Genomic DNA, 230686 nt, shown 5'->3' with positions numbered 1-230686 from the left:
GTGTTTCTCGCTCATGTGCACCGCGCAGCATCTGACGGCGACGACAAGGCATTGCGCGAGGTTGCCGAACTCGCCAGCGCCTTCGTGCCATCAAGGGAACGTCAGCTGGAGACCACCACGCAAGGCAAGGCCTTCATCGAGATCGCGCGCAACGCCTGGTCGCATGAGGCTATGGAGCGGCTGATCGCGATCTGCGACAGCCCGATCGTCTATCCCGTTGCCGTCGGACTTGTGAGCGCCGCCCATGGTGTACCGCTGTCGGCAACCATGCATGGTTTTTTCCACGCGGTGGTCTCGAACTGGATTTCCGCTGGCGCGCGGCTGGTGCCGCTCGGTCAGACCGACAGCCAGCGCGTACTTGCAGCGCTGGAGCCCGTCGTCGTGACCACAGGCCATCGCGCCATGGCGGCATCCCTCGACGACCTTGGCGGCGCGACATTCCGCTCTGACATCGCCAGCATGCGTCACGAGACGCAATATACGCGGCTGTTCAGGTCATGATGGCTCCAGCTCAAATCACACACCAGACCCCTCATGGTCGCCTGAACGCAATCGCGTTCAGGCTGGAGGAGCGAGCCGTTTGGCGCGCGTCTCGAACCATGAGTTGCTTGGCGCATCCTTCGAGACGCGGCGAAGCCGCCGCTCCTCAGGATGAGGGCCGTCGCTTCATCCTCAACCGAAAGCACCCCTGACATGTCCAGTTTTCACGGTCCGCTCCGCGTCGGCATTGGCGGTCCCGTCGGCTCCGGCAAGACCGCGCTGATGGATCTGTTGTGCAAGACCATGCGCGAGCGCTACGACATCGCGGCGATCACCAATGACATCTACACGAAGTGGGATGCCGAATATCTGGTGCGCTCGGGCTCGTTGACGGCGGATCGCATTGCTGGCGTCGAAACTGGCGGCTGTCCGCATACGGCGATCCGCGAGGACGCCTCGATGAACCTCGCCGCCGTTGCCGACATGCGCGTCAAGTTTCCCGATCTCGACATGGTGCTGATCGAGTCCGGCGGCGACAACCTCGCGGCGACCTTCTCGCCGGAACTGGCCGATATCACCATCTATGTCATCGACGTTGCGGCCGGCGACAAGATCCCCTCCAAGGGGGGGCCGGGTATCACGCGCTCCGACCTGCTGGTGATCAACAAGATCGATCTGGCGCCCTATGTCGGGGCTTCGCTGGAAAAGATGGATGTGGATGCCAGGCGGATGCGCGGTACCCGGCCGTTTGTGATGACGAATATGAAGACCCAGGACGGTCTGGACCGGATTATCTCATTCATTGAGAGCAAGGGTGGCCTCAAGGCCAAGGCAGTCGCCTGAGACTTGTGAATAAGGCCTCTGCCGTAGTTCTCACGAGCGGGCTTCAACTTGAGGCGTTCATATTGGGTTGGCTATAACGACGGGCTGGTCGATGCCCGTCGGCCAATGTGTCGTGTGATATTGCGTTAAGCCTGTTTTTCAAGATTTGTCCGGTCCGGAAATAATTTCCATCGGGCTGGAACCAAATTGTTCCGGCATGATTGGCATACTCCTGAGCCGCTGACCCGGCAGCAACGTCCTAATTTCCCGAGTATCCGTGTGGTCCGGCTTGGTTTCATCATCGCATTACTGGCACTGGTCGGAGCTCTGCTCTCCGGCCTTGCGGCCTATCGCGTGCATGACCAGGAGCTGGCGATCGAGAATATCGCGCTGGGCCGGGCCGTGGATATCCATGCCAGCCTGGTGCAGGAGCGTTTGACCGAGCGCGAATTGCTGGCGCGCGTCGCAGCCGGGCTGTTTCGTGCGCCGACGGTCATGAAGGCCAATATGCTGCAGCCGCTGCGGGCCTCGATCTACGCCTTCAAGACCGATTTCGCGATTGCCGCCTGGATCGCTCGCCTGCAGCCGAACGAATTCGCGGCCGCCAGCGCGGAGCTGGCCAGTGCCGGCTACCGCAATCCTACGATCCGCAGCTACAACGACGATCGCCTCGATGCCAAGGCGCTTGGGCAGCCGCTCGACGTGCTGATGGATGTGGAGCCGCGCAACTCCGTCACCGAAGGCTTTGCCGGTCGCGCCCTGAATTTCTCTCCCGTCACAGGGCCAACGCTGGTGCGCGCCGTGAACGAGGGCAAGCCGGTCGCCTCCAGCCCCACGCCGCTACAGCAGCCCGATGGACCACTGGGATTGGTACTGGTGACGCCAGTTGTGCCCGAAGGCGATCCCGCGCCGGCCGGCTTCGTGTCGTTCTCCTATGAACTTGGACCGTTGATGCTGGCCAATGACGAGATGTCATTGTTCTCGGTGGCGTTGAAAGATCCGCGCGTCGCTGATGGCGAAATCGTCGCCGACGACGATGGCAGGGTAACGGCGCGCCCGCTGGTGGCGAATGGTCCTGCGCTGGCAGTCCTGCGCACGGTTTCGTTCGGCGGGCGTGACTGGTCGCTGGGCTATTATCCGAAGGTCAATACCGAGCTGCGCGCGCAGCGCACCGCGATCATTGTCGGCGGGTTCGGCCTCGCGCTGACGGCCATTGTTTGCGGGCTGTTTGGCTATGTCTCCTACGCCAATCTGCGGCTGCGGCGCGAGGTGGAGATCCGCATCGGCTTCGAACGTCGCCTGACCGCCGTCATCGACGAGCTCAATCATCGCGTGAAGAACATCCTGGCGGTGATCCAGTCCATCGTGACACGCACGCTGCGCCACGGCTCCGATGTGGACAACGCGCGCGATCTCCTGATCGGCCGTATTCACGCAATGTCGAATGTTGTGTCGCTGCTGAGCGAGAGCCAGTGGCAGGGCGTGCAGCTTAAGGGCCTGTTCGAGGCGCGAGCGATCCCGCATGCCGACCGTATCGCACTGGAAGGTCCGGATATCATTGTCAGCGCGCGCGCCGCGCAGAGCCTGTCGCTGCTGTTCTTTGAACTGGCCTCGCATTCCGACGAGGGCCTGTCGCTGGTGGGCAAGCATCCGCATATCGTTGCGCATTGGGAGATCACGGGCAGTGAGCCGGATGGGCTGTTCAACTTCCGCTGGGAAGAGTTCAACACCAGCGAAGCAACGCGGCGGCCGGACAGCGATTTCGGTCTGGTGCTGCTCGATCGCGTGGCGCCGGAAGCGCTGGGTGGTACGGCGAAGCGCTACTTCACCGACGTGTCCTACGTCTATGAACTGACGGCACCCGTCGAAACGGTAATCGACATGACCGAGCGCGACCGGACAGAAGCGCTGGCGAAGCCGATCAGATAATCGACCCCAACAAAAAAGCCGGCGTTTCCGCCGGCTTTCGTATTCGTTGTATCCGCTGCGCCTGTTAGTGCGCAGCTTCCAGAGCGGCAGCTTCCGCCTTGGCGATGGTGCCCTTGACCGCGGTCTGCACCTTTTCAAAGGCGCGGACTTCGATCTGACGGACACGCTCGCGCGAGACGCCGAACTCCGAGGCGAGATCTTCCAGCGTCATCGGTTCATCGGCGAGGCGACGGGCCTCGAAGATGCGCCGTTCGCGCGGGTTGAGGACACCGATGGCGCCGTTCAGCGCCTGACGGCGATGATCGAACTCCTCGTGTTCCGCCATGATGGTTTCCTGATTGGGCGAGTTATCGACCAACCAGTCCTGCCATTCGCCGGCTTCGCCGTCGTCACGGATCGGTGCGTTGAGCGACGCGTCGCCACCGAGGCGGCGGTTCATGTCGATCACGTCCTGTTCCGTCACGCCGAGACGCGTGGCGATCAGCTTCACCTGGTCGGGGCGAAGATCGCCTTCGTCCAGGGCGGAAATCTTGCTCTTCGCCTTACGCAGGTTGAAGAACAGCTTTTTCTGGTTCGCGGTGGTGCCCATCTTCACGAGCGACCACGAACGCAGGATGTACTCTTGAATCGAGGCCTTGATCCACCACATGGCGTAGGTGGCCAGGCGGAAGCCTTTCTCCGGCTCGAAGCGTTTCACAGCCTGCATCAGACCGACGTTGCCTTCCGAGACAACTTCGGAGATCGGCAGACCGTAGCCGCGATAGCCCATGGCGATCTTGGCGACGAGTCGCAGATGGCTGGTCACAAGGTGATGTGCCGCGTCGCGATCGTCGTGCTCGCGCCAACGCTTGGCAAACATATATTCCTGCTGAGGTTCCAACATCGGAAACTTGCGGATCTCGGCGAGGTAATGCGAGAGGCCGGATTCTCCATTGAGAACCGGAAGGGTAGCTGTACGGGCCATTATGATGCCCTCCAGTGGTTCAGACCCCCGATAGCGGCGGGCCAGGCAGCGAGCGCTTTGTTAAAGCCGCCCTGGCTGCGATGTTCCGCGTCTCATTTGACGCAGGTGCAACATACACCCTACTACAAGCGTATTGAAAGTGAATTCCCTGTCACGTTCCCGTGGGGCCAATATAAGCGTTTGGAAAGGCTTACTTTTTTATATGCATCTGCGTCATTCTGGCACGGCCATATGGGCCCGTAAAACCGCCAGATCGTGAGGAAGCTCGCTGGTCCACTCCAGAATCTCGCCCGTGCGAGGGTGCTCCAGCGCCAGCAAATAGGCGTGAAGCGCCTGCCGGTCGAGCGCTTCCAGCGCCGCGCGGCTCTTCACGCCCAGCGACGACGCCTTGGTCTTGAAATGCGAGCCATAGACCGAATCCCCCATCAGCGGATGCTGGATATGCGCCAGATGCACGCGGATCTGGTGCGTCCGCCCGGTCTCGAGCTGGCAGGCCAAGAGGGTCGCGATCGGCTTGCCGTGGCGATCCGGGAATTCCTGCAGCACTTCCCAATGGGTGACGGCATCGCGGCCACCTTCGCGGACCGCCATTTTTTCGCGGGCATAGGGGTGCCGGTCGATCGGCGCTTCCACCGTGCCGCGCGGCCGGTTTGGGATACCCCAGGCAAAGGCCATATAGCCGCGCCGCATCTCGTTGGTGCGGCCATGATCGGCGAATTGTGTGGTGAGCGACGCATGCGCGGCGTCGTTCTTGGCGACCACCATCAATCCGGTGGTGTCCTTGTCCAGCCGGTGCACGATGCCCGGCCGCTTGACGCCGCCGATCCCCGACAAAGACGCGCCGCAATGGGCGATCAGCGCATTCACCAGCGTGCCGGTTTCATGGCCGGCGGCGGGATGCACGACAAGGCCCTTGGGCTTGTTGATGACGATGATGTCCTCGTCCTCGAACACGATATCGAGGGCGATATCCTCGCCTTCGGGCTCCGGCGCGATGGCGGGCGGCACGTCGATTGTGATCGTATCGCCGGCAGCGACATGATAAGCGGGGTCGCGCACGGGGGTGGGGTCTTGCGAAGACCGGGTGATCGTCACCTGGCCGGCGAGGATCAGCGCCTTCAGCCGCGACCGCGACAAAGCCGGGCTGCGCACGGCGAGCACGCGATCGAGCCGGGTCGAGCCTTCGTCGCCCTGCACCGTGACATCCAGCCGTTGATCGTTCATTCCGTAAAGCCTTACCTGGACAGAAGCGTGTTGCTTCGAGAGCCGTGAATTAAGAGACGAGTGTTTGCATGACCCAGCCCGCCGCCGATAGCGCGCCCGAACCGACCCTTGAACAGGCCGCCATGATCGCGCGCGTCCGCCGCATGATGCTGATCGCGGGCCTGACCACCGCCTTGGGCGTCGGCGCGCTGCTCGTCGTGATCGGCTACCGCCTTTTCCGCACGGATGGAAGCACTGTCACGTCCACGACGACCGCGACCCTGCCAAAAGGCGCCAAAATCCTCTCCACGGGGGTAGCCGGCGACCGGATCGTGCTGACGCTGGACGTCGGCGGCAGCACCGAAATCCGCACTTTCGATGCCAAGAGCCTGAAACCCGCCGGAACGTTGAAATTCGCCAGCGAGCCCTGAGGTTCGCCAAAACGAACCCAAGGGTTCGCCTGCGAACCATAACCATATAAGTGGGCGAGGGGGCGGCAGCATCTTGCAGCCACCGCCATTCCCGGCTATCCCCTCCCGCGCACGCTCCGTTCGTCTAACGGTTAGGACATGGCCCTCTCAAGGCTAAAATAAGGGTTCGATTCCCTTACGGAGCGCCAATGATTTCAATCGCTTACGTGCCTATCATAAATTCTGTCGAATATTCGCCAAATAAGCGTGGTGACGCTTGGGCGGACGTCGGCGATCGGATCTATGCTCCTGTCGCGTTGGTAGCCGCGAACGCATAGAGTCTGCGTGCCGAATTCACACGTTGTGGGTCAGGCCTTCCGGATAACTTCATTCAGGAGTCGTGCATCGCTCGGCATCCTCGCGCCAAAGCGCCACCGCTGGCTCTCCGCCGGTGCTCCTCGACAACGCCCCACTTTTCAACATGCGGTGTTTCAGCGACATCGTGATCGGGTCGGCATCCCGTTTCCAACGTCGCATCATGTTAGGCGCTACAGTCCTTGACAGCGAGCGCCAAGTTCAAAGAAACCGGAGTGCTTCAGCTATTCATATTTTGCGCGTGTATAGCGCGGGCTTGGCAACGGAAGGCGGCTTCTTAAACGGCTGCATCTTTAGTTTTCCAGCCCCAGATTCGCCGGATACTCGAAGGCGAAGAACTACTGCCGCCCGCCATTGCGGGCACCATCAAGAAAGCAGTCGATAACGATAAGAAGCCCTTACAGGCGACCATCATCGTCGGCCTGCTCCAAGCCCTCCAGGGCGACGACAAGTGGGGCAAGCTTCTGTGGGAGTGGGGATACGGCAAGGTGCCGGACAACGTGGTGGTCGGCGGAGATTCCGAGAAGCAAGTCGAGCATACATTTACACTGAGGCTCTACAACAGCCAGCTACGCCCGGCCTAAGTTCTAGATATCTGGCGTGAGAGCTGCTTTCTGTTGGTCAACTGCATAAGAAACTGCATTTTTCTATCCAATCATTGGGCGTGCAGCCGGCTGTATAAGAAAGAAACAAGAAGATATCCGAAGCGCGAACTGTATAAGAAATACGCATTTCTTATACAGTCCGCCGGCTGACTTCGAATGGCAGCTTCCGGGCGCAAAGAAATCATTGGTGTCAGTGCAAAACTCCTCGTCGTTTTCTGCCATTGTTCGCGATAAAACCCTGCGTCACTTCTTAAAGTCTTCATGGCAGGCTATGACTCTTGAGAGGGGGCTTCGTCACACTACCGATGTGTCTAGCCTTGTTTTGAATATTTCTGGCATGGAGCAGCACTTGTGATGGCGCGAGGCGTTTCTCAGATCAATCCCCGATTGTCGATACTACGCAGTCATCCATTTTTCATTGATCTCGACGCCAAGGCATTAGATCAACTATGCCAGTATGCGAGCTTCCGAAAGTTCAAACGCGGGGCGACCGTCTTTGTGAGAGGAGATCCCGGCAATAGTCTCTTCGTCGTGGTGAGCGGCGCTGTCAAGATGAGCGTCGCCTCATCTGAGGGACGCAGCGCTATCCTTAATCTTGTGACGAAAGGTGAGATATTCGGGGAGATCGCCTTGCTCGATGGGCTTTCGCGAACGGCCGATGCGATCGCTCACACCAATTGCGAGCTTATTGTGATCGATCGGCGCGACTTCTTTCCATTTATCGAATCCCAACCGGCGCTGGCCGTGAAGTTCATTCACTTGCTTTGCGCCCGTCTGCGTTGGACAAGTGAGCAAGTCGAGCATGTCATTTTACAGGATCTACCTGCGCGGCTGGCGAACCTGCTGATCGGCTTGGCCGCGAAACACGAGCCTGCTGACGTCGGTCGTCCGTTTCTCGTGACTCAACAAGAGATCGGCGAGATGGTCGGAGTGACCAGAGAAAGCATCAACAAGCAACTTCGTGCCTGGTCCTTGAAAGGGTGGATCCGTCTTGAGCCGGGCAGTATCGCCGTCCTTAAGCCGAAGGCGCTAGCGGCTGTTGCCGAAGCCGAGCCCGCGACCCTCGATGAGCCGGGGAGCCCGCTCAAGGTGTGATGTGGTTCACATGACTTCGCTGGTGCTTGGTCCATTAGTGGCCGGGTATCAGGAGGTATTCGGCATGGCATCCGTCGACGAATTGGAGCAAACCTATCGCCGCATTTACCGACGCCTCACGCTCGGGGTGTTTATCCTCTACGGCATCGTTGTAGTGTTGGCTGTCACGGTGCTGCTCGGCAACCCGATAAAAAGCTTCTAGACGCCGGACAGGTGGGAGCCCCCATCCCGAAGGGCGGCTCGTCTGCGTGTGGCGACAGTGAGCTCGCTAACGCGAAGGGTTGGTTCCCCCTAAAGGTGAGGCGCGCCCGCTATGGGCTCGATAGATCCGAGAAATCGTATGGGATGACGTTCACGCAGCGGACGGGCTGATTCAGCACGTGTTCGGCGGCCAGGGCAAAATCATCCGTGTGAACCGCTTCGATCTCCGCTGCGCAGGCTTCATTGGAGACAAAGACGTAGAGGACGTCCTCATCCATTCCTCCGACTTTCATACCCAGGCACAAGCGGTCGTAAACACGCGGCCCCAGCAGACTGTTGAGCATGGCTTCGATGGCAAGTTGTTGTGTTGTCGTTGGTCGCATTTGGCCTCCATAAGGCTACTATGCGAATGAATGGACGGCTGTCTGTGATCTAGTTCACTGACGCGGGGAAATGCGGCAGCTAACGTGTCGGCCATGATGGCGCTGGCCAGCGGCTGGTTGTTGCGGCTTGCAAATCTGACAACAATCCTAGTTTTGGCGAGCTATCTTCGATGGAATATAGATAGTTCTACAACTACAAACGCTCTTGTTCTAATGCTGAGCACTCCAACCCGAGCCGAATAGGCGCACCGATGCATGGGATTCGCGAGACCAAGGATCTGGTGCTGCCGGCAGACGGCCAGGATCAACATTCATTGAAACTATTCCGGGATCAGGTGGTCGGCGACGATACGCCGGATCAGTCGGCAACCGGCACATCCGGCTCGAAGCTGACTGATCCCAATGGACTCGATCCAGGCGGCGCCAGCGCTGTGGATCGCTTCGGACGACGCCTGCGTATGTGGGGCGAGCTCGTCAAATATCGGCTGTCCTGCCACGTGCTCTCCCATCTTCGGTTGTTCAAGGCGGTCTTCGCGGTGCTGCGCGTCGTGCGGCCCATCGCGATCGTCGGCAACGTCCTTGTGGCGACAAAGGCCAGCGATGTACGCGAGGTGCTCGAACGCTTCGACGACTTTGAACTGGGCGACACCATCGAGCCCGGAATGCCCTGGGGACCGTTTCTGATGACGGTCGATGGGCGAGAGCAGCATGCCCGCGAGAGGGAAATGCTGCAGAGCGTGGTCGAGAAGACTGATGCCCGGCTCATCCGGACGATCGCTTCCGAAAATTGCCAGTCCTGCATCGAGGCATTGAAGGACTCGGGCCAGATCGACGTTGTCGCCGATCTGGCGGAGCCGGTGATGGTTGCCGTCCTGGCCGAATACTTTGGCGTCCCTCCACTGAATGGAGACCGGCAGCGGATGGCAGGCGTCATGCGGAATCTGGCCGGCATCATTATGGTCAACCCGCCAGTTGGTTCGCTTCCGTGGAGCCGGTCTCGCGCCGATATCGCAGATCTGACCTGTCAACTGACGCAGCAGCTTGGATCCGGCGGCCCCACAACTGCCGCTGCATCGCACCCATCCATTCCCGCTCACAGCCTGCTGGCACGATTGCAGCGCCGCCATGGTCAGTCGGGCAATCCTGCCTGGTTCGATGAAGAGTGGATTCGCTGCTATCTGACCGGGCTGGTCGCGACAGGTGGAGCCACTATCATCCGCGGTGTCACCCATGCCGTGGATCAACTGCTGGAGCAGACCGGGGCGCTGCCGCATGCCCAGGAGCTGTCCGCCGCACTCGAGCGTGCGATCCACCACGATCAGACATCGATCACTGCTGATGCGCCGAATGGCCAGCTCGCAGCGGCGCGGGAGGCGTTACGTGGCTGCATCTATGAAGCCATGCGGTTTCGTCCGATGCTGCCTTTGCTGGTGCGAACATGCCCGCGTGATACGATCATCGCCAACGGCACCCCGCGGGCCCGGCGGGTGCCTGCCGGGACGCTTGTCTTGGCACCGCCGCTGGCGGCCATGTTCGATTCCGAAGCATTTCCAGACCCGCTCACATTTCGCGATCGTCCCATCGAGAGTTACTTTCATTTCGGTTTCGGGCCGCGCCACTGTTTCGGCAAATACATTGCTGACGTGGTCATGCTGGAGATCGTCCGCGCGCTGATGCGCCTGCCGGGTCTGGCGCGCGCGCCCGGACAGGGCGGTCAGGTCGGCTATGACGGGCCAGCACCTTGCTCGCTGCGCGTGACGTTCAATGCGAATGGATCGGAGCCCGTCCATTGAATCCGAATTTCACAACGATCATCACGCCGATCGAACCGTCCAAAGTTGAATGGTGCAGGGGCTATCTTCGCGACAATGCCGACCCGCAGTTTGGCGGTGAGGCAGCGTTTCTTGAGTGCCGCCCATTGTTTCCATTCGACAAGATTGCAGGTCTGCATTTTTGTAGTTTTGTCATCCTGGACGCTGCCGACGGGGGCGGGCCTTGTCTCGTATTCGAGGCAACGTTCGATGGCCCGAGAGCGGGTTTTCTGGATGAGCTGTTAAAGTATGCACCAATTGGTTTCGACGAGGTCTACCGCCGGTGTGTCGGCTATCCCTTGTCAGGAACAACGACCCCAAATCTGGTCCGGGAGTATTGGGAGCGCCATGACGTCGGTGCGAATACGTTCTTTAGTGGCAGTCCCGGCCGCACGGTGGTGCAGGTCAAAGGCGAGAACAGCGTTCGGAAGGGAATCGTGTCGTTTCTTTCGGCGCGATTTCTCGTTGATGCGATCTTGCCCGGTCGCCCGGCGGGGTTGCTCGATCTCGTGACACGAGAGTGCATTCGCGGCAGTGCCGACAATCGCTGGGCAGAGCAGCCGGCGCAATTGCCATGGCAGATGACGCTTCGAACCCAGATCGCCGTTGCGGCTGGTATCGTCGTTGCACTGCTGGCATGCGCTCTGGGCGCACTCGTGTGCTGGGCTTTGGGCTATCGACCATCAGCGCTCTACGCGGTGTTGCCGCTATGGCTTGAGACGGTCGGTCACGCAACGCAGCATCTCGATACAAAGGTATCGGCATTGCCGTGGGTCTCACAGCTCACCGAAGTCATACAGCCGGCAACGCTGACCGGCTTGATGCTATTGAGCGTGATGTGGCTGGTGGTCCGGGCGGCAGAACTTCTTCTCCGAAGTGCGAGCAAAAATACCCGCGACCAGCATCTGTTCTGGCGCTTTCCGCTGCAATTGGCGGTCGTTACACGATACGCGCTGCTCGGTGTGCTCATCGGTGTTGTCACGCTCGCGGTCATCTCCGGCGTTGACAGATCACCGACATGGGCCGGGATATTGGTGGATGGTCCGGGTGGGATCCTGATGTCGCTGGGTGCGGTGCTGGTGGTCATGTTCCAGCTTGTCTGTATTGGGGGGCTGTTGCTCGTCGGCCGGTATTGCACGACATCGCTGCAGTTGATGGTCGAGCTTCAGCCTCTCAGCAAGACGCGCGAGAATCTGCGGCGTATGGCATTGGATGTCATCCAGTTCGCCATGTTCCTTCTGGTCTCGGTCGGCGTCCTGCTCGTTGCAGCGCTGCTGCCGGAAACGGTCATCAGCAACGTGGCTGGAATGGCCAGATCGCTCACTTACGGCTGGCTTCTGATGGTTCTGTTGGGATGGAGCGGCGTGATGGCCGGCTATCTCGTCGGACTGCTGGCTCTGTGCGTGGTTGGGGCACTCGAGTATCGCGACAGGACGACGTTTGAACATCCCGCAGGTCTTTTGATCCGGGCTCGCGACAACGCGCGCAAATATGCGCGCGAGGAAGCCGGAATTAACCGGTACCAGAATCATCTGGCCAGCATCACCTGTGTAAAGCCGGGTGTCCTTCGATACTGGATCCTTCGACTGGTCCTGTTCGCCGTCAATGTTCTCGCGAAATTCTGGTTCAACAAGGGTGAGCTTGGCGGCATCCCAACCATCCTCTCGGCGCGCTGGGTGCTGATCGATGGTGGCCGGCGTCTGCTATTTCTCGACAATTTCGGCGGTGCCTGGGAGAGCTACCTCAACGAGTTCATCGATCTGGCCGCCGTGAAGGGGCTGAATGCGATCTGGACCAATACGTTCGTGAACGCGGCAGGGAAACGCTACGGTTTTCCGCCCACGCGTTTTCTGTTCTGGCAAGGCGCGCAGGATGCGAGGCCGTTCAAGGCCTATGTGCGGCAGAGCCAAGTGGAAACCATCGTCTGGTACGGCGCCTATCCTATGCTCGGTGTTGTCGGCATCAATGCGAACACCGATACCAGACAAGATCTGTTCGCTCCGTTGAGTTCGCCGGCTATCGATCGATTCCTCCAACGTCTTTGAAAAACCATGAACACGGAAAAAATCGAATGGCATGATGTGCAGGGGCTGCTGTTAAGCGGCTATCCGCAATTGCCGTACTCCGCCTATGTGGCCTGGCACTTTCTTCCAGGCCAGCGGGATGCTGCCAAGCGCTGGCTGCGCGATCTGGCCGAGCGATTGATGCGCGCGGACAGGATTGAGGGGGAAGATGACGGCGCGACGGATCTGCAGTTACCGCCGACGAACATCCGGGCACTTAAGGCCATGCGTGTTGGCGATCGGACGGCGATCAATCTGGCCATCACTGCCAGCGGCCTCCAGGAGCTAGATCTCGACGAGCATCAGCTGTCGGACTTCTCCGTGGAATTTCTCGAAGGCATGGCGCCGAAGCCGACGTCTGGCAGACGGATGCCCCGACGCTCCGGCCTTCTCGGCGACGCGGGAGAAAGCTCACCGTGCCGATGGGAGTGGGGTGGATGGGGCCCGTCCGCCGAGGTGCACGGCATGCTGTTGCTTTATGCATCCGAAGAACATGTGTTGCAGGCCCTAGTCCAGGCGGAGCAGCGCGCGATGAACGGCGTTGCTGACGTTGTTGTGACTGGTGACCAAGGCAACGGCCGGCCCGTCATCGTCCATGGCCGCCTCTATGACGATGCCAAGGAGCATTTCGGCTTCGTCGACGGCATCTCGCAGCCGATCATCGAGGGGTCGCCCCTGGCTATCCGAAGCGAGGAAAACGCCAAGAACGAGAAAAAAGCCAAGTCTTGTCACACCCCCGCGGACAGTGGCGAAAGAGACAAGGTCCTGAGCGCAAAAGACCGCCGCATCTCCCTGGTCAAGCCAGGCGAATTTGTGCTCGGCTATCGCAATGAACGTCGGGAGCGCATCAGCAGCCAATCCGTGAAGCCCGGCTCCAATCTGCGCGATCTGCTGCGTAACGGAACCTACCTGGTGTTCCGGCAACTGGAGCAGGACGTGGACGCCTTCGAGAAATTTGTTGCCAGCATCGCTACCCGAATGCATGGCAAAGCCGATGTCGAGGCGACAGAGGAGGTTGCGGCACGGCTGATCGGTCGGTACCGCAACGGTGCGCCGCTGGTGCGTGCCGGCGCCGATTCACCGTCGGCACCCGAACGCAATGATTTTCTTTACGCCTACGAAGACGAGTCAGGGATGGCCTGTCCGATTGGCGCGCATATTCGCCGTGCCAATCCGCGCGATGCCATTGGCTCCGACCCGGATGTCGCACTGAAGCTGTCCAAGATGCATCGCATTATCAGGCGCGGCCGGCCGTATGGAGCCAGGCGCGGCGAGCAGGACGAGACAACCGGCAAGGGTTCTCGGCGCGGGACGGCGTTCATCGCGTTGAACGCCGATATCGCTGGCCAGTTCGAGATGATCCAGCATTCGTGGCTGAACAATCCTCAGTTCGGAGGACTGCCCGTCGGGACCGATCCGATTAGCCATGTTGCCCATGACGGAGATGAACTCGTCATTCAGCAGAGACCGTTCAATCTCCATATCGAAAAATCTCGCCCCTTTGTCACGGTGCGCGGTGGGGCGTACTTTTTCCTGCCGGGTATCAATGCCATCCGCGCCCTGGCCGATTGAGCTCGCAGCCAGGGTCTGATTCAGGCAACCAAGGTGGCAAGCGCATCGTTGCAGAGCGTCGTGTAAGGCTGCATGGAGCACCGTTCGGCGAGACCGAGCGCTTCGCGATAGTATCGTTCTGCGGTGGTCGTGTTGCTCGTATCGAGAATATGGGCAATGTCGCCCAGAAGCTTCTTGGCGTAGACTTGCTGTGGCAATTCTCCGCGCTCTTCCGCCAGTGCTAGCGCTCTTTCAGCTACGGCTTTGGCCTCCTTGCTGCGGCCGGCGGCAAGGAAAGCACGACCTTGAGCGATGAACAGAAAGCGCCAGCCGAATGCGTGTTCAGCGAGCGGAATATCCAGCTTTTCAGGCACTGCGAGGATGTTGAGCGCGGCTTCGACATCGCCCAATGCGAGATAGGCTTCGCCCATCCGGGACGCGAAGACCGGGTACATCTGTTTCATCTCAAGATCGAGGCATGTCTGCCAGCTCTCATTCAGCAGCGCGAGCGCTTCGACAGGGCGCCCTTGCGCGATCCGGAGCCGACCAAAAACATGATTAATGTTGGCGCGGGAATACGAGTGGTTCGCCGCCGCCGCCAACAGCGTTGCCTCTTTTGCAAGAGCCTCTGCGCGAGAGAAGTCACCGAGATCAATCAGTGAATCGGCCATGAAAGTCCGAAGCATCACGCTGGGAAGCGCGGCCCATCCAGCGCGCTTCTCGTCGATCTCCGGTGTTTCGATCGCGAGACATTTTTCGTGATACGCAAGCGATTGCGTGAAGTCGCCGGTTTCATGGTGGATGATGCCCACATTGTGGAGAGCGGCAAAGGTTAGGACGGGTTGGCCGATCTTCTCTGCGATCGACCGTGCCGTTTGGGCAGCGGTCATGGCTTCGACGTGATAGCCAAGTCTCCAGAGTGCGACTGTCAACTGACAATTCACCGCCGCAATCCGCCATGGTTCCCGGGATTCTTCGGCCAGCCGGCGCGCCTCGCGCAAGACGTCGGCAATCCGTTGATGCATGCCGATTGGTTCGAGCGCCGTAATTACCGTCAGATGCAGATCTATTTCAGAGATGGTTTTCTTCGACGACGGCGGCCAATGCGCCAGCGTTTCGCGACCACGCTCGTAAATGGCGATCGCATCCTGATTGGCGCCACGCTTGATTGCTCGACGGCAGCTCCGCAACTGATACGGAACCGCCTTTTGCCATAGCTCAGCGAGAAACGCGTGGTCGGCAAGTCGGTCGATATGTTCGTCGAGACGGTCGGCGAATCGAAGCTCGATAATTTCGATCGCCTTGGCGTGGAGATAGCGACGGACGCTGAGTAGCATCATGCCGTAGGCCACTTCTCTCGTGAGCTCATGTTTGAACGAATATTCGACCGTGCCGGAGGTCGTGGCCTTTCTGAGAAAATCCCCCGACTCGAGCGCCAGAAGACGAGGAGCCAGTTCGTCGGGATCAGTTCCAACCATGCCGGACAGCAGGATCAATGAGATGTCTTTGCCGATCACGGCGGACATTTGCAAAAGCGATTTCGTCGCTTGATCGAGTAGGTCGATACGCGATGCCAGAACGGAATGAATGGTCTCGGGGATTTTGATATTAGACGATCCATCGCTGACTTTGTAGCGGCCCGGATCGCCGACTAGCACCTTCGTATCTTTGAGTGCCTGGGCCAGTTCCTCCACGAAGAGTGGATTGCCTTGCGCTTTCGCGAGGACACGTCGTCTGATGTAGCCCAGACTTCCGTCATCGCCCAACAGCGATACAAGCAGTTGATCACCGTCCGGTTCGCTGAGCGGCGCGATGTCCAGGCGTTCAACCGCTCGGCCGGACCAGATGCGTTCAGGGCGTTGCGTGACGACCACGAGGACCCGGGCGTTATCGAGCATCCCCATGATGCTGTTCAGAATGAGCTGGGTTTCGGCATCGACCCAGTGGATGTCCTCGATCAGGATGAGCAAGGGCGTCAACCGTTCCTGCGAGAAGACGAGCGTCTTCATGGCGTCGATGACCTTGTTGCGTCTTTCGGATGGCTCAAGCTTTTTCCAGTCTTCGTCCTCGCTGTTGAGATCCAGGAGCGAGAGGATGGCCGGAAGATGTGGGGGCAGATTTGGATCGAGGCGGGCAACACGGGTGCTGGTCCGGCTGGCAGCTGAGGCGGGGCTATCCTCGGCGCGTACGCCGAAGAGCTCACGTATCAACGTGCTGACGGGATAGTAGCTGGAGTTCGCGCGTTGAGAAGCGCAGGTCGTCTGCAGGACGAGCCATTCTTCTGGAACGCTGGCGATGAACTCATGGACCAGACGCGATTTGCCGATCCCGGCAGGGCCGACAATGGTCACCGCGCGTCCGTGTCCCGCAGCGGCGTTATCCAGCAGTTTCTTGAGGAAATCTAATTCTGTCCGACGTCCGATCAGCGGACTGAGGCCGCCGGATGAGCGAGCCTGCCAGCGGGTGCGCGGCCGCATCGACACCAGTTCATAGGTCTCCACCGGCTCGGCGACCCCTTTGGCTTGTTCGGGCCCGAGCTGCAATGCGCTGATGAAGCCCTTCGCGAGTTGGAAGGTGTCGGACGACAATTTGATCGAGCCAGGGGAGGCAAGCGCTTCCATTCGGGCGGCGAGGTGAACCGTTTTTCCAACGGCGTCATAGTTCATCGCCAGATTGTTGCCGATCGAATGAATGATGACCTGTCCGGAATTCAGGCCAATTCTGATACTGATCGAGCGTTGATGCAGACGATTGAATTCGATGATCGCATTTCTCGCAGCCAGTGCTGCACGGCAGGCCTGGACGGCGTGGTCTTCGCTCGCAATGGGGGCGCCGAAGAGCGCCATAATGCCGTCACCGCGCGTCTGATTGACCAACCCATCGTGCTCATGCACGGCGTCCATCAGCCGCTTGAGCACTGGGCCAATAACTTCCAGCGCTTCTTCTGGGTCCAACTGGTCGATGAGTTCGGTCGACCGCTGGATGTCGGCAAACAGGACGGTGACACGTTTGCGCTCGCCCAGCATGGATGTGCCGGACCGCATGATACGCTCAGCGAGTTCTGGCGGGATTTGCGATTGCAGGAATGAGAGTGCATGAACGCCAAGCGCAGTTGGAGCAGCCCTTGGCCGCCCGCAGCCACCGCAAAAGCGTGCATCCAATTGCATCGTGAACCCGCAATACGCGCATTGGTTCTCGGAATCGTCCAATAGGTTGTGCCCTTCTTTGGATGCCACCTTTCACCCTTTGCGGCGGAGCAAGCAATCTATCCAATTGCGCGATCATGGCAATGTCGGGAGCTATGTCTCAGGCCAGGGTGAGCGTGGTGTGATCTGGAAAGCATCGGCCAGTTGCGCCTAATACCAAATCGGACGGTTCGCGCGATCCGGATGGGGACAGCGCAATGGGCGCGTCATGCTGAAAGCGTCGACGAACATATGAGTGACAGCAATTGGCGCAAAGCGGACGCCCCACAGCGACGGCTCACAGGGATGCAAAATCCGGAGGGGCGATCTCGCCGGTCCGATGGCAGGCGATGAAGTGTTCCTCGGCCTCGACCTGAAGGATCGGCAATTCGTCACGGCACCGCTCCACCACGAACGGGCAGCGCTGCGCGAAGCGGCAGCCGGGCGGTGGATCCACCGGACTCGGTGGATCGCCCTTGACCAGATAGTCCTTCTTCAGCCGGTCGCGCAGCGGGCCGGGCGGTGCGGCGGCTGATATCAGCGACCAGCTATAGGGATGCAAGGGTGCCGAGAAGAACACCTGCGCCGGCGCCTGTTCGACGATGCGTCCGAGATACATCACCGCAATCTCGTCGCAGAAATGCTGGATCACGCCGAGATCGTGCGAGATGAAGATATAGGTCAGGCCGCGCTCGCGCTGTAGCTTCTTCAGCAGGTTCAGGATCTGCGCCTGGATGGCGACGTCGAGTGCCGACACCGCTTCGTCGCAGACGATCAGGTCGGGTTCTGGCGCCATCGCACGTGCAATGCACAGACGCTGGCGCTGGCCGCCGGAAAACTGATGCGGAAACAGATCAGCCGCCTGCGGCGGCAGGCCGACTTCCTCCAGAAGCTGTTTGACCCGGACCTCGCGCTCGCGTGGCGAGCCGATGCCGAGCAGGTCGAGCGGTTCGCGGATCAGATCGCCCGCGCGGCGCCGCGGATCCAGTGCCGAGAACGGATCCTGGAACACGATCTGGAATTTGCTGCGCGCCAGCCGCAGTTTCTCGCCGCGGAAGTCTGCGATGTTCTCGCCGCCGAACACGATCTGGCCGGAGGTCATCGGGATCAGCCGCATCACCGCCTGCGCAGTGGTCGATTTGCCGGAGCCGCTTTCGCCGACGATGCCGAAGGTGGTGCCGCGGCGGACGCGAAAACTCACGCCGTCGACCGCGTGGACCTTCGAGGGTGGACCGAACATGCCGCGGCGTCCGGCCGGGAAGTGCACCACGAGATCGTTGACGTCGAGCAGGACGTCTGCGGGCGCAGATATATTCAAGCCATCGCTCACGGTGTGATCTCCTGATGACGCCAGCACGATACGGCGGCACCGGCATCGATGCGATCGAACGGCGGCTGCGGCTGTGCGCGACAGATCGCGCCGGCAAAGGCACAGCGCGGCAGGAAAGCGCAGTCCGGCCCGCGTGCGCCGAGCGGCGGCACCATACCTGGGATTTCATCGAGCTCGGCCGAGGCATGGTTGCTCATGCGGCCGAGCTGCAGATGCGGCACGCAGGCCATCAGCCCGCGCGTATAGGGATGCCGCGCACGGGCGATGATCTCGTGTGCGGCGCCCTGTTCGATGCAGCGGCCGGCATAGAGCACGGCGACATCGTCGGCGAGTTCGGCGACGGCGCCGAGATCATGGGTGATCAGCACGATGGCCGTATCGGTGTCGTCCTGCAATTCGCTGAGCAGGTCGAAGATCTGCGCCTGCACGGTGACGTCGAGCGCGGTGGTCGGCTCGTCTGCGATCAGAAGCTTCGGCTTGCAGGCCAGCGCCATGGCGATCATCACACGTTGCCGCATGCCGCCGGACAATTGATGCGGATAGGCATCGACGCGTTTGTCAGCCGCGGGGATCTGCACCGCCTTGAGAAACTGTATCGCTTGCGCATGGGCATCGCGGCGGCTCAGTCCGCGGTGCTGACGCAGCACCTCGCCGATCTGGTCACCGACCGTGTAGAGCGGGTTGAGCGCCGTCATCGGCTCCTGGAAGATCATCGACATCTTGTCGCCGCGCAGGCTGGGCAACTCCTTGGGTGATGCCGATAAAACCTCGACGCCATCCAGCAGAATGCTGCCGGAGGTGACGCGAAAGTCTTCGGGCAATAGCTGCATTATCGCGAGCGCGGTCATGCTTTTGCCGCAGCCGGACTCGCCGACCAGCGCCATGGTCTTGCCTTGCGCGACGTCGAATGACAGATGCTCAAGCACCGGCACCATGCCCTTGGTGCCGTTCATCGAGACACTGAGATCCTTGACGGAGAGAACGGGGGGCATTGCTCAGCCTCGCTTCCGCAGGCGCGGATTGATGGCATCATTGACGCCGTCGCCGATCAGGCTGATGGCGAGCACCGCGATGAAGATCGCCGCACCCGGAAACGCCACGGTCCACCAAGCATTGAGCACATAATTGCGGTTCTGCCCAAGCATCAGGCCCCAGCTCATGGTGTTGGGATCGCCGAGGCCGAGGAAGCTCAATCCGCCCTCGAACAAGATGGCCACGCCGATCGCGAGCGTCGCCGAGACGATGATCGGCGGCAGTGCATTCGGCAACACGACGCGCAGGATGAGGTGACCATTGCCAGCGCCGGCGGCGCGCGATGCCTTGACGAAATCGAGATTGCGCAAGCGCAGGAACTCCGCGCGGGTCAGGCGCGCGGCAGACGGCCAGCTCACCACGCCAATCGCGATGGTCACGGTGGTCAGCGTCTGCCCGAACAGAGTGACCAGCACCATGGCGAACAGCAGCGGCGGCAGGATCTGGAAGAACTCGGTGATCTTGGTCAGTGCCGTGTCGATGGGGCCGCCGAAGAAGCCGGCCAGCGAACCGATGGTGACGCCGATCACGATGGTGATGATCGCTGCCACGCCGCCGACAGTCAGCGTGGCACGGCCGCCCTGCAGCAGCCCCGCCAGGATATCGCGGCCGAGATAGTCGGTGCCGAGCCAGGTGTCCGCATCCGGCGGCGTGAAGGGCGCGCCGGCAATGTCGAGCGGATCGACGCCATAGATCGACGGCCCGAACAAGGTGGCGAGCATCAGAAACAGCAGCACAACCGCGCCGACGACGCCCGCCGGGCTGCGGGCAAACTGGCGCAGCGCGGCCATCGTGGGCGACGCCGCGGCGCTCACGGGCAGCGCGGTCCTATCGGGCTTGATGGCGGTGGATTCTATTGTGGTCATCGGGCCCCCGAACGGATGCGCGGATCGACCAGGCGATAGACCAGATCGGTGATGATATTGGCGGCCATGACCAAGACTGCCGAGAAGAACAGCACGGCGAGCAGGGTCGGATAATCTCGGCGCAGAATGGATTCGAACACCAGCCGTCCCATGCCGGGCCAGCTGAACACCGTCTCGACCAGCACGGCGCCCGCGAACAGATGGCCGAATTGCAGCCCGGCGACAGTGACAATCGGGATCAGCGTGTTGCGCAGCGCATGTTTGCCGATCACGATAAATTCTGGCAGGCCCTTGGCGCGGGCGGTGCGCACGTAGTCAGCCGTCAGCGCATCGATCATGTTGACACGGGCGAGCCGGCTATATTGCGCGATGAAGACGAGTGCGAGCGTGGTCGCGGGCAGCACGAGATGCTGCAATATATCCACGACATGCGCGAAGCCGACCTTGGGCCGCGCGACGTCGGTCATGCCCGACACCGGCAGGATCGGCCACACCGATCCGAACAGCAGCAGCAACATCAGCCCGGTCCAGAACACCGGCGCGGCATAGCCCGCAAGCGAGATGATGGTGACGCCCTGGCTGAACAGCCCGTTCGGCTTGCGGGCGCTGACGACGCCGAGCAGCGTGCCGATCACCACCGAGATCGCTAGCGCCGACAGCACCAGATACAGCGTCGCCGGAATGCGCTGGGCGATCAGGCCGGTCACGGGGGCATTGAAATAATAGGAATAGCCGAAGTCGCCGGTGGCGACGCTGCCGAGATAGGTGAAGAGCTGTTCGAGCAGGCTCTTGTCGAGGCCGTATTTGACCCGCAGTGCAGCGATGACGTCGGCCGACGCACCGCCCATCTCGCCCGCGATCACTAGAGCGGGATCGCCGGGCGCAGCATGGATCAGGCAGAAATTGAGGACCAGCACGGCGATAAGGAGGCCAACTGCATTGGCCACCTGACGCAGAATGTGAAGAGCGAGGTTCATGGTGCTGGACCGTCAGAGTGAGCCGAAGACCATCAGGTCTTTGGCGGCACTTCCCAATAAAGCTCGTCGAGCGGCGACATCATGCCCCAGATCGACGTCGGCAGACCGCCGAGGCCCTTGCTGAAGGCGTTGCGATACGGCGCTCCGTTGATGAAATAGATCGGCACGTCGTTAACGACGATCTTCTGGAATTCCGAATACAATGCCTTGCGCTTCTCGGGCGACGTCTCCTGCGCGCCTGCGGCGAGCAGTTCGTCGACCTTCGGGTTGCTGTATTGCTGGGTGTTCGACCAGATGATGCCCTTGCGGATGTTGCTCGAAAGGTACGTGCGGTTGACGCCGATCACCGGATCGCCCCAGTTGAACACGTTGTCCATCGTCAAGTCGTAGTCGAAATTCGAAATACGCTGCGCCCAGGTAGGGAAGTCCGGCGCGGCACGGACTTCCAGATTGATGCCGACGCGCTTGAGCTGCGAGCGCAGATATTCGGCGACATTGCGCTGCTGTTCCTCGTCACCGGGGATGTAGTCGATGGTGAGGCTCATGCGCGTGCCGTCGGCAGCCTTCGGATAGCCGGCGTCGTCGAGTAGCTTCGCCGACTTCGCGAGATCGAGCTTGTACATCTCGACGCCGGGCTCCAGCAGCAGCGATCCCGGGGCGATCGGGCTGGTGGCGGTCTTCGCCTTGCCGCCCATTAGCTTGCCGGTGATGAATTCGCGGTTGGCGGCAAAGGCGATCGCTTGGCGCACGCGCACGTCATCGAGCGGCTTCTTCTTGGTGTTGAAGGCGAGCCAGTTGATCGGGCCGACGCCGGCAAAGCCCTTGTCGGTGATGGTGACGTTCGGCATCTTCTCGATGCGCTCGATGTCGCGAGTGTTTGAGACGAACGGCAGCACGTTGACGTCGCCGCGCTCAAGCGAGACCACAGCGGCATTGGAATCCGATACCAGCTTGACGACGATCTTGTCGAGCTTGGGCTTGCCGGTGATGAAGAACTTGTCGAACTTCTCCAGCGTGTAATATTCGCCCTGCTTGTATTCGGTGAGGCGATAGGGGCCTGAGCCGACCGGCTTCAGATTGGCGGGATGCGCCTTGATGTCCTGGCCGTCGCCATAGACGTGTTTCGGCAGGATCGGCATCAGTGCAGGCGACATCGCCAAAAGCAGCGCCGGGTGCGGATGCTTCAGGCGGATGATAGCGGTGAGCGGGTCGGGCGTATCGACCTTATCGACGGCGGCCAGCATGCTCTGAAATGGATGGTTCGCCTTGATGGTCATGATCGAAAAGGCGACGTCCTCGGACGTGACCAGCTTGCCATCGTGGAACAGGGCATTGTCGACCAGCTTTAGCGTCACCGAGAGGCCGTCCGGCGCGACCTCCCATGACTTTGCGAGATAAGGCTGCGGATTCCAGTTGTCGTCATAGCGCAGCGGACTAGCGAAGATTTGCGTCGACGGCATCGCGGTGGCGAGGCCGGATTGCACGGCGCCGTTGAAGTGGCGCGGCACCTGCGTGGAGGCGATCACCAGCGTGCCGCCGTCGGCGGCGAGCGCCGGCTTGATGCTCGGCGCGATGGCGGTTGCGACGAGGGCAAGGCCCAGAGCGCAGGTCAGAAGAGACGCTTTCAGCGAACGGGGTCGTCGTGACCAGATCGAAGACATCTTGTCGGTCCTTCTCTCAGAGGGTGAATGCAGCGTGCCGACGGTTGAGGTCCGCCGTTGTCGGGTGTGTTTGTGAAACCTGGATCAGCGCGCCATCGAGAATGGCATCAAGCGCGCCGGCATCGGGCAGGGCGTCGGTGCCGACGCCGACCAGCATGATGTCGTTTTGAGCCGTCATATCGGCGGGAGCAGGTGTCAGCGCCCAGTCTTGCCCGACCATCTGCAGCAGCGCTGGCGACGCATCACCGGCGATCCGGCATGGTCCTTTGAGGCGCAAAAGCTGCGGCGGCAATGCGGCTAGTGCTGCTGTAAGCTGGCCACGATCGAACGTGCCGCTGCGCCGATACGACCATCGGCGGAATGCGCTTTCATGATCGGCGCGGTCGTCCACCGCGGTTGCGGCGAAGCGCGATGTCGCCTTGACCTCGCCGTCCGGCAGGACCGGCAGCGTATGTTCTGTCGTCTCGATGATCTGGATGTCCGGACGCAGCGCCGCGACCGTGGCACGGGCCGCATCGACGGCGGTGCGGTTTAGCAGGTCTACCTTGTTGAGCAGCACGAGACTGCAGCGATCGAACTGGCCGCGCACGGTGTCGCCGACGCGACTGTCGATCAGCAGTTTTGAAATGCGGGATGCATCCGCGAGCACGATCACGGCATTCAGGCGCAGGCTCGGCTCCACCAGTGCGATCTCGGCGATGCGCCAGGGATCACCGACGCCCGACGCTTCGATGATGATGTGATCGAACGGGATTGTGTCGTCGAGAATCCGGCCCAGCGTATCCAGAAAGCCGCCGCCGATGCTGCAGCAGACGCAGCCATTGGTCAGCGTCATGGTGGTGCCGTCGTGCTGCGCGATCAGGCCGGCATCGATATTCACGGCACCGAAGTCGTTGACCAGAACGGCATAGCGGGCGGAGCCGGTGCGAAGGAGGTGATTGAGATAGGTCGTCTTGCCAGCGCCGAGAAAGCCGCCGACCACCGTCACGGGAATTTTCGCTGATGACGCTGCCGTCATGCCCGTGGCGCCTCCCGCACGTGGCCGCCGACCACGGTGCCCCAGATGGCAATATCCTTGAGCTTCTCCGGCGCGACTTCAAACGGATCTTCATCAAGTACCGCGAAGTCCGCATATTTGCCGGCCTCGATGCTGCCGACGATGTGATCGAGCTTCAGCGTATAGGCGGCGTTGATCGTGATCGCGGCAAGCGCCTGTTCGACGGTCAGCGCTTCGGTCTCCTTGCCGAGCACACGTCCGCTCGACGACACGCGGTTGACGGCACACCAGGCGGTGAACAGCGGGCTCAGCGGCGTCACCGGGGCGTCGGAATGGATTGCGAAGGGAACGCCGACGCGCAGCGCGGTACCGGTGGCGTCGAGTCTGTTGGCGCGTTCCGGACCCATGGTCAGCTCGTAATGCGAGTCACCCCAGTAATAGACGTGATTGGAAAACAAGTTGACACACATGCCGAGCGATTTCATGCGCTTGAACTGCGCAGCATCCGCCATCTGGCAATGCTGCAGCGTATGGCGGTGATCGGGCCGCGGCTTTGCGATCTGCGCGGCCTCGACGGCATCGAGCGCCACTTCGGTAGCTTCGTCGCCATTGGTGTGGATGTGCAGCTGGATGCCCGCATTGTGGTAAGCTGCGACGATGGACGGCAGTTCTTCTGGCGCGATGTACCACAACCCGTTGGGCGCGCCGTTGTGATAGCCCGGCCAGCGCAGCCGCGCGGTAAAGCCCTGAATCGAGCCGTCGACCACCAGCTTGACGATGCCGTAGTGAAGCTTGTCGTTGTTCGACGCCTTCAGTGTCTTGATCTTCTCGACGCCCTGTTCCGGGCTGTGCGACACCGAGGCCATGGCCGGGACCAGGCGCACCGAGAAATCATCGCGCCGACTTGCGGCGCGATAGACCTCGATGGTCAGGTCAGCAAGATCGTTGTGCAGGTCGGTGATGGTAGTCACGCCCTGAATGCACGACGATGCCGCGTAGCGGTTGACGTCATCGGCTGTGAGATTGCCAGACAGTGGATTGGTGCCGAGCACGCGGAACACGCGAAACCGAGCGGCAATGCCCTGGACTTCGCCGGATGGTTCGCCGTCCTTGCCCATCACCACGCCGGAAATATTGGTGGTGCGATCGAGCTCGGCGCGCTGCAGCACGATAGTGTTGACGTTGCTGATGTGGAACGATGCATGCACGACCATGATCGGCCGCGTGGTCGATACGCGGTCGAGATCCTGCCGCGTCAGGGACACGCTGCCGATATGCAGGGGATCGAAGCCCCAGGCGAAGAGCGGTGCCTCGGCATCGGTCATCGCTGCCTCGGCTTCCTGCAGCCGCGCGATGATGGCATCGATATCCGGCAGGCCCTGGACGAGTTTGCCTTCGGGCGAGCGGCGGTCGAAGGCGCCGACATAAGGCAGCGACCACATCATGCCTTCCATGATGTGGCTGTGGCCTTCAACGAAGCCGGGCAGCAGCACCTTGTCCTTGAAACGGTCGTCGACCTTGGCGCCGCTGGTATCGACGATCTCGTCGAAGCTGCCGACTGCGACGATCCGGCCGTTCTGCACTGCGACATGCGTGGCGGATGGGCGTGACGGGTTCATGGTCACGATCTTGCGGGCCGAAAAAACAATCGTATCCTGGCTCAATGGACCACCCTCAAAATTCCGTCATCGAAGCGTGAGGCCTCGCATCGCTCCGAGCCAGCGCCAGATCGGATGCACGAATGGGGCCAGTCCCGCGGTGCCGACGGTCCACCTTGGCGCGGCTTTTGCTTAGTGTCCTGTTAGGCCCGAAGACGGGTGCGGCTTTGGTTTCGGGATGAGTGTGGAGGGCGCGATGGGTAATCCCGGAGGTTCAGTGAAAGCCGCCCGTGCAGACGGGCGTCCTGCAGCGTCTGGCATTGGGGATGCGCTGTTCTGGGGATCGCTGTTCCAGGGGCTGGACCGGCGCGGTCCCTTCCTGCAGCTCCAGATCCGCCAGTTGATCTGTACCGCCATCGAAGAAGGCCGTCTGGCGCTTGGTGTGCGCATGCCCTCGAGCCGCGAACTGGCCACACTGCTCGAAGTGTCGCGTAATACCGTCGTGATTGCCTACGAGCAGCTGGTCGACCAGAATTTCCTCATTTCGCGCGAACGCAGCGGCTTCTTCGTGGCCGGCCTCCCCAAGCATCTCGGCACCCAGCGCGACGACCGCGCGGCGCCCGACGAGGCCGGCGCCGCGCGCTGGGCCGGGCGCTTCGCAGTGCGGCCGTCGGCCAACCGGAACATCGTCAAGCCGCTCAACTGGCAGGACTATCCGTATCCCTTCATCTTCGGGCAGTTCGATCCAAGCCTGTTTCCGACCAATGACTGGCGCGAAAGTGCGCGCGCCGCACTTAGCGTGCCCGAGATCAACAACTGGGCCCGCGATCTGATCGACGAGGACGATCCGGCGCTGATCGAGCAGCTCCGGCTGCAGGTGTTGCCGCGTCGCGGCGTTCGCGCGCGGCCCGACGAGATCATGATGACCATCGGCGCCCAGCATGCGCTGTATCTGATCGCCCGATTGTTCGTGAAGCAGGGCACCCGGGTCGGCATGGAAGATCCCGGCTATCCCGACGCCCGCAACATTTTCGGTATGCAGACCGACAATATCGTGCCGCTCGCAATCGACGGCGAGGGCATGGTGCCCGATACGAACTTCGAGAGCTGCGATCTCGCTTACGTCACCGCAGGTCATCAATGCCCGACCACGGTGGCGATGCCCGAGCAGCGCCGTCTCGACGTACTGCGCAAGGCTCAGGAGCGCGACATCATCCTGATCGAGGACGATTATGAGAGCGAGCTGATCTCGGAGGGGCCGGCACTGCCGCCGCTAATGAGCCTCGATCGCAACGACCGCGTGCTTTATGTCGGCAGCCTGTCTAAGGCGCTCGCGCCCGGCCTACGGCTCGGCTATGTCGCCGCACCAGCGCCGGTGATCCGTGAATTGCGCGCGCTGCGGCGCCTAATGCTGCGGCATCCACCGCTCAACAACCAGCGCGTTGCGGCGCTGTTCATCGGCCTTGGCCATTACCGCTCGCATCTGCAGCGCGTCTCACGCGTGCTACTGGAGCGCGCACGCATTCTCGATCAGTTGCTGCCCAAGCATCTCACCGGTTGCGATTTCGTGCGCGGCGTCGGCAGCACCAGCTATTGGGTGACATGTCCGGCGGCCTGCGATGCCACCGAACTTGCCACGGCCGCGTTGGCAGAAGGCGTGGTGATCGAGCCGGGCGACGTATTCTCGATGACGAAAGGTACCCATGCCAATTGCTTCCGGCTTGGCTTCTCGTCGATCCGCAATGACCGGATCGAACCGGGCATTGAACGTCTCGGTCGCATCATCGCACGCATGAGCTGACGCGGCTCAGGTCAGCTCGCTCACGCCCTTGACGGCGCTGACGAGGGCAATCGCGCCGAGGCTGATGATCGAGACTTGGCGATGCATCGCGTCGTTGCCGCGCCGGAATGCGATTTCGCCGAGTCTGGTGCCGAGCCACATCACCGGCAGGCCGAGCAAGGACAGGCCGATGGTGTAGACGTTCAGCAGGCCCACGCTGACGAAAGTGATCGTTGCCGTGATCGAGGTCATCAGGAAGAACACCATCAGCGACGCACGCGTTGCCAAGCGTGGCAGCGGAACCGACATATAGTAAGCGACCACCGGCGGTCCGGGCATCGCGGCTAGCCCGTTGAACAGACCGGAGAAGAAACCGGTGATCGACGTCACCGGGCGTGGCGGGATGGCGGGCAACGCGAAGCCGCGGCCCAGCGCGAACACCGCCAGTAGAGTGATCGAACTGATCACCAACCGCGAGATTGGCGCCGGGATTTCGGTCAGGATCAGGGTTCCCAGCGGCGATCCGATCAGCGCGCCGATCATCAGCCAGCGCAGCGAGGGCCAGTCGCAGCTCTGTGATGCCTTGCGGAAATCGAGCAGGCTGCCGGCAAGCTGCAATCCGATCGCCACCGGAACGGCCTCGGTCGGCGCCATGAACAGGCCGAGCAGCGGCACAGCGGCAAGGGCAAAACCAAAGCCGGTAAAGCCGCGCAGCACCGCGGCGACGAAAATCGAGGCAATCGACATCAAAACCAGTTTTGGCGTCAGCGCCGCACCGAGATCGCCGATCGCGATCGTCAGGTCATGCATGTCACGTGGGTCCGTCGCTCCGTCATGCCGCCACCATGGCAACATCCGCCAACCCGGGGAGGGCCAGCGTGTCTCAATCTTTGGGCCAGATCGCCGGCGCGAACCGTTCCGCTCTGGACGGGTGCTTCGCCGCAACTGGCCCTAATCGGGTGGCCTGGCCACTGGCAGTTTCACCACCATGGCTGGCACGCGGTGCCACCGTTGCTGAAATGATCGAAAGAGCTTTGCAATGTCCGAGCAGCAAACCCAGCGCCACCAGCTTCTCGTCACACTATTCGAGGCGTTCAACCGTCACGACGCCGACGGCGTCATGGCCTGCATGACCGATGACGTGGTGTTCGATACTGCCGTCGGTTCGGAACTGTACGGCAACCGCATCACCGGCACCGCCGATGTCAAGGAGGCCTTCGAGAAGGTCTGGGGCGGTATGCCGGATGTGAGCTGGACCTGTACATCGCACACCGTGTTCGGCGACCGCGGCCTATCTGAATGGATTTTCCGCGGTACAGCAGCCAACGGCACGCGGATCGAGGCCGAGGGGTGCGATCTCTTCACGTTCAAGGGCGACAAGCTCTCGCGCAAGAGCGCATTCCGTAAGGACCGCCCGCCGCTACCGGCTCAGTCTTGATCGCACCGTGATAGAGGCCGCGCCGATGTCGATTGCTCCCTACGATCAGCACTACGATCCCCTGGTGTCCCCCGGTCCCGGCACCCACCGCGACTACGCCCCGACTTATTGGGCCGCCACGGCAGGAACACCGCCGGACGATGATGGCCCGATCTCGGGCGACGTCGATGCCGACGTCGCGATCGTCGGCTCGGGCTATACCGGGCTCGCTTGTGCGATTTTTCTGGCACGCGAATTCGGCATCAAGGCCGTGGTGCTGGAAGCCAATCGCGTCGCCTGGGGCTGCAGCACACGCAATGGCGGGCAGGGCCAGAACGCGTCGGGTCGGCTGTCGCGTTCGCAGTGGATCGCGCGCTGGGGCCGCGATGTGGCGCTGCGGCTGCACGCGGAAATCCAGGACGGCTTCGAGACCTTCGAGGATCTGATCAAGACCGGAAATATCGATTGTGAACCGCAGCGCGGCGGCCACCTCTATCTCGCGCATCGCCAGCGGATGTTCGAGAAGATCGCAGCCGAGTCGAAAGTCCAGAACGAGGTGTTCGGCTACAAGACATGCGTGCTGTCCGCCGAGGACGTACGCCGCGACTATGTGAACGAGGCAGAATGTGTTGGCGCTGTACATGAGCCGCTGGGCACTGGCGTCCATCCTGCCAAACTCGCTTTCGGCTATCTGCGCATGGCGCGCGAACTCGGCTCCAAGGTGCATCCCGGCAGTCCGGTGCTGGAGATCACGACGCGCAATGGTGTGCATCATCTGCGCACGCCCAGCGGCACCGTGCGCGCCCGCGCGGTTGGCATCGCCACCGGCGCCTATACGTCGCTCGGCCTGACGTCGATGCTGCGTGGCCGCTGCATGCCGATTATGTCCAACTCGATTGTGACGCGGCCGCTTACCGAAGCAGAGCTGGAGGCGACCGGCTTCAAGACCACCGAAGTCATCACCGACACCCGCACGCTGCGCTTCTATTATCGCCGGCTGCCCGACAACCGTGTGCAAATCGGTAGCCGCAGCGCCATCACCGGCGCGGACGCTGCAAATCCGCGGCATCTGCAGCTCCTGATCGACGGGCTGCACCGCAAGTTCCCGGCGCTCAAGGGAATCGAGATCGACTATTCCTGGTGGGGCTGGGTCGATGTCAGCCACGACATGATGCCGCGTATCTTCCGGCCCGATCCTTCGCAAACTCTGTTCTATGCGCTTGGCTACGGTGGCAATGGCGTGTCTTATTCGGCGCAGGCCGGCCGTCGCATGGCCGAGATGATCGCAGGCAAGAACTTCAAGGGGCAGGACCTACCGATCTTCACCTCGCCGCTGCCGACGCATCCGTTCTCGCCGTTCCGCCGTATCGGGCAACGCATGCTTTACAAGCTCTACCAATCGCGCGACGAAGCCGCGTAGGTCTTTCTAGCGGTCGCCCAGACGTTGATTGTGAGCTCATAGATCACGGGGCACGCAGAAACAATCGATGTCCGCTGTTGGCGCAAAGCGGCCGCCTCGGTCATCGATGCATAATTTGTTTGAGGAATGCACGGGTTCGATCCTGTTTTGGATCAGAGAAGAAATCGGCCGGCGCGCCGTCCTCGATGATCCGGCCGGCGTCCATGAACACCACGCGGTCGGCGACCGTGCGCGCGAATCCCATCTCGTGGGTAACGCAGACCATGGTCATCCCTTCGCGGGCGAGGCCGACCATGACGTCGAGCACCTCCTGGATCATTTCTGGATCTAGCGCCGAGGTAGGCTCGTCGAACAGCATGATCTGCGGCTTCATGCACAGCGCTCGCGCGATGGCGACGCGCTGCTGCTGGCCGCCGGAGAGCTGGCTCGGATACTTATCGGCCTGTTCGGAGATCCGTACGCGCTCAAGAAAATAGCGCGCAACTTCGTCGGCCTCCTGCCTCGTTGCGCCGCGGATCTTGCGTGGCGCGATGGTGAGGTTCTGTAGCACGGTCAGATGTGGAAACAGGTTGAACTGCTGGAATACCATGCCGACATCGCGGCGGACCACGTCGACATTGCGCGTCGAGTGATCCAGCTCGACGCCATTGACCATGATGCGGCCGTCGCGATGTTCTTCCAACCGGTTAATGCAACGGATCATGGTCGACTTGCCGGACCCCGAAGGCCCGCAGATCACGACGCGCTCGCCGCGCGCCACCGTGAAGTCGATGCCCTTAAGCACCTGGACGTCGCCATACCATTTGGTGACGCCGGACATCTGGATGATCGGCGCGGATGTATCCGCAGGCGCTTGCTCCATGGTGCTCTCCGAAACGTTGCTCATGACGCCATCCAGCCGCCATCGACGAGAATGTTTTCGCCCGTCATGAAAGTTGCCTCGTCTGAGGCCAGAAACAGCGCTGCATTGGCGACGTCGTCGGGACGGCCCAGCCGCGGCATCGGCGTGCGGCTGGTGGAGTAGTCCATCCAGCGCGGCTCCGCGGCGCGGCCTGGTTTGCCGGTGACGATCTTGCCGGGCGCGACTGCATTGCAGATGATGTGATCCTTCGCGTAGTCCGCCGCGATCTGCCGCGTCATGTAGACGACCCCGGATTTGGAGGTGCCATAGGCGATGTCTTCCGGGCAGGCGATCATGCCGTGTTGCGAGGAGATGTTGACGAGGCGGCCGCGGGCCTCGTTGCGGATATCCTGCGTCAGCATCTGGTTGACGGCGGCGCGGGACATCAGGAATACGCCGGTAAGGTTGACCGCCAGCGTCCTGTCCCATTCGGCGAGGCTGGTGTCGGTCAGACGTTTGCCGGTGCCGATGGCGGCGTCGTTGACGAGCACGTCGAGGCGGCCGTAGCGCGCAACGGTCTGTTGGACGGCGCGGACGGTGTCGTCCTCCGAGGCGACGTCGATCTGGATGAAATCGACCTCATAACCGTCTGCACGCAGCAGCTCCAATGTCGGAGTGCCGCCTTCGCGCACGTCCATGGTGAGATCCGCGAGCATGAGCTTCGCGCCCTCGGCAGCAAACCGGCGGGCGATGGCGCGGCCGATGCCCGAGGAGGCGCCGGTGATCAGAACCGACTTTCCAGCCAGACGTTTGCTCATGCGGGTTCTCCTGCCTGCGGCAACCAGCCGAGATAGTCGCGCGCCGCATCTTCCAGATGAAATTGAGGCGTGAAGCTGGCGTCTGCGGCCAGCCGCGCAATGTTCAGCGGCGCACGGTCCTTCGGCAGGCCGTAGATCACGTTGCCCTCCGCCTCGATCTCCGCCATCCGCCAGCGGAATCCGGGCATGTGCGTCGCGATGATCTCGCACCATTGTGGCAGATCGGACAGCACACCGCCGCTGACGTGATAGGTGTGGTGCTTCAGCGCGTCGGAGGCGCTCACCCTCGCGACGCCGAGGGCAGCGTCACGGGAATAGATCCAATCGCCGGCCATGCTGCGCGGGAGAATCGCTTCACGGCCGTCGAAGGCCATACGGAGCACCTGATAATGCGGGCTCAGCGCATCGCGGACACCGGTCTGCAACTCCCATGGGCCAAAGACCGGCCCGAGCCGAATCACGCGTACATCGAGCTTGTGGAGGTCGGCGATCCGCAGCGCCGCCTGTTCCGATGCAAGCTTTGTGATGCCGTAGAGCGCGGCTGGCGCCGGCGGCGACAAATCCTCCTCGAACAGGCCCGACGCGGCCGGTTGCGAGAAGCCGTACACTGCGACGGAACTGAGCACGGTGACGCGCTTGATGGCGGGTCGCAATGTTACGCGTTCGAGCAGATTGACGGTGCCGCCGATATTGACGTCGACGATCTGGCGCGCAGCGTCATGCTCGCGCTGGGCATTCGGCGTCATCGCGGCGGTGTGGATCACGCGGTCGATGCCGGCCGTGTTCAACGCGCGGTCGACGTCGTCGGCGCTTGTGACATCGCCGGTGACCAGCGTAGCGCCGGCAAGCTCGGTGCGCATCAGTATGTTGTGGCCGGGGGCTGAGAGGTCGAACAAGATAACGGTCTCGCCGTCGGCGATCAGGCGTTCGGCGAGCGCGAGCCCGATGAAACCGCTGCCGCCGGTGATCAGTGTGGCCATGTCAGCGGGCTTTCAGTGCTTGCCGTTCCAGCCGCGCCACCCAGCGCGCGAACGGATACAGGATGACGAAGAAGATTACCGCGGCCGCCATCAGCGGCGTCGGGTTGTAGGTTTGCTCCTGGGCGACGCGGGCTGAGCGCAGCAGTTCAGGCAGCGCGACCAAGGCGGCAATTGGTGTCGCCTTGACGAGTTCTAGCGAATTGCTGGCGAGCGGCGCCAGCACGTTGCGGATCGCCTGCGGCAGCACGATGGAGAACACCACATGCAGCGGCTTGAAACCGAGCGCCCGGGCAGCCTCGGTCTGGCCGTGGGGCACGGACAGGATGCCGGCGCGGAAGATCTCGCCATAGTAGCCGGAATTGTTGAGAACGATGGCCAGCACCGCCGCGGTGAAGCTGCCGAGCGTCAGGCCGAGAAACGGCATGCCGTAGAAGATCAGGATCAGCAATACCACCACGGGAAACGATCTGAACAGGTCGATATAAATCAGCAGCGCGATATTCACCCAGCGGTTCTTGAAGCTGTACAGCACGGCGATGGCGAGGCCGGCGAGAATGCCGAGCGGCAGCGCCACCACCGCGAGCCAGACTGTATAGAGCAGCCCCTGCAGCAGCAGCGGATAGACCCGCAACAGCGACTCCCAGTTGGCGAAATTGTCCAGGAAATCCTGCATGCGATCCGCTCAACGCCCCGTGCTGTAGCGATATTCGATCCACCGGCTGGCGATCACCAGCGGCAGGAAGAAGGTGAGGTAGAACGCCGCGGCTAGCGTCAGCGGTGAGGGATTGGCGACCAGCGCCATCACGCTCTGCGCCTGTCCTAGCGTTTCCGGGAGCGATACGGCGGTGCCGAGCGCAGTACCCTTGCTGATGGAGATGGCGCGGTTGGTCAGAAGCGGAATCGCGAGGCGAACGGCCTGCGGCAGGATGATCGTGATCAGCGTCCGTAGCCGGCTGAAGCCGAGCGCGCTCGCGGCATCCCATTGCCCGCGCGGCAGTGCCATGATCGCGGACCAGAAGATCTCGGTAGAAAAGGCCGACAGCACCATGCCGAGCGCCAGCACAGTGGTTGCGAAGGGGGACAGCGTCGGGCCCAGATAAGGCAGGCCAAAATAGATGAAGACGATCACGACGAGCTGCGGCAGCGTGCGCAGCACGTCGACATAAGCGGTGATGATGAAATTGACGGGGCGCAGGTTGGCGCAGCGCAGCAGTGCCAGCGACAGGCCGAACAGCGTGCCGCAGAAAATAATCAAAAGCGATACGATGACCGTCGTGCGAAAGCCCGCGAGCACCTGGGGGAAGGCGCCCGCGATGACTTCTGCATTGAAGTAGTATTCGACTATCCGCTCCATCGGGTGTCCATCAACCGCGGTCGGACCGGCTCGGGCCGGTCCGGTGTTCGCAGCTATCTTGTCAGAGCAAGCGTGCTACTTGCACGCCGGAACGTGCGAGGTGGGCTCGAAACCCTTGAAGCCGGGAGGACCATAGCCGAAATACACAGTGTCGATGGCCGAGCCGGCATCGGGCGTTGCGCCATACCATTTCTCGTGCAGCTTGCGCAGGCGGCCGTCCAACTTCATGCATTCGATGACTGCCTCGACCTTGTTGCGATACTCAGTATCTTCCAGGCGGAATGCATAGGCGAAGTTTCGCCCGTTGAAGTCCTTGAAACCGACCTTGATCGCCTTGTTCTGGCTGGCGGCATAGACGGTCGTCGGGATCTCATTTAGCGCTGTGAAGGCGCGGCGCGTCAGCACGGCCTGTACCGTGTCGGGGAATACATCGTAGCGCTGCACTTCGAAGCCGTATTTCTCGGCATTGGTGGTGGCCCAGGTATCCGAGATGGTGCCGCGGTTGACGGCGACGGCCTTGCCCTTGAGATCCTCGAAGCCCTTCATCTCGTCGGCGGCGCGGACGATGAAGCCGTTGCCGGTGGAGAATAGCGGCTCGGTATAGAGCATGCGCTCGGAGCGTTCGGCAGTGAGGTTGAGCGGGTTGACGAGGAATTCGGCGCGCTTGGCGAACAGCGCCGCGAATAGGCCGGAGAAATTGATGTCGACGATCTCGACCTTCGGGCGGCCGAGATCTTTACCGATCTCGTTGATCAGGTCCGCACCGAAACCCTCGGGGCCGTTGGGGCCGCGCACCATCCATGGCGCGACGCCGAAGTCGGACGCGACCACCATCGGTTTGTCGGAGGGATGATCGGCTTCCTGCGCGCTGGCGCCGCCGGCGAATGCCGCAGTCGACAGCATCAGCGCGAACATCCAATGCGTGGGTTTCAGTTTCATGGGAACGTCCTTTCGGGTGCGGATGTGGTGGAGATCAGGGCGTGGGGGGATGAGTGGCCTGCCAGTGACGGGCGATGTCGCCGCGCCGGCAGACCCAGGTGTTGTCGTGCTTGGCGACGTGATCGAGGAAGCGCTGCAGGCCGGCGGCGCGGCCGGGATGGCCGATCAGGCGGGTGTGCAGTCCGACCGACATCATCTTCGGCGCGGTGGCGCCTTCCGCGTAGAGCATGTCGAAGGCGTCGCGCAGATAGACGAAGAAATCATCCGCCGTTGCCATCGCGCCGCGGCTGAACTTTGCGTCGTTGTTGGCAAGGCCGTAAGGCACGACGAGATGCGGCTTGCCGAGCACACGTGTCCAGTACGGCAATTCGTCATTATAAGCGTCGGAGTCGTAGAGGAAACCGCCTTCCTCGACCACGAGGCGCCGCGTGTTCACGCTCGGCCCATAGCGACAATACCAGCCGAGCGGACGCTCGCCGGTGGTGCGCGTGAGGCTCTCGACGGTCTTGCGTATGCGCTCGCGTTCGTCGGCCTCGGACAGCAACGGATGCCGCTCCCAGCGCCAGCCATGGGCGCAGACGTCGTAGCCATATTCCTGAATGGCGGCGCAGGCCTCGTTGTTGCGTTCCAACGCCAGCGCGCAGCCCATGACGGTGGCGATCATGCCGCGCTCGGACAGAAGGCGCAGCACGCGCCAGAAGCCTATGCGGCTGCCATATTCGAACATCGACTCGGCGGCGAGGTCGCGGCCCTCGAAGCCGCCACCGCCACCTTCGGTCAGGGCTGCTTCGGTGACGCCGTCGCCATCGGCGAACGACGGCTCGGAGCCTTCTTCGTAGTTGATGCAGAAGTTGAGTGCGATTCTTGCTGCGCCCGGCCATTGCGGATGCGGCGGGGTGCGGCCGTAGCCGACGAAGTCGCGGGTGAGGTGATCATCATGCGGCATCATTGCGATCCCTATGCGCTCGGCGGCATCACGGCGCGAATGTCGCCAGCGATATCGACGAACACGTCGTCGTCCTGCCGGCCGGTCATGCCCATGGCGACGGCAAATTCCATGGCCGCGCCGAGAACGGTCATGGGATGATGCCAGACATTGCGGGCGAAGGTGATGCTTTGATGCGCTCCGGCGATGAAGCACCGCAGGGTGGCCACATCAGGCAGGCCATCCGGGCCGGCATTGCACACGATCGCCAGGTATTGGCTGCTGCCGAGCGGGATGAAAGTCTGGGCGGAGAACGGATGACGCTCCAGCGTCGTGATTGGCAGGGGCAGACTGCCGAGCCTGGCGGCGCTGCTGATCCAGAAGGAAAAGGTGGCGGCGTCCTCGGTGCGATCGTCCGATGTCGGAAGATAGCGCCGGCGCACGTCGATCGGTCGCTCAGCTACATCGCCGAAGGCGGCAAAGGCGGCCGGGGACAGCGATTCGGCCGCGACGGTGTGGGAAGCAATGTGGTTTGGCGTCATTCAGGCGGGACATCTGGTTGGTCGGCGTTGCGGAGCGGCTTGATATTCCACTGGTATACCAGTGAACCGCCCATGCTGATTTCAGTCAAGCTGCGAAGCCCGGGAAGCTGCGTCAAATTTGGACGGAGTCCGACAAAATTGCGGGCAGCTGCAGAATTTTCGGACATGCACCCGCAGGGATTCTGCCTGATCTCGACCTAACCGTGAGGCTCGGGCAGGAAGATCCCGAACCGTTCGAGCAATCCCTGCCGCACATTAGTGAGATGCAGGATCATCGCCTGACGGGCTGCGGCAGCATCACGATCGATGATGGCATCGATAATCGCCAGATGCTCGCGGGTGGCGGGCAGCAGCCGGCCAGGCTGGCGCTCTACATTGCACATCCGGATCTTTTGCCGGATTTCTCCAATCAGCTTCTCAAGCGAGCGATTGCCGCAATGCCGCGCGATCTGGTCATGAATTTCATCGTCGAGGGTCCAGTGAGCCGTCCCGGACACTGTCGACGCAGCAATGATCTTCTCCAGCGCAGCCCTGATCGGTGCAAGGATATCCAGCGCGATGCGGGTCGCCGCAATGAACGTCGCTTCGCTCTCCAGCACCATGCGAAGATGGACCAATTCGAGCAATTCCGCCATCTCGATTGTGCGGACCACCACAGTGCCGTTGGACAATTGCTCGAGCCTGCCTTCGCCCAGCAACCGGCTGATGCCAGCCCGCAGCGGTGTCCGCGAGACTTTCAGCCGCAGTGCAAGCCGGCGCTCTTCGATCACCTCGCCGGGCTGCAGCTGTCGCGACTCGATCAGGTTGTGCAGCTTCAAATAGGTTGCGTCTGTTATGCTGCCATTGGTCCGTGCCGGGCGTTTGCTGGTTGATTTCTTTGCTTTGTTGACAGAAGGCACGGACGTTGCTTTCGACGATTGGATAGAAATGCCGCCATATCGGTAGACGTACGGTACGTTCTCGCCGCTGGCCGAGCCGAAGCTCTGGATGAGCCATCCATTCTCAATTGGTGTCACCTTTTATGCAAGACTTCGCGAAATTCCGCTGTCTTTGGATCTCCACATGACCGCTTCTGGCGCAAAGCCGCACTCTCCACGACATGGTCGACCATCCACTTCTATTCCGGAACCAGCTCTCAGTTTCTTGCGGGTTTGCCGCCGCCACTTGCGGATATATCACGTCCGATGGAGTTGACGTTGCTCCCGCGCCGCGACAAGACCTCATCGCTGTGTCCATCGACGACATAAGGTCGTTTATTGAATGCATCCCCACGGGCTGAACCAGAGAATATCGCTCGATACAATTCATGTGGCACCCCTACGCTACAGTATCCCGCGACACAGGTGCGCCGTAAGATAATTTGGATCCCTCCGGCATAGACAATTGCGATCCCGCTGAGAATTGTGTCGATTAGGCCGATATGATTTGCACAAGAGCAAACGCTGCATTCTGCCATCAATCACAGGCGCAATCATCGACGGTCGCTTATGAATCCGGGACGCCGGTGGTTTAAATAATTTTACAGACCCAGCCCGAATCTTCCTGCGCACGTCTACCTATCGACAATTTATCGATATGAAATGCCTGCATCGGACGACGCGTGGCTACGTAACGCGTTGCGCAGGGGCGAGGCAGATTATGGGTGGCGAGACAATACCGCGAGGCTTGTTGTTCGAGCCAGAATACGATTATCGCAGAAATTGCATCAGTTTTGAGTTCTGGAATTGTGGGAAGAGGCAGTCGGCTATCGTAAAGGTCGAGTCGCAGCTGCCTCCAGATATTGCTGTGAGGTTATTCAAGATCGCTTGGCCAAAGCTCTGGCTCAGTGCTGCTTGCACGAAACCGATCGATGGCGTCGTAGAGCTGGATTTCAAGCTGTAACGAAGCCTCTCGGCAGATGCGCTTGAGGCGGTGAGCTTATCGTCAGACCTAAGATCAGCGGACCGGACTCGTCCCATCGCTATCAGATGCAATTGCGTTATCGCGTGCCTGGCGACCGGTGGATGTCGCGGTCCATAAATGGTCGAGTACGAGTGAGCCCGCGTCCTCATCAAATTCCTGTTCATGTGGTGGTGGCAAGGGAGTCGCCTGCAACAGAGCGCGGGCGAACAGATCGGAAGCTTCCTCCCCGCCGACGAAATGCCGCCGCCTACGGGAATTTCGATCTTCGCATTCCAGCCTGGAGCCGGGCCGACTACTTCCGTCGCCAGGAGCTGAAGTTGACCTGGTGTCAGAAAGTGCGAGCTGCTCAAAGTTCCAATCCCGACGCTAAGTTCAACGCAGTCTCAACTGAAGAAATCTGCTGTATCTGGTGTCACATGAGGCGGGCGATGAATCGTGGCGACGTGGGGAGTATCCAGGGCTGAAGGTGAAGTGAAGCGGCCAGACAATACATCTTCGCCACCGCAATAGGCTGTCAGCACCATCAGACATAGTGCGGTAAAGGCCATGAGAAGAAGTAGAAACTCCGGACTCATCGTTTCTGACTCATCAGTGCGTATTTGGCCAATCGACGCTCGCAGAGATCTCAACGTAATCGCAATGGTCGCGCATGGGCGACCATATCGGTGGCCCTCAATCAAAATCTCGCAGGCACTTTATAAGTAGAACGTTGGCGCAAAAGTTATTGCTCAACGAAAATTCAGATTTGACGGCTGTCAACTCGCAACGGGTGATGTTGCCTATCCTGCCAATAAGGTCATCTGCACACCGGACGGTATCCGATGTGTGAAATCAGACGATGGCGACCAAAGGACAGGAGAGAATAATGAAGGTGGTGATCCTTGCAGGCGGCTATGGCACGCGCCTCAGCGAGCATACGTCGGTCGTTCCCAAGCCTTTGGTCGAAATCGGCGGACGTCCAATACTCTGGCACATCATGAAGCTCTACTCGCATCATGGTCTGAACGAATTTGTGATCTGCTGCGGCTACAAAGGCTCGGTGATCAAGGATTACTTTCTGAACTATCTGCCGCACCAGGGTGATCTCACCGTCGACCTGCAGCGTAACGACGTCGAGATCCATCGCAATGCAAGCGAGCCATGGAAGGTCACTCTCGTCGATACCGGCGAGAAGACCATGACAGGCGGGCGATTGAAGCGCGTGAAGGACTATATCGGAAACTCGACGTTCTGTCTCACCTACGGCGATGGCGTGAGCGACGTGAATGTGCAGGAGCTTGTCAAGTTCCACCACGAGCAAGGAGCGCTCGCGACGGTAACAGCCGTTCAGCAGCCCGGCCGCTTCGGTGCGATTAATTTGTCGTCAGAGCGTCCGCGTGCGGCCCGCTTCCGGGAAAAGGATGCGCGAGACGGGCAGGTGATCAACGGAGGTTTTTTTGTCGTCGAGCCTGAAGCACTCGACGTGATCGAGGGTGACAGCACGAGCTGGGAGAACGAGCCGTTGGCTCAGCTCATCGATCGAGATCAGCTCGCGGTCTATCGGCATCACGGCTACTGGCAAAATATGGACACTCTGCGCGACAAGGCCGTCCTGCAGGAGTTGTGGGATACAGGAAACCCACCGTGGTGTGTCTGGGATCAGAAGTCCACGGGTCCGAGGTCCAATATTTCGCGTATGTCTGATCCGGCATTTGCCGGTCAGACTGTTAAGTGAGGGCGAAATTATGCGTGTGTTATATACAGGAGCTGATGGCTATATTGGCGCAGTACTTGGGCCAAAGCTTCTCAGCAGCGGTCATGACGCAGTTGGCATCGACACAGGCCTTTATCGCCGGGGCTGGTTGTTTGATGATGGCTGCACACGGCCAATGGTCATTTCGAAGGACACGCGCCAACTAACGACGACTGATCTTACCGGAATTGATGCGGTCGTGCACCTTGCCGAGCTGTCGAACGATCCTCTCGGCGAGAATGACCCTGGCATGACCATGGAGATCAATCACGAAGGCTCGGTCGCCTTCGCAAAGAAATGTAAGGATGCCGGCGTTCAACGATTTGTCTACGCGTCGTCATGCAGCATCTATGGCGCCTCCGGCGATGAGCTGAAGACCGAGACGTCATTGGTCGATCCGCGCACTGCTTATGCCAAATGCAAAGTTCTGGTTGAGCGCGACGTAAGGGCAATGGCCGACTCGCGCTTCACGCCGGTGTTTCTTCGCAACGCCACGGCATTCGGCGCTTCGCCGCGGCAACGTTTTGACCTGGTCTTGAACAACTTGTCCGGCTTCGCGTACACCTCTGGAACAGTGCGTGTGATGAGTGATGGGTCGCCTTTACGACCGTTGGTGCATATCGATGATATTTGCCAAGCGATTGTGTGCGCATTGGAAGCGCCCCGCGAAGCGGTGTGGGGCGAGGCCTTCAATGTCGGCGACGAGACGCAGAACTATGCGGTCCGCGACATTGCGAATATCGTCAATGAGACATTCGCCGGCTCCGTACTGACCTTTGGGCCTGCTGGAGCAGACGATCGTAGTTATCGCGTTTCATTCGCAAAGATAAAAGAGCATCTGCCAAGCTTTTGTTGCAAATGGGATGCGCGATTGGGAGCGCTGCAGCTAAAGAGCGTCTTTGAGCGCATTCAGCTTGACGAGAAAGTTTTCAATGCGGCGCCCTTTACGCGATTGGCTGAACTCCGGCATCTGCGGGATACAGAGCAATTGGATCCGCGGCTTCGTTGGACGCCAATGAAGGACATGTTCCCTGCAGTCGCGGCGGAATGACTGCCAACTAACCGCGACGTTTCCGCGCAGTCTGCATGTGCGCACCCTCGTGCCGAGTAGAATAAAGGTATTGCAATCCAGCCGAGTGCGCGATTGTCGATATTGCGAGCGCATAATTTATGCGCGTGTACCCAGATTCATACGGGTCGTCGAAAAGTTCCATTTGATTCAATGAGTTGACAAGGGGGCGTTCGTAGGTATTCTTGTTGCATTGCAGAATACTAAATTGAGCGGCGGTAGAGGGCGCCCGAAGCAGAATTATCACCGCATAAAATTGGATTACGTATACCAGGGGTTGGTGTCGTGTCAGTAATCTTAGTGGTCGACCAGCACAGCGTCTATCGAGCCGGCCTCAAGGACGTTGTTGAGGCAAGACTTCCACACTCCAGAGTAATCGAGGCGTCTCGCCTCGAGGTTTTCGAAACGGATGATTGTTTCGACTTGATCCTGATGGATCGAGCAAGCCTCAACGACCTTTCGCTTGAGGTGCTCGCGCAGGTTTATGAGCGAAGACCTGCAACGCGCGTTGCAATCATGTCGACGTCAAATACCCGCGCCGACGTATTTGGTTGCCTCTCGGCTGGGTTTCACGGATTTGTTTACAAGCTGCAATCCGACGAAGAGTTGCTGACGGCTATCAGCGATCTGCTCACTGGACGCATCTATGTTCCACGATGGCTCGCAGATGGCGATCATGGCAGCGTTGGCAGTCAGCGTACGATGACGGTCGATGTCGACAAACTTCGTTTGACGCGTCGCCAGCATGACGTGCTGCCGTTGCTGGCGCAGGGAATGTCGAACAAAGAGATCGCACGTGAGCTGAGCATCGCCGAGGGCACGAGCAAAATTCATACAGCTGCACTTCTTCGGGCGCTTGGCGCTCGCAATAGAACCGAGGCGGCGTTCATGGCCGCAAAGATTGTTGGACCGAAAGAACGTACTGCTAGCCGCGCTTCCAGCACTCGTTTCATGATCGAGGGGATGGGTATGAATGGCGGCCGATCACGCATGAGATTTCCGGCATAGAGCTGGCTGTCGTTGATCCTGGGTAACCTGGAGTTATCCCAGCGCTGGCGACTTGCTCGGCGTAGGGTCATACAGCAACGCGCCGCGCCAGATTGTGACCGCCCCAAACGTGATGATCATAGCGGTCCCCGCGCCATAAAGCCCCATGAGCGGAAGACAGAGCGACTGGGCGACGATCAGCCCAGTAACCGATGCGAGATTGGTGAGCGTCATAACGCCATCTCGGCGAGCCGTAAACAACGCCATGGCTCCAAAATCTGCCACGTTGCGCACTGCCATTCCCGCCATGATAAGCCAGAATGCCAACAGGAAGTTTCCGATAGCCGGTTGCTTCAAGTAGGGCAAGACGAGATAGAACGCCAATCCGGTCGCTGCACCCAATGCGATTGTCGAGAGCAACGTCGTGCCTAGAAACGGCATCATCAGCTTCTGGTGTTCTGAATCGCCGCCATGATGGTGTGCCTTGATCAATATGGGGCGCTGTATCTGCAGGACGGCAATGCTCACGAAGGTGCTTACGGCATTTGCGGCCGACCAATAGAGGAAGTAAATGCCGGTCAGCTCCAGCCCGAGGAAAAACGAAACCAGATAGCGATCGATATATTGGCTTGCAACAAAACCGAGATCGCTCAGGTAAATGACGAAACCTTTCCTGATCGTGGAGAAAATTCGTGGTGGGTCGATCGCCGCCAGCGAGGTTGCTGTCCACGGCCACAGTCTGGTTGTCCAGAAGAACAGAGCCAAAGCCACGATACTGCCGGCGAGCCAGAAGCACAGCAACGCGGTCATGGATCTGAGTTCCGGATACCAGATGGCCAGTGGGGTATAGACCAAGACCCAGAGGGCCCCGCGAATGAAGGCGCTTATGTTGGCCAGAAGGGGCTTTTGCAAATTTGATAGTAATTGGAAAACGTCGTTGCCGAAGTGCTCTAGCAGCGTAATCGAGATGACCAGCGACCATATGCTCGATCCGTTCAGAAAGTGCGTGACCGGAAAGGAAATCGTCAGCGCCAGGGCGTAAACGATGGTGACAAAGGACCAGTAGTGCCGCAGCAGGTCGACCAATTCAGCGAGCGTCAGCGTAACTGCATCCCGCACGATGAGATGGACCATGCCCATCCCGACTAGGCTCGGTCCCACCGCGACAACGCCGGCGCAGAGTCCAAAGACCCCTAACGATGAAAGATCGAGATAGCGGCCAACAAAGATGGCGAGCCCGAACTTGCATGCCAAGATGGTTACCCGCATCCCGAGGATAGCGACTGAGGTGGCAAGAAGCCCCGTTCTGACCAATGGCATGCGCTCTTTCGATTGGTGAAAGGGCTTCACTCGCAAGCGATATGCCGCTTCACCCGATCACGTCTCTGGATGACCTTGAAAAGCAGCGTGAGCCACTCGATGGGGCCATCTGTGAAGTCCGCATTCAATCAAAAAAGGTCAGTGCATAATTGACGGTCGTCACAGAATTCGAAGATGACATCGATACGTGAATCGCGCATATTCCGTGCGTGATAGTAAATACGTAGAATGCTGCGCTCGGCGGCAATACGCCAATATTATAGGCGCTATCATAACCAAAAATGTGCGCCAGCTAAGCGCAGAATAGTTTTCCTGACATTCGGTCTAGACCATCAGGCCGAGTTGGAACCATAGAAAACTTAGCGCACGAGCCTGAATTTTCTTAAAGTTGTCTGCATGCCACCTTCAACGCACGCTTTAACGTTGAGGGTTGGACCAATGCCGCTAGACATGGTTTCCCTAAAGCCGTCCTGCACACGCGCGCCGATTGGCCTTACTGTGCTGCCCAGCAAGATAATGCTGGATCGTACTCCCACTCCGACGATTGTTCCGCGGGGCAGAGCCCTGTTCTGGGAGGGAGAGCAACAAAACCAGAAGATCGAAATCATCGAAGGCGTCGTGCGGGCAGTGCGTCTGCTCCCCGACGGCAACCGGCAAATCCTTGCCTTTTATTGGCCAGGCGATGTTGTCATGCCCACCCAGCAGGCGTGCCAAGAATTCACAGCTGAAGCAGTTACCGACTGCCGAGTCATTCGCACCACCGTTGCCCGCGTTTGTCATCAGGGCGAGCCATGCGGGACTCATCAAGTTCTGTCGGAAACACTCTCTCTTGTACTGACGATGAGCCAGCGAACCTGCGTCGCCCGGATTGCGTGGCTTCTGCTTCGCATTCAACCTCATTTGCGCGAGGACCCGAAGCGTCCCAAAGCGCTTCGGCTGCAACTATCTCGGGCCGATATCGCCGATCATGTCGGAACATCAATTGAGACTGTCTGTCGGGCACTCGCTGATTTCAAAGCGAAAGAGCTAATTGATCTGCCAAGCCGGAAGACCATTCGCTTCATCAATCAAAATGGGTTGATGAAGGTCGCAAGCGCAAGGGCGCAGAGATAGCGGATAGTGTGGTGAAGCTCTCGAGATTTGGTAGGAGCAGATTCAATGGATCCGGTGGGCGATCGAAAGGCGGCGGCGAGACTGGAGCGACCGCACGGTCAGCACGAGTTCGGCGTACCGTCCTCCTTGTCGGTGATTTCCCCGCTCGTAGCGGCGCTTGACCTGATATGGATTGTAATTCTGTCGGTCGCGACGGGCATCATTTATGATGCTACCGCTGTCGCTGGCTATAGCAGCGCGGAAAACAACCTGGGCTCGGGAATGGCTGTCGGCATTCTGTATTCCGCTATTGCTCATGTTTCGAAGCTGTATCAAGCGTCCAATCTGCTGCGAGGCCGGTGGCAGGTTGGCAGATCCGCACTGACATGGTTGGCCGTGTTTGCGTCTCTCGCGGCTCTCGTTTTCTTGCTCAAGAGCGGCTCGACCTTCTCTCGTGGCTGGGTTTTGCTTTTCTTTGTAAGCGGCCTCGTTGTTTCTTCCGTGTTGAGATTCATCGTCGCGGAACTCTGTTCCTATGTCATCCGCTCGAAGCTTATTCGGCCGAACCGGATCGTTTTGGTCGGTCTAGAGGAGGAGCTCATCGGTAACGCAATGCTGAGTAACCTCGAGTTATATGGCTACTCTGTTTGCAAAATCGTATCGCTTCCAATGGGGCCCAGCCAATTGCTCGATCCTGCCATCCTCAAGGAACGCATGCGCGAGCTCGTTCGCTATGTCCGCCAAACCGGGGTGGACGAGGTCGTGATCGCAATGCCCTGGGCATTTCTCGATGCGGTCGGGCAAGTCGAAAGCGAGCTGCGTGTTCTCCCGATTCCAATCAAACTCGTTTCTGATCAAAGGACAGCTCGCCTGCTGGATCGACCGCTATTCGATTTTGGCCCGACAAAGGCCCTGCAACTGCAGCGTGCGCCCCTGAGTGCCATGCAGCGGACAATGAAACGATCCATGGACCAGCTGTTGGCCGCATCGGGACTCATTGTCCTGCTGCCAATGTTTGCGATTATCAGCATCGCAATACGCCTGGAGTCGCCGGGCCGGTCGTTATTTCTGCAGCAGCGGGCAGGCTTCAATGGAAAGCCGTTCAAGATCTATAAGTTCAGGACGATGAACACGCGAGACGACGGACCGGTCATTGTTCAGGCCAAGAGGAATGATCATCGTATTACGCGGCTGGGAGCGCTGTTGCGAAAGCTCAGCATTGATGAGATACCGCAGCTAATCAACGTACTTCGCGGGGAAATGTCGCTCGTGGGGCCTCGGCCGCATGCATTGGCACACGATTCTGAATACGATCAGCTCATTGCAACCTATGCCATGCGGCACAAGATCAAGCCAGGAATCACGGGCTGGGCTCAGGTCAATGGATTCCGAGGCGAAACCCCAGAGATCGGCATGATGAAGAAGAGGGTCGAAAGTGACCTGTGGTATATCGAATCGTGGTCGATCTGGCTGGACCTTCGCATCCTGGTCTTGACGGTCTTTCGGGTGCTGAAGACTGACAACGTTTATTGATGTGTTGGCGAAGCATGTTGCACGGGCGGCAGTGAAACGTCAAAACGCCTGCTGACGGCCAGTTCGGAGAAGACGCAAGTTTTACTTGCCGGCCGCGTCGCTGGGAGGTCGGGCGCCTTAGTACTGAAGCGAGTTTGCGGGCGCCCCCGTCATTTGATGAGCGCTGCTGTGTGAGCCGCATTGGGCGTAAGCGCGATTGTCATTGCGCTATCAGGGCAAAGTCTCGTTCAGCTATAGGGCGTCAACGCGCTTCTGTGCACAAGGTCACCACGGATACTGTGGCTGGGATGATCCAATTGGAGACATTGCGCTGCTGAAAAGCCGCGACGAAGGAATATCGATCTCCTACCACCAACTACCATCTAAATCTGTCGAATCACGCAGAAATCTGCCATTTTCATGTTTTAAGGTGTCTACGTGATGTGGACTGTCGATGTATGTGATACGCCGCCAGCGCGGCCGGGTTGTCCATCCACGATGTCTTTGCTCCCCTTAAGCGGATCTGCAAACTATGTCTTTGATACAGCACATCTTCGCACTTTGGCTTATCGCGCATTTGGCGTGGGCGGCACTTGTGTTGCAGAGGGAGTTGCAGAGGTCGCGGACGACCTTCTGTGGAATCGGTGGTGGCGCGGGCGAAAATGTCTCGAACGCCTCACGGGGCAATCTGTAAGTTTCGACTTTATCCTATCGTGGATTCAGCACAACGTGAGTTGCGCCGATTTCCGGCTGCAGTGTTGGAGGCTCGTGGTTTGCGTCGGGGTCTAAGCAGAGTCTTGGTGATCTGAGCGCCAGTCGGCGCGGTCGTCCCGCTGCTTGTTCTATCGCCATATCGATTGAACACGGGGCGGACGGGTCGGCCGATCAGATATGTGTCAATGCCGTCCTCGAGCGCTTTGCGATACACGTGGAGCGCTTGATCAACCGCATCGATCGTTTGATCGATATCGTCTTCGGAATGGGAATAGCTCGTCACCAGCGAAGGCGCGATAATTCCGTGGCGGCAAAGTTCTTGCAAGAACAAGGTGCGGTATGGCTGCGACGGTATCCCGTCTCCATCGCAGCAACTGTATACGAGATTGGACGGGCGCCCGGCCAGCTTGAATAACTGGCTCAAGCCATGGCGTGCCGCTGCGGCATCCACGCCGGCTTTCAATCGATCGCCTTGACGTTCCAATGTCTCAATCACGGCTTCTTCACGATAGACTTTCATCACAGCGAGCGCGGCAGCAAGTGCATGCGTTTCAGCGCCATGTGTCGTGGACAGCAAAAAGACGCGTTCTTTGTCGTGATCGCGGCCACCCTGCATCATAATCTCGCGCTTGCCCGCCAGCGCCGAAATGGCAAAGCCATTTCCAAGGGCCTTGCCGAAAGTGCTCAAATCCGGCGTTACCTTGTAGAAATTCTGCGCCGTACGCGTCGGCCATCGAAATCCCGTGATCATCTCATCGAGGATCAGAAGCGTTCCGTTGCTCGTGCAGAGCTGGCGAATTCCCTCCAAGAAGCCTTCGGTTGGCGCAACATCCTTTTCGGCCTCTAGAATGATGGCGGCAATCCTGCCCGGATAGAGCGCAAACAGCACTGCCACCGATGTCAGATCATTGTAGCGGAACGTCAATGTGAGGTCTTTTGTCTCTTCAGGAATGCCGGCGGGCATCTGCGACGTGCCGATCGCCCAGTCATCATAGGAGTAGAACGGATGGTCGGAGCAGAGCGCAACAATGTCCCGTCCTGTGTAAGCTCGCGCGAGGCGGATTGCAGCCGTGGTCGCCGTAGATCCGTCCTTGGTGAATTTTACCATCTCGGCGCCTGGAATGACCTCCAGCAGGCTTTCCGCGCATTCGACTTCGAGTGGCGACGGTCGGGTAAAATTCGACCCATGTTGTAACTCAGCCGCCGCAGCTTCAATAACGGGGGGGAAGGCATGCCCCAACCCGACGGAGCGAAGCCCCATGCCATATTCGATGAATTCCGTCCCCTCGGTGTCCCACACGTGGCAGCCTAGTCCTTTGGCAATGAAGGCTGGCGCGGAAACTGGGAACTGGTCGTCGCCCTTCGCATAAGTGTGGGCTCCGCCGGGGATTGCTGCGTGTGCTCGGATCCGCAATTGCTCGCGAACGGACGCGTCAGTGGATGAAACTCCATTCTCAAAAATGCAGTCGGGCATGACGGTAACCTCTATCGACGCGACAATACAAAAGTATCCAATGATAATTTGTCGCAGCCAGATCGAGGAGGAAACTTGCGCGTCGTCAAGTCCGAACACGTTTTCGACGAAATTAACGAGCGATCGCTGATGGGTCATAGCGAGCACGACGCTGTATAAGACCCGCTTAAGCTGGTCTGGAAGGGGGGCGCTGCGGAGACCGGCCGATGTTCACGTTGCGGCGTTGGGCGCGCGACCATGATGGTCTTCGACTATTGAGCATTGTCATGTTCAGGCGAGTTGAGAGAGTTAGCATCTATACTGCTCACGACGATCAGATGTGGATGACGCATATGGATAAGCTGAACTCACAAAATATCTTGGCTGACACCGTGATCTCGAAGGGCGAGCGCCGGAGGCTCGATTGGCCAACGGCCGTTGTCTTGCTGGCAACCGGGGCAACCATCGCCTGGATCTATGTACTGGGCAGGGCATGCGTTACGGCTATCCAATTTGCTATCTTATAGGACAGCTAGTCATCCGCGTGTTTGCACCACCAAGCGGAGCTCTCGACGCGCATAGCTGTCGTGTGCCGTTCCAAGTGGGTATGAAACTATCTTATTCGCAGGCCTAAATGATCCTTACTGAGACAGATCTGGCAGGCGCTTTCGTCATTGACGTCCAGCGACACGAGGATAGACGTGGATACTTCTCGCGTGTGTTCTGTGTTGAAGAGCTCTCCGCTCCTGGGCTGGAAACCTCGATCCGGCAAGCGAACCTGAGTTATAACTGCAAGGCAGGAACGCTAAGAGGACTGCATTTCCAATATCCGCCGTACGCAGAAGAGAAATATGTTCGCTGTGTCAGGGGCGCCGTTTTGGATGTCATCGTGGATCTTCGTCCTGAATCCAATACCTACTTGAGGCATGTTTCCGTCGAACTTTCCGCCGAAAACGGTCGCGGGCTTTATATTCCGAAGCGGTTCGCGCACGGTTTCATCACCCTGGCTGATGATACCGAACTTCTTTACTTCATGAGCACGTCTCACATGGCCGGCGGCGAGGGAGGCATCGGATATCAGGATCCGGTCCTCGGCATCAGCTGGCCGTCTGTTTCGGTAATCTCCGAGCGGGATGAGGCCTGGGCGCCTCTCAAAGGCCGCGAAGCGGAAATGCGGGCGCGTATGTCTACGCCTGCGAGCAGCGAATTGGCGCACAGTCTCATTCCGATGGCCGACTAACATCGAGCGAACGATTGCCGCAAGGCGCCGCGCCAATCCGCAATCCTATCCGTCAAATAAAGTAGTTGTGATAACTTGACAGAGGTCAAGTGAACGGGTGCGCAGACAAATACGGTTCCGGTACGAGATAACGCGAACGCGCATCAGGAGCGTACCCATGTTGAATCAAGAAGTCGCTGTGCAGTCCTTCAATTCGGCGGCGACACCGTCGTCGCATTCGGATGAAACATGTAGCTGCAGATTCTGTAGTGCTCCTCTGGAGAACGTGTTTCTCGACCTTGGGATGTCTCCTCTCGCAAATTCCTATCTGAAGAAGGATGACAATGGAGAAAAGGAGAAATTTTTCCCGCTGAAGGCCTATGTATGTAGCGAGTGCTTTCTTGTTCAGTTGGAAGAGTGGGAAAGCCCGGAGAACATCTTCGGCGATTACGCGTATTTCTCGTCATACAGCGAATCATGGCTTCAGCATGCCAAGAAGTATGTCGACAACGTAATAACTCGCTTTGGCCTCGGTCCAGATACGAGCGTCGTCGAGATCGCAAGCAATGATGGATATCTCCTGCAGTACTTTGTCGAGCATGAGATCCCGGTCCTCGGAATCGAGCCGGCGCAGAATGTTGCCGCGGTCGCCAGAGCGCGCGGTATTCCCACGCGCGTCGATTTTTTCGGTGAGCGGTCAGCCAAGACGCTTCGCCGCGAGGGGCTGCGTGCCAATCTTCTGATTGGAAACAACGTGCTGGCGCATGTGCCAAACCTGAACGATTTTGTCGGCGGGATCAGCATTCTCCTCGATGATCGTGGCGTGGCAACAATGGAATTCCCGCACCTCATGCGGCTTTTTGACGAGTGCCAGATTGATACGATTTATCATGAGCACTTTTCCTACTTCTCGTTTCTGACCGTTGAGAAGATCTTCGCATCCCACAGTATGACGTTGTTCGATGTTGAAGAGCTGTCGACCCACGGCGGTTCGCTTCGGATCTATGCACAGCACACTGGTCGCGGCCGTCATGCGATGTCGAGCCGGGTGTCAGCGTTGCGAGAAAAAGAGATCGCTGCGGGGTTCGCCAATCTGGAGCATTATCAGGCCTTCGAGGAGCGCGCCCTGGAGACGAAGCGGAAGCTGATCGAATTTCTGGAAACAGCAAAGCGTGAAGGTAAACGGGTCGTCGGATATGGAGCGCCGGCCAAGGGAAACACTCTGCTGAATTACTGCGGTGTCAGCCCCGACCTCATCGAGTACACGGTCGATAGGAACCCACATAAGCAGGGGCATTTATTGCCCGGAACGCACATCCCAATCTATGAGCCGGAAAGGATAGGTGTGACAAAGCCGGACTATATCCTGATCCTGCCTTGGAATCTGCAACAGGAAATCATCAGCCAGCTGTCATTTTCCCGCAGTTGGGGAGCAAAATTTATTGTTCCTATTCCGGAGCCCGTTGTCATCGCGTGACGATCAAAGCATCAGAATAGAGAGTGGAATGAGAGCAGGCGATGCATGATATTGTTCGGAAGGTGGTGTCGGGTCGACTCGAGAGGGGCGCTGCGACGACGGAGTTGTCGGCCGATCGCAGTGGCCAGGCCATGCATGACTTCATTGCAGATCTCTATCCGATATGCAGGAGCATTACCGGCGAGGGGGTTCGCGAAACCCTTCGTCATATTCAGAAGTATGTTCCGCTTACGACTTGCGAGGTGCCGTCGGGTTTAAAAGTTTTTGACTGGACGGTGCCATCTGAGTGGAACATCCGCGATGCTTACATCAAGAACAGCGCGGGAGAGCGCATCGTAGATTTCCGTGCGTGCAATCTTCATGTGGTTAGTTACAGCGTGCCTGTTCATGTGCGCCTTAATCTTGAAGAACTGAAGAAGCACCTCTTTTCAGATCCAGACCATCCGGACGTCATTCCGTATCGCACATCGTATTATCACGCCGCCTGGGGATTTTGCGTCACACATACACAGTTGTTGGCGCTCAAAGAAGACGAGTACGAGATTTGTATCGACTCGATGCTTGAACCCGGGCATCTGACATATGGCGACTTGCGGCTGCTGGGAAGTTCATCAGAAGAAGTCCTCATATCCTGCCACCTGTGTCATCCGTCTCTTTGTAATGACAATCTGTCCGGAATTTCCGTGGCGACAGCACTCGCCCAGTATTTGCGCAACATGGATCTACGCTACTCTTATCGATTTGTGTTTATCCCAGGCACGATCGGATCAATCACTTGGTTGGCGTTGAATCAGGCGCATCTCAGCCGGATCAAGCATGGCTTCGTTTTGACGTGTGTGGGCGACGCTGGGAGCCCGACATACAAATTAAGCCGCCAAGGCAATGCCGAAATCGATCGTGCGTGGACCTATGTATTGAAGCAAGGTGGCGAGCCCCACACAATTCAGCCTTTCTCACCATTTGGCTATGACGAGCGACAATACTGCTCGCCTGGCATCAATCTCCCGGTCGGCTCGTTCATGAGGACGCCGCACGGGAAATTCCCTGAGTACCACACATCGGCCGACAATCTGTCATTCGTGAAACCAGCGGCTCTGCGCGATTCATTGGACAGGGCAGTCGCGGCGATCGATGTGATTGAGAATAATCGAAAATATACCAATCAGAAGCCGATGTGTGAGCCGAAGCTCGGTGACTATGGTCTTTACAGCACCATTGGCGGGCGTTCTGCTGGTGAGTACCAGTTGGCGTTGCTATGGATTCTGAATATGTCGGACGGTGCAACCTCTCTGCTCGATATCGCCGAACGCTCAAGCCTGCCCTGGGGGACCCTCAAGGAGGCGGCTTCTGCATTGCAGTCCGCCGGCCTGGTGCGCTGAAGGGGGGCAGCGTCTGCCGCGCACAAGCGAGTTAGCGCGGCATATGCTGGTTCCGAGCGGTGGAGAGTACGGCGGTCGTAATTAAATCATCGTGCTACCGCTCGCGCAGACTTTCTTGTTTGTAGCGCAGCAGCGGGGACATGATGTAGCTGATAATCCGACGTGATCCGATGTTGATCTCAGCAGTGACAGCCATGCCGGCCGAAAGATCAACGGTTCTATTTTCTACATCCATCTGTTTGCGATCCACCGAGATGCGTGCGGAATATACGAGCTCCTGACCGGCTGGTTCGCTGCTGGCAGTGTCTGTAGCAGGTGAAGAATCGACGCCTCGGGCAGGCGGCTTGTTGCGGGTGATGGCATCCTTCGAGATACTCAGAATCTTGCCGCTCAGAAGGCCGTAGCGCGTGAAATTGAACGTATCGACCTTGATAGCCACGTCTTGGCCTGGTTCAACAAACCCGATGTCCCTGTTGGAAATATTGGCTTCGATTTCCAGGCGGCTGTCCTCCGGGACAATCAGCATGAGCGTTTGGGCAGGAGTGGCGACCCCGCCAACAGTGTGAACGGCCAGTTGCTGGACGGTACCGTCGATAGGAGCCGTCAAGGTCTGTAGCGCGGTGCGGCGCTCCGCCTTGATGACGTCCTGCGTGAGCCCCGCGACCTTCTGTTCCGCCTTGGCCAATTCCTCGAAGAGCGACCTTTCATATTCTGCGACGGCCTTTGTTCGCATTTCGACTAACACCGCAATTGCAGCCTCCGCTTCGCTATGGCGGCTGTCCTGTACGGTCAGCTCCTGGCGTTGGGTAACCAAGTCCTGCAATTCGGTGAGATAATTGATCTTCGAGCCCAGGCCCTTCTGAAACAGCTGCTCCCGGATTTCGACCCTTTGCTGCAAGGGATTCAAGACGGCGCGTAATTTCTCGCTCAATGCCTTGGAAGTCGCTCGTTCGGCCTCCTTTTGCGCGATCTGGCCATTGATGGTTGCGAGTTTGGCAGCTTGCTCGGCTGTCTGGCTGATAAGAAAGCGCCGGTGCATCTCAACGAGGGCCAAGGGCGCATGGTCCGGCGGGGCAAAGGCAGTCAGGGGATTCAGCGCTTTATTCAAAGCCGCCTTCAGCCGTGCCACGTCAAGCTCCGACCCAAGGAGGTCACTTTTGAGGTGGCCAAGTTCTGCGGTGCTCATCGTGGCATCGAACGCGATCAATGGATCGCCGCTCCGCACGGCCTGGCCGTCCGTGACGCTGATCGCTCGAATGACGCCGGCTTCGAGAGGCTGGATTGATTTCGTGCGTCCGCTCGGGACGAATTTCCCCGGTGCGGTGGCCACAATATCGACGGTGCCGAATGTTGCCCAGATGAGCGCAAATGTGAAGATGGAAGCAATAGTATACGCAACCGCGCGCCCGATTGGAGACGGAGGGGTTTCCACGATTTCGAGGGCAGCGGGCAGGAATGCCAATTCATGAACTTGAGACGCCTGATCCCTTGGCTTCAGGTTGGCCACAGCGCTACCGAATTTTCGAGCTTGACTGGACACTGCGGCGGCGCCCCGTCGTGCAGTGACCAGAACCGCGACCTGGCCCGGGGGGCTATGCGACGTGGCCTGGTCGAGCCGGCGTGGCTTCTGGAGGATTCGTGTCAGCAGTTTGCGAATCCTCAGTGTCGATGCGGATACTGGAGATAACCTTTGGATCAGAAGGAGGCGTCCGTCCCAGAGTGAGGTGAATTGTGCCTCACTCAGAACGCTTGGACGAGATGCACCAGCATGGAGAACGACGACCTTCTCGCCGGCGACGCTACCGACAATCGAGAAACTGCCATTGCGAAGAGGAATGATGCCCGGCAGTGCATATTTGGGAAGGTCAATCCACCTTGTCTCGATACATCGTGCGGACAGCTCGGCCTTCCGTGCGTAAGCTAGGATGCTTGCAACATCGACGGGACCGTTGTTGCTGATGCTACGCAGCAGGGCAACGTCGACCTCCAATCCGGCCAGGCGTAACAGCATCTCCAGGGCAAAGAAGCCAGGATCGTCGCTACTGTGCAAGGATGTGGTCTCAAGTACGGTCAAACTGCGTCTCTCGTTCTTGGGAAAATTCGAATCCCGAGTAAGAATAATCTGGCAATGCATCGAGACAGGGATCAAGCCGGGTCATGAAACCCCGCCTGCAAACGATAAAGCTTGGCATAGCGCCCGCCGGCTTTTATGAGCTCCTGATGGGTACCGTCCTCGACCAGCCGTCCATTCTCGATCGTAATGATGCGATCGGCCATGCGGAGGGCGGAAAGGCGATGAGCAATAATGAATACTGTACGCCCCTTGGCGATCTGCGCCATATTCTTTTGGACAATCCGTTCGCTTTCGTAGTCGAGCGCGCTTGTAGCCTCATCGAAGATTAGAATACGGGGATCAGTTATGAGCGCGCGCGCGATGGCGACGCGTTGGCGCTGGCCGCCCGACAATGTGTTGCCCCGCTCGCCGACGACAGTATCGTAGCCTTCCGGAAGCTCGATGATAAAGTCATGGGCGCCCGCGAGAGCGGCAGCTTCGACAACTTTTCCGGCAGGTGTCGCTGGATCAACCAAAGCGATGTTTTCGCGAATGGAAGCGTTAAGCAGAACGCTATCCTGCAGGACAACGCCAATCTGCCGACGAAGCCAACTTGGATCGACCTGTGCGATGTCGACGCCGTCGACCAGCACCCGGCCCGTTTCGGGGACATAGAGGCGCTGAACCAGTTTTGCGAGCGTGCTCTTGCCCGACCCGGATGGGCCAACCACTCCAATGACCTGTCCAGCAGGACAATAGATGTTGATGTTGTGGAGGATTTCCGGTCCATCGATGCGATAACGGAACGTTACATGTTCAAAGCGGACGTCCCCTCTGATGGCCGCAAGCGACATCCGACTGGGCATATAGGCTGGCTCCGGAGCGGTATTCAGGATGTCACCAAGCCGGGCAACCGAGAGGCGTGTTTGCTGAAAGTCCTGCCAGAGTTGGGCCAGTCTGAGAATTGGTGCGTTGACACGGCCCGCGAGTAGATTGAATGCCACCAGTTCGCCAACGGTCAGGTCACCACTGATGACCAGTTTGGCGCCAAAGTATAGAATCAGCGCACTCACGATTTTGCTAATGAACTGAATGAACTGGCTGGTGAAATTGCCCAGACTGAGGACGCGAAAGCTGGCAGACACATAGGCTGCCAGCTGCTCCTCCCAGCGCCGCTGCATCTGGGGCTCGACCGCCATTGCCTTCAACGTTTCGATGGCAGTGACACTTTCGACCAGAAATGCCTGGTTCTCGGCGCCGCGCCTGAATTTTTCATCGAGCCGGTACTGGAATAGCGGCGTCGCAACCGCAGAGATGACGACATAAATGGGAAACGCGGCGACGACGATCCAGGTGAGTAGGGGCGAATAGACAAACAGAACGCCAATGAAGATGATCGTGAAGAACAGGTCGATGGCAACGGTCAAAGACGAACTGGTGAGAAAATTCCGGATGTTCTCCAGCTCACGGACGCGCGCCACGGAGTCGCCGACGCGCCGGGTCTGGAAATAGCCGATCGGAAGCGCCAGTAGATGTCGGAACAACCGGGCGCCAAGCTCTACGTCGATGCGGTTGGTGGTGTGAGACAGGAGATAGGTCCGAAGAATCGAAAGGACGGTCTCGAACAAAGCGATGGCAATCAGGCCAATCGCGAGCACGTCGAGGGTGCTCATACTGCGATGAACAAGAACCTTATCGACCACAACCTGGAAAAAGAGCGGAGAGACCAGCGCAAATAGCTGGAGAAAGAACGAAGCAAGGAGAACTTCGCTCAACAGCCAGCGGTACTTGTAGATTGCCGCGATGAACCAGGTGAGGTCGAACCGCCGAGCCAGATCTGAAAGGGTTGCCCGTCTCGTCATCAAGAGAAGAGGGCCGTCCCATACGGTTGTCAGCTCGGATGGCGTCATCATTGTCGGCTGCGATCGACCCGGCTGTAGGACAATGACCCTCTCGGGCTCGACCTTGCCGAGCAGGAGGAACTGACCGTCCTTGAGAAGCGCCAGGGCCGGCATTGGCACCTTGGACAGCCGCACCCAACTGCTGCGCACAATGCGCGCCTTTAGGCCGAGATCCTTGGCGCAACGGAGCATCTCAGCCACGCCGATGAGCTTGTGACCGAACTGATGTCGAATGCGCTCCGGGTCAATGCTCAGCCCCTGAAATCTGAGCATCATGACGAGAGCTATAAGACCGCCGTCAGGCTTTGCTGCTGTTGGCTCGAGGTGCTCTTCCATTGGTCCCCTCGCGCCGCGCGGCACCTGTGCTGCTACCATGTCGCGCTCGAGCCGCAGTAATGATCCGATCCAATTCTGGCGCCGAAATAGAGGAGAAGTTCAGGCAGATGTCGTTGAGAGAGACTCTATTGCGCTGCGCTAAGCGGAGTTGACGCCCGTCAATATCACTGTCGTACCTACGCATACGCTTCGTTCATGGGTCGTTTGAGAGACGTCTGAGAGATGGCTTCAACCCATAAAGACGAGGTCATTACGCATGCCCGCCAGTAGCGCGTTCCGCAACGAGAACATCGTGATGCTAAGGCCGTCGCAGGCCGAACGTAGCGCGGACGGAGGCACCGATATTCAACGGCCGACACTGAGTTGCGCTGCGGATCAGGTCGAAAAGATCCTTGTCGCGAATAAATTCTTCTTCCGGAATGGCGGCTCAGAGGCCGTTATGTTCGACGAAATGGACTGGATGAAGGGGCGCGGCATCGACGTCATGGAGTTCTCCATGCGCGACAGTCGCAATCGCCCGTCGAAATACGAATCTTACTTCGTTTCCGAGAAGAGCTACAAGGCGGGGTCGAGAAGCAGCAAAATAAAAGCGGCGATCTCCTTCGTTCGGTCTCAGGAAGCCGTAAGTAATATTTCCGCGCTCATACGCGACGAGAATCCCAACCTTTTACATTGCCACAACATCTACCATCAGCTGACGCCGTCGATCATCAATGCCGCTGCGCGGCTTCATACGCCAGTCGTCCTGACGCTGCACGACTACAAGCCGGTTTGCCCGGTCTACACGCAACTGTCGAATGGCGCAGTCTGCACAGACTGCACCAGCGGACGTTTCGAATCGATTTTGCGTAAACGATGTGCGGACGGGTCGCTGGGGCGAAGTGCGTTACTTTGGGCGGAAGCGCGCTATCACGCGGTGGCGCAAAGTTATCAACGTGTTAGTCAATTCATCGCGCCCAGTCGATTCATGCGTGACGCCGTCGCACGCCGGTTTGGAGACGCGAAAGTCACGCATATTCCCAATGGTATCGACGCCTCTGCGATCCAGGTATCTCGTGAAGATGGCGGCTATGTCCTCTATCTCGGGCGACTTTCGTCGGAAAAAGGTGTGGCCACCCTGCTGAAAGCACATGCTGCAGACAGTGCCATTTGGCGGCTTGTGGTGGCCGGGACCGGGCCTCTGTTATCTGAGCTCCGGACGCAATTTCCAGACGCCGAGTTCAAGGGACATCTGGCTGGTGCAGATCTGACGAGTGTCATTCGCGGAGCCGCCGTCGTTGTGGTGCCTTCGGAGTGGCACGAAAACAGCCCGCTCTCGATCCTGGAGGCGATGGCGCACGGAAAAAACCGTTCTTGCATCGCGAATTGGTGGAATTCCCGAGTTGGTCAGAGACGGATTGACCGGGCTGCTGTTTGCCTCGAAGGACGTTCACGACCTATCGAGCAAAATTCGACTGCTGCTCGCGGACCGTGACCTCCGTGGGCGACTTGGTGCTGAGGCCAGGAAGGTCGTCGAAGCCGAATACTCGCTTCAAACCCATGGGGCGGCGCTGCTCGCGCTCTACCAAAGCGTCGTGAATCCCCTGAAGGAACAGAACAGAGTCGGAGTATAAAATGGATCTCACTATCATTTCGACGTTCCGCTGCAATTCCAAGTGCCAGATGTGCTATATTTGGCAGAACCCGACCGATCCGCGGGAAGAGATATCACTCGAGACACTGTCGAAACTGCCACCTGGCTTCGACAACCTCAATGTGTCGGGTGGCGAGCCAACACTTCGCAAAGATCTCGCCGAGATCGCGGACCTGCTTTATCCGAAAGCGCGGGTCCTCGAGATTTCGTCGAATGGCCTGCATCCCGAACGCCTGGTTCCAATCATCAAGAAGTATCCGAACATCAAGGTTCGGTTCTCCGTCGAAGGTGACCAAGTAACCAGCGATACGATCCGGGGCGAGAAGGGCGGCTATGCCACGAAGGTCGCCGGGCTCCGGATGCTGAAGGAGGCGGGCGGCACGGATCTTGGCTTTGCGATGGTGATCCAGGACGAGAATGTCGATCAGCTGGTCGATGTCTACGAATTCGCCCGCAAGGAAGGCTACGAACTCGCAACCTCGACGCTGCATAACGCTTGGCAATTCTACAAGAACGACAACTATTTCTATGATCGGCGCAGTGTCGCGCGCAAGGTCGAGGGGCTCGTCGAGGCGCTGTTGAAAAGCAACAAGCCGAAGAACTGGTTCCGCGCCTATCTGAATCTCGGTTTGATCGAGAAGATTCTCGGTCACGACAGGCTCATTCCCTGCAGCGCCGGAAAGGATTTTGCGTTCATCGATCCGTGGTCGGATGTCTGGGCTTGCAACGTCCGGTCCGATCTTCCGATGGGAAATCTTGCAAAGCAGTCGTGGGATGAGATCGCCAACAGCGACACCGCCCGGAAAACGCTCGGCAAGGTCGCTGGATGCGCACAGAACTGCTGGATGGTGACCACCGCACGGACAGCGATGCGATCCCGGATCGTGCCGCAACTGCCAAAGCAGGAGCCATTGATGTGGGTTCTGAAAAACAAAGCCAAGGTGTCGATGGGCAAGAAGATCTGCTTCGACAGCTATATCGACTATTCGGATGCGCGGCCGTCGCCGCATGTCGAGCGACCGTCATTCCTGGACAAGACCGTCAAGGCCAAGCTGGTCAAGGGGCGCATAACAACTGACCAACATTACCCACTGAAGTCATTCATCAACAACTAAGAGCGGGGAGTGGCGTCATGGGTAAGGGAGAGGTCTACACGTTCGGGTTTCGTGGCTTCCCGGACGTTCAGGGCGGGATCGAGAACCATGTCGAGAATCTCGCACCGAGGCTTGCGAAGCTCGGACAGGGTGTAACGGCCTGCGTGCGATCGCCATATGTGGACGCGCAGGAAGGCGATGCTTGGCGCGGAGTGAGGATCCTTCGCCTCTGGACTGTTCGCAGTGTGTATCTCGAAACGTTGCTGCACTCGCTGATCTGTGCGCTCGTCGCCGGGATTAAGCGACCGAGCGTCGTGCATATTCACGGAATCGGCCCGGCGATTGTGACGCCGTTGCTGCGATTATTTGGCTTGCGCGTGGTCGTGACGCATCATGGCGAGGACTACAATCGAGAGAAATGGGGTTGGGCTGCGCGGACGATTCTGCGGACCGGCGAGGCATTCGGAATGCGATACGCGCATAAGCGGATAGCTGTCAGTCGCAGCATCGGTCAGCTCATCGAGGAGAAGTATGAAAAGACGTGCGATGTCATACCAAATGGGGTCGTATTTTCCGAGCTTCCGCTGAACACAGACAAGATCAACGCGCTGGGTCTCGAAGCGGGGCGGTATGTCTTGACGGTTGGGCGGCTGGTCCCCGAGAAGCGGCAGATCGATCTCTTGCGGGCGTTCGAGGGACTGAAATCGGATGGATGGAAGCTCGTTATCGTTGGGCGGATCGATCACAAGAACGAATACGCAGATCGGCTTGTGATCGAGGCGCAAGGCCAGGACAACGTTGTGATGGCCGGATACCAAAGCGGCGAGACGTTGCGTCAGCTCTATGCGCATGCGGGACTTTTCGTATTGCCGTCGTCGCATGAAGGATTACCAATCGTCCTACTCGAAGCCTTGAGTTATGGGCTTCCGGTGTTGGTTAGTGACATTCCGTCAAACTGCGAAGTTGTGACGGATCCAGCCAATATCTTTCAGGTTGGCGATTGCGAAGAACTCAGATCGAAGATGGCTGCTCTCACTGCGATTCGGATGGGAGCGGCCGAGCGCGAGACGATTCGACACGAGAGTACGCGCCGTTATGACTGGAATGATATCGCTTCGAAGACGCTCGAAATTTATGATGCCGTGATGGGAGCGTCCCACCCGGACAGATCGACGACGCGTCCGCAGAAGGACAAGGATGACCTCATCGTCAGACCCCCAATTGGCCGCCGGCAGAAGCGACGACCATCGATGGTGGTGTCGGAGGTTGCGGTGATGAGGGCAAAGGCTGAGGAAGCGATCACCGATATGAGTGGCCGTCGATGAGCGAATCTGCGATCGAAGGCCGACCCACTGTTGCGGTACCGAAGTCGTCTTACTTCTCGATGTTCTGCATCGGCTTGTTGATCGTCAATCTTTGCGCATTTCTTTATCACTTTCTGGGAGCGCAAGTCTTCAATGCCGTGGGAAACGCCGTCAGCCTCGCGATCATCGCATATTCAATTCAGATCATTATGCAGTCGAAGCGGGAAGACGGCGCGGCGAAGGGATATCTGCTCGTCGCGCTGGTGACGACGACGTTAAGTGTCATCTACAATCTGCAGGTTGCGTCGATGACGGATGCTCTCAAGTACCTGTCAATCTATGTGTTCTATGCTGCGGGACGCGCAACCGGTGGCAAGATGAAACCGATCGAGTTGCGCTGCATTGTTGCGCTCGGCATTGTGCCGATACTTTTCTTGCTGACCAAAGGGAGCAGCAAGGTTTACGAGAATGAGAGCTTTGCGAGTGAAGTCTTCTCGTATTTTCCGAACGCGAATACCGGTGTTCTGTATTTTTCTGCGCTTCTGTTTGCGGTAACGCAGCTCTACGGCAACCGGGTCATTCTGTTCCAGTTCATCAATGCTATCGTCATGAACAAGCTGGGGGCAGCCGTCGCGACAGCAGTGGCATCCTGCTTGTGGATCGTCATGCCGATCCGGAGCAGTTCTATCGTTGCTCTTATTGCCGTTGGCATAGGCGGTGCTGTCGCGCTGTCGGTTGGCGCCCTAGATCGCGGAATTGCGACGTTCGACAACTTGATGCTGGTATTCAGCATGGATCCGAGCGCGATTGCGTCAATGTCCTACAAGCAGCTTGTCACCATGACGGGTTCCACAGATCTTTCGGCATTCTTTCGTCTGATACATTGGACGGATATCTGGAATGTGTATTCGAGCCAGGGGACCGGTGTTTTTCTCTTCGGTTACGGATCGGGGCAAACGGCGCTTGTCACCTATGCCGCGCTCGTTGCGCATAACGACTATCTGCGCATTCTGGTAGAGTACGGTTTGATCAATCTCGCTATCTTCGTTCCATTTCTGATCCACGTTTACCGATCACTTCCGGTTGGAGCGACGCGAGTTCTGTTTGTCGTTCTCTGTATCTATTTCTTCTCGGAGAACCTTCTCGATAATTTTACATCGATGGCCCTGTACTTTGCCTATGCGGGCCGGGCGTCGGTGATGCATGTTCCGACGCGCAGGCGAGCGTAAGGAAAAGGGCGCGATACATCAGTCGGGAGACCGACGAAAAAGAATTTCTCTAGCTGGCCCGAGATGTCGAACCGTGAAGATTGTAACGGCTGAACGTGGTGGTCCGTATGTGAGGCCGAGCGCTGCGTGTGGGGTGGATGATGAGTGAGACGCCGAATGTCGTGGTCGTGGGCGGCGCTGGGTATATAGGGTCGCATTGCTGCAAGGGTCTTGCAGAAGCCGGCTATCGTGCAATTTGCTATGACAATCTGTCGACGGGACATCGATCATCGGTCAAGTGGGGCCCATTGATCGAAGGCGATATTCACGATCAGCGACGCTTGGCGGAGACGATTGAGAAATATCGCGCCGTGGCGGTGTTTCACTTCGCCGCCTCGAGCCTCGTCGGCGAATCCGTCAGTGATCCGGAAAAATACTACAGAAATAATGTTGAAGGCACGGTGAGTCTGTTGCGTGCCATGCGCGATGCGTCGTGCAAGACATTGGTGTTCTCGAGCAGCGGCGCTGTCTATGGATGCGTCGATAAGGATTTGATTGAAGAGAGTGAAGTCCTGCAGCCGATCAATCCATATGGGAGAACCAAGCGGATCGTCGAGGACATGTTGGCGGATTTCGGTGAAGCCTATGGCCTGGCGACAATCTGCCTGCGATACTTTAACGCGAGTGGTGCGGATATTGGCGGAGAGATTGGCGAAGACCATTCCCCCGAGACGCATCTAATCCCGCGCGCTATTCTGGCGACGCAGGGCAAGCTGGATGATTTTGCGATTTTCGGAGACGACTATGCGACTCCCGATGGCACAGCCATACGTGACTATATTCACGTTACGGATCTGGCGCAGGCTCATGTCCTTGCCTTGAAGCATCTTCGCGCGGGTGGGGCCGGTGGATGCTTCAATCTGGGAACGGGAAGGGGATACTCCGTCAAGGAGATTATCGGTCAAATTCGGCGTGAGACGAATAGGGAGACGCCGTTCGTCATCAAGCCTCGGCGGAATGGCGATCCGCCGGTTCTGGTTGCAAATCCGGGGCGCGCCAAGGCAGTTCTGGGCTTCCAGCCCAGGTATTCCGACCTTTCGACCATCGTCGGCTCTGCATGGAAGTGGCATCAGCGAGCGACCTGAGAGAGACGCGGTATGCGATGCGCTCTCACGCAGTCATAGGCTGTCGGTTTGCCGTTATTATTCGGCTATCCAAATCGCACCGGATTGAACACTGGTGGCGCCGGCGTGCGAACATGCTAAAGGGAAGCGGTACGTAGACCCTGGACGCCGGTTCGTGCGCACACCGACTGGCAATCTGTTTAGGCTGAGATAGCCGGCGCCAATGACCATTGTTGAAGCAGAAGCTGCCGCCTCGCAGATCGCAGCAGGCTTGCTCGATCGGATCATAGATGATGCCAAGGTTAGCCTGAGCGTCGCCGATGCACCCTACCTCAGCTCGTTGCCGGAATTCGCGAGAAATCCGATCGCCGTGGCACATGATAAGCTCAGGGAAATTGTAGAAGCGTTATTGCAATTTGAGACGGTCTGCGAAGATGCATGGGAGTTTCAGAGAATCGCGAGCGGTCTGACGCAGGCAGAGGAGGCCAGCCGTCCGTATCAGCGTCTGAGATTCGTGCATTCCCATTTGGAGTATCTGTGCACCTCGTTCGACGAAGCGGTTATGCGTTTTGGGGTCTGTTATAACGCTGGGCTCGAATTGCTATCTGCCGATGAAGAGCCGGTCGATGTTGGGTCGTTGACGCCGGGTATCCGCTCCAATTTGCAGGCGGCGCATGGTGAGACGTTGCCAAATGTGGGGCCGTGGTATACGGCTTCACCGAAATCGGCCGAGTTTCCGTTTCTCAATACGCCACGGATCGCAAGTCGCTGGCCAGATGAGTGGCCGTCTTTCGCGGAATTCTATGCTGAAGCCGATAAGGCGCTGACTCGTGAAATCCAGCGCTGCTGCGAGGAGATGCGAGCGAGATCCACGAGTATTGTTCTCGCCCATGGACCGGCTGTTCTTGAATTAGTTGGTCGACACAACACGATCGTTAGAAATTTCCAGTCGCAAAATCACACTCCGTGAGGAGTGAGAAAAGGCTCCTCGAGGGGCGCGCGTCTGGAGCGGCGCCCCCTAAGATTGATGTTGTCAGGTGTGCTGCTGCGATTGCGCTAACGTCTGTGAGAGAGTGGTGAGGGAGTCGGCCGCGTTCGCCAAGGGGCTGGTCCCGTAATCTGAATTGACAGCACTTGTTGCGGAATATTGATTGATAAGGTCGACGGCACGTGATGCCTGAGCCAGACTGGCCTGTGACGCGGATGTTATCGGCTGCTTGGCCACCAAACTCACATTGTCATAAAGCGCGCCCAAGCCGTCGCCGCCTTGGCCTGCGACCTCACGAATGGTCAGACGGTCAGACCCACCTGTGCCGGTCACCGTAAAATTATAGGTCTGCCAGCTATTTCCTGGTGGTACGCGCGCGACCACGGTGTCGTTCCAGAGAATTTCCATGGAGCAGGTTGCCCCCGTAAAGCCAGGCCGACTGCGCGCGTCGAGTGAGAGGTCGTAACTCTGGCCCTGGATAGTCAACACGTTCTGGTAGAGCCCGTCATCGGCGCCAAGATAATCGAGCTCTCCAAAGTTCACGCCATTGGTCGCTTTTACGCTGTTCAAATTGTTCCAAAGTTCGATCGTGCCACCGCTGACGGCCGACCATCCCGGAATCGTACTGAATCCAGCAAACCAGCTGGATTTCACGGCTGATGCCTCGAACGATCCGTTGACCAAAAGATTCTCACCCGTGACCGGGGGTGGAGAGGTCCCGCCTCCATCGACTCTGACGTTGAGCGGCGATGACGCTGTACTTGAGTTGCCGGCGACATCAGTGGCCGTAGCGGAAAAAGTGTGAGTGGCCGTCGACAGTGGCCCCGTTACCAAACTCCATGATCCCTGCGAATCGGTCCTCACAGTCCCGATCTGGGTCGCCCCATCGAACACTTTGACGGCGCTGCCAGCCTCCGCTGTGCCGGTCAACTTAAGGATAGTCACGTCAGTCTTGCCGTCTCCGACGACGCCCGTGTCGGGAGAAAACGAGAGAAGCTTCGGCGCGGTGGGGGCAATCGTATCGACCTGAACAGTCAGGGTTGTCGATGCGGTGCTCGTACTTCCTGAGGCACTGATGGCCTTTGCAGTGAAGCTGTGCGACGTGCTGGTAAGCTGCGCCGTCGTAAACGTCCATGCACCGGACGCATCAGCCTTGGTGGTCCCGAGAAGCTGGGATCCATCAAAGACGTTGACAGCGAGTCCCGCCTGGGCGGTCCCCGTCAACTTCAAGACAGATGCGTTCGTAATGCCGTCGCCGACGACGCCGCTGTCGGCGCTGAAGAGCGTGATGGTGGGCATTGGAACTTCCGTAACCACTCCTTCAAGCGGTGGTGGCAGGTCCGCCTGAAATTGGGCTGTCGTTGAGGAATAGAACCCGAGCGTGGTCCACTGAGTCGACAGCTCGACCCAGTTGCTCATGCCTGCCCCGGGATTATTGGTCATTCCGTTGGCGTAGCCGACCGAAGGGGTGCGCCACCAGTCGGCGCCAACATTGGCGATCAGTTGCAGATTGGGATCGCTGACCTTCATATCCATCTGCACATAGACGGCATCAACCGCCCCTGCTGCATAGATACCGCGCGCGCTGGGCCAGAAATGGTCGTTATATCCGGCTGGCGGCGTCGCCATTGTCGCGCTCCCCGCGGCCTGGGGTCCGATCTTCATGGCGATCGCCGAGTTACCGCTGAAATCGGCGACGAAATGCGCGCCCGCAATCTGGTTATTGGCCTGATTTTGAACCAGAACCCACTCACCTGTGGCCTTCAGGTGCACATAAGTCTTAGCGTTGGCGACGTCGATGGTGGCATTTGGATTCGAATACGCCGGGGCGCCAGCCTTCTGATAGACTTGCCCCCATCCAGTTACCGACGTGAAGTCGGATGGCGGACTGCTATAGCCAACTGGCCTATACAAACCGTTGTACCATGCGTAGCTCGCCGGCACGCCAACTGGTTTACCCTCACTATAACCGATCGTGTTCTGAGCTATGATATCCGAAACAGAAATTGCCATCCTATGTCCCCGGTTGTCGCTGCTTGGTGCGCCCGACTTCAAAAGAAATACCTGTGAAGAGCATCCATCTCGGCCAAGAAGATGGGATTCTGACCGTTTCGAGATTATGCCCGCACGAAACATGCGGGCGACGCGAAACTGGAGTTCTGCCGAGTGCCCACCGAACTTGCATCTGTCCCGGATGTCGGCCGATGAGGATTGATGTGACGAAGGCTCTTGTCGTTTGAAACGATTCGTAGCTTATGCGTAGTAGTTGTGCAGTCGCCAATAAATCGTGCATTGACGAATCAACAATAGTGTAGCGAACCGTGGCAACACATTTTGTTTTCAATGTGTTCGTGTTGCACCGCGTAAAAGGCAGCAGAAGCGATACACTGATCGAGTAGTAGCTAACTACATAATACATCTAGAGAACGCATCTGCTATTGAATGCGAACGTCAATGTAATCGCGGCACTGTGTCGCGGCGTGCAGTTTCCAAGACGCCTTTCAAGATAGCTATTGCGGTTGGATTTCGCGGCTGAGGGAACAAGGTATCCTCGCAATGTCGCGCCGCTTCGTTTTCGTAGGCATGTAGGGTGGCCGCGTGGATAGTAAGGGAGGCGGTGGGTCGGCCCACAGGTCGTCGTTGCTGGTCGAGTAGAAGCGTAGCGTCGACCACTGCGTCGAAAGGGTGAGCCAGTTGCTCATTCCGGCTCCGGGATTGTTTCCGAAGCCGTCTTCGAATGCGGCTGTTGCGTTGCGCCACCAATCGGCCCCGACATTAGCGACGACGTTCAGTGCGGGATCAGCCGATCGCATATCCATTTGTACGTAGACCCCGTCAACGCTAGAGGCTGGATAGGTGCCGCGCGTGACGAGCCAGAAATGGCTGTTGTAGCCGGGCGGTGGCGCGCCAATCATCGCGCCGCCGCCTGGGCTTTGACGAATCTCCATCCGGATCGCCGCATTCTTGGAAAAGTCGGAGACGAAATGCGCACCGGCGAGCTGTATGCGCGCCTGACTTTGGACCAATACCCAACCATTCCGTCCTTTGAGGTGGACATAGGTGCGTGAATTGGCGACCTCAATGACCGGATCGAGTGTGGAGTATTCGGCTGCGCCTATCGCGGGATAGATTTGCCCCCAGCCGGTCACAGCGGTGAAGTCCGGTGGAGGCGTACGGTTGTTAGGCGGCCTGTAAGATCCACCACACCAGGCAAACGTCTTCGGGACGCCTGCAGGATACTGATCGCTGTAACCCGGAGTGTTTTGAACCGTAGCGTCTACTAGTGGTGTATCAATTGTGACCTCTCGCTCCGGTTTGAATCGCGGTATTCCAATTCGCCGTGAAGCCAGGTCCGCTGAATAGGCTGCCAGCCGATGAGGCTGCGCCAGAGCGGAGCGCGGCGTCGCGACCGTGAGGAGTTGCGTTGAATCAGATGCTGGAGGGGCGGAACCGTCAAAAGCGTTGGCGCTAACATTGAATGCAAGCAGAAGCGTTCCAGCAGCCGCAGTCACCGATTTTCGCTGATATCCAGAAGAATGTTGAGTGCTATTCTGGCCTCGAAAAAATGCCGTCCATGGGTGAAACGGCTGGCGACAAGCAGGCATTTTCACACCAACTGCTCTGACGCGCCCCGACGCCGATGGCGCAGATAGTCTGCAATGAAAGGAGGGCAGAGGACGAGTGCGAAGAAACGTAAGCCGACTTTTGGTCCGGCGGATGTCAGATAACTGCGGAATTTCCAAAGTAAGGTGATAAATCGGTCCATCTTCCCACCGCTTGATCGATAATCGGAGAGAACGGTCAAACCTCGTTGTGCAAAACACCGACGGGCATTGAGCTGCAGAAGACGCTGTTGCTCGGGGTCTCCGACATACTTCACGGCAAGGTCAGAAATCATTTCCTCCATATGTCGCCCGTCCAATAGCAGCTCCTCCGGACTCAATCGGGACGTCTCGGAGTTGCCATGATAGGAGAAGGTCGCGCACGGCTCGTTCACCAGCCCAGCTTCGCCTAGAAATAGAAGTGGTGCCCAGGCTGCGATATCAGCCATATGAGGACACTCCAGAGGAAATCCTCCATTTGCCCGAACGTAATCGGCACGCAGCAGAACGCTGCACATGGTGACAGTAATGTTGTTCTGCAGGAACTCATCCAATACTGCCGTTCCGGGCCAGATTCCCGTCGACAACTTTCGGCTCCCGCGAGCCGCGAACGTCTTGCCAACAGCTTCAGAATGCAAATTGCTCAGCGTAACGACTATCGGCAGGCCGGGTCGTTTACGGACAACGTCGATAGCTTTCTGAATCATAAATGGCGACACACGATCGTCGTCGGAGAGAAAAACGACGTAATCGCCCTTTGCATTGGCGAGACAAGCATTCCAATTCGGAAGTAGTCCAATATTGCTCTGCTGCTGGACAATACGAAGCTTCTCGTCTGAAAATTCCTTCAGCACCTCGTACGTTGTGTCCGTTGATGCATTGTTGGAGACCAGAACTTCGAAATTATCGTAAGTCTGAGCGAGCGCCGATTTGATGCAATAGCGCAGATGCCTTGCGCGATTAAATGTCGGAATGGCGATTGTGACCATTGGCGACTGACGGCGCGGTGATCCGACGTCTAAACGAGACGGGTCCGAATGAACGTTGTCATCACTATCAAAACAGATTTGATCCATAACGCGTCCATGTATGCTCAGTTTCAAAATACAATGACAAATCGGTCACCAAGCGGCGCGACTCATTCGGCCGCTTGTGCTGCCTTCAACGCAGCCTTGTATTCGCGAACCGATCGGATGCCGATTTCGTTCATTGCGAGCTCGCGCTCTTCAAGCTCGTACTGATCTTGGCGCAAGCGGCTCAATTCCTTCATGATGATGATGGCGGATCCCGCAATTACGCCGCCGAACAGCGCCAGCAGGACAAAGTGAAATCTCTGCGGAAAGATCGGTCGGAGAGGGCGATCGGCAGCTTGGATTACACGCACGCTCGACAACTGAGTTTTCTTGGCGATGTCGAGATTGATCTTTTCCTCGATGACTCGTGCGCCGTAGTGATCGGCGGCCGTGGAGGCACGGACCAACGCGCGCTTGAGCTGGTCATACTGGGATTCCTTGGACGATAATGACGCGAGCTCGGCATTCACATGTTCGAGCTCGTCAGCAAGGAGGCTCTCGAGCTTCATGGATCCGTTCAGATCGGTATTGACCTTGAAGAGAGTGGCGACGGCGTCCTGATACACTTTGATCAGCAACAATGGAGGGGTTTCCTCAAAGTTCTGAGGTGTCCCGGCAGCATTTGGCGTAACTGGATAATCGCGCGCACCCAGGCTATTGACGATACCAGTGACCGTTTTCGATTGTTGAACCGGCTTCAGTATCAGGAGCTGATCAACGATGGACTGCTTTTGGCCCTTTCGATCCTGGATCTGCGCACGGGTCGTTGAGATTAACGTACTCAGCTCGTTTGCCCGCTTGAGGAGCAGTGCGCGTTGCTCTGCAACAGAGTATATCGCCGCTCCGACCGAGAAATTCTGGAGTTCGGTCGCCGACTTTTCAGCTTCCAACTGCAGCCGTCTCGTTTGATCTTCAAAGAAGATATCGGCGCCAGGTGTCTGGACGAGATCGGCCTGAACCGCGACGAGGGCATTTGCCAGTTCAGTTAAAAAGCGTGTGGCAACAGCAGCGTCGGGATAGCGAAAGGAAATGCGCAGCAGGTCTGACCGCCCCTCCTGCTTCGCGGTAATCAGATCACGGAGCGAAGCGACCAATGTCGCCTCTTTACTTGGCGCCTGATCGCTGGCCTCGTTCGTGTCAGCCGGCTTCGACCAACTCGCTAATGCTTCGGCTACGCTCTTCGGCAGCAGCCGCGAAAGATCGATAGACCCGATCGTCTTGCTCATGGACGCCATTAGACTGTTGTCTCGGCCTTTGTTGAAGCGATCAAAGCCGGTGCTGGACGCTGCTTCCCGGACAACGTGGTCAGTCGTAACAAGTCGAGCGAGCGAATCGATTCGGATAGACAGGTCGGCGCCCTCGGCGAACGGATTCACGCTTGCGCCTGACGACCGGTCTTTGATGCCCTGGCCGACACGCAGCAGAGTGTAGGACTCATATCTTTCACCGATCGTTGCGTAGGCCATGAGGGTCAGGAGTGAGACGACAACGATGGAGCTGACGACAATGCCCTTTTGGCGCCAAATGCTTGGCAAGAGGACTCCGAGGAGCTGACCGTATCGTGTCATGTGCATTCTCCGAATTCAGGACGACGCGACGGCCTCTCCTGATTGGAGAAGACGCGGGTTCTGTCGCCGTGATCATGCGAGACGCGCATGGGTCAAAGTTGATGGGTGTCAAATTCGGGGGCGATTTCCCCAGGAACGCTCAGCACCTCCAAATGCCGCCAGGAGCGGCGCTGGGCCGAGCTTTAACATCGAATTGGGTGGGGGCAGGTTAGGAGCGCTCTCTTCGAATGCCAGCGTATTGAGAGTTGTCAAGTCTAAGGGCGCTGCCTGCGTTTAGCTGGTTCACACAGGTCGATGACGTGCCAATTGCAGACTGACGCTTTGCAGGATCTCGAGCTCATGGATGAGGGTTGGATTGGGTTTCGTACCAACGCCGTGACACCGGCGAATCTGCCCACATGGCTAGATCTCGCCCGTACGATGGCTGCAATCGAGGTGGTTGCGTTCCACTCCTACCAATTGATGTTTCTGGAAAGGTCTCCGGACCCGGGAGATGGCTCTCCAGTCAGCTATCTCTACTCTCTTGTACAGACCCTCAGCGCGCATGGTATGGCCGCTGTCATCGTCTTCTTCGTTTTGAGTGGCTATCTCGTGGGCGGACCAGCGATCGTCAGAGCAAGATCGGGGCAGCTCAATGCGATTGAGTACTTCGCGGCCAGAGGCGCTCGCCTCTATGTGGTGTTGATGCCCGCACTTGTGACGTCCATCTGCGCATATGGTTTGGCGAGACATTTGCCGAACTGGCAGGAATTCGTTGCGACGCGCCACGACCTATATGATGCAGGGAGGCTGTTCTCTGCAAGCGCTGGGGTGACGACGGCCGTATGTAATGTCGCATTTCTTCAGACGATCGCATGCTCGGAGTTTGCCGGAAATCTGGCATTGTGGAGCCTCTCCAACGAATTCTGGTACTATGTCCTGATCTTTGCTCTTGTCGTCGTTTGGTCTCGTCCCAGTTTTACATTTTTGATCATCGGCATTCTTGCCTTGTTTTGGTATGCAGAAAGACATGACCCGGCGGGGGCGCATATCGGAGCCAAATTCATCTTCTACTTTTTGATATGGTGCCTCGGCGCCGCCGTTTACGCCATTAGGGCGCCTGCCGTGAGTTGGCTGTTCTTATTCTGCGTAGGTCTCGTTGGAGCCTGGCTGCTCTATGTAGGGGGGGCGGCGCCGAAATGGGCGGCAAGCCAGCTGGCAACTGGCCTGATTGTCGCAGGCAGCATCGTGGGGCTGACTCTCTCAGGTGCATCTATGCCAAGGCGGCTGCACCCACTCGCAAACGGTGCGAAGTATAGTTTTTCGCTATATGCAACACACTATCCAATTTTGGTGGTGCTGAACGTTATCTTCAGTAGTGGCCCGAGCGAGTTTACGTTGTTCTCTCTCGTTCGCTTCGTGTCCTTCATGCTGCTCTGTGGTGCGCTATCTGTTGCGTTTTATCGCCTGTTCGAAATACACACTTCATCGGTCAAGGCGTTCGTCGCGAAAGCTGTGAGAACGATAGCGACCGAGACAGGAACGGTATTCGTTTCTCGGAGAGTTTTCGAAGAGCATGCGTTGACTACAAAATCAACGGGGAAAGGAGATCTATTTTTGCCTGAGGCCCGGGGAGCTGGGGCCCGCGAAAAATCCCGGTAATCTAGACACCGAACTGATAGCTCTCGGGATAACAGCCTGCTTGCAAAAGTATGGGAAAGGCAGCAGGTCGAAATCGCTGTGCTGAGGCTTAGTTGCCCCAACGTCGTGTCAATTTCGCAAGAGGATTTCGAGTTGGTAAGGAGAATACGAGGCCGCAAAAATAGGTTTCATACCCTGAGCTTAAAACTGCGTTCGAGTGAAAGGCCGATCTGCAACGCCACATCTCGGAATTTAGCTTCGGTTGGATTATTGGTCGGTGTTATCAGGCATTCCCAGCTGTCATCCACGCGAAATACAAATATATCCAGGTTGCTGGGCCACGGGCCGATGAGTCGGGTAGCTTCAGCAGAGATCATGCGGATAATTTCGGTTGGTGTCGTCTCTGTCTTGCCCATGCGTCTGGCTCGGGTCTCGGTTTAGATTGTAGAAATTGATTTCATGTTCTTGTTAAGGAGATGGGATTGACAAGATAAGCTGGATTCGATTCACGGAAAGGCCAATTGACGCGAGATGCACGATCGACTTGTGCTGTTAACAGCCTTCATCGCGGTACCTCGCGGCGTAAATAATCGTCTGGATTAAGCGTCACGACGGATATGTGCGCTCGGCTTTTGAAAACATCCCCCTTTAAGAGTGGGGGTTTGCGAACAGTATCAGAATACAATTTATGGAAGCTGTCACTAACTATTATCGGGAAAGGAATATTCTCGTGACCGATCCTTTCAGTGATCGACTGTTGTTTGCCGTAGAGATTGATGGACATCCGACGTTAGCGTTCGATGCGAGTTCTGTTGAGGTCGCGAAAGGCATATGTCTTCTTTCTGAGTTTCGAGAGGATCTCGGTAGGGTGACGTGCGACGGTCAGCGAATTTTCAGGCAGACATCGGTTATCAGTGTGCGAGGCGCAAGCGCGTGCGAGGCTGCAACGTTTTATGCCGCCTTGAAAGATTTGGGGCCCACGGCTGAAATATCGTTTGTGTTCCTCAGCAAGGTCGATCGTATTACTCTTGCAGCCGATGAAGGCGCTCAGCCACTTCCGGATGCCTTGGTCACTATCCGCAGAACCCATCCCTCATTTTAAAACGAGGCCCCGAGTTCCTGAGTGATCGTGCGTAGTTCACTCTCAAGCCCGCTTGGCCTGCGGCCTATACAACCGATTGGGTCGCTTGTGCCGGAAGGATTTCGATCTGGAGCAAGTGCTAGGCATCATCCTGCTGGTTGTAATCGTCGTTGTGCTCGCGATCGGATTTTTGGGATTGGCCAAGCTCATTCCCACCTATGCTGGATGCTCCAGAATTCGAGTGGCGTGGTCCGGCGGACAAGGCGCTTGGTACAATCCCAGGACAGGCGAAAGTATGCGGCCTGATCGGGCGCGCGCAAAGTGCGGTTGGGGCGAACGGTGGGGTTGATCCGGAAGAAATTGTAAAATCTAATAAAATCAACAAACAATGCAGGATGCAGCTGGCATCACCACAGCTTTGCAAGCCTTACTGCTGATATGGCACCGAGTGCGGATAACCAACGGCCGTGCGGCACCGGCGCGAGATGCGGCAACTACACCGAGTTGATCGGAACTGCCTATGCCATCGATATTGCTTCATTCAATATTTCATGAGCGGCATTGCTTTAGGTGGCACGCTGTGGCCGCAATCACTGCCCCTCGTAAAAGATGCATCAGGCCTCATCTCGAGGAAGGAGTGGAACTACAGATCGCACGACTAACTCTTCCAGGCATCAGAAATCCAACGGGCGTAGTGCTTCTCGATCATTGAGGTGCGCGCCGTCACGCCCGTAGATGAGCGCGACGAACTTTACCGGTCCCAGAATGCCGGCGTCGCCTTAAAGCGCCGCCATTTCTTGCGCAGCGTTGTCGCGGCTGCAATCTCGTCGCGGACCTGCCAGCCCGTCACGGTGCCGATGGAGAGATGAAGCGCGGCCTGATCGTCCTGCCTGACCGAACGGAGCAATCCGCGGATACTTGCGATGTCGCACACGCGTCCCAGACTTTTTTGGAGTCTGGCGAGCCGAGCCACGTAGCGCTTGGCGGGCGCATGGCCGGTGTAAAGTGGCAAGAAGAATTCTGCCGCATAGCGCAGCCTCTTGAGCTGGATCCTGAGACTGTGCCGTGCAGCGGTGTCGAGCTGCCGGAAGTGCGTGCCACGCTTGCGCACCTTCCGCTGCTGTCGCGCCAGAATTTTGTCAGCGAGCGCCGGTATTGGCTGCGACAGGACAGCCAGCGCATCGCTGTCGATATCGTTGCGCCAGCTGCGGCGCTCGACCCAGTGCCCGAGCGAAAGCAGAAAACGGCTGTAGCGCGGATCGTCGAGAACCGCCTGCAGGCTGCCATAGCTCGACTTGCGCTGCCGCTCGATTGCCTCGCGCAAGCCGCCGAAGTCGACCTCCGGCGTGGTCGTCGCCACGCGAGAAACGATCGTGGTGGCGAAAACGTCCCAATCGCGGGTTCGGCCGAGCTGTCGCATCAGCCACCTCGCTTCGCTGTTGATCGCCTCAAACGAGGGCGATGGGATCTCGCGCCGGAACAGCGCACAGATCGTGCGCAAACGGCGCAAAGCGATGCGCATCTGGTGCACGCCTTCGGGGTCGGATCCCGCCTTTGCCACCGCATGATTGCGCAGGAGATGATGCCAGCAGGCGCCTCCCAGCAGCGCAATGACGTCGTCAACCGCGCGCTCGGCAGTGATGTTGACAGGTTCGGCTTTCACTGCCGGTTGCATGACATTGAACGCCAGCGCATAACCGCGTTCTGCCTTGCTCCGTGTGCCGACCTGCAGCGGCGCGGCATCGAGCAACTGCGTTCCGAGATCAAACAGCGCGCCGGCGTTGCCGCTCTTCAATTCGAGCTCGATCTCGGACAGGACTTCTTGACGCGTACCGGCCTCGATAGTCCCCACGTCGAAGGCGACTTCAACTGACGCATCAGGCAGATCGAGCTGCCGTGCATGCCGGCGAACTCTTGTTGCAAACGCTGGCACGAGCGCATCGGGCGTAAGTGTCGTCAGCGGATCGCCGATCTCGGCGACAGGAAGCCGCGCCAGATCGGGAGTCATACCGTCAACCGATGTTTCCCACTGTCGTCGCGCCAACGGCCGCCCGATGTCGGGCAGAAGCTTCAATGTCTGAATGAAATGCTTGCCGCTGCGTCGCACGCGCAGCGACATGCCGCGTTGAAACAGCGCCCCCTCCGGTGTGTCGTAATAAATTGTCTCCAACCGGCGGACCACGCCGCGATTGCGCGCATGCTGCACGATGACGGGGATCTCGCGCAGTTTTTCGAGGATACCTTGCGGCGCCAGCAGCTTAAGTTCGATTTCCGCCTGTTCACCCGGTCGTACAGCAATTGCTGCGCCAGCAGAATCGGGCACGATTGGCTGCTGGGCGTTCAATGGTAACTCCATCGGAAGCACGCATCATGTTTTATGACACTAGCAAGACATGCCCAAGATGGCGATGGAATGACGCGGTAAATTACGACGGCAATTTCCGGATCGATCGGGACCAGCGGGACTCAGGGCTGTTCGAATGGTGCGAACGCCCACATTCGTGAAAAGCGAAACGCTGCCTCAGTTGGCGGCCCTAGTTTGCTTTTCGCTCGGCGGTTTGACCGGGGTCGGCGGTACGGGACCGGTCACGACTGGAGATGATCTAGCACCGGATGGCTTATCATCGGAGGCGTGACTTCTGATTGTCTCGAGCACCAGAAAAAACTTCTCGGCAAGCATGGCAGTAACCTCGCTGGCGAAAGTATCTCCATCATTAGTTGAGTCGAGTTGCTGAAAATTCAATCACTTACGGCAGGCCGCCGCAATTAAATTTGCGCGCCAGAGTATCGCGAACGGGGCAGCGATATCCGCTTGGTTACCTCGTCGGACGAAAGCGATCCGGCGGAAGCCGGCGCTGCATTCCGGACGGGTTACGTCGTCCTTCTGGAAGCGGGACTGGGCCGCAAAGCGGACCTCGGCACGATTGAGCCTAAAGGAGTTCCCATAAATTATATAATGATATCAATTATATAATGCGCGTCTTCTTCAGACGTATCGAGCGCAAGATCGAGGTAGCACAGGCTGGTTCGAACAGGACAGAGAATGATGGTGCCAATCCGGATCAGGACGGATGATGCCGTGCAAATCAATCTCGAAGCAAAGGCAGGAGTATTTTGCCTTGCCGCTCGATCTCCGCCAGATAGGGCGTGTCGGACAGGATGAAATACTTGATTCCGAGATCGCGGTATTTCTGCAGCGAACTGGCCACTTCGGATGCCGAACCGACCAGCCAGGTGGTGCCGGCGCCGGCTGCTCCGAATTTTCCTGGTGCCGTATAGAGATTGTCATCGAGGACGTCGCCGCGGGCCTGGAGGTCGAGCAGTCGCCGTTGGCCGATTGCGATGGCTGGGCCGTGGTCGTTCCAGCCCGCGCCAGCTTTCTTCGCCATATCGGCAACCTTGGCTTCCGCCACAGCCCAGGCTTCGGCCGAGCTCTCGCGGACAAGCGTCGTGATCCTGAGTCCAAACTCCAAAGGCGGGAGGTCCCGATCGAGGCGCTGACTCAAGGTCTTGAGCCGTTCGATGCGCTGTTTGACGTCACCGAGCGGTTCGCCCCAGAACAGCTGGACATCGGCTTCGGTTGCGGCGACATGCTCGGCCGCGTCCGACGCCCCGCCGAAATACAGCTTCGGATGTCGGCGATTGCCGCGCTGGAGTATGCGCGGCGCCGCGGTCGAGTCTGAAACGCAAAAATGTGCGCCGGAATAGGTGACGTTTTCTTCGGTCCATAGCCGCCGGACGATGCGCATGAATTCCTTGGTGCGCGCATATCGCTGCGACGAGTCGGCTTCGTCATCCCCGTAAGCTGCCAGATTGTCCTTGCCGGAGACGATATTGATGCGAACCCGGCCACCGCTCAATTGATCCAGTGTGGCTGCGGCAGATGCAAAATGCGCCGGCTGCCAATAGCCGGGACGGATGGCTATCAGCGGCTCGAAACGCGTCGTTCGGGCCGCCAGCACTGACGCGACAGTGAATGTGTCCGGTCTTCCCCAGCCGGTTCCGATCAGCGCGCCTTGCCACCCATGACGTTCCAGCGCTTGCGCCTGGTCGGCAAGCGTCTCGACGCTGTTGTGGTTTGGATCGACGACATCGCCGCGGTGACCTGCCTTCACGTCATTCGGGATGTACCAAAGAAACTCCGAACGATCGCTCATGATGTCCTCTGACGATGGGACCGCATGTTTGCGTACGGCTCACCGTCCCGTGCCGTTGTCAAAATGGGCGCACCGATGTCGCGCCGAACACGATGGCTGCGATCAACGCAAATGCGCCGTAAACGGCGGCCGTGTGCAGGCGCACCGCTGTGCGGTTCGACGACGCGCGCGCACGGTTATGCAACCGGGCTTCCGCCGATAGTTCACGCATCATCGTTCTCCAACGCGCCATTTGCAGATAACAAGGCGATAAATCTGGTCTACGCAAGCGCGCGCCGGAAATAATGATGATCAGCACGTCGGGGCGTTCCGGCGTGGAGTAATATTCTCCATGCGGTCTGCGCCGGGCAATTTTGTTCGTTCGACGCTGATTGTCATTCTGGTCGGGCGAGGACAGTCTCAAACTCAGCGGGCCGTGGCGATACGGGATTGGCTAGCCTTGTGACTTCGCTGGTCCATAAGTGCCTTCGCTGCGCGTTCCGCTGCCCGGGCCGATCCGAAATGGTCGCCTTCAAGCGTGTCGAAGGCAGGTTCTGATGAAAAGAAACGAAATCCGCGCTCTTCCGCGACGACGATTCCGGCAGTACGATGGAAGACTTCGATGACATAGGCATTGGACATGCGCGTTCTGTTCGCCGCCGAGGCAGCGATCCTATCAATGAGTGATGGAATGTTCGGTGTGAGTCGTTACGCTGGAATCAACAACACGCGCCGGTGGCCGCGGACACGCAGCGGCGGGTTACGCGCTTGCGCAACTGGCTCACTACTGTTGTCTCATATGCGGTCATGCAGGCATTCCGAAGTGCATAATCTGTGTCAGGAATATCCGACGTCGGCGTTCATTCGTCAATGAAATGGCCATCCAAATTTATCGGCACCTCAATGACGACGATGCTGCGCGCAGCCATGTGCGGCGAATGAACGGCTGTTTGGCGACGGCAGCAGCCATCCGATCACGGTAAAATCGTTCCGCCGTGCAGCTTGCACAGCCTTGGAAGCTGCGCGCACGCTGGTTCAGTGCCTGATTGCGATCGTATCGGAAGCGAAGGGCACGTGATGTGAGGTCGGCGCGTGAGGAGGAAGGATGGACGTATCGAAAATGCTGCACTTTTGGAATTCCTTGTCCCAGGCTCATGAGTCACAGTTGCAGCTGCGTGAGATCGCAACAGGGGAGCCGCGATGTCGAGGGTTGCCGAGGACGTCAAGCAAGACACAGATCGGGACGGTCCGGCGCCACTCTGGGACCTGAGTACGATCGTTGCCGGGCTGCGCGAGTCCCGCGATGTTGCCCATAATATCTGGCAGCGTGGGCCGAACAGACGGGCGCCTTCGCGCGAAGCCCTCGCGGAGGTGCTCAAGAGCCTCACCGAGGCATTGTTTCCCCGGCATTACGGCCGCTCCGATTTTGGCACCGAAAGCATCGACGCGTTTGTCGAAGGTAAACTGAGCGCCGCGCTGGATGGCTTGCTCGAGCAAGTCTACCGCGGGCAGACTTTCGTTTCCGACGGTGCGCCGACCGAGCGACATTTCGAGGATGCCGTTACGTTGACGCGCGACTTCGCCGCCCGGCTGCCGGAGATCCGAGGCAGGCTGGTCAGCGATCTCAGGGCCGCCTTCGTGGGAGATCCTGCTGCGACGAGCTTCCCCGAAATCCTGATTGGCTATCCCGGCATGGTGGCAATCATCCATCACCGCGTCGCGCACCTGCTTTACAATCTCGGGGCAACGATGGTGGCGCGGTTGATCGCCGAGTTAGCGCATAGCGCAACGGGAATCGACATTCACCCGGGCGCGCGTCTTGGCGCCAGCATCTTCATCGACCATGGCACCGGCGTGGTGATCGGCGAAACTGCCATCGTCGGCGATCGCGTCCGAATCTATCAGGCGGTAACGCTTGGAGCCCGGCACTTCCCGACCGATCACGAGGGCAAGGCCATCAAGGGCAATGCGCGCCATCCGATCATCGAGGACGATGTCATCATCTATGCGGGCGCAACCATTCTGGGACGCATCGTGGTCGGAAGCGGCTCCACCATCGGCGGCAATGTCTGGTTGACCGAAGACGTGCCGCCGAACAGTTTCGTGACGCAGGCATCGGTGCGCAGCAAGATCAGCCCGCGATGATGGTTGGATAGCCGCTGCGCTGGCACGCTGTGGCGACAGGCGCGGCCCGTGGTCGGGCCATGCCATATCGCGTTAGGGAGGACACGCGAGCTGCCCTCCCGTTGGGATTTACCAGGCGGCGAGGATCGAGCCGTTGAACTTGGTGCGGATGAAATCCTTCACCGGCTGCGAACGATAGATCGAGATGAACTTCTTGATTTGCGAATCGTCTTTGCGATCGTCACGCGCGGCGAAGACGAGGGTATAATATGGCTTGGCTTCGGCGACGCTGGTCTCGGCCGCAAGCGCCTTGTTGAGGTCCAGGCCAGCGAGATAGGCGTAGTTGGATGACACAAAGGCGGCTGCCACGTCATCGAGAGACCGCGGCAACTGGGCCGCGTCGATTTCAACGATCTGCAGCTTCTTCGGATTTTCAGTCACATCGAGAATGCTCGCCGAGAGGCCGGCATCGGTCTTCAATTTGAGCAGTCCAGCGGTCTGAAACAGCAACAATGCGCGCGCTGCATTGGTCGGATCGTTGGGGATGGCGATCTTGGCCCCGTCCGGAATGTCGGAGGCCTTGGTGTATTTCTTGGAGAAGACGCCGGCCGGCACCAGGATCGATTCATCGAGGGCGGAGAGCTTGTAACCGCGCGCCTTCGATTGATTGGCGAGATAGAAGCGGTGCTGGAAGTTGTTGAGGTCGATGTCGCCTGCCTGCAGCGCTGCATTGGGCTGGTTCCAGTCGCTGAACTCGATGATCTCCGCCTTCAATCCCTCTTTCTCGGAAAGCCGCGCGGCCTCGCGAAGAATGTCACCATAGGGCCCCGCCGAAACGCCGACCTTGAGCGGCTTGTCGGCGGCGTTGGCCTGCAAGGCGGGTAATGACAGTGCAAGCGCTGAAAGGGAGAGAATGAGAAATCGAGATGCAGCTTTCATGATGTATCCAGGTTGGGAATGAAGTGAATGTATCGCGCTCGCTACGACGGCGCAGCCTTCCGGACGACCTAGAAGAAGCCCTTGGCCGGCAGCGGCGTGCCGTTGATCTCATAGGCGCCGATCGCCTGTGCCTTGTAGGTCACCGGGTTGTGCGACGACAGCGTCCGCGCATTGCGCCAGTGACGGTCGAGGTTGTCGGACTTTTTGGTCGCGGATGCGCCGCCGGCATCGAACAACAGGCTGCCACTGCGGATGGCCAGTTCGTCGACGACGATCTTGGCCTTGGACGATGCGAGGGCGGCATCCAGCGCCGGCTTGGTATCTTCCCGATCAGGGGCCTTGCTCGATACGTCAAGCGCATCGGCCGCGGCCAGCACGGTCGCTTCTGCCGCGAACGCGTTGCTTGCGATCTGGCCGACAGTCTGTTGCAGGATGGGGTCCTCGCGCGGGCGAAGCGTGGGCGCGTAATAGAAACTACGCGCGCGCCGCCTGACCAGGTCGCTGGCGTCACGCAGGACGGCTGCTGCGATGCCGGCATTGATGGCCGTCAGATAGAGTTGCGCGAACGTGTTCTGATAGGCGGCCCCATAACCGATATTGGGTTGATCGAAAATGAGTTCGGCCGCTTCGACCCGGACGTTATGAAAATGCGTGGTGCCGCTTCCGGTCAGGCGCTGGCCCGAACCGTCCCAGTCGTCGACCAGTTCGATGCCTTCGCGCTTGACCGGAATGATCGTGGTCGCGAGTGCTTCATTGCCGTCCGCGACGCGCACCAGCACGTAGTCCGCATAGAGCGTGCCGGTGCTGTAATATTTGGTGCCGTTCAGGCGGTAGCCGTCGCCATCCGGCGTGACGGTGGTGGCGGGAGCGATGTCTCCCACCTGCGAGCTGCCCAGCTCCGTGGTGGCGAGGCCGATGATGGCGCCAGCCGCGACGTCGTCGCGCCACTTGCGATTTTGCGCGCTTGGCGGCGAGGCCAGCAGGCGCTCGACCACGCTATAGTGGTTGCGCAGGATATGGGCGACATTGGCGTCGGCTTCCGCCAGCCTGATGACTGCAGTGAGCAGTTCTCGCACGGTACTGCCGCCGCCACCATCGGCCTTGGGAATGCGGAGCGCGCCGATCCGCGATCGGCGGATCAGCTCGATGATTTCGTAAGGCAGAACACGGTCGTGCTCGCGCTCTGCCTCGCCCTGCGCGATGTGATCAAACAATTGTTGCAGATCGGACGAGCCGATCCGGATCGGCTGCGACACGTCGAACGAGTGCTGCGGTGTGGGCTTGTTCATGGGATGCTTTCTCGGCGATTCCGGTGGGGGGATCGAGCGGCGATAAAAACTTAAAGACTGGCCAGATGATCCGAGACGGTGACGGACTCGGGCAGGACCTTTCGCTCGGTCAGCCAGTTCGCTGCGGTTTGCAGCTCTCCGACGAATTTCTTGTCCGACACGGGGATGAGCGTGTAGTTGCGCTTGCGCTCGATGAACTGGTCTCGAATCCGGTCGTCATATTTCGCGACCTTCTGGATGAGATGCTCGGCGTCGGTGGTGTTCTTGTTGACCCACTGCGCTTCCTTCTCATAGACCGCGTTGAGCGCCCGCACGATGGCCGGATTGTCCTTCGCGAACTTGCGGGACGTCACGTAAGAGGAGAAGTCGATCTGGAACGGCAGGTCGCGTCCCTCAAGGAAAACGTCGTGAGCCTTGTAGTCCAGCCGCGCGATGTCGACGCCCGGCGACCACATCGACCAGGCATCCACCTTGCCGGATGCGAGTGCCGGCGCTGCGTCCGGCGGGTTGAGATAGACGAATTTCACCTTGGAGCGGTCAACTTTGTGCTTCTCAAGTGCTGCGATGAGCAGGAATTCGCCAAGCCCGGAGCGGTTGACCGCGACCGACTTGCCGACCAGATCCTCGACCTTGTTGATGCCGGAATCATCCTTGGCGATAATCGCCGTCGTGCGCGGCTCGTAGAGCACGAATTGGGTGAAGACGAGCGGAGAGCCGGCGATAATGGCCGCCAGCGCGGGCGTGGTGCTACCGCCAAAGCCAAAATCAGCACTGTCACCGGTCACTGCCTGCAAGGTCGGCGCGTGGTTCGGGAATGGGCCGAGCCATTCCACCTTGATGTCATGCTGGGCGAGTGCCTTCTCGAACTCGCCGCGTTCCTTGGCGATCAGCGTGAGGCCGTGATAGCCCCAGGTGAGACGGACCTTGTCGGTCTTTCGCCCGGTGCTTTGCGCGATGGCGTCGTCATGGCTGGCGAGATGAATGCCGGCGTAGGCGCTGACACCCGCCATCGCGAGACTGAGAAAATCCCGGCGTGACGATGTGAAGAACGGGTTTGACATGAGAAAACTTCCTGTGAGGTGGAATCAGGCGACCTGGAGATTGGTGGCGACGCCGAGTTCGCGAAGCAGTTGATCGCGGGATGCAGCCGGCCCGCCATGAGTGTCGGCGCGGTGCTCGGAGGCGATCACGCCGTTGCGCATCACCAGAATTCGGTCGGCCAGAGCAATTGCCTCATCGACGTCATGTGTAACGAGAAGAACGCCAGGCTGGTGGCGGGCGACCAGCTCCTTGACCAGCACATGCATGCGAATTCGCGTCAGCGCGTCCAGTGCTGCGAAGGGCTCGTCGAGCAATAGCAACCGGGGCTCCTGCACCAGCGCGCGGGCGAGGGCGACGCGCTGCGCCTGTCCGCCAGACAGATTACGCGGCCAGTCGTCCAGCCGATCGCCGAGTCCGACCTCGACCAGGGCAGCGGCGGCACGCTTGCGCGGATCCGCGCCAGGAAGGCCGAGCGAGACATTCTGCCAGAGCGTGTCCCAGGGCAGCAGGCGATGTTCCTGAAACACCACGGCAGGTCGTCCCGGCGCATCGATATGTCCGCCCTGGATCGGGTCGAGGCCGGCGAGGGCGCGCAGCAACGTCGTCTTGCCGCAGCCGCTCTCACCGAGAAGTGCGACGAATTCACCGCGCCCGATGCGGAGATCCAGCCTATCGATCACCACCCGCGGGCCATAGGCGCGCGTCAGGCCGCTCACCGTTACGGCGGTTTCGCTAGATGTCACGGATGTCGGGCTCATGATCGTGCGCCCTTGCCGTAGTTCGGATGCCAGGCGAGCAATTTGCGTTCGAGCAGCCGGGCGATGGAGTCGGCGGCAACACCGATTAGCGCGTAGATCACGATGGTCAGCACGATCACGTCGGTGCGCAGGAATTCACGGGCATCCATGGCGAGGAACCCGAGGCCTGACTGCGCGCCGACGGTCTCGGCCACCACAAGCGCCAGCCATGCCGTGGCCAGCGAATAGCGGACACCGGTGAGGATCGACGGCAGCGCGCCGGGCAGGATGACGCGCCGGATCAATTGCAGCGTGGACAGCCCCTGCACGCGGCCAAGCTCGATCAGCTTCGGATCGATCTGACGAATGCCGAGCGTGGTGTTGATATAGATGGGGAAGGCGACACCGAGCGAGACCAGAAAGATCTTCTGTCCCTCACCGACGCCGAACCAGACGATGACGAGGGGTACGAGGGCGAGGAACGGGATCGCGCGGATCATCTGCACGCTGCGATCGATCAATGCTTCGGCGATGCGCGAGAAGCCCACCAGCGTGCCGAGAATGAAGCCGATGCTGCCGCCGATTGCAAAGCCCGCGGCCGCGCGGAGCAGGCTGACGCCGAGATCGTTCAGCAGCGATCCGGACAAGGTCAATTTCCACGCCGTGCGTAGCACCTTTGAGGGGGCAGGAAGCACTTGCGGCGACAGCCAGCCGGCCTGCGCTAGCGCTTCCCATACAACAATGAGAATAATGGGCGCGATCCAGGACAGAACGATCAGATTTGGCTTCAGGCCGGGTTTGGCAATGGCGGAAGCGTTGCGCGCGGGTGTCGGCGTTGCGGGCGCGCGATACTCCTGTTGAATGACGTAGTCGACGTTGCTCACCCTGCCATCCATTGCTGCAGTTCTGAAATTCAGCGGCGATGATAGAGCAACGAAAAGCGCAGCGTCTTCAGTTTCTTCGGCGAAACTATTCTCCATGCGATATTAGATCAGTTTGATATCCGAGCGACGCGATTGAGAGGTGAACGATCTTTTGCAGTGCTTGTTTTTGGAAAATGAAGCTGCGTGTTGCCTTGAAATTTGATCGGCCCGAAGCGCAGTGGAATTTTCTTGTGGTGCTATGCGTCATGCGAAGAAGAAGTTTCTCGTTCGATCCGCGCTATTTTGCCGCCGATGTCATGAGTGCATGGCGGTGCTTGCATTGTTGTGTGCGGGTCGTCTTATAGCGAGAGCGACATGAATATGAGGAAGACAATGAGCGCGAATCCTCTTCGATTTGGCGTCTGGGCACCGGTGCATGGGCCACGGGCGTCGCATCGGGATCCCGAAGAGCCGTATGATGCGTCGTGGGAGCGCAACAAGGCGCTGGTCCTGCAGGCCGAGGCACTGGGTTACGATTCGACCCTGATCGCGCAGCACACCATCAATCCGCATCAGGAGGATCTCGATCAACTCGAGACCTGGAGCTCTGCAGCGGCACTGGCTGCGCTGACCAGCCGGATCGAGATCATCGCGGCGATCAAGCCCTATCTGTTCCATCCGGTCGTACTCGCCAAGATGGCACTGCAGATTGAGAATATCAGCCGCGGCCGCTTTGCGCTCAATCTGGTCAATGCCTGGAACAAGCCCGAGCTGGAGAAGGCCGGTATCGGCTTTGCCGAGCATGACGATCGCTACGCCTATGGCAAGGAATGGATCTCGATCGTTGCGCAACTAACGAGCGGGGAACGGCTGACGCACAAGGGCGAAAATTTCGATGTCCGAGACTACGCGCTGCGGCCGAAGGACCTGTACCGCGCGCGGCCTGCGATCTATGTCGGCGGCGAGTCCGAGCCGGCGCGCGATCTGGTCGCGTCCCATGGCGATGTCTGGTTCATCAACGGCCAGCCGCTGGCCGATGTCGCGGCACTGATCGCCAATGTCGCGGGACGACCGCGGGTCGGCGCACCGCTGCGTTTCGGCCTGTCGGCCTTCGTGATCGCGCGTGAGACTGACGCAGAAGCCGCGCGGGCACATCAGCGTCTGCTGGCGCTCGCCGCGCAGGACGCGCCGATGAAGGCCATTCAGCGTGCCAATACCGATCCCGAGGTCGTGATGATGCAGACGATGCAGAAGTCGCCGCGGGTGGGTACCAATGGCGGCACCGCTGCCGGTCTGTTGGGAAGCTACGATACGGTCGCCGTCCACATCCGCGAATTCCATGCCGCCGGCATCGAGTTATTCATGCTGCAGTTCCAGCCATTGGAGAGTGAGATGCAGCGTTTTGCCGAGCAAATCTTTCCGCGGGTGAAGAGGGAGGCAGCTTTGCTGAAGGCCGTGCGCGGTTGAGTTGATACCACGAAGCGGTCTTGCCGGAAGGCGAGAGCCCCGCTTAGCCAAACCACCACACGAACAGGCTGAGGAACGTCGCGTGTCCCAGTACCAAAGCGATCATCTTTCCGAGATACATGCCTTGGTCCCTTCTTCCGTCTACATGGCCGATGCGTTGTCTCTGACTGTATCGAGGCGGAGCGCCTGCAGGGCACGATCGAGTTGCTGGGCTGGCGTCGCTGTGGCTGCAGTATTCCGGGACGTGTCAGGCTTGGGCTGATGGGCAGCGTGATAGGTCTCTACGGCCGTCGCGAGCGCGAGAGCGCCTGCGATGGCGATGGCGAGAAGTGGCGGATGTGGCATCAATTCGACTCCTGAGGATACCCATTAACGCTCCACACAGCGCGCTTGGGAATTCCAAAGTTGGGCCGAACGGCTTCCAATCCTTCTTTCGGAGCGCCGGTCCCGAGGCGTAAATGCTTGCAGATGAAAGCGATGTTCCGGGTGCGCAGAAGCACCGACGCCGAACGTTGTTCACGATGATCGTGATCACAACATTAAACATCTTCAATCGATACCGATGCTGAAATCACATCATCCGTTTTCACGCTGACGGAAAATGACGTTCTTATTTGAGACGCCCCATTGGCGCGGTGGGTCTCCGGGATCAGATTGAACCAAATGGGCCGCATGAAATGCGTGATGAGCCCATATCAATCGGGAGAACCATCATGGGACTGCTCAACGAGAAGATCACGTCCGGTGCATTCGTCACCGCGGATCTGAACTACCTGGCACCGATCAATGGCCGCCCTCGTACCTACACATTCGATCCTCCGGTCGGCGAGCCGCGTTCCACTGCGGAGCCGGAGCCGCATGCGGTTGCGATCCATGATGCGCGACCGAGCATCGATCAGTGGTCGCTCGATGAACACGGCTTTGCGGTGGCGCACCAGCACAGCGCGGTCTCCGACTTCTACGACGACGAGAACGTCAAGGGCGTCTACTATCCCGAAGCCGAGAAGCTGCTGAAAGACATCACCGGCGCGAGCCGCGTCTTCATCTTCGATCATACCGTGCGCAAGCGCGTCGATGGCGTCAATGACCGCGGCGAAGGCCCGCGCCAGCCAGTCGCCCGGGTGCATGTCGATCACACCGACAAATCGGGTCCGCAACGTGTCCGCGATCTGCTCCCGGAGGATGCGGAAGAATTGCTCAAGGGGCGCGTGCAGATCATCAATCTGTGGCGTCCGATCCGCGGTCCGCTGAAGGATTCACCGCTGGCGGTTGCCGATGCGCGCACCGTTCGCTTTGACGAACTGGTGGGATCGGATCTGGTCTATCAGCACCGGGTCGGTGAAACCTATGCGGTAAAATTCAATCCGCAGCATCGCTGGTACTACGTACCGGATATGACGCCCGACGAGATATTGCTGCTGAAGTGCTACGATTCGACCAAAGACGGCGTCGCACGTTTCGCTCCGCATACGGCCTTTGCGGATCCGACTGCGCCTGCTGATGCGCCGCCGCGCGAGAGCATCGAGCTGCGGGCGCTGGTGTTCCACGCGCCATAGGGCAGGTTAGCGCAACCATGACTGCTCCCGTCGATCGCGACGGGAGTATTCACTTGTGGTGATATCACGCCGTGACGGCCGCTGCGGGACGCTTGGCATAGCGGCTGGGCGGACGTTCCAATCCGAAGTGGTCGCGCAGCGTGGTGCCCTCGTAGTCGCGGCGGAAGATGCCGCGCTTTTGCAGCAGGGGGACGACTTCGTCGACGAACACGGCCAGGCCTGTCGGGAGTACGTCAGGCATCAGGTTGAAGCCATCGGCGGCACCGGCCCTGAACCAGGCCTCGATATCGTCGGCGATCGCCTCGGGCGTTCCGACGATGATGCGATGGCCGACCCCGCCGCCCAGCGCTTTGAGCAGTTGCCGCACCGTGAGATTATCCTTGCGGGCCATAGCGACGGTGCCCTTGAACATCGTCTGGTTGGCATTGGCCGGCAGTGGAATGTCCGGCAATGGCTTGTCGAGTTCGAGGATCTCAGGCGGGACATGCAGGGTTCCCGCCAGGCGCGACAGGCTGTACTGGATCGGTACCAGGTCCCACAACTCGTCCTGCCGTCGCTGCGCCTCGCCCTCGGTGCTGCCGATGATGGTCGCGAGGCCCGGCAGGATCACGATGGAATCCGACGGGCGGCCATAGGCGACGGCCCGCGCCCGCAGATCACGCGCATAGGCAACGCCGTCGTCGATCGATTGCGACAGCGTGAACACCGCATCGGCCTGCGCCGCGGCGAGGTCGCGGCCGTCGCTTGAACCGCCGGCCTGCACGGTGATCGGCCGTCCCTGCGGCGAGCGCGGCACGGTCAACGCACCGGCCACGGTGTAATGCGTGCCGCGATGATCGATGGCGTGGACCTTCGACGTATCGACGAAACGCGCCGTCGCCTTGTCGCCGACAAAGGCGTCGTCTTCCCAACTGTCCCATAGCGCGTGTACGACCTCGGCGAATTCCTTCGCGCGCTCATAGCGCAAGCCATGTTCGAGCACGTGCGAGAGGCCGAAATTGCGGCTCGCAGACGCGTCCGCCGTGGTCACCGCATTCCAGCCGACGCGGCCACCGCTCGCATGGTCGAGCGTCGCGAAGCGCCGCGCGATATTGTACGGCTCGTTATAGGTCGTGGATGCGGTGGCGATCAGGCCGATATGCGTGGTCGCCGCAGCCACGCTTGCCAAAACGATGGTCGGCTCCATGGATTGAAATGGCCGCAAGTCGATGCGGTCGGTGATGGCCGGCGTGTCGGCGAGAAAGATCGCGTCGAATTTTCCGCGCTCGGCGATCTTCGCGACATTCACATAATGCTGCACATCGTAGAATGCGCCGGGATCGCTGTCCGGCAGCCGCCATGCCGATGCATAGACCCCGGAATGGAGCAGGTTCACGTTGAGATGCAGTTTGCGTTCACTCATGGAGCATTCCTGATGGGCGAGGCGGAGAGCGATCCAGTTGTCTTCGGGCTCGCACGTATGACATTCGCCCACTGATCGCATCGCATCGCGAATGATCTTTCAAACTTGGTGTCGCGACGGTGAGATCGCGTGAAGTGCATTGTCTTTGCGCGGATTGCAGATTTAGATCGCGCTACAAATTGCTACCGCGTTGCAGCGCTCAGATGAAGTGGCAACTCTATGCCATTGATCACTTCAGAAAATGCGAGACGTTGCTGCTGCGGTTGGTAGTGAAAAACACCAACGGACGGTCCCCAATGAGGAAGATTAGTATTTCGCCACGCACTGCGATCGTCATCGCGTCGGTCATGCTGGGCGGACAGCTTGCGCAGGCGCAGGAAGGCAAGCCGGTTTCCGGCGGCGCCATTACATGGGGCGTTGCGACCGAACCGAGCTGCTTCGATCCGCATCGCGCCTCGCAGCAGGCTGCATTTTTCGTGGCGCGCAACTATATCGAATCGCTGGTTGGCAAGAAGACCGATGGCAGCTTCGCGCCATGGCTGGCCACGGAGTGGTCGATCTCGCCGGACGGCAAGGAATATACGTACAAGCTGCGCGAGGACGTCGTCTTCCACGACGGCGAGAGGTTCGACGCGGCTGCGGTGAAGGCGAATTACGATTTCGTCAAGAAGCCGGAAAACGCCGCCAATGCAGTCGCGCTGCTGCAATATTTCGATCGTGCCGAAGTCGTGTCGCCCTATGTCGTCAAACTCATCCTGACGCAGCCGGATTCGACGTTCCTGGAGTCCACGTCCAACGTTAAACTGGGCATCATCTCGCCAAAGGCCCTTGCCAAAGGCGATCTGTGCGGCGGCGGGCCGCTGCTGGCGGGCAGCGGGCCGTTCGTGTTCGAGCGCTACAGCCGCGGCCAGTCGGCAGTGTTCGTCCGCAACAAGGATTACAAGTGGGGGCCGGGGTATGCGGCGCATAGCGGGCCGGCCTATCTCGATCGCGTGACCTTGCGTTTTTTGCCGGAGGCTGCAGTGCGGGCCGGCGCGTTGACGTCGGGACAGGTCGATCTGATCGAAGGCGTGCAGCCGACCGATGTGGCGCTGTTTGCGGATCAGGCCGAGTTCAAATTGCTGACCGGCCCGTCCGGCGCCAGCACGTCATTCACGTTCAACATCAACTACACCATTCCGCCTGCGGATGACGTGCGGGTCCGGCGCGCGCTGCGAGACGGCTTCGATCTCGAGCCGCTGGTCAAGCAGGTCTATCTCGGCACCGTGCCGCGTGCATGGTCCATCATCGGGCCGGCCAACCCAGCCTATAACAAGGCGCTGGTTGGTACATGGGGCAACAATATTGCGGGCGCCAACAAGCTGCTCGACGAAGCCGGCTGGACCGGCCGCGATTCTGAAGGCTTCCGCACCAAGAACGGCGTGCGCCTGAAGATCGACGTCGGCTATCCGCAGCCTTACGTCCGCGACAACCGCGAAGTGCTGATCCAGGGCATCCAGGCCGCGTTGCGCAAGAATATCGGCTTCGATCTCAACCTGCGCATCATCACCGCTGGCGAATATGCCAAGAACAACGCCAACGGCAACTGGACGATCTATCCGAACACCGACAATCCATCGGATCCGGCGCGGGAGTTGTGGGACATGCTCGGCTCCAAAGGGTTTCTGTATTCCAACATCGCCAATCCGGATCCGCAGATTACGGGTCTGATCGATGAAGCGCTGCGCTCGACCGATGTGACGAAGAAGCGTGCCCTCACCGATGAAATCCAGAAGCTCGGCGTCGATCAGGCCTTCATCGTGCCGATGTTCGCTCCGAGCTGGTTTCTGGCGGCGAAGAACAATGTCAACGGGCTGAGCTTCGAGGCGGGTCTGGACTCGCCGTCGAGCGCCTATGACTTCTGGCTGGCGAAGTAGACGAGATCATGTTGTCTCGTGTCATTTCTAGATTGCTCACCAGTCTCGTGGTGGCCTGGGCAAGTGTGACGGCGTCATTCTTGGCGCTGCACGCCTTGCCGGGGCGCATCCAGGATATCCTGGCGGGCGATCTGGAATATCCAGGGCTGCGCGAGGCGATTGCGGCGGAGTGGGGGCTCGATCGCAGTCTGCCCGCGCAGTACCTGGATTTTCTTCTGCGCATCCTGCAGGGCGATTTCGGCACGTCCTATGTGCTGCGTCAGCCCGTCACCGAGGTGGTGGGATCGCAACTGATGCCGACCGTGCAGCTTGCGCTGCTCGGCGGGCTTCTGGCCATCGTGATCGCAGTCGGGCTCGCGCTGCTGACAGCCGGCCGCGGGCGCATCTCGCGCCAGATCGCATCCTTTCTGGAATTGGTATTCGCATCCACGCCGGTGTTCTGGCTTGGCGTCCTGCTGCTGATGGCGTTTTCCTTCACGCTGCGCTGGTTTCCGGTGTCCGGTGCCAGTGGCTGGCAGTCGATCGTGCTGCCGTCGCTGACACTGGCATTGCCGACGGCCGGCCTCCTCGCGCAGGTGCTGCGTGAGGCGATGGAGAAGACGCTCGATCAGCCCTTCGTCACCACGGTGCGTTCGCGCGGCGTCGGCGAGCTCGTGATCCGCGCACGCCATGTGCTGCGGCATGCCTTGCTGCCGGCGGTGACGCTCGGCGGCTGGCTGATCGGCGGACTGCTCGGCGGCGCTGTGATCACGGAGAAAGTCTTCGGGCGTCCTGGTCTCGGCACCGTGACGCTCGGCGCCGTGCTGACCCATGACGTGCCGGTGGTGCTGGCCGTGGTGCTGCTGGCCGCTTTCATCCATGTCGCCGCGTCGACCCTGCTCGACATCCTGTATTTGCTGATCGATCCGAGACTGAGGGCGCAATGAACGTGCAAACCCGTCCGCTCGCGGACCTGTCCATCGCGCTTGACCCGCAGGTTAACCCGCCCGGTGCGGTGGAACCGGTGACGACGGCGGCCGTGATCGCGCCGCGATTGCTGTCACCGGGCCTTGCGATCTCTCTGGCGTTTCTGTTCGTACTGCTTCTGGCCGCGGCATTCCCACGCGCCTTCACTCAGTTCGATCCGCTGATCGGCGATTACGCTCTGGGGCTGAAGCCGCCGAGCTGGGAGCATCTGTTCGGCACCGACCGGCTCGGCCGCGACGTCTTCGCGCGGACCATCCACGGCACGCGCTATTCGCTGTTGATCGGGCTCGGCGGTATGGCGATCAGCCTGGCCTTCGGCATCGTGCTTGGCATTCTCGCCGGACAGCGCAACCGCTTCCTCGACGAGGCGACGTCGCGCGTGTTCGACGTGCTGTCGTCATTCCCCGGCGTGCTGCTGGCGATGCTGGTGGTCACGTTTCTGGGGCAGGGTATGCTCAACATCGCCATTGCCGTGGGAATTGCCGGCATTCCGAAATTCGGCCGGGTGATCCGTGCCCAAACGCAATTGGTGCGCGATGCCGATTACGTGACGCATGCGGTCGTCTACGGCCTCGGCCGCTGGCAGATCTTCATCCGCCATGTGCTGCCGAATGTCTTGGTCGCGGTGCCGGTAATCGCGACGGTCTATATCGGCAATACGATCCTCGCGGTGTCGGGCCTCAGCTTTCTGGGGCTCGGCCCGCAGCCTCCGACGCCGGAATGGGGCGTGATGCTGGCGGAGAGTCGCGACGTGCTGCGCGTGGCGTGGTGGCCGGGCGTATTTCCCGGCCTCGCCATCACGCTCACGGTGATCGCCTTCACGCTGGTCGGCAATGCCATCCAGAAACGATTTGAAGGACGGCTGGCATGACGGACAAACCATATCTGGTCGTTCTACAGCCCGATGATCTGCTAATCGATATCGAGGGGCTCTCGATCGGTTTTGCCGGCGCCGATGGCGGCGTGCCTATCGTCCGGAACTTCGACCTGACGATCCGCCGCGGCGAATGCGTGGCTTTGGTCGGCGAGTCCGGATCGGGCAAGAGCATTACGGCACGCAGCCTGCTCAACCTGTCCGGCGATGGGGCCGAGGTCGACGCTGATCGATTCCAGATCAAGGGCCGCAATGCGTTGCAGTTTCGCGAAACCGACTGGCGCAAGCTGCGCGGCACGGTCACCGGCCTTGTCATGCAGGATGCGCTGGTGTCGCTGGATCCGCTACGCACCATCGGCCAGGAAGTCGGCGAGGTGCTCTCCGCGCATCGGACGTTACGTGGGCGACACACAGTTGCCGCACGCGTCACCGATGTGCTCCGCAAGGTCGGCATTCCCGATCCCGAACATCGAGCTACACAATATGCGCATCAACTCTCGGGCGGTTTACGCCAGCGCGCACTGATTGCGTCGGCCATTGCAGCCGATCCAGATCTCATCATCGCAGACGAACCGACCACATCGCTGGACGTCACCGTCCAGGCGCAGGTGCTCGCCGTATTGGCCGAGCGCGTGCGGGAAGGCGCCGGACTGCTGCTGATCAGCCACGATCTCGCAGTTGTGGCTGGCATTGCCGATCGGGTGATCGTGATGCGCGACGGCCGCATCGTGGACAGCGGAGCTACGGCGGATGTCTTGCGCCGTCCGCGCCATCCCTATACGCGCCAGCTTCTTGCTGCGATCCCATCCGCTGATTCAAAAGGACATCTGCTCGCCTCCGCCCAGTTTGACGTCGCCGGCGCCGAAGGCGGCAGCACCAACGGGTCTATCATCGTCCGCGAGCCGCTTCCGGCCCGCAAGCCATCGGATGACGCCGTGGTGCTGCAGGTAGACGGCATATCGAAGCGATACGTATCGCGGCGGACGTCTGGCCGCGAGCCGCCGCTTCCGGCGCTGGATCGGGTCAGTTTTGCTGTGAAGGCCGGCGAGGTTGTCGGCATCGTCGGCGAATCCGGATCTGGCAAGTCGACCTGCGCCAAGATCGTGCTCGGATTGCTCGCGCCGGATGAGGGCGAGGTGCGCCTGCTCGGGCAGCGCTGGTCCGGGGTGGCGGAGGCCGAGCGGCGCGTGCTGCGCGCAAGGCTGCAATATATCCCGCAGGATGCCCTCAGCAGTTTCGATCCGCGCTACCGGGTCGCTGATGTGATTGCCGAAAACCTGACCGGCGATGCGCGCGCAAAGCGCGACCGCATCATTGCGCTGCTTGAGCAGGTCGGTCTGAACGCCAGTCATCTCGGCCGAACTCCGCGCTCCCTGTCGGGCGGCCAGCGTCAACGTATCTCGATAGCACGTGCACTGGCGGCTGAGCCTGACATCATCGTCTGCGACGAACCGGTATCGGCGCTGGATGTTTCGATCCAGGCGCAAGTGCTGGATCTGCTGAGCGAGCTGCAGGCGCGCCTCGGCACCGCGCTGCTGTTCATTTCTCACGATCTGGGCGTCGTCCAGCATATCGCGGATCGCGTGCTGGTGTTTCACCGCGGGCGGATCGTCGAATCCGGACCGGTCGATCAGGTATTTTCCAACCCAGCCGATGACTACACCAGGTCCTTGTTGTCATCGATCCCCGCCATCGAGAGTGCCTTCGTGCGTTCGTCTGCCAATGCGGCGATAGCTGACTTTTCGACGACACGATCGTTTGAACGGAACGATAGGACGGCTTGAAACACTCTACGACGCCGGCACCCGTTTGCCGGTCGTGCGGTCTCGGGATGGCCGTTGTGGGTGCGGTGGCGTCTCGGCTTTTGCTACCAGCGCATCGACCAGGCCGTGCGCGGCCGGCCACGCGCCATAGCCCGACGCGATATTGATGTGGCCGGCATCGCCCATGTTGACGAAGTCCGAGCCCCAGCTCTCGGCCAGCATGCGCGCCCGTTGCAGCGACATGAAGGGATCGTTGCTGCTGGCGACGACGATGCTCGGAAACGGCAGGGATGTCGTCGGCATCGGTGCAAAGTTGCGCAGTTGCGGGAATGCGTCGGTGTTCGTTTCCACATCGGCCGGTGCGACCAGAAGTGCGCCGCCGATTTTGATGTCCGGCACCCGCAGCGCTGCATGGGCAATGAGGATACAGCCGAGGCTGTGGGCGACTGCGATCGCGCCGGGATTGGCATCTGCGCTCGACAGAAGTCGCTCCACCCAGCGATCGAGCACAGGTGCGTCCCAGTCGTCCTGCTCGACGCGGCGCGCAAACGGCGTATGGCTCTGCAACAGGGTCTGCCAGTGGCCGTCCGGCGAGCCGTGAAGGCCCGGAATGATCAGAGCGCCCCGCATGCGTCGATCCCTCTGCTGTTTGGTGCCAGCCCGAGCGGAAGGCCGACGTCGCGTTGTTCGGGTCGTTACTCCGCGGCGATAGCGGATGGCAGCGCGGGGCGGAACGACGAGGCTGGATGCGGCGCCTGCAGCCGTGCGCGACCGGCACCGAACAGTTTTTCGCGAAGCGTGCCGGGCGTATAGGCACTCTTGTAGATGCCGCGTCGGGTCAGTTCCGGAACCAGCAGATCGACGATGTCCTCGAAGCTTCCTGGCGAGATCGCGAAGGCGAGGTTCAGGCCATCGACGTCGGTCTGCGCGACCCAGTCCTCGATAGCGTTAGCCACCTGTTCGGGCGTTCCGACCACGATTGGCCCGATGCCCCCGATGCCGACATGCTCGGCGACTTCGCGTACCGTCCAGGTGCGATCGGGATCGGCGCGGGTGATGTTGTCCATCGCGGTGCGGCCGGCCTCGTTGTGGACGTGCTCCACCTTCTGGTCGAGGTCATAGGTCGAGAAATCGACGCCGGTCCAGCCGGACATCAGCGTCAGGGCGCCCTCATGGTTGATGTAGCGACGATACTCCGCATGCTTCGCGGCGGCTTCCTCCTCGGTGCGGCCTAGGATCACCGTCATCATGCTGAACATCAGGATTTCCGACGGGGCGCGCCCGGTCTCTGCCGTAAGCGCGCGGATCGCAGCGACGCGCGGCGCGATCACCTTCGCGGACGGACCGGACATGAACACGCATTCGGCGTGTTGCGCGGCGAACAGTTTTCCGCGCAGCGACGTTCCGGCCTGATACAGCACCGGCGTTCGTTGCGGTGACGGTTCGGAGAGATGGATGGCGTCGAGCGTATAGTTCTCGCCATAATGCTGGACGCGGTGAACGCGCGACGGCTCGGTGAAAATGCCGCGCGCCTTGTCGCGCTGTACGGCGTCGTCTTCCCAGCTGCCTTCCCACAGCTTGTAGACGACTTCCATGTATTCTTCGGCGACGTTGTAGCGGTCGTCATGGGCGTTCTGGCTGGCCTTGCCCATGCCCTTGGCGGCGCTGTCGAGATAGCCGGTAACGATGTTCCAGCCGATACGGCCATCGGTGAGGTGATCGAGGGTCGACATCCGGCGCGCGAATGGATAGGGCGGCTCGTAAGACAGCGTACAGGTCACGCCGAAGCCGAGATTCTCGGTGACGGCGGCCATCGCCGACACCAGCAGTAGCGGGTCGTTGACCGGCACCTGTGCGGCATTGCGCAATGCCGCGTCCGGATTGCCGCCGAACACGTCGTAGACGCCGAGCACATCTGCAAGGAACAGTCCGTCGAACCGTCCGCGTTCCAGCGTTCGCGCGAGATCGAGCCAGTAGGGCAGGCGATTATAGTCGCCGGAGCGATCGTCGGGATGCGTCCACAGGCCGGGCGACTGGTGCGCCACGCAGTTCATGGCGAACGCGTTGAGGCGAATCTGCTTGGTCATGTGGTGTCCTCCAGATGCCGCGGCGTCATTGCACCGCTGGGATCAAGACCGGCGGCGCGTCAAACTTTTGCTGTCGTCCGGCGGTGATCGGCGAGCGGTTCTCCGAACGGTCCGGTATTGGCGCGGAACTGCCGGACATTGCTGGTTTGTTGCAGCGACAGCAGCGGAAACACCAGTTCGGCAAAGCGATAGGCCTCTTCGAGATGCGGATAGCCGGACAGGATGAACGTATCGATGCCGAGGTCCTGATATTCGCGGATGCGTGCGGCGACGGTGGCGGGATCGCCGACCAGCGCCGTGCCGGCGCCGCCGCGCACAAGGCCAACGCCGGCCCACAGATTCGGGCTGACCTCGAGCCGGTCGCGCCGGCCGCCGTGCAATTGCGACATGCGCTGCTGGCCGACGGAATCCATTCGCCCGAGAATTTGCTGCGCGGATGCGATCGTGTCGTCGGTAAGATGCTCGATCAGTTCGTCGGCGGCCTTCCATGCGGCCTCGTTGGTATGGCGGACGATGACATGCAGCCGAATGCCGAACGTGATCTTGCGGCCGCGCTGCTCGGCAATCCCGCGCACGCGTGCGATCTTCTCCGCGACCTGGGCCGGGGGCTCGCCCCAGGTCAGGTATTTGTCGACGGTATCGACGGCGACATCGATGCCGGCATCCGACGAACCGCCAAAATAGAACGGCGGATGAGGTGTCTGGATCGGTGGATAGAGGATACGACCGTCTTCGACCGTGATGTGCTTGCCCGCGACAGTGACGGCATCGCCGGCGAGCTCCCGCGCGTAAACATTCAGAAACTCGCGGGTGACTTCATAGCGTTCGTCGTGATCGAGGAAGACGCCATCGCCCTTGTTCTCGACGGCATCGCCGCCCGTCACGATGTTGATGAGCAATCGTCCGTTGGTCAGGCGATCCAGCGTGGCAGTCATGCGCGCTGCTACTGTGGGCGACTGCAGTCCGGGGCGCACGGCGACGAGATAGCGCAATCGTTCCGTCCACGGCGCGATGGCCGATGCGATGACCCAGGAGTCTTCGCAATTGCGCCCGGTCGGGAGCAGGGCCCCGTAATAGCCGAGCTTGTCCGCAGCACGCGCAATCTGCCGCAGATAGTCGAAATCGACCTCGCGCGCACCGGCCGTGGTTCCGAGATAGTGGCCGTCGCCGCTGGTCGGCAGGAACCAGAGGATCTTGAGAACGTCGTCGACCGCGGTCATGGTGCGGGTGTCCCGGCGGCGTCGGCTACGGCAATGGCTTTCGGGATCAGTCCGAGTGCGAGAAACGTATCGGCCAGTTGCTGCTGCTCGGTGATGACCTTGCGATCGATCGGTTTGATCCCGTAGGCCTGCCGCTTGAGCGCGACCTCCAGGACGGGAACCGGCAGGCCAACCGAGGGGCTCAGCTGTTCGGCTACAGCCTTGATGTCTGTCTTGGCCCAGTCGTCGACTTCCCGCAGGCCTTCGAGAATCGCATCGACCACCTTGGGATCCGATTCCAGGAATTTCTGCGATGACAGATAGAACTGGTAGTTCGAAACCGTATCGGTGCCGTCGGCGAGAACCGTCGCCTCGATCGCGGCTTCGGCGGCCGCCTGGAACGGGTCCCAGATCACCCAGGCATCCACGGCTCCGCGCTCGAACGCCGCGCGCGCGTCGGCCGGCGCCAGGAACACCGGGGTGATGTCGGAATATTTGACATTGGCTTTCTCCAGCGCCTTGACGAGGAGATAGTGAACGTTGGAGCCCTTGTTGAGCGCGACCTTTTTCCCCTTCAGCTCGGCGACCGATTTGATCGGACTGCCTTTCGGCACCAGGATCGCTTCGCCCTTGGGCGCTGGCGGCTCGTAGGCGACATAGCGGATCGGTGCGCCGGCGGCCTGCGCGAAGATCGGCGGCGCCTCGCCGGTGTTGCCGAAATCGAGCGCACCGACATTGATCGCTTCCAGCAGCGCGGGGCCTGCCGAAAACTCCGTCCACTTGATGTTCCAGCCAAGTGCCTTCAGGCGTGGCTCAAGGCTGCCTTTGCTCTTCAGCAGAACCAGCTTGCCGTATTTCTGGAAGCCAATCCGGACGGTCTTCTCCTGCGCGTGTGCTGATCCGGAACCGATCAGCGCGGGAGCGGAGACGACAGCCACGCCGAGACCCATGGCAATGGCGGCTTTCAAGATCATTCGTCTGGCATGCATTGTCGTTGTCCTGCATTGGGGCGTGAAAAGCACCATCACTGATGACGCATTAGAGTCCCAAGCAGGCGATCTGGGGAATTCCAAAAACCAGGACGATCATGGGTTGATCGCTCTGCACAATGCCGCCATCCGGAGAACGTTGTGCTTCCGGTATTGCCGCAGTGGATTGCTTGTTCAGGCCTGCTCCTGGTCCCAGCGCTGCACCGTGATCCGCGTCAATGTGCGAAAGATGACCCCTTCGACGACGAGGCCGATCAGGATGACCGTGAGCAGTCCCGCGAACACGCTGGCCGTCTCCAACTGTGCACGGCTGGTGTAGATGAACCAGCCGAGGCCGCCGGAACGGGCACTGACGCCGAATACGAGTTCGGCAGCGATCAGCGTTCGCCATGCGAAGGCCCAGCCGATCCGCAGGCCCGACAGGATCTGCGGAAATGCCGCAGGCACCAGGATCTCCACGACAAAGCGGCCGCCGGACAGGCCGAGATTGCGGCCAGCCATCCGCAGCGTCGGCGGCACGGCGAGGAAGCCGCCATAGCAGGCCAGCGCCACCGGCCACAGTACCGAATGGACGATGACGAAGATCAGGCTCGGCGTGCCGATGCCGAACCACAGCAGCGCAACCGGCAGCAGCGCGATGGCGGGAAGCGGATTGAACATGGATGTCAGCAGCCCGAGCGCTTCGTTGCCCCAGCGTGACAGCGCGGCGAGGGTCGTGAGCGCCGCGGCGACGGCGACACCCAGTGCATAGCCGGTGATCAGGACGCGCAGCGACGTCAGGGTGCGGTCCGGCAGTTCACCGGAAACGATAGCCGCCCACAGCGCCGACAACGTCGCGCCCATGGTCGGCAGCAGCAGCGCGTTGTCGAGCCAGCGCGCATAAAGCTCCCAGATCAGCGCAAAGCCCGCGAGGATCACGGCGCGGCGCCACGGCGTACTATCGAACGCGCGCCGCAAAGCGGGCGCGCGCACCAGTTTCGGCGCAGCAATATCAGACATGTTCGGTTTCCGGATCGGCGAACACGCTCTGCTGGATCTGTCGTTCCAGCTCGGCGAAGCGCGCGGTGCCGCGGATGCGGGTGTCGGGCGGCACGTCGAATGTCGCGGCCAGCCGGCCGGGATGCGGCGTCAGTGCGAGGATGCGGGTGCCGACGCGGATCGCCTCGTCGATGCCATGGGTGACGAATAGCGCCGTGCTCCCGGTCTCCTCGCACAGCTTAAGCAGTTCGTCCTGCATCTGTCGACGCGTCAGCGCATCCAGTGCAGCGAACGGTTCGTCCATCAGCAGCAGCGCCGGCTCGAGCGCGAAGGCACGGGCGATGGCGACGCGCTGCTTCATGCCGCCGGACAGCGTATGCGGATAGGCATCGACGAAATTCTTCAGCCCGACGCGGCTGAGCCAATGACGCGCGACATCCTCCGCCTGCCGGCGCGGCAGCGACTTGCCGCGCTCCAGCGCGTAACGGACATTGCCCAGCACCGTGCGCCACGGCAGCAACTGGTCGAACTCCTGAAACACCGTCATACGATCGGGGCCAGGCGCATCGATGCGCCGCCCGTGTAGCCGGATCTCGCCGGTGCTGGGCTTCAAAAAACCGCCGACAGTACGCAGCAGCGTGGACTTGCCGCAGCCGGACGGGCCGAGCAGCACCAGCCGCTCGCTGGCCGAGAGTGTGAAGCTGACATCCTCGACAGCCGTGAGGATGCCGTCGCGGGTGGGATAGCTGATACTGACATGATCCAGCGCCAGCAGCGGCGCCGTTACGGCGTCACCGATGAAGTCAGCCGATCGCGGCGCGACGTTCACGTCAGCTTCCCGGCTTTTCGCCCAGGCCGGACCAGAACAGATCCCGCCACGACGCCGGTGATTGCTTGATGAGGCCGACCTTGGCTTCGAAGTCGGCGAATTTCTGCGCACCTTCGGGAATCGTGGTGAAGTTGATGTTCTTGTCGCGGATGATGCTCTCGACGAAATCAGGCGTAAGCTTCGAGTTTTCCGCCTTGATGTAAAGCGCAGTGGCTTCCTTCGGATTGGCCTTGATCCAGTCATTGGCGCGGTCGAGGCCGCGCACGAAGGCCTGGATCGTCTTCGGATTGTCGTTCACGAATTTGGTGGTTGCATAAACCACGTTGAATGTATGCGGGCCGCCGAGCACATCGTAGCTGTTCAGCACCTGGTGCACTTTTCCGCTGGCGAGTTGCTGTTGCGAGAACGGCGGCGAGGTGAAGTGTGCCGTGATCTCGGAGCGACCCGACAGGATCTGCGCCGTTGCGTCCGGATGCGGCATGCTGACGGTGAGTTCGTCGAGCTTGTCGTATTTGCCGAACGCCTTGTCGGCGGCCATCTGCAGCACGATCGGCTGGAAGCCGACCTTGACTGACGGCAGCGCGATGCGGTCCTTCTCGGTGAAGTCGGCGAGTGTCTTGATGTTCGGGTTGTTGGTGGTCAGGATATTGGCCATCGATCCCAAGGCGGCGACGCCGATGATCTTGGCGGTGGTCCGCGTCTTGTCCCAGGTCAGGATCATCGGCGTGATGCCAGCGGTGGCGAAATCCAGCCCGCCGGAAATCAGAGCTTCATTCATCGATGCGGCGCCCGAGAGTCGCAGCCATTCGATCTTCGGCGGTGTGATGCCAAGCGCCTTGGCCTCGTCCTCGATCAAGCCTCGTTCGCTCGCGACGATGAGCGGGAGATAGGCGATCCCGAACTGCTGCGCGATGCGGAGCTGGGCCGTCTCGGCGCGAACGCCTTGCATAGTCGCCGCGACAAAGCCCAATGCGAGCGCGCCGACGTGCAGAAATCTTGCTGTCTTCATGATATGTCTCTTCGGTGCCTGCTGATGCGGCATAAGTGTGCGCTTTGGAGAAGTTGCAACTACACTTCAGGAAATCAAGCAAAGCGTCCAGCACGTAGACGCGATGGCGTCATGTTCGGAAGAAGCCTGCTGGTACCGCGGTGAATGCAGGAGAGTTTTTCTCGGAATGGCTTGTACGAGAGAACGTCATTGACCTGTCGGTCAGCAGTTTCAGGGCAGGGTTGCTGATGGGGGGCTGTCTCAAGCGAGGCGTCTGGCAATTTCGGCGCCCGCGCGCCGCCTCAGGATGGCCATCGACCTCCTGACGCCATCCCTGAATGGTCGCAGCGCTCGATCAAACAGCGACGGCTTTTGCCGTGCGCGTCATTGCTGTTCCGTCTTCCAGTCGCGCTTGATCTTCTTGGCGAGCGACCATTTGTGGACTTCGGTCGGGCCGTCATAGATGCGGAAGGCGCGGATCTCGCGGAAGGCCTGTTCGACGATGGTTTCGCCGGAAACGCCGGTGCCGCCCATCACCTGCACGCAACGGTCGGCGATCCGCATCAGCGCTTCCGATACGGCGACCTTGGCCATCGAGCTTTCGGCCGTGCCGAGCGAGCCGGTGTCGAGCACGTCGGCGCACCAGTCGATCATCAGTTCCGACTGTTTGATGTCGATCAGGTTTTCCGCCAGCATGAAGCCGACGCCTTCATGATCGATCAGGGCCTTTCCGAATGCATGGCGACGACAGGCATAGTCGGTCGCGATCTCGTTGGCGCGGATCGCAAGACCCAGCCAACGCATGCAATGCGACAGGCGCGCCGGGCTGAGGCGGATCTGTGCGTATTTGAAACCGTCGCCTGACGCGCCAAGCATCTGGTCTGCCGGGACACGCAGGTTTTCGATCTCGATCTCTGCATGGCCGCCGGGCATCGAATTGTCGATCGTATCCAGCACGCGCAGGGTGCGGATCGCAGGATCGGGCAGATCGACGAGGAACATGCAGGCGCCGTCATCGGACTTCGCCATGACGATACCGACCTTGGCGCCTTCCGCGCCGGTGATGAACTTCTTCCGCCCGTTGATGACCCAGTGATTGCCATCGAGCCTGCAGGTGGTCCGCATCATCGACGGATCGGAGCCGGCGCCGCCTTCGTCTGCCGGCTCGGTCATGAAGAATGCCGAACGTGCTTTGCCCGACACCAGCGGTTCCAGAAAACGCGTCTTCTGTTCGGCTGTGCCGACCTTGCCGAGCAGATACATATTGCCCTCATCGGGCGCCATCGTGTTGCAGGCAAGCGGACCCAGCGGCGAAAGACCGGATTTGATCAGGGCCTTTGCCGTTTCGCGCTGCGTCAGATGCGACCCATCCGCAAGAATGTGCGGGGTCAACACGCCGGACTTGCGGGCTTTGTCGCGCAGCTCTTGCACCAGTTCGTCGCTCGGGCCGTGAGCACCTGTCCGCGGATCTTTCTCATAGGGGATGACTTCGGCGCGAATGAAGGTCTCGATCCTGGCGGCAATGGCGTCGGCGCGATCAGTCATGGAAGCAGATACTCCGGTCGCCCCTTGGGCGAAGCCCTGGGGCGGGATTGAGGCAGGCGGGGCCGATCACGGTACGGGTGGCGGCCGGCGACGAGGTGAGGGATAACATTTATACGATCAGTATGCCTGATCGCATCGAACTCGGCTACGAGGCATCGATCATCCTGAAGGGTGTCGTGGCGTCACTGGCCCGCGCATGGCGTGCTGATTGGCCGAATCTTGATCGGCTGGTCTTGACCGGTGGAAAACCGCTATTTCGGCGCCGGCTCGGCGGCATCGAGATTGATGCCTGGGAAACGCCGTCTCAGGTCCCGCTTCAGCGATCTGAAATGCTCGATATTGGTCTCGAGCGTCCGCAGCCGTGCTTCGCCGATGCGAATCTCGTCATCCGATTTCTGCAGGAGTTCCGCCCGCGGGTCCGACTGGCTGTTGACGTCCTCGATCTCGTTACCGCCGACAATTGCGGCGATGGAGATGACGTCTTCCAGTCGACGCTTCAGGCCGTCATGCTCATATTCTGCGCTGCGCAGGCCGGAGTCGATGGTCGCCGCAATGGCAAGAACCAGCCGTTCATCGGTGATGCGGTCGCGTTCCGGGGAGCGTGTTCGGAATGTCTCGGACGAGGAGCGAAAGATGCGCTTCAGCATGGCGGCATTTCCCTCTGGCTCAGGTGAGACCCTTGATCTTCTTACACGATGTTGCGGAGCCTGACGACATCTGCACAATGCCCGATGTCGATTTCGTTAGCACGAGCTCCTTGGCGGAGATGAAGCGTAGCGTGGCTCTGGGGTTGGCGTCGCAGAATCGCGACAGCGTCGCCGCGGTGGCGGCCACCGTGTCCTGTTTCGGAATCACCGCGATGGCCCCATCCTTCAGGATGTAGGCATCTTTGACGTTCGGCATCGTCGCCGTCGCTGTGCAGACCTTGAACAGGCCTTCATAGGCCTGTGGCGGCATGGTGAGATCGCCTGCAAGACCGCCGAGCAGATATTCCCGGCTCTTGTTGCAATTATCGGCATGCGCGGTGCTTGCGGTGAGTACGAGCAGTGTGATGATGGCAGCGAGCTGTTTCATGCCGATGCCCTCAGCTCCGATCCCGTCTGCAAGGCATCCTCGGACGGCGATGGCCGCTTCAAACCATAGGTTTCCGCGGCACAGCGTTCCCACGACAGATCTCGCGCATGTGCGGCGGCGCCAGCGCCGAGGCGCGCCCGCAGCTCATCGTCCTCGGCCAATTGCCGGATCACATGGGCGATCATGTCGACGCGGGGGGCGACCAGAAGGCCAGACTGGCCGGCGAGCACCGCATCGGGCACACCTCCGATATTGCTCGCCACGCTCGGCAGGCCCGTGGCACCGGCCTCGAGATAGACGAGACCGAAGCCTTCGACGCGGCCGGACGAATCCGGCACACCGGTCAGACAAAAGAAGTCCGCCGCACCGTAGATGTCGCGAATTTCTTCATTCGATAGCGCGCCGAGCAGCCTGACGTCGCAGTCCGACGCGGCGATCATGCCGCGAAGCTCATCGACATAGTCAGCCTCTCCCTGCGGACCGATGACCAGCCAGGTGACGCGCTGACGTAATTCGTCAGGAAGCTGCGCCAGTGCGGCGAGCGTGAGGTGGTGTCCCTTGCGCCGCGTGAGCCGCGCCACGGTGACCATGACGATCCGGTCGGGCGCAATGTCATAGATCGCGCGTGTGGCAGCGCGGTCGCTACGCCGGCCGGACCAGAAATCGGAGACGCCCAGGCGAATGGCATGGATGCGGCGTTCGTCGATCGTGAATCTCTTGCGAAACAGCTCGCGTGTGAAGTTGCTATTGGCAGCGACCTCGGTGCGTGGCCCGAACACGCCACTGAAGCGGATCGCCAGTCGCTTCAGTGGCGTCTGCGTCTCATTAATCTCTGTACCGTGCACAGTCATCAGCATCCGCGCCGGCGTGCGGCCGCGCGCGAGTGCGACCGGAATGAAGAAGGGCCAGTCGGCGGCATGCACCACATCGAACGGAGCCGTACCGATCCGGCTGCGCGCCAGCATGATCTTGGCGGGCAGATCGCGCGCCGAATGCAATCCGCCGCTGAAGCGGTGGATTGCGAAGGGCATGGCGCGATCGTCGGCTGACATATCCTGTGCGTAATCGGGAGCGACCAGCGTCACCCGCGCGCCGAGCTGCGTTGCGGCCAATGCGATCTCGTGGGCGTAGGTGCCTATCCCGCCGCGTGCGGGAGCATATTCGCTCGATAGCAACAGGATATTCACAAATAACCTCAGTGTGCCGCGGAGGGCGTCATCGTCATGTTGCGCGCATTCTGGATGTCCTGGTGATAGGTAAAGACGCGCGCCAGCTGTGTTGCTGGTGTGAAATTATCGATCGCGCTGGCAACCTGCACCGGGTTGATTTCGCCTGTGCCGATCGCATCGCGGGTATCGAGGAAACGTTGGGCCAGGTTCTCGATCATCTCGTCGCGCGACGCGCTACGTGAAATCAGGTAGCCACTTTCGCCATCATGGATCACCGATTCCAGCTGCGGCAGGTGCACGGCGACGACCGGGCGGCCGACCGCAAGCGTCTCGAGCACGCAACGCGGCATGCCCTCGAATTCCGACGTCAGGATGCCTGCATGGGCATTGGCCAGTGTTGCGGCCATGCCGACAGCGTCCTTGAAGCCGTGCCGGATCGTGATGTCTTCGATCGCGGCGAATTCGGCAAAGCGATGCGGATCGCTGGTCCCGATATAATGGAATTCGAGATGGCCATGCAGCCGCTCGCGCAGGCGGGCGATGGTGCTGAACATCAACGGCGGATCCTTGAACTCGTCAAGGCGTCCCGCGAAGATGATTCGGAACGGCTCGGTCATCGCCGGAAATGGCTGTGGCTTGAAGATGTCGGTGTTGACCCAGGTCCATAGCGTATCGATCTTGCCGCTCTGGCCGGGATAGGTCTTTTGCAGCCGTTCGGTGATGAACGGATTCACGCACAGAAATTTTGCGCTGGTCGTGACCGCGAAACGCTCGCCGATATTGTGCACGAACGAATACTTCTTGAGGAGCGAATCCATCTGCAGCTTCGGCGCGCCCTCGCCATGCAGCATCTGGATGAAGGGGCGGCGCAGCAGCGTCGGCAGCCAGGAAAATTCGACGCGGCGCAGATCAACCGTGCAGCCGCGCTCGCGGATCAAGCGCGACACCGGTCCGAAATAGCGCAGTAACGCCATGAAGAACTGGCCGGTGAGTGATGAGCGGATGGTGCGCGCGGCCTCTCGGGCCTGCTGGTCGGAATAGTGCAGGATCGGGAGAAAGTCGAAGTCGCGCCCGCGGAAAGTCAGCCGTCGCACTTCGCCGAGCTTGAGGTCGCCGATCGAATCCACGCCAACGAACAGGATGTCCGTGTCCGTGGGATGGAAGGTGATGAAGTCGCGGATATAGGTCTCTAGCCCACCCACCTTTTGGCCGCGCGGATCGAAGGGGTGGATGAGGCAGATCTGGTAGCGTTGCTTGGCCGGCGCGGCGTTCCGGGCGCGAAGACCCAGAGTGAGTGTCGAGGTCATGCGGCTTTCCTAATGCGAGCGTTCAGGATTTGTGGAAGCGTACTGGCGATCAAACGTGGCACGGCGGCAGCGCAGCGTGCGTAACGGGGCGCAAGGCGGCGCGGATCCCGCAACATGCGCCAGGCCCATTCGAGACCGGCACGTTGGGTGAACATCGGTGCGCGAATTTGTGTACCTGCGATGAAGTCCAGCGCCGCGCCGAAACACAGGCAGCCCGTCCCGTCCAACTCATCAATACAGCGCGACGCAAACACTTCCTGCCGCGGGGCGCCCAGCGCGAGGAAACAGAGCTTTGCACCGGATGCGCGGATCTGTGCAATCGCTGTATCGGCTTCCGCTGAATAGGCCTCGAAGTTGCGACCAGGCGCGAAGGTGCCGACGATCTGCAAGCCCTGATATCGTTTGCGCAATTCCGCTGCGGTCTTGTCCAGCGTTGGCCTGTCGGAGCCGAACAGAAAGATGGGAAGCCCTTTCTTGCCTGCAGCTTCGCACAAAGGAGCAGCAAGATCAGCGCCGGTTGTTCGTGAAATAGGTTTGCCAAGCAGATGACTGAGAACGACGATCGGAAAGCCATCCGCAGTCACGAAGCGTGCGCGCCGGTAAGCCGCGCGAAAATCGGGCTTTTGTTGCAGATGTACGACATGATCGAGATTGAGCGTGCATACACTGAAGTTATCGCCGCGTTCGGCCGCTTCTACGATCGATAAAACGGCTTCGTCGAGCGATGAAACGTTCACGGTGACTCCGTCAACGGTGAGATTTTTGGCGTGTGGCGCCTGCGTCTTCGACATGTCGGTCCCCTGATGACGATGTAGCCGAGGTACGCTTGAACGAAGTGCACACCTGCTTGCTGCCGATGCAGCAAAGAAAAGTGAGTCGAAAATCATCTCCCCGACGTCATGGACATCAAAACGAACTATTGCGACGCAACGATGGCGATGCTGTCGCGCAATATGGAAAAGATAGCAGTCACGATTTTGAATCGATGGAGAGTGGATATGTTCGAATGTTCAAGGAGAAAGTCGCTCGCAGTCATCGCCGGTGCGACAGTCGCTATGCAACAACATGCACTCGGCGCGAATCAAATGCAGAGCCTTGGTACAATTGCGGCAAAAAATGGTTTGATGTTTGGCGCGGCTGCGGGGCCGGTGATCGACAAGGATGTCGGATATCGTGAGCTTTACACAACACAGACGAAAATTATAACGACGGACATCGCTCTGAAAATGGGCACGCTTGCGCCGATGGCGGGTCCGAAGCGATTCGAGAGCGCCGATCGATTGCTACAATTTTGTGCGAGCAATCGCATTCCCATGCGCGGTCATTGTCTGATCTGGAACGAATGGGTTCCGCAATGGATCAAGTCCATGAGCAATTCCGAGCGACAGGCCTTCTTCGATAGTTATATCGATGAAGTCGCCGGGCGCTATGCCGGCCAATTGCAGTCTTGGGACGTCGTGAATGAGCCGTTCTGGCCCGGTCACAAGGCACCCGGCGGCTATCGCCTTGGCCCGTGGTACGATGCCTTTGGCACTGATTATATCAGGCGCGCCTTCGCGCGGGCCGGTGCTGTGGATAAGAAGACTAAACTTGTGCTCAATGAGGCACAGGCGGAACGCGATGACGATGTCGGTCTCGCGGTGCGCGCCGGACTGTTGCGTCTGGTCGATGAGTTGCAGCACGCCGGTGTCCGGCTTGATGTCGTCGGCCTGCAGGGCCACTTGCAGCCGCGCTATCCGCATGATCCCCAGCGGTTTCTCGAATTCGTCCACGCGCTCGCCGAACGCAAGGTCGACATCTACATCACCGAATTCGATGTCCGCGACGACACGTTCCCTGATGATGTAGCCACGCGCGACAAGATGATTGCGGAGACCGGCGGGAAATTCCTCGAGACGGTGCTACAGGTCCCGGCGGTCAAGGCCGTGATCGCGTGGCAGCTGTCCGATCACTATTCATTCTATACGGACGCCGCGAGAAAGAAGAATCCTCTCGCAGAACGACTGCCACGGCCGCTGCCCTTCGATGAGAACATGCAGAAAAAGCCGCTGTGGTACGCAATGGCCCGTGCGCTGGAGACCGCCAAACGGTCGTGACGATTTCACGACATTAGAGCTCCGAAAGTTGCGGCTGCCGGCGCAGCATCCGAAGCAACGTCGGCCCGTAAAGGATGGCAAGGACCAACACGTAGATCGCCGCGCCTGCGGCGACATGTGCTGCCAGCAAGACATGGTTGGGCGCTTCGGGCAGTTGCGTCAGCAGTGCCGCCATGGCCCCAGTTGCGAGGACGATGCGGGCGAGATGCGCCCAGGGCAGGGTCAGGCCGAATTTCGAAAAACCGATGATGAAACTGACCAGCGCTGCGGCAATGGCGGACAGCACTGTCGCGCCGGCCGCGCCGACAAGTCCCCAATAGTGGATACAGATGAAGCTCGCCACGATCGTCACCAGTGCGTCGATGCTTGAGACGACGATCATCAGCTGGGTCTTGCTGTGCAGGAGAAACACCTGATCGCCGAAATGGGCGCGGATGTTGCGGATCGAACCGGCCAGGGCCGAGAGAGGCAGAATTGCCAGCGTCACCTGTTGAAACGGCGTGGCGATCAGTAGGTGCACGATCTCGGCCCGTAGCAGGAAGATGCCCGCAATGCTCGGCGCCAGAATGCCGATCAGCAGCGCACTGTTGTCGGCAAGCTGGCGCATCGCAGCCTTGCTGCCGCCTTGCTCCATGCTCTTGACCGCCAGCGGGAACGCCGCGGCCGTCACCAGCATCGCGGCCACTGCCGCGGCGCGCTGGCCCAGACCATAACCAACGGCAAAAAGGCCGGCGGCGGCGACGCCGAGCATGTCATTGACGATGAAGCGCGAGGCATTGAGGCCGACCCAGCCCAGCGCGCCACCGATAATCAGCGGAATGCCGTAGCTCACCGCATGGCGAATGATCTCGCGATCGATCGGCCACAGGCGGCGGCTGTAGCCGATATGGGGCAGGACGACCAAAGCGGCAATGAGCTGCGCGGCGGCATAGCCCAGCAGCGGCCATTCCGGCGACGGGCCGATCAGCTTGATGAGCACCAGGCCGAGAATGAAGCCGATCGACGGGCCGACGATCTGCTGGATCGAGTAGACGCCGATCTGGTGCCGGACCCGGGCGCGTTCGGCGATATAGAGATTGAGAGAGCGGCTGATGACATAAGCGATTGTGGCGCCGAGCAGCGCCGGGTTGGTGTCAGTCGCGATGACCGTATAGAGCACGCCGATCACGGCGGCGCTCTGCAGCACCAGCGAAACAAGAATGACGACATTCTCGGTGCGATAGAAGCGTTCGGCCTGTTCGCCGTCCTGATAACGACCGAAGAAACGCAGCGCGTATTGTGACCACCACGCGAGGAACGCGATCTGCAGCAGTTCATGCGTCGCGGTGATCAGCGTGATCACACCCAGCGTATGCTCGTTGACCACATGGGTCCACACGATCATCGCGATCAGCTGGAACATCGGCCCGACGATTTGGGCCGGAAGATAAAGGATCGTGCGCTTCAGCAGCATGGTCAGGCTCCGAGCCAGCGGACTGCGCGCGGCGGCGCCCATCGCTGCACGGCGAGCAACGCGATGAGGCTCAAGGCGACGGTGATGGCATACATCAGAAATGTCCCCGCAACCGGGCCGAACTGGCGCAGTCCGCCATGATCGCGCAAGGCCATGACAATGAAAATATGCCAGAGATAGATGAAGTAGCTGCCGGACCCGAGCATGGCCAGGACCGGCGCGCGGATGCCGAGTGCGAGCAACAGGACGCAGAGCGCAGCGGCATAGCCGAAGAACGCCATCGAATCATAATCGGCGGCGTCGCCGATCTTGAGCAGTCTCGCTGCCGCATAGATCACATAGGCCAGCAGTGCCGCGGCAGTGAGTGTCAGGCGCATCCGCGGAAGGGCCAGCCGCGCCGTCGATCCGGCGACCAGCATTCCCAGGGCCACGAAGCTGAACCAGAATGGGATATCGCGCATGCGCACTTCCTCGATCAGCCCATCGGACAGTCCGCGCTGGATCAGCAGGGGATCGAGATAGCTGCCGATAATCAGGCCGAAGACGAGGGCGAGCATCAGGACGACGCGCAGTCGCTCATTGGCTTGGGTCGGATCACGATGGGCAAACCACAGGGTCAGCCAGAGCATGAGCGTACAGCCGAGATAGACGAAGACATAATAATACACGAACACGTAAGCGAGCACGAAGCGGGCAGCCGTTGTCGTCGGGCGGTGATCCATCGCCGGATTCTGCAACGCCATGTAGAGATAGGCCGCAGCGAAAGCGATGGCGTAGGGGATCAATGCGGCCATCACACGCTTGCCGAGTGGAACGCGGCCCGACAGCGCGGTCAGATAGCCGGATGCGAACAGGAAGATCGGCACACAGGGGCGCAGCGCCGCATCGAGCATGGTCTTCCACGATGCATCGAGCGGTTGCTGCAGCGAATGGATGCCGATCACCATCAGAATGGCGAGGCCGCGCATGCTGTCGATGGCCACATCCCGGCTGGCCGTCCTCGCTTGAGCCAGCGGCCGCGCCGTCCCGGACATTGTCTGCGTTGCATCCACCATCAGTTCACGTCTGCCTTGGCACCGTCGCCGCGGCAATTCGCGTGCTGAAATGGCGATCATAAGCCTCATTGAGCGCGCGCCGCATGGGCGTCTCGAAATAGCGCAGGGACAGAATACTGGCGGCCGCAAGAATGGCGATGGCCAGCGGCACCAGGGCGAGCTTGCCGCCGGGAATGACGGGGGCAAGGAAGCGTGCCGCCAGCGTGAGGACGACGGTCGCGACCGGAATATGCAGCATGTAGGAGGAATAGGTCAGCGACGACCAGCGCTCGAAGCCAAGGCGCGAGAACAGGGTGGTCTGGCCGGAGAGGTCGTGATGGATAGCGAGCACCGCGATGAGATAGATGACCGCCAATGCTGCCATGATCGGAAGCTGCGCGCCGAAGATCAGGAACAGGACGAGGGCCGTGGTCAGCAGGCCCGGTATCGCCGGAAGCCGCGCAATCCGGTCGCGAAACAGCCAGCAGGCGATGCCGAGATTGAAGGCAGGCAAAGCGCGGAAGGCGCCGCCCTTGTTGATCCAGTCCGGCCAGGGCTCGGTGCCCATGGCAACGGCATAGATGCTGTTGGCCAGCAGCGGCAGCACGACGAGGGCCACAATCACCGTCCTGCTCCGCGCGATCGTCAGCACCATCAGCGGAAACAGCACGTAGCAGAAGAACTCTGCCGACAGCGACCAGCTCGGAAAATTGAAGGTCAGCCGGTCGCCATCGATGGCGTGCAGCAGCAGGAACTGCGCCGGCAGGTCCGAGAACGGATAACGTGCCGGGTTGTCGGTCTTGGCGATGCCCGCATGAAGCGCCAGTGCGATCACGATATAGAAAGCCAGCGTTGCCAGATGCAGTGGATAGATCCGCGCGAGGCGCCGCCAAAGGAAGCGACCGACCGCGGCGGGTGAGCCGACTTTCGCCAGATACTGGCTGGCAATGACGAAGCCGGAGATAACGAAGAACAGATCGACGAACAGATTGAAGTGCCAGGTGTGGTCCACCATGAAGCGACCGATTGGTAGTTCCTTGATGTAATCCGAATAATGCAGGATCACGACGGCGCTGGCCGCAACGATGCGCAGCCCGTCCAGATGTCGTGTGCTGGTGTCGATATCCTGCAAGAAGCATGTCCCCTGTTGAACGGACCAGGCGTGGCCCCGATCCGGCATGGGTGCCGGCGTCACGATCCTAATGCGCGACGTTGGGTTTCGCCGCCGAACGACGGCCGGCCAGTTGCCCGCCGGCGAGTTCGGCGATCAGGTCGATGACGATGTCGTGGTCGCTCGCTGCCAGCGCGTTCCAGCGCGCGAGGTTCTCGGTCGCTGCCGCAACATACTGCCTGCGCCACTGAGAAGCCGCGATAGCCCCGCCGATCTGTGACGCTGCGGTGCCGTGGTCCGACGGATCGATGAAGATGCCGGATGTGCCCAGTACTTCATGGAAAACAGGCGCATTTGGTGCCACGATCGGCAGGCCGGCGTATTGGGCTTCGAGCAGTGGCAAGCCGAGACCTTCATCATGCGAGGTGCAAAGGAAAATATCGGCCTCATTGAGAATGCGCGTCACATTCTCGGACGACTGGTAGCCATGCAAGGTCACGCAGGACATACGTTCGAGCGTCTTCCAGTCATCACCCCAGCCCTTGCGACCAACGATGTCGAGAGTGGCGCCGGGAAAACCGTGCTGGCGCAATTCACGTACGATATTGGCCGCAGCGATGAAGTTCTTGCGTGGCTCCACGGTGCCGAGGGCCACGACGCGCAGCGGCGACGTCTCGGGCTCGCGCTCGGTACGCTCGGCGGATTCCAGCTTGAACACGTTGCGCACCGGCGGGCGATACAGCGTGATCTTAGCGTCGGGGCGACAATGCTCGGCGAGCTTGCGCTGGGTGTCGCGCGAATTGGTTAGGAAACGCGGATAGTTCTTGAGCGCGATCTTGAAAGGCGTCGCCATATAGAGGCGCGCGCGGGCATTGAGATCGGCCTGTCGCGTCAGCAGGAAGTCGTCGTGCATATAGGGCAGCACACGTGATGAAAACATCCGCAGCAGCGGGCTTGGCGGGAAGCCGGGGCAGAGCAGGAACGACGAGGGAGACGCCAGGCGCATAGGCAGACCGAAAGTCTGCGTCGCCACCATCTGGCCGGTGCCGCGCGAGGTGATGGGCACGACATCGAGCGGCGCCAGCGCCTGTTCCGAGAACAGCTCCAGTGTGATCCGTTCGAGTCCGGTCACATGGCGTCCGAGATGGGTGTGATCGACATAGATAGTCATACAAACTCCTGATCCCGGGGGACGGCGCGGACATGCGGGGCCGCCATCGGCGGCCGCTGATGGACATAGCGGGGTGGCGCCACGGCCGGCGCGCGTTCGCGCGGCAACAGCAGCGCAATGAGCAGAACGAGTTGCGCCAGCTGGATGTTCTTCGACGAGAAGCTCACCGAGCTTGCCGCAATCATCAGGATCAGCAGCAAGATGGCGAAGGCTGTGCGGTCCGACCGGCGCAGCAGTTCGATGAAGAAGCAGGTCAGGCCCAGCGTGATCAGGATGGTGTGGATCAGGCCAAATTGCACGATGCAGGACACCCAGAAGTTCTCAATGCCATAATTCAAGCCGAGCTGCGACTGCAGCGCGTTCACGCGAACCGGATTGGGTCCGAGGATCAGTTCGCTCCACTGGAAATGATTGAGCATGTCGAAGGTCGCAAAGCGCGCCAGGGCGCTGCCTTTGTCCGACGAGAAGCGCAGCAGCATCTTGTCGAAGATGCCGAGATAGAGCGCAGCAAACACGACGCCTGCCGCCGCAAAAAGAAAGCAGATTGCGCCGACAGCGAACAGCAGCGGTACGCGCTTGCCGCGGATCAGCCGGATGGTCTCAAGCAGACCGAGGCAAGCCAACACGAACAATACCGTCATCAGCGCGGTGCGGCCGCCGAAGGCCATCAGCGAGCCCAGACTGAAGGCGATCAGTGGCACGCGGATCATGATCGGCGGGCAGATGGCCGGTCGCAGCACCAGCGCCATGATATAGGCGCCGACAATGCCCGAGGCCGTCAGCGGATGGCCGAGGAGCGCAGCCGAGCGCCATTCACCGACCACCAGCACGCTGCCGAGCGTCAGCGGAATGATGCGATGGCCGGAGAAATATTCGTAATAGCCAATCAGGATGTTGAGCAGCAGTGTCGCATGGATGGCCCAGACCAGCGGCCGTCGTTGCGCCGGCGTCAGCCGCCAGATCAGCAGGCACAGCAGCACCGGCAGCAGGAACGTGTCGATGATGACCGTGAACGGGCGTTCCAGCACGAACATCTGGATCAGCAGGACGAACCAGCAGAACAGGTGCACCAGCAAAAGCTTGGCGTCCGTGAAGGCACGGTTGATCTCACCGATCGGGTCACCGTCGCGCATCAGCAGCAAAAGCGTCGCGATGAATGTCGCATAGGTGCCGGGATGCAATTTCTCAAGAAAATTGCCGCCGGGTGTCAGATAGTGAATCTTGAGATTAGTCAGAACGCCGCCGGACAGTGTGAAAATCGCGACGATGGCGCCCAGCAGCACACTGACGATCATTAAATTAATGAGTTGGGCAGTGTTAACGATCTGCCGTCGTTGCGGAACGCGTGCACGCGAGCCCGCCGCGGCGAGGGCGCCGTTGCGATGCAGCCTGAGCGGCGCGGTCCGGGCCAATGTCAACGCGCAGCTCCCGCACTGGCGGCGGCGACGCCATAGGGTTTCAGATAGGCCGAGCTGCGGTAGTAGTCATAGAAGCGGATCTTGCTGAGATCGACCTGGGTCAGCACGGTGCCGAGAATGCGATCATGCACCGGCGCCAGCAGCTCCATCGTGTGGGCGACGACCTCGCGCGGTGTCTGATTCCAGGCCATGGCCAGCAAAATTCGGTCGGCGAGTTCGGCCAGTGCGCGGCCGTCGACCAGCGGGATCAATGGCGGCGAGTCGATAATGATCAGTTCATAATGCGACTTCAGGCGGTCGAGGATTTCGACGATCTGCTCCGAGAACATCAGCTCGGTGATGGCATCGACGTCCTTGATGGCAGGCGAGGGCAGGATCGAGAGGCCGGTGCTGCGATCGAGCAGGATGGCGCGCTCCAGCGACACTTCGCCGGTCGCCACCTGCAGCAGGCCGGCATCGGCATTGGGGCTGACGGCGCGGGTCAGGCCGGGATTGCGCAGATCGCCGTCGATCAGCAGTGTCTTGATGCCCAGCGTGGCGAAAGACAGTGCGAGATTGCCGGCGAAGGTCGTCTTGCCTTCACTTTCGAGGCCCGACGTCACCAGCACGACCTTGACCGTGTCGATCTTGCGTGCGCGCTGGATCGCCAGACGCACGGCGCGGATCGCTTCGGCGAAGAATGTGCCGGGCTCCTCGATGGCATAGCGCATCAGTGGTGGCTGCAATGCAGCCGGCAGCAGCCGCATGGTGCGCGGATCGTAACTGCCGAGTTCGGTGCGGCCGCGTTTGGCACGCCCGGCGAGTTCGCGACTGCTGATCGAGGGTAGAGCGGCCAGAGCGGGGACGCCCGATATCTCTTCGGCCTGCTCCAGCGTCTTGATCCGTCCGTCGAGATAGTCGGTCAGGAATGCCAGCACCGTGCCGCCGCCGAGGCCGAGCAGGATGGCAAAGCCGAGAATAAGCATCGTCTTCGGCGCGGAAGGCTTGAGCGGGATGCTGGCAAAGCTGACGATGCGGGAGTCCGGCATCTCCAGGCTTTCCTGCGCCGTCGTCTCCTTCGAGCGCGCCAGATATGACTCATAGAGCGTGCGGTTGGCCTCGGCCTCGCGCTGCAGCTCATGCAGCCGGACCACGGCCTGACCGGACGTGCTGGAGACGCCCTGCAGCTTGTCGAAACTGTCCTGCAGCGACGCCTCGCGCGATTTCGCAACGTCATAATCATGCGCCGTGCCCTGCACGATGCGCCCGATTTCCTCGTTGATCAGCCGCTGCGTGTCCTTGAGCTGCGCCCGCACATTGGCGACCTGCGGATGCCGCGGACCATATTTGCTGGTCAGGTCGGCTTCGTTCTTGGCGATATCGGCATATTGCGCGCGCAGCTTGGTCACCATCTCCGAGGAGACGGCGGCATTGAGCCCGCCGGCATCGCCGCCGGTTTTCGCCAATTGTTGCACCTGATCGAACTTGGCACGCGCCTCGGCGGTCTGCACCCGGGCAGCAATCAGCTTGCTGTTGAGATCGGTGATCTGCTGGTCGTTGACCGTCACGCCCTGCGAGACCGCGAGGTTATTGGCGGAACGATAGTCCGCGACGGCCTGTTCGGAGGTGACGACGCGGTTCTTCAGCGCATCGATCTGGCCGCCGAGCCATTTGGCTGCGATGCGCGTCGCGTCGAATTTGGCGCGGACCTGTTCCTCGAAATAGGCGTCAGCCACCGCATTGGCGATGGTCGCGGCTTTCTGCGGCGATTCCGAGCTGACGGCGATATCGACCAGGAATGTCGTGCCTTGTCGTGTCACCTTCATGCGGCGCTGGAGCAGATATATAGAGTATGCACGCGCGGCGTCTTCGGGGCTCACGCCATCGACCGGACTGCTGCTGCGAAACAGATTGCGGATCGGATCGAGCAGGCCGGGCTTTGGCATGAACTCGAGATCCTGCGTCAGCTTCAACTTGTCGACCACGCGCTGCAGGATCGTGAGCGACTGGATCAGCAGCGTCTGGCTTTCGATGGTCGCATCGTCCGTGCCGAAATTGGTCAGCACCGATTGATTGGTTTCGACCACATTGGCGCGCCGGGGATCGACCAGTACGGTGGAGTTCGCAGTATAGAGTGTGGTCGCCGTCGCCACATAAGCGAGGGCGATACCACCGAGCACGGCGGCGGGCAGCACGACCGCGCGCCAGCGCCGGCGCAGGATGCGCGCCATTTCCCGGAGATCGACGGTCGGCGCCTGCCAACCGGCAACGGCGGTCGGAACCGGTTCCGGTGCCGCCGGATAAGGCTGATCAAAATTGCGCTGTAACATTGAGCCCTACCTGGTGTTTGTCGTAACTGAAGGTGGGTATATCGCTGTCGCGCGATGTGTAGCGGTGATAGGCCGAGATCGCGCTGAAGCGGTTCATCAAATACTTCACGCTGGCATTGGTCGTGGTCACGCGGTCCTTGCGGGCCTGGCCGAAGAAGCGATCGATCTCATAGGCGCCCGCCAGCGACAGGATGACGTTGCGACGCAGCTCGTAGTCGACGCCGACCTGCACGGCATTGGCCAACACGCCGGTCGAGCTGGTATCGGATGTCTGTGTGACCAGTTGTTCGGCCTTGACGTGGATGTCCATCAATCGCGTCGGGCTCCATGTGAGCTTGGCGCGATAGGACGGTCCGTCGACGGTACCGATCAGAGGATTGTCGAAGCGCTGCTCGACATAGCCGCCGCCGAACTCGCCGCGGAGCAGATTGCCGAAACCGACGGTCAAGCCGGACAACGCGCGATAGCCGGTGGAGTCCAGCGTCTGGCCGGGTACGCCGCGGATGTTGCGCTGGTTGCCTTCGACGCCGCCGAACCAGCCGAGCACAGGCGAGAACGCATAATCGACGCGGCCGTGAAGCGCATAGATCTGGCCGTCGCGGCTGCTCTGGTCGATCAGACTGCCATCCTGCGCGCGCGCCGTGCCGTAATCGTACGAGTCGACGCGTGCGCCGATCGATGTCGCCAGCCGGTTGAATTCCTTGCGGACGGTCAGGTCGCCGGACATCAGATTATATGGAGTCGGTGTCACGGCATTGGAAGGCGAACTCAGCGAACCCACACCCTCATTGAGATGCGCGATCTGGAAACTGCCCAGCACGACCATATCGTTGGCTATATCGATCCAGCCGGCGCCCTTCAGGCTCACATCGGTCTGGTCAAGGCTTGAATTTTCGTTATAGGCTGTGGTTCGTGAATTGAGCTTGATGTCGATGCCGTGTCGTTCCCACAGCGTGTGCGCACGCAGGCTGGGTTCGATCACAGCTGCAACGTCGCCGCGCTTCTGGGTGTTCGAGGCAAACACATTGCTGTCATAGAGCGCGCCCGTCATCAGCGACGGGTTGAACATCCAGGATCCCTGGCGGATGCCGACGGGTTCATAACCAGGTTGCTGTCGCTTTTTTACTGGCATGTCCTCTGGCGCTACTGCTTCGCGGTTATCCCGGTCGACCAGATCGGGCAGCGCGGACGGTTCGAAAATCCGTTGCGCATTCCAGGGCGGCGCGAGCTCGTCGCTGGTTGCCGGGATCGCCTGAGCATTGGCGGGTGATGCAATACCAAGCAGAATCGCCGTGACCGGCCATGGCGCGATACGGAGAGCGCGGCGCGTGACGGGAATCGGCCGCAGCCCCTCCGGTCCTTCGCCGATCGCCTCCGATCCTGCTGATACAAACGTACATTTCATCACTCATCCCTTGCGAAGGACATGCATTCCTCCGCTATCGAATTGTCGTCGAGACTTGATTGCCGCTTAGAAATTCATCCCGGCGCTTACAAACTCAGCAAGCCCGTGATGAATGTCGCGCCCCCACTAGCGCACTCAACACTCGTCTGATGAAACGCCCTTCTCTTTGCTGCCCACAATGCGAAGTACGAAGTAAAGTTCGTCGCACTGCACAAGAATACGCACCGCAAAAAGTCGAGACTATGGCGACGCGCGACATGAAGGCGCGCATCGGTCACTACACATCAGACAAAATCAAAAATGATGAGTTCAGAAGTATCGTTCTGGGACACGCACATTGTCGCCGGGAAATACCAGGACTGGCGAATCGAGCGCATAGATCTCTTCGACCGTTGAGCCCGATCGCCGCAAATACACTTTGTTCTCATTGGCGCGATAGGTGAATCCACCGGCAGTTGCGACGGCGTCCATCACGGTCAGGCCCATGCGATAAGGGTATTCGCCGCTCTTCTTCACTTCGCCGAGGATATAGAAGGGTCGATACAGCGCGATTTCCACGTTCACGCGTGGGTCTCGCACGATTCCCTTGGCCAACGCGGAGGAGATGCCCTTCTCTAATTGCCGTGTGGTCAGTCCAGCGGCCTTCACGTGGCCCGCAAGGGGAATTGATACAAATCCGTTGCTGTCGACTTCATATTCACCGGTGATATCAGCTTCGCCATAGACCTTCAGACGAATCCTGTCAGTTGGTCCAAGAAGATAGGTGCCTGACGGCGAAGCCGCAGAAACCCGCTGGTCCTGTGCGAGCGCGATCGACGGAGCGACGCCAGCAAGGAAAAATGAAAGCACCGGTACTATCAAAATGCCGGCGCATCGGTTCGTTCGCAACATGGTAGACCCCCAACACAACATCAATGTGATCATCTGCATCAATTCGATGACAATTGATGCAGACGACAATTGCGCGAGAGTGTCCGGCAAAAAACGGCGAAAGAATGTGGCGTATTCAGAGAGTGCGCAGATTGCGTACTAATGTCTTCTTAGAGAACCAGAATCTCTGTGCCTTCGATGGCAATGCACGTGAGAATGCCGCTGCGCCACGCACCTGTGTCAATATTCACACGGTTATCTCTAATATCTGCATGGGGAACCGGCGTGTGTCCGTGCACCACATAGACGCCATGATCGCGCTTGGAATCCAGAAACTCGTCCCTGATCCACATCAGATCATGCGGATCTTGAGATGACAGCGGAACATTGGGACGAATGCCCGCGTGAACGAACAGAAAGTCGCCGCATCTGATATTGTTCCGCAGGCAACGCAAGAAAGCGTCATGCGCCGGAGGGAATGCGGCGTGAAACGCGTTCTGCACATCGCGCGCCGTTGCCGTGCGCGATGGAGAAACGCCATAGGACGCGAGAGTCTGAAGTCCGCCCAGTTGGCGCCAGTGCTCAAGCACGCTGGCATCCTCCAGGAAGTCTTCCATGATGGCTTCGTGATTGCCGCGTAGGCAGATTGCATGGTTGTGCACCATGCGGACTGCCAGCAAATCGATCACACCTTTCGAATCCGCGCCACGATCGATGTAATCGCCGATATAGACTTCCGCCGCATAGGTGATCGGGCGACGACGGATGTCCTCATCGATGCGCGCGATGGTTTCCTGCAGCAGGTCGGCGCGTCCGTGAATGTCACCGATAGCATAGATACGCGTATCGGGCGGCAGTGCCGCCTTGTTCGAATCTGACCTGGAGAGGGAGCGCGGCATTTCGCGCAAGCTACGATCAGGCAACCGTCGCGGTCAAATTCAATCGGCCGCGCAACGCCTTGGGACTCATAAAGCTTTGGGGATAGCGATGAGCTCAGAAGAAAATGATGCGAACGGCGACGATCACAGCGACCCAGACGGCCGCATTGATAAGAAGAAGTCTATTTCGCAGTTTGCGGCCGGATGCGTTGTGCACATCGCTGGTAGAACTATCCACAGGGCTGGAGATCGCCGCCTTATCCACGGCGATCGCGCGCGGGGGAAATGAAATGTCCCCTGTAGTCATCTGAGGTGTTCGTCGAGCGACCATGGCGATGCCGAAATATCTGGCGGAGTGAGCAGTCTCAGCGCGCAACATAATGGGCGCGCTTTAGTATCGAGTGAAAAATCAAGCTCGAATCGATTGCTGCTTGGTGGCTATTTGTTAATTGCGGAGATCATGCACCCGATCTCGCAGCGACGCGATGCAATTCATCGATCTGCGTCGTGTAATTATTTTGCATGGCTGCTGTGAGCGTGATGCAGCGCAACAGACGTACAAAACGATCTAAGCGCTTCCGTGCACAACGAATTTTGCGCGCCGCACAATTATATCAATATTGCGACTGCGTAATGTTACACGCCAATACCGTTTTGCCGCCCTAATTCGTTCGCACAGTTAAGAAATCTTCAGTGATGAAGGTTCTTGCTGATCGACGAAGATGGTTTCGCAATTGCGAATGTTCGTCGAAGGGAAGGCTTCTGAATTCGCATGCCTGCCACATAGGCATGTTTCTGTTCGATTTTCGCGCACCAAAGTTCCAGCAGGGAGCGAGAGCATGGCCTCTACAGTTTCAGTTGGTTTTGATCGCAACAAGGTGACGCCGCTCTGGAAAGAGCGGCAGTTCATTTCTGTGCGGCCGGTCGAGTTTGCCGGCCACGGGTCCTATCGGAACAGCGCCTATCGCAGCCGCCGGACGAACCAGGTTGCCCGGTGCGAGCCGTCGGAGTCGATTGCCAAGCGATTGTTCGACATTGCAGCCGCGGGCTCGGCCCTGCTGTTTCTCGCGCCGCTGCTGATCACCATCGCAATCATCATCAAGGCGACCTCGCCGGGGCCGGTGTTCTTCACCCAGTATCGCTACGGCTACCGCAACCGGTTCTTCAAGATCTACAAGTTCCGCTCGATGCGCACCGATGCGGGCGACAAGCGCGGCATTCAGCAGACGGTCGAAGGCGACGCCCGGGTGACGCGGATCGGCAAGCTGCTGCGCAAGACCAGCCTCGACGAAATTCCGCAGCTTATCAACGTGCTCAAGGGCGATATGTCTCTGGTTGGGCCGCGGCCCCATGTACCGGGCATGCTGGCGGCCAACGTGCTCTATGAAGATCTCGTGCCGTATTACTTTACGCGTCATAGCGCACGGCCCGGTATCACCGGTCTGGCCCAGGTGAGCGGCTGCCGCGGCAGCACCGTCGAGGCGCCCCGGGCGATCTCGCGCATCGATTACGACCTCGAATATATCGAGAAATGGTCGATGCGTATGGACATCATGATCATCGTGCAGACCGTCCGGCGCGAATTCCTCTCCGGTAATGCCTTCTGATGCCCACGACCGATTGAGCGGCGGCATCGATCACACCACACATTGCAGACATTGCGCTGGCGGCCCTCCGTCCGGCGCCCGGAATTGTTTTGCCTTGAAACCAGCCTCGAACGAAGGGTGACAGCCATGACGGCGACGCAACGGACCAAGCAGCTCCTCAAAGACGCTTTCCCGTCGATGTATCTACGCTGGCGCTTCCTGAAGCGTCCCAAATCGGCGGAGCGTGAACTGGCCTATCTCGACAAGATCGTGCCGCAGGGGGCTGTCACGGTGGATGTCGGCGCCAATTGCGGTCTCTACACCCAGCAACTGGCGCGGCTGTCCGGTCAGGTCCATGCATTCGAGCCGTCGCATGAGATGGCCGATCTGCTTCGGCGCACCTCCGCGTCCAATGTCCACATCCATGAAGTGGCCCTCTCGGATCATGAAGGCGATGCCGAGCTTTACACACCGCAAGGCGAGGATGGCCTTGTTTACGGGCGGGCATCGCTCGAACAGCAATATGAGCCGTCGGTGAAGCAACTGATCACGACGCATGTTCCATTGGCGCGTCTCGATGGTGTCGTGCGCGAGGACGTGTCCTTCGTGAAGGTGGACGTCGAGGGGCACGAGTTGAGCGTCTTGCATGGAGCCGTCGGCCTGATCGACCGGTGCCAGCCAGTCTTCCTTGTCGAGGCAGAGGATCGTCACCGTGCCGAGGCGACGCGCTCGGTGTTCGATTTCTTTCGCGACAAATCCTATCGCGGCTTCTTCCTCCAGGACGACGAGGTGATCTCCATCGATCATTTCAACGCCGGGGAAATGCAGGACGCCGATGCGCTGTTGCCCAATGGTGGCCGTAAACCCGGGCAAGCTTACGTCAACAACTTCTTTTTCTTTCCGCAGCATCTCGACGGCGAGTTGATCCTCAACAGCTGAGGCGCATGCGGAATTCTCGGGGGATGTCCGGGTCGTTCTGACCGCGGACTGTTTACAAGACAGGACATGCAATGCGAATTGCCATGATTGGCGCTGGCTATGTGGGGCTCGTGTCGGGGGCGTGCTTTTCGGACTTCGGCCATCACGTCACCTGCGTCGATACGGATCAGGGAAAGATCGATGCGCTGAACAACGGTGAGATTCCGATCCATGAGCCTGGTCTCGATGCGCTGGTCGCGAGCAATGCCAAGCAGGGACGTCTCAAATTCGTTACCGATGTCACATCTGCTGTCGGTGCGGCCGAGGTGGTGTTCATCGCCGTCGGCACGCCATCGCGGCGTGGTGACGGTCATGCGGACCTGTCCTATGTCTATGCAGCGGCGCGCGAGATCGCGAAGGCCATCAAGAAGTTCACCGTGGTGGTCAACAAGTCGACGGTGCCGGTCGGTTCCGGCGACGAGGTCGAGCGCATCATTCGCGAGGAGAACCCGGAGGCGGAATTCGCCGTGGTCTCGAATCCGGAGTTCCTGCGCGAAGGCGCGGCTATCAGAGACTTCAAACATCCCGACCGTATCGTCATCGGTTCCAGCGACCAGCGTGCCAAGGACGTGATGGCCGAAGTCTACCGGCCGCTGCATCTTAACTCGTCGCCGATCATGTATACGGATCGCCGCACGGCCGAACTGACCAAATACGCCGCCAATTCATTCCTGGCCACGAAAGTCGCCTTCATCAACGAGATCGCCGATCTCGCCGAGAAGGTGGGCGCCAATGTGCAGGAAGTCGCGCGGGGCATCGGCCTCGACAACCGGATCGGCCTGAAGTTCCTGCACGCGGGACCGGGCTATGGCGGCTCGTGTTTTCCGAAGGACACGCTGGCACTGATCAAGACGGGCCAGGATTACGAAGCGCCGCTGCGCATCGTCGAAACCGTCGTCGCCGTCAACGACCAGCGCAAGCGCGCCATGGCGCGCAAGGTGGCGCATGCCTTCGGCGGCAATCTGCGCGGCAAGTCCATCGCCATTCTCGGCGTGACCTTCAAGCCCAACACCGATGACATGCGCGATGCGCCGTCGATTCCGTTGATCACGGCGCTGCAGGATATGGGCGCCGAGGTGCGGGTCTACGATCCCGTTGGCATGGAGCAGGCGAAGAAGGTGTTCGAAAACGTCACCTTTTGCGAGGGGCCCTATGAATGCGCCCGCGGGTGTCACGCCATGGTCATCGTCACCGAATGGGAGCAGTTCCGCGCGCTCGATCTGAAGGAGATGGCGGCGATCATGGCCTGTCCGGTGATCATCGATCTCCGGAACATCTATTCGCCGGATGAAGTGACGCGGAACGGATTTCTCTATAGCGGCGTCGGGCGGCCGCAAGCAGTGGCTTACTAGCTCGCGCATCTGCGCAGATAAGGGGAGGCGCGCAGTGTTTTACTGTGTCGCTTCCTCCGTCGTGCCGGGCGCAGTCGCATGTTCGCTTCGCGGCGTCGTGGAGGCGTCGTTATAGCTTTCGGTCTGATAGATCGATTCCAGGTCGCTGCCGCCGAGATACCAGCTTCCAAGGAAATATGTGGCGCCGATGATGGCTGCGGCCATCACGAGGCCGCGGCCGACGGAGAAGACGATATCGGCCTTCGTGACTTTATGCGGAGCGATCTTGTCCATGAAGGCGTCCCTATGGGGCATGCCGCTATCCTGCAACGGCGTGGTCCAGTTGGTGCTCAGGAATTCGAGCGCAAGCAACAGCGCAATCAATCCCGTACAGTGTAGCGCTATCGACCTGACATGTCTGCTGGAAATGCCGAGATCGTCGCGTAGCAGAGAACCGATCGAATAAGCGAATAATGCGGCGCTCAGACCGCAGATCGCAGAATCACAATCACTTTCGGCATCCGCCCCATTCGCAAACATCGCCAATGCGGCTCATTTGTTCAACCGTCACAATTGCAACAATTCAACCCCGAATGTCGGAATACCGAACACAGGCGCGTGAGCACGAGCTTTCTCCCATGGAACCTGAGGATGACGACAGAGTGACGATGCGTTGCTGGAGTACCGAGGTTATGATCGCACTATGAGACAAACTACATTTATACTGGCACTTGCCGCCGTGATCGCGTCCCCGATCTATGCGAACGAAATCGATCAGATGGCGAACAATCTGGAAACAAGCTGTTCGAATCACTTTCGCAAGCGGCCGAATAAACCTTCGAGCGATTCCAAAAAGTTCTGCAGCTGTTTTGCCGGAACCTTCACATCGACCATCTCGCTGCGGGAACTCGATGCCGCAAATGGGGTGGTAACATCGGAAATTCAGGAACAATTCGAGCGCGCTGCGGAGTTCTGCGGCCGCGATGTTGCGCCGTCCGTCGCGCAAGCGGGCAGGGCATGGATCATGGAATCCAACTGACCGACGAATCCCGGCGATCATTGTCGGCTGTTACCCTGACTCACTGTCGCCTCATTTGACCGCAAGTCTTTGTTCGTCGGCAGAGTGGGACACATCTTGCGCCGGCATTTGGGGACTGCTCATTGACTGACTCTCGTTTCAAGGCGCAAGTGGCGTCTCGCATGCCTATGCTCCGATTCAAGGAGTCGAAGCTCAGGCAGAAGGTCGGTTCCGCCGTCGAGGCGGTTTCGATCGCATGCGCCCATGTTCTTGCTATCGCGGCCCTGGTGATCATCGGCGGTCTTGTCATCTATGTGAGATAATCGTCGTGCGTACTATTTTACTTGGACTGTTCCTGACGGCCGTCGCCCAGCCGTGTTTCGCGCAAAAATTTCTCTCCTTCGAACCTTTGATGATGGATCCGTATGCGACCGTGTTCGTCGACAACGGTTCGTGTTCGGCGGGCAAGGTGCTGAAGGTGCAAGGTGCGCCGAACAACCAGCGTCGCAAGAAGAGCTGTGTGCCGATCAGCGATGTGCGGCCAGGTGTCGTCAAGGGCAAATAGCCAAGGCCACCGCAACGGCGCTTACGTCGTTGCCTGCTGCATCGCCGGCCGGCCAGCGCCATAGCGTAGATGGTGTCGCATGGATGGATGCGGCGCGTATGCGACGTGGCTTCTGCGAAATCCGTGCCCAAATGGGCAGCAAAGGCAGAAAATGCGGGCTTAGTTCGTCGAAAATGCCCGCATTCGCGCGGACACCCTGACAAGCGGGAACAGCGTTGCTATGGTCGCGCGTACCGGCCGCGACGTGCCGGATTCCGAATCGAGATGGATCAGTTCAGGTGACATTTGAGCCTTCCGCGCGTCCGGGTGCAATGCAGGGCGGACTCGCGGCATCGTATATAAACATGACGGATGATGAGGCCGTCGATCTCGCCCGCGAGCGTTTTGGCATCGAAGGCCGTCCGACGCGCTTTGCAACCGAGAAGGACGACACCTTCCGGATCGCGCCGGCAAGCGGGCCGCGCTTTATCCTGAAGGTTGCGAACCCCATCGAGGATATCCCCGAGATTGATCTGCAGGTGCAGGTGCTCGATCACGTCGCGGCGCGTGCGCCCGATCTGCCGGTCCCGCGCGTTATTCCGAACGACAAGGGCGAGCGGCATTTCAATTATCTCGATCGCGCCGGCCAGAACCGGCAGGTGCGGATGATGTCCTATCTCGAAGGCCAGCCCCTGAGTGAGGTGCCGTCCACGGAGTCGGGACGGGCCGAGATCGGCAAATTGCTGGCGCGACTCCGTCTCGCACTGGCGGATTTCAGCCATCCGTCAGACTCCCGGGTCGTCGCATGGGACGTCAAGAACCTGCTCACGCTGCGCGACCTGCTGGCGGAAATCACCGATGCCGACCAGCGCCGCAAGGTCGAGGCGGCGCTCGAGCGTTTTGCCGCCATCGAAACCCGGCTCAAACAGTGCCGCATGCAGGTGCTGCACAATGATTTCACCCGCTCCAACATTGTCGTCGATGCGTCGCTGCCGGGTTTCGTCAGCGGCATCATCGATTTCGGCGACACGGTCCGCACCGCGATTGCCATCGACGCCTCGACAGCGATGCTCAATCAGTTGCCCGTCGAGATGGACGGCGATGTCTTTGCCGATGGCCGCGATCTGCTCAAAGGCTATCTGTCCATCGCCGATCTGACGGCGGAAGAACTGAGCCTCATTCCGCATCTGATCTTCTCGCGTCTGGCGACGCGCCTGCTGCTGTCCACGGCTATGGCCAACCGGGTACCGTCCGTCGCCGCCTATGTCCTGCGCAACAATGAGCAGACCTGGGTGCAGATGGACTGGTTCATCGCCCGCTCGATGGATGAGATCTCCGATCAGTTGATGGACTTCGCCAGATAATCTTTGCCACATCCGACCCTGCTTCCAGAGGAAACAACAACATGACCGCAGTCACCAGCGCCCCGCGCGGCAAGATGGTCAACGGCTTCGACCCCGCCACGGCAACCGGCCTCACCGAAGAGAGCCGCAAGCTCGTCGCGCGACGCAGCGATCTGCTCGGCCCGGCCTATCGGTTGTTCTACAGCAACCCCGTCGAGGTCGCGCGCGCCAAGGGCGTGCTGCTCTATGATTCAGAGGGCAACGAATATCTCGACGCCTATAACAATGTGGTGTCGGTCGGCCACTGCCATCCGCGCGTGGTCGATGCGATCACGCAGCAGGCGCAGACCATCTGCACCCATACGCGCTATATCCAGAAGGGCATTCTCGACTATGCCGAGGATCTGCTCGGCACGTTCGACGGGCCGAAGCGGCATGTGATGTTCACCTGCACCGGCTCGGAAGCCAATGATCTCGCCGTCCGCATGGCCAAGCATCACACCGGCAATCAGGGCATCATCATCACCGAAGAAGCCTATCACGGCAATTCGGAGCTGACTGCGGGCTTCTCGCCGTCGCTCGGGCCGTATTCGCCGCTTGGCACCTATGTGCGTCGCGTGCCCGCACCGGATTCCTATCGCATCGCGCCGGAAAAGATCGGCGCGTGGATGGCCGAGAAGGTGTCCGAGCAGATCGTTGACCTGCAACGCCGCGGCGTCGGTGTCGCCGCCTTCATCGCGGACTCCATGTTCTCGTCCGATGGCATCTTCTCGCACCCGACCGACGTGCTGAAGCCGGTGCTCGATGTCGTGCACAAGGCGGGCGGCGTCTTCATCGCCGATGAAGTGCAGTCCGGCTTCGGCCGCAGCGGTGAAAAGCTCTGGGGCTATCAGCGCCACGGCATCACGCCTGATATCATCACCATGGGCAAGCCGATGGGCAATGGCTACCCCGTTGCTGCCGCCGTGATGCTGCCGGAGATCGTGGAGAAATTCGGCCGCGACAACCGCTACTTCAACACATTCGGTGGCAATACGGTGGCGATGGCGGCCGCGCAGGCGGTGCTGAATGTCATTCGCGACGAGAAGCTGGTCGAGAATTCGCTCCGGGTCGGCAAGGTCCTGCGCGACGGCTTCCATGCACTGGCGAAGAAATACGAGCAGATCGGGGACGTCCGCGGCTCCGGCCTCTATGTCGGCGTTGAACTCGTGAAGGATCGCAGCACCAAGGAGCCGGATGCCGCCGCGGCATCTGCCGTGGTCAATGGCCTGCGCGCGCGCCGCGTGCTGATCTCGGCGACGGGCCCTCATGCCAATGTGCTGAAGGTTCGTCCGCCGCTGGTCTTCACCGAGGCAAATGCCGACCGGCTGCTGACCGAGGCCGAAGCCGTGATGGCATCGCTCTGAGATGACACGGATTGATGCCATCGCGCGGGTCAACGCGCAGTTCACGTCGGGGGATTTCCTCGCCACGCTCGATCGCATGGTGGGCTACAAGACCGAGAGCCAGAGCGACAAGCGCGCCGACGATCTGCGCGCCTATCTCGAGCAGGAACTGACGCCGACTTTCACGGCGCTCGGCTTTACGACTGACATCATCCCGTCGCCATCGGGGCGCGGGCCCCATCTGCTCGCGACCTATCATGAGAGCGACGATCTGCCGACCGTGCTGATGTATGGCCATGGCGATGTGGTCCCCGGCATGGAAGGCGAATGGCGCGACGGGCTCGATCCGTGGCGCTGCACGAGTGTTGGCGAGCGCGTCTATGGCCGCGGCACCGCCGACAACAAGGGCCAGCACGCCATCAACATCGCCGCCCTCCGCGCCGTGCATGAAGCGCGCGGCGGCAAGCTTGGCTTCAATGCGAAGTTCATCATTGAGATGGGCGAGGAGATCGGCTCGCCGGATCTGCCCAAGGTCTGCGAAGCCCACCGCGATGCATTGAAGGCCGATCTGTTTCTGGCCTCCGACGGGCCGCGGCTCTCGGCCGAGCGGCCGACGATCTTTCTCGGCTGCCGTGGTGGCCGCCGCATCCATCTCGATATCGAATTGCGCGACGGCGCGCATCATTCCGGCAACTGGGGCGGGCTGCTCGCTAATCCCGCGACGATCCTCGCTTCGGCGATAGCGACGTTGGTCGACAGGAACGGCCGCATCCTGCTCGACGCACTGAAGCCGCCGCGCATTTCCAACCAGGTCCGTGCGGCTCTGGCGGATGTGATCGTCGCGCCGTCGGCTGATGAACCGGCTCTGTCGGAGAATTGGGGCGAAGACGGATTGTCGCCGGCTGAACGACTCTATGCGTGGAATACGCTGGAAGTGCTGGCGATCAATGCCGGCAATATCAACAATCCCGCCAATGCCATTCCCGGCAAGGCCGGCGCGGTGCTGCAGCTTCGCTTCGTCGTCGGCACCGACATCGAGAATGTCGTACCGGCAATCGAGAAACACCTTGCCGCAAACGGTTTTGCCGACATCAAGGTGAGCCAGTCGCAATATTTTTCGGCCTCGCGCACCGATATCGATAATCCATGGGTGGGCTGGGCAGTGGAGTCCGTTCGCAAGACCACGGGTAGCGCGCCGGCGCTGCTGCCGAATTTCGGTGGCTCGCTGCCGAATGACGTGTTCACGGATATTCTGGGCCTCCCCACCGTGTGGGTGCCGCATTCCTATCCCGGCTGCTCGCAGCACGCGCCGGATGAACACATTCTCCTGCCGGTGACGGAGGAGGCGCTGAACATCATGGCGGGGTTGTTCTGGGATTTGGGTGAGGCGCCTGTGCGGCAATAGGCTGCGATCCCAGGCCTCTCAATTGTCATCCCCGCGAAGGCGGGGATCCATACACACTGTTGTGGGAGATAAAAACGCTGTCGTTACGGCAACGCTTCTATTTCGGGCCCGGAGGTTATGGGTCCCCGCCTTCGCGGGGACGACAACTCAAAGGCTGCGATCAATCCTTCACAAACGCCAGCAACACACCGTTGCCCTTGCTCGGCGGCACGACGACGCCGACATCGCTGCGGCTGCCAGCTGATCCAACGGCCTTTCCGGCCGCTGCAATATCAGCCACGCCGAACACCAGCGAAATGCCGCCACGCTCGGGAATGCCGGCCAGCGATGTGCCGGGGAAGTGCTTCGCGAGCACGTCCTTGGTGACGAATACAAAGTCCGCGCGGTCGCCGCCTGACGGCACGACGACAGTGCCATCGGCTTCGCTGCGCGCAGCGCCGTCGATCAGCTTCGCCATATGCTGTGCGTCCTTCTCCGGCTCCGGCGTGACGATGAACACCTTCTTCAGGCGCTTGGCCGTATTGGCATGCACCTGCAGCTCCGGAATCCAGACGGTCTCGCGGGTCTTGTGCTGGCAGGCGAAGATGCGGAGGCCACCGGGGGCTTCTTCATAGGGCCACTGATAGGTGGCGAATTTCGCCGCGCTCAGGCTGCCGTCCGGCATCGTCACCGGACGCTCGAAATCGGTCGGGCCGATCGGCGTGTAACCACGCGCGCGGATTTCCTCGGCGCCGACAGCGGCGTCGGTGGTGGTGAAGGCGATGCGCTCGATGCCGTCGCCGCGCTTGGCGAGAAACGCCCGCGTCGGCGCATTGTGCTCGGTCTCGTTCAGCACGCCGAGCAGTTCGACGTAATCCGGGCCGAGCATCATGGTGTAATTGCCGGAGCCCATCTTGGCGCTGTGGGTGCCGCGCGGCGAGACCGTAAAGCCGAGGCTCTTCCAGTTCGCAGCAGCAGCGTCGAGGTCCTTGACGACGACCACGGCGTGGTCGATTCCAACGATGTTTTTCAGCGTCACGTGCTCATTACCTTGCAATGGATCAGGCGCGTAAACTATGCAGAATGCAGGGGGGCCGCAAGAGAACGGTTATGTTCGGTTGCGCGGCGCAATGCATGATTGATGCTGCAGAAAGGCGTGATGATGGATACCGCAAATGTGCCCTGGCCGAAGTCGCTCTGGGCCGGCGTCACGCCTCCCGGTCCTGATTTGCCGGAACTGAGAGGCCCGGTCGAAGCCGATGTGGTCGTCATCGGCAGCGGCTTCACGGGTCTGTCGACAGCGCTGCATCTGCGCGAGGCCGGCGTCGATGTCGCCGTGGTCGAGGCGATGGAGCCGGGCTGGGGCGCGTCGGGGCGCAATAACGGCCAGGTGATCCCGACGCTGTCGCGGCCCGATCCCGAAGACATTATCAGGCGCTATGGCGCCGCCGGCGAGCGCCTTGTCGGTCTGATCCGCGACAGCGCCTCGATCCTGTTCGATCTCACGCGCCGCTATCAGATCCAGGCCGAGGCCGAACAGAATGGCTGGATTCAGCCGGTGCATTCGCCGGGCCGCATCAAGATCGCCGAGCGCCGCGTGCGGCAATGGTCCAAGCACGGCGCGCCGGTGGAACTGCTCTCACGCGAGCAGATGCGCACGATGCTCGGCTCAGACGCATGGTTCGGCGGCTTCTGGAACAAGACTGGCGGCCATATCAATCCGCTCGCGCTGGCGCGCGGTCTTGCGCGTGTGGTGCTGGAGCAGGGCGGTCGCATCTATGCGCGCTCGCCGGTGGAGAGTTATGAGCGCAAGGGCGATCGCTGGATCGTCAAGACGAAGAATGGGCAGGTCAGCGCGCGCAGCCTGATCGTCGCCACCAATGCCTATACGGGCGAATTCTCCAAGCAGCTCTCGCCAGGCATCGCGAGTGAGGTGATGCCAGTGCTGTCCTGGCAGATGGCGACGCAGCCGCTGTCGGACGAGGCGCGCAAGACCATCATCCCCGGCCGCCAGTCGATGTCGGATACCCATGGTGAACTGTATTTCGCGCGTTACGACGCGCGCAATCGTCTGGTCACCGGCGGCAATGTGGTCGGCCTCGGCGACAAGACGGAGCGGCTGAAAGTGATGGTCGCCGAACGGTTGAAGCGGCTGTGGCCGCAGATCGGCGACGTCAAGTTCGACTATGTCTGGAACGGCTATGTCGGCATGACCACGGATTTCCTGCCGCGCATGCACAAGCTCGGGCCGAATGCCTATGGCTGGACCGGCTGCAACGGCCGCGGCGTGGCGCTGTCGGTGGCGCTCGGCGATGAATTCTCGAAGGTGGTGCGCGGCGTGCCGGAGAGCGAGCTGGCGCTGCCATTCTCCGAGCCAGTCCCGATCGCAGCGCACGGACTGATGCGATTGCTCGCACCCTTCATGCTGCTGGTCTATCGCCGCAGGGACGCGAAGGAGATGGCTTAGCGTACGCCACACACTCAGCCCTCATCCTGAGGAGCCGCGCAGCGGCGTCTCGAAGGATGGACGCGAGCTCGGAACCTAGCCATCTCATGGTTCGAGACGCGCAAGTGCGCGCCCCTCACCATGAGGGATGAAGCTACACCGTCACCGGCTTTCGGCTGCGCGCGAAATCGCCGCCGGGGATCGAAGCCAGCAGCGCCTTGGTATAAGCGTGCTGCGGATTGCCGAACACCTCGCCGGCCAGTCCGTGCTCGACGACTTCGCCGTCCTTCATCACAGCGACGAGATCGCAGATCTGCGCGGCAACGCGCAAATCATGCGTGATGAACACGATCGAGAGCCCAAGCCGCTCGCGCAATTCATGCAACATCTTCAGCACCTGCGCCTGCACCGAGACGTCGAGCGCCGAGACAGCCTCGTCGGCCACCAGCACGTCGGGCTTCAGCGCGAGCGCACGTGCGAGGCCGATGCGCTGGCGTTGGCCGCCGGAGAATTCGTGCGGGAAGCGATCGATCGCGGAAGGATCGAGGCCGACCAGTCGGAACAGCTCCTTCGCCTGTGCCACTGCCTGCGCACGCGGCGTACCGTGCACGATCGGGCCTTGCGCCACGAGGTCGCCGGCTTTGCGGCGCGGGTTCAGCGAAGCGAACGGGTCCTGAAACACCATTTGGATGTGCTTGGTCTCGCGGCGTACCTCGTCGCGCGTGAGCTTCGCCCAGTCCTTGCCTTCCAGCACGATCGATCCCCCATCGGGATCGATCAGCCTGATGATGCAGCGCGCCAGCGTCGATTTGCCCGAACCTGACTCGCCGACAATGCCCAGCGTCGCACCACGCGGCAGTTTCAGCGAGACGGACTTCACGGCATGGGTCACACGCACGCCGCGGCCGAGGAAGCCGCCATTGCGATAGGTCTTCGACACGTTGTCGAGCGTCAGGATGATGTCGTCGGACAGTGCGCGCGGCGGCGGCGCCGTCAATGGCGGCACCGCGGCGATCAGCTGCTGCGTATAGGGATGCTGCGGATTGGTCAGCACATCCTTCACGGCACCTTGTTCAACCACGTTGCCATGCTGCATTACCACCACGCGGTCGGCGATTTCGGCGACCACGCCGAAATCGTGGGTGATGAACAGCACCGCGGTGTTGCGGCGGCTCTGCAATTCCTTGATCAGTTTGAGGATTTGCGCCTGCGTGGTGACGTCGAGCGCGGTGGTCGGCTCGTCCGCGATCAGGAGACGCGGATCGAGCGCCAGTGCCATGGCGATCATGGCGCGTTGGCGCTGTCCGCCGGAGAGCTCGTGCGGATAGGCACGCGCGGCCTGGGCGGGATCGGGAATGTGCACATCCTGCAGCAGTGCCAGCACGCGCGCCTTGATCTCGGATTTGGAGAGTTCGGTATGGATCTCGAACATCTCGCCGATCTGGTCGCCGATGGTGCGCAGCGGATTGAGCGCGGTCATCGGCTCCTGGAAGATCATCGCGATGCCGGCGCCGCGCACCTTTCGCATCTCGGCATTGCTGGCGCTGGCGAGATCCTTGCCCTCGAACAGCACGCGGCCGCCATCGATGGTGACTTCGCCAGGGAGCAGTCGCATGATGGCATTGGCCATGACAGACTTGCCGGAGCCGGACTCGCCGACCACGCAGACGATCTCATTGGCGGAAATCGCCATGGAGACGCCGCCAAGCGCGTGTGAGCGATCGGCGCCTTTCGGCAGCTTCACGCTCAGGCCATCGATGGTGAGGATCGGATTGTCCACGGCGCTCATCGGCTTTTCAGTCTTGGATTGAGCGCATCGTTGAGGCCCTGGCCGACCAGTGACACCGCAAGCACCGTGAGCAGGATGGCGATGCCGGGGATTGCGGAGACATACCACTGCACGCGCAGCACGTCGCGGCCGAGACCAATGAGGTTGCCCCATGACGCCACGTTGGGATCAGACAGACGCAGGAAGGCGAGTGCGCTTTCCAGCAGGATCGACAACGCCATCACCACGCTGGCATAGACGATCACGGGCGGCAGCGCATTAGGCAGGATCTCGCCGAGGATCAGCTGGATGTCTTTCATGCCCAGCGTGCGCCCGGCCTGCACGAATTCGCGGCTGCGCAGCGACATGAATTCTGCGCGCGTCAATCGCGCCGGTGCCGGCCATGACACGATGCCCACGGCGATGGTGACGGTGGTGATGGTCGAGCCGAACACGGCGACGAGCACCAGCAGCAGCACGAAGTTCGGCAGGGTCTGGAACGCCTCGGTGATGCGCATCAAGACCGTATCGACCCAGCCGCCATAATAACCGGCAAAGGCGCCGATCAGCACGCCGATAACGACGGCGATGACAGTCGCCACGCCTCCGATCAGCAGCGAGATGCGCGCGCCGTAGAAAATCTGCGCGGCGATATCGCGGCCGGAATTGTCGGTGCCCAATAGGAAGCGTGGATTGGAGAACGGCCAGATCAGCGGCCGGCCGGCCAGCGCCAGCGGATCGCGCGGATAGATCCAGCTCGCGGTGATGGCCATCACGATGACCACCAGCAAGAGCAGCAGGCCGACGACGGCGGCCGGGCTGCGGAAATAGCGTTTGACCGCGTCCATCATCTCATGCCTCCGCCTGGATGCGCGGATCGAGCCGCGCATAGAGAAGGTCGACGAGGAAATTGACTAATATCACCAGCAGCGCCGAGACGAAGACGATGCCGAGCAGCGTGTTGAGATCGCGCTGCACGACGGACTCGTAAGCCAGCCGTCCGAGGCCGGGCAAGGAGAACACGCTCTCCACCACGACCGAACCGCCGAGCATCGTGCCGGCCTGCAGGCCGATCAGCGTCACCATCGGCAGCAGCGCGTTGCGCAGCACATGCTTGATCACCACGCGGGTCTCGTCGAGGCCCTTGGCGCGCGCGGTGCGGACGAAATCGAGATTGAGCACTTCCAGCATCGAGGCGCGCATGATGCGCAGATAGATGGCGAGGAAGATCAGCCCCAGCGTCAAGGTCGGCAGGATCAGATGCAGCGCGATGTCGACGGTGCGGCCAAATCCGGTCTGTACGGCGCCGATATCCTCGAAGCCGCCGGCCGGCAGCCACTGCAGATAGATCGAGAACACCACGATGGCCATCAGGCCGAACCAGAACGACGGCGTGGCGTAGAAGACGAGGCCGAGGGTGGAGATCAGCGTGTCCGGCCATTTGTTGACGCCGCGTGCGGCGACGACGCCCAGCAACAGGCCGAAGAAAAATGCAAAGGACAGCGACGCGGTCATCAGCAGGATCGTCGGCGGCAGCCGTTCGAGGATCACGGTCGCCACCGGCTTGCCATAGATCGAGGAGAAGCCGAGATCGAGGCGGATCAGCCGCCACAGATAGTTGCCGAGCTGCATGGGGATCGAGAGATCGAGCCCGTAGAATTTGCGGAGCTCGCGGGCGGTTGCGGCATCGCCGCCGCCCATCTGTGCCATCATGGCATCGACGGTGTCTCCCGGTGCGAATTGCAGCAGCAGGAACATGCCGATCAGGATCAGGAATAATGTGGGTATCGAGGCGGCGAGCCGCCGCCCCGCAAGGCTCAGGATGCGCATCTGGCTATTGTGGCGAAGTTTGGCTCAGGCGGAAAGCCAAAGATCGTGCCAGCTCGACGATCCCCAGCGCGGCGTGTTGGAATGGTTACGCGCCTTCGCGGTAATCACCGTGACGAAGATCTGTTCGATCGGCATCCACACCGGCAGTTCGGTGTTGGCTTCCTTGACGAAGGTCGCATAGAGCGCCTTGCGCTTGACCGGATCGATCTCGGTGGCCGCGTCGTCGATCACCTTGTCGATGGCGTCGTTCTTCCAGTCCCACTGGTTGGTCCAGGGCGCGCCCTTCGGCTGGCCGGAGCGGTACCAGACCGTGGTCGAGACGGCGGGATCGTTGCGATACTGGTGCCAACCGGTTGAGAGGTCGAAGGCGTGATCGTCATAGACCTGCTTGAGGAAGCCGCCGCCATCGTTGCGGACGATCTCGACGGGAATGCCGACTTCGCCGAGCGACTGCTGAATGAAGGTCGCCCATAGCGAGATGTCCTCGCCCCATGGCGCGGGCAGGAGACGCAGCGAGAAGCGGGTGCCGCCGGCGCCGGGCTTGAAGCCGGCCTCGTCGAGCAGCGCGATCGCCTTCTTCTTGTCATAGGCATATTGCGGCGTGTCCGGACCCGGATAGAAGTCGGTGGAGACCGAGGGGATCGGGCCGGTGCCGAGCTTGGCGAAGTCGCCGAGGAAATTCTCGATGAAGAACGGCACATTGATCGCATGCGCGATGGCGCGGCGAACGCGGATATCGGCCAGCTCCTTGCGGCGGAAATTGAACTCGATGGTGTTGGTGCGCGCGTTGCCTTCATTGCCCTTGGTGGAGACGATGAAACGCTTGTCCTTGCTCAGTCGCGCCGTGTCGGAAATCGTGAGACCCGTGAACGGGCTGTACTGGATGTCGCCGGCTTCCATCTGGGCGGCGGCGGCGGCGCGATCGGTGACGACCTTCCAGACGATGCGATCGAGATAGGGCGCATTGGGGCGCCAGTAGTTCTCGTTGCGCTCGGCGATGATGTATTGGCCCCGCTCGTATTTGACGAATTTGAACGGGCCGGTGCCGACGGGGGCGAGGTTGGTCGGATTCTGGCGGATGTCGCTGCTGCCCTCATAGAGGTGCTTGGCGGAGATGTAGCCGAGGTCCGGCAGCGCGCGTAGGAGCAGGCCGAGCGGCATCGGGCGCTCATATTTGAAGATCGCGGTCTGCGCGTCCGGCGTTTCCACCGCGGTGAGGAACAGCTGCAGGGTCGATCCATAATTGAGGATCTTCTTCCACATGTTCATGGCGGTGAATGCGACGTCGGCCGAGGTGAACGGCTTGCCGTCGTGCCAGGTCACGCCCTTGCGCAACTTGAAGGTGATGGTCTTGCCGTCCGGTGTGGATTCCCAGCTCTCCGCGAGCACGCCGACCGGCTGGCCATTGGCGTCGAGATCGACCAGTGCTTCCTGGATCTTGCCGCCGATAATGTAGACGCCGGTGGAGGCCTGAATGCTGGGGTTGAGCTGACGCTGTTCTGCACCGTAATGGACATTGAACACGCCGCCCTTGCGGGGCGTTTCCTGCGCGAAGGCGCGCAGCGGGTTCGCGACATTGGCGGCAATGGCGGCGGAGGTCAGCAGCGCCGTGCGGCGGGTCATTTCCAGGCGGGTCATGGTGTCGAAGTCTCCTGCGTCGTGCCTGCGCAGATGGAACCAGCGCATAGCCCGCGCAACCTAGGGCATAACCGGCGGCCAAGTCATTCCCTAATGCTGCGGCGGCTCAGAGAATTCTTGCAAGACATAGCAATGGCGCAGCATAAAATGCCGCGCCATTGCTTCGATCTGAAAGCTTTGCTCAAAAGTTATGCCGGCCCGCACACAGGGCGGGCAACTGCACGCTTCAGCGCATCTTGACGCTCGGTTCGCGGCTCCAGAGCCGCAGCTTGGCCAGCTTGTCCATGAAGCCCGCCACGTCGTCGGCGCTGCCCAGCGCAACGACGCCTTCATCGAGGTCGTCCGCGATTCCCACCTTGGCGAACAACCGCTCGGCGGCCTCGGAATGTCCGATAAACTTGCAGTGGGCAAAGGCGTCGGTGACGAAGTCGCGGGCGGTTGATTCCTGCAAGAGGTCGTCGATTCCGGCTTCCGCCGGGAGCAAGGCGACTGCGTCATAGAGAACGGACGGGCCACCATCGATCATCTGGTCGGCGGCGACCAGGCTGCCATCGCTGGCTTCAACCCCGTTCACCTTTGGCGCAATGATCTCGTATGTTGCGCCGGCCTCCGTCACCGCGCCTTGCAGGGCGGCAAGCAGCTTGGCATCGACCCCGTCGGTGACGAGGATGCCGAGCTTGCGGCCCTCGAAACGCTGCGGGCCATTTGCGACAATGCTGAGCGCTGGCGATTCCGCCAGATCCTGCCGCGTGGGCATTGCCGCGTCAGCAGGCTTCGGCATCGTCGGAAGACCCAGCATGGTGCCGACCTTGTTGGCCAGTCCTTCATCGATGTTCAGGAGATGCGCGATCATGCGCTCGCGGATCACCGGTGTCTTCACTTTGCTCAATTCGAAAGTCAGCGCTGCGGCAATATGGTGTTGCTCGCCCCTGGTCTGGCTGATGAAAAACTGCCGTGCCTGGCTGTAGTGATCCGCAAAGCTCTCCGCGCGCAGCCGACGCTTCGCGCCTTGCTCTATGTCAGCAAATGTCTTGAAGCCTTTGGCGGTTGACTCGCGCGGGCTTACGCCGAACGAATTTGGCTGGTAGTTGACGCGACCGACCGGGTTGCGCATGGCCATGTGCCCGTCCTGCTGGAAATGTCCGAACGGACATTTCGGAGCATTGATCGGGATATGGGTGAAGTTCGGACTGCCGAGCCGCTTCAGCTGTGTATCCAGATAGGAGAAGTTGCGGCCTTGCAGCAGCGGGTCATTGGTGAAGTCGATGCCGGGCGGAACATTCTGCGTCATGAACGCAACCTGCTCGGTCTCGGCAAAGAAATTGTCCGGCATGCGGTCCAGCACCAGACGGCCGATAGCGATCGGGGGCACGAGTTCTTCGGGGATGATCTTGGTGGGGTCGAGCACGTCGAAATCGAATTTGTCAGCAAACTCGTTGTTGAACAGCTGCACCCGCAGCTCCCATTCGGGATAGTCGCCGGACTGGATAGCGCTCCACAAGTCGCGGCGATGAAAATCCGGATCGGCGCCGTTGATCTTGACGGCCTCGTTCCACAGCACCGATTGCAGACCGAGCTTCGGCTTCCAGTGGAATTTGACGAAGGTCGATTCGTCCTTGGCGTTTACGAAGCGGAACGTATGGACGCCGAACCCCTCCATGAAGCGGAAAGAGCGGGGAATCGTTCGGTCCGACATCTGCCACATGACCATGTGCATGCTCTCGGGCGTCAGCGAAATGAAATCCCAGAAGTTGTCATGCGCCGACTGCGCCTGAGGGAAGGCGCTGTCGGGCTCTTCCTTCACGGCATGGACCAGATCGGGAAACTTGATGGCATCCTGGATAAAGAACACCGGGATGTTGTTGCCGACCAGGTCCCAGTTACCCTCTTGGGTATAGATTTTGACGGCAAAGCCGCGCACGTCGCGTGCGAGGTCGAACGAGCCCTTGCTGCCCGCGACCGTCGAGAATCGAACGAAGGCGGGGGTTCGCTCGCCTGCGCGCTGAAACAGATCTGCGCGGGTATGCTTGGCCAATGAACCGTAATTTTCGAAGAAGCCATGCGCGGCATAACCGCGTGCATGGACGACGCGTTCGGGAATCCGTTCGTGATCGAAATGGAAGATCTTTTCACGAAAGTGAAAATCCTCGAGCAATGTCGGTCCGCGCGATCCGGCCTTGAGCGAGTTTTGATCGTCGAAAACCGGGCCGCCCTGGGCCGTCGTCAGCAACGCGTCATCTGGTCCGGCGATCTGATGGAGTTCGCCGCCTTCACCGCGAATGAGCGTCTGATCGTGAATCGTTGCATTGGTGGTGCCGCTTTTGGGCATCGATGATTTGGCCATGGGATGTCTCGCAGAAGTTACCGGGAGAAGGGCCCGCGATTGCGTTCGCGGGCCTCAGGGAGTTCGGCGTTGGGCAGGCGCTACTTGCCGAGGTTCTGCGCCATTTCGAAGTGATGCTTCAGCGCCGGCAGCGTCTTTTCGGCCCAGTCCTTCAATTCGGCATTGTCGCCGCTTTTGGCGTAGCGCTCGAACAGGTCAACCGCGTCCTTGTGGGCGTCGACCTGGTCCGAATTGAAGTTCTTGCTGAAGTCAGCTCCGCTTTGTTCCTTCAACTTGTCGAGCTTGCTTTGATGCGCGCTGTCGAGCGCTGCCGGAAGTTCGGCCTTAACCTTGCCGCTGCTGACCATCGCCTTCAGCTCGGTGCTGGTCTTGGTGTGATCTTTCACCATCATGGCTGCAAAGGATTTCTCGGCGGCATTTCCCTTGCTTTCCGCCAGCGTGTTGGACTGGATCTCGAACATGTCGCTGATCGCGACCTGCTTGACGAAATCAGGGGTGCTCGGGCTGACACCGAGAACGGAATTGACTCCCGTCTTTTCGCCGACGGACTGCGCGTAAACGGCTGGGGCGAGGGCGGAGGACACGAGCAACAGGCTCGCGGCAATAGTGGTGCGGCGTTTCATGATTTTTCCAATGTTTGGACGAGAGCATCAGGTGTCAGCACAACCGGATCAATCGTGTTGTGTTCCGGACCAAATGAGTCAGGGGGGCGAAGGCCCGGATCAGGCCTGTCTGGGCCGCCCGGTCCCAGCCGGGCCGGAAGGGCCTCGTGTTGGCTCGATCATTGCTTTCGGTTCTGGTACAAACCGCACGCAACCCGAACCCGGATAATTTTATGCGTAAGCTTACCGTCGCCGCTGCCCAACTGGGCCCGATTCAGAAAGCCGAAAGCCGCGAGGCTGTGGTCAAGCGCATGCTGGCGCTGCTGGACGACGCCAAAGGGAAGGGCGCCGATCTCGTCGTCTATCCGGAGTTGGCGCTGACGACATTTTTCCCGCGCTGGTACATGACCGACCAGAAGGAGGTCGACACCTGGTTCGAGTCGGAGATGCCGAACGCCGCGACCCAGCCGCTGTTCGACGCCGCCGCCAAGGCCGGTATCGCGCTGTCAATCGGCTACGCCGAACTGACGCCCGACGGCCATCACTTCAACACCCAGATCCTCACCGACAAGACCGGCAAGATCGTCGGCAAATATCGGAAGGTGCATCTGCCCGGACATGTCGAATTCGACACCGAGCGTGCGTTCCAGCATCTGGAAAAGCGTTATTTCGAACCGGGCGACCTTGGCTTTCCCGTGTTCCGCGCGCTGGGCGGCATCTTCGGCATGATGGTGTGCAACGATCGCCGCTGGCCGGAATCCTATCGCGTGATGGGCTTGCAGGGCGTCGAGATGATCGTGCTCGGCTACAACACGCCGTCGGTGAATTCGCAGAAGTCGGTCGAGGGTCCGGAGCAGCGTCTGTTCCACAACCGCCTGTCGGTGCAGGCCGGCGCCTATCAGAACTCGACCTTCGTGGTCGCCGTCGCCAAGGCCGGCGATGAAGACGGTCATCCCCTGATCGGCGGCTCACTGATCGTCGATCCCAACGGCGTCATTCTCGCCGAAGCCAAGACTGAAGGCGATGAGTTGCTGGTCTGCACCGTCGATCTCGACGACACGAAATTCGGCAAGGACACGATCTTCGACTTCAAGCGTCACCGCCGCATCGAGCACTATGGCCGGATCACCAGCCAGACGGGTGTGGTGTTGCCGCCGGAGTGAGTGAATCGCTCTTTGCTGAAGTGAAACGCAGACCTAACCTCTCCCCGCTCCCGGGCGAAGCGAAGCTTCGCTAGGCGGGGAGAGGTCGCCGCGTCTTCGCGGCGGGTGAGGGGCGGTTCACCGCAATCGCGTTAGTGTCGGATTCTCGTGTCGATCGTCGAGCAGTTCACTTGCTTAAGGCTGAGTTCGTGCCTCGCCCCTCACCCCACCCCTCTCCCCGCGCAGTGCGGGGAGAGGGAGCGCATTCCCGCCGGAGTGAAATCCACTACTGAAACATCACCGTGCCGATGGCCATGCTCACCGCGGCCTGCGTCGGATCGATCACCGGAATGCCCAGCGCATCCTCGAGCGCGCTGCGATGACGCGACATGCCCGCGCAGCCCATCACCACGGCGTTGGCGCCGTCCTCGTCCTTCAACTGGCGGCCGACCTTGATCATGCGCGCCAGCGTGTCGTCGCCGGAAGCCGCTTCCGCCACACTCATGTTGAGCGGTCGTTCACCGGCGAAGCGATCCATCAGGCACATCTGACGGAGATAGCGCATGTGCCGGCCGATCGAGCCCTGCGCCACCGCGATGACGCCGAAGCGGTCGCCGCGCGACAGTGCGGTCAGCACGCCGGATTCGGCGATGCCGAACACCGGACGCTGCGTCGCCTCGCGGCACACATGCAGGCCGGGATCGGAATAGCAGGCGATGACGAAGGCATCGGCCGAATTGTCCGCGGCCACCAGCCGGCTCAGCGGTATCGTGACGCTTTCGAGATCGGCCTGCGTCTGCACGCCCAATGGTCCTTCCGCCAGCGTGACGCATTCGATCTCGGGGCCGCCCTCGAACATCACCGGTTGCAACGCCTCCGCGAGGTTGCGCGTCACCTGCGGATTGCTGTTCGGATTGACTACCAGAATCTTCTTGCGGCGCTGCATATTCGGCTCCTTGTCATGACAGCAGTATTACCGGAAAGTGCTGACCGTCAAAGCCTGTAAAATGTTCGCATATCCGATCTCATCCCTGGAGTTCTGCCCTTGTCCGATCCCGTCTATGACCTCGTAATCCGCGGTGGCACCGTCGCCACATCGAGCGATGTGTTTGCCGCCGATGTCGGTATTACCGGCGAGACCATCGTGGCACTGGGCAGCGGGCTTGCAGCCGGCAAGACGGAAATCGATGCAACAGGCAAGCTGGTGCTGCCGGGCGGCGTCGATGCCCATGCCCATATCGAGCAGCTCTCCGCCGCCGGCATCATGAATGCCGACACTTTCGAGAGCGCGACGCGGTCCGCGGCCTTTGGCGGCACCACCAGCGTGATCTCCTTTGCCGCCCAGCATGTCGGCATGGATGTGCAAGAGGTCGTCAGCGACTATACGGCGCTCGCGAAGAAGGGTGCGATGATCGACTACGCTTTCCACATCATCGTCTCCGATGTCACCGACAAGGTCATTGCTGAGGATATTCCGGCGCTGGTGAAGCAGGGCCATTCCTCAATCAAGATTTTCATGACCTATGACCGCCTCAAGGTCGATGACGAGAAGCTGCTGGATATTCTCGCCGCTGCACGCGCGGCGAAGGCGCTGGTCTGCGTTCACGCCGAAAATCATGGCGTCATCGCCTGGATGGTGAAGCGCCTGATCGACAAGGGCTACACCGCGCCGAAATATCACGCCGTCAGCCATGCGCGCGTGTCGGAATCCGAGGCCTTTACGCGGCTGATCGCGTTCAGCGAATTGCTCGACCAGCCGGTGATGATCTTCCACGTCTCGACGCGCGAGGGCGCCGCGGTGATCCGCGAAGCGCGCGGCCGCGGCGTCAAGATTTTCGCCGAGACCTGCCCGCAATATCTGTTCCTCACCGCCGAGGATATGGACAAGCCCGGCGCCGAGGGCGCGAAATGGATGTGCAGCCCGCCGGCGCGCACGTCAGACGATCAGGAGGCGCTGTGGCACGCGCTGGCTCTCGGCGATCTGCAACTGATCTCGTCGGATCACGCGCCCTATCGCTATGACGAGACCGGCAAGCTGCGCGCGGGGCCGAACCCGACATTCAAGCAGGTCGCCAACGGTCTGCCGGGCCTCGAAGTGCGCCTGCCGCTGCTGTTCGACGCGATGGTGTCGAAAGGGCGCCTCGGCCTGTCGAAATTCGTCGAGCTCACATCGACCGCGCCGGCGCAGATCTACAACCTGCCGAAGAAGGGCTCGATTGCCATCGGCAACGATGCCGATATCGCGATCTGGGATCCCGCGCGCAAGGTCACACTATCGGACGAAATGATGCACGATCTCACCGGCTTCTCGCCGTTCTCCGGCCGCACCGTCACCGGCTGGCCCGAGAAGGTGTTGTTGCGCGGCCGCGTGCTGGTCGATGGCGACACCTTCACCAGCAAGCCGGGCGAGGGACGCCTGATGCTGCGCGAGGGCGGCAGGGCCGCCACGCCATCGGGCAGGCTCGCTGCCGAAATGGATCCGGCGAAGAACTTCGGCGCGAAGTTGCTGTGATGCCAAACATGCTCGATCCCAATCTGCCGGCTTTTGCGGATATCCAGACGCCTACGCTGGTGCTGGATGCGTCAGCGCTTCAGCGCAACATCACGGCCATGGCGGAGTTTGCCAAAGCGCATGGCGTTGCGCTTCGCCCGCATGCCAAAACGCACAAGTCGACGCGCATCGCGCAGTTGCAGATCGAAGCAGGTGCTGTCGGCATTTCCTGCGCGACGGTTGCCGAGATCGAAGCCTTTGCGCAGGCCGGTATCACAGGTCTGCTGCTCACCACACCTGTCGCCGACCGGCCGAAGCTCGCGCGCCTTGCGGCTATCGCCGATCAATCCGACATCAGCATCGTCGTCGATCACGCCGATCAGATTCACGTGCTGCACGAATTGCTCGATGCGGGCAGTCGTCCGCTGCAGGTGCTGATCGATATCGATGTCGGCCAGCGCCGCACCGGTGTCGTTGACACAGCATCGACAGTCGCGCTCGCGCAACTGATCGAAGCCACGCCGGGCATGACATTCGGCGGCATCCAGGGTTTTGCGGGGCATGTGCAGCACGTGATCGACTCGCAGGAGCGCAGGGCAGGTGCTGCGCGCGTGCGCGCGATGCTCGACGAGCATCTGCATGTGCTGACCGAAGCCGGCATCAAGGCGGAGATCGTCACCGGCAGTGGCACTGGAGCTTGTGCCTATGATGCAACGGGCACTTTCACCGAGTTGCAGGTCGGTTCCTACCTGTTCATGGATTCTGACTACGGCAAGTTGGAGCACGAGGGTGGCGCGCTGCCTTACGATCCAAGTCTGTTCATTCTCGCGACGGTCACGTCGGTGAATCGTGCCGGCGAATTCACCGTTGATGCCGGCGTCAAGGCGATGGCCTTCAACGGCCCGGTGCCGTCGCTGATGTTAGGTGTGCCGGAAGGGTCGACCTATCGCTTCGGCGGCGACGAACATGGCATGATCAGGATGCCATCAGGCGCGGAAGCGCCGAAACTCGGCAGTCGCGTGTTGCTGCTGACCACGCATTGCGATCCCACGGTGAATTTGCACGCGGCGTATCAGGTGGTCGGGCATAACAATGGCGTCGAGACCTGGCCGGTGCTGGCGCGGTACGGGGCGTAGCGCCCCACACTCGTCATTCCGGGGCGCGAACGAAGTTCGCGAACCCGGAATCCCGGAGTGGCTTGGCTCTCCAGCGTTTCAGCTATCTCAAGATTCCGGGTTCGGGCGCGGCTGTCGCCGCACGCGCCCCGGAATGACGAGTGTGGGGATCAGCTCAATGCGGCCCACCCAAAAACGCATCCGACACCGTCGGATCATTGATCAGCGCCTGCGCCGTGCCTGAGGTCACCACGCGGCCAGTTTCCAGCAGATAGGCTCTGTCCACGATCTTCAGCGTCTGCCGCGCCTTCTGCTCCACCAGCAGCACCGTGAGGCCTTCGTCACGAAACTGCGCAATCATCTTGAACAGCGTATCGGTCATCAGCGGCGCGAGGCCGAGCGAGGGCTCGTCGAGCAGCAGCAGCTTTGGCTTCGACAGCAGTGCACGCCCGATCGCCAGCATCTGCTGTTCGCCGCCCGACAACAGACTAGCGAGACCGTCGCGGCGCTTGCCGAGGATCGGGAAGCGCTCGAGCATCCGGCCGACATCGGCCATCGCCTCGGCCTTGTCCGGGCGCGTGTAGATACCCATCAGCAGATTTTCATGGACCGTCATGCGCGCGAGAATGCCGCGGCCTTCCGGCACCAGCGCGATGCCACGGCGGAGATTCTTCTCGGCGGCATTCGGCACGAGCTTCTCGCCCTGATAGGTGATGTCGCCCTGGAATGGCAGCAGTCCTGCAATGGACCGCGCAATCGTGCTCTTGCCGGCGCCATTGGCGCCGAGCAGCGCGACGATTTCGCCCTGCTTGATGTCGAGATCGACGCCGCGCACCGCGGTGATGGCGCCGTAGCGGACCTGCAAGCCCCGGATCGTGAGCATCAGTCGTCCTTTCCGAGATAGGCGTCGAGGACGACTGGATTGGCGCGCACTTCCTCGGGCTTGCCTTCGGCGATCAGCACGCCGAAATCGAGGACATAGAGATAGTCGCAGAGCCGCATCACGAAATTCATGTCGTGTTCGATCAGCAGGATTGTCAGGCCGGTGTCGCGCAAGCGGATCATCAGCGCGCGGATTTCCTCGGCCTCGTCATGGTTCATGCCGGCGACGGGTTCATCCAGCAGCAAGAGCTTCGGCCTGGCGGTGACGGCGCGCGCCATCTCCACCTTGCGCTGGATGCCGTAGGGCAGCGACTTGGCCGGGCGATCGCGCAGTTCGGTGAGACCGAAGAACGCCATCACTTCCTCGGCGCGTTCCTGCGCCGCCGGATTGGCCCAGGCGATCGGCAGCAGACGCCGCCATGCGCTTTCGCTGTGCGGCTGCGCCACCAGCAGATGTTCCCAGACCGTCATGCTGCCGAACAGCCGGATGTTCTGGAAGGTGCGGGCGATGCCCTCGCGCACGATGCGATAGGACGGCCACTGGGTGACGTCGACGCCCTTGAGTTTGACTTCGCCGGCATCGGCGCGATAGGCGCCGGTGATGGTGTTGAACAAGGTCGTCTTGCCGGCGCCGTTCGGGCCGATCACGCCGACGATCTTGCCTTCCGGCACTTCGCAGACCATGCCGGACAGCGCGTGGATACCGCCGAACGTCTTGGTGACGCCGGTGAGTTGAAGCAGCGCGTTGCTCATGCCGCAGCCCTCCGGAAGGTCAATGTGCGGATCAGCGCACGATCGAGAATGCCCTGGCGTCGTACCAGCAGCACGACGATCAGCAGCGTGCCGAAGGCGGCGAGGCGCCAGTCGGCGATCGGGCGCAGGAATTCAGGCAGGAACACCAGCAGCAATGAGCCGACCAGCGAGCCCGGTCCGACGGTGGAGCCGCCGAGGATCACGGCCAGCACGAATTCGATCGAGCGATCGAAGCCGAAATTCGCCGGCTCGATATAGACGTTGTGATGCGCGAACAATCCGCCGGAGATGGCAGCCACCGCCGCGCCAACGCCGAAGGCGCCGATCTTGGTCACCGTCGTGTTGAGGCCGATCAGGCCCGCTGCGGTCTCGTCGTCATGGACAGCCTGCATTTCCAGCCAGACGCGCGAGCGCTCCAGTAGCATCACGGCGATCAGGATGCCGCCGGCCCACAGCCAGACATAACCGACCGAGATGTGCTGCATGCCGCGATAGCCGCCGGAGCCGCCCATGGCGTCGAAATTGAGGAAGAAGCTGCGCACCATTTCGCCGAAGCCGACGGTGGCCATCGCGAGATAGATGCCTTTCAGGCGTAGCGCGGGGAAGGCGACGATGGCGCCGATGATGCCGGCGGCGATCGCCGAGATCACCAGGGCCAGGGTCAGCGGTACGTTCAGCGCGACGGTGAGATACGACGACAGGTACGCGCCGATTCCCATGAAGGCGCCGTTGCCGAGCGATAGCTGGCCGGTGGCGAGGATGATATAGACGCTGAGTGCGCCGAGCAGGAGAATGCCGGACTCGGCGAGCAGGCTTGCATAATAGGTCGACATCAGACGCGCTGCCCCTGATCTGACCGCGCGCCGCCAAGCAGGCCCTGCGGACGCAGCAACAAAATCAAAATCATGAAGCCGTAGACGACGAAGTCGCGGACCTGCGAGCCGCCGTAAGCGACGGTCAGCACTTCGGCGATGCCGATCAAGGGACCTGCGACCAGCGCGCCCCAGATCTGGCGGGTGCCGCCGATCACCATCACGGCGATGGCCTTGAGGCCGATCTCGACGCCGAGATAGGGCGTGATGGTGCCGTAATGCAGCGCGATCAACACGCCGGCGACGCCAGCGAGCGAGCCCGACAGGATGAAGGCCGCCATGGTCAGGCGGTCAGCGGAGACGCCCAGGATTCGTGCGACTTCGCGGTTCTCGGCGACGGCGCGCAGCGCGCGGCCCATCGGGGTCTTCTGCACGATATAGGCAACCAGTGCGACCAGCACGACGGTGGCGACGAGAACGATCAGCTGCATCTCGCCGATATTGACCGGGCCGAACGCGTATTGCTTGCCGAAATATTCGTCGGGGAGCTGGGCAGGATCGGAGCCCCAGATATTGGTGGCGACGTTCTGCAGGATGATCGAGAAACCCAGCGTCGACAGCATCGGCGTCACCAGCGGCGCGTCGCGCAGCGGCTGGTAGCCGATCTTCTCGATGGCGATGGCGATCACGGCTGCGCCGAGCATGCCGCCGAGCACGGCGACCGGAAGCGGGAAGCCTGCGGTGATCAGCGTGAAGCCGAGATAGCCGCCGATCATGAAGAGTTCGGCAATCGCGAGATTGAGAATGCCGAGAATGCCCATCACGAGTGAGAACGACAGCGCCAGCAGCGTGTAGACCGCTCCGAGCGTCAGTCCGTTGACGAGTTGCTGTATCAGCATGGGAATCGCAATCGTTAAATCAGGTGGTCGTCATCATGACTGCGGCCGGGAGGACTTCCCGGCCGCAGCGGCGTGGATCATGTGAGAGATCAGCAGGCCGGGTGGCCCGGCGCCGAGCTGCAACCCTTGACCTTGGTGTCCCAGGCGCCGTTCTGGCCCTGCAGCACGTAGAAGGCCTTGATCGCGTCGCCGTCGTCATTGAAGCCGATCGGGCCGCCGAGACCGGCAAAGCCTTCGAGCTTGGCAAGATGATCGCGGATCTTGGTGCGGTCGGCTTCGAGATCGGCCGGCTTGCCGGTGACGCCAGTCTTCTTGATCGCGTCGATATACATCGAGACAATCTCGTAGATATTGGCGTCATACATCGAGGGCTCGATGTCCTTCGGCAGGCCCGATTCCTTGCGCAGCAGCGGCGTCAGGGTGGCCGTGAATTTCTCCGGTGCCGGGCCTGTCATGGTGGCGTAGAAGGTCGCGGGCGCGATCACCGGGATTTCCGGCGCAGCCTTGAGAATCGCTGACGAGATCAACTGGGTGGCGCCGACGACCGGCTTGATCAGACCCTGGCGCTTCATTTCGCGCAGCACGGTGATGGCCTGGCTGTAATCGGCGCTGACAACGACGCCGTCGGGGTTGAGGGCCTTCAGCTTGGTGACCTGTGCGGAGACGTCGAGGTCGCCGGTGTTGAACGACAGCAGATCGTTCTCGTTGGCGACGGTGATGTCATTGGCCTTCAGCACGGCCGGCATGATCACCTTGCCGACGGTGGAAGCCGTGGCGTCCTTGGCGTCGAAGATCACGGCGACTGTCTTGATGTTGAAGGCCTTCTTGTAGAAAGGCACGGTGGTCTTGGCGAGCACGCCTTCGTCGATGGTGTTGCGGAAAGCCCACGGACGATTGAGCTTCGCCACGCCCGGCTTCGAGGAGGCCTGCGAGGTGGAGACCACCTTCATTTCATTGGCGACGGGGAAGGTCACTTCGGCGGCGCTTGAGGTCAGCGGGCCGGCCACGGCAAGAACCTTCTCGTCGCCGGCCAGTTTGCGCAGCGAGCTTGCGGCCTGCGCCGGCTTGGCGGCGTCGTCGAGAATGGTGATCTTCAGCTTCGCGCCATTGATGCCGCCGGCATCGTTGGTCTGCTGTTCCAGCATCTTCAGCGTCACGGTGTTGCTGCGGCCCCACTCGGCGAACGGACCGGAGCTCGGCACCACCGCGCCGATGGCGATTTCCTGCGCCGATGCCTGACCGCCAACCATGGCGGAGAGCGTGACGGCGGCAACTATGCCCAATACGCGCGGCAAATTCGATTTGATCCGTGACATCGACGATCGTCCTCTTCTGCTGATGCTTTTGCTGCAGTGATCCGCAGCATAATCCAGATAAAGATTTCTATGCACGCCATGTGCCATCGCCAGCTGTGACAGCGGAATGACAGCGTTGGTCGGATCGTCCAATAAATTTCAGGCTTTGACAATCGTCATTCTGAGTATCTTTATAAAATAGTTCTCTTAAGAAGCTAATTTATGCGGCAGTGCGGCCCGGAAATGCAGCAATTCGAAGCTGGAGGGAATGCGCGCAATTGCCTGTTTCACGGGTGTTTGGTGTTGCGGGCGCGTCGCGGCTGATTCCCGCGTCGCCCTTGGGCGGGAAGGGGCTGCGCTCCCCGGTGCCGTTTTGTCGCAGCAATGGCGACGCGTGCAGTGGCTATCTCGGGGCCTTGGCCCGGTGCAACCGCCGGTCCCGACGCGGGTCAGATTGCAGGCCAGATTCAGCCCTTGCGCGGCTTGCCGCGCTTGGCGACGGCGATCGATTGGGCCTCGGGCGAGAGCTGCTTCACATTGGTGTCGGCCAGATAACGCTGCAACGCAATGGCGCGGTCGCTGGAATCGACGAGCCGCTGCACCATGTCCAGCAACTGGTGGAATTCCCGGGTGCCGAGGCAACCGAACTGCACGTCGTTGACCTGTGCCTGAGTCGGCGCGAGCCGCTCCAGCAATTCGGCGCCATGCGGTGTCACCACGAGGCTGATGCGGCGGCGGTCGCCGGTGTGCGAGGTCTTGGTGATCAGCCCTTTGGTTTCGAGCTTGTTGGTCACGGTGGTGACGAAGGCGCCGCTCAGATGCAGGTGATCGGCGACGGCGCGCACATGGACGTCGCCTTGCGCCGACAGATGCCGGATCGAGATCAGGGTGGTGTATTCGATGCCGGCAAGGCCGATGACGGCGGCGTGACCTTCGCGCAAGGTCTGATGGCGGACCAGAAAGCCGAACAGGCTGTGGACGAGGCGGCGGAACTGGGCGTCCGAGCCGTCCACCAGCAGCTCCGGACGGGAGACCGTCAATGCGGCGCGGGACGCCGGCCGGCCTGTGGCAGGCTTCTTGCTGATCTCCTTGCCAACTGATTTGCCGATCGAAGTGGAGCGCGCTGCGGATTTGGCCACGTGATGATCCCATGTATCAAAACTTGCCCGAGCTTGGCGGCTTCGCGCGGTAATTGCAATCGCGACGAATGATGCAAGTGTGCGAATGCCACAGGTCCGCTTGACAACGGATTTAAAATAGCTTCGGATGATAGCTATTAATAGTGATGACCGGCACGCGGCCGGCAGCAGGTGACGGAGAAAAGTGATGAACAAGGCATTTGGATCCGGGGCGGCAGTTGCCGGCGTCAAGACTGGCGCCCAGCATGTCGCCGCTGTGCGCGACGGCCGTGCGGTCTATCTCGACGGCAAGAAGGTCGATGACGTCTCGACCCATCCGGCCTATCGCCATGCGGTCGCCTCGGCCGGCGCGCTGTATGACTATCAGGCCGACCCCGCCAATATCGAACGCATGACCTTCGATATCGGCGGTGGCCGCCGCGTCAATCGCGCCTGGCAATTGCCGACGAGCTACGCGGAACTGGTCGAGCGCCGCAAGGCGCTGGTGGAATGGGCCGAACTGTCCGGCGGCTTCCTCGGCCGCTCGCCCGATCACGTGGCGTCATCCATGTCCGGCATGATGATGGGCATCGAGGTGTTCGACAATTACGATCCGAAACGCGCGCAGGCGTTCCGCGACTGGTACGACTACGCCCGCAAGAGCGACCTGTTCCTGACCTATGTGATCAACAACGTGCAGGGCGATCGCTCCAAGGCGTTCGGCGATCAGGGTAAGAATGCGCAGGACATGGTCGCGCGCATTGTCGACGAGGATGCGTCGGGCATCACCATCCGCGGCGCCAAACTGTTCGCCACGTCAGCCATCATGGCCAACGAGATCTTCGTCGGCTCCGGCCAGCCGCTGCGGCCGGGCGAGGAGCATCTGGCGTTTTCCTGCGCGCTGCCGATGGGCACCAAGGGCCTCAAGATGCTGTCGCGGAAATCGTTCGAGGCCCATGCGCCAAACGAATACGACAATCCGCTGGCCTATCGCTATGACGAGAACGACGCACTGGTGTTCTTCGACGACGTGAAAGTGCCATGGGAGCGCGTGTTCCTGCTGCGCAACACCGACATGTGCCGCGCCCAGCTCCATGACACACCGGCGCATGTGTATCAGAACTATCAGGCGCAGATCCGCCTGTCGGTGAAACTGCGCTTCCTGGTCGGCCTCGCGCGCGGCATCGCCAAGACTATCGGCACGATCAATTTCCCGCCTGTCATGGAGACGCTCGGCAAGCTCGCATCGCAGGCCGCGCTGATCGAGGGCATGGTGCTCGGCATGGAAGCCGGCGGCGCGATGCGCGGCGACTATTTCCTCCCCAACAAGCATCTGCTCTATGCGGCGCAGGTGCAGTCGCAGGAGATGTATCCGCAGATCATCAGCGCCATCCGCGAACTTGCCGGTGGTGCGCTCTTGATGCTGCCGTCCTCGGTGGATGATTTCAGCAATCCGGAGATCGCGGACATTATCGGGCTGACCCAAATCTCGCCGGCGATGTCGGGCCAGGACCGCGTCAAGCTGTTGAAGCTGACCTGGGACGCCGTCGGCTCCGAATTCGCCTCGCGCCATCTGCAATATGAGATGTTCTATGCCGGTGCCCAGTTCGTCACCCGCGGCCATAGCTACCGTACTTATGACTGGGAGCGGGCGGGCGGTATGGCCGAGAAGATGACGGCGAAATATGATTTGCCGGAGTTCAAGGACAGCAACTAAAGCGCAGTCGCTTCCTTAACCTCTCCCCGTCCTTTACGGGGAGAGGTCGCCGCGTCTTCGCGGCGGGTGAGGGGCCATTCTCGGTGTTCAACGCAAGCGCAGTATGTGCAGTTCGGAGAACGTGCCGATCTGTGGGGGATTAAATGCGGCGGGTCTTGTGCCTCGCCCCTCACCCCACCCCTCTCCCCGCGCAAGATGCGGGGAGAGGGAGTCTACGGTGCGTGCCGCTGCTTCCCTGCAATCCCGATCAATGCGCCGCCGCGCCTGAGAAATCCCGCGGCAATCCCGTCTCCGCCACGCGAACATTCCGCATCCCCGCCGGTGTGTTGCGGCTGCGACCGACAAAGCGCGGCACGCCGTCGGTGATCACGGCGCTGACGGCGGGCACGTCGCCATTCACGAGCGCCGACAGCGCATCGTCCTGCGAGCCGCCGGCGCAGGCGTCGATCAGCACCACGTCGGCATCCCTACCGGTCTTCAGAAATCCGCTGTTGAGCCGATAGACCGTTGCATTGTTCCCCGTCGCCGCCGCGATCGCCTGTTCGGGCGGCATGCCGCCCAGGCTGGCGAGATGGCTGATGGTGTAGAACATGCCGAGCGGCATGATCCCGCTGCCGGTCGGCGTATCCGTCGCGATCAGCAGCCGCTCCGGCTGTTTGGCCTCGTCGAGCAGCTTCGCCGTCAGAAGGGCGGTGCGCAGATTGCCGGCGGTGCAGAGCTGTAGCGCGATGTCGCTCTCATTGACGAGCCGCGCGAAGCCGGCTTCCGGCATCGCCACCGGTCCGCCATTGACGTGGAACGAGACGCTTGGATTGGACTTCAGTACATGTTCGGCCCAGATGCCCGATGAGCCGGGGATCGATGAGCCGCCGGTATGCATGGTGGTCACCATGCCGAGCTTGCGTGCGGCGAGCATCAAGGGCGCGTAGTCGAACGGTGTCTCGAATGCGCCGAAGCCGGCCTTGGCGAGCCACAGACCCGCTTTGACCAGTTCTTCCAGATCGGCTTCGGTCAGGCCGGGCTCGAGGATGATCGAGCCGGCATGCACGCGCATGCCGCCGGGGCGATAGTCGAGGAAGCAGGCGCGGGCGGCCAGCGCCAGCGCCTTGACGCCCGCAGGATCCTTGGGACGTCCGGGCACGTGCACTTCCGACGCCGTGATGGACGTCGTCGTGCCGCCATGCACGTAGCTTTCGAGATAGCCGACCACGCGCTGCCTTGGCGTATAATCGCCGAAGGTGATGTGCACGTGGCTGTCGATCAGGCCGGGAATCGCGGTGGTGCCGGCGGCATCGATCACCACATCGGCCGATGAGACCTGGTCCGATGACAGCGTGCCGATCGCGCTGATGCGCCCGTCCTGCATCAGGATGCCATCGCCGTCGGCGAATGGCGCCTTGAGATCACCGGTGACGATGGTGCCGATATTGACGATGGCCGTTTTCATACCCGTCTCCGCAATCTCAAGGCCGTCCAAGGCCGCACAAAGCCGCAGCTTAGCGCAAGCCGTCCTTGCCGCCGATATCCCTGGCATTCAACCCGCCGACCCGCGCATTGAGGCGCCCGCGATTGGCGAGACAGACGATCAGCGCAACTTCATCGGCCGCCGGCGCGTCGGGCGGCAGTGTCACCGAGACGCCGTCGTAATGCGAGCGGACATAGAGCGCGTCTTTGTGCGCCAGGGGAACGTCGATCAGGCAGCCGGGAGCGGCGAGCTTGGTGAAAGAGGGGATCCACGCTTCGGCGCCGCCCACGGCCTCGCGCAGCGGCGTGGCGAAAGTCGTGGTCAGCATCGCATTGGCATGTTCGAGTTCGCCGCCGAGGCCGACGACGCCGCCCTTGCCGTAGCTCTCGACCTTGTATGATCCCATCGCCTCGACGGCGAGCTTGGCCAGCACGGCGCCGACATCGACACTGGCGGCAATTGCCTCGGAGAGGTCTTCGACATAGCGTCCGGCATAGGGATTGGCGACGATGGCCACGGCGGCGACGCGGCGCAGCGGCTGCTCGTGCCGGTGGCCGGCCTCGACCTCCTTGTGGTCGGTGAAGCAGAGCAGGCGCCTGATATCGAGTTTCATGATGTTCTCCCGTCAGATGTGGCGCCGATCCTGACCCAGTAAATGCATTTGATCAATAGCTTCGTTAAGAAGGTATGCAGAATCGCTTGACGAAGCAGGGGGCGCCAGCCAATCCTGTAGCGGATCGTTCACTGGGAAGCGGTATGTCTCGTTCCAAGGTTGCGCCGCTCTCCAAGACGCCGGCGCTGCGTAAATCCGAAAAGGCCGCGGCCAAGCCCGCAGTGAAGACGGGAGCCAAAACCGCGCTCAAGGCAAAACTTCCGGCACCGGCGCTGACCACGTCGCGCAAGGCGCTGCTGGTCGATGGCTCCGATCATGCATTCCGGCAACTCGTGCACACATTGCTGGCGTTCCTCGCGCGTCACGAGACCGTGCGTGAGGGGCATGCCGCCGCGATCGGCCTGGCCGGGATCGAATACACTGTGCTGATCTCGGTCAAATATCTGGCCGCTGAAGGCGATGTCAGCGTGCGCGAACTCGCGGCGCATCTGCATCTCAGCGGCGCTTTCGTCACCACGGTGTCCAACAAGCTGCAGCAGATGGGATTGCTCGACAAGCTCGTCGATCCCGCCGATCGCCGGCGCCTACGTCTCACGGTGACGCAGGCCGGCGATGCGCTGCTGGCAAGCCTCAATCCCACGCAGCGTCAGGTCAATGACGTGCAGTTCGATTGTCTCAACGCGGACGAATTTCATCAATTGCTAGGGAGCGTCGAGCGACTCGTCGAATCCAGCGAGCGCGCCATTGCGCTGCAACGCTATCTGCAGCCGCGTGGTCCGGATAATCCGGCGCCATCTGATGGCGGCGACAAACCCGCACGCCGCAAAAAGATATAAATCTGCGGTCTTTGGTACGAATCGAACCCGAATGCTGCGGCACCGGTATGGATTGCCGATATCGGGCGATTGAATCGGGTGCGACGACATGAGACATAATGTCACTCAGTCGCTGCGAGGAAGACATGTCCCAGCTTGATGCATCCCCAACGCCGCAACCGGCGCCGTCACAACCTGTTGCGCCGACACCTGCGCAACCGGCTGCGCAACCGCCCGCACAGCCTGCGGCGTTGACGCCAGCACAGCAGGCGTGGCGTCGTCTTGCGATTCCGCTGCTGGCCGTTGCTGCCGCGGTTGTCTTCATCGTTCTGGCCACCACCCGCTGGGACATCTGGATGGGCAACCGCGCGGTGCAAACCACCAACGATGCCTATATCCGCGCGCAGACGACGCGGCTGTCGAGCCGCGTGGCCGGTGCGGTGAAAGCCGTTGCCGTCAGCGACTTCCAGCACGTAAAAGCCGGCGATCTGCTGATCCAGATCGATCCCGCGGATTACGAGGCGCAGGTGGCACAGGCCGAGGCGGGCGTGGCCGGTGCGCAGGCGGCGCTGGACAATCTCGCCAACCAGGTCGAGCTGCAATATGCCACCATCGCGCAGGCCGAGGCGCAGCGTGTGTCTGCGCAGGCGATGGAAGTGCAGGCGCAGCAGGAGCGGGAACGTCAGGCTTCGCTGACGCAGACCGAAGCCGGCACGCGGCAGCGCTTCGAACAGGCGACTGCCGCCTATGCCAAGGCACAGGCCGACGTGAAGGCAAGCGGCGCGGTGATCGCCGCCCAGAAGCATCAGCTCGAAGTGCTTGCCGGCACGCGCAAGCAGCGCGCCGCCGATCTGCTCGGCGCCAAGGCGACGCTCGATGCTGCCAGGCTACGCCTCGGTTATACGAAGATCGTGGCGCCCTTCGATGGCGTGGTCAGCGAGCGTCAGGTGCAGCCGGGCGACTACGTCAATATCGGCTCCAGCCTGATCAGCATCGTGCCGCTCCCCGACGTCTATGTGATCGCGAATTTCAAGGAAACGCAGCTCACGCGCGTGAAGCCCGGTCAGCCTGTCGATATCGTGGTCGATACGTTCTCCGCGGAGACCCTGCGCGGGCGTGTCGAGCGCGTCTCGCCGGCGTCGGGATCGCAATTCGCCTTGCTGCCGCCGGATAACGCCACCGGCAACTTCACCAAGGTCGTGCAGCGCGTGCCGGTCCGCATCACGCTCGACAAGGGGCAGCCGCTGCTCGACCGGTTGCTGCCGGGCATGTCGGTAACCGCGAGCATCAACACCGACGCGCCGGCGGCCGGCAATGGCGGAAAGTAAGGTCATCGAAAGCGGCCCGGTCTCGACCGGGGGCGTTTCGCACCATCCGATCTTTGCGGTCGGCGCGGTGCTGCTCGGCGCATTCCTCGCCAATTTCGATACGCGTATCTTCTCCATCGGCCTCGCCGATCTGCGCGGGGCGTTGGGGCTGAGTTTCGATGAAGGCGCGTGGCTCTCCACCGCCGGAACAGCGTCGCAGATCTTCATCGCGCCTGCGGTGGCCTGGATGGCCACCGTGTTCGGGCTGCGCCGCGTGCTCGGCATTCCCGCTCTGGTCTATGCGGCGATCTCGCTGGTGATCCCGCTGGTGCGCGACTACAATCTGCTGCTGGTGCTGAACATCGTGCACGGCATGCTGCTTGGCACCTTCGTGCCGGCAACGCTGCTGATCATCTTCCGCAATCTGCCGATGAAGTGGTGGCTACCGGCCATTGCGATCTATTCCATTCGCGTCGGCTTCTCGCTCAATTCCGGCACTGCACTGGTCGGCTTCTATGTCAGCCACATCGGCTGGCAATGGATGTTCTGGCAGGATGTCATCATCGCGCCGCTGCTCGCGCTGTTCGTCTGGCTCGGCACACCGCGCGAGCCGATCAATCGCTTCGTGCTGTGTGAGGCCGATTGGGGCGGCATGCTCTTGCTCGGCACCGGCATGGCCATGATCTATGCCGGGCTCGATCAGGGCAACCGGCTGGACTGGCTGGGTTCGGGTACGGTGGTGGCGCTGCTTGGCGGCGGCACGGTCCTGACCGTCGGCTTCTTCATCAATGAGTCGGTGGTCAAACGGCCATGGGCGCATGCCGAGGTGCTGCTGTCGCGCAATATCGGTCTCGCGCTGCTGACGATCATTCTCTACACCATGACCAGCCTGTCCAATTCATCGTTGGCGCCGAATTTTCTCACCAACATCGCGCTGTTGCGGCCGGAGCAGTCCGGCATGTTGTTTCTGCTCTATGCCGTCGTGCCGATGATCGTGCTGGTGCCGCTGTCGATCTGGCTCATTCGCTACTACGACGTGAAGCTGACGCTGATCATTGGCCTTGCGGCATTCGCCGCCGCCGCCCTCCTGGGCACGCAGCTCACCCATGAATGGGCGCTTGGCGATTTCATCCCGATGGTGATGTTGCAGTCGCTTGGGCAGAGCTTCACGCTGCTGCCCATCGTGATCATCGCACTGTCGAATTCCGATCCGTCGCGCGCCACCGCCTTTGCGGCCTATATCCAGGTCTTCCGACTCGGCGGCGCCGAGATCGGTATTGCGCTGATGGGCACCTGGCTGCGCGTGCGCGAGCAGATCCATTCGAATCTGCTCGGCCAGCATGTCGCCAGCGGCGATGCCGATGTCGTCGGCATTCTTGCCAAACTCACCGGGCGTTTCGCCAGCCATGGTGAGGGTCTCGCACAAGCGCGCGGCATCGGCACGCTGGCAAGTCTCGTGCAGCGCGAGGCCAATACCCTGGCCTATATCGACGGCTTCTGGCTCACCTTCTGGTTCGCGATGGCAGCGCTGATCGTCGTGTCGTTGATCGGCAACGCGCCGAAGGGACCGTTCACGCCGAAGCCGCGGGGGTGAGAGGACGAGGCGACCTCACTCGTCATTCCGGGGCGTGCGTCGCCGGCGAAGCCGGCAGAGCACGAACCCGGAATCTCGAAGTGTTTTGCTGAACATGCTGAGATTCCGGGTTCGCGTCCGGCAAGAGCCGGCCACGCCCCGGAATGACAGTTTGGGCACCCCGAACATTTTTTCCTATCCTCCGTTGACACCATCCCCGCCAGGCTTATATTCCCCTCTGTCCTGCCCCACCGAGAGGGGCGATCGCGATCGTCACGTTCGCGGGGTGGGATGCGGTGGACGCCGGAGATGCGGCGTCACGCGGTTCATGGGGGAACGTCTGTCTTCGGGCAGGACGGATCTGCGCCAGCACTGCCACTGGCAAGGAGACGGCCGACCTTCGGATGGAAAGAGCCCTGGACAGCGTGACGGACGACCAAATCGAAACGCGTTCGGCCCAGTCGCTTGAGGCTACCCTGTCCCTCCGCCCTGGGACATTAATTTTGGTGATGGGACCGTTCGCCATGGCAGATGTGCAAGCAACCGAAAAAACACCGCATGCGGAACGTCGGGCACTTGCTCGGCGCCTCCGAAAGTCCTGATGCACACTAACCTGCGGAAGACCGCATTCGCATCAGGCCCAAGGGTGCAACGGGCACCCGGCGTTCCGCACGCCCTCTCACAAGGGGGCGGGAATGCAAAAGACGACGGCGCCCCCGCGCCGCAAACAATGGGGGCGATGACGCATGTCTGAAGAGCGGGGGCTGTTTGACATTCGAAGAAGCTGGGACGCGCAGGCGTTCGTGGAATCCCCCCGCCTGGCAAAGCTTCGCTTCGCGCGGGGGGAGGGATAAGAGAAGCGCCGCTAATCCTGCAGCTCGTTCACCTTGCTCACCCAGATACGCACGTCAGTGAGCACCTGCGGCAGCACGTCCTTGACCTCCTGCACGGTCATGCCGGCCTTGATGCGGGGATCGTAGAGGATGTTGAGGATGTACTGGTCGTAGACGTCGAAGAAGCCCATCTGGACGTTGTCGTTGAACATCGTCCACGGCACCGTACTGGTATCGTTGATCGGGCCCAGCGACTGCAGCAATTCCTCATAGGCGCAGTCGAGAAAGACGAAGTCGCCATTGTCGACGGTGAGGATCACGTCGGAGCGTTCGATCTCGAAGGCCTCGTTCTTGCGGAAGCCGGACAGGCATTGCGGGTCCAGGGAGTCGCGGATCTCGTTGGCCCGGTCGGTGCCATAGAAGGTCGAGATGGTGCGATAGAGATCGCGGTCGCGCACCAGCTTCACCAGTACATTGGCGTCGTCGCGGTTGTCCGCCATGGCGATGTTGAGATGCTGCACCCGGCGCGCGATGTCGGTCACGACCTTGGCGATTTGGGCCTTGCGGTCGGCACGGCCCTCGGCGAAGACCCGCACCGGAAGCTCATATTTGCGGATGCGGTCGACGCGGCCGGCGAGGTGATATTCGGCGCCAAAGGCGGTCTTGAAAAAACCGTCGATGATCTCGCTGTCGGTAAAGGTCTTCTTCTCGGTGCGCTGGCGTGCGGTAACGGCGGGCGGCTCGCTCGCACCGGCATAAGACGGCTGCGGCACGAAGGCGGTCAAAGACGCTAGCGCCAGCAGCGCGGCAATCGTCCGGACGATGAATCGATCTGGTGTCGGGGCGGGCATTATTACTCAAGTTCTCGCAATGCGCGTATTTGCGCAAGCGTTCAGTGCCGCCCCCGCGGACAATTCGAAGGCTTCCCGCAGGAAGCCTTCGTTCTCAGGTCAAGCTCAGTTCTTGACGATGACCGTCGCGCCGACCGAGACGCGGTTATAGAGATCGGTGACATCGTCATTGGTCATGCGGAAGCAGCCCGAGGACACGGCCTGCCCGATGGTCTCCGGCTCGTTCGAGCCGTGGATGCGGTACAGCGTCGAGCCGAGATACATCGCGCGGGCGCCGAGCGGGTTGTCGATGCCGCCGGGCATGTGGCGGGGCAAATCGGGCCGGCGGGCGAGCATCTGGGCCGGCGGGGTCCAGCTCGGCCATTCCTTCTTGGCGGTGACGCGGTGGACGCCGCCCCAGCGGAAGCCATCGCGGCCGACGCCGATGCCGTAACGCAGCGCCTGGCCGCCAGGCTGCACCAGATAGAGCCGGCGCTCGGCGGTGTTCACAACGATGGTCCCCGGGGCGTAATTGCTGTGGAAGCCGACGGTCTGGCGCTGGATCGGGCCGGAGCTGTTGCCGCCGCCATTGCCGAAATTGGAGAAGAAGTTGGAGAGCGACGGGCCGTCGTCGACCTCGAAGTCCTGTGCCGGCGGCTGGTTGCGAACGCGTGCATCGGCAGGAAACGCAATTGTGGTGAACGCGGCTGCGGCAAAAAAGAGAGCAAAAAGGCGCTTCATCATGGTCCTCGCCAGAAAAAATTGAGGCCCAAGACAGGCCATAAATCGCCCCGATCCGCAACCCACGGCCGTGTGAGGACAGCCCGGATGGAGCGATAATAACCGGCGTTCAGCCCGCCCCGCGGCCCTCACAACGAAGCCTTGCGTTCCGACCCTTTGACGGGCCCTCCGAACAATGGTTCATCAGCCCCCGAGATCAAGAAACCGAGATACGACCCTGAATCAAACGGAGTGAGACGATGAACGGTGCGGAAAGCCTAGTGCGGACATTGGTGGCGGGCAATGTGGATGTCTGCTTTGCCAATCCGGGAACGTCGGAAATGCATTTCGTTGCGGCGCTCGACCGCGTCGAAGGCATGCGCTGCGTGCTCGGCCTGTTCGAAGGCGTCGTCACCGGCGCGGCGGATGGCTACTTCCGCATGAAGGGCACCCCGGCCTCGACGCTGCTGCATCTCGGTCCCGGCCTCGCCAATGGCCTCGCCAACCTGCACAATGCCAAGAAGGCCAATTCGGGTATCGTCAACATCGTCGGCCAGCATGCCGTCTATCACATCGAATACAACGCGCCGCTGACCTCGGACATCGAGGGCCTCGCCCGTCCGATGTCGCAGTGGGTGCACACCTCGCCGGATTCCAAGTCGGTGGCCAAGGACGGCGCCGCAGCAATTGCCGCCGCCAAGGATCGCCAGATCGCGACGCTGATCCTGCCCGCTGACACCGCATGGGGCGCGGCCGATGGTGTGGCGCCGGTGCCTGCCGAGAAGCAGAGCGCCGGCTATTCGGCACAGGCCGTCGAGACTGCCGCCAGGATCATGAAGGACGGTGGCGCCTCGACCCTGCTGCTGATGACCGGCCAGGGGCTGACCGAAAAGGGCCTGGCGCTGGCCGAGCAGATCGCCGGCAAGACCGGCTGCAAGGTGATGGGCCAGACCTACAATCCGCGCATGGCGCGCGGCCGTGGCCGCTTCTCCATCGATCGCATTCCCTATGTGATCGAAGCCGCACTTCCGCTGCTGAAGGACTTCAAGAACATCGTGCTGGTGGAAGCCAACGATCCCGTCGCCTTCTTCGCCTATCCGAACAAGCCGAGCATGCTGAAGCCGGAAGGCTGCGAAGTGCATCGCATCACCGCCGGCGGCGAGAACTCGATCGCTGCGCTCGAAGCACTGGCCGGCGCGCTCGGCGCCAAGCCGTCGGATGTGAAGCCGCAGAAGCTCACCGAACTGGTGAAGCCGACCGGCGCGCTGAACCACACCACGATTGCGCAGGCGATTGCCTATGCGATCCCGGAAAACGCCATCATGGTCGATGAGTCGTTGACCACCGGTCGCGGATTCTTCCCGCCGACCGCAGCGGCTGCGCCGCATGACTGGCTGCAGAACATGGGCGGCTCGATCGGCTTCTCGACCCCGGTCGCGACCGGCGCCGCCGTGGCCTGCCCGGACCGCAAGGTGATCTGCATGGTCGGTGACGGCAGCGCGATGTACACGCTGCAGTCGCTGTGGACGCAGGCCCGCGAAGAGCTCGACATCACCACCATCGTGTTCGCCAACCGCAAGTATCAAATCCTGCTCGGCGAATTCGCCGGCGTCGATGCCGGCGAGCCCGGCCAGCGCGCCCTCGATATGCTCAACCTCGACCGTCCGACGCTCGACTGGGTGTCGCTCGCCAAGGGCATGGGCGTCCCCGGCGTTTCGGTATCGAACGTCGACGACTTCAACAAGGCGCTCGCCAACGCGATCGCTGCGAAGGGTCCGAAGCTGATCGAAGTGGTGATGTGAGCAGCGGGTATCACCGCAGCTGCCAAATACCCCGCTACCAAGCGGGGTGCCTGCCAAATAGAGAAAGGCTCCGGATCACTCCGGAGCCTTTTCAGTACTGTTCCCTGCTGGCGAAACGATATCAATTGAAACACGTTCCGATTTTTCGGCGCAACTCCACGCAGCGCTTTCTCCGGTAGGGATTGTGCCCTGCAACCTGGGCGCATCGGGAACAATAGTTGTGAACATCGCGTTGCAGAGGGACAGCTACCGCACAGACAAGTTATTTCAGCGCACTCATAAGATCAGATGGCAAAAAATCGTTGGGACGACGAACAGATTGAAATTTTGAAAGGGCTTATCGCGCGTAAAGTATCGCTGGCCAGAGCCGCAGTGATCATGAAACGACCGCAGAGTTCCGTTCAGATCCAGGCACGCCGGCTCGGAGCACCATTCCCCGGTGTCCGAGCGACCAAGGCGCGGCTGAAGGCGCAAATCGATGAAGCCGAGAAGAAAGCGTTGCGGTGAAAAGCGCGATTGAGCTTGTGGTTACCGCCTATGTCGATACGAACCAGCTAAGTGCGTTGCAAGATCTCAAGGTGCATCGCGAAACGCTGGCGGCGTCCGTCCGCAACAGAATGGACTTCAATTTCGGCGTACTGCTCGGGCAGCTCGACGACGACATCCGCGAAATCGAAGCCGGCATCCGGCGTTTGCGCGCTACGATGGAAGCGCGGCCAGCGGTCGAGTCCTAAGGAGGTGCGCGTCGGTCACGTTGCCAAGTCCTCCGTCTGTTCGCTCCAGCGCAGATAGTCGCGTGGTGAAATTCCCATCGAGCGACGGAACATGGCGCTGAAGGCACTTGGACTATCATAGCCGAGATCGAGCGCCACATTGGTCACCGGTTCGCGCATGGTCAGGCGCGACAGCGCTTCCATCAATCGCACCTGCTGGCGCCATTCGGCGAAGCTCATGCCGGTCTCGCGGCGAAACAGCCGTGTCAGCGTGCGTCGGCCGAGGCCGCCGATCTGCGACCAGGATTCCAGATCCTGATTGTTGCCGGGCTCGCGCAGGATCGCTTCGCAGATACGCGCGAGGCGGCGGTCCTGCGGCATCGGCGCGCGCAGCGGCACGGCCGGCATGCGGCCGATTTCAGCGAGCATCAAATTCATGATCTGGCCTTCGCGGCCGTCCATATCGTATTCGGTCGGGAAGGTGACGGCCTCGTTGAGCAGCGCGCGTACCAGCGACGACACTTCCATCAGCTGGCACGAGGTCGGCAGGCCGACCGTCGCGTCGGGTTCGACGTAAAGCGTACGGAGCTGCACGGTGCCCCAGCAGCGGCTTTGATGGACGACGCCGGGCGGGATCCACAGCGCATGCTGCGGCGATACGGTCCAGCTGCCGGTCTCGGTGATCACGGTCATGACCCCGGTCAGGCCGTGGAGAAATTGCGCGCGGCGGTGGCTGTGCCGGACTCCGACGCCGCCCGAGGAGAATTCGGCAGCCATCGCAACCACCGGGCGTTGTGCGGCCTGGAGTGCATCGGCGCGGCGGCCGCTAGCCTCGAAGCCGGAAAAACTCACCATGGCCGGCGGCGCGACGCGCTGGCGCGGCGTGTTGCACGAAATTGAAGAGATATGGCCCATACGCGACAAATCCTGACCCTGTGAAGACGGAGATGATGCGCCGACATCGTACCCTAGGATAGAGGTTTTGAGCGCATCGTTCCGGACGTTGCCATTCTCAAAGCAGGCTTCATGCCACTAGCGCGTTTTCCAGCGAAGTGGGTACCGGTTCGCGTTAAGAAAACGCGTAAAACAACAATCCTGAGCCCCGTTCCGATTCAATCGGAACGGAAAAGGCTCGGGCAGAAACAAACGCAGGAATTCGATGACCCGCATTACTCTCATGACAACCCTGTCCAACACCATGGGTTTTCTGGAGGACCATCTGAAGCGGGTGGTTCCCGGCGCGCTCGTGACCACTTGGCCGGAAGAGGGGGCGCTCGATGGGGAGATCGTGGTCTGCTGGAAACCACCCGCGGGCGTGATGGCGACCATGCCGAATTTGCGGCTGATCCATTCCATCGCCGCCGGTGTGGACAATGTGTTGTCCGACACGGCACTGCCGGACCTGCCGCTGTGCCGGATTGTGGATCCGCTGCTGGGCAAGGCGATGGCCGAATATGTGCTCTGGGGCACGCTGTATTTTCATCGCGAATTTGATCGCGTCTCCACCAATGCCCGCAATGGGCACTGGCATCGCTACGATCAGGTCGCTGCCGCCGACAAGCGCATCGGCATCCTCGGTCTCGGCACCCTCGGAATCCAGGCTGCCACGCTGCTGAAATCGGTCGGCTACAAGGTCTCCGGCTGGTCGCGCTCCGCAAAACAGGTCGAGGGTGTGGAGGTCTTCGCCGGCGACGCCGCGCTCGACGATTTCCTGGCGCAGACCGATATCCTGGTCTGCCTGCTCCCGCTAACGCCGAGCACGGTGGGAATCTTGAATGCTGACCGCTTCGCCCGCCTCCCGAAAGGGGCGGCACTTATTCTCTGCAGCCGAGGCGAGCATCTGAACGTTCCAGACCTCGTTGCCTCATTGCGATCGGGTCATCTGCGCGGCGCGATTCTTGACGTGTTCGACAAAGAGCCACTGCAGCCCGACAATCCGCTGTGGACGGAGCCGGGTATTCTGGTGACGCCGCATATGGCCGGATTGGCCAAACCGCGCGTCATTGCCGACCAGATTGCCGAGAATATCCGCCGTCTCAAGGCTGGAGAGATTCTACTCAACCGCGTCGATCCGGCACTGGGATACTGAATGCCTGCTCATTTACGGAACATGCTCGGTTCTCAGACAACGCCGGCCCGATCGCGATGATGATCGGCCCGGCGACGGCGGCGGCTTGAATTTTGCAAGCTCATCCTTGCGCGTCAGTGCAACCCTGACGTTCAACCCTCTGTGTCCATCGGGAGAGCTGAATGAATCGACGTGAGTTTGCGAAATTGCTGGGTCTGGGCGCTACGGCGCTGTCAGGCATCCCGCTCGGCATTACCCGCGCCACGGGGCAGACCAGAGGCGGTACGCTCAATACGATCATTCAGCCCGAACCGCCGATCCTGGTCACGGCGATCAATCAGCAACAGCCGACCCTCACCGTCGGCGGCAAACTCTATGAGAGCCTGCTGCGCTACGATTTCGATCTCAAGCCGATTCCCGGCCTCGCCAAATCCTGGGAGGTTTCGCCGGACGGGCTGACCTACACATTCAAGCTGTTCCCGAACATCACGTTTCACGACGGCAAGCCGCTGACGTCGGAAGACGTGATTTTCACCATGACCAAGGTGCTGATGGAAACCCATGCGCGCGGTCGCGTGACATTTGCGCGCATCGCAAAGGCGGAAGCGCCCGATCCACTGACGGTGATCTTCACGCTGAAGTCGCCCTTCGCGCCGTTCCTGACGTCGCTGGATTGCACAACGGCGCCGATCCTGCCGAAGCACATCTATGAAGGTACCGACTATCGCAAGAATCCCGCCAATGCGCAGGCGATCGGCTGCGGTCCGTTCAAGCTCAAGGAGTGGGTCAAGGGATCGCACATCCATTTTGTCCGGCACGAAGGTTATCATCGGCCGGGCGAGCCCTATCTCGACGAAATCATCTATCGCGCGATCCCCGATGGTGCGTCGCGTACCGTGGCGGTCGAGCAGGGCAAGGTGCAGCTGACGCAGTGGGGCGATATCGAATTCTTCGAGGTGCCGCGGCTGTCGAAACTGCCGAATTACGAGGTGTCCACCAAGGGCTACGAGTTCTTTGCGCCGCATCAATGGATTGAACTCAATAATCGCATCAAGCCGATGGACGACAAGCGTTTTCGTCAGGCCGTGATGCATGCGATTGACCGCAAGGCGATGCTGCAGCGAATCTATTTCGGGCTTGGCAAGCTGGCGACCGGCCCGATCTCGTCGAAGACACGGTTCTACGACAAGAACGTCAAGACCTATGACTACTCTGTCGATAAGGCGAAAGCGCTGCTCGACGAGATGGGCCTGAAGCCGGGCCCGGACGGCAAGCGCGTCACGCTGCGCTATCTGATCTCGCCGGTCAGCGAGGCCAATACGCGGGCCGCCGAATTTCTGCGCCAGTCGCTCGGGCGCGTCGGCATCGATCTGCAATTGCAGACCACCGATATCGCCGGCTGGGCGCAAAAGTTCGCCGATTGGGATTACGATATGACCGGCAACCTGGTCTACCAGTTCGGCGATCCCGCGCTCGGCGTCGCGCGCACCTACATCACATCGAATATCAAGAAGGGCATCCTGTTCTCGAACACTGCCGGCTATTCCAATCCGGAAGTTGATCGCCTGTTCGAAGAAGCAGCCGTGGCAACATCCGATGACAAGCGGCAGGAGCTCTATAGCCAGGTCCAGAGAATTCTGGTTGAGGACGTTCCAGTGGTTTGGACGTTCGAGCAGGACTATCCGAACTTCATCGACAAGCGGCTGAAGAACGTGTTGTCGACGGCGATCGGAGTGCACGAGACGTTCGGGGCGGTGAGCTTCGGATGACGTTGAAGGTTTCAAATATCTTTGCTACAAAGGAATTAAGATGAACAGACGTGAATTCGCGAAGCTATTAGGTTTGAGTGCGACTGCGCTTTCGGGAATTCCTCTCGGCGTCACCCGCGCCGTCGGTCAGACCAAGGGCGGCACGCTCAATACGATCATCCAGCCCGAGCCCCCGATCCTGGTGACCGCGCTCAACCAGCAGCAGCCGACGCTGACGCTTGGCGGCAAGATCTATGAGAGCCTGCTGCGTTACGGCGCCGATCTCAAGCCGCTGCCCGGTCTCGCTGAATCCTGGACCGTTTCGCCTGATGGCCTCGTCTATACGTTCAAGCTGTTCCCGGGCATCACCTTCCATGACGGCAAGCCGCTGACATCGGAAGATGTTGTGTTCTCGGTGACCAAGGTCCTCGTCGAAACCCATGCGCGTGCGCGCGGCACCTTCCTGCGCATCGACAAGGCCGAAGCGCCCGATCCACTCACGGTGGTGTTCACGCTGAAGGCGCCGTTCGCGCCGTTCCTCAATTCGTTCGATTGCACGACAGCGCCGATCGTGCCGAAGCACATCTATGACGGCACCGATTTCCGCAAGAACCCTGCCAACGCGCAGGCGATCGGCTCGGGCCCGTTCAAGCTCAAGGAATGGGTCAAGGGCTCCCACGTCCATCTCGTCAAGCATGAAGGCTACTACCGCAAGGGCGAGCCGCATCTCGACGAGATCATCTACCGGGTCATTCCGGACGGCGCATCGCGCGCCGTCGCGCTCGAACAGGGCAAGGTCCAGTTGACGCAGTGGACTGACGTCGAACTGTTCGACGTCGCGCGTCTCTCGAAGCTGCCCAATGTCGAAATGACCACCAAGGGCTACGAGTTCTTCGCGCCGCATTTCTGGCTGGAGTTCAATCTTCGCGTCAAGCCGATGGACGACAAGCGCTTCCGTCAGGCTGTGATGTTCGCTGTCGATCGCAAGGCGCTGCTGCAACGCGTGTTCTTCAATCTCGGCAAGGTGGCGACCGGACCCGTTTCGTCGAAGACCCGGTTCTACGAAAAAGATGTCAAGCAGTACGACTACTCGCTGGACAAGGCGAAAGCCCTGCTCGACGAGATGGGCCTGAAGCCCGGTGCTGACGGCAAGCGTGTCAGCATCAAATTCCTGGTTCCGCCCTATGGCGAAATCTGGCAGCGCTCGGCCGAATTCTTCAAGCAATCGCTCGGTCGTGTCGGCATCGATCTGCAACTGGAAAATCTCGATCTCGCCGGCTGGGCCGAGCGCACCAGCAACTGGAATTACGAGATGACCTGTAATCTGCTTTACCAGTTCGGCGATCCGGCGCTGGGCGTGTCGCGCAGTTACATCACGGCGAATATCCGCAAGGGTATTCTGTTCTCAAATATCGCGGGCTATTCCAATCCGGAAGTAGACCGGCTATTCGAGGAAGCCGCCGTGGCGACCTCTGACGCAAAACGTCAGGAACTCTACACGGCCGTGCAGAAAATTGTCGTAGAAGAAATCCCGATCGCATGGATGGTCGAGCAAGACTTCCCCAACTTCATCGACAAGCGGTTGAAGAACGTCATCACCACCGGCATCGGTGTGCACGAGACTTTTGGAGCCGTGACGCTCGGTTGAAGCCGAAGTTACTGAAAGTCACTTGATGGCTTGGCTGTAGCCGGACGTGCAAGCGTCCGGCTACAGCCACTGTCAGGCGTCAATGTTTAAAGGAAGAGGCTATGAATAGACGTGAATTCGCGAAGCTGATGGGCGTGAGCGCGGTTGCTCTCTCGGGTATTCCCCTCGGCATCACTCGTGCCGCTGGTCAGACCAAGGGCGGCACGCTGAACACGATCATTCAGCCAGAGCCTCCGATCCTCGTCACGGCACTGAACCAGCAGCAGCCGACGCTGACACTGGGCGGCAAGATTTATGAGAGCCTGCTGCGCTACAGCCCTGACCTCAAGCCGATGCCGGGTCTCGCTCAGTCGTGGGAAGTGTCGCCGGACGGCCTGACTTATACATTCAAACTGTTCCCCGGCATTACCTTTCATGACGGCAAGCCGCTGACGGCTGACGACGTCATCTTCTCGATGACCAAGCTGCTGCCGGAGACCCATGCACGTGCGCGCGGTATTTACTCGCGCATCGAAAAGGCCGATGCGCCGGATCCGCTCACCGTGGTGTTCAAGCTGAAGTCGACCTTTGCCCCGTTCCTGACAGCGCTCGACTGCACGACGGGTCCGATCGTGCCGAAGCATATCTATGACGGCACCGAATATCGCAAGAACCCGGCCAATGCACAGGCGATCGGCTCAGGCCCGTTCAAGCTGAAGGAATGGGTGAAGGGCTCGCATGTTCATCTCGTCAAGCACGAAGGCTACTACCGCAAGGATCAGCCGTATCTCGACGAAATCATCTACCGCATCATTCCCGACTCCGCATCGCGCGCCGTTGCGCTGGAGCAGGGCAAGATTCAGCTGACGCAGTGGAACGACATCGAAATGTTCGATGTGGCGCGGCTGTCGAAGCTGCCGAATTTCGAGATGACCACCAAGGGCTACGAATACTTCGCACCGCATCAGTGGCTCGAACTCAACAACCGCATCAAGCCGATGGATGACAAGCGTTTCCGTCAGGCTATTGCCTATGCGCTCGATCTGAAGTCGATGGCGCAGCGCGTCTATTTCGGTCTGCCCAAGGTCGCGACCGGTCCAGTGTCGTCGGCGACCAGGTTCTACGAGAAGGACGTCAAGCGTTACGATTACTCGTTGGACAAGGCGAAGGCGCTGCTCGACGAGATGGGGCTTAAGCCGGGTGCCGGCGGCAAACGCGTTACCATCAAGTATCTCACCCCGCCTTATGGTGAAATCTATCAGCGCGCGGCCGAGTTCATTCGCCAGTCGCTCGGCCGCGTCGGCATCGATGTGCTGATCGAGAACACCGACGTCGGTGGCTGGGCGGAGAAGTTCAGCAACTGGGACTACGAGATGACCGGCAATCTGGTCTATCAGTTCGGAGATCCCGCGCTCGGCGTGTCGCGCACCTACATCTCGTCGAATATCAAGAAGGGCATCCTATTCTCGAACACGGCAGGCTATTCCAATCCGGAAGTCGACCGTCTGTTCGAAGAGGCTGCAACCTCGACCTCCGAGGCCAAGCGTCAGGAACTCTACAGCCAGGTGCAGAAGATCCTGGTCGAGGATGTGCCGGTGGTCTGGATGTTCGAGCAGGCCTATCCCACCTTCATCGACAAGCGCCTCAAGAACGTGACTACAACAGCGATCGGCGTGCATGAATCGTTCAGCGACGTGAGCTTCGGATGACGGCGGTATCGGTTAATGCAAAAGGCGGTCGCGTGTTCGCGATCGCCCTCGCGCTTGCGGGTTGGTTTGTCAAATTCGTAGCCGTCGTCTTGGTCATTGCGACCTTCAACTTTATTCTCGTTCATGCCGCACCTGGCGATCCCGCGCAGGTGATTGCCGGCCAGAGCGGCGCCTCCGACGAAAAGCTTCTGGCGCAGCTGCGCGCTGAATATGGGCTCGATAAACCCTATCCAATTCAGCTCGCCACCTATCTGAAGCGCGTCGTGACGCTCGACCTGGGCTATTCCTATCGCCAGCAGCGCACCGTAGCATCGCTCATTCTCGAGCGCTTGCCAGCGACGCTGCTGCTGACAGCGACGGCTTTCACCCTCGCGCTGCTGTCCGGGATCATTCTGGGCACACTGGCCGGTGTTCGTGCTGGCAAGTGGTCAGATACGTTGCTGACGATCGTGTCGTTGCTCCTGTATGCGACGCCGGTGTTCTGGCTTGGCCTGATGCTGGTGTTGCTGTTCTCGGTGCAACTCGATTGGCTGCCGGCCTTCGGCTATGTCACCATCGGCGTGCCGATGACGACACTGCAGCGCATGGGCGATATCGGGATGCATCTGATCCTGCCGGCAGTGTCGCTCGCAGCGGTGTATCTCGCGATCTACACGCGCCTGATGCGTTCGTCGGTGCTCGATGTGACCCATCAGGATTTCATCAAGACCGCCAAGGCCAAGGGCCTGAAGCAGGGCCGCATCATCATTCGCCATATCCTGCGCAATGCGATGCTGCCCATCGTGACTGTCGCAGGTATGCAGGCCGGTGCGCTGGTTGGCGGTGCGGTGGTGATCGAGACCGTGTTCGCCTGGCCGGGTCTCGGCCGTCTCATCTATGACGCGCTGTTGCAGCGCGACTATCCGGTGTTGCTGGGCGTGTTCCTGGTGATGTCGGTGATCGTGATTGCGCTCAATCTTCTCACCGATGCGATCTACCGGGTGATCGATCCACGCGTCTCCGTGCGTGCGGCATCGTGAACGGGATTATATGATGTCTACGCTCAAATCGTTTCTCCGCCATCCCACCGGGATGATTGGTCTGATCGTCCTCCTCGCGGTGGTCCTCCTCGCGGTGACGGCCCCGTGGCTGTTTCCCGACGACCCTTGGGACATGGTTGGCGCGCCGTTCCAGCCGCCGTTCAGCGAAGGGCTTTGGCTTGGCTCCGACATGCTTGGCCGTGACGTGGCTGCCGGCATCGCGCATGGCGCCCGCATCTCGCTGATCATCGGCGTCATCTCGACGCTAACCTCCCTGGTCATCGGCGTCACCATCGGCGCAACCGCCGGCTATTTCGGCGGCAAGGTTGATGAGGTGATGATGCGTATCACCGAGCTGTTCCAGACCATTCCGGGCTTCATTCTCGCAATCCTGCTGGTCGCGACCATCGGGCCGAAAATCTCCAATATCATCTTCGCGATCGGCATCGTCAGCTGGCCGCCACTGGCACGCCTGACGCGCGCCGAGTTCATGCGGCTGCGTGGGCGTGAGTTCGTTCAGGCTGCGGTGTGTCAGGGCCAGCGTCCGCTGACCGTAGTGCTGCGTCGCATTCTGCCGAACGCGATCTCGCCGATCATCGTCACCGGATCGCTGGCGGTCGCCAGCGCCATCCTGATCGAGAGTGCGCTGAGCTTCATGGGTCTCGGCGATCCCAATCTGATGTCGTGGGGCTTCATGATCGGTGCTGCGCGCACTGTGATCCGTCAGGCATGGTGGATGAGCGTGTTTCCCGGCCTCGCCATCCTGCTCACCGTGCTGGCCATCAATCTCGTGGGTGAAGGTCTCAACGACACGCTGAATCCCCGTATCTCACGCAAGCGATAGTATCCATGACTGACAAAACACTGCTTGCCATCGAGAACGTCTCTATCAGCCTGCCGCCGGGCGCAGATCGTCCTTTTGCCATCGAAGACGTATCGCTCACAGTCAACCGCAACGAAATCGTCTGTCTCGTCGGCGAGTCCGGCTCCGGCAAGTCGATGACCGCGCATGCGATCCTGCGACTGCTGCCCGACCGAACGGGCGTTGCGCAGGGCAGCATCAGCTTCAATGGTAACGACATCGCCAAGGCCGATGAGCCGACAATGCGCAAGCTGCGCGGCGGCGCCATCTCGATGATTTTCCAGGAGCCACTCAGCGCGCTCAATCCGCTGGCCCGTGTCGGCCAGCAGATTGCGGAATCGATCATCACACACACCAAGCCGACGCCGTCCAAAGAGGCGGTGGATGCGCGCGTGCAGGAGTTGATCCGGGACGTTGGCCTGCCGGATCCGGTGGCGCTCGCGCGCAGCTTTCCGTTCCAGCTCTCGGGCGGCCAGCGTCAGCGCATCATGATCGCGATGGCGATGGCGAATAATCCGGCGCTGCTTCTTGCAGACGAGCCGACCACCGCGCTCGACGTGACCACGCAGAAGCAGATTCTGGCGCTGGTGAAGAAGCTCCAGTCGGAGCGCGGTATGGGCGTGCTGCTGATCACCCACGATTTTGGCGTCGTTGCCGATGTCGCTGATCGCGTCGTGGTCATGCGCAACGGCCGTGTCGTTGAGCAGGGCACCGTCGACGAGGTCCTGCGTAATCCGAAGGACGATTACACCAAGAGCCTGATCGCCGCCGTCCCCGGCGCGCGCTCGCTGACCAAAGCCGATCGCAAGATCACCGGTGAGCCGTTGCTCGATGCGGTCGGGCTGAACAAGACCTTCATCACCAAGCAGGGCATGTTCCTGCCGCCGCGCCGGACCGATGCGGTGCAGAACATCTCGCTCGGCCTGAAGGCGCGCGAGACGGTGGCCATCGTCGGCGAGTCCGGGTCAGGCAAGTCCACGCTGGGGCGGTTGATCATGCGGCTGATCGAGCCTGACACGGGCTCAGTTCATTTCGATGGCAAGGATCTGCTGTCACAGCGTGGCGAACGATTGCGCCAGATGCGCCGCAAGATTCAGATCGTGTTCCAGGATCCCTTCGCGGCGCTCGATCCGCGCCAGAAGGTCGGCGACGCGATTGCCGGCGGCCCGATTGCCTATGGCACGCCCTCCAAGGAAGCCATGGCCGATGCCAAGCGCCTTCTGGCCCGCGTCGGCCTGCAGGAGAGTGCGGCCAATCGCTATCCGCACGAATTCTCCGGCGGTCAGCGCCAGCGTATCTGTATCGCCCGTGCACTGGCCCTGAAGCCTTCGGTGCTGGTCGCGGACGAAGCCGTCTCGGCGCTCGACGTGTCGGTGCAGGCGCAGGTGCTGCAGCTTCTCGCAGAACTGCGCGAGGAGATGAACCTCGCCATGATCTTCATCACCCATGACTTGCGTGTCGCCGCTGAAATTGCCGACCGCATCGTGGTGATGCGGCGCGGCGAGATCGTCGAGCAGGGCGAGACGCAGAAGATCTTCCAGAATCCCACCGACGCCTATACCCGCGCGCTGCTGGATGCGATTCCCGGCCGTGCGATGTTTGCCGGTCCAGGTGCCAGGCAGGCAGAAGTCGCTTCCGCATAAAAAAGCCCACCAGACGCAGGTTACCGCGTCCGGTGGGCTTTCGTGTGTTCGCTCGGATCAATCCAGCTTGACGTTGGCCTCGGTCACGACCTTGCGCCAGCGCGCCACCTCGGCCGACACCATCTTGCCGAAGTCGGCGCCGGCCACATCAGGCACGTCGGAGCCATTGCGCTCCCACGCTTCCTTGATCGCCGGCACCTGCAATGCAGCTTTCAATTCCTTCGCCATGCGCTCGACCACGTCGGGCGGTGTGCCCTTGGGGGCGAACAGCCCGTACCAGGTGGCGACTTCATAATTCGGCAAACCGGCTTCCGCCGCGGTCGGCAGATCGGGGAAGGCTGCCACGCGCTTCGGAGCGGCAATCGCTAGCGCGCGGAGTTGCCCCGCGCGGATTGGCGCGGCGGACGAGCCGAGACCGTCGAACACGACGGGCACGTGACCGGCGATCAGGTCCTGCATTGCCGGTCCGGCGCCGCGATAGGGCACGTGCTGGATCTTGGTCTGGGTCAGGATCTTGAACAGCTCGCCGGCTAGGTGATGCGTCGTGCCGGCGCCGGCCGATCCATAAGAGAGCTTGTCCGGGTTGGCCTTCGCATAGGCGATGAATTCACCCAGTGTCTTGGCGGCGACCTTGTCTGGATTGACCACGATAACCTGTGGCGGCCGTGCGATCAGCGCCACCGGGATGAAGTCTTTCTCGATGTCATAATCGAGGGTGGGATAGAGCGACGGGGCGATCGCGTGATGCGCGGCACCCATGAAGAAGGTATAGCCGTCAGGCGCCGCCTTGGCAGCCGCCGAAGCGCCGACCGTGCCCCCGGCACCGGCGCGGTTTTCGATGATGACGCGCTTGCCAAGCTGGGTATCGAGCTGCGCCGCCAGTGGCCGCGCAAAGGCATCGGTGCCGCCGCCGGCAGCGAAGGGAACGATGAAGGTGACTTGTTTCTGCGGCCACTGGGCGTGCGCGCCGGTCGTGATCGCAGAACAGCTCGCCATGACGGCAAGCAAGGCAACGTGAACGGCTTTGATCCGCACGGAATCCTCCCGATTTTATTGCGTCATTGGGGACGCTTAGTCTTATGTTCTGCGAGATAAGGCGCGGATGCAAGGTATCCGGCACCGGTATAACTCACACTATAGTCGGTATGGTTACGCCAATGGAACCGGACAAGGCTGTCCGTTGAGGCGTTTAGCCGCTAGCCACCCGCGGCTAGGCGCCGGCGGCCATTTTTTCTGCGGCGATCATCTCGATATGCGGAACTGCATCGACGAGCTCGCGGGTGTAGTCGGTCTTCGGGCTGTCGAACAACTGGTGACTCTCGCCTTCTTCGACGATGGCGCCGTTGCGCAGCACGATGGTCCGCTGGCACATCATGCGCACGACGTTGAGATCGTGGCTGACGAACAGGAAGGCGAGATTGTCTTCGCGGCGCAAACGATCGAGGAGCTGCAACACCACGGCCTGAACGGAAACGTCGAGCGCGGCCGTCGGCTCGTCCAGCACCAGAAGCTTCGGCCGGCAGGCAATCGCGCGCGCGATGCCGATACGGGCCTTCTGGCCACCCGAGAGCTGGTGCGGAAACCGTTCCAGCAGATTGGCGGGGAGGCCGACGCGATGAGCACATTCGCCGACGCGCTGGCGCAGCGCCGCCCCATTGCGCATGCCGAGCAGGCGGATCAGCGGATGCGCGATACAGTCGAAGGCGTTGAAGCGCGGATTGAGGCTGTCGTTCGGATCCTGGAAAACGATCTGGATCTCGCGGCGCTGCGGCGCGCGGTGGAAGTCTCGCGCCGGAATATGGCTGATCGACTGGCCGTTGAAATTGATGGTGCCTTCGGTCTGATCGAGCAAACGGCAGATCATGCGCGAGGTCGTGCTCTTGCCGGAGCCGGACTCGCCGACCAGACCGACGCTTTCCCCAGGCGCGATGGCCATCGAGAAATTCGCGACGCCGACAGTGCCGTCGTCGAAGCGTTTGACGAGGTCGAGAACTTCCAGCAGCGGCGGCGTGCCATGCGCCGGCTTTGGCGGCGGAGCGAGGGGGACGGTCGGTACCAGCAGCTTCTCGTCGTCGGTCACGAGATCCTCGACCCGCGAGGTCGCGGTTGGCGACGCTGCGACGAGCCGCTTGGTGTAGGGGTGCTGCGGCGATCGGAACAACGTCAGGGCGTCGGCTTCCTCGACGAGTTTGCCCTGTTCCATCACCACGACGCGGCGGCAATAGCGGGCGGCGAGGCCGAGATCGTGGGTGATGAGGATCGTCGCCATGCCCCGCTCGGCGGCGATGCTGGCGAGGAGATCCATCACCACTTTCTGCGTGGTGACGTCGAGGCCGGTGGTCGGTTCGTCGGCAATTAGTAGTGCCGGATTGCTGGATATCGCCATGGCGATCATTACGCGCTGGCACATGCCGCCAGAGAGTTCGTGCGGATAGGCGTTCATCCGCTTTTCGGGATCGCGGATTTTCACGGCGCGCAGCAGTTCGAGCGATTCTGCTCGGGCCTCCGATGCGGAGATCTTGCGATGCGCCAGAATGGCATCGGCGATCTGCTGGCCGATCGCGCGGATCGGGTTCAGCGCGCCGCGCGGATTCTGGAAGATCATGGCCATCGCCGAGCCGTGCATCTCGCGCAGGCTGGCGCTGGTCATCTTGGTGATGTCGCGATCACGGAAACTGATGCGGCCGCCGGAAATTTTACCCGATGCATCCAGCAGGCGCGTCATCGCAAAACCCGTGACGGATTTTCCGGAGCCGCTCTCACCGACGATCCCCAGCGTTTCGCCCTCGGCAAGCGACAACGAAATTCCGCGCACGGCCTCAACCGGGCCGCGGCGCGTTGAAAAGGTGACCTGAAGATTCTCGATATCGAGCAGCGGTTTTGGTGTCGTCATCACGTTCGCTGTCTCGGATCAAGAATATCACGCAGCCCGTCGCCGAGCAGATTGAAGCACAGCACGGCGAGCATCAGCGCCAGGCCGGGAAACGCGACCAGCCACCATTTGCCGGTAGAGATGAAACGCGCGCCTTCAGCGACCATAATGCCCCATTCAGGCGTCGGCGGCTTGACGCCGAGCCCGATGAACGAGAGGCCGGCAGCATTGATGATGGCCCAGCCGAGATTGAGCGACATCTGCACCACCATCGCAGGCAGGACGTTCGGCAACAGAAAGCGCAGTACCACTGAGACATGGCTGTCGCCGCATGCGCGGGCAGCCTCGACCCAGCCGAGGTTACGGCGCACGTTTACTTCGGCGCGTGCGAAGCGGATGTAGAACGGTAGGTTGATGATGGCGGTGGCGATGACGATGTTCTCGACGCGGTTGCCGAGTGCGGCGACCATGGCCATGGCCAGCACGAACAGCGGGAACGCCATCAGCACGTCGACGAAGCGACCTACGGCGCGATCCAGCTTGCCGCCCGAATAGCCGCAGAGGGCGCCAATGACGGCGCCCAGCGCAAAGGAGATGCCGACCGCAGAGACGGCGATGGCGAGGTCAAGCTGTGCGGCGACGATGATGCGGCTGAATACATCGCGGCCGAGCTGATCGGTGCCGGCCCAATGCGCAGCACTCGGCGGCATCAGCGCATTCTGAACGTTTGATACGATGGGATCATACGGCACGATCCACGGGCCGAAGATGCCGACAAAGATCAGCAGAGACGCGCCGACGGCGGCGATGCCGGTGATGGGATTGCCGCGCAGGACGAAGGCGGCGTGTTGAAGTGTTGCGCTGCTCATCCGATGGAAATCCTGGGATCGGCGATGCCATAGAGCACATCGACGACGAGATTGACGATAACGAAGACCGAGGCCATCAACAGCACGAAACCCTGCACCGGTGCGTAGTCCGACGACAGCAGCGCATCGAGCGCGTAGGAGGCGACGCCGGGCCAGGAAAACACTTTCTCCACCAGCACATTGGCGCCGAGCATGGTCGAGAACACGATACCGGCAATGGTGATGACAGGCAGGATCGCATTACGCAGCGCATAGGTGACGATGATGCGCCACCATGACAGGCCGACAGAACGCGCGGTGCGAACGAAGTCGCTGCCGAGCGAGGCCAGCATCGAGGCGCGGGTGATACGCGCCAACGGGGCGATTACAAACAGCGCCATGGTGCAGGCCGGCAGGATCAATTGTTTGAATGCGGCCCACCAGCCATCGAAGTCGCCGGCGAGCGCAAAGTCGATCAACAGGAAACCGGTATGTGCTGGCGGCAGGGTCGTGAAGATATCGACGCGCCCGGTCGGATCGGGCGACACGCCGAACAGATAATAGAAGATATAGATCAGCAGCAGCCCCGACACGAAGGTCGGGACACAGACCCCGAGTGCGCAGAATAGCCTCACGCCGTGATCGACCAGCGATCCTGGTTTCAGCGCCGCAAGGACACCCAGCGGGATTGCGAGAACAAGTGCGATCAGGAGGGCCGAGAAGGTTAGTTCGAGGGAGGCGGGCAGGCGCTCACGCAAGTCCTTGGTGACGTTCTGGCCTGTCATCAGCGAACGGCCAAGATTGCCTCGGCCGACGTCGTAGAGATACAGGAACAGTTGCTGTGGCACGGGCTTGTCGAGACCCATCTGTTTGCGGATGGTCTCGATCTCTTCCTTGCCGGAGTTGGGTCCCGAGGCAAAGAACACGGCGGGATCACCCGGCAATACGCGCATCAACAGGAAGGTGAAGATCAGCACGCCGAACAACGCAGGCAAGGAGGATGCGAAGCGTCGCGCTGCACGGATGGCCGTTGCGCCGAGAGTCGTCATGATCGGTTACTCGTAGTCATGGGCAGCTCGCTGAAGTTAAGTTCGCAAACTGCGTAGATCCGAAGCGCCGCTGAGGGGCGCTTCGAGATTCGCTCGCATGGTGCTCGGAAAATCACTTCCGGCTGAGGTCGCGGTAATCGACCTGGCGATGGAACTGATAAGTGTAGCCCGTCAGGTTCGAGGCCATCACCGCGTCCTGGCTCGGTTGCCACAGCGGAATCTGGGGCATCAGATCGAAGTTCATCGCGTTCAGCACCTTGCCGTCGGCTTCGTACTTGGCCTTGTCAGCCTCGAAACGAGCCTTTTGCGCTACCGCGGTCAGCTCGGCATTGTCGATAGAGCTGTAGTTCCAGCGCTGATTGCCGGTGTAGAAGTTGCGGTAGAAGTAGTCGGTCGACGGCAGCCAGGCGACGATGCCCTCGGTGAAGAAGGGCAGCTTCTTCTCGGTGATCTGAGTCGACATCTGCGCATCCGGCAGCTTCTGGATATCGACCTTGATGCCGATCTTGGCGAGCGATTCCTTCAGCAGCGCAGCCATCGGCTCAGCCGTCGCCGACTGGCCGACATTGAAGCTGAACGTGGTCGAGAAACCGTCCGGATAGCCTGCGGCCTTCAGATAGGCCTTGGCCTTTTCGAGGTCGAGCTTGATCGGCTGCTTGATCGGAAATGCACCGCTCGGCGGCTTGCCATCGGCCCAGGTCGCGCCGGCCAGCAAATCACCGCGGCTGAAGAGTGCCGCCTTGAACATATCGTCATAAGGCAGCGCATAGGCCACGGCACGGCGCACGTCCGGCTTGTCGAAGGGCGCCATCTGGTTGTTCATCGAGATGAAGGTAATGGCGTTATATTGTGGCGTCGAGATCACCTGCAGCTTGCCCTTGGCCTCTAACGCCTGCGCGTCGCTGGCCTGCAGGTCGATGACGATATCAGCGTCACCCTTTTCAACCAGATTGGCGCGCGTTGCCGGCTCCGGCACCGACTGGATGATCAGGCGCTTGAAGAAGGCCTGCTTGTCGCCGGCGGCACGATTCCAGGCGTCGTTGCGCTTGAGGATGACCTGCTCGCCGGGCTTGAAGGTCTCGACGATATAGGCGCCGGACCCGGCGGTGTTTTCCTTCAGCCAGGCCTGTGCCCACGGATCTTCCTCGGTGGCGTGGGCCTTGGCGAGTTTCGAGTTGATGATGATCGGATAGACCGTGGCGAGGTTTGGCAGCGCCAGTTTGTCCGGCTGCGGCAGTGTTACTTCGAATGTCGTGGGATCGATCACCTTGAACTGGCTGGCATCGGTGAGCGAACCGGTCAGCAGCTGCGCCTTGCCAAGGATCTTGGCGGTGACGGCGCGGTCGAGCGACCACTTCACGTCTTCGGCCGTGACCGGCGAACCGTCCTGGAATTTCGCATCGCTGCGCAGCTTGAAGGTGATTTTCAGGCCATCCGGGCTGACCGTGTAGGACTCTGCGAGTTCGCCGCGGATGGTGTCCAGATCGAACACCCATTTGCCATTCAGTTGCTTGCGGCCGAACGACACCAGACGATCATAGGTCGAGAGGCTGACAGCGAAGGCTTCGCGGGTCGAGCCGGGAATATTGGGATCGAGCGTGTTGACGGCGGCGCCGGTCACGTAACGCAGCGTCTCGGCGCGGGTCTGCGCCTTGGCAGGAACGGCAGCGGTGAAAAATGCCAGCGCTGCGGCGGCGCCGAGCATCTGCTTGGAATAGATCAGTCCCATAACCCTATCCTCTGAATTCGACGGAAACTCTGAACGGACTCGTCAGTGCCTGACCTGTCGAGCGACTCATCCACTGAAGCAAGGAACGCGCCACACGACAGTCGATAGGTGCCAAGCGGAGAATTTTCCCCGTCGGGATAATTTGGTCCTTTAGCTTTTTGCCGCAGCTTCCGTCGCCCTTGCAATGGTCACTTGTGGAACGTCGTAAGCCTCGAACGCGGTCCAGTATCGCTCGATATCCGCGCGGAACAAGCCGCGCGTCAGGCCATGCACCAGTTTCGGGATCGCGGTGGTCATCGCATTGATCGATGACCCCGACGGGCCGAAGCTCATAGTGGACGCAATTGCGAAAAGATGGATGTCGGCGATCCACGGCGTGGTGCCGGGAACGCGTTCCATCAGCGCGTAATCGTCCGCGAGATAGGGGAAACGACCGAGGCGTGGGCTGAGCTCGGTATCCGGCGGCTGGTAGCGATCAGACCAGATCGCGATATTGCCGGCGCAACTCTGCAATTCTTGGCGAGTGGAGAAATCCATGTCGATGCCGGTGCCGCAGATCACGAAGTCTGCGGTGAAGGTACCCTGTGGTGTCTGCAGCGCAACTTGGTTGCCTATTTTTTGAGCTGACTGAATGGGCGCGTTCTCATGCAGGTGAAAGCCTGCATGCCGCGCGCAGCGATCCCATGTCGGCTGCGGGAAGCCTTCGCGCAAATCCATGAGCCGGCGCATGAAGCGCCAGCGCCAGGCATCGTCGAGTTCGCTGAAGTGACGCAGCAACCCGCGGAAGGTTAGCCAGTGGTAGGGCTGCACGATCTGGATTTCCGCGCGGCGGCACAACAGGTGCACCTCAGCGCCGGCTTCGAGCGCGGTTGCCGCATTGTCGAAGGCGGATGCGCCGGCGCCGATCACGGCGACGGTCTTGCCGCGCAGAGCTTCGAAATCGATATCCGCGGATGCATTCACGCAAAGCGATGATGGCAGGTGCTGGAGTTGCTCCGGGATCATCCAGTCGCCCATGCCTTCCTGTCCGGTCGCCAGCAGCACCTTGCGCGCATGGATGATTTCGATGCCGCCGGCGCTTTGTACGGTTGCTGCAAGCAAGCCGTTGGCGGCAGGCCCAATGTCCAGGACCTCGCAGCCATTGCGTACAGGCACGCCGGTGATGCGCCTGAACCAGAGCAGATAGTCCGCCCAGTGTCCGCGCGGGATGCGATCGAGCGCCTGCCAGTGATCCTTCCCGAACATGGCTTCGTGCCATGACTGATAGGTGAGAGCGGGGATATCCAGATCAGGGCCGGTGAAGTGTTTGGGGCTACGCAGCGTCGGCATGCGGGCGTAGGTGAGCCATGGGCCTTCGCGGCCTTCGGCGCTTTTGTCGACAACGAGTATATTGGTGACCTGCGATCGTAGCAGGCCAAAGGCCGCTGTGACGCCGCCCTGTCCGGCGCCGACGATCAGCACGTCCAGCGCGGCTGTGCCGTCCGGCGCGGATTTCGGCTGCAGCCACGGCATGTTCGGGTGGGCAATCTTGTGGAGATCGTCGCGGACCTGCGCTTCCAGCGCTGCGAGAGCGTCGCTCATGCTGCGAGCCATCCGCCATCGACCGGCATGACCGTGCCGGTCGTGAACGAGGATGCATCGCTCGCCAGATGCAGCGCGGTCTGCGCGACTTCTTCGGCCAGACCGAAACGCTTCATGGCGTGACGATTGCGCGAGGCATCGCGCACGGGTTTGGGGTCCGCATGGCGCGCGAAACTGCGGCGCAGCAGTGGCGTGTCGATAGCACCCGGCGCGATGGCGTTGACGCGAATGCCGTCGGTGGCGAAATCCACAGCCATGGTGCGTGTCAGGCTGATGATCGCGCCTTTGGCTGCGATATAGGCGCTATTGCCCTTGCCGCCGGCAATGGCCAATTGCGAGGCCAGCGTGATGATCGATCCCTTGCCCTGCTTTTGCATCTGCGGAATGGCCGCGCGCGCCCATAGCCAGGTGCCGCCGACATTGGTGCGAAACACGGCGTCCCAATCTTCTGGCGCTATAGTCACCACGGTGCCGCCGCAGGAAAAGCCAGCCGAGGTCATCAACACGTCGAGCTGACCGCGCCGGGCGACGATCTCCCCGACCACGGTCTGCGCAAAATCGCCGTCGCCGACATCACCGAGATGCATCGACGCCTTGGTTGCATTGGGCAGTGTCGCCAGCGTTTCTTTCAGGCCGGCCTCGTCGCGATCGACCAGTGCGACAAACGCGCCTTCCTGTGCGAACAGCCTGGCACTGGCCTGGCCGATGCCAGAGCCTCCGCCGGTGATGATTGCCGTACGCCCCTGAAGTCTCATGTCATCATCCTATGCTGTGCCGCGCCGACCAGTCGATCAGATCCGCGGCTGAGTCGGCGCAGCCGAATTTGGCGCGCCATCCGAATTCCTGCTCCAATCGCGCGACCGATAGCGGTGCCCTGTCGCTGTCACTGTGCAGATCGATGGTTGGGGTTTCGCCGGTGCTGGCCAGGCGGCAAACAAAGCCCGGATGGGATTCCGCCAATTGCTGCCCCCACTCCAGCGCTGACCACGGCGTGGCGGTTGAGATGTTGTAGAGGCGATGCTGCGTCTTCGGCGCCTCAATCAGCAAAGTCATGGCATCGGCGACATCGGGCGCATAGATCCAGTCCCGCACGCCGGAACGGACCAGAATGGCGGCGCTCTGCTTCGCGTGCGCCGCGAAAATCTGCATCAGCGGGCTGAGCGTATCCCGTACGCCTGTTGCGCGCTCCCATGGTCCAAACACGGCGCTGAGCCGCACGCTGATGAAATCGGTCTGCCAGAGCGCGGCGAGGCGCGCGGCGACTTTTTCCGATGCAAATTTGGTGATCGCGTAGAGCGAGACGGGATCGCAGGGCAGCTCTTCATCGAGCAGGGGATATTTGAACGCCGAGGCGCCGTAGGCGCCGGCGGACGACAGATTGATCACGCGTTTGACGCCATGGCGGCGCGCTACTGCGAGAATCGGCGTTTGCGCCATCAGGTTGACTTGCAGGATGCTTTCCGGATCGGCGGCATCGCGCTCTGTGCTTGCCGTGATCGCAGCGCCGAGAACAATGGCATCGAAGCCGGTGGTGACGACACTGTCGATCAATGTCCGGTCGAGCACATCGCCGATGATCACCGAAAGCCTATCGCCATAGTCAGCGAAGGCAAGCTGTGCCGCCGGTGGCAGGCCCGAACGGTCGAACAGGGTCACCACATGGCCGCGCTTCAACAGGGCTTCCGCGATATTCAGCCCGACAAAGCCGGTGCCGCCAAAAACGAGAATCTTCATCGATCAGCCTATGAACCGCGGAGCGGTCCTTCGCCCCTGTTTGGACCATTGCGCTCCATGCCCCAAGCACGTTTTGCAGGCGCTTGGCGATTATGCGGTGTGCAGCGATACGGGCCCAGGCTTTATTCGTCGTGATAGAGGCCTGCTAGGTCTTCGCGTCGGTCGCAATCTGCAATGTCGCAAGAACGGCATCGCCGGTCTTGCGCGTATGCGCGCTGAGGGAGGCTGCAAATCCTTGCGCGTCGCGCGCGCGAAGCAGAGCCATGAAAGCCTCGTGTTCCCTTACGGATTCCGTCCACCGTGCCGCGTCATAATTGGCGGTGGCCCGTGCCCGATAGATATTCGCGTTCAACGTCGTCCAGATATTGAGGAGCACGGGATTCTTGGCGAGCCTGGTAATCTCGATATGGATGTCCTGGTTCAGCCTGAAATAGGCCGGGCGCGATGCTTCGCGATGAAGGGTAACAAGCTGGTCGTGCATCGCACTGAGCCGGGCAATATCTTCATCCGTCGCGCGCATTGCGGCCTCGGCGCCGGCAACGCCGTCCAGTGCGACCATGATCGCAAAGCTGTTTGCGATTTCTTCCCTGTCGACCGGGGTGACGACAGGGGTGCGGTGAGGGCGCAGTTCGATCAGCCCTTCGGAGGCTAGTATCTTGAATGCTTCGCGCAACGGTGTGCGCGATACGCCGAACGTTTCGCACAACATCTTTTCTGGCAAAGGGGCTCCGGCCTGGAGTTCGCCATCGACAATCATTTCGCGCACCTTCGCGACGAGTTGATCGTGCAGCGACATACGGTCCAGCGGCCGTTTTGAATGATCCGAGGAGAGCTTCAGCCGTGTCGGCTTGAAGCGCGTCCGAAGCTTCGCGCGTGGGGCAATCTCACTCATGGTTCAGTCTCTCGGGTGGCGAGGTTGCCTCCAAACGACATTCTTCGCCCAAAAATGCAGCATCGAAGTCAAGATGATAATAATTCATAGTTATTGATATTGCTACATAATTTTATAATTGTATATCGTATCCGGATTGGCATGAGGCTTGCTGAGTGGTCGACGTATCGTGAATTCACCGCCACCCGCTCCGGAGATTGCGACGATGAAGAAAAATCTGCTCGGCATTCTGATTGCGCTTTGTTTGGCATCGATTGCCCCGACCGCGATGGCCCAGTCCGAGTCGGTGATCAAGCTCGGCTATGCGAAATGTGCGCATTGCACACCGATGTCACTCACCCCGCAATACGCCAAGGGCGTTCAGATCGATGCGGTTGGATTTAACACAGGCACGGATGCGCTGACTGCGCTTGTCTCGAAGAACATCGACGTCGCCCAGGTGACCTATCTTCATTATGCGATCGCGCTCGACAAGGGTTTCGACGTGGTCGCCATTTCCGGGCAGGTCAATGGCGGTTCGGCAATGTTGGTCGGTAATGACCTGTCGATCGTTCCGAATGACTGGGCTTCGCTCAAGAAAGTCATCGCTGGCTACAAGACTGCGGGAAAGCCATTTCGAGTCGCGGCGTCCCGCGGTAACGCGCAGGACATTCATATGCGCGGCGCCTTCGCCAAGCAGGGCATCGACATCAACAAGGATGTGCAGTTCGTCAACATTCCCAATCCCTCCGATCACCTTCAGGCGCTGCGTCGCGGTGAAATCGAGCTGATCTGCACCGTGGAGCCCTTCGCCACCCAGATCCTTCAGGCCAAGGCCGCCAAGATGTTTGGCCTTCCCTACGATCAGGCTGCGGGAAAGCTCACCAACCTGATTCTGACACGGTCGGATGTCGTCAAGGACAAACCGAAGCAGCTCGAAGAGACCGTGCGTGCGGTTGTGAAAGTCGATGAATTCGTCGCGGCGGACAAGGGGGCCCTGATCGACGTGATTTCCAAGATCACCGGCCTCGACAAGGCCATCGCCACAGGCGCTGTCGAAAACCTCGATCCGGATCCGAAGATGTACCGTGCATCGGCGCTCGCCATCGCCGCGATGATGCGCGACCTGAAATACATCAATTCCGACGTCACCGCCGCGGTTGAGAAGAACATGGACTACCGCTTCCTGGAGGCTGCCACCGGCAAGCCGAAATCCGAACTCGGCTACTGAGCCCGGTCATGCCCCAGGCCCTCGCAATGTACAGGCGACTGGATCGGTATATCGTGCCGGTCCTGATCCTCGCCGGCTGGGAAGCGTTTTCCCGGTCCGGCGCACTGCCTGCGGCGCTGTTGCCGGCGCCTTCCACCGTGGCCTGGGCTTGGGCGGATTGGGTGTTCGGCACCGACGGCAATACCCAGACCTATAGCGGCAACTGGCTGTTCGACATGCTCGCCAGCCTGTCGCGCGTTCTCGCGGGTTTCGCCATCGCCACGGCGCTGGCCGTGTCGATCGGAGTCGCCATCGGATGGTCCCGCACTGTCGAGGTGATCATCGAGCCGACGCTGCAGACGCTCCGGCCGATCCCGCCGGTGTCGTGGATTCCGCTCGCCATCATCTGGTTCGGCATCGCCAACAAGCCGGCGATTTTCCTGGTGTTTCTCGGTGCGTTTTTTCCGATCCTGCTCAATACGATTCACGGCGTGAAGACCTGCGATCGCAATCTGATCCGCGCCGGCGCGATGGTCGGCGGCGGAAATCGCCAACTGCTGCGCTTCATCGTGCTGCCGGCCGCACTGCCCAGCATCTTTGCCGGTCTGCGGATCGGCATCGGCTCGGCCTGGATGCTGACGGTGACGGCGGAGATGGTCGCTGTGAAAAGCGGTCTCGGCTATGTGCTGTGGGATTCCTATTATTTCCTGCGCTACGACCTTGTGCTGGCTGCGATGGCCAGCATCGGTCTGCTCGGTTTTCTCAGCGACTTCGGCATCCGTCTCGTGATGGCGCGCGTGCTGCACTGGCAGCGCAACACGACGATCCAGAGCGGGGAGAGCTAGGTCATGGCGACGATCGAAATCTCCGGTGTCTCCAAAATCTTCAAGGACGCGAAACGCAAGGCCGATGTCACGGCTCTCGACGACATCAATATCAAGGTGGAGAAGAACCAGTTTCTCTGTCTGCTCGGCCCCAGTGGATGCGGCAAGTCCACGCTACTCAACATGATCGCGGGCTTCGAGAAGCCGTCATCCGGCACCGTCACTGTCGATGGTCAATTGATCACGGCGCCCGGTTCGGAGCGCGGCGTGGTGTTTCAGCAGGCCAACCTGATGCCGTGGCTCCCGGTCTGGGAGAATGTCGGCTTCCACCTGCTGCTGCGCGGTGGCCAGAAGGCCGTGCGTCGCGAAACAGCACAGCGCTATATCGACATGGTCGGGCTCACGGGATTTGAAAATCATTATCCGTCCGAACTGTCAGGCGGCATGAATCAGCGTGTCGGCATCGCCCGTGCATTGCTGATGAATCCGCAGGTCATCCTGATGGATGAGCCGTTCGGCGCGCTCGATGAGCAGACCCGGATGGATATGCAGAATGAACTCGTCCGGATCTGGCAGGAACACCAGGGCACGATCGTTTTCGTGACGCACGGTATCGACGAAGCACTGACGCTGGGCACGCATGTTGCCGTGATGAGCGCCCGCCCGGGGCGTATACGCGAAATCATCCCGTTGGACCTGCCGCGGCCACGCGACATCACCAGCCCGCAGTTCAACGAAATCAAACGTCACGTTCTCGATCTGCTTCGATCTGAACGGACGAAACCATCCCTCGAAACTCTGGATCAACCATGACCAAACGTGTCCTTCTCGGAATGCTGACGCCTTCGTCGAACACGGCGCTGGAGCCGATCACGACTGCCATGCTTGGCGAATTGCCCGAAGTCTCGGCGCATTTCTCGCGTTTCAAGGTCACGGAGATCGCGCTGTCGAACAAGGCGCTCGCCCAATTCGACAATTCGGAAATCCTGCGGGCCGCAGAATTGCTGGCTCATGCGAAGGTCGATGTCATCGGCTGGAATGGAACATCCTCTGGCTGGCTCGGCTTTGAGGCGGATGTCCGCCTGTGTGAGCAGATCACCGCAGCAACCGGGATTCCTGCGACGACGTCGATGTTGGCTCTCAATGAGATTCTTGAACATCAAAAGGTGAAGCGTCTGGGGTACGTGACGCCATATCTGGACGACGTTCAGGCCAAGATTCTGGAGAATTATGAAAAGCTGGGCTTTGCGTGCCAGGGTGAACGCCATCTCGGCCTGCAGGATAATTTCTCGTTCTCCGAAGTGCCCGTTGTGCAACTTGAGGATATGACGCGGGACGTGGCCAAGGAAAAGCCAGACGCTATCACGATCATCTGCACCAATTTGAGAGTTGCTCCGTCCGCGGCGAAACTGGAAAGGGAGACGGGCATTCCGGTCTATGACACCATTGCCACGGTGGTCTGGAAATGCCTGAAGATGGCTGGCGTCGATACCAAACGCGTCACCCAATGGGGATCGCTGTTTCAGCAAGTCTAGTATTTGTCTGTATGCACCCTACGTTGCTGAATTGATGAGGTTTTGCTCATGACCGCTTTCGATACCGTCATTCGTCATGGCACCATTGCAACCGCGAGTGAAACCTACAAAGCCGATGTCGGCATCAGGAACGGCCGCATCGTTGCCATCGGCGAAGCGCTGACCGACGCGAACGAGACAGTCGATGCAACCGGTCTGCTGGTGCTGCCCGGCGGTATCGACAGCCACGTTCATATTGCGCAACCATCCGGCCCCGGCATCGTCATGGCCGACGATTTCGAGAGTGCGACACGCGCGGCAGCCTTTGGCGGCAACACCTTCGTGATGCCTTACTGTCTGCAGGCGAAGGGCCAACCGATCCGCGAGGCGTTGAAGAATTATCACACGCTTGCCGATCAGAATTGCCATATCGATCATTCCTTCCACCTGATCATCGCCGATCCCAGTGAAGCGGTACTCGGGCAGGAGCTGCCAGCCTTGATCGCCGATGGCTACACCTCGCTCAAGGTCTTCATGACCTATGAAGACCTCGCGCTGAGCGATCTGCAGATCCTGCAGGTACTGGCCGTGGCGCGTGAATCCGGTGCACTGGTTCAGGTTCATGCGGAGAATTACGACGCCATCCGTTTTCTGGTCGACAAGCTCGAACGTGACGGCAATGTTGGTCCCTATTTTCATGCCAAGTCACGTCCCATCGTTGTCGAGCGCGAGGCCACGCATCGCGCGATCTCATTGGCCGAACTGGTCGACGTGTGGATGGTGGTGGTTCATGTCTCCAATCGTGAATCCATGGAAGAGATCCGCCGTGCGCAAATGCGCGGGCTGACGATCCATGGCGAGACCTGCCCGCAATATCTGGTGCTGACAGAGGAAGACCTGAAGGATCTGGGCATGGAGGGCGCGAAATATGTCTGTTCGCCACCACCGCGCGATCTCGCTAGCCAGCAGGCATGCTGGGAAGGTTTGCAGCAGGGTGTGTTCTCCCTGTTCTCCTCCGACCATTGCCCGTTCCGCTATGACGACGTGCAGGGCAAGCAGCCACCCAACGCGCGTACCAGCTTCCGCTGGATTCCGAATGGCATTCCCGGTGTCGAGACGCGCCTTCCGATCCTGTTCTCGGAAGGCGTCAGCAAGGGCCGCATCACGCTCAACCAGTTCGTGGCGCTGACATCGACCAATCATGCGAAGACCTATGGCCTCACCGGCAAGGGCTCCATCGCCATCGGCTACGATGCCGATATCGCGCTGTGGGATCCGAAGCGCCAAGCAACGCTTACCCAGGCGAACTTGCATCACGGCGCGGACTACACGCCCTATGAGGGCATGGATATCACCGGCTGGCCGGTGGCAACGATGCTGCGCGGGAAATTCGTGACGCGCGACGGCAAGCTCGTCGGCGGAAAAGGCGAGGGACGCTATGTCAGCCGTGCGGCGCCATTTCCCGGCAAGGGCGCGACATCATCGGCCGCGTAACAGCGCGCGGTCGTCGCGCGCGCAGGCCGTGATGAATTCCAGCACGGCGCGCACCGACGGCTGATCGATGAGGTCCGGATGCGCCAGCAGCCAGATATCAGAGAGGCTGGCCAGCTTCTGCGGTGCCACGCGGATCAGATCCGCATGGGCGTCGCCGACGATGCATGACAGCACGCAGATGCCAATTCCTGCGCGGACGGCCGCAAGCATATCCGCTTGCGACGAGCAGCGGATGGCGACGGTGGCGTCCTTGGTGATGTGGTCGCTCCAGCGTCCGAGTTCGGAGTTCGACGATTTGTCGGCGAAGCCGATGACAGTGTGGTCCTTCCAAGCGGCCCGCTGTTCGGGCAGCGGGCATCGCGCTGCGTAATCGCGCGAGGCGTAGAAGCCAACGCCGAGCTTGGCGATTTTCCGTCCGGTGAGATTTTCGTCGCCGGTCTGATACAGCCGCAGCACGATGTCGGCTTCGCGCTTGCGCACGCTGACCGGGAAGGGATGCGTCACCAGCTGGATCTCGACATGCGGATGCTGGCGGATGAAGGCGCCGATATGCGGCATCAGCCAGAAATTCGCCAGCGTCGGTCCGATCGACACCTTGACCACGCCGCGTGCGCTCTGGCCCGACGCGCCGGCGGCGGCTTCCGCTTTCAGCGCGGCCTCGGCCATCGCTTTGGTGCTCTCATGAAAGCGCCGGCCACGCGCCGTCAGCACCAGCCCTTCGTCGGAGCGCACGAACAGCTTGGTGCCAAGTTGCTTCTCCAGCGCCGCGACCTCGCGGCTGACGGTCGGGTGGCTGGTGCGCAACTGCCTGGACGCGCCGAGATAGCTTCCGGCGTCGACCACGGCATTGAAGGTGCGACAGAGATCCCAGTCCATGTGATCAAATCCGGAAGGCTTATTGTTCAAATTCGAACAACACGCGCGGGCGGTCAACCCCTATAGTTCGATTATAAAAATATAAGGAAACGCTTATGTCGCTCCCCAAAGCTCTCGATGGCACCCTCGAGCTGCCTGTGCTCGGTTCCCCGCTGTTCATCGTCTCCGGTCCTGAACTCGTCATTGCGCAATGCAAGGCCGGTATCGTCGGTTCGTTTCCAGCGCTGAATGCGCGGCCGGTGGAAGTGCTCGATCAGTGGCTGACGCGCATCGAGGATGAGCTCGGCGAATACAAAGCGAAGAATCCCGGCAAGAAGGTCGCGCCCTATGCGGTGAACCAGATCTGCCACGCGTCCAACGACCGGTTGATGAAGGACATGGAAACCTGTGTGAAGCACAAGGTTCCGATCATCATCACCTCGTTGCGCCCGCCCTCGGAGGTCGTCGAGGCCGCGCATTCCTATGGCGGCGTCGTGTTTCATGACGTTATCAACGTCAAGCATGCGCGCAAGGCAGCCGAGCAGGGCGTCGATGGCCTGATCCTGGTCTGCGCCGGTGCGGGTGGCCATGCCGGCACGCTGTCGCCCTTTGCGCTGGTGCGCGAAGTGAAGCAGTGGTTCAAGGGGACTGTGCTGGTATCTGGTGCAATCTCCGACGGTTACGGGATTGCGTCGGCGCTCGCGCTCGGCGCAGACCTCGCTTATATGGGCACGCGCTTTATTGCGACCGAAGAAGCTAATGCCGACCCGGCCTACAAGAAGGCGCTGACCGAATTCGCCGCGCATGACACGGTCTACACCAACCTGTTCACCGGCATTCACGGCAACTATCTCGGCCCGTCCATCGCAGCCGCCGGCCTCGATCCCGACAATCTTCCGGTGGCTGACAAGACCAAGATGAACTTCGGCTCCGGCGGTAACATGAAGGTCAAGGCCTGGAAGGACATCTGGGGTTGCGGCCAGGGTATCGGCCAGATCGTTGATGCTCCCCCGGTGGCAGAACTCGTGGATCGCCTGAAGCGCGAATATGCGGAAGCGACCGGAGACTTTGCGAGACGGGCACGCGCATAAGCGCGGCCCGATAAAAATATAACGGGGAGAAGACAATCATGACATCAGTCATGCTGAGGACGCTTGGGCTGTTCGCTTTTGCCGTCTGCGTGAATGCGCCGACGCAAGCTGCGGCCAACAGCAAGGAAGAGATCAAGATCGGGCAGACGCTTCCCTATAGCGGTCCGCTCTCGGGCTTCGGCGTGATCGGCCGCGCGCAGGAAGCCTATTTTGCCAAGCTCAACGCCGAAGGCGGCATCAACGGGCGCAAGATCAAGTTCATCAGTCTCGATGACGCCTATTCGCCGCCGAAGACCGTGGAGCAGACCCGCAAACTGGTGGAGCAGGATGAGGTTCTGATGATGTTCGGGACGCTCGGCACCGCGACCAACAACGCGGTGCATCGCTATTTGAACAGCAAGAAAATCCCGCAGCTGTTCGTGCTATCAGGCGCGACCAAATGGGCGGATCCGAAAGGTTTTCCGTGGACCATGCCGGGCATGGCCGCCTATGAATCGGAAGGCGTTGTCTACGCCAAGCACGTGTTGAAGACCAAGCCGGATGCCAAGATCGCCATTCTCGCGCAGAACGACGATCTCGGCAAAGACTATGTGGCTGGCTTTAAACGTGCGCTGGGCGACAAGGCCGCCAGTATGATCGTATCCGAGGCGACCTATGAGACCAGTGCGCCGACGATCTCGTCGCAGCTTGCGGCGCTCAAATCGTCCGGCGCGAATGTGCTGTTTGGCGCGGTGGTCGGCAAATTCTCGTCGCAGATGATCAAGGGCGTTGCGGAAATCGGCTGGAAGCCGGACCTGATGTTCGTCCCCACGTCCGCTTCGTCGATCACCTTTCTGGAGCCGGCAGGTCTGGACAACGCCACTGGCCTGATCACGTCGAGTTATCAGAAAGACATCAACGACGCGTCATGGGCCAACGACGAGGACGTGAAAGCCTATTTCGCTTTCATGAAAGAGAGCCTGCCGGCAGCCGATCCGCGCAACACCAACTATGCGACCGGCTTCCTGAATGCGCATCTCATCACGCATATCCTGAAAGCGTGCGGCGATGACGTCAGCCGGGAGAATATCCTGCGTCAGGCGACGTCGATGAAGAACGTCAAGCTGCCGCTGTTGCTGTCGGGCGTCACGGTCAATACCGACAAGGATGACTATCTTTCGTTCCAGCAACTGCGGCTGCGCCGTTTCAACGGCAAGAACTGGGAAGGCTTTGGCGAGTTGCTCGACGACCAGTGAGCGTCTGTACCATCACATCGACAGAACAAGGATCGAAGCCAGCGATGGCTCCGATCGATTCAAGAACAATATAAGGGCGGACAATGATTATCAGCGGCGACCGGGCGATCAGCTATCCGGACATCATGCAGCGCATCGCCAAGGTGGCGACCGGGTTCAAGAGCCTCGGCGCAGGCGCCGATGCGCCGGTCGGCATGATGCTGCGCAACGATTTCGCGCTGTTCGAGACTGCGTTCGGCGCAGGTGCGCTCGGCGCGCGTGTGGTCCCGATCAACTGGCATCTTAAAGGTGAGGAGGTCAGTTACATCCTCGCCGACAGCGGTGCGAAACTGCTCGTCTGCCACGCTGATCTTTTGCCGCAGATCAAAGATAATTTGCCCGCGGGATTTCCGATCCTGATCGTCCGCACGCCGCCGGAGATCGCAGTCGCCTATGGTGTTGCCGAAGCTGCGACCGAGGTGCCTGCAGGCGCCACGGACTTCGATGTCTGGCGCGAGTTGCATGCGCCGGTGGAGAACGCGCCGAAGCGCGCGCTGACCATGTTCTACACGTCGGGCACCACGGGCCGTCCCAAGGGCGTGACCCGCGCGGCCATGACGCCGGAACAGGCTGCGGCATCCGAGCGCGTCGGCGGCATCGCCTATGGGCTGAAGCCGAACGAGGATCAGATCATCCTGATGAACGGGCCGATGTATCACTCGGCGCCAAGCTCCTACGGGCTGATGGCATTCCGTCATGGCAGCACGATCGTGCTCGAACCGCGTTTCGATCCTGAGGATCTGCTGCAGCTCACCGAGAAGCACCGCATCACCAACATGCATATGGTGCCGACTATGTTCGTGCGGCTGCTGCGTCTGCCGGACGAGGTGAAGTCGCGCTACGACCTGTCGTCGCTGCGCTTCATCATCCACGGCGCAGCGCCGTGCCCGATCCATGTGAAGCAGGCGATGATTGCGTGGTGGGGACCGGTGATCAACGAATATCTCGGCTCCACCGAAACCGGGGTGCCGATCTGGCATTCATCGGAGGAGGCGCTGAGGAAGCCGGGCACCGTCGGTCGCACCATCGAGGGGGGCGTGGTCAAGATCTTCGATGTGGACGGCAAGGAATGTCCGGTCAATGTGCCCGGTGAAATCTTTATGCGGCAGACCTCGGTGCCGGATTTCAACTATCAGGGCCGCCCCGACGCACGGGCCGAAGCCGGCCGTGAGGGCCTGATCAGCGTCGGTGACGTCGGCTATCTCGACGAGGACGGCTATCTCTTCATGTGTGATCGCAAGCGCGACATGGTCATCTCCGGCGGCGTCAACATCTATCCCGCCGAGATCGAGAACATGCTGATCGGCATGGACGGCGTGCGCGACTGCGCGGTGTTCGGTGTGCCTGATGACGAGTTCGGCGAACGGCTGGTGGGCTGCGTCGAACTCGAAAGCGGCGTGACGCTCACCGTGCCGGAGATCCAGGCCTGGCTTAAGCAGAAGCTCGCCAACTTCAAAGTGCCGAAGGAAATCCATTTCCATGATGCGCTGCCGCGTGAATCGACCGGCAAGATCTTCAAGCGCAAGCTGCGGGATCAGTATGGATCGGCTCCGGTGACTTGATCGCTAATGATGCAGCAGAAAGGCGCCGAGCTCGTCGCTCGGCGCCTTTCTTCATGCGATCACGGCGATCAGGTGTTGATCCAGACCGCCTTGATGTTGAGATATTCGTCGACGTGGTGGACGCCGGACTCGCGTCCGTAGCCACTCATCTTGTAGCCGCCAAACGGCACGGCAGGATCCATCGCCTGATAGCAATTGATCCAGACCGAGCCGGCCTGCAGGGACTTCGCGAGGCGATGCGCCTTGCTGACATCCCTGGTCCAGACGCCGCTGCCGAGGCCGAAGGTGGTGTTGTTGGCGCGCTGCACCAGTTCGTCCATGTCGGTGAAGGAGATCGCCGAAATCACCGGCCCGAAGATCTCTTCCTGCGCGATCTTCATGTTGTCCTGGACGTTGGCGAACACGGTCGGCTGCACGAAGAAGCCCTTCGACAGTTCGCCATCCGTCAGGCGGCCACCGCCGGACAGCGCCTTGGCGCCTTCGCCGCTTCCGGTGGTGAGATAGCCGGTGACGCGGTCGAGCTGTTCCTTGGAGACCAATGGCCCGAGCTGGGTGTCGGGATTGGCACCGTTGCCGACCTTCAGTTTCTTGGCGAATTCGGCGACGCGGCCGACGAATTCGTCATAGATGTTCTTTTCGACGAACAGGCGGGTGCCGGCGCTGCAGATCTGCCCGGAATTCGCGAACACCGCCATGGCAGCGCCAGGAACAGCCGCATCGAGATCGGCATCCGAAAACACGATGTTCGGCGACTTGCCGCCGAGCTCGAGCGACACGCGCTTGAGGTTGCCGGCCGAGGCGCGGATGATCGACTGGCCGGTGAAGTGGGAACCGGTGAAAGCGACCTTGTTGACGTCCATATGCGAGGCCAGCGCGGCGCCTGCCGTTTCGCCATAGCCCGGCACGACGTTGATGACGCCCGCCGGGAAGCCGGCTTCCAAGGCCAGCTCACCGAGGCGTAGCGAGGTCAGCGGGGCTTCTTCCGCCGGCTTCAGCACAATGGTGCAGCCGGTGGCGATAGCAGGGCCGATCTTCCAGATGCTGGCTGACAGCGGCGAGTTCCACGGAATGATCGCGCCGACGACGCCGACGGGCTCCTTCAGCGTGTAGGAGAAGATCTCGCCCGGCAGCGAGTTCTCGATGGTCTCGCCGTAGATCAGCGTGGCCTGGCCGGCATAGAAACGCAGCATGCCGAGGATGCGCTGCTTGCCAGCGAAAGTGCGCATGACCGGCGCGCCCATGTCGAGCGTATCGAGCAGAGCGAGTTCATCGAAATGCTTCTCGACGAGCTCGGCGAATTTCAGCAGCAGCGCCTGGCGCTCGTAGGGCTTGGCCTTGCTCCATGGGCCTTCGAAGGCGCGGCGGGCGGCGGCGACCGCAAGGTCGATATCCCCAGCATCGCCTTCGGCGACGGTGGCGAGCAGTTCGCCGGTGGCTGGATTATGCGTTTCGAACTTCTTGCCGGATTGGGCGTCCTGCCATTTGCCGTCGATCAGCATCTGCTTGTAGGAGCCGTTCGCGTAAGGGTGCGCGGTGGCAGAGATTGGCTGCATCAAGCCCATAATGTGATCCTCCCGGACGTTTGTTTGAAGTGTCGTTGTAGCGCGCGAAATATATCGTTTTCACGAAACGGGTAAAGGCGGGGAATCTGCAGCGTTCTGCATGGGTGATCTTCGCGACCAATTCACGATCGTGAATTCGCGTCTGGAATCGTTCAACCGATCTCGCGGATCCAGCGCGTGAAAATGCGATCGGCCTGAACTGGCAGTCGGTTGGCGACGGCAGCGGTGTTTGAACGCAGCTGCGCGATTGGAATGCCGGCGGCGGCCAGTTCGACCGCGTGACCGACATACCATTCCTCGAGCTGCCGTGGATCGGCTTCGAGATGGAACTGCAGCGCCAGTGCATGGCGACCATAGGCAAAGGCCTGGTTGTCATAGGCGTCGTTCGAGGCGAGGCGAATGGCGCCCTCCGGCAGATCGAAGGTGTCGCCATGCCAATGCAGAACGCTGGCGCCATCCTCTGCCAGCGGCGCGAGGCATGAGGCCGCGCCCTGCTTGGTCGGGGATACCTGGCCCCAGCCGATCTCCTTGATATCGCCGGCATAGACGCGGGCGCCGAGTGCGCGGGCCATCAATTGTGCGCCAAGGCAGATGCCGAGCGTCGGGCGCCCCTGCGCGAGACGCCGTTCCAGCAGGGCGATCTCGCGCGTCAGGAACGGATAGGCGTCGGCCTCATAAACCCCGATGGGTCCGCCGAGGACGACGAGCAGGTCGGCATCCACGATGGAGCGGTGGGAGACGTCATCGATGGCGGCATCGCAGAACGAGACGTCCCATCCCTCACGATCCAGTACCGACGACAGCAGGCCCAGGTCCTCGAAAGCGACATGACGCAGGGCGACGGCAGAACGCCGGTGACGGTTCATGAAGAAGGGCTCACACGTAATTGACCGGCAATCGTTATATCCATAAGAATATAACGATCAACAGCCAATTGTGCGGCGCAAGGATGCGCTGGTTGTCTCAGACGTTGAGATTCATCCAGACGGCCTTGGGTTCGGTAAAGTTCTCAAGCGCAGCATCGCCGTGTTCGCGGCCGAAACCGGAATCGCGCGAGCCGCCCCAGGGGAGCCGGACATCCGTATAACCATAAGTGTTGATCCAGACCGTGCCGGCCTTCACCTGTTTGGCGAAGCGCTGCACGCGGCCAATATCCGAGCTCCAGACACCGGCGGCGAGGCTGTATTTCGTGCCATTGGCCTTGCTGATGGCATCGGCCTCGTCGAAGAACCGGATAATGCTGACGACCGGGCCGAAGATCTCCTCCTGCGAGACGCGCATCTCGTGTTCTACATTGCCGAACACTGTGGGGGCGACGAAATAGCCGCGATCACCGATGCGCGTGCCGCCGGTCGTCACGGTTGCGCCTTCCCGGGTGCCGATATCGACATATTCCAGCACCCGCTTCATCTGCAATTCGGAGACGATCGGTCCCATCGTCGTGCCGGACTGCGTGGGATCGCCGACGCGGATTGCCTTGGCACGGGCCGTCATGCGCTCCACGACCTCGTCATAGACGGACGCATGCGCGAGAATGCGCGAACCGGCCGAGCAGACCTGGCCGGAATTGAAGAAGATGCCGGAAGCGGCGGCCTTGGTGGCGGAATCCAGATCGGCGTCGTCGAAGATCACATTGGCCGATTTGCCCCCGAGTTCGAGCGTGACGCGCTTCAGATTGCCGGCAGCGCCGGCGAGGATTTCGCGACCGACAGTGGGCGATCCCGTGAAGGTGATCTTGTCAATGTCGGGGTGATCGACCATGGCGCGGCCGGCGGTCTTGCCAAATCCCGGCACGATATTGAGCGTGCCGGGCGGCAGGCCGGCGTCCAGTGCCAGTTCGCCGATCCGCAGCGCCGACAGCGGCGTGATCTCCGCAGGCTTCAGCACGACGGTGCAGCCGCAGGCCAGCGCCGGCGCGATCTTCCACATTCCGATCATCAGCGGGAAATTCCACGGCACGATGGCGCCGACGACGCCGATCGGTTCGCGCACCGTATAGGTCAGCGCGTCATGGCGCGCCGGGATCACCTGTCCGTTGATCTTGTCGGCCCAGCCCGCATAGTAGCGCAGCGTGTCGATGGCGGCAGGCAGGTCCTGGCGCTGCACGGCGGCGAGCGGCTTGCCGGTGTCGAGACTTTCCAGCGCGATCAGTTCCTGCGCGTGATCTTCCAGCAGTTGTGCGAAACGCTGCAGCACGAGGCCGCGATCGGCCGCGCGCATGCGGCCCCACGGACCCTCGAGCGCCCTGCGCGCCGCGCGGACCGCACGATCGATATCGCTGGCGTCGGCTTCGGCGACGACGGCGATGATCTCGCCCGTCGCGGGATTGAGGACATCGAAATATCGGCCGGACAACGGCTCGACCTGCTGGCCGTCGATGAGGAGCCGTTTGCGCGTCAGTTTCGTCGATGCAGAAATGGCAAGATCGGCATGTGAGATCTCTGGCATAGTGTATACCTCCCGATGTTTCGACGATCGGATCAGGAGGGGCATCGACAGTAAATATGAGAACGTGAGTCACGGCGCGGCGGCACATATGCAATCGCGAACATAGGTGGCAGAGCGATAGGTAGCACGATGCGCATCGATATCGAAACCATCTGGCGATTCCGCAAGCCGGGTTCGCGCCAGCCGACATCGGTGATGCTCGGCTTTCTCAAGGACATCAACGAGACCGGCAAGCTGACGCTCGCGGCCAGCCGCAACCAGCTGTCCTACCGCCACGCGTGGAGCCTGGTGAATGACTGGTCGGCCTTCTTCGGCGTGCCGGTGGTCGAGCGGAGCAAGGGCAAGGGCACCAAGCTGACGGCATTTGGCGAGAAACTGGTCTGGGCCGGCGAACGGCTGGAAGCGCGGCTCGGACCGCAGCTCGATAATCTGGCGCAGGAACTGGCGACCGAACTCAAGGAGCTGCTGCCCAATCATCCCGCGGTCATCCGCGTCCATGCCAGTCACGGTTTTGCCGTGTCGAAATTGCGCGAGATGCTGAACACCTCGGCGGGCACGGGTATCGATCTGCGCTATGTCAGCAACCAGACCTCACTGGTGTCGCTGGCGCATAACACCTGCGATCTCGCCGGCGTGCATCTGCCGCGCGGCGAATTGCGCAAGCGCAGCGTCAATGCCTGCAAGGAGTGGGTCGACAACCGCGTCCATCGCGTCGTCGGTTTCGCGACCCGCGAAATGGGCCTGATGGTGAAGCCCGGCAATCCGCTGCGCATCACATCGATGGAAGCGCTGATCAATCCTGCGATCCGCTTCGTCAATCGCGATCAGGATTCCGGCACGGGGTTGCTGTTCGATCAGCTGCTTCGTCAGCACAAGATCGATCCCGAGCAGATCAACGGTTATCAGCAGGTGGAGTTCACCCATGCGGCGGTTGCCGCTTATGTCGCCAGCGACATGGCCGACGTCGCCTTCGGTGTCGAGGCTGCGGCACGGCAATTCGGGCTGGATTTCGTGCGGCTGCTGACCGAGGACTACTATTTCGTCTGCCGCGAGACATTGCTCGACCAGGAGCCGATGAAGCACATTCTGGCGGTGCTACGCGGCGCCGACTTCCGTGACGTGCTGGTCAAGCTACCTGGCTATGCCGCGTCGGACACCGGCGCGATCAAGACCGTGAACGAGGTGTTTCACGGGAAGAAGTCATAGCCATGCGCGAACGGACGCCGGTCCATGCGTTAGCGCTGTTGTGAGATGCCAAGGCGCGCGTTGATGCTATACGCATTTGCGCAAACCTCCCAGTTCTGGAGAACATCATGTCCCATCCCGCTCTGTCCGCAGGCTCTGTTGCCGTCATTACTGGCGGTGCGTCAGGCATCGGCTTGGCCGCAGCGACGGCGTTTGCGCGCTTGGGAATGCGCATCTGCATCGTGGATCTTGGCGAGGATCGTTTGGCTGAGGCGGCTGGCAAGATCGCCAGCGTGGCGCGCGGCGGACGTGACGATGTGATGACGGCCGCTGTCGATGTCAGTGACGTCGGCGCGATGACCAGACTCGCGGCCGATGTGCAGGCCCGCTTCGGCGGCTGCGATGTGCTGATGAACAATGCCGGCATTCAGGTGCCGACCTCGGCGCTCGGTCCGCGCGAGAATTGGGAGCGGCTGCTCGGCGTCAATCTGTGGGGCATCGTCAATGGCTGTCAGGCCTTCGCTGTGGACATGATCGCGCGCAAGCGGCCGGGCCTGATCATCAATACGGGCTCCAAGCAGGGCATCACAACGCCGCCCGGCAATCCCGCCTACAATGTCTCCAAGGCCGGCGTGAAAGCCTATACCGAAGCGCTGGCGCACGAGCTGCGCAACACCGAGGGATGTCAGGTCTCCGCACATCTGCTGATCCCCGGCTTTGTCTTCACGCCGCTCGCGGCTGGCGGGCGCAGCGAGAAGCCGGATGCAGCGTGGACAGCCGAGCAGACCGTGGACTTCATGATGCAACGACTCGAAGCCAGCGACTTCTACATTCTTTGCCCAGACAACGATGTGCCGCGCGCGCTCGACGAGCGCCGCATGTTGTGGGCCATCGGCGACGTCGTCGAGAACAGACCGGCTCTGTCGCGCTGGCACCCCGATTATGCCGATGCCTTCGCAGACTTCGTCAAACGCAAATAGAAAACCAAATAGAACGACAAGGGAGAAACGCCGTGGACTACGTCAAACTTGGAAATACCGGTCTGGATGTCTCGCGTCTGTGTCTGGGCTGCATGACCTATGGCATCTCCGATCGCGGCGCGCATGCATGGACGCTGGACGAGGACAAGAGCCGGCCGCTGATCAAGCAGGCGATCGAACTCGGCATCAACTTCTTCGACACCGCCAATGTCTATTCGGATGGCACGTCGGAAGAAATCGTCGGCCGCGCGCTGAAGGATTTTACAAAGCGCGACGACGTGGTGCTGGCGACCAAGGTCTTCAACCGGATGCGGCCGGGACCGAACGGGGCAGGCCTGTCGCGCAAGGCGATCATGATCGAGGTCGATCACAGCCTGCGCCGGCTCGGCACCGACTATATCGATCTCTATCAGATCCATCGTCTCGACAAGAACACGCCCATCGAGGAGACGCTGGAAGCGCTGCACGACGTCGTGAAAGCCGGCAAGGTCCGCTATATCGGCGCGTCCAGCATGTATGCATGGCAATTCTCCAAGGCGCTCTATACCTCGCGGCTGAACGGCTGGACCGAATTTGTCAGCATGCAGAACCATGTCAATCTGCTGAACCGCGAGGAAGAGCGCGAGATGCTGCCGCTCTGCGCGGACCAGAAGATCGCGGTGATGCCGTGGAGCCCGCTGGCGCGCGGGCGCCTGACGCGGGCCTGGGACGAGACCAGCGCGCGTCAAAATACCGATGAATTCGGCAAGACGCTCTATGTGCAGTCCGAGGAGTCCGATCGCAAGATCGTCGAGCAGGTTGCTGCCGTCGCCAAGGCGCGCGGCGTTCCGCAGGCACAGGTCGCGATGGCCTGGCTGCTGCAGAAAAAAGGCATCACGTCACCGATCATCGGTGCATCGAAGCCGGCGCATCTGACCGATGCGGTGGCGGCGCTGTCGTTGAAGCTGACGCATGAGGAGATCGCTTCGCTCGAAGCGCCCTATGTGCCGCATGCCGTGGCAGGATTCGGCTAGCAGTAGACGTAGGGCGGATTAGCCGAAGGCGTAATCCGCCCTACGCTTTTTGCGTGCTTTAGCTATACCGCTTCTCCTGCCCGTCGTCCGCATACCAGTCGAACGGCTCGTCTGAGAGATTGACGATCACGTTCTGGATCTGGGTGTATTCCTCATAGGCGACAATGCCGTTCTCGCGGCCGATGCCGCTCATCTTGAAGCCGCCCCAGGGCGAGCAGGGATCGATGCGGTGGTGGTCGTTGATCCAGACGATGCCGCTCTCGAGCTGATGTGCCACACGGTGCGCGCGAGTGACGTCGCGGGTCCAGATCGAGGTGGCCAGGCCGAATTCCGTGCCGTTGGACAACGCGATGGCTTCCTCTTCGGTGTCGAACGGGATCACGACGACGACTGGCCCGAAGATCTCTTCCTGCGCAATGCGCATGCTGCCGGTCACGTTCGTGAAGATCGTCGGCTGATGATAATAGCCGTTCTCGAAGGCCTTGCCGTCCGGCCGCTTGCCGCCCGCGGCGAGCGTCGCGCCTTCCTCGAGTCCGATCTTGACATAGCGTTCGGTCAGCTCGCGCTGCTTCGCCGAGACCAGCGGGCCCATCTGCGTCGCCATGTCCTGCGGATCGCCGATCCGGATCGCATTGGTGCGCTTCACCAGTTCGGCGACCACGGTGTCATGCACGGAGCGTTGCACCAACAGCCGAGCACCTTGCACGCAGGTCTGGCCGGTTGCGATGAACGAGGCGAACAGGGCCGCCGCGACGCCGCGCTCGATAGAGGTGTCGTCGAACAGGATGACCGCGGCCTTGCCGCCGAGCTCGGCGGCCACCTTGGTGAGGTTGGCACCGGCCAGTGATGCCACCATCTTGCCGGTCTCGGTGCCCCCGGTGAGATCGATCTTCTTGATGCGCTTGCTGGTGGTCAGAGCCTTGCCGGCGGTCGCACCATAGCCGGGCACGACATTATAGACGCCGTCGGGCACCCCGGCCTCCTTGAAGATGTCGCCGAGCAGAAGAGGTGTGATCGGCGCCAGTTCGCTGGGCTTCACCACCATCGTATTGCCCGCCGCCATCGACGGCGCGATCTTCTTGGTGAGGATCAGCAACGGATGATTCCATGGCGTCACATGGCCGACGACGCCGAGTGGCACCCGGCGGGTATAATTCAGGAAATTGCCGCCGAAGGGCGGGACGGTGTCCTCATGGGTGCGCGCCAGAGCGCCGAAATAGCGAAACCATTCCGGCAGCCGGCCCAGCTGCGCGGTCATTTCGCGGCGGGCGCGGCCGATCTGATCGACCTCGATGGTCACCAGTTCGGGGAGCTTTTTGGCCAGAAGTTCGCCAGCCCGGTGCATGATGTCGCCGCGGACCGCGCCCGGTGTCGCCGCCCAGATTTTGCCGGCGCGTTCGGCGGCGTCGATGGCCAGATCGATATCCTTTTCGTCCCCCTCGGCGACATCGGCCAGATGGCTGCGGTCCTTCGGATTCTCCACCTTGATGGTGCGACCGGTCGAGGCTGGCTGAAACCGGCCATTGATATAAAGCCCGAACGGGCGACCATCGTTCATCATTGGCATGTCCTTGAATTTGCATCGTGATCGGCCTGACGGCGGTAGCCGGTTCGGCGGACTATGACTAATCAGAAACAGGTGATTTTGCGATCAACGCGCGGTTGCAGCGCGGTGATTGAAACGGGTCGCTTAAACCGATTGCAGAAAGTCGCTTGTGGATTTTTTGAGCCCGGAAAGGCGCTCTTAACCGGTATTCATGCACGTTGGCGATGACGCCAACGACTCCGGTATCGTTTAATATTGATGCAACGCTCAGCCGATTATTGAAGGCAACCGAAAGCGCGGCAGGAGATTTTTTCAATGACCAAGTTAGACGCGGAAGTCGACGATCTCATCGCCGCCTGCCACGGCGACACCCGCGGTACCGTGGCAGCACTCATTCTCGTCAATCAGCAACTTGAGACCGAACTGGCCGAGCTGCGTGCGCAGATGGCCGCACGGCCGTTCGATGAGCAGATGGTGCACGCCGTTCTGCACTGATTGGTGACTTGATGCAGCGCAAGTGCGCCACAAGATTCGCGGTGTATAAATTCAATCTCGGCTGGGATTCGGAGCGCCCTTTTGGCGTAATCGGAATTCCGGGATGGAGGTTTGAATGCCCAGACAATTTGGATTGAAGGCGACATCGATTGCAGCGTCAACGCCCGCGACGGCGTGCAAAACGACGCTTGGCCTGATCGGATGGATGTTTGCGCCGAAGAACCGCGTGTCGCGTGGCGCCGCACCGGTGAGGCGCTCATCGGCATACACGGCGCTGCCCTATGCGCCAGCAAGCTGGCGCGGCTCCCGTGGCCGGCGATCGGTCTCGGTCAACTGAAATCCGTGTGACGTTGCGCGCTAGCGTGTCGAGCGTTTGTCCGGTGTGGCTCGTTCCTTAATTGGCGGCTCTTCCAGAAATTTGTTGGTCGGGGATGGGTCGTCCGTCAGCCAGTCCACAAAGTGGACCGCATTCTCGATCCAGTCCATCAATCTCGTCCAGGCGCGTGTCAGGGCATGTGGCATACCGATTAGTCGCAGCTAGCGCGGCTCGGGTTCAGTGGAGCAGCAAGAGCAGTGGATTGGGCTGTCAGGCGGCCTTCATCATTGTCGGCTTATCGTTTCCAGTTGTGCAGTCGGCAGCGATCTGATCGTCACCCAGTTGCCTGCGACGCAGGGCGGACTGCATCTTGCCGAACACCTCGACGACAGTACGGAGCTCCTTGCGCAGCTCTTCGATCTGCGTCGGCTTCGGTCTCTCGTGATATCGCAAATACCCGGCCGCGGCGACGATCTCCGGCGAAAGCGGCGCCTTCAGCTTGATGGCGAGCACCAGTCCTTCTCCGATCGCCTGTTACGTTTTCGCTGATGAATTGCGGTAGCTGCCGTCTGAGCCTACAGCCCCGTCGAATTCATCCGCGCGGAGCGGGCGCAATGTCCGCCGGCATAGCACCGTGCCCATCGCTATGTGTTAGTGCACTCAGGTCGAATGTCTCTCCGCGAATGCGCGATAGGGTGGACAAGGCGCGGTCGCGATCACTTTCCAGAAGCTGACCGAGATGTGTGACAGCGGCATTCGGCTTACGTTGCCGGATCGCTTTCAATGTCGATGCCATCAGGTCGGCGCTGAGTCGGCGGATGTCGCGGGTCTGATAGTCCAGCGGCGTCTTCCAGATGGTTTCCCATACGGTTTGATTGGCAAGGTCGGTGAGCAGTTCGACGAGCAGTTCGTTGCCCGAGCCGCGCGCAATGGTCTTTACCGCGCGCGTCGTTGTGTGTGCGAAAGCCATTGGATCATTGATCTCGACTGCGACTCTCAACTCGTCGCAGCGGCGCGCCAATGTGTCGATGAAGCTTTCGACCGGCGTGGTCGCCATGGTGCGCACTGCCAGCATCGACAGTGCGGTGCGGACATTAAACAGGTCAGCCACCGATTTGAGTGACAGCGGCCTGATATAGGCGCCGCGCCGCGGAAAGATGTCGACCAAGCGCCGGCGCTCGAGAATGCGTATCGCTTCACGAATAGGGCCACGGCTGACGCCAAAATCGCGCGCCAGGTCGAGTTCGACAAGGCGCTCGCCTGCTTTGCGGCGGCCGGAGACGATCTCGGCACCGAGTTCCTCCGCAACCTGATCGGGGATCGTACGCGGCGCAAATCTCCGTTCGACGTCGTGCTGGTTATCATTGAATGGCTTGCGAAGTGTCGCTGCCATGGCCGCCTCCTGTCGATGCACGCTTGCCGCGTCATACGGTCCTGTCTACCGCAGAAGTCAATTGTTGACAATTGACAGTCGATGACCTTTCATTCGGTTACTGTCGCTTCAATACATACCGGCACAAGCCGGACCGCGATGGAACGTCCCGATGCAAGATCTGCAGAACAGGGATGGCAAGGGAGGTGAACATGGCGGCTCTGTTCGCGTCGGCGCATGTCCGACTGACAACACCCCAACAGACACGGGTCTGCGGCTTTCATCCGTATGTGCAAGTGCAGCACCGGCAAACCCTGCAGCAGTGGATGATGCGCGGCGTCACTGGCCGTGTTGCTGCTGGCGAAGCGCGATGACAGGTGCGATCGACATCTCCGCTCCCACGGCAACGCGCGTTGCTGGAATGCCCGACGCGGGCGTTTCGCCGCAGCCGCCTTTGCTCGAAGTGCGCGATCTCTCGCTGTCATTCGTGACGGCGCGCGGCGCTTTGCCGATCACCCGGAACGTAAATTTCACCATCGCGCCGGGCGAGCGCGTTGGTCTGGTCGGTGAGAGCGGCTGTGGCAAGACCGTCACTGGTCTGTCGCTGCTGCGCCTGCTGCCGCCGCAATCGGCGCGGATCCAAGGCGATATCCTGTTCAACGGGACCAATCTGGCCACGCTGTCGCCGCGGCGCATGCGCGCCGTGCGCGGCCGTGAGATCGCGATGATTTTTCAGGAGCCGATGAGCGCGCTCGATCCTGTCTTCACGGTCGGCGATCAGATCAGCGAAGCCTATCGCATCCATTTTCCGGTCGGTCGCGCGGAGGGGCGCGAGCGCGCCATCGCTGCGTTGCGTGAAGTCGGTATCCCCGCGCCGGAGCGGCGCTGCGACGAATATCCGCATCAACTCTCGGGCGGCATGCGCCAGCGCGTGATGATCGCGATGGCGTTGATCTGCAAGCCGAAGCTGCTTGTGGCCGACGAGCCCACTACAGCGCTCGATGTGACCGTGCAGGCGCAGATCACCGATCTCTTGCGTTCGTTGAGCGAGCGCACCGGTACGGCATTGATCTTCATTACCCATGATCTTGGCGTCGTCGCCGAAACCTGCACCCGCATGATCACCATGTATGCCGGTGAGGTCGTCGAGGACGCGCCGGTGGATGACGTGCTGACGCGGCCACGTCATCCCTATACATCCGGACTGCTGCGCTCGCTGCCTAACCTCAGCCCGCGCCGTGGCGTGCTGGCCTCGATCCCAGGTCGTGTGCCATCGCCGAATGCTATGCCGGCCGGCTGCCGCTTCCGATCACGTTGCACGCATGCCGTGGCAGGCTGCGAGCAGAGCCAGCCGATGGTCGAGATCGACAGCGGTCGTACTGCGCGCTGCTGGCGTGCTCCCGAACTCGTGCTGCCGGGAGCGGTGAATTGATGTCAGGCATGCGGAGCCACAAGCGGGACAGCGGCGGGATTCTCGCAGTGCGTGACTTGCGGATCCTGTTTCCGACCCGCGATGGCCGCGACACAGTCAAGGCGATCGACGGCATGGATTTCGAGGTCCGCGCTGGCGAGACCTTTGGCATCATCGGTGAGTCTGGCTCGGGCAAGACCACGCTTGGCCGTGCGCTGGTGTCGCTGCTGCCGCCGAGTCACGGCCAGATTCTGCATGACGGCACCGATCCGGCTGCCCTCAGCACAAGCGCATTCCGCAAGCACCGCCGCGATTACCAGATTATCTTCCAGGATCCGAATGCCGCGCTCAATCCGCGCATGACGATCATCGACAGCGTGGTCGAGCCGCTGGAGATCATGGGCGAAGGCGATCATGCCTCGCGCCATCGCCGTGGCGTCGAGGTGCTGGAGCGCGTCGGCCTTGCCGCCGAAGCCGCCGATCGCTATCCGCATCAGCTGTCCGGCGGCCAGAAGCAGCGCGTTAACATCGCGCGCGTGCTGACGTTGCGGCCGAAGGTCATCGTTTGCGATGAGGTGGTGGCGGCGCTCGACGTCTCCATCCGCGGCGACGTGCTCAATCTGTTTGCCGATCTGCAGCGCGAATTCGGCCTGACCTATGTGTTCATCACCCATGACATCTCGGTGGTCTCGCACATCTCCGACCGCATCGCCGTCACCTATCTCGGCAAGCTGATGGAGCTCGGTCCGGCCGAGGATGTGGTCGAGCGGCCACTGCATCCCTATACGCGTGCGCTGTTGTCGGCCGAGCCGGTGCCGTTGCCGTCGCATTTGCGGGTCGACCGCCGCATCATTCTCGAAGGTGAAATTCCGAGCCCGGTGGCGCCGCCATCGGGTTGCCGCTTCCGCACGCGCTGCCCGTCGGTGCAACCGCGTTGCGCCGAAGAAGTGCCAGCCTGGCGCGACGTCAAGCCGGGACACCGCGTGGCCTGTCATTTCGCCACGGCGGACGGGCCACCACCAGACAATCAAAAAGCGCATCGCGCATCATAATCACCGGGAGGATTTTCAAATGAAGACAATTGATCTGGGCAAGCAAATATTGCGTCGTCGTGACATGCTGGCGCTGATGGGGGGCGCTGCCGCAACCGGCGCGCTTGGCCTGTCGGCCTGGGCGCAGGAGGCCAAGAAGGGCGGCGTGTTGAAGGTCGCCGCGCCGGCCAATCCGTCGTCGCTCGATCCGGCCACCGGCGGTGCCGGCTCCGACCACAGCATCCTCTGGACCATGTATGACACGCTGGTGGAGTGGGAATACGAGACACTGAAGCCGAAGCCGGGCATGGCGAAATGGGCGTTCCCCGATCCGAAGACCATGGTGCTCGACATCAGCGCCGGCATCAAATTCCACGATGGCACACCGATGGATGCCGAGGCCGTCAAATTCAACCTCGAGCGCAACCGCACCGACCAGCGCTCCAACGTCAAGCCTGATCTGTCCAGTGTGGATGCGGTCGAGGTCACCGGTCCGCTGCAGGTGACGCTGAAGCTGAAGAATCCCGACACCGCGCTGCCGGCCATTCTGTCGGACCGTGCTGGCATGATGGTGTCGCCGACCAATATCAAGGCGCTCGGCAATGAGACCGACCGCAAGCCGGTCGGTGCCGGGCCGTGGAAATTCGTACGATGGAACGACAACGAGATCATCGTCGTGACCCGCCATGATCAATACTGGCGCCAGGGGCGGCCCTATCTCGACGGCATCGAATTCAACATCATCCCGGAAAACGCTACCGCTTTGCGTTCGGTCGTCGCCGGCCAGAACGATATGGCGTTCCAGCTGCCAGCGCGATTAAAGCCGGTGATCGAGCGCGCCAAGAATCTGGAAACCGTCAGCTCGCCGACGTTGTATTGTATTCAGGTCTACTTCAATTACGGCCGCGCACCGCTCGACAACGTCAAGGTCCGTCAGGCGATCAACTTCGCGCTCGACCGCGATGCTTTCGTCAAGGCGGCGCTCAACGGCCTTGGCGAACCGGCGCGCATGACGCTGCCGAGCTCGCACTGGGCGTTCAACAAGGACGTCGCGGGGATGTATCCCAACAACACGGAGAAAGCGAAGCAGCTGCTCGCCGAGGCCGGCTACAAGGATGGTCTCGAACTGACCATAGGCGGCTATATGGATCAGGATTCCGTGCGGCGTGGCGAGGTGATCCAGGATCAGCTCGGCAAGGCTGGTATCCGCCTGAAATTCACCCGCGGCACCATCGCCGAAATCAGCGCGCAGTTCTTTGCCACCGAGAAAAAGTTCGACCTTCTTGTCTCGGCATGGACCGGGCGTCCGGATCCGAGCATGACCTACGGGCTGAGCTTCGACAAAGGCGCTTATTACAATGCGGGTCGCAGCGGTGAGCCGGAGTTGTCGAAGTTGATCCAGGAGAGCCGCGTCAGCGAAGACCTCGCCAAGCGCGCCGATGTGTTCGCCAAGATCCAGAAATTCACGGTGGAGAATGCCCTGTCGGCACCGCTCGCATTCCAGTTCGAACTCGATGCGCTGTCCGCCAAGGTGAAGGGCTTCAGGCCCAATCTGCTCGGCAAGCCGAAATTCGAAAACATCTCGCTCGGCTAATCCATCGGACACAGTAACCGGCGCCGCGATCATCGCGGCGTCCCTAACTGGTGTGAATTGCGCATGTTGAATTCCGGACGTCTCCGCATCATCGGTCGTCGCCTGTTGCAGGCAATCCCGGTGGTGGTGCTGTCGACCTTCATCGTGTTCGGCCTGCTCAAGCTGGTGCCGGGCGATGTTGCTGTGACGCTTGCTGGCGACAATGCGTCGGAGCAGCGGATCGCCGAAATCCGCGAGCTCTATGGTCTGAACCAGCCGTTCCTGCTGCAATATGGCTCATGGCTCTGGAAGGCGGCGCATGGCGATCTCTCGAGTTCACTGATCTCCAACGAAGCGGTGCTGACCTCGATCCAGCGCTGCCTGCCGCATACGCTGCTGATCGTCGCACTCGCGCTGTTCATGGCGATGTTGGTCGGTATCCCCCTGGGCATTGCCGCGGCAACCAAGCCCGGCTCGTGGATCGACGGCTTTGTCATGGCGATTGCCTCGCTCGGTGTCGCCGTGCCGAATTTCTGGCTCGGCATGCTGCTGGTGGCGTTCTTCTCGCTGCAGCTCAATTGGCTGCCGGCCACGGGTGCGGTATCGCTCATGAAAGATCCGTGGGCGTCGCTCAGTCATGCCATCCTGCCGGCGGTGGCGCTCGCGTCCGGCGGCATTGCCGAGGTGGCGCGGCAATTGCGGTCGTCACTCGTCGAGATACTGTCGTCGCAACAGGTTCGCACGCTGCACGCCAAGGGGTTGCCGCCATCGTCGATCCTGTGGCGTCATGGTTTGAAGAATGTCAGCGTCAATCTGCTCACCGTCGTCAGCCTGCTCGCGAACCGCCTGCTCGCGGCGACCGTCGTGGTCGAGGCCGTGTTCGCGATTCCCGGCATGGGCGGGTTGATCGTCAACGGCGCGATGAACCGCGATTTCCCGGTGGTGCAGGGCGTGGTGTTCACCATGGTCCTGATTGTCGTCACGCTCAATCTGCTCACAGACATTCTGTACAGCGTCCTCGATCCGAGGATTTCATCATGACGGATGCTGTGATGGCGCCCGAGCGCCGGCCGGGACGTTTCTCGGGTTTTGTACGCTGGTTCGTCAGTGATCTACGCGGCGCTTTCAGCCTGACTTTCCTCGTCGCGCTGTTCACGATCTCGGTCCTCGGCCCGTGGATCTCGCCATATGCGCCGGCCGCACAGGATCTCGACGCGGCGTTGGCGACCATGTCGACTCAACATTGGCTGGGCGCTGACGATCTCGGTCGCGATACGCTCAGCCGCCTGATCTATGGCGGTATGGCGTCGCTCTATGCGAGCTTCCTTGCGGTCACGATCGCCGTTCTGATCGGCGTGCCTGTCGGCATTCTCGCCGGCTATCTTGGCGGCTGGGTCGATACGGTGATCAGCCGTGTTATCGACAGCTTCCTGTCGTTCCCGGCCATCGTGCTGGCGATCGCCGTGACAGGTGCGCTCGGCATCGGCCTCACCAACGGTATGATCTCGGTTGGCATCGTGTTTTCGCCGCAGCTAGCGCGCCTCGTCCGTGCGCGCACGCTGGTGGTGCGCAATGAGCTTTATGTCGATGCCGCGCGCTGTTTCGGCGGATCAACGCCACGCATCCTGTGGCGCCACGTGCTGCCGAACGCGATCCAGCCCGTCATCGTGCAGGTCACGCTGTTGCTGGCCGCGGCGCTCCTGGCGGAAGCGAGCCTCAGCTTCCTAGGCCTCGGCATTCAGCCGCCGGATCCGAGCTGGGGTTCGATGCTGGCGCGCGCCTATCAGAACATGGAAATCGCGCCCGAGCAGATGTATCCGCCCGGCCTCGCGATCCTGTTCACCGCACTGGCCTTCAACACATTGGGTGAATCGCTGCGCGTCGCGCTCGATCCGACCATGAAACGCAACTGACCAAGACCAAGAACAAGGACGACGGTGATGACCGCAAGCGCCAAAGAAACGGAATATCTCGCCAGGCTGCACGAGCTGTGGGCTAAGGCCTGGCCGAAAGGCACGCCGAACAAGCCGCAATATCTGCATGGCGAAATCGCGCTAACCGAATATTTGCGCGCGTGGGCCAAGCGTAATCCTGAAAAGCCTGCGGTGATCTTTTATGGTCACGTCACCACCTATGCCGAACTCGACGCGCAGAGTGATCGCTTCGCGGCGTTGCTGATGGAGAAGGGCGTCCGCAAGGGCGACCGTGTCGCGGTGTTCCTGCCGAACTGCCCACAATTCCATATCGTATTCTTCGGCATCCTCAAGCTTGGCGCTATCCACGTCCCCGTCAGCCCCCTGTCGCGCGCGTTCGAATTGTCCTACGAATTGAATGATACCGACGCCGAAGTCATCGTGGCGCTGGATCAATTGGCGCCTGTGGTCGACCAGGTACGAAGCGAGTCCAAGCTGCGCGAAGTGATAGTTACCAGTTTTGCGGATGTGCTTCCGGCCAAGCCGACCATTCCCGTCCCAGATTCGATCAGTGCGCCGCGCATTGCCATCTCCGGTGCGACCGATCTGCTGCCGGCGCTGGCTGCGCTGCCCGTGCCAAAGCCGCTGCCGCCCGCCGGACTCGATGATATCGCCGCGCTGAATTACACCGGTGGCACCACCGGCATGCCGAAGGGGTGCGTGCACACCCAGCGCGATATGGTCTATACGGCTGCCGCCAATCACGGCATCTCTGTCGTCGCCAATGAAAACAGCGTCTTTCTGTCGTTCTTTCCAGAGTTCTGGATTGCCGGTGAGAATTTCGGCCTGATCTTCCCGATGTTTACGGGCGCAACGCTCGTCCTGCTGGCGCGCTGGGATGCGATCGGGGCACTGTCGGCCATCGATCGCTACAAGGTCAATGTCACTGCGATGCCGGTCGATGGTGCCGTCGAGCTGATGGATCATCCGCGGTTCGCGGAATTCGACCTGTCGTCGCTCAATCAGGTGCGCGTCGTGTCCTTCGTGAAGAAGCTCAATCCGGCCTATCGCAAGCGCTGGAAGGATCTCACCGGCACGATCCTGACCGAAGCCTCGTGGGGAATGACCGAGACCCATACATCCAACACCCTGACGGCTGGCTTCCAGGATGATGATTTCGATCTTCTGTCACAGCCGATCTTCGTTGGGCTCCCGGTGCCCGGCGCCGAGTTCAAGATCACCGATTTCGAGACAGGTGAACTCGTGCCGCTCGGTGGCGAGGGCGAGATCCGCGTGCGGACACCATCGCTGCTGAAGAGCTACTGGAATAAGCCGGAAGCAACAGCGGAGTCGTTGATCGATGGCTGGCTGCGCACCGGCGATATCGGCACCATCGATACCGACGGCTTCCTGCATTTCCTCGGTCGTCGCAAAGAGATGCTGAAGGTCAAGGGCATGAGCGTGTTCCCGCCGGAGATCGAGGCGCTGCTCGGTCAGCATCCGAAGGTTCTCGGATCGGGTGTGGTCGGTCGCGAAGATGCCGGCAAGGGGCAAGTGCCGGTCGCCTTCATCCAGCTCAAGCCGGAAGAGAGGGGCACCGTCACGCCAGCGGAACTGCAGGCGTGGTGTGCCGAACGGATGGCCGTCTACAAGGTGCCTGAGATCCGCATCATCGACGCGCTGCCGATGACTGCCACCGGCAAGGTGAAGAAGCAGGAGCTCGACGCCAACGCGCCGCAGTAAATCGAAACGTTACATGGCCCCGGGTGTGGATGATGTCACCCCGGATCGCGTCTGTTGTTCACGGAGAGTTTTAATGCCCTTTTGCAAGTTGCTGATTGCCAATCGCGGCGAGATCGCCATTCGTATCGCACGCGCCGCGGCGGACGCTGGCCTTGCCACCGTCGCGACGTATCCGGCCGATGACGCGCTGTCGCTGCATGTACGGATCGCTGACGAGTCCACGGAAATCCCCGGCCGTGGTGCGCGTGCTTATCTCGATATCGAAGGTGTGATTGATGCCGCGAAAGCCACCGGCTGTGACGCGCTGCATCCGGGCTACGGCTTTCTCAGCGAGAACGCCGATCTGGCCCGCCGCTGCGCCGAAGAGGGCATTACCTTTGTCGGCCCGTCACCCGCGGCATTGCAGCTGTTCGGCGACAAGGTCGCGGCCAAGCAACTCGCAAAGCGCTGTGGTGTGCCGATCATCGCGGGCACCACGGGCCCCTCGACGCTTGATGAGGTGAAAGCGTTTTTCACATCGCTGGGTAGCAATGCCGCCGTGATGATCAAGGCCATGGCTGGCGGCGGCGGCCGCGGCATGCGCGTTGTCGAGCGCGCGGAGGATCTCGACGACGCCTATGCGCGTTGCCAGTCCGAAGCCAAGGCGGCCTTCGGCAGCGACGGCGTCTATGTCGAGCGTCTCATTCGCAATGCCCGTCATATCGAAGTGCAAATCATCGGTGATCGGCACGGCGATATCAGTCAGCTCTGGGAGCGTGAATGCACCATCCAGCGCCGCAATCAGAAGCTGGTCGAAGTTGCGCCGAGTCCGTCGCTGTCACATAAATTGCGCAGCCGCATCGTTGAAGCTGCCAAAAATCTTGCGGCGGAGGCGAAGTATGACAGCCTCGGCACGTTCGAATTCCTGGTCGATGGCGAGGCTGGCGAGGGCGATGGCGCCTTCGCCTTCATCGAGGCCAATCCGCGGCTGCAAGTCGAACACACCGTGACCGAGGAAGTGCTGTCGGTCGATCTGGTGCGGTCGCAGCTCGCCGTTGCCGGTGGCGCCACGCTGGCGTCGCTCGGTCTCGATCAGGCCTCGGTGCCGAGCCCGCGCGGCTTCGCCATGCAGCTCCGCATCAATATGGAGACCATGGATGCCACCGGCGCCACCAAGCCGACCGGCGGCACGCTCGCGATTTTCGAGCCACCGTCAGGCCCGGGCGTGCGTGTCGATACGTTCGGTTATGCCGGTTACAAGACCAGTGCGGCCTTCGACTCGTTGCTGGCCAAGGTGATCGTCCACACGCCGTCGTCGAAATGGTCCGACGCCATAGCCAAGGGCACACGGGCGTTACGCGAATTCCGCATCGAGGGCGTCGCCACCAATATCCCGTTGATGCAGGCGATCCTGGCCAACGCCGATTTCCAGGCCAATCGGATCAACACCAGCTTCATCGATCGCAACGTCGCCGATCTGGTCGCTGCCACACTGACAGCGGGCAAGCCGCTATTCGCCGCCAGCGGATCAATCGGTGATGCACGGACCTCCGCCGGCGTCGTACAGCCCGCGCCGGAAGGATCGATCCCGGTCGCGGCGCCGCTGCAGGGCACGGTCGTGTCCATTCCGGTGGCCGAAGGCGATGTTGTCAGGCCCGGCCAGCAACTCGCCATCATCGAATCCATGAAGATGGAGCATCTGGTGACTGCGGAGCAGGGCGGTCGCGTCACGCGGATCGCGGTATCCGACGGCATCACGCTGATGCAGGGCGAGCCCATTCTGTATATCGAACCGCAGGACGTGGCCGGCGACCTCGCCACGCAAGAAGCCGATATCGATCTCGACCACATTCGTCCCGACCTTGCCGAACTGATCGCTCGCCAGGGGATCACGCTCGATGAAAACCGGCCCTCTTCGGTCGAGCGCCGGCGCAAGACCAATCAGCGCACCGCGCGCGAGAATATTGCGCAACTGGTCGATGACGGCTCGTTCATGGAATATGGCAGCCTCGCCATCGCCGGCCAGCGGCGCCGCCGCGCGGTCGATGATCTCATCAAGAACACGCCGGCCGATGGTCTGGTCGCCGGTCCGGCCACGGTCAATGCCGCCAAATTCGGCGAGCATGAGGCTCGCTGCATGGTGATTTCCTATGATTACACCGTGCTGGCGGGTACCCAGGGCCATATGAATCACAAGAAGATCGACCGCATGCTGTCGCTGGTCGAGCAGTGGAAAATGCCGCTGGTGTTCTATGCCGAAGGCGGCGGTGGTCGTCCCGGCGATACCGATCGGCTCGGCATGACGGGTCTCGACGGGCCGTCTTTCGTGCAATTCGCGAAGCTTTCGGGTCTCGTTCCGGTGGTCGGCGTGGTGTCTGGCTATTGCTTCGCGGGCAATGCTGCGATGCTCGGTTGTTGTGACGTTATCATCGCCACGAAGAACGCCTCGATCGGCATGGGGGGGCCTGCGATGATCGAAGGCGGGGGTCTCGGCGTCTATCATCCGGCCGAAGTCGGACCCGTCTCTTTCCAGTCACCGAACGGCGTCATCGATATTCTCGTCGAGGACGAAGAGGAAGCGACACGGGCCGCGCAGAAATATCTGTCCTACTTCCAAGGCGCCGTCACCGAATGGCGTGCGCCTGACCAGCGCCTGCTGCGGCGTGCGATTCCGGAGAACCGGTTGCGCGTCTATGACATCCGCGTGGTGATCGATCTGATCGCTGATGAGGATTCCGTGCTCGAAATCCGGCGCGATTTCGGCGTCGGCATGATCACTGCGTTCATTCGTATCGAAGGCAAGCCATTCGGCCTGATTGCCAACAATCCGAAACATCTCGGCGGCGCCATCGACGCCGCGGCCGGCGACAAGGCCGCGCGCTTCTTGCAGCTCTGCGATGCATTCGACATTCCGATCGTGTCACTCTGCGATACGCCGGGCTTCATGGTCGGGCCGGAGGCGGAGAAGACCGCGATCGTGCGCCATGTCGCGCGTATGTTTGTCACCGGCGCGAGCATCACAGTGCCGTTGTTCGGCATCGTGCTGCGCAAGGGCTATGGGCTCGGTGCCCAGTCGATGATCGGCGGCGGTTTTCACGCCTCGTTCTTCACCGCGGCGTGGCCGACCGGCGAATTCGGCGGCATGGGGCTGGAAGGCTACGTCCGGCTCGGCTTCCGCAAGGAAATGGAGGCAATCGCCGATCCGGTGGAGCGCGAGACCTATTACAAGAACAAGGTCGCCGAACTCTATGCCAACGGGAAGGCGACCTCGATCGCCTCGGTGTTCGAGATCGACAATGTCATCGACCCCGCCGAGACGCGCCGCTGGGTGATGGCCGGCCTGCGTTCGGTGCCGAAGCCGCCGCAACGCGAGGGTCGCAAGCGCCCCTGTGTCGATACCTGGTAGCCACAACGAACCGAAGGCTCACATTCCCGGAGGAGTTTCCAATGATATCAAAAGCATTCGATACGGTGATTGAGGACGCCGGAAATGCACTGATCGGTCCGTGGCGACAGCCCCGACAGATGCTCCATGCGCAGACTTACGACTCTCACGCATCCATCCATGACGATGCCACCGCGCAGAAGCTCGGCTTCAAGGGCGGGACCATCGAGGGCCCGACCCATTTCAGCCAGTTTGCACCGCTCTGCGAACGACTGTGGGGCAAGGACTGGTTCGAGACGGGCTGTATCTCGGCGCATTATCGTGCTGCCGCCTTTGAGGGCGAGGAGGTACAGGCCATTGTCGAAAAGCCGATCGATGGCGGGTATTATTGCACGATCAGAATGGTGAAGCGTGATGGCACCGAAGTGTTGCGCGGCAGTGCCTCAATTGGCCGCGATGCGCCAGCCTCTGCCCTCGACATACGGCTGACCGAACTGAAGCCGCTGAGTGATGCCGTAATCCTGCGCGACATCAAGCTCGGCATGACCACCGCATCGCAGACGGTTCGGATGGATTTCGATCAGAACATGGGCGAACTCTATCCATTCTCGCTTGAACAGAAGCTCAAGGTCATCAGTGAGCCGTCGCCCTATTACGCGCCAGAGAGCGCAGGCAGCTCGCCATGGGGACGTGCGATCATTCCGATGGAAATGCTCAGTGTGTTGTTTCAGCACGGCAGCAAGAAGGATCGTCTGCCGGTCAAGGGGCCGGCAGTCGGCCTGTTCGCTGATCAGGAAATCCGGTTGCTACGAGGTCCGCTGTTCGTTGGAGAAGACTACCGCATAGACCGCAAGGTCGTCGCGATGTCCGGCAGCAAGCGCACCGAGAGCCTGTGGGTGCGCACCGAAGTCTTCGATAGCTCGAACGCGCTGGTCGCGACGATGCTGCTCAATCTAGCGACGCTCAAGGAATCCTACGCCAGCTACGACCAAGAGTATGCTGCGCTTCCTCGAAGCCACGCGTAGCCTGATACGCTATCTTTTGGTTCAGGGGGCGGCCAGGCCGGGACAAAGAGCGTCGGCAATCAGACAAAATCATCCCGGGATGTGACGCTCGTCACATCCACCTCCAGCGGGACGCAGTAAGGCTATGTGCCTTATCTGGAGGCAATCATGAGTGCGTCGGAAGATAAACTGGAGCAGTCCTATCGTCGATTATACCATCGCTTGATGATCGGGGCCGGAGTGATTTGCGCCGTCCTCATGTGTGCGATCGTGGTTGGGAAAACCGCCGCAGTCCCTGCCATCATGAAGCAAATCGTTTCAGGCTTTAACGATGTACATCCGTCGTCGGGGGCGGAGGCGCCGTCGCTACGCGCAGGTCGCAGTTGCCGGCTGAAGAACTCCTGGTCTATGATCGAGATAGCACCATTCGGTCCGGCGGCAGGTATCGATGATTACGGCTGGCGTATCAAAGTCGAGTCGCGTGGCGACGTGGTTGCAATCTAGTCGTCAGGAGCGGCGTCCTGAAATCGCCGTTGTTCAAGTCTAGCTAACAAGTTCTTGGCGGGCAAAATTGAGTGTGATCCGTCCGCGATACCGAGTTTGTGCGCATTAGTGCACAAGAGTGCGGATCAGAACAGTGACCAGCGTGGCTGATGGCTAGATCAAGCGCTTCACTCGCATTCGAGAATCCGGAATGGGTGGTGCGCACACTGCTCTTCGTGGACGTGGTCGAGTCCGTGCGACTGATGGAAGAGAACGAGGCCAGCACCGTACAGCGATGGCGTAAACTCGTTAAAACGATAGATGAAGATGTCCTGCCGCGGTTCGAGGGGCGGCTTGTAAAGAGCCTTGGGGATGGGCTCCTGATGGAATTCCCTCAATCTCCCCTAGCGGTGAGAGCTGCCTTTGCAGTCCAGAATGCGTGTGCGGTTATCAATGAAGGCGTTCCGCAAGATCAGTATATCCTCGTCCGTGAAGGAGCTCACGTCGGTCATCTTCTTGCAGACGAGCACGATGTTTACGGGGCTGACGTTAACCTTGCAGCCCGGCTCACAGGTTTAGCGGGGCCGGGGGAAATTGTTGTATCGGCCGATGTTCGCGACCAACTCGTGCCTGTATTGGATGCCGACGTCGAGGATTTGGGAGCTTGTTACCTTAAACATGTGCATGAACCCGTTCGAGCGTATCGTGTCGGCCCACCAGGGCCGCGACCCGTGATCGAGCCAGGTACTGTATCAATGCCGAAGTTGCGCGCCACTGTCGCGGTCGTACCTTTTACCGGGCTGGATGATGGTCCGGAACATCGGGTCATTGGCGAAGTGCTCGCCGACGAAATCATATCCGCGCTTTCGCGTTCATCGGAGCTGAACGTCATCTCGCGCCTGTCGACGTCTGTCTTTCGCGGGCGGGATAGTTCGGTCGAGGAGATCAGTAGCTATTTGACGGCGAACTACGTTCTGTCGGGCTCTTACCGCAAGGCCGGAAGTAAGTTGCGGGTGAACCTCGAACTGGCATCGTCGTCGAATCTGACAATCGTTTGGTCTGACTCGTTCGTTTGTAGCGCGACAGCTTTGATCAGCGGAAAGGACGGTGCTGTCGCGGGTATTGTGACGGCGGTCAGCTTGGCGATCATGGCGCGCGAGCTTGAACGCGCGCAGTCGCAATCACTCCCGACCGTCGAGAGCTACACGTTGTTGATGGGGGCGATCGCGCTCATGCATCGTCTTTCGGTGCAGGATTTTGACAGGTCGCGCCAGATGCTCCAGGTCTTGACCGAGCGCATGCCCCGACAGGCCGTACCATGGGCATGGATGGCCAAGTGGCACATATTGCGGGTCCAGCAGGGATGGACCGATGACTGGAGTGCGGATACGCAACTGGCGCTCGATTGCGGGCGGCGAGCACTGAGTGCCGACCCGCGGTGTTCCCTCGCGCTGGTGGTTATGGGCTTTGCTCATACCAATCTGCTGAAACAATTTGACGTCGCGCAGGAGCAGTATGACCTCGCGCTGCGCGTCAATCCTAACGATGGGATGGCGTGGCTGCTAAAGGGAACGCTTCTCGCCTTCAAGGATGCAGGAAAGTCGGCAGTCGAACACACCGAGCACGCGCTGAAACTGTCGCCGCTCGACCCTCACAGATACTTCTACGATTCCCTGGCCGCAACGGCTGCTCTCTCCGCCGGGCAATACAAGCGCGCCATCGATCTTGCCAACCGTTCGTTGCGCGCCAATCGCACGCATACATCCACGTTTCGCGCGCTGGCGATCGCGCAATGGCAGCTCGGCCTTCAGCAAGAGGCGCGCAAGACGGTGACCGAACTGATGAAACTCGAGCCGGGCCTGACGGTCGCGAAATATCGCGAGCGTCACCCCAGTGGGGGATATGAAACTGGCCGCATTTGGTCGAGCGCATTGCAGGGAGCTGGCGTACCGAATTAGCAGAACGGGAGCAAAAACATGTGCACGATGGGTCCTGAAGGCGGCGCAGGAGGTGCGGGGGGCGCAGGCGGCGCTGGGGGCGCAGGCGGCGCTGGGGGAGCGGGCGGTGCCGGAGGCGCAGGCGGTGCTGGAGCTGGGCCCTACGGCAGTTACGGGTCGCCGCTGGTTGCCGATGCACTCGTCAAGCACCGCGACGGTATCGTCGGAAGCTGGCTCGGTCAGACCGTCAATCGGTCGCCACGTGCGCTGGACGACAAGAAGAACCTCGCGCTCTGGGAGCCGTGGGTGCGGGCGGCGGTCATAGACTTCGAACTGCTGTCGCACCTCCATTTTACAAGCCACTCAGAGAAATTCAGCTACAAGCATCAGGGCAAGAACGTCTCCCGGACACCGAGCGAGAAGTCGGTCACGGTCTGGCAGTTCCACGTTCAAACCACGGCGGCCGATCCCTCTCCCAAAGCGAAATCGAGCCGGATTGCGACTTTGATCCGCCCGCCGGCCGAGACTTTCAAAGGCCAGCTGGATTTTCTGGATCAATATTCCGATCTTCGCGAGGATCGTGTTTCGGAAATCGTGACCCAGCTCGGCCCTCAATATGCGTTCTGGAGTTCGGTCGTGAACTTGCATCCGGATCGCACCAAGAAGACGATCGAGCTGCTCGATGCTGCTCTTCGGTTTGCAACCGCGGTGGAAATGCGCATCAAGCATGCTCTGGCGTGCTGGCGACCATATGAACTGTCGTCTCAGGTTCAACCGATCATTCTGACGCCGGGCCACGGGACATTTCCGAGCGGTCATTCAACCGAAAATCACATGATTGCGCGCATCCTGTGGGAGCTGTACGGGCGCGAACCGAGACTAGGTGAGCAGTTGATGCGACAGGCGGCGCGCATCGCGGTCAACCGCACAGTGGCGGGTGTCCATTTCCCGGTCGATACTGCGGCCGGTCAGGTGCTTGGACTGTCACTTGCCCGCTATTTCATTCTGCGGGCGAAAGGTGGGCCGAGGTTCAACGCCTGGCGTTTTGACGGCGGGCGATACGGAGCTACTCAGGACTTCAATTTCCATGATTTCTACAATCCAGCAAACGGACAGGAAAAGCTGAGCCCCCTGATTGATCCGCCCTATGTCGATTTTCTCGCCTCCACGCCGCCAGTTGTATCGCCGATTATGAAGTGGCTGTGGGATGCTGCGCTTGCAGAGGTGAAGTAGCTGCTGGGAAATGGCGGTAGGGCGATCGCATTCGCAAGGTGTGCGTTATGGCAGAACAACGGAAGCGGGTTTCACCTTATCTCGAATGGGCAGTGCTGACCGAGTTCGCTTATCTTCCGGGTGAGTGGTTCTGGGTCTTGTTGGAGCTTGATGAACCCGCGGAAGCCTTTGCCCGTTCCGTCGTGCGCTCGGGGCTGGATCAGTTCATTCGAATTCCGGCGGTCTATCAGGGGGCACCACCCTCGCTGAGAGGTGTCGATCTAACGTGCTGTATGGCAATTGCGAGACGTGAGGCTCTTTCCGCACTTGCTTCCGACAAGGTATTGCGCGGAGACGCCAGACAGTTTGCGCCCCTGCTGTCCTCGATCAATCGAATCGAACTTGGAACGCCGACGACAAATCTGTTCGAGAAGACTCAACCGATCGAGCAGCAGTTGCTTGCCACGAGTCCGTCGCGGCGGGCAATTGTCGCGATCATCGATGACGGATTGGCGTTCGCCCATGAGAGATTCCGCTTTCGGGATGGCCGATCGCGGGTGAAGTATTTCTGGAACCAGGACGATCACACAAATACAGGCCGGCCGGCCGGATTCGGCTGGGGGCGAGAGCTGCAGGAGAACGAGATCAATCAGCTTCTGGCGTACTGCACGCATACGGGATTGCTGGATGAGGATGAGTTCTATCGGTTGGCCGGCCAGAAGCTGGTTGCTCGCCGTGCCAAGCACGGAACGCATGTCATGGACATCGCCTGCGGGCTCGATCCGAAACACGCGGTTCCCGAAGATCCCAACCTTCCCTATATCATCGGCGTTCAATTGCCGAAGTGGGTGACAGAAGAGACGTCGGGCGCATTCCTGACTCCGAATGTCTACGCCGCCATCTCCTATGTGCTCAGTCGTGCGGATCAGATCTCGGCCGCCGAAGGAACGGGGCCGATCCCTGTGGTCATCAATTTGAGTTATGGGACCATTGCCGGCCCGCACGATGGTACGTCACAGCTGGAAGCTGCGATCGATCAGTTGATAGCGTCACGCACCGCACCGCTCAGGGTCGTTCTGCCAGCCGGAAATCACTATCTGGCGCGATGTCATGCCTTGGTCGAACTGTCTCAGGCATCAGTCCCTGGCCAGTCGCCCAAGCGCTTGCGGTGGCGCGTGCAGCCCGACGATAAGGCCAACAGCTTTATGGAGCTGTGGCTGCCCAAACAGGCAACAGAGAAGTCCCAGCCCGAAATCACCATAAGGATTACCACTCCGACCAACCAGCGCAGTCCTTGGATTGGGGCTAACCAGAACTGGCAGTGGCGCATATCAGGCCAGCTCCGGTTTTTCGGGAAATACTATACTGCAGTCGGGGAGCGATCGCAGATATTCCTTGCTATGGCGCCCACGGCTGATCTCGCAATGCCCTCGCTGACTGCGCCGTCCGGGACGTGGTTGATCGAACTCAAAAACAAGGGAGCAGCCACGACAGTCGATGTCTGGGTTCAGCGCGGCGACACGCCATTTGGCTATCCGTTGTCAGGGCGGCAATCTCGGCTTGAAGACGAGAATTACGTGCGCTTCGATCTTGCCGGGCGACTGGAGCAAGATGACAAGGGCTCCAGCCCGGTCCGGCGAGAAAGTACGATCAACGCATTGGCGACAGGGACGCGCGCAATCGTCGTGGGTGCTTATCTTCGCAGCGACAAGGCCGTCAGTGAGTATTCGGGGGCCGGGGGGCGCGAGATAGTACATGGCGCATCCCCAATCCGAAGCCCCGATGTGTCGGCAGTTGGAGACGAGTCGCCAGTACACAGGAATCTGCTTGCCGCCGGTACGCGCAGCGGTTCCGTTGTGACTATGAATGGGACAAGTGTCGCGGCTCCGCAGGTGACACGATTGATCTCGGAATTGATGATCTCGCAGCTTGCTTGCGATCGTCCGGACGTACAGCGCATCGCGAAAACAGGAGACACAAAGGCGCCAGGTCCCGGCTCACCATTGGCTGTACGGATCGGGGCTGGCCGGCTGGATCGGTGCGGACGTCCAAACAGACCTTAATTTTGGACCGGTGCGGAGCACAGGGAACATCGCGGTGTCGAAAGCGAAGCCAGCGAAATCAGCGGGCCGTCAGGCGGCCATACGTATGAACGCGATCTTCAGCGACCTCGCGCCCGAGACGGTTGCCCAGCTGTTTCATCGCGCGTCTTTCCAGACCTTCGAACGGGGAGACTACATTTTTCGACGCGGAGACCCTGGGACGTGCCTGTTCGGAGTTGTGGAAGGCTCGGTGAGGATGTGTGCATCCTCCCCTGACGGTAAGAGCGCGGTGTTAAATCTGATCAGTGCCGGTCAGACATTTGGCGAGATTGCTGTTTTGGATGGCCTCGACCGAACAACGGATGCAATCGCGAATAGCGATTGTGAGATCTGGGGAATTGCGCGGCGCGATCTGATCCCCCTGGTTAGAACCGAGCCGGCTTTGGCTGCTAAGTTCATTGATTTGTTATGCGCCCGCCTGAGATGGACAAGCGAGCATCTGGAAGAGGTGATCCTTCACGGTCTCGAGGCTCGTCTTGCCCATATCGTCATAAAGTTTGCGGAGCCGAATGTGCAAATGGATGGACCCCTTGTGGTGAATATGACGCAACAGAGTGTTAGCGAGATGGTGGGCATTTCGCGGGAGCGCGCAAATAAAATCATATCCGCTTGGGCCGATCGCGGCTGGGTTCTGGTCAAGAATCGTACACTTGTCCTTCTCGATACTCAGGCGTTGAAGAACGTCGCCACGCGAAGTTAGAACGTGACGGTGCTTTACCGATCGGATGTGCATTTTTGCGCCGAGCAGTGAAAAGATCTGATGCTTTCGATCTCCCGAGAGAAGCGGGCTAGAGGACGAAGACCGCGCGACGCGGGATCGACGAAGCTACTGGTAAAAAGTTGCAATCGGGATAGTTGCTGAGGCTTTCTGCTGATGTTGAGTTCGACCGCAACAACATCAACCTGACTCACATCTTCAAATCGTCCGGTTTAAAATCGAGCCCGATGTCGAGAACGCCGACGCTATGGGTGAGCCATCCGATCGAGATCAGATCGACGCCGGTCGCAGCGATGTGTGGCGCTGTAGCGGGCGTGATGCGGCCGGAGGCTTCGGTTACCGCCCGACCTGCGACCATCGCGACGGCTTCCGTGAGCGTGGGTGGATCCATATTGTCAAGGAGTACCGCGTCTACACCGTGATCGAGCGCCTCGCGCAGCTGATCGAGCGTGTCGACTTCGAGTTCGATCTTGACCAGATGCCCGACACCGGTTTTCGCCCGCTTCAGCGCCTCGGTTACGCTGCCGGCAATGGCGACGTGATTGTCCTTGATGAGCACGGCATCGTCGAGGCCGAACCGGTGATTGCTGCCACCGCCAACGCGGATCGCATATTTTTCGATGGCGCGCAGCCCTGGCGTTGTCTTGCGCGTGCAGACAATTTTCGTCTGGTAGTCTCGGACCGCTGCAACCACAGAGGCAGTCGCCGTCGCGATTCCGCTCAGGCGGCACAGGAAATTCAATGCGACCCGTTCAGCGGTCAAAATACCTCGCGCGGGGCCGGTGATCGTGGCGATCACGTCGCCGGGCGCCAGGACTGCGCCGTCGTTGCGCTCGATATGCATCTCGATCGCGGGATCGATCAGTTGAAAGGCCAGTCGAGCGAGGTCGAGCCCGGCCACCACGCCGGGCTGGCGCGCAACAAGAAGTGTCGTGGCGCGTCGGCCGGCTGGCACGATCGCATCGGTCGTGAGATCGCCGGCTCGTCCGAGATCTTCAAGCAACGCCATGCGAACCAATGGCTCGATCATGACATGGGGGAGCGGTGAGGGCGTCATGGCGATCCTTTGGGTTAGGCGACGAGTTCCGGGATGTCGTCTCGCGCGGCTTGAAGCGCGTCATCAAGGCGCAGCGTCGAACGCTGTGCCAGACTCGTGTGCTTCGGGAAGTCGGTGCGTGCATGCGCGCCGCGGCTTTCTTGGCGGCGCAAGGCAGCGATCACGATCATCAGGCCGACAATTGCGGGATCGCTCGCAGCTTGCTGCGAGATCGCGAGGGGATAGAGCGCGCGGGCGGCGGCACGCAGGCCTTCGCCATCGCGCAACACGCCTGCGGCACGCGACAGAATAGGGCGCACCGAACTTGGATCGCTGCCTGTTACTCCACCGGGCAACAGTGGCTGCCGCCGCCGGATGGAGGTCGTTGCGGCAATATTCTCGGCAACCCAGCCGCCACACACGGCCGCCTCAAGGAGTGAATTACTGGCAAGCCGGTTTGCGCCGTGCAGGCCAGTGCAGGCAGCTTCGCCGCAGGCCCACAGACCGTCGACGGAGGTCCGCCCGGTCCGGTCGACGAGTATGCCGCCCATGTGGTAGTGCGCAGCGGGACGGACTGGGATTGGCTGCGTAACCGGATCGATTCCTGCATCGCGACAAAGTGCCGTGATGGCCGGGAACCGCCGCGCAAAGTCGAGTCCCTTCACGCCCCTTGCGTCGAGAAAAACCCGATGCCCCGCCGCGATGTGCCGCCAGACGGCACGTGCAACGATATCGCGGGACGCAAGCTCGGCGCCGGGGGCACCGGCCATGAAGCGATCGCCATTTTCGTCGACCAGGATCGCGCCTTCTCCGCGTACGGCCTCACTGATGAGCTTCAGTGGAGAGGACTTGCTGTCGAGCGCCGTCGGATGGAATTGGATAAATTCAAGATCGGCCATGACGGCGCCGGCGCGGGCTGCGAGCGCGAGGCCCTGGCCAAAGGATCCAGCCGGATTCGTCCCATGCAGAAACAGACCTCCGATGCCGCCGGTCGCGATGACGACACGATCGGTGGCAAAGAGCACGGGTCCCGGGCCGGTATGGCCAAGAAGACCCACCACTGCATTGTCTTCGACGACCAGGCGCTGTGCCGTGGCTCCCTCGATCACCGTGATCGAAGGCGTCTCGCGAACCCTGCGGACCAGGGCTCGAATAACGTCCCGGCCTGTCGCATCACCCCCGGCATGGACGATCCGGCGGCGCGAATGCGCGGCCTCGAGGCCGAGGATGATCTTGCGGCTGGCATCCCGATCGAAAATGACGCCGAGCCGCGCCAACTGTTCGATCGCGGCGGGCGCTGCGGCGACGATTGAGGCCGCGATGGTTTCGTCGCACAAACCGTCACCCGCGGCGAGTGTGTCTGCCAGATGCAGCGAAGTACTATCATCTGCCCCGATACTGGCAGCGATACCGCCTTGCGCAAGCGCACTCGACGATTCCATGCCCAGCGGCGCGCCGGTCAGGAGCAGCACCGGTTGCGGCGCGAGCGCCAGGGCTGTCATGAGGCCGGCGATGCCACCGCCGATGATGACGGGAGCGCCGTTTGTATCGTGTAATGCTGTCATGTGACGGCCAGCATTCGTTCGACCGCGAGGCGTGCGCGCGCTGCGACACTGTCGTCGATCGTGACCTGGTGCTGCATCGTCTCCAACGCGTGACGGATGTTGCCGAGCGTGATCGTCTTCATGTGCGGACAAAGATTGCACGGACGAATGAATTCGAGGTCCGGGTACTGGATGGCGACATTGTCGCTCATCGAGCATTCCGTCAGAAGCACGACTCGCGGTGGTCGTTTGCTTGCGACGTAGGACGACATGGCGGCCGTCGAGCCGGCGAAATCGGCCTCCGCCAGCACGTCCGGCGGGCATTCCGGGTGCGCCAGTACGACGACACCAGGGTGGTTCTCGCGCAATTGACGCACCTCTTCGGCGCTGAAGCGCTCGTGCACCTCGCAATGACCAGTCCAGGTAATCACTTTAACCTTGGTTTCGGCAGCGATGTTCCTGGCCAGATATTCGTCCGGCAGCATGATCACGCGTTCAACGCCAAGCGACTCGATCACCGCCTTGGCATTGCCCGAGGTGCAGCAGATATCCGACTCGGCCTTCACCGCTGCCGAGGTGTTCACATAAGTCACGATCGGCACGCCAGGATAAGTTTGCCGCAGCAGCCTCACGTCCTCGGGCGTAATGGAGTCGGCAAGCGAGCAGCCGGCGCCGCGATCGGGAATCAGCACGGTCTTCGACGGATTGAGTAATTTGGCCGTCTCGGCCATGAAGTGAACGCCGGCGAGAACGATGACGTCGGCCTCCACATGCATCGCTTCACGCGCCAGCGCGAGGCTGTCGCCGACTATGTCCGCGACGCAGTGGAAGATGTCCGGTGTCTGATAATTGTGGGCAAGGATGACGGCGTTGCGGCTCTTCTTCAACGCGATGATCGCGTCGATATCTTCTGACAGCATCGACCATTCGATCGCGGGGATCGCGTGGCGCACTTTCGCATAGAGATGTTCCGAAGGACGCAGTTCGGGTATCGACAGCATGATATATACTCTCGTTGAGCATATGTTATACTGTAATCGAGTATAAGGCTTGTCAAGCCCCCGAGACGGGAAGTTTGGTTCCGGCGATGGCGCGTTCCGCAAGGACGGCACGGCGAAAGCGGAAGAGTTTTGCCGGACGTCCGCCGGTGTCCTGGCTGGTTTCGCCAGTTTCCTCAACGAGTTCCTGCTGCTCGATCAGGCGGCGGAAATTCGGCTTGTGCACTTGCCGTCCCGCCAGCGCCTCAACACAGCGTTGCAATTGCAGCAGCGTGAATGTGTCCGGCATCAATTCAAATACGACAGGATGGTATTTGATCTTGGCCCTGAGTCTTGCAATTCCAGTGGCGAGAATCCGGCGATGGTCCAGGATCATGGCGTGACCCGGCGTGTTCGATAGAGCCGCATGGTTCGACGTGGATGTTGAGGAACTTCCGCGTGTCGCCTCGGGGATCAGTCTCGCCTCATATAATAGTTCGTACCTCTGCAGAACCAGTTCCTCGTTCCAGCTGTGCTCCTCGAAACCGAAGAGCATCGCGGCGCGCTGCCGACGAGCGCGCTGCGCCGTCCGATCGGATACTGCAGAGGCCCAGGCTTTGAGCCCTGGCTGCAGAGTCTTCTCCATCAGCGGCGGTGGGCCGTCACGATGATCCTCCCAAGGGAAGTAATCATACCAGCCGCGCCATCTGGCTTCGTGTTCGCCGAATGTCGGTTGTTCTCGTGTCAGGCCAAGATAGCTGATCGAGATGACATGCTGCCCAGTGGCGCCAGCGCGATCACGATCGGCAAAAGTGTAGAGCTGTTCGACATAACCGAGCGGCAACCGTGTCTGCCGTTCGACCCAGGCACGTAGCCCCGATTGCAGCGAACGATGGGCGAGTTCGAAAGGCCCGGAGGGCAGGGCGCGCTGATCCTGGATCGTTAGAACACGAGGCTCACCCGAGGTCACGGCTACCAGCACTGCAACAAGATCAGCCGCAATTCCTTGCGGCGATGACTGCGCTGCCAGCGCTGGCCTGGAATTGGGGCTGTCGAGCGGGTCCATGAGCTGGTCTGCTTAAGTGTTCATAGGGACAGGGTGAAAGGCCGCATCGCGAATCCACGCGGATATTTTAGCATGAGGCTGCAACGCGACGCGCACGGCAAGGGCGGGCGCCCTTCACGCTGACCATTCGCTAATTCATGTCGGAATGCAGTCTGACCACAACACCGACTTGCCTGAGCCCGAAAGCGGCAGTTGGGTGGGCGCGGTGGCCGAGTCATTTTTGGCAACCGTGTCGTACCGATGTGCCGCACTGTGCCCCCGCTCTTCTGGGGCACCCCGCAAGGGAATTGGACCGTTAAGTCATTGAATTCGACGAAGACATGGTGGGCGCACAGGGGATCGAACCTTGGACCTCTCCCGTGTGAACCACAATCTGTAGACCCTAGCCAGCCAGCCCTAACCATAGTAAATTTGCATAACGGCCTGTTAATTATGGTGTTTTTGTAGTGTGTGACCATAGTTGACCATGGTGGGCCATAGCACATCTTGTGTGCCCCTGTTGTGCCCCCCCGCGAATTTTCCCTTGGGGCACACAGTCGAGGGAAGGTCTGAGACCCGGTTCTTGCCGGTCCGATCATTCCCGCGTGAGCACAAGACGGAAGGGCAGGGACCGTGGGAGAGCCGATCAACTATTTGACACTGACCGACACGGTCATCCGCGACACGACAATGCCACCGGGCAAGGCGCAGCATTACCTCCACGACGACAAGCTGCCCGGTCTGGCGCTGCGCATGCGCGCGACGGGCGGCCGGACCTGGGTTTACCTGTTCACCAAGCCGGGAGTGAGAGGCACTCAGCGCAAGACCCTCGGGGCCTGGCCAAGGTTCAATGAGCGGGCGGCTCGGAAGGCCGCCACCATCGCCGCTAGTGAGGTGGTCACAGGGGTCGATCCGAACGACGCCAAACGAGAAGCCAAGCGCCGGCAACTGGCCGAGATGCAGCGCACTACGCTGGTGGCCTTGATCAGTGAAGACGGCCCTTATCAGACATCCCTGACCGGACGCCAAGTCGTGAACTGGAGGCCTGCGATGTCGGCGCTGCGGCGCGGTCTCAAGGATCATTTCGATCTCGCCATCGGCGAATTGACGCGCCGGCAAATCATGGCGGCAGTGGACAAGACCGCCAAGACCGGTAAGCGCGGTGCAGCCAGGGACTTGCGCAAGCACACCCACACATTCCTCGAGTGGTGTGTCGGCGAAGGTTACGTCGAGCACAACGTGCTTGCCGGCTATCGCGCGCCGAAAGAGACCCGTGCGCAGAGGGTCGGGCGCCGAACGAAGGGCCGCGCGCTGATGGATGAGGAGATCATCAAGGTCTGGCACGCATCCGGCAAGCTCGGGGCTTTTGGACAATTAGCACGCATGTGCCTGCTCGGCGGTCCGCGCCGCAGCGAGCCAACCATCATTGAGTGGCGAAAGCACATCATGGATGACCGCATCACCTTCGATGCGGCGTGGACCAAGATGGGCCTGCATCACGACGTGCCGCGCACTCATCTCGTTGACGAGGTGCTTACAGCTGCGAAGCATTTCCAGCGCGCAACGTCCGACTACGTCTTCCCGTCACCAAAGACCGGCGGCCAGTTGTCGGGCTTCACCAAGATGGTGAACCGTTTGGTTAAGGAAGCGGGTGTCGCCAGGTTCACCATGCACGATTTGAGGCGCAGCTTGCGCACCGTTATGTCACGGTGCGGCTACGACAACGAAATCCAGCGGTTATGTGTCGGGCAAAAGCCGCGCGGAATCGATCAGGTCTACAATCACGACGAACAGTGGATCATCCGCAAGATGGCGTTCGAAGCTGCTCATGACTACATCGCGCAGTTGGTCGGTGCGCAACGGGTCGGAGGGGTCGTGCGCCTGCAACGGACGAATCCACTTGACCCCATCAAGGCTGAGCTGCTCGGTCGTCTTCGCGAGCATTATGCGGCGGAGGCGTCTTAGTGGCTTTATCGCATCTGGCTAGATAGTCGCGCACCGCATCGACCCGATAGAGCGGGCGACCATCGACATGGCGCCATTTCAGGGGATGGTTCCGATCGCGCCGCCACTGCTCCAGCGCTCCGGGCGTGCGCCGGATGACCGCGGCCGCTTCCAATGCCGTCAAATTCGAGCTGCCCGGCAGCGTATCGATATCGAACGTCGCTGGCGGCGGCATGCCACGTTTCTTGCGAGGGCGCTTCGTGGCACGCGGCATTTTCCCCCTACCTGGCGACGCAAATGCCTCGATCCGAGTCTTTTCGTTCTTGCCGCCCATGCCTCCGCCCCGAACCACCATCGGTCTCAGACAATAAGATCGTAGGCTTCTCCAGCAAGAAAGAAATATAAAGCGCTGGTATGGCTGCTGTGTAGTTGTGGCGTACAAATAGGACGAATCGCCCCCTTTTGCCGCGAAGTTGAC

General features: G+C 60.6%; 195 protein-coding genes and 1 tRNA gene (1 of these 196 cut by a window edge). 93 read left to right on the top strand and 103 right to left on the bottom strand.

The features are described 5' to 3' along the window. The 3 genes from LPB73_RS18930 to LPB73_RS18920 all read left to right on the top strand — a co-directional run. A protein-coding gene (locus LPB73_RS18930; protein ID WP_231081188.1) for an urease accessory protein UreF crosses the window boundary here: on the top strand, positions 1-501 show its 3' portion. 246 nt of this gene lie to the left of the window's left edge; the window shows 501 of its 747 coding nt (coding positions 247-747); the start codon falls outside the window, past its left edge; it ends in the stop codon at positions 499-501. 192 nt (positions 502-693) lie between these two features. After that, on the top strand, positions 694-1323 hold the full coding sequence (gene ureG, locus LPB73_RS18925; protein WP_231077857.1) for an urease accessory protein UreG: 630 nt from the start codon (positions 694-696) through the stop codon (positions 1321-1323). A 258-nt stretch (positions 1324-1581) separates the two neighbouring features. After that, a complete protein-coding gene (locus tag LPB73_RS18920; protein WP_184514037.1) occupies positions 1582-3231 on the top strand; it encodes a CHASE domain-containing protein in 1650 nt (549 codons plus the stop codon). A 64-nt stretch (positions 3232-3295) separates the two neighbouring features. On the opposite strand, the gene rpoH is transcribed toward LPB73_RS18920, so the two are convergent. Next, entirely contained in the window at positions 3296-4195 is a 900-nt protein-coding gene (rpoH, locus tag LPB73_RS18915) for an RNA polymerase sigma factor RpoH (protein WP_089261507.1), read from the bottom strand. Positions 4196-4408: 213 nt separating this feature from the next. Next, complete coding sequence (locus LPB73_RS18910) at positions 4409-5419, bottom strand: RluA family pseudouridine synthase (protein ID WP_231077856.1); 1011 nt, start codon at positions 5417-5419, stop codon at positions 4409-4411. Positions 5420-5487: 68 nt separating this feature from the next. Here LPB73_RS18910 and LPB73_RS18905 point away from each other — a divergent pair, with 68 nt between their 5' ends. From LPB73_RS18905 to LPB73_RS18890, 4 genes are all read left to right on the top strand, one after another. Next, complete coding sequence (locus tag LPB73_RS18905; protein WP_093759212.1) at positions 5488-5829, top strand: hypothetical protein; 342 nt, start codon at positions 5488-5490, stop codon at positions 5827-5829. 113 nt (positions 5830-5942) lie between these two features. Next, positions 5943-6017 (top strand) — tRNA-Glu (locus LPB73_RS18900). Positions 6018-7142: 1125 nt separating this feature from the next. Further along, positions 7143-7883 (top strand): Crp/Fnr family transcriptional regulator, encoded by a 741-nt coding sequence (locus LPB73_RS18895; RefSeq protein ID WP_175366961.1) that lies wholly within the window; start codon positions 7143-7145, stop codon positions 7881-7883. Positions 7884-7893: 10 nt separating this feature from the next. Next, positions 7894-8085 carry a hypothetical protein gene (locus tag LPB73_RS18890; RefSeq protein WP_175366960.1) on the top strand — a complete coding sequence of 64 codons (192 nt, stop codon included), beginning with the start codon at positions 7894-7896 and terminating at the stop codon, positions 8083-8085. Between the two features lie 109 nt (positions 8086-8194). Here the strand turns inward: LPB73_RS18890 and LPB73_RS18885 are convergent, their stop codons facing one another. Continuing rightward, positions 8195-8467 carry a hypothetical protein gene (locus tag LPB73_RS18885; RefSeq protein WP_147421613.1) on the bottom strand — a complete coding sequence of 91 codons (273 nt, stop codon included), beginning with the start codon at positions 8465-8467 and terminating at the stop codon, positions 8195-8197. A gap of 251 nt (positions 8468-8718) precedes the next feature. Here LPB73_RS18885 and LPB73_RS18880 point away from each other — a divergent pair, with 251 nt between their 5' ends. From LPB73_RS18880 to LPB73_RS18870, 3 genes are read left to right on the top strand one after another with little or no spacing between them, the layout of a single operon-like run. Continuing rightward, positions 8719-10260, top strand: a complete 1542-nt coding sequence (locus LPB73_RS18880) for a cytochrome P450 (protein WP_231077855.1) — start codon at positions 8719-8721, stop codon at positions 10258-10260. Further along, positions 10257-12323: a hypothetical protein gene (locus LPB73_RS18875; RefSeq protein WP_231077854.1), complete on the top strand. Its 2067-nt coding sequence runs from the start codon at positions 10257-10259 to the stop codon at positions 12321-12323. The genes LPB73_RS18880 and LPB73_RS18875 overlap by 4 nt, the downstream gene beginning before the upstream one ends. Positions 12324-12329: 6 nt before the next feature. Next, on the top strand, positions 12330-13913 hold the full coding sequence (locus LPB73_RS18870) for a Dyp-type peroxidase (protein WP_231077853.1): 1584 nt from the start codon (positions 12330-12332) through the stop codon (positions 13911-13913). A 20-nt stretch (positions 13914-13933) separates the two neighbouring features. Here LPB73_RS18870 and LPB73_RS18865 read toward each other — a convergent pair whose 3' ends face one another. From LPB73_RS18865 to LPB73_RS18830, 8 genes are all read right to left on the bottom strand, one after another. Next, positions 13934-17128 carry an ATP-binding protein gene (locus LPB73_RS18865; protein ID WP_231077852.1) on the bottom strand — a complete coding sequence of 1065 codons (3195 nt, stop codon included), beginning with the start codon at positions 17126-17128 and terminating at the stop codon, positions 13934-13936. 247 nt (positions 17129-17375) lie between these two features. After that, complete coding sequence (locus LPB73_RS18860; RefSeq protein ID WP_231077851.1) at positions 17376-18407, bottom strand: ABC transporter ATP-binding protein; 1032 nt, start codon at positions 18405-18407, stop codon at positions 17376-17378. After that, the gene (locus tag LPB73_RS18855; RefSeq protein ID WP_231077850.1) at positions 18404-19399 is read right to left on the bottom strand and encodes an ABC transporter ATP-binding protein; all 996 of its coding nucleotides are present in this window, start codon (positions 19397-19399) and stop codon (positions 18404-18406) included. Before LPB73_RS18855 ends, LPB73_RS18860 begins: the two co-directional genes overlap by 4 nt. Before the next feature lie 3 nt (positions 19400-19402). Next, positions 19403-20305, bottom strand: coding sequence for an ABC transporter permease (locus LPB73_RS18850; RefSeq protein ID WP_089266329.1), 903 nt, complete (start codon positions 20303-20305; stop codon positions 19403-19405). Then, positions 20302-21282 carry an ABC transporter permease gene (locus LPB73_RS18845; protein ID WP_231077849.1) on the bottom strand — a complete coding sequence of 327 codons (981 nt, stop codon included), beginning with the start codon at positions 21280-21282 and terminating at the stop codon, positions 20302-20304. The genes LPB73_RS18850 and LPB73_RS18845 overlap by 4 nt, the downstream gene beginning before the upstream one ends. 32 nt (positions 21283-21314) lie before the next feature. Then, complete coding sequence (locus LPB73_RS18840; protein ID WP_231077848.1) at positions 21315-22943, bottom strand: ABC transporter substrate-binding protein; 1629 nt, start codon at positions 22941-22943, stop codon at positions 21315-21317. 16 nt (positions 22944-22959) lie between these two features. After that, a complete protein-coding gene (locus tag LPB73_RS18835) occupies positions 22960-23961 on the bottom strand; it encodes a CobW family GTP-binding protein (RefSeq protein ID WP_231077847.1) in 1002 nt (333 codons plus the stop codon). After that, entirely contained in the window at positions 23958-25559 is a 1602-nt protein-coding gene (locus LPB73_RS18830) for an amidohydrolase (RefSeq protein ID WP_414716807.1), read from the bottom strand. The genes LPB73_RS18835 and LPB73_RS18830 overlap by 4 nt, the downstream gene beginning before the upstream one ends. 235 nt (positions 25560-25794) lie before the next feature. Between LPB73_RS18830 and LPB73_RS18825 the strand changes: the two genes are divergently transcribed. Further along, a complete protein-coding gene (locus LPB73_RS18825) occupies positions 25795-27339 on the top strand; it encodes a PLP-dependent aminotransferase family protein (protein ID WP_231077845.1) in 1545 nt (514 codons plus the stop codon). 6 nt (positions 27340-27345) lie between these two features. On the opposite strand, the gene LPB73_RS18820 is transcribed toward LPB73_RS18825, so the two are convergent. Continuing rightward, positions 27346-28128: a sulfite exporter TauE/SafE family protein gene (locus LPB73_RS18820; protein WP_231077844.1), complete on the bottom strand. Its 783-nt coding sequence runs from the start codon at positions 28126-28128 to the stop codon at positions 27346-27348. A gap of 229 nt (positions 28129-28357) precedes the next feature. On the opposite strand from LPB73_RS18820, the gene LPB73_RS18815 reads away from it, so the two are divergent. After that, positions 28358-28756, top strand: a complete 399-nt coding sequence (locus LPB73_RS18815) for a nuclear transport factor 2 family protein (protein WP_231077843.1) — start codon at positions 28358-28360, stop codon at positions 28754-28756. Between the two features lie 25 nt (positions 28757-28781). Then, positions 28782-30155: an NAD(P)/FAD-dependent oxidoreductase gene (locus tag LPB73_RS18810; protein WP_231077842.1), complete on the top strand. Its 1374-nt coding sequence runs from the start codon at positions 28782-28784 to the stop codon at positions 30153-30155. A gap of 100 nt (positions 30156-30255) precedes the next feature. On the opposite strand, the gene LPB73_RS18805 is transcribed toward LPB73_RS18810, so the two are convergent. The 9 genes from LPB73_RS18805 to LPB73_RS18765 form a co-directional block, all read right to left on the bottom strand. After that, positions 30256-31041, bottom strand: a complete 786-nt coding sequence (locus tag LPB73_RS18805; protein ID WP_305801554.1) for an amino acid ABC transporter ATP-binding protein — start codon at positions 31039-31041, stop codon at positions 30256-30258. Next, on the bottom strand, positions 31038-31814 hold the full coding sequence (locus LPB73_RS18800; RefSeq protein ID WP_089266337.1) for an SDR family NAD(P)-dependent oxidoreductase: 777 nt from the start codon (positions 31812-31814) through the stop codon (positions 31038-31040). The genes LPB73_RS18805 and LPB73_RS18800 overlap by 4 nt, the downstream gene beginning before the upstream one ends. Then, positions 31811-32794, bottom strand: a complete 984-nt coding sequence (locus tag LPB73_RS18795) for an NAD-dependent epimerase/dehydratase family protein (protein ID WP_231077841.1) — start codon at positions 32792-32794, stop codon at positions 31811-31813. The genes LPB73_RS18800 and LPB73_RS18795 overlap by 4 nt, the downstream gene beginning before the upstream one ends. 1 nt (position 32795) lies before the next feature. Further along, on the bottom strand, positions 32796-33467 hold the full coding sequence (locus LPB73_RS18790; protein WP_231077840.1) for an amino acid ABC transporter permease: 672 nt from the start codon (positions 33465-33467) through the stop codon (positions 32796-32798). Positions 33468-33476: 9 nt separating this feature from the next. Further along, positions 33477-34148 (bottom strand): amino acid ABC transporter permease, encoded by a 672-nt coding sequence (locus LPB73_RS18785; protein WP_231077839.1) that lies wholly within the window; start codon positions 34146-34148, stop codon positions 33477-33479. A gap of 75 nt (positions 34149-34223) precedes the next feature. Continuing rightward, positions 34224-35087 carry a substrate-binding periplasmic protein gene (locus LPB73_RS18780; protein ID WP_231077838.1) on the bottom strand — a complete coding sequence of 288 codons (864 nt, stop codon included), beginning with the start codon at positions 35085-35087 and terminating at the stop codon, positions 34224-34226. A gap of 34 nt (positions 35088-35121) precedes the next feature. After that, on the bottom strand, positions 35122-36033 hold the full coding sequence (locus LPB73_RS18775; RefSeq protein ID WP_231077837.1) for an allantoinase PuuE: 912 nt from the start codon (positions 36031-36033) through the stop codon (positions 35122-35124). A gap of 11 nt (positions 36034-36044) precedes the next feature. Then, entirely contained in the window at positions 36045-36554 is a 510-nt protein-coding gene (locus LPB73_RS18770; protein ID WP_231077836.1) for an ureidoglycolate lyase, read from the bottom strand. A 197-nt stretch (positions 36555-36751) separates the two neighbouring features. Then, positions 36752-37372, bottom strand: coding sequence for a GntR family transcriptional regulator (locus tag LPB73_RS18765; RefSeq protein ID WP_231077835.1), 621 nt, complete (start codon positions 37370-37372; stop codon positions 36752-36754). A 1949-nt stretch (positions 37373-39321) separates the two neighbouring features. Here LPB73_RS18765 and rfbF point away from each other — a divergent pair. The 3 genes from rfbF to LPB73_RS18750 all read left to right on the top strand — a co-directional run bounded on the left by rfbF (position 39322) and on the right by LPB73_RS18750 (position 42265). Beyond that, positions 39322-40170: a glucose-1-phosphate cytidylyltransferase gene (rfbF, locus tag LPB73_RS18760; protein WP_175366939.1), complete on the top strand. Its 849-nt coding sequence runs from the start codon at positions 39322-39324 to the stop codon at positions 40168-40170. A gap of 10 nt (positions 40171-40180) precedes the next feature. Then, positions 40181-41239, top strand: a complete 1059-nt coding sequence (locus LPB73_RS18755; protein ID WP_175366938.1) for an NAD-dependent epimerase/dehydratase family protein — start codon at positions 40181-40183, stop codon at positions 41237-41239. A gap of 303 nt (positions 41240-41542) precedes the next feature. Beyond that, complete coding sequence (locus LPB73_RS18750; RefSeq protein WP_231077834.1) at positions 41543-42265, top strand: LuxR C-terminal-related transcriptional regulator; 723 nt, start codon at positions 41543-41545, stop codon at positions 42263-42265. A 33-nt stretch (positions 42266-42298) separates the two neighbouring features. On the opposite strand, the gene LPB73_RS18745 is transcribed toward LPB73_RS18750, so the two are convergent. After that, positions 42299-43564, bottom strand: coding sequence for a lipopolysaccharide biosynthesis protein (locus LPB73_RS18745; RefSeq protein ID WP_231077833.1), 1266 nt, complete (start codon positions 43562-43564; stop codon positions 42299-42301). A gap of 438 nt (positions 43565-44002) precedes the next feature. Between LPB73_RS18745 and LPB73_RS18740 the strand changes: the two genes are divergently transcribed. Continuing rightward, positions 44003-44677, top strand: coding sequence for a Crp/Fnr family transcriptional regulator (locus tag LPB73_RS18740; RefSeq protein ID WP_231077832.1), 675 nt, complete (start codon positions 44003-44005; stop codon positions 44675-44677). A gap of 45 nt (positions 44678-44722) precedes the next feature. Beyond that, on the top strand, positions 44723-46189 hold the full coding sequence (locus LPB73_RS18735; protein WP_231077831.1) for an undecaprenyl-phosphate glucose phosphotransferase: 1467 nt from the start codon (positions 44723-44725) through the stop codon (positions 46187-46189). A 682-nt stretch (positions 46190-46871) separates the two neighbouring features. On the opposite strand, the gene LPB73_RS18730 is transcribed toward LPB73_RS18735, so the two are convergent. Continuing rightward, complete coding sequence (locus LPB73_RS18730; protein WP_231081186.1) at positions 46872-48356, bottom strand: glutamate-1-semialdehyde 2,1-aminomutase; 1485 nt, start codon at positions 48354-48356, stop codon at positions 46872-46874. Positions 48357-48969: 613 nt separating this feature from the next. Here LPB73_RS18730 and LPB73_RS18725 point away from each other — a divergent pair. The 3 genes from LPB73_RS18725 to LPB73_RS18715 all read left to right on the top strand — a co-directional run bounded on the left by LPB73_RS18725 (position 48970) and on the right by LPB73_RS18715 (position 52410). Further along, positions 48970-49575 carry a dTDP-4-dehydrorhamnose 3,5-epimerase family protein gene (locus LPB73_RS18725; RefSeq protein WP_231077830.1) on the top strand — a complete coding sequence of 202 codons (606 nt, stop codon included), beginning with the start codon at positions 48970-48972 and terminating at the stop codon, positions 49573-49575. 157 nt (positions 49576-49732) lie between these two features. Beyond that, positions 49733-51031 (top strand): class I SAM-dependent methyltransferase, encoded by a 1299-nt coding sequence (locus tag LPB73_RS18720; RefSeq protein ID WP_231077829.1) that lies wholly within the window; start codon positions 49733-49735, stop codon positions 51029-51031. Between the two features lie 41 nt (positions 51032-51072). Continuing rightward, positions 51073-52410 (top strand): DUF4910 domain-containing protein, encoded by a 1338-nt coding sequence (locus LPB73_RS18715; protein WP_231077828.1) that lies wholly within the window; start codon positions 51073-51075, stop codon positions 52408-52410. A 94-nt stretch (positions 52411-52504) separates the two neighbouring features. On the opposite strand, the gene LPB73_RS18710 is transcribed toward LPB73_RS18715, so the two are convergent. Together LPB73_RS18710 and LPB73_RS18705 are read right to left on the bottom strand one after the other, a co-directional pair. Next, positions 52505-54484 carry an HlyD family type I secretion periplasmic adaptor subunit gene (locus LPB73_RS18710; RefSeq protein ID WP_231077827.1) on the bottom strand — a complete coding sequence of 660 codons (1980 nt, stop codon included), beginning with the start codon at positions 54482-54484 and terminating at the stop codon, positions 52505-52507. A 71-nt stretch (positions 54485-54555) separates the two neighbouring features. Beyond that, entirely contained in the window at positions 54556-56700 is a 2145-nt protein-coding gene (locus LPB73_RS18705) for a type I secretion system permease/ATPase (protein ID WP_231081185.1), read from the bottom strand. A gap of 256 nt (positions 56701-56956) precedes the next feature. Here LPB73_RS18705 and LPB73_RS18700 point away from each other — a divergent pair, with 256 nt between their 5' ends. From LPB73_RS18700 to LPB73_RS18675, 7 genes are all read left to right on the top strand, one after another. Then, a complete protein-coding gene (locus LPB73_RS18700) occupies positions 56957-58174 on the top strand; it encodes a glycosyltransferase family 4 protein (RefSeq protein WP_231077826.1) in 1218 nt (405 codons plus the stop codon). Continuing rightward, positions 58083-58313 carry a glycosyltransferase gene (locus tag LPB73_RS29250; RefSeq protein WP_414716806.1) on the top strand — a complete coding sequence of 77 codons (231 nt, stop codon included), beginning with the start codon at positions 58083-58085 and terminating at the stop codon, positions 58311-58313. The genes LPB73_RS18700 and LPB73_RS29250 overlap by 92 nt, the downstream gene beginning before the upstream one ends. A gap of 1 nt (position 58314) precedes the next feature. Continuing rightward, positions 58315-59448 (top strand): radical SAM protein, encoded by a 1134-nt coding sequence (locus LPB73_RS18695; protein WP_093760290.1) that lies wholly within the window; start codon positions 58315-58317, stop codon positions 59446-59448. Positions 59449-59465: 17 nt separating this feature from the next. Beyond that, on the top strand, positions 59466-60752 hold the full coding sequence (locus tag LPB73_RS18690) for a glycosyltransferase family 4 protein (RefSeq protein WP_231077825.1): 1287 nt from the start codon (positions 59466-59468) through the stop codon (positions 60750-60752). Next, the gene (locus LPB73_RS18685; RefSeq protein ID WP_231077824.1) at positions 60749-61960 is read left to right on the top strand and encodes an O-antigen ligase family protein; all 1212 of its coding nucleotides are present in this window, start codon (positions 60749-60751) and stop codon (positions 61958-61960) included. The genes LPB73_RS18690 and LPB73_RS18685 overlap by 4 nt, the downstream gene beginning before the upstream one ends. A 140-nt stretch (positions 61961-62100) precedes the next feature. Beyond that, positions 62101-63084, top strand: coding sequence for a UDP-glucose 4-epimerase GalE (gene galE / locus LPB73_RS18680; protein WP_120289199.1), 984 nt, complete (start codon positions 62101-62103; stop codon positions 63082-63084). 202 nt (positions 63085-63286) lie between these two features. Next, positions 63287-64033 carry a hypothetical protein gene (locus LPB73_RS18675; RefSeq protein ID WP_231077823.1) on the top strand — a complete coding sequence of 249 codons (747 nt, stop codon included), beginning with the start codon at positions 63287-63289 and terminating at the stop codon, positions 64031-64033. 63 nt (positions 64034-64096) lie between these two features. On the opposite strand, the gene LPB73_RS18670 is transcribed toward LPB73_RS18675, so the two are convergent. From LPB73_RS18670 to LPB73_RS18655, 4 genes are all read right to left on the bottom strand, one after another. Continuing rightward, positions 64097-66064: an Ig-like domain-containing protein gene (locus LPB73_RS18670; RefSeq protein WP_231077822.1), complete on the bottom strand. Its 1968-nt coding sequence runs from the start codon at positions 66062-66064 to the stop codon at positions 64097-64099. A gap of 497 nt (positions 66065-66561) precedes the next feature. Then, on the bottom strand, positions 66562-67200 hold the full coding sequence (locus LPB73_RS18665; protein ID WP_231077821.1) for a hypothetical protein: 639 nt from the start codon (positions 67198-67200) through the stop codon (positions 66562-66564). A 458-nt stretch (positions 67201-67658) separates the two neighbouring features. Continuing rightward, positions 67659-68729, bottom strand: coding sequence for a glycosyltransferase family 2 protein (locus LPB73_RS18660; RefSeq protein WP_231077820.1), 1071 nt, complete (start codon positions 68727-68729; stop codon positions 67659-67661). 62 nt (positions 68730-68791) lie between these two features. Beyond that, positions 68792-70294 carry a hypothetical protein gene (locus LPB73_RS18655; RefSeq protein WP_231077819.1) on the bottom strand — a complete coding sequence of 501 codons (1503 nt, stop codon included), beginning with the start codon at positions 70292-70294 and terminating at the stop codon, positions 68792-68794. A gap of 339 nt (positions 70295-70633) precedes the next feature. Between LPB73_RS18655 and LPB73_RS18650 the strand changes: the two genes are divergently transcribed. Continuing rightward, entirely contained in the window at positions 70634-71935 is a 1302-nt protein-coding gene (locus LPB73_RS18650; RefSeq protein ID WP_231077818.1) for an acyltransferase family protein, read from the top strand. Positions 71936-72102: 167 nt separating this feature from the next. Here LPB73_RS18650 and LPB73_RS18645 read toward each other — a convergent pair whose 3' ends face one another. After that, positions 72103-72330, bottom strand: coding sequence for a hypothetical protein (locus LPB73_RS18645; protein WP_139285903.1), 228 nt, complete (start codon positions 72328-72330; stop codon positions 72103-72105). A 272-nt stretch (positions 72331-72602) separates the two neighbouring features. Here LPB73_RS18645 and LPB73_RS18640 point away from each other — a divergent pair, with 272 nt between their 5' ends. Then, the gene (locus LPB73_RS18640; protein WP_120288753.1) at positions 72603-73016 is read left to right on the top strand and encodes a hypothetical protein; all 414 of its coding nucleotides are present in this window, start codon (positions 72603-72605) and stop codon (positions 73014-73016) included. 730 nt (positions 73017-73746) lie between these two features. On the opposite strand, the gene LPB73_RS18635 is transcribed toward LPB73_RS18640, so the two are convergent. From LPB73_RS18635 to LPB73_RS18620, 4 genes are all read right to left on the bottom strand, one after another. Continuing rightward, the gene (locus LPB73_RS18635) at positions 73747-75318 is read right to left on the bottom strand and encodes a CYTH and CHAD domain-containing protein (protein ID WP_231077817.1); all 1572 of its coding nucleotides are present in this window, start codon (positions 75316-75318) and stop codon (positions 73747-73749) included. A 763-nt stretch (positions 75319-76081) separates the two neighbouring features. Next, the gene (locus tag LPB73_RS18630; RefSeq protein WP_231077816.1) at positions 76082-77152 is read right to left on the bottom strand and encodes an LLM class flavin-dependent oxidoreductase; all 1071 of its coding nucleotides are present in this window, start codon (positions 77150-77152) and stop codon (positions 76082-76084) included. Positions 77153-77210: 58 nt separating this feature from the next. Then, on the bottom strand, positions 77211-77450 hold the full coding sequence (locus LPB73_RS18625; RefSeq protein WP_231081285.1) for a hypothetical protein: 240 nt from the start codon (positions 77448-77450) through the stop codon (positions 77211-77213). A gap of 107 nt (positions 77451-77557) precedes the next feature. Next, on the bottom strand, positions 77558-77773 hold the full coding sequence (locus LPB73_RS18620) for a hypothetical protein (RefSeq protein ID WP_231077815.1): 216 nt from the start codon (positions 77771-77773) through the stop codon (positions 77558-77560). Between the two features lie 558 nt (positions 77774-78331). Here LPB73_RS18620 and epsC point away from each other — a divergent pair. Next, a complete protein-coding gene (gene epsC, locus LPB73_RS18615) occupies positions 78332-79276 on the top strand; it encodes a serine O-acetyltransferase EpsC (RefSeq protein WP_231077814.1) in 945 nt (314 codons plus the stop codon). 108 nt (positions 79277-79384) lie between these two features. Here epsC and LPB73_RS18610 read toward each other — a convergent pair whose 3' ends face one another. The 5 genes from LPB73_RS18610 to LPB73_RS18590 all read right to left on the bottom strand — a co-directional run bounded on the left by LPB73_RS18610 (position 79385) and on the right by LPB73_RS18590 (position 84067). Further along, positions 79385-80194, bottom strand: a complete 810-nt coding sequence (locus LPB73_RS18610) for a MetQ/NlpA family ABC transporter substrate-binding protein (RefSeq protein ID WP_120288758.1) — start codon at positions 80192-80194, stop codon at positions 79385-79387. A gap of 68 nt (positions 80195-80262) precedes the next feature. After that, positions 80263-81483, bottom strand: a complete 1221-nt coding sequence (locus tag LPB73_RS18605) for an acyl-CoA dehydrogenase family protein (RefSeq protein WP_231077813.1) — start codon at positions 81481-81483, stop codon at positions 80263-80265. A 50-nt stretch (positions 81484-81533) separates the two neighbouring features. Further along, a complete protein-coding gene (locus LPB73_RS18600; RefSeq protein ID WP_231077812.1) occupies positions 81534-82544 on the bottom strand; it encodes an NrtA/SsuA/CpmA family ABC transporter substrate-binding protein in 1011 nt (336 codons plus the stop codon). 24 nt (positions 82545-82568) lie between these two features. Further along, positions 82569-83282 (bottom strand): ABC transporter ATP-binding protein, encoded by a 714-nt coding sequence (locus LPB73_RS18595; protein ID WP_093759204.1) that lies wholly within the window; start codon positions 83280-83282, stop codon positions 82569-82571. Next, positions 83279-84067, bottom strand: a complete 789-nt coding sequence (locus LPB73_RS18590; RefSeq protein ID WP_231081184.1) for an ABC transporter permease subunit — start codon at positions 84065-84067, stop codon at positions 83279-83281. Before LPB73_RS18590 ends, LPB73_RS18595 begins: the two co-directional genes overlap by 4 nt. Before the next feature lie 450 nt (positions 84068-84517). On the opposite strand from LPB73_RS18590, the gene LPB73_RS18585 reads away from it, so the two are divergent. Continuing rightward, a complete protein-coding gene (locus LPB73_RS18585; RefSeq protein WP_231077811.1) occupies positions 84518-85591 on the top strand; it encodes an LLM class flavin-dependent oxidoreductase in 1074 nt (357 codons plus the stop codon). Between the two features lie 141 nt (positions 85592-85732). Here the strand turns inward: LPB73_RS18585 and LPB73_RS18580 are convergent, their stop codons facing one another. Next, on the bottom strand, positions 85733-85936 hold the full coding sequence (locus LPB73_RS18580) for a hypothetical protein (protein ID WP_231077810.1): 204 nt from the start codon (positions 85934-85936) through the stop codon (positions 85733-85735). Between the two features lie 368 nt (positions 85937-86304). Between LPB73_RS18580 and LPB73_RS18575 the strand changes: the two genes are divergently transcribed. Continuing rightward, positions 86305-87147: a CmcJ/NvfI family oxidoreductase gene (locus LPB73_RS18575; RefSeq protein WP_231077809.1), complete on the top strand. Its 843-nt coding sequence runs from the start codon at positions 86305-86307 to the stop codon at positions 87145-87147. 64 nt (positions 87148-87211) lie between these two features. Here the strand turns inward: LPB73_RS18575 and LPB73_RS18570 are convergent, their stop codons facing one another. Further along, positions 87212-88549 (bottom strand): LLM class flavin-dependent oxidoreductase, encoded by a 1338-nt coding sequence (locus tag LPB73_RS18570; protein WP_231077808.1) that lies wholly within the window; start codon positions 88547-88549, stop codon positions 87212-87214. Between the two features lie 296 nt (positions 88550-88845). On the opposite strand from LPB73_RS18570, the gene LPB73_RS18565 reads away from it, so the two are divergent. The 4 genes from LPB73_RS18565 to LPB73_RS18550 are packed head-to-tail and all read left to right on the top strand — an operon-like array spanning position 88846 to position 94089. Then, positions 88846-90465 carry an ABC transporter substrate-binding protein gene (locus LPB73_RS18565; RefSeq protein ID WP_231077807.1) on the top strand — a complete coding sequence of 540 codons (1620 nt, stop codon included), beginning with the start codon at positions 88846-88848 and terminating at the stop codon, positions 90463-90465. Positions 90466-90473: 8 nt separating this feature from the next. Further along, a complete protein-coding gene (locus LPB73_RS18560; protein ID WP_184514248.1) occupies positions 90474-91391 on the top strand; it encodes an ABC transporter permease in 918 nt (305 codons plus the stop codon). After that, positions 91388-92302, top strand: a complete 915-nt coding sequence (locus LPB73_RS18555; RefSeq protein ID WP_120288766.1) for an ABC transporter permease — start codon at positions 91388-91390, stop codon at positions 92300-92302. The genes LPB73_RS18560 and LPB73_RS18555 overlap by 4 nt, the downstream gene beginning before the upstream one ends. After that, positions 92299-94089, top strand: coding sequence for a dipeptide ABC transporter ATP-binding protein (locus tag LPB73_RS18550; protein WP_231077806.1), 1791 nt, complete (start codon positions 92299-92301; stop codon positions 94087-94089). Before LPB73_RS18555 ends, LPB73_RS18550 begins: the two co-directional genes overlap by 4 nt. Positions 94090-94095: 6 nt before the next feature. On the opposite strand, the gene LPB73_RS18545 is transcribed toward LPB73_RS18550, so the two are convergent. From LPB73_RS18545 to LPB73_RS18485, 13 genes are all read right to left on the bottom strand, one after another. Then, positions 94096-94698, bottom strand: a complete 603-nt coding sequence (locus LPB73_RS18545; protein WP_231077805.1) for an RBBP9/YdeN family alpha/beta hydrolase — start codon at positions 94696-94698, stop codon at positions 94096-94098. A 65-nt stretch (positions 94699-94763) separates the two neighbouring features. Next, on the bottom strand, positions 94764-96155 hold the full coding sequence (locus tag LPB73_RS18540) for an LLM class flavin-dependent oxidoreductase (RefSeq protein ID WP_231077804.1): 1392 nt from the start codon (positions 96153-96155) through the stop codon (positions 94764-94766). A gap of 59 nt (positions 96156-96214) precedes the next feature. Next, entirely contained in the window at positions 96215-97375 is a 1161-nt protein-coding gene (gene ssuD, locus LPB73_RS18535) for an FMNH2-dependent alkanesulfonate monooxygenase (RefSeq protein ID WP_231077803.1), read from the bottom strand. Beyond that, complete coding sequence (locus LPB73_RS18530) at positions 97372-98343, bottom strand: sulfonate ABC transporter substrate-binding protein (RefSeq protein ID WP_414716805.1); 972 nt, start codon at positions 98341-98343, stop codon at positions 97372-97374. The genes ssuD and LPB73_RS18530 overlap by 4 nt, the downstream gene beginning before the upstream one ends. A 174-nt stretch (positions 98344-98517) precedes the next feature. Then, entirely contained in the window at positions 98518-99342 is an 825-nt protein-coding gene (locus tag LPB73_RS18525; RefSeq protein ID WP_231077802.1) for an ABC transporter permease, read from the bottom strand. Continuing rightward, complete coding sequence (locus LPB73_RS18520) at positions 99335-100150, bottom strand: ABC transporter ATP-binding protein (protein ID WP_175366902.1); 816 nt, start codon at positions 100148-100150, stop codon at positions 99335-99337. The genes LPB73_RS18525 and LPB73_RS18520 overlap by 8 nt, the downstream gene beginning before the upstream one ends. Before the next feature lies 1 nt (position 100151). Continuing rightward, positions 100152-101159: an ABC transporter substrate-binding protein gene (locus LPB73_RS18515; protein WP_231077801.1), complete on the bottom strand. Its 1008-nt coding sequence runs from the start codon at positions 101157-101159 to the stop codon at positions 100152-100154. Positions 101160-101522: 363 nt separating this feature from the next. Beyond that, entirely contained in the window at positions 101523-102683 is a 1161-nt protein-coding gene (locus LPB73_RS18510) for an acyl-CoA dehydrogenase family protein (RefSeq protein WP_231077800.1), read from the bottom strand. Positions 102684-102934: 251 nt separating this feature from the next. Further along, positions 102935-103330 (bottom strand): hypothetical protein, encoded by a 396-nt coding sequence (locus LPB73_RS18505; RefSeq protein WP_175366900.1) that lies wholly within the window; start codon positions 103328-103330, stop codon positions 102935-102937. Positions 103331-103349: 19 nt separating this feature from the next. Further along, complete coding sequence (locus LPB73_RS18500) at positions 103350-103757, bottom strand: hypothetical protein (RefSeq protein ID WP_231077799.1); 408 nt, start codon at positions 103755-103757, stop codon at positions 103350-103352. Next, positions 103754-104944, bottom strand: a complete 1191-nt coding sequence (locus LPB73_RS18495) for a glycosyltransferase family 4 protein (protein ID WP_175366898.1) — start codon at positions 104942-104944, stop codon at positions 103754-103756. The genes LPB73_RS18500 and LPB73_RS18495 overlap by 4 nt, the downstream gene beginning before the upstream one ends. Before the next feature lie 8 nt (positions 104945-104952). Then, entirely contained in the window at positions 104953-106233 is a 1281-nt protein-coding gene (locus tag LPB73_RS18490; RefSeq protein ID WP_231077798.1) for a glycosyltransferase, read from the bottom strand. Beyond that, entirely contained in the window at positions 106230-107024 is a 795-nt protein-coding gene (locus LPB73_RS18485) for a WecB/TagA/CpsF family glycosyltransferase (RefSeq protein ID WP_231077797.1), read from the bottom strand. Before LPB73_RS18485 ends, LPB73_RS18490 begins: the two co-directional genes overlap by 4 nt. A gap of 108 nt (positions 107025-107132) precedes the next feature. On the opposite strand from LPB73_RS18485, the gene LPB73_RS18480 reads away from it, so the two are divergent. Beyond that, positions 107133-108329: an endo-1,4-beta-xylanase gene (locus LPB73_RS18480; RefSeq protein ID WP_231077796.1), complete on the top strand. Its 1197-nt coding sequence runs from the start codon at positions 107133-107135 to the stop codon at positions 108327-108329. A 13-nt stretch (positions 108330-108342) separates the two neighbouring features. Here LPB73_RS18480 and LPB73_RS18475 read toward each other — a convergent pair whose 3' ends face one another. The 9 genes from LPB73_RS18475 to LPB73_RS18435 all read right to left on the bottom strand — a co-directional run bounded on the left by LPB73_RS18475 (position 108343) and on the right by LPB73_RS18435 (position 120023). Then, positions 108343-109782 (bottom strand): polysaccharide biosynthesis C-terminal domain-containing protein, encoded by a 1440-nt coding sequence (locus LPB73_RS18475; RefSeq protein ID WP_231077795.1) that lies wholly within the window; start codon positions 109780-109782, stop codon positions 108343-108345. A gap of 2 nt (positions 109783-109784) precedes the next feature. After that, the gene (locus tag LPB73_RS18470) at positions 109785-110837 is read right to left on the bottom strand and encodes an acyltransferase family protein (RefSeq protein ID WP_231077794.1); all 1053 of its coding nucleotides are present in this window, start codon (positions 110835-110837) and stop codon (positions 109785-109787) included. A 4-nt stretch (positions 110838-110841) separates the two neighbouring features. Continuing rightward, positions 110842-111948 (bottom strand): acyltransferase family protein, encoded by a 1107-nt coding sequence (locus LPB73_RS18465; protein WP_231077793.1) that lies wholly within the window; start codon positions 111946-111948, stop codon positions 110842-110844. Positions 111949-112015: 67 nt separating this feature from the next. Then, positions 112016-113098, bottom strand: coding sequence for a glycosyltransferase family 4 protein (locus LPB73_RS18460; protein ID WP_231077792.1), 1083 nt, complete (start codon positions 113096-113098; stop codon positions 112016-112018). After that, positions 113095-114516, bottom strand: a complete 1422-nt coding sequence (locus LPB73_RS18455; protein ID WP_231077791.1) for a VpsF family polysaccharide biosynthesis protein — start codon at positions 114514-114516, stop codon at positions 113095-113097. The genes LPB73_RS18460 and LPB73_RS18455 overlap by 4 nt, the downstream gene beginning before the upstream one ends. Next, complete coding sequence (locus tag LPB73_RS18450) at positions 114513-116825, bottom strand: GumC family protein (protein WP_231077790.1); 2313 nt, start codon at positions 116823-116825, stop codon at positions 114513-114515. Before LPB73_RS18450 ends, LPB73_RS18455 begins: the two co-directional genes overlap by 4 nt. Then, a complete protein-coding gene (locus LPB73_RS18445; protein WP_120288782.1) occupies positions 116806-118230 on the bottom strand; it encodes an outer membrane beta-barrel protein in 1425 nt (474 codons plus the stop codon). The genes LPB73_RS18450 and LPB73_RS18445 overlap by 20 nt, the downstream gene beginning before the upstream one ends. 309 nt (positions 118231-118539) lie before the next feature. After that, the gene (locus tag LPB73_RS18440) at positions 118540-119121 is read right to left on the bottom strand and encodes a polysaccharide biosynthesis/export family protein (protein WP_093759184.1); all 582 of its coding nucleotides are present in this window, start codon (positions 119119-119121) and stop codon (positions 118540-118542) included. Between the two features lie 149 nt (positions 119122-119270). Next, positions 119271-120023 carry a metallophosphoesterase gene (locus LPB73_RS18435; protein WP_349768789.1) on the bottom strand — a complete coding sequence of 251 codons (753 nt, stop codon included), beginning with the start codon at positions 120021-120023 and terminating at the stop codon, positions 119271-119273. Between the two features lie 794 nt (positions 120024-120817). Here LPB73_RS18435 and LPB73_RS18430 point away from each other — a divergent pair. The 3 genes from LPB73_RS18430 to LPB73_RS18420 all read left to right on the top strand — a co-directional run bounded on the left by LPB73_RS18430 (position 120818) and on the right by LPB73_RS18420 (position 123894). Further along, on the top strand, positions 120818-121585 hold the full coding sequence (locus tag LPB73_RS18430) for a sugar transferase (RefSeq protein WP_068738572.1): 768 nt from the start codon (positions 120818-120820) through the stop codon (positions 121583-121585). A gap of 126 nt (positions 121586-121711) precedes the next feature. Beyond that, positions 121712-122503 (top strand): FkbM family methyltransferase, encoded by a 792-nt coding sequence (locus LPB73_RS18425; RefSeq protein WP_231077789.1) that lies wholly within the window; start codon positions 121712-121714, stop codon positions 122501-122503. Positions 122504-122574: 71 nt separating this feature from the next. Beyond that, positions 122575-123894: a UDP-glucose dehydrogenase family protein gene (locus LPB73_RS18420; RefSeq protein ID WP_093759182.1), complete on the top strand. Its 1320-nt coding sequence runs from the start codon at positions 122575-122577 to the stop codon at positions 123892-123894. A 39-nt stretch (positions 123895-123933) separates the two neighbouring features. Here the strand turns inward: LPB73_RS18420 and LPB73_RS18415 are convergent, their stop codons facing one another. Continuing rightward, positions 123934-124188, bottom strand: a complete 255-nt coding sequence (locus LPB73_RS18415) for a hypothetical protein (protein WP_139285856.1) — start codon at positions 124186-124188, stop codon at positions 123934-123936. Between the two features lie 463 nt (positions 124189-124651). Between LPB73_RS18415 and LPB73_RS18410 the strand changes: the two genes are divergently transcribed. The 6 genes from LPB73_RS18410 (at position 124652) to LPB73_RS18385 (ending at position 129568) form a co-directional block, all read left to right on the top strand. After that, positions 124652-124912 (top strand): hypothetical protein, encoded by a 261-nt coding sequence (locus LPB73_RS18410; protein ID WP_141137206.1) that lies wholly within the window; start codon positions 124652-124654, stop codon positions 124910-124912. Positions 124913-125073: 161 nt separating this feature from the next. Beyond that, positions 125074-125214 carry a hypothetical protein gene (locus LPB73_RS18405; protein ID WP_158596770.1) on the top strand — a complete coding sequence of 47 codons (141 nt, stop codon included), beginning with the start codon at positions 125074-125076 and terminating at the stop codon, positions 125212-125214. A 5-nt stretch (positions 125215-125219) separates the two neighbouring features. Further along, positions 125220-125456, top strand: a complete 237-nt coding sequence (locus LPB73_RS18400) for a DUF6719 family protein (protein WP_231077788.1) — start codon at positions 125220-125222, stop codon at positions 125454-125456. A 344-nt stretch (positions 125457-125800) separates the two neighbouring features. Further along, the gene (locus LPB73_RS18395; RefSeq protein WP_231077787.1) at positions 125801-126799 is read left to right on the top strand and encodes a phosphotransferase; all 999 of its coding nucleotides are present in this window, start codon (positions 125801-125803) and stop codon (positions 126797-126799) included. Between the two features lie 41 nt (positions 126800-126840). Then, positions 126841-128184, top strand: coding sequence for an aspartate aminotransferase family protein (locus LPB73_RS18390; protein WP_231077786.1), 1344 nt, complete (start codon positions 126841-126843; stop codon positions 128182-128184). 1 nt (position 128185) lies between these two features. Further along, complete coding sequence (locus tag LPB73_RS18385; protein WP_231077785.1) at positions 128186-129568, top strand: M20 family metallopeptidase; 1383 nt, start codon at positions 128186-128188, stop codon at positions 129566-129568. 160 nt (positions 129569-129728) lie between these two features. On the opposite strand, the gene LPB73_RS18380 is transcribed toward LPB73_RS18385, so the two are convergent. Continuing rightward, a complete protein-coding gene (locus LPB73_RS18380) occupies positions 129729-130586 on the bottom strand; it encodes a VOC family protein (RefSeq protein WP_231077784.1) in 858 nt (285 codons plus the stop codon). 123 nt (positions 130587-130709) lie between these two features. Between LPB73_RS18380 and LPB73_RS18375 the strand changes: the two genes are divergently transcribed. Further along, a complete protein-coding gene (locus tag LPB73_RS18375; protein ID WP_231081181.1) occupies positions 130710-132014 on the top strand; it encodes an NAD(P)/FAD-dependent oxidoreductase in 1305 nt (434 codons plus the stop codon). 133 nt (positions 132015-132147) lie between these two features. Here the strand turns inward: LPB73_RS18375 and LPB73_RS18370 are convergent, their stop codons facing one another. The 6 genes from LPB73_RS18370 to LPB73_RS18345 form a co-directional block, all read right to left on the bottom strand. Further along, the gene (locus tag LPB73_RS18370; protein WP_231077783.1) at positions 132148-133782 is read right to left on the bottom strand and encodes an ABC transporter ATP-binding protein; all 1635 of its coding nucleotides are present in this window, start codon (positions 133780-133782) and stop codon (positions 132148-132150) included. Continuing rightward, positions 133779-134609: an ABC transporter permease gene (locus LPB73_RS18365; RefSeq protein WP_068738869.1), complete on the bottom strand. Its 831-nt coding sequence runs from the start codon at positions 134607-134609 to the stop codon at positions 133779-133781. The genes LPB73_RS18370 and LPB73_RS18365 overlap by 4 nt, the downstream gene beginning before the upstream one ends. A 4-nt stretch (positions 134610-134613) precedes the next feature. Next, the gene (locus LPB73_RS18360) at positions 134614-135591 is read right to left on the bottom strand and encodes an ABC transporter permease (protein ID WP_231077782.1); all 978 of its coding nucleotides are present in this window, start codon (positions 135589-135591) and stop codon (positions 134614-134616) included. Positions 135592-135615: 24 nt separating this feature from the next. Then, the gene (locus tag LPB73_RS18355) at positions 135616-137229 is read right to left on the bottom strand and encodes an ABC transporter substrate-binding protein (protein WP_093759924.1); all 1614 of its coding nucleotides are present in this window, start codon (positions 137227-137229) and stop codon (positions 135616-135618) included. A 226-nt stretch (positions 137230-137455) separates the two neighbouring features. Next, a complete protein-coding gene (locus tag LPB73_RS18350) occupies positions 137456-139573 on the bottom strand; it encodes a catalase (protein ID WP_231077781.1) in 2118 nt (705 codons plus the stop codon). An 80-nt stretch (positions 139574-139653) separates the two neighbouring features. Beyond that, a complete protein-coding gene (locus LPB73_RS18345; protein ID WP_231077780.1) occupies positions 139654-140196 on the bottom strand; it encodes a DUF4142 domain-containing protein in 543 nt (180 codons plus the stop codon). A gap of 212 nt (positions 140197-140408) precedes the next feature. On the opposite strand from LPB73_RS18345, the gene LPB73_RS18340 reads away from it, so the two are divergent. Then, entirely contained in the window at positions 140409-141338 is a 930-nt protein-coding gene (locus tag LPB73_RS18340; RefSeq protein WP_231077779.1) for an N-carbamoyl-D-amino-acid hydrolase, read from the top strand. Positions 141339-141603: 265 nt separating this feature from the next. On the opposite strand, the gene LPB73_RS18335 is transcribed toward LPB73_RS18340, so the two are convergent. Then, positions 141604-142263, bottom strand: a complete 660-nt coding sequence (locus tag LPB73_RS18335) for an aspartate/glutamate racemase family protein (protein WP_231077778.1) — start codon at positions 142261-142263, stop codon at positions 141604-141606. A gap of 99 nt (positions 142264-142362) precedes the next feature. Here LPB73_RS18335 and hydA (LPB73_RS18330) point away from each other — a divergent pair, with 99 nt between their 5' ends. Beyond that, the gene (gene hydA, locus LPB73_RS18330; protein ID WP_231077777.1) at positions 142363-143829 is read left to right on the top strand and encodes a dihydropyrimidinase; all 1467 of its coding nucleotides are present in this window, start codon (positions 142363-142365) and stop codon (positions 143827-143829) included. Further along, positions 143829-144944, top strand: coding sequence for a DSD1 family PLP-dependent enzyme (locus tag LPB73_RS18325; protein WP_231077776.1), 1116 nt, complete (start codon positions 143829-143831; stop codon positions 144942-144944). The genes hydA (LPB73_RS18330) and LPB73_RS18325 overlap by 1 nt, the downstream gene beginning before the upstream one ends. A 154-nt stretch (positions 144945-145098) precedes the next feature. On the opposite strand, the gene LPB73_RS18320 is transcribed toward LPB73_RS18325, so the two are convergent. From LPB73_RS18320 to LPB73_RS18295, 6 genes are all read right to left on the bottom strand, one after another. After that, a complete protein-coding gene (locus LPB73_RS18320; protein ID WP_231077775.1) occupies positions 145099-145806 on the bottom strand; it encodes an ABC transporter ATP-binding protein in 708 nt (235 codons plus the stop codon). Continuing rightward, the gene (locus LPB73_RS18315; RefSeq protein WP_231077774.1) at positions 145806-146558 is read right to left on the bottom strand and encodes an ABC transporter ATP-binding protein; all 753 of its coding nucleotides are present in this window, start codon (positions 146556-146558) and stop codon (positions 145806-145808) included. Before LPB73_RS18315 ends, LPB73_RS18320 begins: the two co-directional genes overlap by 1 nt. Next, positions 146555-147391 carry a branched-chain amino acid ABC transporter permease gene (locus LPB73_RS18310; RefSeq protein ID WP_231077773.1) on the bottom strand — a complete coding sequence of 279 codons (837 nt, stop codon included), beginning with the start codon at positions 147389-147391 and terminating at the stop codon, positions 146555-146557. Before LPB73_RS18310 ends, LPB73_RS18315 begins: the two co-directional genes overlap by 4 nt. Then, a complete protein-coding gene (locus tag LPB73_RS18305; protein WP_231077772.1) occupies positions 147391-148269 on the bottom strand; it encodes a branched-chain amino acid ABC transporter permease in 879 nt (292 codons plus the stop codon). Before LPB73_RS18305 ends, LPB73_RS18310 begins: the two co-directional genes overlap by 1 nt. Before the next feature lie 89 nt (positions 148270-148358). Further along, a complete protein-coding gene (locus LPB73_RS18300) occupies positions 148359-149585 on the bottom strand; it encodes an ABC transporter substrate-binding protein (RefSeq protein WP_231077771.1) in 1227 nt (408 codons plus the stop codon). 446 nt (positions 149586-150031) lie between these two features. Next, positions 150032-150703 carry a MarR family winged helix-turn-helix transcriptional regulator gene (locus tag LPB73_RS18295; protein WP_158596773.1) on the bottom strand — a complete coding sequence of 224 codons (672 nt, stop codon included), beginning with the start codon at positions 150701-150703 and terminating at the stop codon, positions 150032-150034. A gap of 187 nt (positions 150704-150890) precedes the next feature. On the opposite strand from LPB73_RS18295, the gene LPB73_RS18290 reads away from it, so the two are divergent. Further along, positions 150891-152399: a 4-hydroxyphenylacetate 3-hydroxylase family protein gene (locus tag LPB73_RS18290; protein WP_231077770.1), complete on the top strand. Its 1509-nt coding sequence runs from the start codon at positions 150891-150893 to the stop codon at positions 152397-152399. A 247-nt stretch (positions 152400-152646) separates the two neighbouring features. On the opposite strand, the gene LPB73_RS18285 is transcribed toward LPB73_RS18290, so the two are convergent. Beyond that, a complete protein-coding gene (locus LPB73_RS18285) occupies positions 152647-153846 on the bottom strand; it encodes an amidohydrolase family protein (RefSeq protein WP_231077769.1) in 1200 nt (399 codons plus the stop codon). A 49-nt stretch (positions 153847-153895) separates the two neighbouring features. Beyond that, positions 153896-154477, bottom strand: a complete 582-nt coding sequence (locus LPB73_RS18280; protein WP_231077768.1) for an amino acid synthesis family protein — start codon at positions 154475-154477, stop codon at positions 153896-153898. Positions 154478-154620: 143 nt separating this feature from the next. On the opposite strand from LPB73_RS18280, the gene LPB73_RS18275 reads away from it, so the two are divergent. The 3 genes from LPB73_RS18275 (at position 154621) to LPB73_RS18265 (ending at position 158193) form a co-directional block, all read left to right on the top strand. After that, on the top strand, positions 154621-155313 hold the full coding sequence (locus LPB73_RS18275) for a MarR family winged helix-turn-helix transcriptional regulator (RefSeq protein ID WP_231077767.1): 693 nt from the start codon (positions 154621-154623) through the stop codon (positions 155311-155313). A 125-nt stretch (positions 155314-155438) separates the two neighbouring features. Further along, positions 155439-156620, top strand: a complete 1182-nt coding sequence (locus LPB73_RS18270; protein WP_231077766.1) for an HlyD family secretion protein — start codon at positions 155439-155441, stop codon at positions 156618-156620. Further along, a complete protein-coding gene (locus LPB73_RS18265) occupies positions 156607-158193 on the top strand; it encodes an MFS transporter (RefSeq protein WP_089268035.1) in 1587 nt (528 codons plus the stop codon). Before LPB73_RS18270 ends, LPB73_RS18265 begins: the two co-directional genes overlap by 14 nt. 844 nt (positions 158194-159037) lie before the next feature. On the opposite strand, the gene LPB73_RS18260 is transcribed toward LPB73_RS18265, so the two are convergent. Both LPB73_RS18260 and LPB73_RS18255 read right to left on the bottom strand, forming a co-directional pair. After that, a complete protein-coding gene (locus tag LPB73_RS18260; protein ID WP_089268029.1) occupies positions 159038-159856 on the bottom strand; it encodes a DUF2927 domain-containing protein in 819 nt (272 codons plus the stop codon). Between the two features lie 105 nt (positions 159857-159961). Further along, on the bottom strand, positions 159962-160576 hold the full coding sequence (locus LPB73_RS18255; protein ID WP_081422064.1) for a L,D-transpeptidase: 615 nt from the start codon (positions 160574-160576) through the stop codon (positions 159962-159964). Positions 160577-160815: 239 nt separating this feature from the next. On the opposite strand from LPB73_RS18255, the gene LPB73_RS18250 reads away from it, so the two are divergent. The 3 genes from LPB73_RS18250 to LPB73_RS18240 all read left to right on the top strand — a co-directional run bounded on the left by LPB73_RS18250 (position 160816) and on the right by LPB73_RS18240 (position 163091). Further along, a complete protein-coding gene (locus LPB73_RS18250) occupies positions 160816-162357 on the top strand; it encodes an acetolactate synthase large subunit (protein ID WP_231077765.1) in 1542 nt (513 codons plus the stop codon). Positions 162358-162645: 288 nt separating this feature from the next. Beyond that, positions 162646-162864, top strand: a complete 219-nt coding sequence (locus LPB73_RS18245) for a hypothetical protein (protein ID WP_068737424.1) — start codon at positions 162646-162648, stop codon at positions 162862-162864. Next, positions 162861-163091 carry a hypothetical protein gene (locus LPB73_RS18240; protein ID WP_231077764.1) on the top strand — a complete coding sequence of 77 codons (231 nt, stop codon included), beginning with the start codon at positions 162861-162863 and terminating at the stop codon, positions 163089-163091. Before LPB73_RS18245 ends, LPB73_RS18240 begins: the two co-directional genes overlap by 4 nt. 15 nt (positions 163092-163106) lie before the next feature. Here LPB73_RS18240 and LPB73_RS18235 read toward each other — a convergent pair whose 3' ends face one another. Then, positions 163107-163985: an AraC family transcriptional regulator gene (locus LPB73_RS18235; protein WP_210269248.1), complete on the bottom strand. Its 879-nt coding sequence runs from the start codon at positions 163983-163985 to the stop codon at positions 163107-163109. Between the two features lie 262 nt (positions 163986-164247). Here LPB73_RS18235 and LPB73_RS18230 point away from each other — a divergent pair, with 262 nt between their 5' ends. From LPB73_RS18230 to LPB73_RS18200, 7 genes are all read left to right on the top strand, one after another. Next, the gene (locus tag LPB73_RS18230) at positions 164248-165159 is read left to right on the top strand and encodes a 2-hydroxyacid dehydrogenase (protein WP_231077763.1); all 912 of its coding nucleotides are present in this window, start codon (positions 164248-164250) and stop codon (positions 165157-165159) included. A 161-nt stretch (positions 165160-165320) separates the two neighbouring features. Continuing rightward, positions 165321-166907 carry an ABC transporter substrate-binding protein gene (locus LPB73_RS18225; RefSeq protein ID WP_231077762.1) on the top strand — a complete coding sequence of 529 codons (1587 nt, stop codon included), beginning with the start codon at positions 165321-165323 and terminating at the stop codon, positions 166905-166907. Between the two features lie 40 nt (positions 166908-166947). After that, on the top strand, positions 166948-168534 hold the full coding sequence (locus tag LPB73_RS18220) for an ABC transporter substrate-binding protein (protein WP_231077761.1): 1587 nt from the start codon (positions 166948-166950) through the stop codon (positions 168532-168534). 101 nt (positions 168535-168635) lie between these two features. Further along, on the top strand, positions 168636-170222 hold the full coding sequence (locus LPB73_RS18215) for an ABC transporter substrate-binding protein (RefSeq protein ID WP_231077760.1): 1587 nt from the start codon (positions 168636-168638) through the stop codon (positions 170220-170222). Beyond that, entirely contained in the window at positions 170219-171241 is a 1023-nt protein-coding gene (locus LPB73_RS18210) for an ABC transporter permease (RefSeq protein WP_120288814.1), read from the top strand. The genes LPB73_RS18215 and LPB73_RS18210 overlap by 4 nt, the downstream gene beginning before the upstream one ends. Positions 171242-171254: 13 nt before the next feature. After that, positions 171255-172085, top strand: coding sequence for an ABC transporter permease (locus tag LPB73_RS18205; protein ID WP_120289223.1), 831 nt, complete (start codon positions 171255-171257; stop codon positions 172083-172085). A 5-nt stretch (positions 172086-172090) separates the two neighbouring features. Continuing rightward, a complete protein-coding gene (locus LPB73_RS18200) occupies positions 172091-173746 on the top strand; it encodes a dipeptide ABC transporter ATP-binding protein (RefSeq protein ID WP_120288815.1) in 1656 nt (551 codons plus the stop codon). Between the two features lie 57 nt (positions 173747-173803). Here LPB73_RS18200 and LPB73_RS18195 read toward each other — a convergent pair whose 3' ends face one another. From LPB73_RS18195 to LPB73_RS18155, 9 genes are all read right to left on the bottom strand, one after another. Beyond that, positions 173804-174781, bottom strand: a complete 978-nt coding sequence (locus LPB73_RS18195; RefSeq protein WP_231077759.1) for a Bug family tripartite tricarboxylate transporter substrate binding protein — start codon at positions 174779-174781, stop codon at positions 173804-173806. A 175-nt stretch (positions 174782-174956) separates the two neighbouring features. Next, complete coding sequence (gene nikE / locus LPB73_RS18190) at positions 174957-176639, bottom strand: nickel ABC transporter ATP-binding protein NikE (protein WP_231077758.1); 1683 nt, start codon at positions 176637-176639, stop codon at positions 174957-174959. Further along, positions 176639-177487 (bottom strand): ABC transporter permease, encoded by an 849-nt coding sequence (locus LPB73_RS18185; RefSeq protein ID WP_231077757.1) that lies wholly within the window; start codon positions 177485-177487, stop codon positions 176639-176641. Before LPB73_RS18185 ends, nikE begins: the two co-directional genes overlap by 1 nt. Next, positions 177484-178515, bottom strand: a complete 1032-nt coding sequence (locus LPB73_RS18180) for an ABC transporter permease (protein ID WP_170849808.1) — start codon at positions 178513-178515, stop codon at positions 177484-177486. The genes LPB73_RS18185 and LPB73_RS18180 overlap by 4 nt, the downstream gene beginning before the upstream one ends. Positions 178516-178627: 112 nt before the next feature. Next, positions 178628-180244: an ABC transporter substrate-binding protein gene (locus tag LPB73_RS18175; protein WP_093761070.1), complete on the bottom strand. Its 1617-nt coding sequence runs from the start codon at positions 180242-180244 to the stop codon at positions 178628-178630. 150 nt (positions 180245-180394) lie between these two features. Next, entirely contained in the window at positions 180395-181825 is a 1431-nt protein-coding gene (locus LPB73_RS18170; RefSeq protein WP_231077756.1) for an NAD(P)-binding domain-containing protein, read from the bottom strand. Further along, positions 181822-182580: an SDR family oxidoreductase gene (locus tag LPB73_RS18165; protein WP_231077755.1), complete on the bottom strand. Its 759-nt coding sequence runs from the start codon at positions 182578-182580 to the stop codon at positions 181822-181824. Before LPB73_RS18165 ends, LPB73_RS18170 begins: the two co-directional genes overlap by 4 nt. A 4-nt stretch (positions 182581-182584) precedes the next feature. Continuing rightward, positions 182585-183559, bottom strand: a complete 975-nt coding sequence (locus tag LPB73_RS18160; protein ID WP_231077754.1) for an NAD-dependent epimerase/dehydratase family protein — start codon at positions 183557-183559, stop codon at positions 182585-182587. Positions 183560-183704: 145 nt separating this feature from the next. After that, positions 183705-184451: a GntR family transcriptional regulator gene (locus LPB73_RS18155; protein ID WP_231077753.1), complete on the bottom strand. Its 747-nt coding sequence runs from the start codon at positions 184449-184451 to the stop codon at positions 183705-183707. Between the two features lie 205 nt (positions 184452-184656). Here LPB73_RS18155 and LPB73_RS18150 point away from each other — a divergent pair, with 205 nt between their 5' ends. From LPB73_RS18150 to hydA (LPB73_RS18130), 5 genes are read left to right on the top strand one after another with little or no spacing between them, the layout of a single operon-like run. Next, the gene (locus LPB73_RS18150; protein ID WP_231077752.1) at positions 184657-185661 is read left to right on the top strand and encodes an ABC transporter substrate-binding protein; all 1005 of its coding nucleotides are present in this window, start codon (positions 184657-184659) and stop codon (positions 185659-185661) included. Positions 185662-185669: 8 nt separating this feature from the next. Next, positions 185670-186485 carry an ABC transporter permease gene (locus LPB73_RS18145; RefSeq protein WP_231077751.1) on the top strand — a complete coding sequence of 272 codons (816 nt, stop codon included), beginning with the start codon at positions 185670-185672 and terminating at the stop codon, positions 186483-186485. Between the two features lie 3 nt (positions 186486-186488). Further along, positions 186489-187277, top strand: coding sequence for an ABC transporter ATP-binding protein (locus LPB73_RS18140; RefSeq protein ID WP_231077750.1), 789 nt, complete (start codon positions 186489-186491; stop codon positions 187275-187277). Next, positions 187274-187999: a maleate cis-trans isomerase family protein gene (locus LPB73_RS18135; protein WP_068737385.1), complete on the top strand. Its 726-nt coding sequence runs from the start codon at positions 187274-187276 to the stop codon at positions 187997-187999. Before LPB73_RS18140 ends, LPB73_RS18135 begins: the two co-directional genes overlap by 4 nt. A gap of 48 nt (positions 188000-188047) precedes the next feature. Beyond that, positions 188048-189472 carry a dihydropyrimidinase gene (gene hydA, locus LPB73_RS18130; protein ID WP_231077749.1) on the top strand — a complete coding sequence of 475 codons (1425 nt, stop codon included), beginning with the start codon at positions 188048-188050 and terminating at the stop codon, positions 189470-189472. Here hydA (LPB73_RS18130) and LPB73_RS18125 read toward each other — a convergent pair. Then, entirely contained in the window at positions 189458-190348 is an 891-nt protein-coding gene (locus LPB73_RS18125) for a LysR family transcriptional regulator (protein ID WP_120288825.1), read from the bottom strand. The genes hydA (LPB73_RS18130) and LPB73_RS18125 overlap by 15 nt on opposite strands. A 95-nt stretch (positions 190349-190443) precedes the next feature. Here LPB73_RS18125 and LPB73_RS18120 point away from each other — a divergent pair, with 95 nt between their 5' ends. The 3 genes from LPB73_RS18120 to LPB73_RS18110 all read left to right on the top strand — a co-directional run bounded on the left by LPB73_RS18120 (position 190444) and on the right by LPB73_RS18110 (position 194254). Further along, positions 190444-191418 (top strand): NAD(P)H-dependent flavin oxidoreductase, encoded by a 975-nt coding sequence (locus LPB73_RS18120; RefSeq protein ID WP_231077748.1) that lies wholly within the window; start codon positions 190444-190446, stop codon positions 191416-191418. Positions 191419-191468: 50 nt separating this feature from the next. Then, on the top strand, positions 191469-192653 hold the full coding sequence (locus LPB73_RS18115) for an ABC transporter substrate-binding protein (protein WP_414716912.1): 1185 nt from the start codon (positions 191469-191471) through the stop codon (positions 192651-192653). A gap of 83 nt (positions 192654-192736) precedes the next feature. Next, entirely contained in the window at positions 192737-194254 is a 1518-nt protein-coding gene (locus LPB73_RS18110) for an acyl-CoA synthetase (protein WP_231077746.1), read from the top strand. 68 nt (positions 194255-194322) lie between these two features. Here the strand turns inward: LPB73_RS18110 and LPB73_RS18105 are convergent, their stop codons facing one another. From LPB73_RS18105 to LPB73_RS18095, 3 genes are all read right to left on the bottom strand, one after another. After that, positions 194323-195816: an aldehyde dehydrogenase family protein gene (locus tag LPB73_RS18105; RefSeq protein ID WP_231077745.1), complete on the bottom strand. Its 1494-nt coding sequence runs from the start codon at positions 195814-195816 to the stop codon at positions 194323-194325. A gap of 152 nt (positions 195817-195968) precedes the next feature. After that, positions 195969-196682, bottom strand: a complete 714-nt coding sequence (locus LPB73_RS18100; RefSeq protein WP_231077744.1) for a glutamine amidotransferase — start codon at positions 196680-196682, stop codon at positions 195969-195971. A gap of 97 nt (positions 196683-196779) precedes the next feature. After that, a complete protein-coding gene (locus LPB73_RS18095; protein ID WP_231077743.1) occupies positions 196780-198264 on the bottom strand; it encodes an aldehyde dehydrogenase family protein in 1485 nt (494 codons plus the stop codon). Positions 198265-198393: 129 nt separating this feature from the next. Between LPB73_RS18095 and LPB73_RS18090 the strand changes: the two genes are divergently transcribed. The 3 genes from LPB73_RS18090 (at position 198394) to LPB73_RS18080 (ending at position 201442) form a co-directional block, all read left to right on the top strand. Beyond that, on the top strand, positions 198394-199470 hold the full coding sequence (locus LPB73_RS18090) for a substrate-binding domain-containing protein (RefSeq protein WP_231077742.1): 1077 nt from the start codon (positions 198394-198396) through the stop codon (positions 199468-199470). A 107-nt stretch (positions 199471-199577) separates the two neighbouring features. After that, positions 199578-200429, top strand: coding sequence for an SDR family NAD(P)-dependent oxidoreductase (locus LPB73_RS18085; protein WP_231077741.1), 852 nt, complete (start codon positions 199578-199580; stop codon positions 200427-200429). Positions 200430-200461: 32 nt separating this feature from the next. Continuing rightward, a complete protein-coding gene (locus LPB73_RS18080; protein ID WP_120288830.1) occupies positions 200462-201442 on the top strand; it encodes an aldo/keto reductase in 981 nt (326 codons plus the stop codon). 58 nt (positions 201443-201500) lie between these two features. Here LPB73_RS18080 and LPB73_RS18075 read toward each other — a convergent pair whose 3' ends face one another. Then, entirely contained in the window at positions 201501-203003 is a 1503-nt protein-coding gene (locus LPB73_RS18075) for an aldehyde dehydrogenase (protein WP_231077740.1), read from the bottom strand. A gap of 300 nt (positions 203004-203303) precedes the next feature. On the opposite strand from LPB73_RS18075, the gene LPB73_RS18070 reads away from it, so the two are divergent. Beyond that, positions 203304-203483 carry a hypothetical protein gene (locus LPB73_RS18070; RefSeq protein ID WP_093761044.1) on the top strand — a complete coding sequence of 60 codons (180 nt, stop codon included), beginning with the start codon at positions 203304-203306 and terminating at the stop codon, positions 203481-203483. 111 nt (positions 203484-203594) lie between these two features. Continuing rightward, positions 203595-203831 (top strand): hypothetical protein, encoded by a 237-nt coding sequence (locus tag LPB73_RS18065; RefSeq protein WP_093761042.1) that lies wholly within the window; start codon positions 203595-203597, stop codon positions 203829-203831. Between the two features lie 238 nt (positions 203832-204069). Here the strand turns inward: LPB73_RS18065 and LPB73_RS18060 are convergent, their stop codons facing one another. Beyond that, positions 204070-204312, bottom strand: a complete 243-nt coding sequence (locus LPB73_RS18060; protein ID WP_120288832.1) for a hypothetical protein — start codon at positions 204310-204312, stop codon at positions 204070-204072. Positions 204313-204391: 79 nt separating this feature from the next. Next, complete coding sequence (locus tag LPB73_RS18055) at positions 204392-205192, bottom strand: GntR family transcriptional regulator (protein WP_231077739.1); 801 nt, start codon at positions 205190-205192, stop codon at positions 204392-204394. Positions 205193-205383: 191 nt separating this feature from the next. Here LPB73_RS18055 and LPB73_RS18050 point away from each other — a divergent pair, with 191 nt between their 5' ends. The 14 genes from LPB73_RS18050 (at position 205384) to LPB73_RS17985 (ending at position 223644) form a co-directional block, all read left to right on the top strand. Continuing rightward, the gene (locus tag LPB73_RS18050; protein ID WP_231077738.1) at positions 205384-205545 is read left to right on the top strand and encodes a hypothetical protein; all 162 of its coding nucleotides are present in this window, start codon (positions 205384-205386) and stop codon (positions 205543-205545) included. Continuing rightward, positions 205542-206603: an ABC transporter ATP-binding protein gene (locus tag LPB73_RS18045; RefSeq protein ID WP_414716803.1), complete on the top strand. Its 1062-nt coding sequence runs from the start codon at positions 205542-205544 to the stop codon at positions 206601-206603. Before LPB73_RS18050 ends, LPB73_RS18045 begins: the two co-directional genes overlap by 4 nt. Before the next feature lie 8 nt (positions 206604-206611). Next, positions 206612-207634, top strand: coding sequence for an ABC transporter ATP-binding protein (locus LPB73_RS18040; RefSeq protein ID WP_231081178.1), 1023 nt, complete (start codon positions 206612-206614; stop codon positions 207632-207634). Between the two features lie 19 nt (positions 207635-207653). Beyond that, a complete protein-coding gene (locus LPB73_RS18035; protein ID WP_231077737.1) occupies positions 207654-209207 on the top strand; it encodes an ABC transporter substrate-binding protein in 1554 nt (517 codons plus the stop codon). 63 nt (positions 209208-209270) lie between these two features. Next, a complete protein-coding gene (locus LPB73_RS18030) occupies positions 209271-210227 on the top strand; it encodes an ABC transporter permease (RefSeq protein ID WP_068737345.1) in 957 nt (318 codons plus the stop codon). Continuing rightward, a complete protein-coding gene (locus LPB73_RS18025; protein ID WP_120288836.1) occupies positions 210224-211099 on the top strand; it encodes an ABC transporter permease in 876 nt (291 codons plus the stop codon). Before LPB73_RS18030 ends, LPB73_RS18025 begins: the two co-directional genes overlap by 4 nt. 27 nt (positions 211100-211126) lie before the next feature. Next, entirely contained in the window at positions 211127-212842 is a 1716-nt protein-coding gene (locus LPB73_RS18020; protein ID WP_231077736.1) for an AMP-binding protein, read from the top strand. 73 nt (positions 212843-212915) lie between these two features. Next, positions 212916-216227 (top strand): carboxyl transferase domain-containing protein, encoded by a 3312-nt coding sequence (locus LPB73_RS18015; RefSeq protein ID WP_231077735.1) that lies wholly within the window; start codon positions 212916-212918, stop codon positions 216225-216227. A gap of 41 nt (positions 216228-216268) precedes the next feature. Beyond that, positions 216269-217231: a hypothetical protein gene (locus LPB73_RS18010; protein WP_231077734.1), complete on the top strand. Its 963-nt coding sequence runs from the start codon at positions 216269-216271 to the stop codon at positions 217229-217231. A gap of 147 nt (positions 217232-217378) precedes the next feature. After that, entirely contained in the window at positions 217379-217714 is a 336-nt protein-coding gene (locus tag LPB73_RS18005) for a hypothetical protein (protein WP_231077733.1), read from the top strand. A 197-nt stretch (positions 217715-217911) separates the two neighbouring features. Continuing rightward, complete coding sequence (locus LPB73_RS18000) at positions 217912-219651, top strand: adenylate/guanylate cyclase domain-containing protein (RefSeq protein ID WP_231077732.1); 1740 nt, start codon at positions 217912-217914, stop codon at positions 219649-219651. A gap of 27 nt (positions 219652-219678) precedes the next feature. Further along, positions 219679-220863, top strand: a complete 1185-nt coding sequence (locus tag LPB73_RS17995) for a phosphatase PAP2 family protein (RefSeq protein ID WP_231077731.1) — start codon at positions 219679-219681, stop codon at positions 220861-220863. A gap of 47 nt (positions 220864-220910) precedes the next feature. Next, complete coding sequence (locus tag LPB73_RS17990; protein WP_231077730.1) at positions 220911-222905, top strand: S8 family serine peptidase; 1995 nt, start codon at positions 220911-220913, stop codon at positions 222903-222905. Between the two features lie 34 nt (positions 222906-222939). Then, on the top strand, positions 222940-223644 hold the full coding sequence (locus tag LPB73_RS17985; RefSeq protein ID WP_231077729.1) for a Crp/Fnr family transcriptional regulator: 705 nt from the start codon (positions 222940-222942) through the stop codon (positions 223642-223644). Positions 223645-223852: 208 nt separating this feature from the next. On the opposite strand, the gene nadC is transcribed toward LPB73_RS17985, so the two are convergent. From nadC to LPB73_RS17965, 4 genes are read right to left on the bottom strand one after another with little or no spacing between them, the layout of a single operon-like run. Then, positions 223853-224719, bottom strand: a complete 867-nt coding sequence (gene nadC / locus LPB73_RS17980) for a carboxylating nicotinate-nucleotide diphosphorylase (protein ID WP_175368197.1) — start codon at positions 224717-224719, stop codon at positions 223853-223855. A gap of 14 nt (positions 224720-224733) precedes the next feature. Beyond that, positions 224734-226263 carry an L-aspartate oxidase gene (locus tag LPB73_RS17975; protein WP_231077728.1) on the bottom strand — a complete coding sequence of 510 codons (1530 nt, stop codon included), beginning with the start codon at positions 226261-226263 and terminating at the stop codon, positions 224734-224736. Continuing rightward, positions 226260-227243, bottom strand: a complete 984-nt coding sequence (gene nadA / locus LPB73_RS17970; RefSeq protein WP_175368199.1) for a quinolinate synthase NadA — start codon at positions 227241-227243, stop codon at positions 226260-226262. The genes LPB73_RS17975 and nadA overlap by 4 nt, the downstream gene beginning before the upstream one ends. Positions 227244-227295: 52 nt before the next feature. Continuing rightward, the gene (locus tag LPB73_RS17965) at positions 227296-228285 is read right to left on the bottom strand and encodes an NUDIX hydrolase (RefSeq protein ID WP_175368200.1); all 990 of its coding nucleotides are present in this window, start codon (positions 228283-228285) and stop codon (positions 227296-227298) included. 612 nt (positions 228286-228897) lie between these two features. On the opposite strand from LPB73_RS17965, the gene LPB73_RS17960 reads away from it, so the two are divergent. Continuing rightward, positions 228898-230229 carry a tyrosine-type recombinase/integrase gene (locus tag LPB73_RS17960; protein ID WP_175368201.1) on the top strand — a complete coding sequence of 444 codons (1332 nt, stop codon included), beginning with the start codon at positions 228898-228900 and terminating at the stop codon, positions 230227-230229. Positions 230230-230686 lie beyond the last annotated feature (457 nt).

The organism is Tardiphaga sp. 37S4 (genome assembly GCF_021044645.1).
Taxonomy (GTDB): Bacteria; Pseudomonadota; Alphaproteobacteria; order Rhizobiales; family Xanthobacteraceae; genus Tardiphaga; species Tardiphaga robiniae.
The sequence above is the reverse complement of the archived record's forward strand: the minus strand, read 5'-3'. Positions and strand labels throughout refer to the sequence as shown.

What these genes read in the sequence shown, in the direction of transcription:
- LPB73_RS17990 (WP_231077730.1), top strand. Translation starts at nt 220,911, where the DNA reads ATGGCAGAACAACGGAAGCGGGTTTCACCTTATCTCGAATGGGCAGTG.
- LPB73_RS18845 (WP_231077849.1), bottom strand. Translation starts at nt 21,282, where the DNA reads ATGAACCTCGCTCTTCACATTCTGCGTCAGGTGGCCAATGCAGTTGGC.
- LPB73_RS18825 (WP_231077845.1), top strand. Translation starts at nt 25,795, where the DNA reads ATGGGTAATCCCGGAGGTTCAGTGAAAGCCGCCCGTGCAGACGGGCGT.
- LPB73_RS18345 (WP_231077780.1), bottom strand. Translation starts at nt 140,196, where the DNA reads ATGAAACGCCGCACCACTATTGCCGCGAGCCTGTTGCTCGTGTCCTCC.
- LPB73_RS18685 (WP_231077824.1), top strand. Translation starts at nt 60,749, where the DNA reads ATGAGCGAATCTGCGATCGAAGGCCGACCCACTGTTGCGGTACCGAAG.
- LPB73_RS18480 (WP_231077796.1), top strand. Translation starts at nt 107,133, where the DNA reads ATGGACATCAAAACGAACTATTGCGACGCAACGATGGCGATGCTGTCG.
- LPB73_RS18045 (WP_414716803.1), top strand. Translation starts at nt 205,542, where the DNA reads ATGACAGGTGCGATCGACATCTCCGCTCCCACGGCAACGCGCGTTGCT.
- epsC (WP_231077814.1), top strand. Translation starts at nt 78,332, where the DNA reads ATGTCGAGGGTTGCCGAGGACGTCAAGCAAGACACAGATCGGGACGGT.
- LPB73_RS18430 (WP_068738572.1), top strand. Translation starts at nt 120,818, where the DNA reads ATGGCCTCTACAGTTTCAGTTGGTTTTGATCGCAACAAGGTGACGCCG.
- LPB73_RS18450 (WP_231077790.1), bottom strand. Translation starts at nt 116,825, where the DNA reads ATGTTACAGCGCAATTTTGATCAGCCTTATCCGGCGGCACCGGAACCG.
- LPB73_RS18120 (WP_231077748.1), top strand. Translation starts at nt 190,444, where the DNA reads ATGTCGCTCCCCAAAGCTCTCGATGGCACCCTCGAGCTGCCTGTGCTC.
- LPB73_RS18090 (WP_231077742.1), top strand. Translation starts at nt 198,394, where the DNA reads ATGCGCATCGATATCGAAACCATCTGGCGATTCCGCAAGCCGGGTTCG.
- LPB73_RS18020 (WP_231077736.1), top strand. Translation starts at nt 211,127, where the DNA reads ATGACCGCAAGCGCCAAAGAAACGGAATATCTCGCCAGGCTGCACGAG.
- LPB73_RS18700 (WP_231077826.1), top strand. Translation starts at nt 56,957, where the DNA reads ATGCCCGCCAGTAGCGCGTTCCGCAACGAGAACATCGTGATGCTAAGG.
- LPB73_RS18440 (WP_093759184.1), bottom strand. Translation starts at nt 119,121, where the DNA reads ATGTTGCGAACGAACCGATGCGCCGGCATTTTGATAGTACCGGTGCTT.
- LPB73_RS18840 (WP_231077848.1), bottom strand. Translation starts at nt 22,943, where the DNA reads ATGTCTTCGATCTGGTCACGACGACCCCGTTCGCTGAAAGCGTCTCTT.
- LPB73_RS18585 (WP_231077811.1), top strand. Translation starts at nt 84,518, where the DNA reads ATGAGCGCGAATCCTCTTCGATTTGGCGTCTGGGCACCGGTGCATGGG.
- LPB73_RS18210 (WP_120288814.1), top strand. Translation starts at nt 170,219, where the DNA reads ATGACGGCGGTATCGGTTAATGCAAAAGGCGGTCGCGTGTTCGCGATC.
- LPB73_RS18185 (WP_231077757.1), bottom strand. Translation starts at nt 177,487, where the DNA reads ATGAGCAGCGCAACACTTCAACACGCCGCCTTCGTCCTGCGCGGCAAT.
- LPB73_RS18175 (WP_093761070.1), bottom strand. Translation starts at nt 180,244, where the DNA reads ATGGGACTGATCTATTCCAAGCAGATGCTCGGCGCCGCCGCAGCGCTG.
- LPB73_RS18815 (WP_231077843.1), top strand. Translation starts at nt 28,358, where the DNA reads ATGTCCGAGCAGCAAACCCAGCGCCACCAGCTTCTCGTCACACTATTC.
- LPB73_RS18395 (WP_231077787.1), top strand. Translation starts at nt 125,801, where the DNA reads ATGACGGATGATGAGGCCGTCGATCTCGCCCGCGAGCGTTTTGGCATC.
- LPB73_RS18770 (WP_231077836.1), bottom strand. Translation starts at nt 36,554, where the DNA reads ATGACGCCAAACCACATTGCTTCCCACACCGTCGCGGCCGAATCGCTG.
- LPB73_RS18485 (WP_231077797.1), bottom strand. Translation starts at nt 107,024, where the DNA reads ATGTCGAAGACGCAGGCGCCACACGCCAAAAATCTCACCGTTGACGGA.
- LPB73_RS18015 (WP_231077735.1), top strand. Translation starts at nt 212,916, where the DNA reads ATGCCCTTTTGCAAGTTGCTGATTGCCAATCGCGGCGAGATCGCCATT.
- LPB73_RS18805 (WP_305801554.1), bottom strand. Translation starts at nt 31,041, where the DNA reads ATGAGCAACGTTTCGGAGAGCACCATGGAGCAAGCGCCTGCGGATACA.
- LPB73_RS18885 (WP_147421613.1), bottom strand. Translation starts at nt 8,467, where the DNA reads ATGCGACCAACGACAACACAACAACTTGCCATCGAAGCCATGCTCAAC.
- LPB73_RS18180 (WP_170849808.1), bottom strand. Translation starts at nt 178,515, where the DNA reads ATGACGACTCTCGGCGCAACGGCCATCCGTGCAGCGCGACGCTTCGCA.
- LPB73_RS18005 (WP_231077733.1), top strand. Translation starts at nt 217,379, where the DNA reads ATGAGTGCGTCGGAAGATAAACTGGAGCAGTCCTATCGTCGATTATAC.
- LPB73_RS18660 (WP_231077820.1), bottom strand. Translation starts at nt 68,729, where the DNA reads ATGGATCAAATCTGTTTTGATAGTGATGACAACGTTCATTCGGACCCG.
- LPB73_RS18655 (WP_231077819.1), bottom strand. Translation starts at nt 70,294, where the DNA reads ATGACACGATACGGTCAGCTCCTCGGAGTCCTCTTGCCAAGCATTTGG.
- LPB73_RS18110 (WP_231077746.1), top strand. Translation starts at nt 192,737, where the DNA reads ATGATTATCAGCGGCGACCGGGCGATCAGCTATCCGGACATCATGCAG.
- rfbF (WP_175366939.1), top strand. Translation starts at nt 39,322, where the DNA reads ATGAAGGTGGTGATCCTTGCAGGCGGCTATGGCACGCGCCTCAGCGAG.
- LPB73_RS18235 (WP_210269248.1), bottom strand. Translation starts at nt 163,985, where the DNA reads ATGGGCCATATCTCTTCAATTTCGTGCAACACGCCGCGCCAGCGCGTC.
- LPB73_RS18695 (WP_093760290.1), top strand. Translation starts at nt 58,315, where the DNA reads ATGGATCTCACTATCATTTCGACGTTCCGCTGCAATTCCAAGTGCCAG.
- LPB73_RS18670 (WP_231077822.1), bottom strand. Translation starts at nt 66,064, where the DNA reads ATGGCAATTTCTGTTTCGGATATCATAGCTCAGAACACGATCGGTTAT.
- nadA (WP_175368199.1), bottom strand. Translation starts at nt 227,243, where the DNA reads ATGCTGTCGATACCCGAACTGCGTCCTTCGGAACATCTCTATGCGAAA.
- LPB73_RS18010 (WP_231077734.1), top strand. Translation starts at nt 216,269, where the DNA reads ATGATATCAAAAGCATTCGATACGGTGATTGAGGACGCCGGAAATGCA.
- LPB73_RS18385 (WP_231077785.1), top strand. Translation starts at nt 128,186, where the DNA reads ATGACACGGATTGATGCCATCGCGCGGGTCAACGCGCAGTTCACGTCG.
- LPB73_RS18775 (WP_231077837.1), bottom strand. Translation starts at nt 36,033, where the DNA reads ATGCCGCATGATGATCACCTCACCCGCGACTTCGTCGGCTACGGCCGC.
- LPB73_RS18325 (WP_231077776.1), top strand. Translation starts at nt 143,829, where the DNA reads ATGCCAAACATGCTCGATCCCAATCTGCCGGCTTTTGCGGATATCCAG.
- LPB73_RS18500 (WP_231077799.1), bottom strand. Translation starts at nt 103,757, where the DNA reads ATGAAACAGCTCGCTGCCATCATCACACTGCTCGTACTCACCGCAAGC.
- LPB73_RS18910 (WP_231077856.1), bottom strand. Translation starts at nt 5,419, where the DNA reads ATGAACGATCAACGGCTGGATGTCACGGTGCAGGGCGACGAAGGCTCG.
- LPB73_RS18100 (WP_231077744.1), bottom strand. Translation starts at nt 196,682, where the DNA reads ATGAACCGTCACCGGCGTTCTGCCGTCGCCCTGCGTCATGTCGCTTTC.
- LPB73_RS18135 (WP_068737385.1), top strand. Translation starts at nt 187,274, where the DNA reads ATGACCAAACGTGTCCTTCTCGGAATGCTGACGCCTTCGTCGAACACG.
- LPB73_RS18560 (WP_184514248.1), top strand. Translation starts at nt 90,474, where the DNA reads ATGTTGTCTCGTGTCATTTCTAGATTGCTCACCAGTCTCGTGGTGGCC.
- LPB73_RS18855 (WP_231077850.1), bottom strand. Translation starts at nt 19,399, where the DNA reads ATGCCCCCCGTTCTCTCCGTCAAGGATCTCAGTGTCTCGATGAACGGC.
- LPB73_RS18600 (WP_231077812.1), bottom strand. Translation starts at nt 82,544, where the DNA reads ATGTCAAACCCGTTCTTCACATCGTCACGCCGGGATTTTCTCAGTCTC.
- LPB73_RS18200 (WP_120288815.1), top strand. Translation starts at nt 172,091, where the DNA reads ATGACTGACAAAACACTGCTTGCCATCGAGAACGTCTCTATCAGCCTG.
- LPB73_RS18055 (WP_231077739.1), bottom strand. Translation starts at nt 205,192, where the DNA reads ATGGCAGCGACACTTCGCAAGCCATTCAATGATAACCAGCACGACGTC.
- LPB73_RS18075 (WP_231077740.1), bottom strand. Translation starts at nt 203,003, where the DNA reads ATGATGAACGATGGTCGCCCGTTCGGGCTTTATATCAATGGCCGGTTT.
- LPB73_RS18320 (WP_231077775.1), bottom strand. Translation starts at nt 145,806, where the DNA reads ATGCTCACGATCCGGGGCTTGCAGGTCCGCTACGGCGCCATCACCGCG.
- LPB73_RS18575 (WP_231077809.1), top strand. Translation starts at nt 86,305, where the DNA reads ATGGGACTGCTCAACGAGAAGATCACGTCCGGTGCATTCGTCACCGCG.
- nadC (WP_175368197.1), bottom strand. Translation starts at nt 224,719, where the DNA reads ATGACGCCCTCACCGCTCCCCCATGTCATGATCGAGCCATTGGTTCGC.
- LPB73_RS18155 (WP_231077753.1), bottom strand. Translation starts at nt 184,451, where the DNA reads ATGAGTGAGATTGCCCCACGCGCGAAGCTTCGGACGCGCTTCAAGCCG.
- LPB73_RS18040 (WP_231081178.1), top strand. Translation starts at nt 206,612, where the DNA reads ATGCGGAGCCACAAGCGGGACAGCGGCGGGATTCTCGCAGTGCGTGAC.
- LPB73_RS18650 (WP_231077818.1), top strand. Translation starts at nt 70,634, where the DNA reads ATGGATGAGGGTTGGATTGGGTTTCGTACCAACGCCGTGACACCGGCG.
- LPB73_RS18545 (WP_231077805.1), bottom strand. Translation starts at nt 94,698, where the DNA reads ATGCGGGGCGCTCTGATCATTCCGGGCCTTCACGGCTCGCCGGACGGC.
- LPB73_RS18580 (WP_231077810.1), bottom strand. Translation starts at nt 85,936, where the DNA reads ATGCCACATCCGCCACTTCTCGCCATCGCCATCGCAGGCGCTCTCGCG.
- LPB73_RS18260 (WP_089268029.1), bottom strand. Translation starts at nt 159,856, where the DNA reads ATGCCCGCCCCGACACCAGATCGATTCATCGTCCGGACGATTGCCGCG.
- LPB73_RS18735 (WP_231077831.1), top strand. Translation starts at nt 44,723, where the DNA reads ATGGATCCGGTGGGCGATCGAAAGGCGGCGGCGAGACTGGAGCGACCG.
- LPB73_RS17965 (WP_175368200.1), bottom strand. Translation starts at nt 228,285, where the DNA reads ATGGACCCGCTCGACAGCCCCAATTCCAGGCCAGCGCTGGCAGCGCAG.
- LPB73_RS18215 (WP_231077760.1), top strand. Translation starts at nt 168,636, where the DNA reads ATGAATAGACGTGAATTCGCGAAGCTGATGGGCGTGAGCGCGGTTGCT.
- LPB73_RS18280 (WP_231077768.1), bottom strand. Translation starts at nt 154,477, where the DNA reads ATGAAACTCGATATCAGGCGCCTGCTCTGCTTCACCGACCACAAGGAG.
- LPB73_RS18140 (WP_231077750.1), top strand. Translation starts at nt 186,489, where the DNA reads ATGGCGACGATCGAAATCTCCGGTGTCTCCAAAATCTTCAAGGACGCG.
- LPB73_RS18790 (WP_231077840.1), bottom strand. Translation starts at nt 33,467, where the DNA reads ATGCAGGATTTCCTGGACAATTTCGCCAACTGGGAGTCGCTGTTGCGG.
- rpoH (WP_089261507.1), bottom strand. Translation starts at nt 4,195, where the DNA reads ATGGCCCGTACAGCTACCCTTCCGGTTCTCAATGGAGAATCCGGCCTC.
- hydA (WP_231077749.1), top strand. Translation starts at nt 188,048, where the DNA reads ATGACCGCTTTCGATACCGTCATTCGTCATGGCACCATTGCAACCGCG.
- ureG (WP_231077857.1), top strand. Translation starts at nt 694, where the DNA reads ATGTCCAGTTTTCACGGTCCGCTCCGCGTCGGCATTGGCGGTCCCGTC.
- LPB73_RS18340 (WP_231077779.1), top strand. Translation starts at nt 140,409, where the DNA reads ATGCGTAAGCTTACCGTCGCCGCTGCCCAACTGGGCCCGATTCAGAAA.
- LPB73_RS18595 (WP_093759204.1), bottom strand. Translation starts at nt 83,282, where the DNA reads ATGAGCCCGACATCCGTGACATCTAGCGAAACCGCCGTAACGGTGAGC.
- LPB73_RS17995 (WP_231077731.1), top strand. Translation starts at nt 219,679, where the DNA reads ATGGGTCCTGAAGGCGGCGCAGGAGGTGCGGGGGGCGCAGGCGGCGCT.
- LPB73_RS18360 (WP_231077782.1), bottom strand. Translation starts at nt 135,591, where the DNA reads ATGCGCATCCTGAGCCTTGCGGGGCGGCGGCTCGCCGCCTCGATACCC.
- LPB73_RS18505 (WP_175366900.1), bottom strand. Translation starts at nt 103,330, where the DNA reads ATGCTGAAGCGCATCTTTCGCTCCTCGTCCGAGACATTCCGAACACGC.
- LPB73_RS18030 (WP_068737345.1), top strand. Translation starts at nt 209,271, where the DNA reads ATGTTGAATTCCGGACGTCTCCGCATCATCGGTCGTCGCCTGTTGCAG.
- LPB73_RS18025 (WP_120288836.1), top strand. Translation starts at nt 210,224, where the DNA reads ATGACGGATGCTGTGATGGCGCCCGAGCGCCGGCCGGGACGTTTCTCG.
- LPB73_RS18620 (WP_231077815.1), bottom strand. Translation starts at nt 77,773, where the DNA reads ATGTCCAATGCCTATGTCATCGAAGTCTTCCATCGTACTGCCGGAATC.
- LPB73_RS18095 (WP_231077743.1), bottom strand. Translation starts at nt 198,264, where the DNA reads ATGCCAGAGATCTCACATGCCGATCTTGCCATTTCTGCATCGACGAAA.
- LPB73_RS18125 (WP_120288825.1), bottom strand. Translation starts at nt 190,348, where the DNA reads ATGGACTGGGATCTCTGTCGCACCTTCAATGCCGTGGTCGACGCCGGA.
- LPB73_RS18050 (WP_231077738.1), top strand. Translation starts at nt 205,384, where the DNA reads ATGGCGGCTCTGTTCGCGTCGGCGCATGTCCGACTGACAACACCCCAA.
- LPB73_RS18475 (WP_231077795.1), bottom strand. Translation starts at nt 109,782, where the DNA reads ATGCTGCTGAAGCGCACGATCCTTTATCTTCCGGCCCAAATCGTCGGG.
- LPB73_RS18550 (WP_231077806.1), top strand. Translation starts at nt 92,299, where the DNA reads ATGACGGACAAACCATATCTGGTCGTTCTACAGCCCGATGATCTGCTA.
- LPB73_RS18300 (WP_231077771.1), bottom strand. Translation starts at nt 149,585, where the DNA reads ATGTCACGGATCAAATCGAATTTGCCGCGCGTATTGGGCATAGTTGCC.
- ssuD (WP_231077803.1), bottom strand. Translation starts at nt 97,375, where the DNA reads ATGACCGCGGTCGACGACGTTCTCAAGATCCTCTGGTTCCTGCCGACC.
- LPB73_RS18515 (WP_231077801.1), bottom strand. Translation starts at nt 101,159, where the DNA reads ATGAAGACAGCAAGATTTCTGCACGTCGGCGCGCTCGCATTGGGCTTT.
- LPB73_RS18565 (WP_231077807.1), top strand. Translation starts at nt 88,846, where the DNA reads ATGAGGAAGATTAGTATTTCGCCACGCACTGCGATCGTCATCGCGTCG.
- LPB73_RS18270 (WP_231077766.1), top strand. Translation starts at nt 155,439, where the DNA reads ATGTCCCAGCTTGATGCATCCCCAACGCCGCAACCGGCGCCGTCACAA.
- LPB73_RS18170 (WP_231077756.1), bottom strand. Translation starts at nt 181,825, where the DNA reads ATGAGCGACGCTCTCGCAGCGCTGGAAGCGCAGGTCCGCGACGATCTC.
- LPB73_RS18720 (WP_231077829.1), top strand. Translation starts at nt 49,733, where the DNA reads ATGTTGAATCAAGAAGTCGCTGTGCAGTCCTTCAATTCGGCGGCGACA.
- LPB73_RS18285 (WP_231077769.1), bottom strand. Translation starts at nt 153,846, where the DNA reads ATGAAAACGGCCATCGTCAATATCGGCACCATCGTCACCGGTGATCTC.
- LPB73_RS18445 (WP_120288782.1), bottom strand. Translation starts at nt 118,230, where the DNA reads ATGAAATGTACGTTTGTATCAGCAGGATCGGAGGCGATCGGCGAAGGA.
- LPB73_RS18305 (WP_231077772.1), bottom strand. Translation starts at nt 148,269, where the DNA reads ATGCTGATACAGCAACTCGTCAACGGACTGACGCTCGGAGCGGTCTAC.
- LPB73_RS18355 (WP_093759924.1), bottom strand. Translation starts at nt 137,229, where the DNA reads ATGACCCGCCTGGAAATGACCCGCCGCACGGCGCTGCTGACCTCCGCC.
- LPB73_RS18705 (WP_231081185.1), bottom strand. Translation starts at nt 56,700, where the DNA reads ATGGAAGAGCACCTCGAGCCAACAGCAGCAAAGCCTGACGGCGGTCTT.
- LPB73_RS18795 (WP_231077841.1), bottom strand. Translation starts at nt 32,794, where the DNA reads ATGGCCACACTGATCACCGGCGGCAGCGGTTTCATCGGGCTCGCGCTC.
- LPB73_RS18510 (WP_231077800.1), bottom strand. Translation starts at nt 102,683, where the DNA reads ATGACTGATCGCGCCGACGCCATTGCCGCCAGGATCGAGACCTTCATT.
- LPB73_RS18800 (WP_089266337.1), bottom strand. Translation starts at nt 31,814, where the DNA reads ATGAGCAAACGTCTGGCTGGAAAGTCGGTTCTGATCACCGGCGCCTCC.
- LPB73_RS18640 (WP_120288753.1), top strand. Translation starts at nt 72,603, where the DNA reads ATGGAAGCTGTCACTAACTATTATCGGGAAAGGAATATTCTCGTGACC.
- LPB73_RS18145 (WP_231077751.1), top strand. Translation starts at nt 185,670, where the DNA reads ATGCCCCAGGCCCTCGCAATGTACAGGCGACTGGATCGGTATATCGTG.
- LPB73_RS18245 (WP_068737424.1), top strand. Translation starts at nt 162,646, where the DNA reads ATGGCAAAAAATCGTTGGGACGACGAACAGATTGAAATTTTGAAAGGG.
- LPB73_RS18870 (WP_231077853.1), top strand. Translation starts at nt 12,330, where the DNA reads ATGAACACGGAAAAAATCGAATGGCATGATGTGCAGGGGCTGCTGTTA.
- LPB73_RS18755 (WP_175366938.1), top strand. Translation starts at nt 40,181, where the DNA reads ATGCGTGTGTTATATACAGGAGCTGATGGCTATATTGGCGCAGTACTT.
- LPB73_RS18220 (WP_231077761.1), top strand. Translation starts at nt 166,948, where the DNA reads ATGAACAGACGTGAATTCGCGAAGCTATTAGGTTTGAGTGCGACTGCG.
- LPB73_RS17975 (WP_231077728.1), bottom strand. Translation starts at nt 226,263, where the DNA reads ATGACAGCATTACACGATACAAACGGCGCTCCCGTCATCATCGGCGGT.
- LPB73_RS18530 (WP_414716805.1), bottom strand. Translation starts at nt 98,343, where the DNA reads ATGCATGCCAGACGAATGATCTTGAAAGCCGCCATTGCCATGGGTCTC.
- LPB73_RS18225 (WP_231077762.1), top strand. Translation starts at nt 165,321, where the DNA reads ATGAATCGACGTGAGTTTGCGAAATTGCTGGGTCTGGGCGCTACGGCG.
- LPB73_RS18160 (WP_231077754.1), bottom strand. Translation starts at nt 183,559, where the DNA reads ATGAAGATTCTCGTTTTTGGCGGCACCGGCTTTGTCGGGCTGAATATC.
- LPB73_RS18375 (WP_231081181.1), top strand. Translation starts at nt 130,710, where the DNA reads ATGGATACCGCAAATGTGCCCTGGCCGAAGTCGCTCTGGGCCGGCGTC.
- LPB73_RS18365 (WP_068738869.1), bottom strand. Translation starts at nt 134,609, where the DNA reads ATGGACGCGGTCAAACGCTATTTCCGCAGCCCGGCCGCCGTCGTCGGC.
- LPB73_RS18820 (WP_231077844.1), bottom strand. Translation starts at nt 28,128, where the DNA reads ATGCATGACCTGACGATCGCGATCGGCGATCTCGGTGCGGCGCTGACG.
- LPB73_RS18890 (WP_175366960.1), top strand. Translation starts at nt 7,894, where the DNA reads ATGACTTCGCTGGTGCTTGGTCCATTAGTGGCCGGGTATCAGGAGGTA.
- LPB73_RS18070 (WP_093761044.1), top strand. Translation starts at nt 203,304, where the DNA reads ATGACCAAGTTAGACGCGGAAGTCGACGATCTCATCGCCGCCTGCCAC.
- galE (WP_120289199.1), top strand. Translation starts at nt 62,101, where the DNA reads ATGAGTGAGACGCCGAATGTCGTGGTCGTGGGCGGCGCTGGGTATATA.
- LPB73_RS18675 (WP_231077823.1), top strand. Translation starts at nt 63,287, where the DNA reads ATGACCATTGTTGAAGCAGAAGCTGCCGCCTCGCAGATCGCAGCAGGC.
- LPB73_RS18810 (WP_231077842.1), top strand. Translation starts at nt 28,782, where the DNA reads ATGTCGATTGCTCCCTACGATCAGCACTACGATCCCCTGGTGTCCCCC.
- LPB73_RS18405 (WP_158596770.1), top strand. Translation starts at nt 125,074, where the DNA reads ATGCCTATGCTCCGATTCAAGGAGTCGAAGCTCAGGCAGAAGGTCGGT.
- LPB73_RS18105 (WP_231077745.1), bottom strand. Translation starts at nt 195,816, where the DNA reads ATGGGCTTGATGCAGCCAATCTCTGCCACCGCGCACCCTTACGCGAAC.
- LPB73_RS18850 (WP_089266329.1), bottom strand. Translation starts at nt 20,305, where the DNA reads ATGACCACAATAGAATCCACCGCCATCAAGCCCGATAGGACCGCGCTG.
- LPB73_RS18370 (WP_231077783.1), bottom strand. Translation starts at nt 133,782, where the DNA reads ATGAGCGCCGTGGACAATCCGATCCTCACCATCGATGGCCTGAGCGTG.
- LPB73_RS18745 (WP_231077833.1), bottom strand. Translation starts at nt 43,564, where the DNA reads ATGCCATTGGTCAGAACGGGGCTTCTTGCCACCTCAGTCGCTATCCTC.
- LPB73_RS18250 (WP_231077765.1), top strand. Translation starts at nt 160,816, where the DNA reads ATGAACGGTGCGGAAAGCCTAGTGCGGACATTGGTGGCGGGCAATGTG.
- LPB73_RS18255 (WP_081422064.1), bottom strand. Translation starts at nt 160,576, where the DNA reads ATGAAGCGCCTTTTTGCTCTCTTTTTTGCCGCAGCCGCGTTCACCACA.
- LPB73_RS18835 (WP_231077847.1), bottom strand. Translation starts at nt 23,961, where the DNA reads ATGACGGCAGCGTCATCAGCGAAAATTCCCGTGACGGTGGTCGGCGGC.
- LPB73_RS18645 (WP_139285903.1), bottom strand. Translation starts at nt 72,330, where the DNA reads ATGGGCAAGACAGAGACGACACCAACCGAAATTATCCGCATGATCTCT.
- LPB73_RS18570 (WP_231077808.1), bottom strand. Translation starts at nt 88,549, where the DNA reads ATGAGTGAACGCAAACTGCATCTCAACGTGAACCTGCTCCATTCCGGG.
- nikE (WP_231077758.1), bottom strand. Translation starts at nt 176,639, where the DNA reads ATGACGACACCAAAACCGCTGCTCGATATCGAGAATCTTCAGGTCACC.
- LPB73_RS18715 (WP_231077828.1), top strand. Translation starts at nt 51,073, where the DNA reads ATGCATGATATTGTTCGGAAGGTGGTGTCGGGTCGACTCGAGAGGGGC.
- LPB73_RS18630 (WP_231077816.1), bottom strand. Translation starts at nt 77,152, where the DNA reads ATGAGCGATCGTTCGGAGTTTCTTTGGTACATCCCGAATGACGTGAAG.
- LPB73_RS18410 (WP_141137206.1), top strand. Translation starts at nt 124,652, where the DNA reads ATGGCGAACAATCTGGAAACAAGCTGTTCGAATCACTTTCGCAAGCGG.
- LPB73_RS18725 (WP_231077830.1), top strand. Translation starts at nt 48,970, where the DNA reads ATGATCCTTACTGAGACAGATCTGGCAGGCGCTTTCGTCATTGACGTC.
- LPB73_RS18315 (WP_231077774.1), bottom strand. Translation starts at nt 146,558, where the DNA reads ATGAGCAACGCGCTGCTTCAACTCACCGGCGTCACCAAGACGTTCGGC.
- LPB73_RS18265 (WP_089268035.1), top strand. Translation starts at nt 156,607, where the DNA reads ATGGCGGAAAGTAAGGTCATCGAAAGCGGCCCGGTCTCGACCGGGGGC.
- LPB73_RS18605 (WP_231077813.1), bottom strand. Translation starts at nt 81,483, where the DNA reads ATGAACAAGCCCACACCGCAGCACTCGTTCGACGTGTCGCAGCCGATC.
- LPB73_RS18165 (WP_231077755.1), bottom strand. Translation starts at nt 182,580, where the DNA reads ATGAGACTTCAGGGGCGTACGGCAATCATCACCGGCGGAGGCTCTGGC.
- LPB73_RS18525 (WP_231077802.1), bottom strand. Translation starts at nt 99,342, where the DNA reads ATGTCTGATATTGCTGCGCCGAAACTGGTGCGCGCGCCCGCTTTGCGG.
- LPB73_RS18690 (WP_231077825.1), top strand. Translation starts at nt 59,466, where the DNA reads ATGGGTAAGGGAGAGGTCTACACGTTCGGGTTTCGTGGCTTCCCGGAC.
- LPB73_RS18420 (WP_093759182.1), top strand. Translation starts at nt 122,575, where the DNA reads ATGCGAATTGCCATGATTGGCGCTGGCTATGTGGGGCTCGTGTCGGGG.
- LPB73_RS18310 (WP_231077773.1), bottom strand. Translation starts at nt 147,391, where the DNA reads ATGTCGACCTATTATGCAAGCCTGCTCGCCGAGTCCGGCATTCTCCTG.
- LPB73_RS18290 (WP_231077770.1), top strand. Translation starts at nt 150,891, where the DNA reads ATGAACAAGGCATTTGGATCCGGGGCGGCAGTTGCCGGCGTCAAGACT.
- LPB73_RS18275 (WP_231077767.1), top strand. Translation starts at nt 154,621, where the DNA reads ATGTCTCGTTCCAAGGTTGCGCCGCTCTCCAAGACGCCGGCGCTGCGT.
- LPB73_RS18150 (WP_231077752.1), top strand. Translation starts at nt 184,657, where the DNA reads ATGAAGAAAAATCTGCTCGGCATTCTGATTGCGCTTTGTTTGGCATCG.
- LPB73_RS18460 (WP_231077792.1), bottom strand. Translation starts at nt 113,098, where the DNA reads ATGACTATCTATGTCGATCACACCCATCTCGGACGCCATGTGACCGGA.
- LPB73_RS18205 (WP_120289223.1), top strand. Translation starts at nt 171,255, where the DNA reads ATGTCTACGCTCAAATCGTTTCTCCGCCATCCCACCGGGATGATTGGT.
- LPB73_RS18540 (WP_231077804.1), bottom strand. Translation starts at nt 96,155, where the DNA reads ATGACCAAGCAGATTCGCCTCAACGCGTTCGCCATGAACTGCGTGGCG.
- LPB73_RS18470 (WP_231077794.1), bottom strand. Translation starts at nt 110,837, where the DNA reads ATGGTGGATGCAACGCAGACAATGTCCGGGACGGCGCGGCCGCTGGCT.
- LPB73_RS18335 (WP_231077778.1), bottom strand. Translation starts at nt 142,263, where the DNA reads ATGCAGCGCCGCAAGAAGATTCTGGTAGTCAATCCGAACAGCAATCCG.
- LPB73_RS18035 (WP_231077737.1), top strand. Translation starts at nt 207,654, where the DNA reads ATGAAGACAATTGATCTGGGCAAGCAAATATTGCGTCGTCGTGACATG.
- LPB73_RS18085 (WP_231077741.1), top strand. Translation starts at nt 199,578, where the DNA reads ATGTCCCATCCCGCTCTGTCCGCAGGCTCTGTTGCCGTCATTACTGGC.
- LPB73_RS18415 (WP_139285856.1), bottom strand. Translation starts at nt 124,188, where the DNA reads ATGCCCCATAGGGACGCCTTCATGGACAAGATCGCTCCGCATAAAGTC.
- LPB73_RS18350 (WP_231077781.1), bottom strand. Translation starts at nt 139,573, where the DNA reads ATGGCCAAATCATCGATGCCCAAAAGCGGCACCACCAATGCAACGATT.
- LPB73_RS18425 (WP_231077789.1), top strand. Translation starts at nt 121,712, where the DNA reads ATGACGGCGACGCAACGGACCAAGCAGCTCCTCAAAGACGCTTTCCCG.
- LPB73_RS18780 (WP_231077838.1), bottom strand. Translation starts at nt 35,087, where the DNA reads ATGAAACTGAAACCCACGCATTGGATGTTCGCGCTGATGCTGTCGACT.
- LPB73_RS18390 (WP_231077786.1), top strand. Translation starts at nt 126,841, where the DNA reads ATGACCGCAGTCACCAGCGCCCCGCGCGGCAAGATGGTCAACGGCTTC.
- LPB73_RS18905 (WP_093759212.1), top strand. Translation starts at nt 5,488, where the DNA reads ATGACCCAGCCCGCCGCCGATAGCGCGCCCGAACCGACCCTTGAACAG.
- LPB73_RS18880 (WP_231077855.1), top strand. Translation starts at nt 8,719, where the DNA reads ATGCATGGGATTCGCGAGACCAAGGATCTGGTGCTGCCGGCAGACGGC.
- LPB73_RS18555 (WP_120288766.1), top strand. Translation starts at nt 91,388, where the DNA reads ATGAACGTGCAAACCCGTCCGCTCGCGGACCTGTCCATCGCGCTTGAC.
- LPB73_RS18115 (WP_414716912.1), top strand. Translation starts at nt 191,469, where the DNA reads ATGCTGAGGACGCTTGGGCTGTTCGCTTTTGCCGTCTGCGTGAATGCG.
- LPB73_RS18740 (WP_231077832.1), top strand. Translation starts at nt 44,003, where the DNA reads ATGCCGCTAGACATGGTTTCCCTAAAGCCGTCCTGCACACGCGCGCCG.
- LPB73_RS18895 (WP_175366961.1), top strand. Translation starts at nt 7,143, where the DNA reads ATGGCGCGAGGCGTTTCTCAGATCAATCCCCGATTGTCGATACTACGC.
- LPB73_RS18610 (WP_120288758.1), bottom strand. Translation starts at nt 80,194, where the DNA reads ATGAAAGCTGCATCTCGATTTCTCATTCTCTCCCTTTCAGCGCTTGCA.
- LPB73_RS18830 (WP_414716807.1), bottom strand. Translation starts at nt 25,559, where the DNA reads ATGAACCCGTCACGCCCATCCGCCACGCATGTCGCAGTGCAGAACGGC.
- LPB73_RS18785 (WP_231077839.1), bottom strand. Translation starts at nt 34,148, where the DNA reads ATGGAGCGGATAGTCGAATACTACTTCAATGCAGAAGTCATCGCGGGC.
- LPB73_RS18230 (WP_231077763.1), top strand. Translation starts at nt 164,248, where the DNA reads ATGACAACCCTGTCCAACACCATGGGTTTTCTGGAGGACCATCTGAAG.
- LPB73_RS18490 (WP_231077798.1), bottom strand. Translation starts at nt 106,233, where the DNA reads ATGACCTCGACACTCACTCTGGGTCTTCGCGCCCGGAACGCCGCGCCG.
- LPB73_RS18730 (WP_231081186.1), bottom strand. Translation starts at nt 48,356, where the DNA reads ATGCCCGACTGCATTTTTGAGAATGGAGTTTCATCCACTGACGCGTCC.